Here is a 217,115-nt window from a genome sequence, read left to right as displayed (position 1 = left end):
CGACGGCGGCGGCGACGGCCTCGAACTGCCGGTCGGTGAGCGCCGCGCCGGTGTCGAGCCGCCGGCTGTCGTACTCCCCCACCTCCCGAACGTCGACGGAGACGCCGTCTGGCACCGTCTCGACTGCCTGCTGGACCGTCCCGCCCGGACCGACCAGCGTGAGTCCGACCGTGCCATCGGCGTGGTAGGCGACCGGCGAGACGATGACCAGACCGGCCCGCGTGAGGGCGTCGACGAGGTCGTGACCGGTCGCCGACGGAGAATCCTGTACGTAGAGGAAGAACGTCTCATCGGGACACGTCGAGATAGCATATTCCCGGACGGTTTCGGCCTGTTCCAGCGCCGCTCGGTAGGGCTCCGGCGGGAAGCCGTCGACGTGAAACAGCAGCGTCTGGAGGTCGGAACCGATGTCGTTGCCCCGGAGGAGATAGCTCGCCTCGTAGCCGTCGTGCTCAACGACGAACTGGTGCATCGAGTGGCGGACCTCAGGGGCCATCCACAGCGAGAGCGTGACGTACTTCATACCTGACTGTTCCGAGAGGTATTTAAAATAACCTCGGGCATGAGGGGACAGGTCGAGGGACGCAAACGCCGAACGCACGGTCACGGAGATGGCCCAGACAGTCCACCGAACCGACGATGTCCATCCGCTTATCGAGCCGATCGCCGACCACGTCCTTTCCACCGAACGCCACGAGAACGCCCCGGCTGCTGTCATCCGTGCTGACGAGGTCCAGACCGTCCTCTCGACGCTTCGAACCGAGGCCGGTCTGGACCACTGCGCCTGCGTCACAGCCCAGGAGTACGCCGACCGGTTCGAGACGATCTATCACCTGCGACGCTACGCCGACCCGACACAGGAACTCTCGGTCGTCGTTCCGACACCCAGGGAGTCGCCGAGCAGCGAGTCAGCCGCACCCGTGTACCCGACGGCGGCGTGGCACGAGCGGGAGGCCTACGACCTGGTCGGCATCGAGTACGAGGACCATCCGGACCTCCGGCGCATTCTCCTGCCCGAGACTTGGCAGGGCCACCCACTGAGCCGGGACTACAATCAGGACCAGCCACAGATCGTCTCCTTCCGGGAGCACGAGCGCCTGCTCGAAGACCGCCGTGAGGGGCCGGAGACGATGCACCTCAACATGGGGCCACACCATCCCTCGACGCACGGCGTTCTCCACCTGAACGTCCAGCTCGACGGTGAGCAGGTGGCGGCCGTCGACCCAGACATCGGCTACATCCACCGCTGTGAGGAACAGATGTGCCAGCAGGGGGCCTACCGCCACCAGATCATGCCCTACCCGGACCGTTGGGACTGGGGCGGGGCCGGGCTGTTGAACGAGTGGGCCTACGCCCGCACGGCCGAAGACCTCGCCGACATCGAGGTGCCGGCGTATGCCCAGGTCATCCGGACGATGGGCGGCGAACTCTCGCGAATTCTCTCGCACATGCTTGCGGTCGCGACCTACGCGCTGGACGTGGTCGGGGAGTTCACCGCCACCTTCCAGTGGGGGGTCCGGGACCGCGAGCTCGTGCAGGACATCCTTGAGGACCTCACCGGCCAGCGGCTGATGTTCAACTACCTGCGGCTGGGCGGCGTCGCCTGGGACCTGCCCGAGCCCCGCGAGGCGTTCTTCGAGAAGATACGCGCGTTCCTCGACGACCTGCCGCACAAGCTCACGGAGTACCACGACATGCTCACCAGCAACGAAATCCTCCAACTGCGAACGGTTGACACGGGCCACCTCCCGGCCGAGACCGCGAAGGCCTATGGCTGTACCGGGCCGGTCGCCCGAGCCTCGGGCGTCGACTACGACCTCCGGCGGGACGACCCCTACGGCTACTACGACGAACTCGACTGGTCGGTCGTCACCGAGCAGGGCGGCGACAACTTCTCGCGCCTGCTCGTGCGCCTGCGCGAAGTAGAGGAGTCCGCGAAGATTATCCAACAGTGTGTCGACCTGCTGGAGGACTGGCCCGAGGACGACCGCGAGATACAGGCGAACGTCCCCCGCACGCTCCGGCCCGATCCCGACGCCGAGATTTACCGCGCCGTCGAGGCCGCCAAGGGCGAACTCGGCATCTACATCCGTTCGGACGGGACGGAGACGCCAGCCCGGTTCAAGATCCGCGGTCCCTCCTTCTCGCACGTCCAGGCGCTGTCCGAGATGGCACGCGGCGAGTACATCCCCGACCTCGTGGCGACGATCGGTAGTCTGGACACTATCATGGGCGAGGTCGACCGGTAGGCCGATGTCCGTCTGGGACGAACACAGCCAGTGAGTTTTGTACGCCGGGCACGTACGTCCGGTGATGACTGAACAAGCGACATTCGCGGGCGGTTGCTTCTGGTGTACGGAATCGGTGTTCAAGCAGGTCGACGGCGTGACCGATGTGGTCTCGGGCTACGCCGGCGGCCACGTCGCCGACCCCAGCTACGAGGCGGTCTGCCGCGGGGAAACGGGCCACGCCGAGTGCGTCCAGCTCACTTTCGATCCGGACGAGGTGAGCTACGAGGACCTGCTCGCGGTCCACTTCACGACGCACACCCCGACGACGAAAGACCGGGAGGGCAACGACGTCGGCACGCAGTACCGCTCGGCCGTGTTCTACCACGACGAGGCCCAGCGCGAAACCGTCGAAGCCCTCATCGAGGAGATAGAGCCGGGCTACGACAGCGACATCGTCACCGAAGTCGAGCCGCTGGAGACGTTCTATCCCGCGGAAAAGTACCATCAAGACTACTTCGAGAAGAATCCGGACCAGAGTTACTGTCAGTTGACCATCCCGCCGAAAATCGAGAAGCTCAAAGAGAAACACGCGGAACTGCTGGCATGAGCTTCGAGTACACGACGGAAGTCGAGGTCCGGTACACGGACATCGACACGTACGGCCACGTCAACAACGCGACGTACGCGACCTACTTCGAGGAGGCTCGCATCGACTACCTGCACGACGTGGTCGACTGTGGCGAAGCGCTGCTCTCGGGCAGCGAGTCGGGCACCGGCATGGTCATCGCGAACCTCGAAATCGATTACATCCAGCCGGTCCGGATCAGTGACTCCGTCGCCGTTGCCGTCCGGGTGCCCCGTCTGGGCGGGAAGAGCTTCCCCTTCGAGTACGAGGTCCGGACCGAGGACGGTGTGGCTGCGACCGGGGAAACGACTGTCGTCACGTACGATCGCGACACGGAATCCTCGCGTCCGATCCCCGAAGACTGGCGGGAGGCGATCACGGAGTTCGAGGGGCTGTAGCCACAGCCGATAGCGTGACGCCGCCCATTTCGTTCCGCCACGCTAGAAATCATCGAGCCGACCGGTGGTTTTATTTTTCATCGAGATGTTGTATTGAAAACATATGGAATATAGTACCGACCTCGGACGGCGCGCCCTCTTTGCCCTCGCAGGCGTAGCACTCCTCCTCGTGGTCGGGTTCGTCCTGTCCCAGTTCCTCCCGACGCTCGTGTTTACCGTCTTCCTGTACTACGCCAGCCGACCGATCTATCGACGGCTCGGGCGGCTTCCGCTGCCCGATTCGTTCCTGAATCGAGCCGTCCCCTACCAGAAGCAGGTCCACGCGGCGGCCACGATCTTCTTCTTTCTCCTGCCGTTCGTGGTTCTGGTCGGCTACACGCTCGTCCTCATTGTCCCCGAATTACAGGCGTTCTTCGGCGAGGGCGGCTTGGGCGCGGCGTACCTCGCGCAGTTCCAGGATCTCCAGGGTGGTTCACTGCCGGGGCCGCTCGCCGACCTCGGCTTCACCGATTTGCTGGCAATGGGACCGGCTGAGGTGATCGACCTGTTGCGAAACGCGACAGTCCAGTCGTGGCTGGGGCAAATATCCGATACGCTCATCGGCTCCGTGAGCATGCTTACGGCGCTACTGCTGCGCGTGTTCATCGTGTTCGCTGGAACGTACTACCTGCTTACCGACGGACCGCGCCTCGTCGGCTGGTTCCTCGACACCTTCGACGGGTCGGGCGTCCTCAGGGAGTACGCGGCAGCAGTCGACGAGGAACTGTCCTCGATTCTCTTCGGGAACATCCTGAACGCACTGGTGACTGGTGTAATCGGGATTTTCGTGTTCTCGCTGTACAATCTGGTCGCTCCCGGCTCAGTGCAGATTCCGTTTGCACCACTCGTCGGCGCACTCACCGGCATCGGGAGCCTCGTTCCTGTCGTCGGAATGAAAATCGTCTACCTGCCCGTCGCTGCACTGCTTGCGATCTCCGCTGTCGTCACGGGACAAACGGCGGCCCTGGCTTGGGTCGTTCTCTTCCTCGCAGTCACGCTGGTCGTCGTCGACACCATCCCGGATTTCCTGATTCGGCCGTACGTCAGCGGCGACCTGACCCACATTGGCCTGTTGATGTTCGCGTACATCTTCGGACCGATCGTGTTCGGATTCTACGGCATCTTCCTTGGCCCGATTCTGCTGGTCCTTGCCGCCCAGTTCTTCCGGATTCTCGTTCCCTACATCATCACGGGCTCAGTCGAAACGACGCAAACGTCGCTCTCCGACTACGACTCCGCGGAGTCGTAACGGGCTATCCGTTCCCGAGTCGGGCTCTGGCGGTCCCGAAGTCGAGACACCGACTGTCTACCGACGAGTCGACTCGGTCGAGCCACCGCAGTTCCATCAGCGAGAGCCGGTAGTGACACGTCGACGGCTCGATCTGTTGCCAGTAGATGTATCGGACGTCGGGTACTGGTTCGGCCTCGTCATAGGCCGCTGGAAGGTCGTGGGTTTCGAGGTCCGACATCGGCACCGGTCCCGGCGTCTCGACGGGTGTGAAGACGACGCCGACGCTACCGAGGAAGGCGACGTTCACGACGAGGACCAGCGCAAGGACGACGCCGAGATTCTGCGCCTGTTGTCGGTCGCGAAGCACCGTCGCGATCATGCCGATACCGATTGCGACGAACGCGAGCCCCGGAATGAGGTCGGTGTAGCCGCCTGTTTCGAAATCGACGAACAGTATCAGAAACGCGAACCACGCTGCGCCGACCGGAATCCACCATTCGGTGCGCCCGGCAACGCCGTCAGTGTCTGTGAAACAGCATCGAGCGGTATGAGCGAGGCCGAGCCCGCCAAGCAAGACGAACGGTGACGCCCATTTAAAGTGGACGACACCGGCGACGAACCGAGCGAGCAACGACGCGTGTTCCTCCGTTTGTAACGGTACGAGGAGAACCTGAACGACCATCTCCGAGGCTGAATGCCAGAGGAGAAACACCGGCAGCAACATGACGACGGTAAAGCCGAGACCGCCGGTGACGACACGCTCAAGCGCCCGCGTGTCGCGCCGTTGGATCGCTAGACCGACCACGATCAGCGGGAAGATGGCCCCAGCCTGCCAGTATCCAACACTGGCTGCCGCAGCCACGCCGCTCAGTGCCGGGTAGCCACGCGTGTACAGATATATCGCCAGTAATCCACAGAGAACGAGGAGATATTTCGCTTTGAACCCATACGCCGGCCGGACGGCAAACCCCGGCAACAGGAACATCGACAGGCCAGCCAGCAGCGCAGCGATATCATCGCCAGTGATGTCATAGACCAGTATCACGACGAGTCCGACGATTGCACACACCGCACCGCTCATCAGCACCACGCTGAGGAGGTGGAGTCGGTACATATCGCCACCGGACAGCAATGCCAGTATCCCGGTCGTCTCGTAGGACAGCGGCAACTTCGGTTCCCAGGCGTCGACGTACAACCGCCCTCCGCGTGTCAAATACCAGCCGAGGTGCTGGAAGATACCAGCGTCGGGTGCCATAGGCGGTCGAGTGGAATCGAGTGTGATTGTCACGAAAAAGTACAGTTGCGTGCCGACGGCAAACAGTACCGGAAACGCGAGTCGTCTATCGTGGGGATGGAGGGCAAGCGAGCGAAGCAGATCTCTGAGTTGATCTTTGTTTCGTCTGCTCACACGGGCTGTTTGTGTTCAGGTGACCAAAAGTATAGACTAATTTAGAATATATTCAGTAGCCAAAGGCAGCTACTGTTCGCATTACATATACTGCTACCGAAGTTAGGATTGTATTTGTAGATTGATGTGTAGCTCGCAACCCCTTTCAGACACCGTTCATATAAAGGAAGCCTGCAACCGGTCAGAGCCAGCGTTCACGAGTCCTCAGTCGTGATTTGAGCTACAGAGACGTAATACAGCGGTGATACCCGACCGATAATACTACTATGTGAACCTGTACTCATGTGGGTTAAAGTATTCCTACTCGGCAGGACATTGTCTCAGACGCTGTTGGGCGCGAAACACCGAAATCAGGTCCGTATCGGAGTAGCTAGATACCCATATCAGCCCGATTGCAAACCGAACAGCGACGAGGCCGAGACAGGGTTTTGTATAGCGAATGCTAATTTATTGATGCCATCCGCCGAACGCGTCGGCCTTTTACCAGTTGGCCCAGTAGAGAACCCTAATGGTCCAGAACGTGGCTTCAGTGATGGCGGAGCTGGAACCCGAGGACTTCCATCTGCTCTCTGGCGTCGAACAGGGGATGCGGTTCTCGGAGTACGTCGCCCGCGAGAAGTTGACCGAATTCTCCCGGCTGACGACGGAGGACGTCGACTACCGGCTCGACCGGTGTGCGGACCGGGGGCTGGTCGAGCGCAAGACCATCCAGTACGAGGGGTTCAAACTCACGTTCGAGGGGTACGACACGCTTGCGCTGCACACCTTTGCCGAGCGCGACACTATCGAAGGAGTTGGGTCGCCGCTGGGTGTCGGCAAGGAAAGCGACGTGTACGAGGCTCAGTCGTACAAACCGGTAGCGCTGAAATACCACCGCGAAGGGTACACCAATTTCCGCGAAGTGATGAAAGAGCGGGAGTACACCGCCGACCGCGACCACGTCTCCTGGCTCTACACCGCCCGGAAGGCCGCCGAACGGGAGTACGATGCCCTCGAAACGCTGTATCCGGACGTATCAGTCCCACAGCCTATCGACACGAACCGCCATGCGATTGTCATGGAGAAGATAGACGGCGTCGAACTCTCCCGAACGAAACTCGAACCGGAACAGGTACTGCCGATTCTGGATCTCGTGCTCGAGGAGATGCAGACGGCCTACCGCGAGGGGTACGTCCACGCGGACATGAGCGAGTACAACGTCTTCGTCACGAACGAGGGCGTCGTCGTCTTCGACTGGCCCCAGGCCGTCCCGACCGACCACGAAAACGCCAGGGAACTGCTAACTCGCGATGTCGAGAACATCGTGAGTTACTTCGAACGAAAATACCCGCAGGAAATCAGCGACGTGGACAGGGACGCAGTCGCCGAACGGCTGGCGACCGACGCGTTCGATTCTATTACCGATTTTACCGAGTAGCGACGTTTTAGCCGCTATGCACCTTCTGTTGGCTGTTCACGGACGAGTCGGAGCTTGGCCGATCGCGGGCTGAATAAACCATATAATGCGATACGAAAATGGTTAAACCGACTGAGCGGGTCGATTCGAGACAGCGGTGAGAGAGGCGGTGTGTTCCGGGTAGCGAAGCTGAGTGCCACGCGACGGACTCGCTGCGTCGGACAGCGGAGTCAACTGTTCCATTTACCGACTTCGCAGATTGGATTAGGCAGTCCTAAAAACCGCAGACGTTTTATATTATTAGGTTGGCCTAAAACATATGGCAGACGACGGTACTGCGTGCGGGGCACAAACGGGGAGAGACCCGCAGAGGACTCGATGGCGAGCGGTGTCGTATCGTCGAGGACGACGTCGGCACCCTTCGCGGGGTAGCGGCGTGCACCGCGGGCCATATCCCGAGGTCCCAGTGGCGAGCAGTTGCTCGACCGCCCGTGCTCTGCCGACACTATTGGGGGGCGTCTGCCTGATGAGTGGCGACAGCGGTAGCGGGATATCGGGGGAACCGAACGATGGGTAAACGCCCGCAACGGTCGCGCGCTCGACTGTGGACTTGGGCCTACGCGGTGGTCTTCGGGACCGGTGAGCAGTCGACAGGGGAGTCGACGGCCAGTACGCCCGCAGCAAGCGGCGGGGATGGGGCGGATTCGGCGGAGCGATGAGAACGGCACCGGAGTATTTGCTGGCGATCTACATCGCACAGCACCGGGATGACCCGCCAGTCGCACCGGGAGAGTTGGGGGAGATGCTCGATCGGTCTCCGGCGGCGGTGACGGAGATGTGCCAACGACTTGCCGAAGACGGTCTCGTCTCCTACGAGCCCTACGATGGGGTGACGCTAACTGAATCGGGGCGCGAGGAAGCCACAGAGTTACACGAGACGTACGTGACCGTCTCGTGGTTCTTCCGAGGCGTGCTAGATCTCGACGACCACGAGACGGAGGCGATGGAACTGGCCGGTCTGGTCAGTCCGATGGTCGCCGAGCGGTTGGCGGCTACGCTCCCCTGTGACGCCGGGGCGGAGGGTACACGGGGGGTTACCGATTCAGACTCGACGACCTCCGATGGGGACACTGCGTGAGGGGGCTGTACTGTTCAAGACCTATTTTAGGCCGTGCGAAAAGTTGATAGAATTGATATAGTAAAAATTCGGCCTGCCAAGATTCTGGGTTTTGGCGGCCTAAAAGATGATATTTTAGGCCTCCCAAAAACACCAGTTTTATGATATGTTGGTGCGTAGGTAGAGGTGTCATGAGCGCAGAAGGACTCGAACGACAGACGCGTAACTACTTGAGCAACAACGTCCCGCAGATCCAGCAACACGGCGGCAACTTCGAGGTCCGCGAGGTCGACGAAAGCGCAGGCACAGCCACCGTCGCTATCGGCGGCGCGTGTTCGGGGTGTGGCATCGCTCCGATGACGATGAAGGCAATCGAACAGCGACTCCCCAAGAGCGTCGACGGGCTCGAAGACGTCGAAGTCGTCCGCTCTGGCGGACCGCGCGCCGCGGTCATGCCCTCGAAGACCGACGACATGGAGGAGATGGACGAGTACGAGGATTACAGCCCGCCGTTCTGAGCGCCCGCTCGTATCCGGATCGCAACTGTCGACATTTGCCCGGTACTGACCGGGACTGGGTTTTATTCACACCGGACAGCGTTCGCCGTCGAGGAGAGATCGGTTGACCGGTCGGGCTGCCGTCAGTGTGTGGACGGAGTCAGGTAGCTATCTGTGAGGATTCCGGGGCGAGAATTAGACCGGCAGCGTATTCTCGGGGACCGTGCCGTCGTCGGACCAGCCGCGTGCGTCGTAGTACTCGTCGAGCGCTGCTTCGAACGACGGGAGTTCGTAGGGGAGCGCGTCGTCTGTCCGGTCGAAGCCGCGCTGGTTGTTGAAGTGGCGTTCGAGGGTCACGGTGCGAGCGCCAACGGCCATCAGGTCCTCGAAGTCGGCATCGAAGAGTTGTTCGTAGCGCTCGGGAGTCATGAAGTCCCGCGAGAACTTGCAGACGACGCCGCTGTCGTTCAGCGCCATCAGGTTCTCCCGCTCGACCAGCACGTCGGCTTTCCCGAGCGTCCCCTCCGGAGCCACCGCCTGTTCGTCGGGGACGAGTGGGTACTCGACGGAGTAGAACGTCGCATACATGTGGTCCGCGCCGCGGTTGGCGACGGCGTAGGAGAGTCCCTGGCCGTGAAGGACACGGCCCTCGTGAGCCGCGAAGTCCATCCCCTTGACCGTCCAGTTCTCAACACCGAGGTCGTCGTAACAGCGGTCGATGCCCTCCGCGAGGGTGTCGCCGATTCCGTCGCGATGGGCGATTTTCTCGACAGTCTCGTGAATCAGGTCGGTGTCGCCGAAGGCGTCCTCACTGGCGAGATACGCGGCGACGGTGTTGCCGGCGGAGATGGCGTCCATCCCGAGGCGGTCACAGAGTTCGTTGGACTGCATCACGTCCACGATGTCGTCGACGCCGGAGTTCGACCCGAACGCCATCGCCACCTCGAACTCGGGGCCTTCGGTCTCGACGCCGCGCTCCTTGTCTTGCGTCGGGAGCTTGCAGGCGAACGCGCACGCTGAGCAGGTCCCCTTCTTGTACTTCTTCGATTCGACGGCGTCGCCGTTGATGCCCTCCACGCCCGCGAAGGACTGCTCGGAGAAGTAGTAGGACGGGAGCCCGTCGACCTCGTTGGCGAGGTCCATCACCGAGACGGTTCCCTGCCGTTTCATGATGTGGTCCGCTGTGGCGGCTTCCCGGTGAATGTCCGTCTGTATCGGCGGAACCTCGATGTCCGGTGGGGAGTCGCCCGCGAACGTGAGTCCCTTGACGTTTTTCGCGCCCATGACCGCGCCGAGGCCGCCGCGACCGAACGCCCGCTCCCCGCTCGTCATGATGGACGCGAACCGGACCCGGTTCTCGCCGGCCGGGCCGATAACGGCCGTCTGGTCGGCCTCGATACCGTGTTCGGCGTCGAGGTACTCCAGCGTCTCGGGAACGGTCGCGCCGGCGAGGTCGGGGACGGCCTCGAACTCGACGCCGTCGTCCCGAACGTGGAGGATGACGAGTTCGTCGCTCTCGCCGGTGAGTTCGACAGCGCTGTACCCGGTATCGGCGAAGTTCCTGGACATGAACCCGCCGGCGTTCGAGGAGAGCAGTCCGTCAGTCAGCGGCGAGACGCCGGTGCAGTTCATCCGGCCGGTGAAGCTCATCTGGGCGGCCTGCATCGGCCCCGTCGAGAACACCAGTCGGTTCTCCGATCCGAACGGGTCAACGTCGAACGGGATCCGCTCGTGGGCGAGCCGCGTCCCGACGCCGCGACCACCGAGGTACTGTTCGAGGATGCCGTCTATCTCCTCCGTGTTTCTCTCACCCGCTGACAGGTCGACTGTCAGCAGCGGCCCCGTTGAGTGTATCATGATTGTTGCTTGACTATCCATGATCTTATCGATTGTGCCATGGGCGACTGTTCAACTGAAGCCGTTCCCACCTCCATCAGGAGGCACTAATAAACCCATAATCGGTGTAATAGCGTTTTACTGTGGTTTCGGTCGCAGTTCATGATATCATGTTTACACTATAAGTATGATCAACAATAACACATATCTTACCCTCCGAGGGATGTGTTCATGTCTCAAGATGCAGATGCCAGCGGAACGCCGACAGTATCGCGACGACGGATGCTTCAGACTACGGGTGCCGCCACACTGGCCGCACTCGCCGGCTGTAACACCGGTACCAACGACGGAGCCAGTAGCGGAGGCGGCGGTGGGGCTCCCGACCCGGTCCGTGAGCGCGTCGACGTCGATGTCGACGAGATTCAGGACGGGGGGACCCTCCGGTTCGGCCTCGGTGCCGGAATCGACTCCTTTGACCCGTCCTACAGCACCAATGCGCCGTCCGGGAACGTCCACGGCCTCGTCTACGAGAGTATCATCACACAGGACGCCGCAGGCACCGTCTATCCCTGGCTAGCGAAGTCCTGGGAACGGGTGGACGTACAGGAAGTCGAGGACGGAGCCTACGAACCGTACATGGTGTCGGCTGATACGGACGACGACGGGAACCTCGTCGCCGACGACCAGATACTCATCCGGAATCAGGAGGCCGGTGAAGTTCTGAGTGTCAACGAGGCCCCCGACGCCGTCGAAGACGGTACCTACGGCATCAAGTACCAGGCCAAACTCCACGAGGGCGTCAAATTCCACAACGGCGAGGAGATGACCGCCGAGAACGTCGCCCGGTCCTACGAGGTCGTCGAGAACTCCTCGATTTCGGCCCAGACGTTCGACTCGTTCCTCTACGCCGAGGTTGTTGATGACTACACGGTCAACATCTACGGGCAAGAGCCCGATGCGGAAGCCGACAACCAGCTCCCGGTCGACGTGTACCCGATGGAGCACATCGAGGAGTACCCAGACACGGGCGCGGACCCGCGCAACGACCACACCCCCATCGGGACGGGACCGTACCAGTTCGAATCCTACGAGACCGAGGAACGCGCCGAGTTCAGTTCCTTCGACGACTACTGGCTCGACGACCTCGGCCTCGACGCGCTGGAGTGGTGGGACGGCCCGGACGGCTTCCCGACGAGTCCGGTCGTCGACGAAGTCGTGGTCGCCATCGTGCAGGACAACGCGACCCGTGCCGCGGCGCTCAACAACGGCGAGATCGACCTCACCTACGGGCTCAACACCGGCACGTACGGCGAGTACCGGAGTGCCGAGGACTTCCGGCTCAGCGTGACTAATGCCGGCGCGTACAACTTCCTCCAGTACCCCGTCACCCAGTCACCGTGGGACGACCCGCGCATCCGCCGGGGCGTCAATCAGCTGATTCCCCGTGCCCAGATCGCCGAGAACATCTACAACGGGTATCGGAATCCGGCCTACACGCCGCTGCCTGAAATGGCCGCCAAAGCGGGGACGGTGGACTACGAGGCACTCACCGAGGAACTGCGCCCACAGACCGAGCAGAACACCGAGGCGGCGACCGAACTGCTGCAGGAGGCCGTCGACGACCTCGGCGTCGAGACGCCAATCGAGGCCACAATCGAGACGAACGCGACGGACGACCGCCTGCGCGAGGCCGAACTCATCGCGCAGGTGCTGAGCAACACGGAGTTTTTCGACATCAGCGTCGAGGACTTCGAGTTCACAACATTCATCCAGCGCATCCTCGGCTCCGAGTACTACCAGCAGGGCAACATCGTCCTCATCGGCCTCTCGGGGACGTTCAACCCCGGCAGTTTCTACGACGCCGTCAACTCCATCGACAACTTCGGCCAGTGCTGTAACTTCAACCGGATTGACACGCCGGAACTGGACGAAATCGCGACGGAGGCACGGTTCTCCGTCGAGGCCGTCGAAGACTCACAGTTCCGGGGCGAGCAGTACGACAAGGTGTGGCGGGGACTCGTCGAGCAGGCCCCGAACAGCTACACTGTCTTCGGAACAAACGTGACGGCGCTGTCGACGGAGTACGTTGGCCACAACACGTACACGTTCTCCAGCGGCATCCTGCCCTACAGCCTCCACACCCCAGAAGACCAGCAGGTCGCCTATCTGAACCGGGAGTAACCCATGGGCCTCAGACGCTTCATCGCAGTCCGGGTGCTCACAACCATCCCGATACTGTTCGGAGTCTCGGTGTTCACCTTCGCGATGGTCCACCTGACGCCAGGGGACCCGATCGACCAGTTAGTGGCGCTAAACCCCCAGATTTCGGCCGCCGAGGAGGCGGCGATACGTGCCAGATACGGGCTCGACGGCCCGGTGTGGCAGCAGTACTTCACCTGGATAACCAATGTCCTCCAGGGCGATTTCGGGACGGTCATCAACGTCGACCAGCCGGTCGGTCCGTACATTATGGACCGGTTACCACAGACTATCGCACTGGGCCTGTTCGGCTGGGTTATTGCCCTGCTCATCGCGATTCCGACCGGCATCTACGCCGCCGTGAACAAGGACACGCTGGGCGACGACCTCTCGCGGGTGTTCGCGCTGTCGGGCATCTCGCTGCCGAACTTCTGGCTCGGCCTGATGCTCATCCTCGTGTTCGCGCTCTGGCTCGACCTCTGGCCGGTGCTGGCTCCGAACAAACCGCTGTTCTCGCCGGCAATGCTGAAGTATCTCGTCCTCCCGGGCGTCACCATCGGGACGGCGTCGTCGGCCACGCTGATGCGGGTGATGCGGTCGTCGATGGCCGAGGAGATGAACAAGGAGTACGTCACGGCGGCCCGGGCGAAGGGGCTGCCCGAGCGGACGGTCGTGTTGAAACACGTCCTGCGGAACTCGCTCATCTCGGTGACCACCATCGCCGCGTTCCTGACGGCGAGTATCTTCGCCGGCGCTGTCGTCGTCGAATCAGTGTTCGCCTGGCCCGGTCTGGGGCGAGCCTTCGTCAAGGCGATCTCCGGCCGCGAAGTCGACCTCATCATGGCGATCACGCTGTTTACCGGTGTGACGATCATCCTGGCGAACCTGCTCGCAGACATTGTGTACGCGCTGTTAGACCCACGAATCCGCTACGACTGACCAATGAGTACTGAACGAGGACGCATACGCATAACGGGGTTCGACGCCGACCGCGTCGAGTCCCGCGAACCGCTATCCGACTGGACAGAGGAACGAGACACCGAAACCGAGAGTCGCTGGGAGCGCGCCTGGGGCGAGTTCCGTGACAACCGAAGCGCGATGCTCGGGCTCTATATTGTTGCCCTGATGGGAATCCTGGCTGTATTCGCACGCCCAGTGACAATCGCGGGCGTGACAGTCCAGCCCTTCTCGCTGGCCCCCTACGACCCGAGCGCGATTCTGTACGTGCAGGGTCTCGACGTGAGCGCGTACGAGGCCCCGTCGCTGGCCCATCCGTTCGGCACCGACGGCTCCGCCCGGGACGTGTTCTCCCGCGTGCTGTACGGCGGTCGGTTCAGCCTCTCGATTGGCTTCATCGTGGTCTCGATTACCGCCGCCATCGGGCTGGTGTACGGTGCCATTGCGGGCTACTACGGCGGCCGGATCGACGAAGTGATGATGCGGCTGCTCGACCTCATCTTCGCGTTCCCCGGCCTCCTGTTGGCGTTGATTATCGTCGCCGTGCTCGGCAAGGGGTACTGGGAGCTGGTGCTCGCGTTCACCGTGTTCGGCTGGGCCGGCTACGCCCGACTGATACGCGGTGAGATACTGAAGGTCAAGGAAAACGAGTACGTCATGGCCGCGAAGGCGCTGGGCGCGCGTGACCGTCGCGTCATCTTCAGACACGTCGTCCCCAACGCTATCGCGCCGCTGGTCGTTCAGGCCTCGCTCTCCATCGGGACGGTCGTCATCGGCGTGGCGGCGCTTGGCTTCCTCGGCCTCGGCCTCCCGCCCGGGTCCGCCGAGTGGGGGACGATGCTGGACGCAACCCGCGAGACCATCGTCCAGGGACCCGGCGGGACGATTCCCTGGTGGGTCACCGTGTTCCCCGGCGGCGCGATCTTCCTGTTCGTGATGTCGATGAACCTCATCGGTGACGGCATCAACGACGCGCTCAACGCGCAGGAAGGTACTGACGTAGCCACTGGAGGCGAGGTCTGATGTCACTGCTGGAAGTCGAAGACCTCACGGTGAACTTCTACACCGAGGAAGGCGTCGTCACCGCCGTCGACGACCTCTCCTTTCGCATCGACCGCGGCGAGAAGTTCGGCGTCGTCGGCGAGAGCGGCGCGGGCAAGAGCGTCACCGCGCTGTCAGTGATGCGCCTCATCGAGGAACCGGGCCGTATCGAGAGCGGGACGATCCGCTTTGACGGCCAGGACCTCATGGAACTGTCCGACTCAGCGGTGCGGGACGTGCGGGGCAACGACATCGCGATGATATTCCAGGACGCCCAGACCGCGCTGAACCCGGTGTACACCGTCGGTGAGCAGATTTCCGAGGCCATCCGGCACCACCTCGACTACAGCGACGCGGAGGCCCGGGACCGCACGATCCGGCTGCTCGACGACGTTGGCATCCCGGAGCCGGAAGCCAGATACGACGACTACCCCCACGAGTTCTCCGGCGGGATGCAACAGCGGGCCATCATCGCGATGGCGCTGTCCTGTGACCCCGAACTCCTCATCGCCGACGAGCCGACGACGGCGCTGGACGTGACCATCGAGGCGAAGATCCTGGACCGCCTCGACCGCCTCGCCGACGAATACGACACGGCCATTCAGCTCATCACCCACGACCTCGGCGTCATCGCGGAGATGTGCGACCGGGTGATGGTGATGTACGCCGGCCGCGCCGTCGAGAACGCCCCTGTCGAGGAGCTGTACTACGACCCGAAACACCCCTACACCGTCGGGCTGATGAGCGCCATCCCACGCATCGGCGACCGGCAGGACCGGCTCCAGACGATTCCCGGGACGATGCCGGACCTCGTTGAGGTCCCCTCTGGCTGTAGCTTCCACCCGCGCTGTCCCTTCGCCGAGGAAGCCTGTACGCGCAAACAGCCGCCGCTCGTCGACCCCGAAACCGGCGACGGTGTCGGTCTGTCCGACCGCTCGGCGGCCTGTCTGGCCTACACCGGGGACCTCGATAGCGAACTGGACTACGAAGTCGAAGTGAAAGGGGGCCGGGGGAGTCCGCCCGACGATACCCAGCCCGACCCCCGCGGCGGGCGCACGGACACGGAACCACTCCAGGCCGACTCCGACCCGGTCGGTCTCGACACCGACCTGTTAGACCGCGATGGCCCAGACGACTCGGGAGGGCAACAGGATGGCTAAGACGGCCGATAGCCCGATCCTGGAGGTCGAGAACCTCACGAAATACTACGAGTCTGGCGGGACCATCGTTGACACCCTGCTGGGCCGGAGTCAGGAGGTGAAAGCCCTGGACGGCGTCGACCTGGAACTCTACCCCGGTGAGACGCTAGGTATCGTCGGCGAGTCCGGCTGTGGCAAGACGACGCTCGCCCAGACGCTGCTGCGGCTCATCGAACCCACGGCCGGCTCAGTCCGCTACAAGGGCGAGGACTTGACGGGGGCTTCTGACGACCGCCTGCGGGCGCTCCGGAAGGACATCCAGTACATCTTCCAAGACCCTTTCGCCAGCCTCAATCCGCGGCTGACGGTCGGCGACATCGTCGGCGAACCGCTGGACATCCACGGGATCGCGGACGGCGAGGAGCGAACCGAGCGTGTCAAAGAGTTGCTTGAGACCGTCGGGCTGAGCCCGCGTCACACACACCGCTACCCCCACGAGTTCTCGGGCGGTCAGCGCCAGCGCATCGGTATCGCCCGCGCGCTCGCCGTCGACCCCGAGGTCATCGTCTGTGACGAACCCGTCTCGGCGCTGGACGTGAGCGTGCAGGCCCAGATTCTGAACCTGCTGGAGGACTTGCAGGACGAATTCGGCCTCTCCTACATCGTCATCGCCCACGACCTCTCTGTCGTCGAGCACATCTCCGACCGCGTGGGCGTCCTGTATCTCGGGGAGTTCGCCGAAGTCGGCCCGACCGAGGACGTGTTCCAGCCGCCGTATCACCCCTACGCCGAGGCGCTGCTGTCGGCCATTCCGGAGCCGGACCCCGGCTGGGAGGGGGACCGTATTTTCCTCTCCGGCGATGTTCCGTCGCCGCTGAACCCCCCGTCGGGCTGTCGGTTCCACACCCGCTGTCCGAAGGTCATCCAGCCCGAAGGCACCGACATGGCCCAGTCCGAGTGGCGGTCACTGATGGACCTGAAACAGCGGCTCCGCAAAGCCGACTCGCTTGAGGCCGTCACCGCCGTGCAAGAGGGCGTCGAGGACGAAGACCTGAGTCAGCTCTCGCGGTCCGCACTCGAAACCCGGGTCCGCGCCGAGTTCGGCCTCCCGGACACGGTCGGCGACCGGGAGGCCGAGGACGTGCTCGCGGCGGCGCTCGACCACCTGCACGACGAGGCCTTCGAGGACGCGCTGGCGGCGATGAACGACGCCTTCAGCTCCCCCTGCGAGCGAACCGACCCCGCGCTGTTCGACGTCGGTGACGACCACCGCATCGCCTGCCTGTTGCACGACGACGAGCGACCGGACACGCCGACGCGGACGGGGTAGCCCCGAGCAACGCTTTTGCGCACGCCAGTCCACAATCCGACAATGCGTCGCATCTACGACTCGGGGGCGCTCCACCGCGACGACGATGAGCCACAGGCACCCACTGAGCGCGGGGCACGGCCACAGGCCGCACGCAGTATCGACGGCGGGGCCTGGAGCGACCGTCTGGTACCGACGTGGCTCCGCTACCGCGCCGTCTCGGTCGACATCGAGGTCCCACAGCGGTCGTATCCGGCGGGAACCGAGGTGCCGTTCGTCGTGACGATGCAGAACGCGCTTCCGGTGCCGATAACGCTACCGACGGACTCGCCGCGGCCGTGGGCGTGGTACGTCGATGGAGTGCCCGAGGCGTCCCACGTCGATAGCGTGCCCAGCGAGGACGGTAGCCTCCAGTTCGACCGCGGCGAACGAAAGCGGTTCAGGCGACAGTGGGACCGGATGTTCCGGGTCAGCGACGACGAGTGGGAGCCCGCACCGGCCGGGGAGTACACCATCGGCGCAGGGCTGAGCGTGACCGACGCTGCCGAGCGTGGCCTGTACAGCGAGACGACAGTCAGCATCAGCGATCAGTAGAGACGCGAGCAATCGCGCACCGGGCGATGCGGATCAGGATCCGGGAGGGGTCGGTGCAGGTGTGGGAGTCGGCTCTGCTGGTGTTTCAGTCGGGGTTACAGCTTCCTCGTCCGTCCCGAAGCCGCCATCGAAGGTCTCACCGGCATCCGGGTCGGGTGCTTCACCGTCGAGCAGGAACGAAAGCAGGTTCCCGATGAACACCTCGTTGTCGGCGTCGTATATCTCGGAACTGCGTATGAACGTCGAGTCAGTGACGAACACCATGTTGTCGTTGCGGACGACTGTCGCGTACGTGCCTGTACGCCGCGTCTCCAGCGTCCGGGTGCCATCGGCAGCGGTGAACTTCGTCTCGGCATCGCCGTTTACCACCGCGTAGCCGGCGGTGTCGAAGGTGATCGTCTCGACACCGTCGGTCAGTTCGCCGTCGTCGCTCGGCGATGCATAGATGGCCTTGAAGTTGTTGTCGTTGGCCGAATCATCGACGTTGTACAGCTGTTCGGCCCCCATCCGGACGCCGTACTGCGCGGTGGCGTTGTTGGCGCCGAACGACACCGTCGTCGTCGACTGGGTGAAGCCGGTCGAGAGCCGGGTCTGTGTCGGTTCGGCGAGGACGACGACACGGCCACCGTCGTCCGTGTACTCCTGTAGCGCTTCGCGTTCCGCTTGCGAGTAGCTGCCGAGCGGCTGGACGATGAGCACACCGTCGTACTGGCCCAGTGAATCGGCGAACGAGGCGGTGTCGGACGTGCCGTACTCGACGGTGTGGCCCGCCTCGAACACCGCCTCGGTGATCGGTTCGAGTTCCGATTCGGACACCTGATTGCCGTGGCTCGTGTCGACGAGTATCCGCTTGTCACTCGCCTCGGAGTCGACCGATATCTCCCCCTCTTCGGGGTCGACAGGCGCGTTGACGGCCTCGGGCTGGTACTGCGACGGCGACTGGCCGTCGATCGACTGGCCGTCCGGCGGGCCGGATGACCCCGGATTAACGACTGCGAGGAGGAACGTGCCGCCCAGTATCGCCACGAGAACGACGATAAACACGGCGAGCGGCTTGACGATACGGCCCTCAGTCATTGCGGATCACCGTTGCGTTGTTGTCCTCGGCGGGGATTCCCCAGACGGCGTAGTACTTCACCGGTTCCCGGAACATCGTCTCGCTGTCGTCGGGATGGACGAGATAGGTCACGTTGTTCGCGCCCTGCACGGTTTCAGCGCCGGCAGGGACGATGATGGCGTTGAATTGGGCACCGCCGCTTCCCAGATATGTCACGTCGTACCCGTCGCCCTCGATGTCGCCTGAGAGCGCGGCGGCCCGCTCGATGGCCAGTTCGGAGTCACCGATGCGGTCGGCGAAACCGTTCTGGGTTGCCTGTGCGCCGAGGTACGTGCCGCCGTTGGCGACTTCCTCGCGGGAGACGGTCAGTTGCTCGCCCCGGTGACGCATGACCGTCCCGACGAAGGAGCGCTGGAGCACCTCGATATCCTCTCGGAGGCCGTCCTTGCTTATCTGGGCCTTGTCCGGCCCCGAGCGGACGAACGTCTCGCCCTGCTGTTCGGCCTGCTCGATGAGGCTCAGCGGGGCCTGGACGATGACGCCGATACTCCCGACGTTCGAACTCGGCTTGACGACGATCTCGTCGGCCGGTGTGATGCCGTAGTAGCCGCCCGAAGCGGCCGTGCCCTCGACGTAGGCGACGACGGGCATCTCGCTGGCCGTCCGGTTCACAGCGAGGTAGAACTCCTCGCTCGAGTCGACCGGCCCGCCGGGGCTGTCGACCCGGAGGACGACTGCCTCGATTGAGCCGTTGTTCCGTGCTTCGCGGAGGTCCTGCTTGACGGCGTTGACGTTAGCGTCGGTTGTGCCGCCGCGAAGGGTGACGACGGCGACGCTCGGATCGTCGTCGCCACCGCTTGGCACGCCGTTCCAGATGACCGGCGCGAATATCGCGGCGACGACGAGGGCGAGCGTGACTGCGATCACGTACGACGCCGTCATCGCCGAGAACAGTTGTTCTCTCCCAAACATCTATACATCCCGTTCGGACTGCGGGAGTAATAAACCCCGGTCGGCGTCCCCTGTTGCGGTCTGCCGCACTGGACAGGCTGAGAGAGCAGCGACCAACGGTTATTGGGCTCCGGGTCGTGCAACCGGTATGGAAACCCGAGCACTGGGCGACACTGGGCAGGAGAGCACGGTGCTGACGTTCGGCTCGATAGCACTCAACTGGCTCGAACAGGAAGGGGCGAACCAGCTGGTCGAACTCGTGCTGGACCACGGCGTCAACCACTTCGACGTCGCGCCGACCTACGGCGACGCGGAGCTGAAACTGGGGCCGAAGCTCCGCCAGCACCGCGAGGAGATTTTCCTGGGCTGCAAGACCCAGGAGCGCGGGTACGAGGACGCGGCCCGGAAAATCGACCGGTCGCTGGACCGCCTGGGCATCGACACTATCGACCTCTACCAGATTCACGGCCTGGAGTACGAGGACGAACTGGACACCATCACCGCCGACGACGGCGCGCTGGCGGCGATACGCGAGGCAAAAGCGGACGGGAAAATCAACCATATCGGGCTGACGAGCCACGGTAATCCCGAACTCATCCTCGACGCCATCGACCGCATCGACGACCTGGAGACGGTGATGTTCCCACTGAACCCCGTCGTCGCCGGGAAAGATGACGACGAGTACGACTACGAGGCCGTCCTGGACCGCTGCGAGGCGGAGGGCATCGGCACGCTGGGAATCAAGGCCTTCGCGAAGGGGTCGTGGCCGCCGACCGACGAACTGGCCGAGGCCGACCGCCCGTACGCGAACTGGTACGAGCCGGTCGACACGCCGGAAGTCATCCGTGAACGGTTCGACTTCGCCGCCGCCCAGGGGCTCGATACCGTCGTCAGCCCCGGCGACCCGAAGCTCGTGGCGATGGTGCTCGACGCCGCCAGCCGCTCGGAGGGAATGGACGGGGCCCGCCAGCGTGCGCTCGTCGAGGAAGCGCGCCACGACGACAGCCCGGTGCCCGAGCAACTGCACCACTGAGCGTGGACGGCGTTCCGGAGACGGTGACGGCCGCCCTCGCCGACCGGCAGGTCGAAGGCCAGGTCTGTCTTGAGGCGGGGGCCGGCGTCGGGAACACGACGGCCGGACTGCTGGCCGCGGGCGCGAAGCGGGTGTACGCGGTGACGAACGACGCCGATCACGCCGCGACGGTCCGCGAGCGCGTCGGCGACGGGAACGCCGACCGGCTTGTCGTCGTCGAGGCCGACCTCCGGGCGACGCCACTCGTGACGGATAGCGTCGACCTCGTCACCGCCCACGGACTCTGTAACGTCCTGCCACCGACTGCACTGGACGCCGTCGCGGCCGAACTGACGCGGGTCGCAAAACCCGGTGGCCACCTCGTTGTCGACGACTACGCGGTGCCGCCCGCCGATGCGTCTGTCAACCGACTGTTCGCGCTGGAAAACGCCGCTGCCAGAGCCGTCGACGGCCGGCCGGCGCTGACGTTCTACCCGCCCGCTGTGCTGGCCGCGGTGTTCGCCGACCACGGTTGGACTGTCGAGCGAAAGAAGACCTTGCTGGACCCGGTACCCTGGACCGAGGCGCATTTGGACGCCCACGCGGAGGTGGTGCGTGGGTACGCTGACGACCTTCCAGACGTAGTTGGGGGACCGCTGGCCGCGATGGCCGACGACATAGCTGCTGCTATCGGCTCCGAGCGAACCGGGACGATGTACAGTCTCGCGTTCCGGCTAGCGGAGTGATGAGTTGCTTGTATATTTCGTGACGAGAGTTCGAACAGCCAGAAAGCCCCGAGACGCTGGGCTACTGTGACTCGCTGCGCTCCTCACTACGTTGCGGTGCTTCCGTCGTCTCGTACGCCCAGCGTCTCGCCCCTTTCAGTCCCACCTGTGGCCGGTTGGTCAATCCAGGCTGGGTGGGACTGAAAGGGGCGGCTGGCTGAACGACGGCGGACGACGCAAGCACTGCAACGAACGTAGTGAGTGAAGCGCGCAGCGAGGTCGTTCGAGAGAGCTTTGCTCTCTCGTGATGACGAAAGACGCGACGCGTCTTTCGAACCACCCCCAAGTTCAGCCAGCCGGGGCTTTCTGGCTGTTAGATAATACACTCACTCAAGAAACGAAAAGAGACACAGATTTTCCTAGCAACCGAACGGCTAAGGAAGCGCCGGCCCACGGACAAATATGACGCTCAACCGCCTGTCCGAGTTCGACGCCGAACCGGAAGAGGGTGAAGTCATCGACGGGGAACTGGCAGTGACCGACGACGTGCTGGTGAAGGCGTTCGCGCTGGGGCCGGACGCGACAATCGACCCGCACGAACACGACGACGCGACGAACGTGTTCCACGTCGTCCGTGGCGAGGTGACGGTCCAGCAGGAGGATAGAGAGGAAGCCATCGCCGCGCCGGGGGTCGTGCTGAACGAGCGGGGGCAGGCCCACGGCGCGCACAATCACACCGATGGCGTCGTCGTGCTGACCGCGAGCCTCTGTCCCTTGCCGGGACAGTAAGGGGCTGCCGTCGGAATAACAGAACTGACCGGCCGTTTCCGCACCACGCTTATCGGTGTTGTAGTTCACTGACAAGACATGGCCGAACCACTGCCGACGAACGGACTCCGCAAAACGGTCGATAGCGGCGGCGTCGCGCTGGGCGTCCTCGACAACACATACAGCCCGACGCTGGTAGAGTTCTACGGGGACCTCGGCGTCGACTTCGTCTGGCTCGACTTCGAACACGGCGGGCCGGACCCGTGGGACGCGGCGACCGTCGAGAATCTGCTGCGGGCGGCCGACGGCACCGGGACGGAGCTACTGGTCCGCCTGCCGGATACGGCTCCGACGCTGGTGCGGAAGGCGCTGGACCTTGGGGTCAAGAACGTCTTCCTGCCGCGGGTCGAAACCGCCGACGAAGTCAGGGAAGCCGTCAAATCAGGGCGGTTCCGGTACGACGGCGACCCGGGCGACAGGGGACTGGCCGCGCCCCGAGCGCGTCGCTGGGGCCTGGGCGAGAACTACATCGAGGCCTCGGACGCGGAGACGCTGGTCGGAACCACAATCGAGACGAAGGCGGCGGTGGAGAACATCGACGCGATTCTGGACGTGCCCGATCTCGGCTTCGTGTTCATCGGCCCGTTCGACCTCTCGGTGTCGCTCGGTCATCCGGGCGAAATCGAGCATCCGGAGGTACAGGAGGCGGTGGAGACGGTCCGCTCGGCGGCGGTGGAAGCGGACGTCACCGTCGGCGGCCTCGGGTTCGGGATGGACGACGTGAACGAGAAGGCCCAGTCGGGGTACCAGATACTGCACGTCGGGAGTACGACCGGCGCGGTACAGAACGCTGTGCGCGGATGGCTGGACGATTTCGAAGGGGACCGAAGCTAGGAGAACAAAGGGATAGCGGCCGAATCAGGCGCTCGCACCGGATTCAGCGCCGCTCGTCGCGTCGACGGCGCTGTCGTCGAGTTCCGCTTCGGCTTCCAGCAGTTCGCGGTAGCGCTCGCGGATGGTCACAGTGCTGATGTCCGTGGCCTCGCTGACGGTCTCCTGGGTCATCTCCTCGCCGAGCAGCAGGCCGGCGGCGTAGATGGCCGCGGCGGCGAGGCCGACGGGGCTCTTGCCGCTGTGGACGTTCGCTTCCTTCCCCGCCTCGATGAGGGCGCGGGCCTGGCGTTCGAGGGCGTCGTCGGCGTCGAGTTCCGAGATGAACTTGCTGAGGTAGGTCGCGGGGTCCGGCGGGCCGACCTGCAGCGAGAGTTCGCGGTTGAGATAGCGGTACGCGCGGGTGAACTCCATCTCGTCGACGCGGCTGACGACGGCCATGTCGTCGAGCGTTTGCGGGAGGTTCGACTGTCTGATTGCGGCGTACAGCGCGGCAGTCGCCATCCCTTCGATGGAGCGACCGGGCAACATTCCCTCGTCGAGGGCACGGCGGTAGATGACGCTGGCCGTCTCGCGGGCGCTCTCGGGGACGCCGAGAGCGCTCCCCATCCGGTCGATCTCGCCCAGCGCCTGCTTGAGGTTGCGCTCGGCGTGGTCGCGGGTGCGGAACCGCTCGTCCCAGGTCCGCAGGCGCTGCATCTTCTCGCGCTGGCGCGTCGACAGAGAATTGCCGTAGGCGTCCTTGTTCTGCCAGCCGATGTTGGTCGAGAGGCCCTTGTCGTGTTTCATCTCCGTCGTCGGGGCACCGACGCGGCGCTTGTTGTCGCGCTCCTGGCTGTCGAAGGCGCGCCACTCCGGGCCGTGGTCGATCTCGTCCTCGTCGACGACGAGGCCGCAGGATTCACAGACCGTCTCGCCGCGACTGTCGTCGGTGACGAGGCTTCCGCCACAGTCCGGGCAGGCGTGGCCAGTGCTCGCCTCGGACTCGGCCTGTTCGTCCGCACTTTCATCGCGTTCGTCGGGGGAATAGATGCTGCGTGTCGTCATAGTGTGCCTCTGCGAGCGCGTGGGACGCCCGCGGTCGTACCCAATTATAGGGGTGCATCCCCCATGACGACTCGTTTGGCATATGCCGAAATCCCGATAAGCGATAGATAACTGTCACGTTCGCGCGCCACAGCGCACGACGCCCCTCCGCTGTCATCCTGTGCTGACCTGCGACGCGGCAGTATTCAGGTAGTGCAGTTCGGCCCGGTTCCGGATACGATATCGCCGTTTACACGCCCGAGCGGCCGATGCGGAGGCGTCCGCCCTCGGCGACATCTTCGTCGGCCTGAACTGGCCCCATCGACCGCGTGACGAACGACCGGACGATCCACGCTTCGGCCCGCTGGAGGCGGTACTGGAGCGTCGACCGCGACACGTCGAGCGTCTCGGCGAGTTCGGTGAGCGAAGTATCCCGGGGCGTCCGGTAGTAGCCGTGTTCGACGGCGGCCTCGACGGCGGCCTGTTGCTCCGGCGGGAGCTCCGCCAGCGTCACGGCCTCGTCGACCCAGTACGAGGGCGAGCTAAGCTGCCGGAACTCGACGGTGAGCCCCTCGCGGAGCTCGGATTCCATCTCCTCGAACAGTCCGTCGACGCCGGCGTCGCTGCACAGGAGCAGCCGCCACTCACACCGGCTCCCGCGGCGTTCGGTCTCGACGAGGACACCGCGGCCGACGTGGTCGATGGCCAGCCGCGGAATCGAGTGACAGTCACCGGCTTCGGACCGGTAGCTGTACACCGTCCGGACCCCGGGGTCCGACCCGATGACCTCGTACGTCCAGTCGGTCTTGCAGTTCCGCGTCCCGATGCACTCGGTACATTGGACTGGGTTGTCGTACACGTCGTCAAGCTGTTCGAGGGCGGTCTCCGGGCCGGCGACCCGTTCGAGCCGCCACATCCCGTCTCGTGTGACGTTACACGCGATAGTCCGGGAGTGCGTCTCCGGGTAGTCGATGAACACGTCCATCACAGGGTCGACGTTCCGCTCGTAGTCGATAGTGAAGATGAACTCTCGCATATACCTCCCGTTGCGTGCCAAGCCGTTTATACGCACTGTCTCATTCGGCGTATGCCAAACAAGCTGTAATTGGTACGGGAGGCCACCGATAGAGTATGTCGTGTCCTATCTCCGCATCTACTGGCGAATCGTCCGGCGGACCGGCCGCCGGCGGCACGCCGGACGAGCCCTCATCGCGTATTCGCAGATATGAACTGCCGACGCACAACTGGCGACACACCGTCATCTACGGAGTCGTGTTCTGGGCGGTCGTGGCCGCTGCGTGGCTCGCCGTCCCGGCCGGCCACCCCTTCCAGTTGGGCGTCACGCTTTCGGGACTGTTTGCGGCCCCGCTGTTGCCGGTCGCGCTCTGCTGTGATTACCGGCAGGCCAGGCGCGTCGGCACATGTGACCCCGGGCTTCGCGCGTATCTCTCGAATCTCGTCAGAGATATCAAGACAGCAGTCACGGGTCAGAGCGCCCTCGGCGACCAGCGTCGGGAGTTCATCCGCTGCTGAGCGCGGTCACACCACTCGCCGACAACCGTTTCGACGGTCTTAGCGGTCAACCACGGCCGTATATTTACAGCCAGTCCGTCTCGGGGTCGATCCGGTTCGGTGGCGTCTCACCGGCCAGCGCGGCCTCGACGTTCGCGGCGACGGCGGCGTTGAGATCGTCGCGGGCTTCCTCGGAGTACCAGGCCGCGTGAGGCGTAACGATGCAGTTGTCAAGGCCGACCAGCGGGTGGTCCGCCGTCGGCGGTTCCTCGGCCAGCACGTCAAGGCCGGCGGCCGCAATCGTCCCGTCGTCCAGCGCCGCCCGAAGCGCTCCCTCGTCGACGAGGCCGCCGCGGCCGGTGTTGACGAGGACGGCGTGGTCGCGCATTGCCGCGAGCGCGTCAGCGTCTATCATCTCCGCCGTGCTCTCGGTCAACGGCGCGTGGAGGGAGACGTAGTCGGCCCGCTCGTACAGCGTCTCAAGCGTGACCTTCTCGACATCGGCTTCAGCCATCTCCTCGGCGTCGACGTACGGGTCGTAGGCGATGACGTCGATGTCGAACCCCCGCAGTTGGTCGCGCACTCGTCTCGCGATGGGGCCGAAGGAAACGAGACCGAGCGTCTGGTCGCGGACGCGGTGTACCGGTCGGGTCCGCTCCCAGCCCCACCCGCCGTCGCGAACGTCGCGGTCGTAGGCCGTGAGTGTCCGAACGCAGTCGAGCAGGAGCGTCACCGTGTGGGTCGCGACCTCATCCGTGCAGTACTCGGGGACGTTCGTGACGGCTACGCCGTTGTCCGCTGCCGCGGACACGTCGATGTTGTCGATACCGACGCCCGCTCGCGCGACGATCTGGAGGTCGTCCAGCGCGTCGAGCACCGCGGCGGTGACCGGCGTGTTCACGTCCACAACGAGCGCCGCTGCACCGGCGGCAGCGTCCCGGACCGCGTCCTCGTCGTCTGTCTCCGCGACAACGACATCGGCGTCGAGTGCCGCCCGCAGTCGGTCGACAGCTATCATCGGGTCATCGCTTGCGACCACACGTTCCATACGCGGAGTCATGGACTGGGACGCTAAAACGGGTCGAAGTCGTTCCCATCGAATAGGAATTCGAGGTCCATAATCGATTGAATACAACGAATAAATCAGTTGCTCGTTCGATTCACGCGGTCCGAGCGCTGTGATTTAAGCCACTCGACCGCCAACCCAGCGGTATGCAAATCGAGCTGCGGTTTTTCGCTAACTTCCGGGAAGCCGTCGGACAGAAGACGGTTCAGCGCGAGTACGAGAACGGCCTCCTGGCGGGTGACGTGCTCCGACAGCTCTCCGAGGAGTTCACCGAGATGGACCTGTTCGAGGACGGCGAACTGCGGGAGTACCTGACGATTCTCCGGAACGGAACGGATATTGCCCATCTCGACGGGCTAGAGACCGCGCTGGAGGACGGGGACGAACTCAGCGTGTTCCCGCCAGTCGCCGGGGGGTAGAACGGCCCGGCGGAGCAGGCGGGACTCGAATCAGCAGCAGAAGATGAACGGGAACATCAGCCCGACACGGTCGCCGGCTTCCAGTTCAGTGTCCAGTCCATCGAGGTGTTCGTTGAACTCGCCGTTGACCGCCACTCGCGCGTAGCATCTGGTCTGCTCGCCTTCGGGGTTTTTCGCCCAGTCGCCCGGCAAGTCCGCCATCTCCGGGGCCCAACCCTCGGTGGTGGCGTCGGCTTCGGTCTCCGCGATGAGCATATCGCCCACGTCGTACTCCTGAAAGAACGCGTCGAGGAAGTCACGTAGCGTGTTCCCTTCGAACGTGTATGACAGCGCCGGTTCGCCGACGACCCGGCGGACGTGGCCGGTACACCTGACCTCGACAGTGGTCAGGTCCGGTGCCGACGACTGTCGCTCTACTGTCTCACTGCTCATACGTGTGTTATGACCCGCCGACACAAATCAGTAGAGACGAACATGTTCGCCCATCGCTGGGGTTTATTGGCCGCGAACTCTGTGTGGCGATATGGACGACATCGAACTGGGGATTCCGGCCGGAATCGTCGACTCGCTACCGCCGGACAGCGAGGACACGAAACGCGACATGGAACAGGCCGTCGGTGGCTGGGAGCGGGAGCTCAACGCCGCGCTCAATACCGAAGAGCCGGCCAGCGCCGTCGTCGACCACATCGAGCAGTTCGAGAGCCGGTGGGAGGCCTACGACGAGTACGTTGTCGAACTTCGGGCATGGGGTCAGTCACCCATCTACGCGATGGCCTGGCGCGACCTCCACGCCGCCGTCATCGCCCAGATTTACGACCACGAGGACTTAGACGAGCGAATCAATCGCGAGCGCAACGCCCGCATCGTCGACGACGGTATCCGGCCGGGATAGAGTGTATCCGTCCGGGGTAGGCCGTCGCCGTCCGGGAGAGGTGGAGCCATCCGGGATAGCGCGGGTGTGGCAAACGAGCGCCGGACCGCCGATAAGTTTAGACGACCGCACCCGTAACGACCACGTAATGGAGCGTGAACGGAGTTTTCGCGGCATCTCGGCACGGGCTGCTATCGGCTATCTGGAGAACCTGGGCGGCGAGCAACGCGGCGACGCGACCGTCGAAGGTGACGGCTGGGCAGCAACGCTCTCCGAGGAAAAAGTCGCTATCGGGCCGAGCCTCCAGCTCAACGAGGTGACAATCCAGTTCGACGGCGAGCCGGAGACGCTGGAGCCGCTCATCGAGAAGTTCGCACAGAAAGCGATGCGGGCGGGCGGCTGACCGGGGCGCGATGGCCGACCCGTCGTACCCCATCGAGGGGCAGATCGTCCTGCTGGCCGGCACACAGGCCAGCGTGCCGCTCGACCAGCTCCCTGACCTGCTCGGACGGGTCCAGACGTATCTCCGGGCGAACCGTGCGAGCTACGACAGGAAGTACGAGCGCATCAGCGGCCCCAGAGAGGCCGATTACGTCTGCGCCGAGTCGGGCCGCTGGGACAGTATCGGTACAGAACTCGGGCTGAGCGACCGCGAGCGGGACGCGGTTCGGCGGGCTCACGCCGCCCAGTTCGAGCGCGACGGCCGGCGGCTGGACAGAAGCGAGGAGTTCGAGACGACGCTCGAAATCAGGGACGTGCTGGCGGTCAGCTCCGAACCGTAATCGTCTCCAGCACGCGCTGGGAGAAGTCCGTCTCCGAGAGATCGCCGTTTTCGAGGGCATCGATCCACTCGCTGTCGACTGACCATTCGCCGAGTTCGGTGTCTTCGAGGTCCGTCACCGTCGCCTCGATGTCGACCCCGGACCAGTCATCGGCGTGCAGGTCCCGGAAGACGTTGATGACGCGGCCGATTTCCCGGTGGGGAATAACGGCCGCCTCGTCGGCCGAAATCGACTCGTAGGTGAGCCGGTACGTCTCGCCCTCGTCGTCGAACTCGGTGACGTAAACGCCGTGGCTGGTCAGTCGGGACTCTACTTGAAATTCGAAGTCGTCGATATCTTCCTTGCGCATTAGAGAAGTGAAATGTGTTCGACGGCCGGCGCTATCTCAGTCGTCGCTCGGTGCCGCTGCGCCGCCGGAGCTGACGCCGGTTCCGGGACCGATGTCGATGCCCAGTTCGTCGAGTTTCTCGTCGGGAACGACACCGTTCTCCCAGTCACGCACCTCGTAGTACTCGTCTTTCATCTTCGAGAGTTCCGCGAGTTCGCCCTCGGAACCGCCCTGTGCCGGCATCGCGTGCTCGTCGCCCTCCACGAACCGGTTTGGCAGGTCGTCGTCGGACCCGTCGAAGCCCGCGAGGTTGTTGTAGTACCGTTCGAGGTTGTAGACGCGCTCGCCGGCCTCCATCAGTTCCTCCTCGCTTACGTCCAGCCCGGTCATGCCGTTGTACTGCAGGACGTACTCCTCGATGCCTTCGGCGAAGGCGTTGAACTTGCAGATGTCGAAGGAGTCGCTGATAGCGTGCAGGTCCTGGAAGGTGGCACACAGCTCGCCTTTGCCCTCCCACTCTCGCGGGTCGACCTTCTCCGGGATGCCGAGAATCTCAGCCGCCGGCGTGTAGCCGCGCAGGTGACACGCGCCGCGGTTCGAGGTCGCGTACCCGATTGCCATCCCCTTCATACAGCGCGGGTCGTAAGCCGCCATCGTCTGGCCCTTGACCGCCAGCGAGTTGGTGTGGGCATCGAACTCCTCTGCGAGGTGGTCCGGCCCCTCAGCGAGATGGTCCGCGAGTTCCGTCTCGCGGTGGGCGATCATCTCGATCATGTCGATCATCGTCTCGGCGTCGCCCCAGTCCAGGCCGTCGCCGAGCTCGTCGAACTTGCCCTCCTCGGTCATCTCCATCGCCATCGCCATGGTGTTGCCAACGTCGATGGTGTCGACGCCGACGTCGTTACACCGGTCGAGCATCACGGCGATCTTGTCGCGTTCGACGTGGCCGGAGTTCGGGCCGAGCGCCCACGCGGACTCGTACTCGTAGGACTCCGTGCGGACGTTCATCTCCTCGCCCTTGTGCATCGCCTGCACCTCGACTTCCTTCTTGCAGGCGACCGGACAGGAGTGACAGGTCGGCTCGTCGACCAGGATGTTCTCCCGGACGTTCTCGCCGGAGACGTTCTCCGAATCCATAATGCGCTCGCCGTCGCCTTCGGCGTCCGAGTACGAGCGCGTCGAAGAGTACTTCGCGTTCTTCGTCGGGAGGCCGTCCATCTCTTCGGTGAGGTTCATCAGGACGTTCGTGCCGTACATCGAGAGTCCGCCCTCGTTGGGTGCGGTCACGTCGGACTCCTGGATGACCTGCATCGCCTGCTTGTGACCCTCCTGGAACGTCTCCTGATCCTTCGGCTTGGGCATCCGGGTGCTGGACTTGACGACGACGGCTTTGAGGTTCTTGTTGCCCATCACGCAGCCGGTGCCGCCGCGGCCCGACGCGCGGTCGTCCTCGTTGATGATACAGGCGTACTTGACCTCGTTTTCACCGCCCTGTCCGATGGCCATCACCGAGAGGTTCTTGCCCAGCGAGCCGCCCTCGATCTCGCCTTCGAGGTCGTCGATGGTGTCGTGGACGCCCTGCCCCCAGAGGTGCGAGGCGTCGCGCAGTTCCACTTCGCCGTCTTCAACGAGCGCATACACCGGCTCGTCGGCCTGGCCCTCGAACAGCAGTCCGTCGAAGCCCGACCATTTCAGCCGCGCTCCGGACCAGCCGCCGTGGTGGGAATCAGTGACCGTCCCCGTCAGCGGCGATTTCGTACAGATGGCGATACGGCCGCTCATCGTCACCTGTGTCCCCGTCAGCGGCCCGTTCATGAACGCCAGCAGGTTGTCCGGACCCAGCGGGTCCACGTCCGGTCCCTGATCGAAGACGTACTTCACGCCGAGCCCGCGTGCACCGATGTACTTTTTCGCGTCTTCCTCGTCGATACCTTCGTAGGCTACGTCCCCGTCCCCGAGGTCGATTCGCGCCACATGGTCCTGAAAGCCACCAAGGTCTGTCATGGTAATACATGACTCTCCGGCTGGGAACAACTTAACGATTTGTGTTGCTAAACCACAGATATCCGACGTTTTCAGCGGTCGCGTCCCTGCGTGAGCGGGTCACATCCGCGAGTCTGGTCCGAACCGTTTAAGACTCCGAACGGCAAACTCCGGGTAACTCGCTGGACGACGGGCACCAGCGGGCACCTGCGTGTGCAGGTCGGGATGTGAGTCGCGCCGAGCGCGACTTGAACCACGCAACGCCCGTGGTGAATACATATGGCACGAAGCGCATATTCGTACATTCGAGACGCCTGGAAGAACCCGGGCGACGGACAGCTCGCAGAACTACAGTGGCAGCGCCAGCAGGAGTGGCGCGACGAAGGGGCCGTCGAGCGCATCGAGCGCCCGACCCGCCTCGACAAGGCCCGCTCGCAAGGCTACAAGGCGAAACAGGGCGTCGTCGTCGCCCGCGTCTCCGTCCGCAAGGGCGGCGCACGCAAGCGCCGACACAAGGCCGGTCGCCGGTCCAAGCGCCAGGGCGTCACGCGCATCACCCGCCGGAAGGACATCCAGCGCGTCGCCGAGGAACGCGCCTCCCGCACCTTCCCGAACCTGCGCGTGCTCAACAGCTACTCCGTCGGTCAGGACGGCCGACAGAAGTGGCACGAAGTCATCCTCATCGACCCGAACCACCCGGCCATCCAGAACGACGACGACCTGTCGTGGATCTGTGCCGACGACCAGGCCGACCGCGTCTTCCGCGGTCTGACCGGTGCCGGCCGCCGCAACCGCGGCCTCAGCGGTAAGGGCAAAGGGAGCGAGAAGACCCGCCCGTCGCTGCGCAGCAACCGCGGCAAGGGCAAGTAACCCACCTTTTTCGGCCTCGGGTACGGAGGTGCACCACTCGGCGCAAAAACGTGGTCCTCGTGAGCGAAGCGAGCGAGGTGGTTCGAGACGGCATTGCCGTCTCGTCATGCCGGAAATCTTCGATTTCCGAGCAGCTCGAAAGACGAGCGAGCAACGCGAGTCTTTCGGTGGCGAAAAAGGCCGAACGCTCGCTCCGCTCGCGCGGATGTCCACCGTGATTTTCGACTTCAGTTCTTCCAGACATCCGGTCCTAGTGCCGTCTAGAGAGGGAGCCGACTACGCCCAGACACCCTGTTCGCGGTCCATGATACTAACGACCACGACGTGGGGGAGTGTGACGACGGCGATAAACACCAGATACAGCGCGACCCACTCCGGAACGGACCCCGGCGGGTTTGGGACGAGGAAGTACAGCCCGCCGAGCAGGGCGAGCGAAGCGGCGGTCAGCGGTGCGGCGTCGCGAGCGAACCGCGCCAGGGCAGCTGTCGGGTCGCGGTTTTCGAGCGCGGCAGTGGCGTCGTCGTCGACCAGCAGGAGGCGGGCGACGTGGCGCAGCGAGTGCCACAGACAGAAGTACACGCCGATGGCGAGCACCGGCGGGACGAGGGCGAAGTACGCGAGCAGGCCCAGTGTCTCACCTGCGTCGAGCAGCCACGGCCGGCGGGCATCGGCGCGAGCGAACCCGACGGCCAGCGTCGCCACGACGAGCGCGCCGTAGGCGAGGGCGAGCGCGGTCCGCACGTCGGTCCGGAACGCCCAGCCGATAGCGGCCACGGCGTCGGGCGCGAACAGCGAGACGAGGTCCGTCGCGACGCGGCGGTACCACTCCGGGAACGCGAGCAGCGGGACTAGCATCGGCAGGCCGCCGCGGACGAGGACGGTTCCGATTCGTTGCGGAAGGGTTCGGAGGTGGTCGGCGTCGGCCAGCGCACGCAGCGCGTACAGGTCGCCCTGCCCCCAGTGGAACCACGTCACGGCGATGAAGAGGACGAACGCCGCCGCGGGCGCGAGGAACCAGGCGACGGCGTAGGTTCCGCCGACGACGCCGTAGAGCGCGAACACGCGGGCGATAGCCCGCCAGTCCGGGCGCTTGCCGCGGGTGCGTGCGACCGCGAGGTGGTCGACCGCACCGTGGGGGAGGCCGAGCAGAACGGCACTGACGACCAGCGGGGCGTACTGGAGCGCGGGCGGTATCGAGACCCCGGCGAGGAACGGAGCAACGACGGCGAGGCTGGCGATCCAGCCGGGGACCAGCGCGACCCGGTAGCGAACCGACGGCTCGACGGTGGTGCGGCGGCTCATTCCCATCTGTCCCGAAGCCAGATGTAGAGCACGACTCCCTGCACGACGAACAGCGTCGTCAGGAAGAAGAACACCGCCTCCTCGATGGGCAGGTCGAGCAGGGGAATCGTGTAGCCGGTCGTGTACTGTTTCGAGAGGGTCCAGACGCCGAGTCGGATGGCGACGCTGTCGATACCGCAGAGATAGGCCGCCGGAACCAGTGTCGCGCCGCCGACGGTCCGCCACTCCTTGGCGAGGAACTGCCAGCCGAAGGCCCACTGAATGGCGAGAATCGGCCCGCTCCAGACCAGCAGCGACCCGAGGTACAGTCCCGAGTCGGAGCGCAGGAGCACGAGGCCGGACAGAACGACGACGAGCGCAGCGGCGAGTCCAACGAGCCGCGTCCGCATCGGCGTGGCTAGCTGGCGCTCAGTGTCCACCCGAAACCGGGCCACCCACAGCCCGACCATCGCGGTCTGCAAGACGAAAAAGAGGTACTCGCCGAGGGGAATCGACCAGAACCGCACCAGTACGGCGCCGTCGCCGTACCACCAGACGCCGCGTCGAATGAGCGCGCCGTCCCACGGCGTCGTGTAGACGAGCGCCAGGCCTGCGAGGATTGCTGTCCCTGTGAGGACGTCCCGGCGGCTCCCGAGGCGGTAGGTGGCTGTCAGTGCCAATCCAGCCACGACCGGCACCACGAACAGGGCGTGGAACTGGAGATACGTGAGCGTAGGCAACATTAATTCAGATACAGCCGGTGGTCAGAAACGATACCCGGTGCGTGGCTGTCATCCACGCCACGCGGGTTGCCCGTGGCCGTGGGCGTCCGTCGGCGTCTCGCCGGGGCCGCGCTCGGAGACAGCGCTCACGGTGTAGAACGTCGCTTCGGGGTCGCCGTTGCGCCGCCAGTGCCACCACGTACGGGCGAGCAACCACAGCCGGCGACGACGAGTGAGTTCCGGCGTCTCCGTCAGCACGTCGTAGCCACGGTCGCGGATGAGTCGGTGGTGGTCAGCGTACAGGACCGCAGCCAGCAGCACGCCGAACTGGCAGTCCTCCGGGAGGTATCGGATGCCGGCGACGCCCTCGCGGTACAGTTCGTCGGTCCGGGCCAGTTCCTCCTGCATCACGGCACGGAAGGCGTCGTCGACCTCGGCGTCGGCCAGTTGCTCCTCGGTGACGCCGTGGCGCTCCAGCGTCTCCTGTGGGAGGTACACCCGGCCGTAGTCGTGAATGTCCTCACGAACATCCCGCAGGAAGTTCGAAAGCTGGAACGCTTCGGCCAGTGCCGTCGCGTGGGGCAGGGCCTCCTCCTTCTGTGGCGGGTCCATTACCTCCGTCATCATGTGGCCGACGGCGACGGCAGAACCGCCCATGTACTCACGGAGGTCCTCGAACGTCTCGTAGCGGGCCTGTACGATGTCCATCTCCATCGCGTCGATGAAGACGTTGATCGTCTCCTCGGAGATGTCGTGACGCTCGGCCAGGTCCTGAAACGCCGCCATGACCGCCTCGTGGTCGGTCTCGGCCGGGTCGACGTTCCCGAGCGCGGCCTCGCGGATTACCTCCAGTTGCTCGTGCTGGACGGTCGGGGGCGGCCCATCCGTCTGGTCGACGACCTCGTCCGCGACCCGGAAAAAGGCGTACATGACGTAGGTCGGGTGGCGGATACGCTCCGGAAGCAGACGCGTCGCGAGGTGAAACGTCCGGCCGGTCTCCTGCTGTATCGATTTGCTGGTTTGGATGTTATCGGAGTGCATTGAAAGCTATCGGGCGGTCATTCGGCGGGCGATGCGTCGCGCGCTTGTCGGCAGGCTGTCCGTAATAGTTCGGTCGATCCGTGAGTGTGCCGCTGTCACGGGGGACTGTGTCCCGTCGGTTCGCCGGAGACAAACAGGACACTGGTTCTGTATCACTACATGTATATACGGTTGTTATCGGTATAAGCGGACTACCAAACTGCTTCGGGGATCGTGCCAGGAGTCCGCCGCAGGCGTAGGGATTCGCAAGCACTGGTTACCAGTTTTCGAACACTTCTTCCAGTAGCTTTCGCTCACCCGCACGGAGGTGCTGGTGGAACGTCGACGGGCAGATGTCCATCGACTCGGCCAGTTGCTCGCCGGAGACGTCGCGTGGCCAGTCGAAGAAGCCGCCGAGAAACCCCTTCCGAAGCGCCGTTAGCTGGCGGTTGGTCAACCGCTCTTCGACGTTTGCGATGAACGCCTGCCGGGAGACCGGCGGTTCGTCCCGTTCTCGCACGGAGAGCAGTTCCGTCTCCGGATACTGGCTGCGGACCTGCTCGACCACGCTTCGGGTCTCCATCGACGCCGGGAGCGTGACGGTGACTGTCGCCTTCCCTGGTTCGACCAGAATGTCGCCCGTCTGGGCCCCGCGGTCGGCGACGACCGAGACGACCGGCGGGTCCGACACGGTGAATTCGAACAGCGCCGACGAGTCCGCCGTCGAGACGTGTGAGACGCCCGATACCTGCGGGTGGTCGGCGGCGACGGCACAGACAGCCGAGGGGTCGTCCGTCTCGACGAGGAAGAACATCACCGTCTCCTCGCCGTCGGGGACGCTCCCGCCGTACTCCATCGAGCAGCCGAGTTCGCTCGCCACGTCGATGTAGAACACGTCGGGGTCGGTGACCTGCAGTTCGAGTTCGGTGACGTTGTCGGCGGTCAACAGCCGGCTGGTCTCGCGGGCGTCGATGGCCGCCGCAGTCGCCCGGCCGATGGTCCCGAGCACGGCCTGTTCTCGGGGATCAAACACGTCGTCGCTGTCGGCGTAGACGGTGAGGACGCCGTACAGCGACTCGCCGGAGACGAGCGGGACTGCCGCGACCGACGCGACGTCGGAGTCGGCGAGTCGGCTGTGTTGCTCGTCGATGTCACCGGTCACGACCTGCATCTCCTCGGTCCGGGCCGCCTCCGCAACCGGGTCGTCGGCGTTAAGCGGGATGGACAGCGTTGTCGGGTGGTCGGCGGAGAGTGCCGTCGACGACAGCGTCTCGTCGCGTAGATCCAGTTCGGACACCCAGGCGAACTGGTAGGAGTCGACCTCGGCCAGCCGGTCACAGACGGTCTGCTGGATGGCCTCGCGCGAGTCGACGGTCAGTACGTCGCCCATCACCGCTTTCAGCAGCCCGTCGACCCGGTCGACGAGCTGTTTGAGGTTCTGGCGCTCGGCTTTGAGCTCCTCGCTGCGGCGCTCGGCCGCCAGTTCGGCGAGCTTCCGCTGGGTGATGTCGATGTGTGCGACGACCGCGCTCCCGGCCTCGTCGTCGGGGAGCGGTGCGACCCGCATCAGAAACCACTGCTTCTCCTCCGGGGAGTGACACGGGTACTCCATCGTGAACAGGTCCTGCTCACCGTCGATGACCGACTCGATGCCGCCGAGTGCCTGCCCGGCGTACTCGTCGGCGTCGATGTCGGTCGTCGCGAAGTAGTTCGTCCCCTCCATCTCCCCATCCTCGTCGCCCGCGAACTCCCGCCAGGCGCGGTTGGTAAACAGAATCGTCCCCTCGTCGTCGAGGACAGCGATATTGATGGGTAGCGTGTCCAACGTCGAGTGAGCGAGTGTCTCTGGTGGCTTCATTCAGTGTCCCTGGCTCCGAATAGCCGATACCCTGTGTAGTGGCGGCGGGTGAATAAACGTGTGGCCCGGAACGGGGAACTGTTGCCTGTGCGGAAAACTCTAAGCGCTGTCAGTCGCAACTGGTTCGTATGTTCGGGTCCCGGAACTCCCGGGCGGAGTCGGTCACCTGTATCGCGTGTGGGGAGTCCGTCTCGCGGACCGAGGCCCGCGAGTACGACAAACACGGCGACCGGTGGGACCGCCGGAACAAGACGTTCGAACACCTCTGTAAAGCCTGTTTTGCCGACCTGTGCCAGCAGCCGCGGGACGGCCTCGAAACGACGCTCGACGCCGCCGGGGCCGGCGAGGCCGACCAAGAGACCTTCCTGAGACGGTTCCGAGAACTCTCCGAGGGCGACACGCACAGGGAATGAGACGGGGAAGTCACGGCCCAGTCCCACCCCGACAGCCCTAACTACGCCCTGTTCGTACCGGGTGACATGACTACAGAGGACGCGCAAGCGGCCGCCGGGACCGCCGAGGGGCAAGGCCCCGTCGAGATCGACCCGGAGATGGCCCGCCATCTGGAGAACAAGCGCGAGGAACTGTTCGAGAAGTTCGGCATCCCCGACGAATTCCCGCCCGAGGTACTGGAGGAGGCCAAAGAGCGCACGCAGGACGTGCAGGCCGAAATCGAGGACGAGGTCGACGAACGCGAAGACCTCCGTGAGATGACCACCTGGACGACCGACCCCATCGACGCCCAGGACTTCGACGACGCCATCTCCATCGAGGAGCGCGAGGACGAGATCGTCCTCTGGGTCCACATCGCCGACGTGACTCACTACGTCAACCCCGACACGAAGATGTGGGAGCAGGCCGTCGAGCGCGGGAACACCGTCTACCTCCCGGCCTACACCGTCCACATGCTGCCGCCCGTCCTCGCCGAGACCGTCTGTTCGCTGGTCCCCAACGAGGACCGCTTGGCCCACACCGTCGAGATGCACCTCGACAAGGAGAACCTCGGCTACGAGGAGATCAACATCTACAAGTCCGTCATCCGCTCGGACGCTCGCCTGACCTACACCGAGGCCGAGCGCCTGCTGGACGAGCCGGAGACCGCAGAAGACGTGCTAGAGGACCAGAGCGTCGACCTCGCGGAGAAGACCGAGCGCGTCTGGGAACTGGCCGACCGGATGCACGAGCAGCGCAAAGAAGAGGGCTCGCTCGTCCTCAACCCCGCCCGCGACCGCGCCCACACCATCATCGAGGAGTGCATGCTGAAGGCCAACAAGGCCGTCACGCACGAGCTGATGTGGAACCGCGGCGTCGAGGCGATGTACCGCGTCCACCCACAGCCGAGCCCCGACGAGTGGGACGAAGCGCTGGTCGAAATTCAGGAACTTGACGGCGTTTCCATCCCCGGCGACGCTTGGGACGACCCGCGAAAGGCCGTCAACGCCACGCTCGAACAGGCCCCCGGTCGCCAACTCGACAAGATTCAGTGGGCCGTGATGAAGGTCATGCCACGCGCGAAGTACATGAACGACCCCTTCGGCGGCCACCACGCCCTGAACTTCGAGATTTACGGCCACTTCACCTCGCCGATCCGCCGCCTGTCGGACCTCATCAACCACTGGATCGTCTACACCAACGACGTGCCCGAGGACCTCGTCGCGCTGTGTGACCGCGCCAGCGACCGCCAGAAGGACGCCGAGCAGTGCGAGCGCGAGTACAAGAACTTCCTGCAGGAGGTCGGTCTGGACCCGTCAGCGGTCAACAACCGCGGTATCGAAGTCGTCGAGAATCCTGATGACGATGGCGAGGATGAAGACGCTGAAGCCGATGCCGCCGACGCAGCCGTTGAAGAGTAACGGCTAGCTAAAGTATCGGGTTCTGTTGTGCATGGTTCTGCAGCTACGGCCGTCGGGAGCCAGAAAGCCCCGGCTGGGTGGGACTGAAAGGGGCCGTGCTATCGGCGAACTCCGACGACGCAAGCACGCGAAGCGCGCGCAGCGAGGCGCAGGAGCCGATAGCGCGGGGGCTTTCTGGCTGTTCAAATATCACCACAAAGCCGTAGCAGCACCAAACAACCATCCCAGAGAGTCGCACATAGCAACAGCAAGACCTTTTCACAGTCGGTACGGCACTGCCCGTATGTGCCCTCCAGCACCCGCAATCGTCACCGAGGGGTTGACGAAGCGCTACAGTGGGGTCTCGGCGATAGCGGACCTCGACCTCACAGTCCCGCGCGGCAGCGTTTTCGGCTTCCTCGGCCCCAACGGGGCGGGCAAGACCTCGACGATTCGAATCCTGACGACGTTGACGAACCCAACAAGCGGCACCGCGCGGGTGGCGGGCGAGTCGGTCGCCGACCGCGCAGCGGTGGTCGAACACATCGGCTTCCTGCCCGAGGAACCGCCGCTGTACGACGAACTCACCGGCCGCGAGCAGCTGGAGTACGTCGCCGGCCTCCGCGGGCACGAGGACTGGGACCGCGTGGAGTCGCTGCTCGACCGATTCGACCTCGATACGGACGCAGACCGGCGCGTCGAGACGTACTCGAAGGGGATGAAACAGAAACTCGGCCTCGTTCAGGCGCTGTTGCACGATCCCGATGTGCTCTTTCTCGACGAACCCACCTCGGGACTTGACCCGCGGGCGGCGCGGACGGTCCGTGACACCATCAGCGAGGTCGCGGCCGCGGAGACGACGGTCTTTCTCTCGACGCATATCCTCCCCGTCGTCGAGGAGTTGGCCGACACCGTCGGCGTCCTGTACGACGGCGACCTCGTCACGGAGGGGTCTCCTGAAGAACTGACCGGCAGCGTCGAGTCCGGGAGCACGCTCGAAGACGTGTTCCTCGACGTGACCAGCGAGCACCCGGGAGAGCGATGAGACGGCCGAGCGGACGACGGACACGACTGATCGCGCGGACGGAACTGCGGCGTACCTGGCGCAAGCTCATGGGCACGGCGCGCGGGACGCTCATGTTACTTGGCGGAGGACTGGGCATCGTCATATACAGTCTCGCTATCGGCGTGATGGCGTTCTTTTTCGGCGGCGCCCTGGCCGACAGCGACCCCCACACGGTCAGGCTTGCGACGACGGCGGGTATCGTCGGACTGCTCGGACTCGTCGGCTTCTTCACGCTCCAGCACACGGTGAAATCGGCCGGCGAGCCCGACGCCGCCGACGGCCTGCTGACGACGGTCCCCTACGAGGACGCGGCGGCCGGGCTGCTCGCCGCCGAGGCCGGTCGCGTGTCGCTCGCGCTCGCCATTCCGATTGTGGCGCTAGTAGGCGGGCTTGCAGCCGGTGACGCCGGGGTACTCGTCGCTCTCGTGGCGCTCATCGGGTCGGTCGCGGTCGCCCTGCTGGGGACGGTTCTCGGCTTCGGCCTGGGGCTGGTGACAAAACTGGTGGCGAACCGCTCGGCCTTCGTCGCTAGTCACCGCGCGAGCGTCGGGGCTGCCGTCTCGCTCATCTTGCCACTTGGCTGGGTCGCGATGACGGCCGTTCCGACGGTACAGCTTCGTGTGCTCCAACTGGCGACCCAGTCACCGCTCTCGTGGCCTGCCGACGTAGTCCTGCTCGTTCTGGGGGCCGGTGGCGATCCGGTCGCTGCCACCGTCGCTACGGTGGGGGTTCTCAGCGCGCTCCCGGTCGGCGTGGTTGCGTGTCTGTGGCTTGCTGCGCGGGCTTGGTATGTCGATCCGGTCCAGCCTGACTACGAGTTCGACGCAGACAAGCAGACACTCTCAGACCGTCTGCTGAGAGGACGGGTCTCGACGGCGACCCGCGTGGTCGCCCAGAAGTCGTGGCTCCGTGCCAAGCGAGCGCCCATTTCCGTGCAGTTCGCGATCATGCCGTTTTTCTTCCTAGTGTATCATCTCCAGATCGTCATTCTGGAGCGAGTGGTCCCGCCAACGCTCCCCCTCAGCGCTGGCCTCGCCAGCGCGGCGGCGTTCGGGGCCGCGTTCTCGCTCAATCCGCTCGGCGGCGAGGAAGGAGTGCTGCCGCTGACACTGACCGCCAACGTCTCCGGCCGGGCGTTCGTCACCGGACTCGTCCTTGCGGGCGCACTCCCCGGTGTCGTGGTGACGACGCTACTGGTCGTCGGTCTCGGTGTCGCCGCCGGAACGCCACCGGTCACGCTCGCTGCCGGACTCACAGTCGCACTGGCCGCAACCCTCGCCGCACCGGCTATCGCCGTCGGAGCCGGCGTCGTGTTCCCGAAGTTCGAATCCTCGTCGGTGCAGGGCCGCGAAGTGGTGGTCCCGAGCGGCTGGGCGTTCGGACTGTACTTCCTCGTTCTCGGCGTGGCCGTCGCGCCGGGGAGTCTGGCGTACCTGCTCGCCGTCCGAGACCTGTTCGCGCTACCGGTCGATGACGCGCTCCTTCTCGGTGGGGGGCTGGTAGCGAGCGCCGCAATCGCCGTCGCTGGCGCTGTCGCCGGCTTCCTCTACGCCGCAAACCGCGTGGCGACCTACCGGCTCGACTAGCAGATCGGCTTCGGGTCCAGCCCCATCGCCTCCAGCGTTTCCGCGTAGTCGTCGTACGCCGCTTCGATGGCTTCGGTCGCGGCCGCGGCTGCCGTCTCGCGCTCGGACTCCGAGAGGTGTCCGAGAGCGGCCTCCCCGTCGTCGAGTGCCGACGCCTCCCCTCGAATCTCGCGGAACGTATCGGCCCGCTGCTCGTCCGCCTCGTTGATGAAGAAGCTCACTACCTGCAGGTAGAACCGGTCGGCGAGCAGCGGCGCAGCGACGAGGCCGGCCCCGACGCGCCGCGCAGTCCCACTGACGGTTTCGAGGTGGTCGATGAACCCATCGGGGTCACCGGCGTCCGCGTCAATGCGGTCCGCCCGCTCGGCCGCAGCCTCGGCGGCTGCCCCGAACTGCGTCGCCACGTCGCTGTCAGACTCGTCGGCCCATCGACCGAGGATATCTGCGAGTCCTGATTCGCGGGTCGCCGCTGCTGTGAGCACTGCCTCCGTCTCCAGTGTCGCATCTGTTGCTGCGATAAGCATCTTGTCCGAGCCCAGTCTGTCCCGCTCTGTCTCAGTCTGGTCGCGGACGGCGTCGATAGTGGCTCCAGCGTCCATACGTCCGCTGGGCGCGGCAGGGGCTTGAAATCCCCGCCCGATTTATCCGCCGGGCAACGCTACAGTCGGTATGGCCGATGACTACCCTGACCCGCCGACGGACCCGCCGTCACTATCGGCAGCGGCGTTGCAGGCGGAACTGGACGCCGGCAAGTCGCTCCGGTTGCTCGACGTTCGCGACCGCGACGAGTACGAGCAGTGGCGGATTCGCGGCGAATCGGTGACGGCGACACAGCTCCCATTTACGAAGTTCCTTCAGGCGAAGGTGACCGGCGAAGTGGACGACATCGTCGGCGACGTGGCCGGCACCGGCCCGATAACGGTCGTCTGTGGCCGCGGCGAGGCCAGCGCCTTCGTCGCCGGCCTGCTGACCGAACACGGCATCGAGGCGCAGAACCTCAGCGACGGCATGGAGGGGTGGGCGCGGCTCTACGAGGCCCGCGAGATCACCTGCGACGCCGCAACCGTCCTCCAGTACCGCCGGCCGTCGTCCGGCTGTCTCGGCTACATGGTCGTCAGCGACGGCTCGGCCGCCGTCGTCGACCCGTTCCGAGCGTTCACCGACCGGTACGTCACCGACGCCGCCGACCACGACGCCTCGCTCACCCACGCTATCGACACGCACGTCCACGCCGACCACGTCAGCGGCGTCCGTCGTCTCGCCGCAGAGACCGGTGCCGAGCCGATCCTTTCCGAACGAGCGGTCGCCCGCGGTGTCGACGACGTGACCGCACTGGCCGCCGACGAAACGCTACGCGTCGGCTCGGCCACACTGGAGCCTCGTCCCCTACCCGGGCATACGACCGGCATGACCGGCTTCACCGTCGGTGACGTGCTGCTGGCCGGCGACAGCGTCTTCCTCGACAGCGTCGCCCGCCCAGACCTGGAAGCTGGCGCTGACGGAGCGAGGGATCTGGCCCGCGACCTCCACCGAACGCTGACCGAGCGACTCGCAACGCTACCCGGCGAAACAGTCGTCGCTCCGGGCCACTACAGCGAGTCGACAACGCCGGCTGACGACGGTACATTCACCGCTGCCCTGGGGACTCTCCGCGACCGGCTCCCGGGGTTCGCGATGGACCGCGAGGCGTTCGTGGAGTACGCCTGTGACGATATCCCGCCGCGCCCCGCCAACTTCGAGCGGATTATCGCCATCAATCTCGGAACGGAGACGGCCGACGACGACACCGCGTTCGAACTCGAACTCGGTCCGAACAACTGCGCGGCCGCGCCGTCGGACGCGGTGTGACACCGCCACGACACAACAGCGGCTACAACGGGAGTCGCTTGCGGATCTGATCCAGAATCGATTCGTCTTCGTCGGGCAACGACTCCCCCACCACGCCCTCGCCCGGGAGAATGACGGTTCGCTCGCCGTTGTCCTCGACCTCGATGAGGTCGTCCGCCTTGAGAGCCGCGAGCGCGTCCTCTATGCGGTCGATATTCTCCTCCGTCCGCGACCGAAGCTCGAAGACGGTCATCCCCTCATCACGGCGGTCAGCGAGCGCATCGAGCACCGCAACCTCTGTGTCGTCCCGGTCGCGATACTCCGGCTTCGCTCTCATATGTCCCTCTAAAACCGGCTGGGTCTAATCTTTGTCCCTCGTGAATCTAATCTGGGAACCTGATCCGACACGGTATAAACTGCTGAACCGGTAAGTCAGACCCCTGATCGGAGCGGTCGTCAGCGACAAACTCGCTGTGACTTATGATTCCGAACCGAGTGATTCGCTATCGTCCCTTTTCATGGTAAGCTGGCCCCTCTTCAGTGGTAGAGCCATACTTTGCCATGAAGACTCGGAGCGACCATTCGTCGGTATAGTACTTGTACGCCCAAATATATTTGATGTGAGTTGTTTCAAACACCCCGCCGTCTTCCGTAGTGAACGTCACATTGACCGTATCAGGAATGTACGTGTGGTCCCGGTCTGGAAGGTGGTCATCATTATTGTTATAGTCTTCTACAATGGCATAGTACTTCCAGAGCGGGTTTAGCCGGTCATTTCGGGTCTTAGTGAAGTTTGTGGTATCACGCATTTCAACCGTTATGTGGTATGAGTCATTATCAGGGAAGGCCTCCATCTCGGCAGAACGGTTCTCCTCGTCTGCATCGTATAGATACTGCATATTCTCATCGAATTCCTCAAACTTCTCTGCCTTGCTGAGATCACCTTCAGTAGTAGATCCGGTTTCCGTTTCAGTTCCTTTGGTAGCTACTTGCGTACTCTCGGTTTCCATTGGCTCAGGCGTTTGGGTCTTAATAATATCTGGCGTGGGTTCTGGCGTCTGCGTCGACGAAACTGTCTCTTCGGCTGGTCCGCTGCCTCCCGCGAACGCAGAGCAGCCGGCAGAGATAATTAAGAGAGCAATGGCGACAGAGCTAACGATAGTTCTAGTCTCACTCATGGTTTTGGGTTTCATTGTTGAGGTCTGTTTCCTTGTTTTCTTTTTCAGCAGGTGAAAGATTCAGAGTTTCAGTCAAGGTTGGCGTTGGTTCTGGTAACGTGCCAGTTGCTGATCCGTCGCCGTCCACTCCCGCAGATGGTGAATCCTGTGCAGTCTCGCCACCGGTGCTCAAAAATACGATCCCGCAGACAAGGGCGGTGAAGACAGGCATGTAGGCGAGCGCAGTCAAGATGCTAACGTACCCCTCTCCGGACTGGATTCCGGGCATCGGTGATTCCTTATTTGCATACCAATGGGCGTCCGTCCACATGATAAGCGGAGCAGTGACTGTGGGTAAGAGAGTGCCTGCAACCGTCACTAACAGGCAGGCGACGACCTCTTGTGCACTATTCTTTACATTCATCATAGTTAGGATTTATTTATTGCCATCTGCAAGTTTTAGTTCCGAAGCCAGATCTGAAAGCTGTCACCAAAAACTCCACCCTCCGCCACCGTCGCCGCCACTGTCATCGTCATCGTCGCTATCGTCTCCGAACCAACTCCCGCTGTCACCGTCGTCATCACCACCGCTGTCCTCATCATCGTCGTCACCGCCACCGATTATGCCGTCAAGGAAACCTCCCTGATCATCGTTATCACTGCCACCACTACCATCATCGTTACCGTTGCTATCATCATCGTCACTACTACTGCCGTCATCGTCATCGTATGACCAGTCATATCCACCGTTGTCATCGTCGCCACTGTCCTCATCGTCGTCATCGTCTCCGCTATCTGGGTTCATCAGGTTATTTGGCACGCTGGATGCTGGACGAGTACTACGACTCTCATCGCTGGAATCGTCGTCATTGTAACTACCGCCATTATCAACATCAATGAAACCGTCCTGATTCTCTTCCTGTTCCTTTATATCGTCTTTTCGTTCATCGATAGTCTCCTTACTGAACGTGCCTCCGTAACCGTCCTCGGAGTACTTGTTCATGTTCTCTTCATCGATGATCTTAGTGAGTTCATTGTCAACGTACATCCACAAACCGTCCCGGCCGTCGGTGTCGACGATGGTGTCGCCGATAGTCATCGCGGCCGAAGTACAGCCCTTGTTCTGCCCGTCGACGTAGTAGCTTCCGCTACCACCCGGGCAATTACTGCCGCCGCCACCGTTGCCGGACGAGTCGGCGACACGAATCGTCCGGTTAGCGACGCCGCGCCGTCCGTCGGCATCGTAGGCGACCGCGCGGACGGACACAGAGCCGGAGTCGTTGAACGTGTGAGTAATGGTTGCGGTCCCGTTCTCGCCAGCGAGTCGCGTCTGGTTCTGTGCGGTGCCGTTGACGACCCACGCGAGCGTTCGGAGGTCGGCATCACCGGCAGTCGCGTTTGCAGTCAGATTCCGCTGGAGGCCAACGGGAACCGCAGACGGGGCCGACATCGAGACTGACGGCCCACCGGCGGCCACCACATCGACGTGGAGCGTGTCCGAGCGCGACGCGCCGTCATCATCAGTGACGGTGACAGTAACGTTGTACTGGCCGGTGTCGGCTGGTGAAAACGTCGTCTGGACGCAGGTCTGGCAGTCGGGCGTGCGCGTCGTGCCGTCCGGCGTTTCGATGGACCACTCGGTATCTTCGATTGTGCCGTCGGGGTCGCGCGAGCCGTTGGCGTCCAACTGGACCGACGTCTCTCGCTCGACGGACTGGTCCAGTCCGGCGTCGGCAAGCGGTGGCTGGTTCCCGGTCGCCACCGCTGTCCCGCCGAGAAGCGCCGAGAGGGCGAGGACCGACACCACGAGCGTCGTCATCCGCTGCATTGGCGTAACGTAGTACCGCTTCCAGTTATAAAATTTCACAAGCTGTGCTGAAATTAATGTAGCAGCGTCGCGAAACAGGGTAGCGTTCTGTCACGAGCGGTAGAGCCAACGGGCAGGGTTTAAGTACGCCACGGTGGGAAGTTCTGGCAATGGGTCTCAAATGTTCCGTCCTCGGGCACAAGTACGGTGAGACCACCGTCGAGCGCGAGCGCGAAGAGCAGGGTAGCGAAGTCGTCATCACCATCCAGGAACGGGAGACCTGTGAGCGGTGTGGAAATACGCGGATCGTCTCGGAGAACAAGGAGGTCACGGCAATCGAGACGCCGTCGGACATCGCCAGCGACCTCGTCGAAGACGAGTCCGAATCCGAAACGGCGGGGACCGAGTCACCGCCAGAAGACGAACCTGCTGATAGCGCGGCCGAACCCACAGACGAGGAATCGGAGCGCTCGGGTGGCTGGGATAGCGTCGACGACCCGGTCGAAGCACCGGACGACACAGGAATCGGCGACGAAAGCGTAGACGCCGGGGAACCGGTTGATCCGTCGGCTGACGACGCCGAGATTATCGACGATAGTGACGATGGCGAGGAAGAAAGCGGCGACGTGGAACTGGACGAGCCGACGACGACGGTCGACGTCCCGGACGCCGAAGGCGAGGAGCCGGTAACCGAAGACGAGACCGACCCGGAGAAAGACGACGGGCTCATTCTCGGCGAGGAAGAGGAATCGGAGTCGGCCGGCGACGACCGCCAGCCGGGCGAATGGCCCGATGAACCGGGGGACGACGGGGACGGCTGGTCGCCGGAGACGATGCCGGTCGATACCGGAACGGACGACGATTCGAGCGTCGAACCGACCAGCGACAGCGCCGTGACGGTTCCGGAAGGCGAGTTCGCCTGTCCGGAGTGTGGGTTCACCACCGAGGTGGAATCGACGTCGTTGCGCGCTGGGGACTTCTGTCCGGAGTGTCACAAAGGGTCACTTATCACCCGGGGCGAGGAGTGAACGCAAAGGGTAAGACAGCCCCTCGCAAAAACTCGCCCATGCGAGAGTACAAGATGCGACGGGGCGAGCATCTCGAAGACCGCGTCCCTGACATGGAAGCGTTCGTCGAGGAGTACTTCGGCGAAGTAACGGATACAGAAGAGTACGAAGGCAACGACCTGCTGGTCGTCGACGACCCCGACAACCCCGTGTTTGACCGGGTCGTCGCGGGCCGCGTCGAGTACGGCTCGAAGAAAGACAAGATCGCACTCCACATCGACGAGCGACCGGCAGAGGACGTCATCGCCGAGGGCAACGTCGATGCGGCCGAGGACGCCGTCGCTATCAAGAACGATTTCCTGGAGGAGGCGACCGACCGCGACGCGAAGGCACGACGCGACTCACTGAAGCGCTCGGTCGAGGACGACGCCGACGCCCCGGACAACGTCTAACGACGGTCGTCGGGCGCACGCAGTCCGCGAGTGCCGGCAGGCTGGTACTGCGTATCGGTTCGGCACGGCCCGCGTAGCCATCCGGAAATTCTTCGATATCGACACTGAGTACCGCCAGTATCACGCAGCGTCAGACGGGCGTCACATCTAAATACGCTTGTGGCATAGGTTCACATACGCCTCACCCGGAGGCGCGCACAAGTATCCGGGGCACGAGACACCCCTCGTGTTGCCACGGAGCCAGCTCCGGGGCAGCCTGTCATAGTTTGTCCGCCCGCCGGAGCGGACCCAATCCGGCATTCGAGCGCGGCCAGGTCAGTTACCGAGCCGGCATTCCCGTTTCATCGGCGCGATATCGACGACAAAATGCAGCCGTTGATCGGAAAGATTCGAGAGTCAGAACGGCGCTACTCGGCGAGCCCGTAACCGCGCTTGAACAGCACGTAGTCGATTGACAGCACGACCACGGTCGTCCCGGTCAGGACGGCCAGCGACGTGTTCGGATCGATTTCGGTGACGCCGATCATGCCGTAGCGAACGCCGTTGACCATGTACACCATGGGATTGAGAAGCGAGACGTTCCGCCAGAACGCCGGGAGGACTTCGAGCGAGTAGAACACCGCGCCGAAAAAGACCAGCGGCCGGAGAATGAACTGGTTCATCACTGTCAGGTAGTCGAAGTCGCTCGCCCAGAGGCCGCCGATGACGCCGAGCCCGCCGAACAGTGTGGTAATCACCAGCAGGAACGAGACGAGATACACGGGGTTGGCGACGGGAACCGAGGTGAATATCAGGCCCACACCGACGATCAGCAGTGACGTGACGACCCCCCGGAGTGCGCTGGCCGAGACATAGGCGGCCACCATACTTCGGTTCGACATCGGCGAGGTGAGGACGGCCTGAATGTAATCGTTCCAGCGTCCGTGGAAGATAGTGAAAGAGGCGTTCTCGAAGCTGTCAGAGATGGCTCCAAGCACGACCAGTCCGGGGAGGACAAACTGGAGGTAGCTCACGCCAGCGATTTCACCGATTCGGCTCCCCAGAATCACGCCGAACACGGAGAAATACAGCGCGTTCGTGATAATCGGCGGGAGGAAGGTGTTGTACGGCCGGCGGACGAACCGGAGGATTTCCCGCCGAACAAGTGTCAGGAACTGCGTCGCGTTCGCGTTCATGCGGACACCTCCGCGTACTCGCGGTCGTCGCGGGTCATGTCGACGAACACCTCTTCGAGCGACGCGCGGCGGATATCGAGCGAGGTCACGGTGTGACCCTGCGCTTCGAGGTCGCGCATGATCGCCGGCGCGGTCTGGCTCCCTCCCATCGCCGTGACAGCCAGACCCTCGTCAGTCAGTTCGACGTCGGTGATCCCCTCCACGTCGAGTCGCGGGGCCGTCCGCGGCATCTCGGCGAGTTCGAGGACGATAGTGTCAGTGCCGCGGGCCATCAGGTCGTCGGGGGTCGCCACCTCGACTTTCTGCCCGTCGTCCATGATCGCGACCCGGTCACAGAGGCGTTCAGCCTCCTCGATGTAGTGCGTCGTCAGCAGAATTGTCGTCCCGGCGTCGTTCATCCGGTTGATAATCTCCCAGAGGTCGTGCCGGAGCTGGACGTCGACGCCGGCCGTCGGCTCGTCGAGGATGAGCAGGTCGGGGTCGGAGACGAGCGCGCGCGCGAGGACGAACCGCCGTTTCATTCCGCCGGAGAGCCAGTCGAAGCGTGTGTCGCGCTTGTCCCAGATACCGACCGTCTTCAGCGCGTCTTCGGCGCGCTCCCGGGCCTCGGCCCGACCGATGCCGTGGTAGCCCGCCTTGTGTTCGAGCACCTCGATGATGGGGAAGAAACGGTCGACGTTGAACTCCTGTGGCGCGACGCCGATGCGGTCGCGGGCCTCCCGGTAGTCGTCCTCCACGTCGAAGCCGAACACCTCGGCGGTCCCCGCGTCTTTGTGGACGAGGCCGACCAGCGTGTTGATAAACGTCGTCTTGCCGGCTCCGTTCGGCCCGAGCAGCCCGAAGAACTCGCCTTGCTCTACTGTCAATTCTAGGTCGTCGAGCGCCTGGACGTCGCCGTAGCGCTTCCCTAATCCACTGGCGCGTATCGCCGGTTCAGTCATTGCCGCCCTTAGCGTGGCGACACCGAAAAACGCATTGAAGCCCCCGAAAACCGGCAGTTAGACTGATACAAGCTGACAAGATCGACCGAACGGCGAGGTCCCGTTGGCCGGGCTGTCACAATCCTACTGACCGAGGCGTTCCCGGGAGATGCCGACGCCAGCCGGCGTGATGATGAGCTGGTCGTCGTCCTTCTGGACGATGTCGCCACCGACCTCGTTGGCGACCTGCTTGAGTTCGTCGCTGATGTGTTCCATCGTACGGTCCTGCGTGGAGTGGCGCGTGATGTCCGCGACGACCACGTCACCGTCGTAGACGGCGTCTTTGATGTCGATGACGTCCTGCTTGTCGCTGATACGGGCGATCCGAACCTGGCGTTCGAGTTCCGTCCCGGTCATCTCGAATTCGTTCGCGTTCAGTTCGACGTAATCCTCGGTGTTCCGAGAGGATCCAGACTCCCCGAGGATCTTGCTCATCAGTCCCATGTCACTCACGGCGTGCGCTACCCGTTTCAACTTTTCGTCCATCGAACGTGTCGCCACAGCACCCCTGATCGGCCGTGGTGGCGAGCAGGAACAGCGAGTTCCACACAAAACGTTATTCAGCGGCGGAGCAAACACCGACAGCGATGCGCCCGCCCTCCATCAGAACGACTCCCCGCACCGTCGCAGCCGTCGGTGGCGTCCTCTATGCTATCGGCGTGCTGTCGTGGCTGTTTACAAGCGGCGTCCATTTCTCGTCGGAGGATCCGACGACACTCGCGTTCGGGGCCGGCTACGCCGCCGTTGGGATGGTCCTCACAGGTGCCGTCCCGCTGTATCTCTGTAGCCGCCTCTCGCTTGTTACGCCAGTCCTCGTGACGCTCTGGCTGCTTGGCAACACGGTGTCGCAGTGGTTCTACGGGACGCATCTCCACCCGTTGTCGTCGTATCTCACCGTCTGGCCACTGCTGCTCGGGGTGGCCGTGAGCGCTGGCGTGGCCGAAGCGGTTGCTAGAATCGGCATAGACCGTACCCTCGACCGGTTCGGGCTTCGGCCGCTGGTGTGACTGGAGTGCGATACCAGTGGACTGCGCTACACCGAGAACTCGAAGAGGTCGTCGCCGACGTGGTGCAGCGACTTGACGACTTTTCCGCTGTCGCCGACCATGTCGTCGCCGTCGGTCTGTGCGCGGCCGACAGCGAGAAACTTCCCGTGGGACTCCTCGTTGATGACGACCAGGTCGCCCTCGCTGATGTCGTCGTCGGCCTCGGTGATACCCGGCCGCATGATGTCAGCGCCGTCCGAGACAAAGGAGACGGCCCCGGCGTCCACGGTGACGATGTGTTTCTCCGGCGGGTACTGATTAGCTCCCTGAACGGTCAGGAACGGTTCGCCGTTCAGATAGAGGACGAGCGGGTCGCCATCGACGAGGACGACGTCCCAGTCGCTGTCGTCGAACTCGACCTTCTCGAAGCTGTCCGCGTCGAGTTCGACACCGAGGTTGTCCGACAGCGCCGTCGTGATGGTGTCGACCTCGTCCGAACGGAGGTGGTGTCGCGACTTGACTTCCATACCCGCGTCTCCTCGGCGACAGAGGGTAAGCGTAACGAACCGTGCGGACGGTGTGGCGGACGCAGGTTTTTGTCCGCGCGGGCTAAGGTCAGGGTATGCGAGTCGTCACGCTGCTGCCCTCGGCGACGGAAATCGTCTACGCGCTCGGCGTCGAGCCGGTCGGCGTCTCACACGAGTGCGACCATCCGCCGGCGGCCCGCGAGAAGCCGTCAGTCAATCGCTCGCGTGTCGACCCGACGGCCTCAAGCGGCGAGATCAACGAGCAGGTCGCGGCCGCCGAGGAGGACGGCGGCGTCTACGCCATCGACCGCGAGACGCTGGCAGAACTGGACCCCGACCTCATCGTCACCCAGGGCGTCTGTGACGTGTGTGCTGTCGACCACGTGGTGGTCGCTGAGGCTGTCGAGGAACTGGGACTGGACGCCGACGTGCTGACGCTGGACGTCCACAGCCTCGACGACCTGTTCGAGTCCATCCACCGGGTCGGTGCAGCCATCAAGCGCGACGAGCGCGCCGCCGAACTCGTCGCGGACCTCCGTGACCGCGTCGCAGCAGTGGAGACAACAGCGGCGCGGGCCGAGACGACGCCCCGCGTGGCGGTGCTCGACTGGCTCGACCCGGTGATGGTCGGCGGGCACTGGGTGCCAGAGATGGTCCGGAAAGCCGGCGGCACCTATGGAATGGAAGAGGCGGGCGCTCACTCCCGGCCCCGCGAGTGGGAGGAGGTCGTCGACTACGACCCCGAGGTGCTGGTGGCCGCGCCCTGTGGCTTCGACGTGGCACAGACCCGCGAGAACATCGCTGACCTGACCGAGCGGCCCGGCTTCGACGATTTGACTGCGGTCCGGGACGGCCGGGCGTACGTGATGGACGGCCACCACTACGTAAATCGGTCGGGGCCGCGCCTCGTGGACACGCTTGAGTTCCTGGCGGCGCTGTGTCACCCGGACCTGTTCGAGACGCCGCCACAAGATGTGGTTGTAGACCTGCCGGCGCTCCGGGCGTAAACTGTCAGGGTACCGAACGCGGCATCAGCGGTCGGGGAGGAACGAGCGAACCGCCGCGCCGACCTTTTCCGGGGCTCGCCAGACACCGACGTGGCCGACATCGGATAGTTCGACGAACGTGGCAGCACTCATCGCGTCGTCGATTGCCCGAATTCCGTCGCGGAGATACGCCGGACTCTCGGACCCAGCAAGGAGTAGCGTGGGTGCATCGACCGTGAGCGAGTCCGGGAGTTCGTAGGACCCGACGACCGCGCTCTCCCGGACGACCGTCTCGGCCAGCGGCGCACGCTCGGCGGTAGGCCACTGCGAGGGGTCGCCGCTGGTGCTCGTCTCGCGGAAGAACGCCTCGATGACGGCTTCACGGTCGCCCGCGTCGAGGTGGCCCCGGAGCCGTGGCGCGAGCGGTGCGCCGTCGCGGTGATCGCCGACCAGTATCGCCGGTTCGTACAGAATTAGCTGGGCGATATCGGTCTCTCTGGCGGCCACCAGCGCACAGAGCCCCCGAAGGAGTGACCGAACAGCACTGGGTCACCCGGGAGCGAATCGATCAGTGCGACCACGTCGTCGACCTCGCGGGCGAGCGAGTGGTCGTCGGCGTCGCCGCTCTCGCCTCGGCCCCGCCGATCCACCGCGACGGGCGTGTAGCCGTCGGGTAACTGAGAGCGAAACCGGTCCCAGACCGCCGACGTGCCGGTCGTTCCATGCACCAGCACGACCGGTTGTCCGTCGCCAGGGCGGTCGTACGCGATGGCGGTCCCGTCGGGTGACGTGAGTGTCTCCATTGGGCCAGATACTCCGGGGGGACGGTGCGAAAGCGTTGTGAATCGACAGAACGGAGTCGTTCTCGCGTCACACTACCGCCGCGACCAGCCCGACGTAGGTATTCCCGAGAACGACGACGACACCGAGGGCCACGACCGAGAGAAACCAGGCCCGCCACAGCGGGACCCGCTCGACCACGTCGCGACACTCCAGCAGGACGACGCCGACGTAGAGGACGACGGCCATCTTCAAAGCGATTACGAGCAGCGGTTCGTGAATAAGGAGGGTCCGTATCCACGGGTTTGCTTCCAGCCCCGGCCCGGCAAACTGCGCGGCGAACAGCGTCGACAGCGCATCGCCGAAGCCCCAGACGAGCACCAGCGAGAACACGAGTTCGACGTAGCCGGGCATCTGGAGGCGAACCGAGAGGGGATGCGATGCGTGGTCAGGGCTGGACATGTGAGGGGATACCGATACTCGCGGTTGTCGGCGCATAAAGCTCGCTTCCACAGTATCAGCCATGAAAACTGGCGGCGAGTACAGGGCGAGCCGGTCAGTACAGAGCGAGTCGGTCAGTCCTCGGCGAGCGAACAGCGTCCCTCGTAGCTTGCGTCGGCGACGCTCGCGATGGCCGGGTCCTCGCCACACACCGGGCAGTCGGGGTTGGCGGCGACGGGGATTTCCTCGAAGGACATCTCGGCGGCGTCGTAGGCGACGAGTCGCCCCTCCAGCGTCTCGCCGTAGTCCATCGCGAGCTTGACGACCTCGGTCGCTTGCATGCACCCGATAGTGCCCGGCAGGACGCCGAGAACGCCCGCGGTCGCGCAGTCGGGAACGGTTCCCTCCGGCGGCGCTTCGGGGAACAGACAGCGGTAACACGGACTGTCGCCGGAGAACGTCGTTACCTGGCCCTCGAACTGGAAAATCGCGCCGTGGGTGAAGGGCGTCCCCGACAGCGTGCAGGCGTCGTTGACGAGGAACCGCGTGGCGAAGTTGTCGGAGGCGTCGACGACGATGTCGTAGTCGGCTACCAGGTCGGTCGCGTTCTCCCGCGCCAGCCGCAGGTCGTGGCGGTCGACGGTCACGTCGGGATTGAGGCCGGTGACGAACTCGGCGGCGCTGTCGACCTTCGGTCGGCCGACATCGTCGTCGCCGTGGATGACCTGCCGCTGGAGGTTCGACCGCTCGACCACGTCGTCGTCGACGATACCCAGCCGCCCGATGCCCGCAGCCGCGAGGTACTGGAGGACCGGTGCGCCGAGGCCGCCGGCCCCGACGACCAGCACGTCGGTGTCAAGCAGCGCGGCCTGGCCCTCCGGCCCCACGTCGTTCATGATGATATGCCGGGAGTACCGGTCAAGCTGTTCTGGATCCAGATCCGGTCGCATAGTGGCCGTACGCCACCCGGAGAAATAAACGACGGGTTCGTCGCGGGGGGCACGTTCGGGACGCAGAGCTGATCCGAACAGCCGGGACAGTTCGCCGCTCAGTTGTTGCGCTGGAGGTCCGCGACGAGATCGTCTATCGCCTGATTGATGTCGGTGAGAAGGTCGGTTTGCTCATCGGATTCCTCGGCGATGTCGGCCGTACCGTCGGCGATATCCTCGGCTGCGTCCGTGGACTGGTCGATCATGCTGGCCACTTCCTCGGTCGAGGCGGCCTGCTGGTCCGTCGCCGTAGCGACCTCCTCGATACCGTTGTTGACCTCGCGGACAGTGTCGTCGATCTCTTCGAGGATTTCGGTCGACTCCTCGACAGTGTCGATACCGTCGTCGATCTCTTCGTTGCTCTCTTCGAGGCTCTCGACGGCGTTCTCGGTGTCGTCCTGAATGCCGTCGATCATCTGCTCGATGGTCGTCGCCTGCTCCTGTGACTCCTCGGCGAGGCTCTTGACCTCGTTTGCGACGACGGCGAACCCTTCGCCCGCCTCACCGGCGCGAGCGGCCTCGATGGACGCGTTCAGCGCCAGCATGTTGGTCTGGTCGGCGATGTCGTTGATGACGTCGACGATCTCGTCGATCTCCTCGACGCTCTCCTGAATCGTCTTGACGTCCTCGGCGACGCTGTCGGCCGCCTGCTGGATGTTCTCCATCGCCTCGTGGACGTCGTCAGCGTTCCCCTGCCCGCGTTCGGCGAGTTCCTTTGCTTCGCGGGAGGCCGCGGACACCTCTTCGGACGACGAGGCGATCTGCTCGACCGACGCCGAGAGGTTCGACACCTCGTTTGCGATGTCTGTCAGTCCCTCGTACTGCTCGGCGGCCTGTTCGCGGATCTCGGCAGTTTCCTCCGCGATTCCGACCGACGTGCCCTCCAGCTCGGCCAGCATCGTCTGGATCTCGCTCGCTGCAGTGTGGCTGTAGCCGGCCTCCGTGTCGATATTCTCCGCGACGTCGTCCTGGATGTCCGTGTCGATCCCCGTCCCTGTTTGGTTCGTTACATTTTCCGTCGGTCTCTCAGCCATAGTAGTCGTCACAATGGGAGGGGAATATAAAACGAGTTGCCCAATAGTATCAGAGTCGATATCTGGAACGGGGTTCGTCGACCGTCGTGTCAGCAGTCGTACAGCGCGCGGTACTTCTCCTCGGCGTAGTCGAGGAAGTGCTCGGCGGTGAAGGACTCGCCCGTCGCTTCTTCCACGAGGTCGTCAGTCCGATAGCGTGCGCCGTGCTGGTGGACGTTCTCGGTGAGCCAGTCGTGAATCGGGCCGAACTCGCCGGCGCGGACGTGGTCGTCGAAGCCGTCGATGTCCTGCCGAGCGTGGTGGTCCAGTTGCGCGGCCAGCACCGACCCGAGCGTGTAGGTGGGGAAGTACCCGAAGGCCCCGTTGGTCCAGTGGATGTCCTGCAGGCAGCCCTCGGCGTCGGTGTCGGGGCGGATACCGAGATACTCTTCCATCTTGTCGTTCCAGACCCCTGGCACGTCTTCGACGGCGAGGTCCCCACGGATGAGGTCCCGTTCGATTTCGAAACGGACGATGATGTGCATGTGGTACGTTAGCTCGTCCGCCTCGACCCGGATGAGGTTGTCGTCGTACACCTCGTTGAACGCTTCGTAGAACTGCTGGGCGGTGGCGTCGGTCCCGAGATGGTCGTTGGCCGTCTCGGTGAAGAAGTCCCAGAACGAACGCGAGCGGCCGACGTGGTTCTCCCAGAAGCGTGACTGTGACTCGTGAACGGAGAGGTCGCGATTGTCGCCCAGCGGCGTGCCGTACGCTTCCTGTGGCAGGCCGAGCGTGTACGTGGCGTGACCGAACTCGTGGATGGTCGAGCCGAGCGCGTCAAGCGGGTCCTCGGGGGTGAAGCGAGTGGTGACGCGGGCGTCGAACTGCGTCCCCATCGAGAACGGGTGGGGTGCAGTGTCGAGGCGGCCGCGGTCCCAGTCGTAGCCAAGCGTGTCAAGCGCTGTCTCGACGAGGTCGTGCTGGGTGTCGTCGTCGTAGATGCCCTCGAATGGGTCGGCAAGCGTCACGTCGCTGTCGGCGATGTCGTCGATGAGCGGAACGAGCGCGTCGCGGAGGTTCGTGAGTACTTCCTCGGCAGTGTCGATGCCGAGATACGGCTCGTACTCCTCGAACAGCACCTCGTAGGGGTCGCGGTCGGGGTCGATGGCGGCGGCGTACTCCCGGCGGAGTTCGACCAGTTCCTCCAGCGTGTCGGCGAAGGCGTCGAAGTCGTCCTCGGCCTTGGCTTCCTTCCAGACCGGCAGGGCGTTCGAGGACGCTTCGGAGAGGCGTTCGACAAGGTCTGCGGGGACCCTGGTGGCCCGCTCGTGGTCCCGCCGGACCTCCCGAACGACGGCCTCCTGTTCGGGGTCGAGGTCGGCGTCGTCGAGTTCGTCCAGCCAGTCGGCCAGATCGTCGTCGGTAAGCAGATCGTGATGGAGCGTCGAGATGGCGGAGGTCTGTTTCGCCCGGGCCGGCGTGCCGGCGTCGGGCATCATCACCTGCTGGTCCCAGTTGAGGACGCCGCCGGCGTCCTCGACGTAGTGGAGGCGGCGGACGTGATCCAGGAACTGCTCGTACGTGGACTCGCTGTCCTCGCTCGCTGTTGCCATACGGCGGCGTTAGGCCGGTGACCGTAAAGGCCCGACGCCGCCGGTAAGGGGTGCACTAGCTAACAGGACACATCAGGGCAGCGCGGAACAGCCGACAGTCACTCGGGCGGCCACGACTCGGCAACGTCCTCGTAGATGTCTCGACACCGCTCCAACACAGCCAGCGACACGCTCTCATCACCAGTGTGGGCCTCGCCGGGTTCGGCCGCGCCGACAATCACGCAGTCCGTCCCGGCCTGGGCGAGCCAGCCGGCGTCGGTCGCGTGCGGTTTGACGACGTGTTCAGGTGTCGCGTCCTGCGCGGCGGTAGCGGCGTCCAGCACCCGCTCCGCGAAGTCGGCGTCGCCACAGGCCATCGGCGGGAGGTCCTGGTCGACGCGCCAGGAGACGCCGTCGATAGCTTCGACCCGGTCCAGCGGCGCGCGCTCGCCCGGGACTGTCCGCTCGTCGACGGTGACCTCGCATCGCTCGGGAATGACGTTCCAGGCCGAGCCGCCATCTATTTCCGTGACGGCGACACTCCCGCTCATTTCGTGGCCCAGGACGGTCGTCTCGGGGAAGTCGAGGTCCCGGACCATGTCGACGGCGTCGGTCGCGCGGTAGATGGCGTTCGCGCCGGCTTCAGGTTCGCTGGCGTGGGCCGCCGCGCCCTCGGCGACGATAGTCGATCCCCGCCGGCCTTTGTGGGCGACGGCCACGTCCGTCGTTCCTGGTGCGGAGTAGCCGGTCGACCCCTCACCGACGACGGCGTAGTCGGGCGCGAAGCCGTCCTCAATGGCGGCCTGGCACCCGATGCCGCCCTGTTCCTCGCCGACGAACGAAGCGAAAATCAGTTCGCTAGCGGGGTCGGCGTCCCGGAAGGCCAGCAACGCCGCGGCGACACACCCCTTCATGTCCGCTGCGCCCCGGCCGTAGAGACGGCCGTCGCGTTCCTCGACGACGTACTCGCCGTCGGCGTCGACCTGGGACTCGTCCGGCGGGACGACGTCGTGGTGGCCGACGAAGGCGAGCGAGTCGTCGGCCTGGCCCTTGCGGGCGATGACGTTCCCGTGGTCGTCGCGGGTGACTTGCGCATCGGTGTGGTCCCGGAGCCACGTCAGGATGTACTCCCCAGCAGCCGCTTCGTCGTCGTGACTGGGGATCGAAACGAGGGCACGAGTCAGCGACGGCAGCGTCTCCATACCGTGGGTCGTGTGCCGGAGCGGCAAAAATCCGGGGCAGGTGAGCCTGCCCGCGGACGGCAGGGACGGAGAGGGCACGGACTCCATACCCTTATCAACGGCAGTCTCCAACGGCCGATATGGAAATCGTACCGGACACGAGCGTGGTCATCGACGGCCGCGTGTCCGACCAAGTGAAGGCCGATGCCGACCCCGACACCGACGTCGACGGCATGGGCTTTGCCGGCGCGACGGTCGTCGTCCCCGAAGCCGTCGTCGGCGAACTCGAAGCACAGGCGAACGACGGCCGCGAGACGGGCTGGGAGGGCCTTGAAGAGCTCCAGACGCTCGTCGACCTGGCCGAGGGGGGTACTATCGACGTGGAGTACGTGGGCCGACGACCCGACGCCATCGAGAAGCGCGAGGCCGGCGAGGGGCAGATCGACGCGCTCATCCGGGACATCGCCGGTGACCGCGGTGCCACGCTCGTGACCAGCGACGACGTGCAGGCCCAGGTGGCCCGCGCGAAAGGGCTCGCAGTGGAGTTCGTCGAGCCGGTCAAGCGGACGGTCGACCGCCTGCAGATCGAGAACTTCTTCGACGAGGGGACGATGAGCGTCCACCTCAAGGTCGGCGTCCAGCCCTACGCCAAGAAGGGCTCTATCGGCGACATGCAGTACACGCCGATCCGCGACGACCCTGCAACCGAAAGTGAGCTACGGGAGTACGCCGCCGACATCGAGGAGAGCGCGCGCGCCTCGCCGGACGGCTTCCTCGAACTCGACGAGCCCGGGATGACGATCACCCAGTTCCGGGACTTCCGGATCGCCATCGCGCGGCCGCCCTTCGCCGACGCACTGGAAATCACGGCCGTCCGGCCCATCGTCAAGACCGAACTGGACGACTACGAGTACGCGGACCAGCTCCGTGACCGCTTCACCGAACACCAGCGCGGCGTCCTCATCTCCGGCTCACCCGGGGCCGGGAAATCGACGTTCGCCCAGGCGGTCGGGGAGTTCCTCGTCGACGCCGACTACGCGGTCAAGACGATGGAGAAGCCACGGGACCTCCAGGTCGGCCCGAACATCACACAGTACACCGAACTCGGCGGCTCCATGGAGAAGACCGCCGACTCGCTGCTGATGGTCCGGCCGGACTACACCATCTACGACGAGGTGCGCAAGACAGACGACTTCGAGGTGTTCGCGGACATGCGCCTGGCCGGCGTCGGCATGGTGGGCGTCGTCCACGCGACCCGCGCCATCGACGCGCTCCAGCGGCTCATCGGCCGCGTCGAACTGGGGCTCATCCCCCAGATCGTCGACACCGTCGTCTACATCGAAGCCGGGGAAGTCGACACGGTCTACGACGTGACGACCGAAGTCAAGGTCCCACAGGGGCTCATGGAGGAAGACCTCGCACGACCGGTCATCATGGTCAAGGACTTCGAGACCGGGCGGCCGGAGTTCGAGATCTACACCTTCAACAACCAGGTCGTCACGGTGCCGCTGGGCGACGACGAGGACGAGCAGGACTCCGGCGTCGACCGCCTCGCCAAGCAGGAGGTCGAACGCGAGATCCGGTCCATCGCCCGCGGCCACGTCGAGGTCGAACTCCGCGGTCCGAACACCGCCGTCGTCTGGGTCGAAGACGACGACATCTCGCAGGTCATCGGGAAGGGCGGCGGCCGCATCTCCGACGTGGAGAACCGCCTCGGCATCGACATCGACGTGCGGACCTTCGAGGAACGGCCGTCAGGTCCCTCCGGTGGCCCCCAGACCGAATCCGGCGGCAAGCAGGGCGAGATCGTCCAGCCGGAAGTCACCTCCCGGCACGTCATCGTCCCGTTGGACGGCCACGCCGGCGACACGGTCGAACTGCAGGCCGACGGCGAGTACCTCTTTACCGCGACGGTCTCCCGTAGCGGCGAGATTCAGGTCTCGCGCGGGTCGGGCATCGCCGAGGAACTAGAGCGAGCGATCGACCGCGGCAGCACGATTACTGTCGTCCCGTCGTAGGGTTCGGCGAGCAAGCCGGTCGTGCGGTTATCGCCGAGAAATGGGGCCGAGCCGGCGAAAACGACAGCTAAATTCCGGTGGAACACGACCGACTAGCCATGACTGACGCAGTCGTCGGGAGCTTACAGGACCAGGAGACGCTGGCCGCCCGAGTGGAGCGCGGTGACGCACCGGAGTGGGTCGGGGCCCACTGGCGGACCTTCCGTGAGGGGCTGACCGGTGAGCGGAACGGCTCCCCGTTCCCCTGTTTTTTCGGCGCAGAGTCAGTTCGAGACGGTGAACCGCTGTACACGGCTGTCCCGTCAATGAGCGACCCGGACGCGCTGTTCGACCTCGGCCGGACGCTGCTCACGTATCTGGAGACCTATCAGGACCACAGCGAGCGGGCCTCACTGGTGACCTTCTTCCGGCCGCCTGAGCGACCGCTGACGGAGGCCGAGTACCACGACCGGCTCTGGCATATCCTCCAGTTCCTCCACGTCCACGACCCGGAGCCGTGGCCCGAGGACATCCCGACCGATCCAGATGACCCGCACTGGGAGTTCTGCTTCGGGGGCGAGCCGATGTTTCCGACCTGCCGCGCACCGTTCTACGACACGCGAAAGAGCCGCTACTGTCCGGTCGGGCTGGAAGTTACGTTCCAGCCCCGGGCGCTGTTCGAGGACCTGAACGTCACGGCCGACACCGAGGCCGGTCAGCACGCCCGCAATATCATCCAGGGACGGCTGGAGGAGTACGACGGCGTCTGTCCCCACGCCGACCTGGGCGACTGGGGCGTCGAGGGCGATCGGGAGTGGCCCCAGTACATGCTGTCGTCGGACGAGGACGCGTCGCCGGACGAGTGTCCGATAACCGTGACGCGCGAGCACCCGAAATCGAAGTGGCTCATCGGGACGCCCGCCCCGGAGCCGGCCGACTGAAATGGTCGCACTGCCCGAGACACCGGTGCTCGTGCTGGTGGATTTCCAGCAGGGGTTCGACGACCCGGCGTGGGGGACGCGGAGCAACCCCGACGCCGAGGCGAACGCGACACGCCTGCTTACCGAATGGCGAGAGCGTGGGCTTCCGGTCGTCCACGTCCGGCACAACTCGACGGAGCCGGACTCGCCGCTCCGGCACGGCGAACCGGGGTTCGCGTTCAAGCCGGAACTGGAGCCCGAACCGGGAGAAGCGACGTTTGAAAAGCGCGTCAACGGCGCGTTCGTCGACACCGGACTGGAGGCGTGGCTCCGCGAACGGGACCACGAGACGCTCGTTGTTTGTGGCCTGACGACTGACCACTGCGTGTCGACGACGACGCGGATGGCTGAAAACCGCGGGTTTGAGGTTGTCGTCCCGGGCGATGCGACGGCGACGTTCGACCGAACGCTCGACGGCGAACGCTTCGAGCCGTCGCTCGTTCACCGGACTGCGCTGGCGCAACTGCGCGGTGAGTTCGCGGAGATCGCGATGACGGACGACGTGGTCGCGTCGCTGTAACCAGCGGCTGCGTGAACGCGTCGCGAAACAGCCAAGCGAGAAGGCGTGTCAGTCCGAGACGGCGGCGTCCGCTTCCGCCGGTTGGTCGATAATCTCGTAGAGATTCTGTCGCGCGTCGGCGAAGTACACGTCTTCTTCGATGACACCGACTTCGTCGAGTCGTTCCAGAGCGTAGCGAACGGTCCGTGCCGAGAGCATCGACTCCTCGACGATGCCTTTCTGTGTCAGCGGGCCGTCGTACTCCAGAACCTTGTATACGAGCTTTGCGCTCGGCGGAAGGTCTGCGATGGCCTCCCCATCAGAGTCCGTCATTACCCGTAATCACAAGCGCCGGGCGCATAAAGATTGAGGAGTCCGTCTCGCCGCCGCACGCATTTGCGGCCGCGTCACAGTACTGAACCGCGCACCTTTTGGTTGCGGGTAGTGGAACGTGTGGTATGGCTACGGAAACGGCGGACGGAATGAGCTCCCATATGCGGGGGCTCACTGTCACGACGCTGACAGCCGTCGCTGGCATCGCCGCCGCGTTCGGTTCCAACGAGTTAGCGGCCACGCCGGACGCCCCGCAAGGGATACTTGTCCTCGCGGTCGCTATCGCAGCACAGTTCCCGATTCTGCGGGTGATCGGCATCGACACGGACGACCTCTCGGCGAAGGACGTGCTCTACATCGGCTTCATGACCTTCTCGCTGTGGTTCGTCTCGTGGGGCATTCTCCTCACGACGGGAGCGTAACGATGGCCGAAGACAGTATCGCCGTCGTCGACCTAGAGCGGTGTCAGCCCGACCGCTGTAACTACGAGTGCATGAACTACTGCCCGCCCAACCGCAGCGGGAAAGAGTGCATCGTCAAGCGGGAAGACGAGTACGAGGAGGACGAACCCTTCGAGGGCCAGCCCGACCAGGTCCGCATCTCCGAGGAGATCTGTCTGGGCGAGTCCTGCGGTATCTGCGTGAACAAGTGCCCGTTCGACGCCATCGAGATCATTAATCTCCCACAGGAGCTGACCGACGAGCCGGTCCACCGCTACGGGGAGAACGCCTTCGCGCTGTACGGGCTTCCGAGCCCCGCCGAAGGCCAGGTGACGGGGATTCTCGGCCCGAACGGCATCGGGAAGACCACCGCCGTCCGCATCCTCGCCGACGAGATGCAGCCCAACCTGGGCCGCTACGGCGAGGAGCCGAACTGGGACGAGATCCTCGACGAATACCGCGGGACTGCCCTGCAGGAGTACCTCGAACAGATGCGCGACGGCGACGTGAGCGTCGCCCGCAAGCCCCAGTACGTCGACCGGATTCCGGACCAGTTCGACGGCAAAGCCATCGAACTGCTGGACCAGACCGACGAACGCGGCGACCTCGATTATCTCATCGAACGGACAGGCATCGAGCCGGTCGTGGACAACCACATCGACGATCTCTCCGGCGGGGAGCTCCAGCGGGTCGCGCTGGTCGCCACGCTGGCGCGGGACGCCGATTTCTACTTCCTCGACGAGATCACGCCGTATCTGGACATCGGCCAGCGGATGACCGCCGCGCGGCTCATCCGGGAACTCGCCGAGGAGGAGGACCGCTCGATGCTCGTCGTCGAGCACGACCTCGCCATCCTGGACCTGCTCGCGGACAACATCAATGTCGCCTACGGGACCCCCGGCGCGTTCGGTATCATCACGCCGCCCAAATCGACGAAGAAGGGCATCAACGAGTACCTCTCGGGCTACCTCGAAAACGAGAACATGCGCATCCGCCAGACGGACATCGAGTTCGAGGAACACGCGCCACGGAGCGCCTCCACCGGCGACGTGGTCATCGAGTACCCCGAACTCCAGAAGAGCTACGGCAGCGGCGAGTTCTCGCTGGATGTCGAGGCCGGTACCATCCGCGAGAGCGAAGTGCTGGGCGTCGTCGGCCCGAACGGTATCGGGAAGTCGACGTTCGCGAAGATGCTCGCCGGCCGGCTCGAACCGACTGCGGGCGAAATCGACACCAGCCTCGACATCGCCTACAAGCCCCAGTACATCGAGATCGACCAGCCGATGCGCGTCGACGCCTTCCTCGCGTCGATCACGGACGACTTCGGGAGTTCCTACTGGAACACCGAAATCGCCCAGCCGCTCCAACTGGAGTCGGTGATGGAACAGCAGCTCACCGACCTCTCCGGCGGGGAGCGCCAGCGGGTCGCAATCGCGGCCTGCCTCTCGAAGGACGCCGACCTCTACCTGCTGGACGAGCCCTCGGCCCACCTGGACGTGGAACAGCGCGTCATGGCGACCTCCGCGATCCGTCGCTACGCCGAGAACCACGACGCGACGGCGATGGTCATCGACCACGACATCTACATGATCGACCTGCTGGCCGACCGCCTGCTCGTCTTCGACGGTGAACCGGCCCGGAACGGCCACGCCGCGCCGCCACAGGGCATGCGCGAGGGGATGAACGAGTTCCTCCAGAACCTCGACATCACCTTCCGCCGTGACGAACGGACCTCCCGCCCTCGCATCAACAAACCCGACTCGCAACTGGACCGCGAACAGAAGAACGCCGGCGAGTACTACTACGCGCCGTAGGCTCAGAGCGGGAGCGAGGCTGGCGAGAGCCAGACGGCGACTGTCTCGTCATCGGAAATCTACGGGTGAAGAGACCTCAGCCGGAGTCGTTTTTGCGAGAACAGCTGTGCTCAAGCGGTTTCGTCGACGGAGGTCGATACTCGACGGTCGCGCCTGCCGAACCGCGCTCGGCGTGGCTATTGACTCCACATGTCACCCCGGGAGTTAGCTGGTGAGACTACGTCTCAGGTAGTAGTACAGCCGCTACTCGCAAAGGAGACAGGAGTAGTCCGCGGCGTTACGCCGCAGGGTCATTGCCACCGTCCGTCTCGGACCCCGCAACCGCATCGTCGAGACCGTCAGCGACTTCGGCCGGGTCGAACTCCTCGTCCGGGTCGAGTTCGCGGTCGGTTTGCTCGTCTGTCTGGGGTTCAGTGACCGATTCGTCACCGGTGACCGTCACGAAGATGTCTCGCAGTTCCGCAACGCGCTCGGGGGACTGACTCTTGCTCATCGCGTATGTGTACAAGTACCACAGGAGTGTAGGCGCTATACCGAATCAGTTTGGTATCCGTTCGCAAACTACAGCACGTTTCGCTGGCAAGAGCCACACAGCGAGACTTCCTTCACGTCGACTTGTCGGACAGTGGGGGAGAAGTTCATCACGCAGCGCTTGTTGTCACAGTGCTCCAGCCCGAGGGTATGTCCGACCTCGTGGACGACCTCCTTGCGTACTCGCTGCGAGAAGATTTCGCCGGCCGAGCGGTTCGAGAACCCGCCATCGGAGGATGTCTGGAGCCGGTACGTGGAGATGACGCTGCCGGAGCCACCGAGATATGCGAGCCCAAAAACGTAGTTCCGGCGGCGGTAGAAGAGATCTTTCGGCGTGATAGCGATGTTTTTGCCGCCGGAGCCGACCCGGCGAGCCAGGTCGATGAACTCCTCTGCGCGGTACTGGTCGCGGTCCCCATCGTACGCGCCGGCGGGAATGGACTGTGGCTCGTGCATCGAGACTTCACAGTCGTAGACGGATCGAAGTCCGTCCGAGGCCTCGCGTTTGACCTGGGCCGAGACCTCGCCCACCGGCACGATGTCGACGTGCATGGGAACGCATATGCGCCCGCATCTCATAAATTGTACGACGTGACCGACACCACCGGCCCGCTTGTCGACCGACTGGCGTCTGTCGATTCCGTCGTCGAGGTCGGCATCGGAAACCACCCTGACGTAGCCGGGGCCCTGGCCGAGCGGGGCGTGGATGTGACCGCAACGGACATCGTCGAACGGGCGGTCCCCGAGGGCGTGCGGTTCGTTGTCGACGATATTCTTGACCCCGACGAGTCCGTCTATGCGGGGTGTGATATCGTGTTCGCCCGGAATTTACCGCCGGAGCTGCACCGACCGACGCTGGCCGTCGCCAACACCGTCGGGGCGGCATTCTGGTTCACGACGCTGGGCGGCGACCAGCCGACGGTCGCGGTCGAGCGAGAACAGCTCCCGGGCGGGGAGACGCTGTACCGGGCGAAAGATAGCAAGGCGCTTGAGTGAGGACCGCCTTCGCTCGCTCATGCAAATCGACGCGGTCGTCCTCGACATCGACGGCGTGCTGGTGGACGTGGCCGACTCCTATCGTCGGGCAATCGTCGAATCTATCGACCGGGTGTACGGTGACACGATCAAGAAGGCGGCGGTCCAGCAGTTCAAGGACGCCGGCGGGTTCAACAACGACTGGGAACTGACCTACGCAGCGGCGCTGTTCGTCCTCGCCGACCGCGAGTCCGCCGTCTCCGACCTGGCGGCGTTCACCGACGCCATCGCCGAGCGCGGCGGCGGCCTCGACGCGGCCGAGGCAGTGGTTCGTGACCTGCTGGACGAACCGGCCGAAGACCGAGTCTTCGACGCCTGGGACCGCGAACAGCTCCGGGACGTGTTCCAGACGCTGTATCTCGGCACTGACCTCTACCGGGACATCGAGGGCGGCGAGCCGCCGTTTGCCGCGCCCGGCTACATCCACGACGAGCCGCTGCTGGTCGACGACGAGACACTGTCGGCCCTGCAGGCCCGCTTCGCCGTCGGCGTCGTCACCGGCCGCCCGGCCGCCGAGGCCGACATCGCGCTGGAGCGCGTCGGTCTCGACCTGCCCACAGAGCACCGCTTCACCATGGATGACTGGGAGGAGGGCAAGCCCCACCCCGCCGCCCTGCGGACGCTCGCCGAGCGCTTCGACGCCGAGCGGGTCGCCTTCGTTGGAGATACCCTCGACGACGTGGCGACGGCGGTCAACGCCGACGAAGCCGACGACGACCGCGTGTACTACGGCATCGGCGTCCTGACCGGCGGGCTGACCGGCGACGCCGGCCGCCGGACGTTCGCCAACAACGGCGCGAGCGCCGTCGTCGAATCGGTCACCGACCTGCCGGAGCTTCTGGATGCGGCGTAGCCCGCGTCATCGGGTCACCGGCAGCGCCCCTCGACCGCAAACAGCAACGGTTTCACCGGCGGGACAGAGACCTCGGGTATGCGACGACTGCCGACGTTTGGCTGGGCATTCCTGGTGAGCATCTGGGCCGGGCTCGTCGGGGGCGCGGTCATCCACGAACCGTCGGTCGATTTGGTGCCGCTGTACGCCGTCACCTGCCAGTTAATCGGCCTCGTCGTGGCCTACTGGACGATGCGCGAACGCGACGACATCCTCGAATCCGTCCACCGGCCGGGCCGCGTCGGGATGTTCATCATCGTCCTCTTTTTCGTGATGGTCCCGCTCTCGACGATATTTGCTCTCTGGCTCGGGGCCACCTCGATCCCCGGCGTCGCGACACAGTGGCTCAGCTATCTGGTGGGCCTCGGGAGCGCGCTGTACGTCGCCTTCGCCGGCGGGTTCGACCGGGCCTGGGAGGAGTACACCTGATACTGTCGGCTGTACGTCTGTAAAGAATTTCGCCACACAGGGTAGCGAATATCGGACACTAGGGACAGCCAACAGTATGACCGAACCTGTCACACAACGTTTATTCAGTGGTCGGCCTACGCCGTAAGTATGGACATCGCGTTGCTTGGCGGTACTGGAGACATCGGCCAAGGTCTCGCCCTCCGCTGGGCTGACGACACCAACCACACGATCATCATCGGCTCCCGGAAAGCCCAGAAGGCGGCGAACAAAGCGGAGGAGTACGAGACAGAACTGGCCAGCCGCGGCCACGACGACGTGGCAATCGCTGGCCTGGGTAACGAGGACGCCGCCGCCCGCGCCGACGTCGTCGTCGCCGCCGTCCCCGCCTACCACCTCACGGACACCATCGACGCCGTCGCCGACGAACTCGACGACACCACGCTCGTGTCCCCCGCCGTCGGGATGCAACGCGACGAGGACGGCTTCCACTACAACCGCCCCGGTGCCGGCAGCGTCACGCAACTGGCCGCCAACGCCGCCCCCGACGACACCCCCGTCGTGGGAGCCTTCCACAACCTCGCAGCCGGCCGCCTCGCCAACCTCGACGCCGATCTGGACTGGGACACCATCGTCGTCGGCGACGACACCGACGCCAAGGACACCGTCTGTGAACTCGCCGAAGGCATCGAGGGGCTGCGTGCGCTGGACGGCGGCCCGCTCGCCAACGCCGCCGAAATCGAGGGACTGACGCCGTTGCTCATCAACGTCGCCCGCCACAACGACGGTCTGCACGACCTCGGCGTGCGGTTCCAATAGTACCTTTTTACGTCACCCCCTCTCCTCGCGCGCTCGCAGAGCGCGCTGTGGGGAGCGGGTTCGCAAAAATCTACGCTAAAAACGACCTTCTCGCTCCCGCTGGTCGCGAGAAGTGAAACCGCTCGCCGCTGGCGAGCGGTATGCTTTACTGCACTCACTCGGCCACCGCAACGACGGCGCTACTGCTACTCCTGTTCCAGCGGCAGCCCTGCCCTTCCCCGACGCCAGCGACGAAACGCTGGCGCGGCCCGCGGCTGGTCGCGCAGTTGATTATCAAATACCTCAAGATAGGCGTCAACTACTTGCGTACTCTATCCCTGATAGCAAAGAATGGAGACGGAAGATTCGCTCTCAATACTCCATGTCGACGATGACGCGGCGTTGGGAGCCCTCGTCGAAACGTATCTCGAACGAGAAGACAGCGGCCTTGACTGTACTGTCACGACGGAGACGAATCCCAAGAACGCTCTCACGATGATTCGGTCTTCGGAGACGGATTTCGATTGCGTCGTCAGCGATTACAGCATGCCGGAGATGAACGGCATCGACTTCCTCGAAGCCATCCGGGAGACCCACCAGAAACTGCCGGTGTTGCTGTTCTCCGGGGAGGAGACCGGCGACGTCGCCGCCGAGATCATCCAGGCCGGTGTCACCGACTACCTCAAGAAGTCCGTCGGGACGGACCAGTACACGTCGCTCATCCGCCGGGTCGAACACGCCGTCGACTCGGACGGCAGCTTCGAGACGGGCAGCGAAGTCAAACTCAGCGGTGTCGGCGTTATCGGCTCGGACGAACGCTTCGAGCGAGTCGACGAGACCTACGCCTCGTTTTACGGCTACGAGTCGGAGGAACTCGTCGGCAAGCACTGGTCGGAACTCCACCCGAGCAACGAGGTCCAGCACATCAGGACGCACGTCATTCCCGTGGTCAGAAGCGGCGGGAAGTGGACCGGCCAGAGCGAAGGGTTGCGGGCCGACGAAACAACCTTCACCGAGTCGAAGATGGTAACCGCGCTCGAAGGTGGGCGGATGCTGATCGCCGTCGACGAAATCGACGATTCGGGGCTGGCCGAACGAGAGTGAGCCAGCAGTCGCTATCGGCCGGCGTGACGAACCGCAAAAACGACTGAGTTACGCCGAAGCCTGCTGCAGCGCGTCGTCGATGTCGTCAGCCTGCGTGACGCCGACGAAGCGCTCAACGATGCCGTCGTCGTTCTCGATGATGAGCGTCGGGAGGGAGCGCACCTGGTACTCGTTGGCAACGTCCTGTTCCTCGTCGACGTTGATCTTCTCGAACTCGACGTCCGTCCAGTCCTCCTCGAGGTCTTCGAGGATCGGGTCCTGCGTTTTGCAAGGGCCGCACCAGTCCGCGTAGAAGTCCTTCAGTGTAACCGTCATAGTACTCTGTTCGTGTTAGCCCGCGGTATCTGATAAGGGTTATCCATGTGTACCGGAGGCACGCAATCGCGGGCGACCCGAAAGGCTTAGTGTTGGTGATACACCACCCTGAAGTATGAGTGGCAGCGACGGCGGCGGACTGATGTCCAGTGCGGGACTGGTCCGATATTTCGACGCCGAAGACCAGAACACGATCCGTATCGACCCTCGAACAATCGTCGCGACCGGCGTCATGTTCGGGCTGTTGATGCTCGTGCTGAACGCGATGATCGTGTAGGCGATTCCGCACTGTTTTCCTCTCCCCGCCACTGACTCGCGGGTATGCACTTCACGCAACGCGAACAGCAGGCGCTCCGCGATGCTGGCGTTGAGCAAGCGACCATCGAAGCGGCCTCCGACGCGGTGGTCGAAGCCACCGACGACGCGGCCGGAGAACTGGAAGCCTTCTTCGACGGCCGCGAGACGGTGTACTCCGATATGGATATCGCTCACAGTTCCAGCGAGATTCAGGAACACACCGTCGAATACTGCGACCTGTTCACCCACGCCGACGATATCCGGGGATATCTGCGCTTCGACACTTGGGGCGTCCCGGTCGAGGGCGGACGCGTTCTGAGCGACGAGAAAGTAGAGCTCTCGCTGGGGCCGACAGTCCACGGACGGGTCCGCTTTGCCGCCGACGAGGACGCGCTATGACCGTCCGGGTCAGGGGCATCTACGCAACGGCGCTGACCCAGTTACTGCGCGAGGCGGACCACGAGGTCGTCCAGGCATCGGGTCCTATCGAGGACCGCTTCGACGGCGAGTTCGCCGACGAGCGGGCGGCGGTCACCGTGGTGACGACGGACGACCAGCAGGGCGTCGGCGTCGTGGGGGACCGCGACGTTGCCGAAACAGTCACCGACCGCCTGACTGAAATCGGTCGGGACACGCTCCGCTGGGACGACCCGACGCCCGAGGGCGCTATTTACGCCGGCACGGTAACGGAGACGCTGGGGAGCGGCGCTGTTGTCGACCTCGGCGACGGCGAGGGCTTTCTCCCGTACTCGTCCTCGGATGAACGCGTCGCGACGGGCGATACCCTCCGGGTGCAGGTCGTCGAGGCGAGCGCGCCGTGGACGAACGGCCGCCCCGTGCTGGACACCACCGTCGCGGTTCGCGGGTCGCTCCTCTCGCTCGTGCGCGGCGGGACCGCCAACAGGTCGGGGACCGGTGGCCCAGCGATGCTAGACGTCATCGCCGCGGAGCCCCGGGACGGCTGGGGCGTCTCGTGGGCGTCGGCGAGCGAGGACGCGAGCTTCGACGCGCTGGCCGAGGCCCTCGACGCCGCCAACGACCGCGCGGCGACCGTCGACGACGCGCTTGCGGGAGCCGACGCCCCCGAGGACTGCGCCCCCACCCGCTACGGCACGGGGCTGGCGACGACGTGGCTGTGGTTCGGCCGCGAGAGCCGGTTCGCGCTCGACGAGGTCCGCCGCGAAGTGACAGCAACCATGCCGGGCCACCACCGGGTGAAGGCGGGCGACCGCGCGGCCAGCGCCGCTGTGGACTACGTCGAAGCGCTGTGTGACGACCCCGAAACCGGCGAGACGGACTTCCCCTTCACCGTAACGACCCGGCAGTTCGGCCCGCAGGTCGGCGGGTCGCTGTCGCTGGGTCACGGCAAGCCCGACGGCCGACTCATCACGCTAGGCAATGGCGAGGTCCAGTCCGTCGATGACGACGGAACGGTGACCATCGAGCGCGAGATGAGTCCCGGCGGCACCTACGACGCACTGGGCGTCCCGAAGGAGGCCGGCGACATCGCTGAAACGAAGGTTAAGGAGGGGCGCTGGTGGTATCCGACGGTGTACCGCGACAGCGACGGCGAAAAGAAGGGTACCTACGTCAACGTCTGCACGCCCGTCGAGGTTTTCCCCGACACCGCCCGGTACGTGGACCTCCACGTCGACGTGGTGAAACACGCCGACGGCACCGTCGAGCGGGTCGACGACGACGAACTCGACGCGGCCGTCGAGCGGGGACACATCTCCGAACCGCTGGCCGAGCGCGCCCGGAGTGTCGCCGCCGCTGTCAAGAGCGCACTGGAGTGACGCAACGGGGCTCAATCAGGCGGGCGAGGTCAGTCTTGCCGGCGTCGGGCGCGCCAGGCTGCCAGCCCGACCGCTGCAACCGCCGACCCGACGCCGAAGCCGGGGCCGCCGACCCCGAGGGAGGTGCCATCAGTGCTGTTAGCGCCGCCGCCCTCGTCGCCCGTGGCCGACGGGTCCGCTGTCGGCGTCCGTATCCGCGGGTCCGGGAACGTGTACAGTCCGGGCTGGACCTCCGTCCCCTGGCTCGCGTTCGTGCTTCCGGCGACGAAACAGCCGGCGGCCCGCTGTGCGGTCCAGAACGAGGTCGCTTCGGTGTCGCGCCACTCGAAGGCGAGTTCCGGAGCGGTCGGGTCCGTCAGGTCGTGGACACGGACGCCGCCGTTGTACCACGCGGAGTAACAGCGGTTGTCGGTCAGTTCGAAGTTGTGTGCCGTCGTGAGGATGCCCCCCGGCGACGGGTCCGAGGTCGGCGGCGGGTCGAGCGTGGACAGCAGTTCGGCGTCGGTCGGGTCGCTGATGTCGTACAGGTCGATGCCGCTGGGGCCGCCGCTGTCGTCGTCCGCGAGGTCCCATGATTCGCCGCCGACGCCCAGCAGCGACGCGTCCTCATTGACCGTCACGAAGTGGTCGTTGCCCGGCGGTTCGCTCCGCTCGGTCCCGGGGTCCTCGATGGCGGCGAGGTCTTCGGGGGAGCGCCCGCGGACCTTCGAGACGAGCGAGATGTCGCTCGGGTCGGATACGTCCACGACCCACGTCCCGCCGTCCCAGTACGCCAAGTAGGCCCGGTCGTCCTCCACCCAGACATCGTGCAGCGGCCAGAGACTCGTCGGCACGTCGGTCCAGGCGTCGCCGGCATCAAGCAGCGACCACTCGCCGACTTCCTCTTCGGCTTCGATATCGGCCACGAGCAAGGGGTTGCCGTCGCGGTCGTTCGCGGTCAGATAGGCGTAGCGGCCGTCAAAGTGACAGTTGTGGACCCGTGTGTCCAGTTCGAGGCCCGCGATTCGCTCCGGAGCCTGCCGGTCGCTCACGTCGAAGACGACGAAACCGTGAGCGCCGTCGGCGGGGTGAGCGGGACCGGCGGCCAGCAGCCGTGAGCCGCTGACAGCGAGGTCCTGTACACGCTGTATTGGCCCGTCATCGCTCTCGGCCAGCAGGTCGGTCCGTCGGCTGAGCAGTCGCGGACTGGTCGGCGTGACGAGGTCGACGAGCGCGATGCCGTCCCCCGTCGCGACGTAGGCCGTGTGTCCGTCGAGGCTGGTAACGACCTCGTACACCGTCTCCATCTCTAGCACGCCCAGCGGGTCCTCGCCAGTCGGGGTGTCGGAGGCCGCTGGCTCGGCTGTCCCATCTCCGGTCGGCATCGGATGGCCGCGGGTCGTCCCCGTAGCGAGGCCGACACCTGTGCCTGCGAGGGCGAGTCGTCGGAGGACCGTCCGGCGGCGCATAGCCGTCCATGCGGGAGCCAGGGCAAGAAGGATTCCGGTGAGGGGTCAGTTCCCCTGAATCGCGTCGATAACCATCGCCGCGGCAATGATCGGCTCCTTCGGAACCGTGCTGGCGTCGTCGATAGTAATCTCGTAGCGGTCTTTCAGCGAGAACTGCCCGTCGATGTTGCCGACGTGGTTGCCGTCCTGATCGCTGATCTCGTACTTGTGGGGAATCCAGCCGCCGAAGGGGACGACGTTGCGAGCGATGGTCACGAGCGCGCCCTGTGAGGTGATCTCGGCGATCTTCGCCTCGGTACTGGCGTCCCGAATCTTCCACGTATCTTGGAAGATGGAGTAGTCGTTGTCGAGGATGACGATGTCTTCGTCGGTCTTGGAATCGGTCAGGACGTAGTTGCCGGCCACGTCGATGATGCCGCCGGCCTTGACCTGGAACACCTCGTTGTCGTTTGCGTCGACGAACGGGAACTCCTCTTTCATCTTCATCATCTTCTGTTTCCCGCGGAGGACGACGTTCCCGGCGGCGTCCATGGCTTTGTACTTGTTGCGGACCAGACTCTGTTCGACTGTGTAGCTGTCGTCGGAGAGGTCGATCCCCTTGATGTCGTAGTCGCTCGTTCCCATACCAATCTCATATTCGATATTCGTGGTAAATCTTTCGACGTACTGATCAAAATAAAAACAGTCACGCGCCTGAAGTCGTCCGCCGAGGCCCGAACCGACAGGGTTTCCCCCCTGCCGGCCAAGTAAAATCCAAGATGAGCAAGGATATAATCGAGGTCCGGGGGGCCGAGGAACACAACCTCAAGGACGTCGACGTGGAGATCCCCCGCGAGGAACTGACAGTCGTCACCGGGCTGTCGGGGTCGGGCAAATCCTCGCTCGCATTCGAGACGGTGTACGCCGAGGGCCAGCGGCGCTACATCGAATCGCTCTCCGCCTACGCACGGAACTTCCTGGGGCAGATGGACAAGCCACAGGTCGAGAACGTCGAGGGCCTGTCACCGGCCATCTCTATCGACCAGAAGAACGCGGCCAACAACCCCCGCTCGACGGTCGGGACCGTCACTGAACTGCACGACTACCTCCGTTTGCTGTACGCTCGGGTCGGCACGCCACACTGTCCGGAGTGTGGCCGTGAAGTCGGTGAGCAGTCCGCACAGAACATGGTCTCGCGGATTCTGGAACTCCCCGAGGGGACCCGCGCCAAGCTGTGTGCGCCGGTCGTCCGCGACCAGAAGGGGGCCTTCGAGGACCTGTTCGACGACCTCGTGAGCGAGGGGTACAGCCGCGTCGAGGTCGACAGCGAGGAGTTCGACCTCACGATGGACCGCCCCGACCTGGACGAGAACTACGACCACACCGTCGACGTGGTCGTGGACCGCGTGAAGATATCGCCGGACGCCCGCTCGCGCATCACCGACTCCGTCGAGACGGCACTCGAAGAGGCCGACGGGACGCTGAAGGTCATCCTGCCGGACCCGCCCGAGGGCGCGGCGGAGGCGCTCGGCGGGTCGGATGCCAGGGCGACCGGCGACCTCGCCGACGGGGAGGAGGACGGCGACGGAACCGCCTCGGATCGCCTCGTCGTCGAACTCTCCGAGGATCTGGCCTGTACCCACTGCGGTATCGACATCTCCGAAATCGAGACGCGGTCGTTCTCGTTCAACTCGCCGCACGGGGCCTGCCCGGAGTGTGAGGGGCTGGGCGAGACCAAGGAGGTCAGCGAGGATCTGGTCATCACCGACCCATCGAAGCCGCTCAAGCACGTCTTCGAGCCCTGGAGCTACGACCGGACGTACTACTCACGGCAACTGGACAACGTCGCCGAGCACTTCGGCGTGGACCTTTCGACGCCGTTCGAGGAACTCGACGAATCCATCCAGCGGCAGTTCCTCTACGGGACCGACAGCCGTGTCCACTTCGAGTGGCGGACCAAGAACGGCACCCGAGAGAAGACCGAGCGCTTCGAGGGCGTCATCCCGAACCTGGAGCGGCGACACGTCGAGACGGACTCGGACCGCGCTCGCGAGCACATCGAGGAGTTCATGGCGACCACGACGTGCCCGGCCTGTGAAGGGACGCGGCTCAAAGCCGAATCGCGGGCGGTGCTCGTCGACGGCACCTCGATCACCGAGGTAAACGAGATGTCCATCAGCGACGCGCTGGCCCACTTCGAGGGGATGGAGGAGTACCTGTCCGCTCGGGACCGGAAAATCGCCGAGGAGATTCTGAAGGAGATTCGGGCCCGGCTTGGCTTCATGACCGAGGTGGGTCTGGACTACCTGACGCTGGACCGGGAGGCCTCGACGCTCTCTGGTGGTGAGAGCCAGCGCATCCGGCTGGCAACGCAGATCGGCAGCGGCCTCGTCGGCGTCCTCTACGTCCTTGACGAACCCTCCATCGGCCTCCACCAGCGGGACAACGACCGCCTGCTGAACACGCTGGAGGAACTGCGGGACCTCGGGAACACGCTGCTGGTCGTCGAACACGACACCGAGACGATGCGCCGGGCCGACCAGATAATCGACATGGGTCCCGGCCCGGGCAAGCGCGGCGGCGAGGTCGTCGTCAACGGCCCGATGGAGGAGGTCATCGACACCGAGGCGTCGGTGACCGGGGAGTACCTCTCGGGCGAGCGGACGATTCCGGTGCCCGACAGCCGCCGCGAGGCCGACGACGAACTCACGGTCCGGGGCGCTCGCCAGCACAATCTCGCGGACCTCGACGTGTCCATCCCGCTGGGGACCTTCACCGCCATCACAGGCGTCTCCGGCTCCGGGAAGTCGACGCTGATGCACGACGTGCTGTACAAAGGGCTGGTCCGTCGGATGAACGACACCGACGTGAACCCCGGCGAGCACGACGCCATCGACGGCCTCGACAACGTCGAGACGGTGCGGCTCATCGACCAGTCGCCCATCGGTCGCACCCCCCGGTCGAACCCAGCGACGTACACCAACGTCTTCGATCACATTCGCGAGCTGTTCGCCGAAACGAACCTGGCGAAACAGCGCGGCTACGAGAAAGGCCGGTTCTCGTTCAACGTCAAGGGCGGCCGCTGTGAGGGGTGTGGCGGCCAGGGGACGGTCACCATCGACATGAACTTCCTCTCTGACGTGACGGTCCCCTGCGAGGAGTGTGGCGGCGCGCGCTACAACGACGAGACGCTGGACGTGACCTACAAGGGCGCGACCATCGCCGACGTGCTGGAGATGACCGTCGAGGAGGCCTACGACTTCTTCGAGAGCCATTCGGGGATTCGCCGCCGGCTGGAGCTCCTGAAGGACGTGGGCCTGGATTACATGCGCCTCGGTCAGCCCTCGACCACCCTCTCGGGCGGGGAGGCCCAGCGGGTGAAACTCGCCGAGGAACTCGGCAAGAAGGATTCGGGCGAGACGCTGTACCTGCTTGACGAACCCACGACCGGGCTCCACCCCGAGGACGAGCGCAAGCTCATCGACGTGCTCCACCGGCTCACCGACGACGGCAACACGGTGGTCGTCATCGAGCACGAACTCGACCTGGTGAAAAACGCCGACCACATCATCGACCTCGGGCCGGAGGGCGGCGAGAACGGCGGCGAACTCGTCGCCGAGGGCACCCCGGAGGACGTGGCCCGGACCGACGCGTCCTACACCGGGCAGTACCTCCGTGACCTGCTGCCGAACGTCGACCTAGAGGGGCCGCGAGCAGACCGCGAGCTATCGGCCGAACAGCCGGCTGCGGACGACGACTAATCGGCCGCGTCGTCGATCAATCGCTCCGCTCGCCTCACGAGACTCGCACTGAGGCGGGCTCCGACTTCATCCATCGCATAGAGCGTCTCCTTTGCGGCGTCCGGATCAATATCCCCGGTTTCCACGGCACGGACGAGTACACCGATTGTCCCCGAAACTGGTAGCCATATTGACTTACAAGCATTCCGGAGCGGTTTGTCATCGGTGATGACGACACACTCGTCCGCAAGTCGAGCGCCGGTGAGCAGTGCAACATCGCCGTCGACGATCATTGGAACTTTTCTTTCGGTATCAATTACTGACCCAGGATCGTTCCCGAGTCGAGCTGCTGAATCGGAAACGAGTTCATCTTGATCTTCCTCTCCGGCCCAGGCGAGAATATTAGTTTGAACGATACTCCCTTCATCTATGCAGGTGTCGAGTGCTGATTTAGCAGGCTCTTTCGAGATCTCGAATTTTACCGCCCGAGAGACGGCCAATCCGCCACGCACGGAATCGAGTAAATCAATCGACCCGGTTTCAGCTAATGTAATAATAACGCTCGCATCAAGAAGTACGACCCGCCCGTTCCAGGTCATCGAAGTGCGTCTACGTCGTCGGCCAGATCGACCTCGTCGTAGTTCGACAGAACTCCGCGGTCGTTCGCTTCAGCCATCATCTCCGCGATGGTGAGCCCTGCCAACTCCGCCGCACCGCGCATCCCGACCGCTCCGTCCTGATAGCGCTGGAGGGCGACCCGAACGAGTTCCTCGCGAGCGCCTTGCCGGATCGCCTGTCGGATCGCGTCGCTCCGACTCTCTCCTTTCGCCTCAGCGAGACGCGCCACCAGATCGAGTTCCGTATCGCTCATTCGAGTAGTGACGTTCTCCATGCGAAATGCAACGTATTGCATCGTATTAAGCGTGCGGTCATACCTGAGAGTGATGCCGTGTTCCGGGATAAATCTCCGCACCCGCCACCAACGTTTTAGTCGACGGCGAAACCTGATATAGCCAGCTATGGCGCAGTCGACAGCGGACCGCATCGAGCGGAAACGGGGTATCGGTGGGCTGGCGAAGCAAGCGAACCCGGCCTTTGCCGTGGGCGCAGTCGCAGTCCCGCTCATTGCGTTTGCGGGGGCCGTCGCCAGCGGCAACATCCGGGCGCTAACCTACGTACATGTGATGGCTGGGGTGCTGTGGACCGGCATCGACCTGTTCATGGGGCTCGTGTTGGGGCCGGTGCTCGGCGGCCAGGAACCAGAGGCGCGGGCCGACTTCTTCGCCTCGTTCACGCCCAAGATGACGTTCCTGATGCCGTCGCTGGCGACGGTGACTATCAGCGGCGGCATCCTGCTGGCGCTCCGCCTCGGGAAGTTCCCCAACGCCGACCCGTGGTTGGCGCTGCTGACCGCCGCGACGCTGCTTCCGGTCGTCCTCCTCATCGGCTACCAGTTCGACGCGCTGACCGACCCGAAGACGCTGGGCGTCCTCGGCGTCGCCGTCGTTGGTTCCGGCGCGTATCTGGCGGCCACGCTGCCGGCCTTCGCGATGACCTCGTGGTGGATCGTCGCCACGCTCGGTATCGTGACGCTGCTGTCCGTGCAGGGCTTCGGGGTCATCCTGCCCGGCGAGGTCCGCATCTACCGGCAGGTCGTCTCAGAGAACCCGGACGTGGACCTGGTCTCCGAGATCGGGATGCGAAACGCCAGGCTCGGGGGCCTGCAGGGGCTGCTGCAACTGGCAATCGTGTTCGTGATGGTCGGCCTGCGCTGGTGGACGCCGTAGTCTGTGGGTACCGCCCATCGGGGGCGACAGGAACAGTCATCCTTACCACATACGCTCTCGTGTCGGCAGAACAACTACAATCTAGCCGGAGTTAGCACACGTCGTATGTCCGACCCTGAAAGCGGTGCGACGGACCCCGAAACGGTACTGGAGGAACTCGCCAGACTCCCGACGCTGGCCCATCCGACGGCGTCCCCCAACGGCGACGAAGTGGCCTTCTACTACGACGTGAGCGGGCGCAACGAGCTTCACGTCCTTGACGTCGAGAGCGGCACCCACGAGCAGTGGAGCGACGGCGAAGTTCCCCGGAACGCCCGCTGGCACGTCGAGTGGGGAGCCGACGGGGAGCGGGTGTTCTTCCACCTCGACGACGACGGCAACGAACAGAACGACGTGTACGCCATCGAGCGCGACGGGTCGGTCGAGGCAGTCGTCGAGATGGACGGGCAGGTGGTGATACAGGACGTCGGCAGGGACGGTGAGGCCCTGCTGGTCGGGTCGACACGCGACGGCCAGATGAACCTCTACAGCCACGACCTCGGGAGCGGCGAGACGGCGAAGCTGACCGATTACGACCGCGCGGTTCACACGGGCATCCTCTCACCCGACGGCTCGCAGCTGGCATACACGACCAACGAGACCGACGACTTCGACAACATGGACGTGTACGTCAGCGACGCTGACGGGGCAAACCCGAAGCCCCTCGAAATCGGTGTCACCGGCGCGGAAGCCGCCCCAGCCGACTGGGGACCCGACGGCGACCGCCTGCTGGTCGTGGACAACAGCGAGGACCTGTCCCGGAGCGGTGTCTACGACCTGGCGACGGACGAGGTAACGTGGTTCGGCGGCGAGTACGAGGAGGAGCCACAGGCGCTCCTGCCCGACGGCGAGCGGTTCTTGGCCGTTCGGACCCGCGAGGCCACGAAGGTGCCCGTCGTGTACGCCATCGAATCCGGCGAGGAGCGCGAACTCGACCTGCCAGAGGGCGTCGCCTCCTTCGGCATGATGGGCGGCGACCCGGTGCTTTCCGGGGACCGCCTGCTGGCGCTACACACGACGCCGACGCGCCGCCCCGAACTGCTCGCCTACGACCTCGACACCGACGAGACAGAGGCGCTGGTCGAAGCCGAGTACGGCCCGTTCTCACCTGACGACTTCGCCGACGCGGAGTACTTCACCATCGAGTCCGACGGCGTGCCAGAGACGCGGCAGGCCGCGGTCGAGCACGACCCCTACGACACGCTGGAGATCGGCTGTCTGCTGTACGATTCCGGCGAGCGGCCGTCGCCGCTCATCGTCAATCCTCACGGCGGCCCGCGCTGGGTGGACAGCAAATCCTTCGACCTCTACACGCAGTTCCTCGTCCACCGGGGCTTCTCGGTGTTGCAGGTGAACTACCGGGGCTCGACCGGCCACGGCCGCGAGTTTATCCGCGAACTGTACGACGACTGGGGCGGGGCCGAGCAGGGCGACGTGGCCTCGGCCGCCGAGCACGTCCTCGCGACGTGTGAGTGGGTAGACGAGGACCGCATCGTCGTCTTCGGCGGCTCCTACGGCGGCTACTCGGCGTACTGGCAAATGGTCCAGTACCCTGACCTGTACGACGCCGGCGTCGCCTGGATCGGCCTCACGGACCTCGAAGACCAGTACGAGAACACGATGCCACACTACCGGACTGAGCTCATGGAGAAGAACATGGGCACCCCGGCGGAGAACCCGGAGCTGTACGAGGAGCGGTCGCCCATCACCCACGCCGATAACCTCGACGCCCCGCTGTTCATCGTCCACGGCGTCAACGACCGTCGAGTCCCCGTCTCGCAGGCCCGCCTGTTCCGCGACGCGCTCGAAGTCGCCGGCTACACCGAGGGATCGGACGGCGATTTCGAGTATCGGGAACTCGGCGAGGAGGGCCACGCCTCCTCCGACATCGAGCAGAAAACGCGGCTGTTCCGCCTGCTCGATGGCTTCCTCGATCGCCGGATCGGGACCGAAACGGTCGCCGCCGACGACTAAGCTCGGCGGCTGCTTCGCCGCGCTGTACGTCTTCGCGTTGACGCGGTCGGTCAGTCGCTGACACCGCCAGTGTTCTTGGCTCGGGCGTCGTACAGTCGGCCATGCACACCGCCTACGCCGCGCTCGGTGACCGTATCCTCGTCGGCGACGGCCACAGCGGCTGGGACGACGGCCTCATCGGTCACGACATCGAGTGCGTCGCTGCAGGAGCGGCGGAACCGGACCGTGCCTTCGTGGGCACCGTAGACGCTGGTCTCCAGCGGACGACCGATGGCGGAGCGACGTGGGAGTCGGCCCTTGACGCCGGGGACCGCGTGACGAGCGTCACAGTCAGCCCACACGATGCCGACGTGGTGTGGGCCGGAACGGAGCCGAGCGCGGTCTATCAGTCGACCGACGGTGGAGAGACGTGGACTGAGAAACCCGGGCTGACGGAACTGGACTCGGCTTCGCGGTGGTCGTTCCCGCCGCGGCCCGACACCCACCATGTCCGGTGGATCGCCCTCGCACCGGACGACCCGGAACAGGTGTACGCCGCCATCGAGGCCGGCGCGTTCGTCCGCAGTCCCGACGGCGGCGGGAGGTGGGTCAACCACCCCGAGGGCGCGCGGCGGGACAACCACACGCTGGCGACTCATCCCGATGCCCCGGACCGGGTGTACACCGCCGCCGGCGACGGCTTCGCGCTGTCGACGGACCGCGGGACGACGTGGACGCACCCACAGGAGGGGCTGGGCCATCGGTACGTGTGGGGGCTGGCCGTCCATCCTGACGATCCGGACTGCATCGTCGTCTCGGCCGCCAGCGGCCCCCGGTCGGCCCACAGCACCAGCGGCGAGAGCTACGTCTACCGGTGGGACGGCGACCGGTGGAGACAGTCGATGGACGGCCTGCCGGGACCGGAAGGGCTGGCCCGGCCGGTCCTCGCTGCCGACCCGGACGGCGGCTTCCTCGCGCTGACGAACCACGGCCTGTTCCAGTCAAAGCGCGGGGAGACGTGGACTCGGGAGGGTCCCGACGGCGTGGGCTGGCCGGTCGAGTACGACCAGGTCCCGAGCGGACTGGCCGTCGTGTGAGGGGCGGCCGAGCAAGTGGTCGGCATCAGAGTCCGTCCGCAGCTACGCCAGTCGGACCAAAACGGCACCGAGACCACTCGTCACGGCCGTCGCAACGGTCGCAAGCAGGAGAATCTTCGCCGCTTTTCGCCGGTCGGCGCGAACAGCCTCGCTTGCGTCGACGCGCCCGCTTTCCCCGCCCGACCCGGAGAGGTCGTAGCGGGCGAGTGCCCCGAAGGCGACGCAGAACCGGAAGTAATCCTGCAGCGCGCCGACGTACCCGCCGAAAACGAAGGGGACGGTCGCCCACAGCGACAGGTCGGGTATCGCGCCGAGGGTGGCGGCGAGGGCGATACCGATGGCGACTGCAAACGAAGCAATGGCCGACAGTCGGCGGGCACGGCGCTGGTTCGCCCCGATGTTGCAGACGCCGGGCTGGTACTCTGCCATGGGCGGTGACAGGGGCTACACCGACAAATACGCCCTGCTTCGGCTGGTGACGCGACGGCCGTTTCGGCGGTTGGCCGAGCAACAGGCCCATTCTCGGGTCCCTGCGACGGATAGCTAACCCAGCGGTCGTCCCGAAAACAGGTACAACAGTCCGTCTGAATCGAGAAGCTATTTGGTTCGTGACACCGAGAGAACGTGTATGCACGATGTTGTGGTGGTCGGCGCGGGTCCGGCTGGGTCCCGGTACGCGCGTCAGGCGGCGAGCCGGGGGCTCGACGTGGTGGTGTTCGAACAGGGGGAGATCGGCAAGCCGCTGGCCTGCTCGGGCCATGTGAGTACAGATATCTGGGAGTTCACCGAGGACGCCCGCGACGAACTGTTCCAAAACGAGATCTCCGGCGCGCGGTTCCACACCGGCGGCCCCGGGAGCCAAGACCACCCATTCTACAAGGATGAGGTCATCTCGAACGTCATCGACCGCGTCGGCCTGGACAAGCACCTCGCAGGGTTGGCCCGCGACGCCGGTGCGGACGTTCGAGAAGCACACTCCGTCGTCGGGGTCACCGAGGACAGGGACAGCGTTACCGTGGAGGTCCGCGGCGACGACGGCGTCGAGGCGCACCGAGCGAAAATGGTTGCCGGCTGTGACGGCCCGAAGAGCCGCGTCCGGCGGGAACTGGACCTGCCGGAGCCCGACGAACTGCTGCACGGCGTGCTCGGGTTCAGCGACGAGGTGGACCACACCGACTTCGTCGACGTTCACCTCACAGTCCCGCGCTTTTTCGCCTGGCGCATCCCGCGGGGCGAGGCCGGCGTCGAGTACGGGCTGGCTGTGCCGCCGGGCGACGACGCCCGCGGGCGCTTCGAGGAATTCGTCGACGGCTACGGCGTCGAAACCGACCACCGCTGTTCCGGACTTATCCCCATCGGCCCGCCGAAGCGGGTCACCGGCCGGCGGTCGTTCCTCGTCGGCGACGCCGCCGCCCAGACCAAACCCTTCACCGGCGGCGGTATCCGCTACGGCATGACCGCGGCCGACCACGCGGCCCGGGAAATCGACTCGGAGGACCCGGCGACGCTGGGCGAGTACGAGCGTGCGTGGCGCGACGACCTCCGGCAGGAAATCCGTCTGGGCCACGCGGTCCGGGCGGGCTACTCCGCGCCGGAGCCGATACAGAAAGCCGGGATGAAGGCCTTCGAGGGCGAGATCGGCGTCCACATGGACCGGCCGACGACGCTGTTCTCACGGGAGCAGTTGGCGGCGCTGTTCTCCCGGTCCTGACGGACCTGTTACTCGACTGGTGTGTGCAGATAACGTTTTTACCGACCAATATAAAAGGACGGGCGTGGTAACACGCCGACGAACCTACGTCCTCGCGGGCCTGCTCGTTCTCACCGGCTGTCTGACGACAGTCCTGCTCGCGCGAGTGCTATCGACGATATTCTTCGCAATCACAGTCGCATACGTCCTGTTCCCCGTCTCGAAGTGGCTCGGGCGCCACGGGCTCAACAAGCGACTGTCGGCGGCCGTGACGACTGGTATCGCCTTCGTCAGCGGCACACTCATCGTCGTCCCGCTCGGGGCCGTGCTGTATCTCCGCCGTCGTGACCTGTTTTCGTTCTTCCAGCAACTCCCACCGATGGTGACCATCGATGTCGGCGGGTTTAGCTACCCGGTCGAGATCGCGCCGACGTTGCTATCAGCGCGACGGATACTCACGGATTTCGCAGTCGACCTCGCGGCAGAATCGCCCGTCCTGGCGCTGAAAGCCGTCCTGTTTACGATTCTCGTCTACGCGATGCTGTGGCGGCCACAGGCGCCCAAAAAGGCCGCCTATCGGACGGTGCCGGCGTCGTATCACGAGGTCGTCAACCGACTCCATCAGCGACTCCGGGGGACGCTGTACGCGATTTACGTTCTCCAGGCGGCGACGGCGTTCGGGACCTTCGTCGTGGCGTGGGTCGTGTTCTGGCTGCTGGGCTATCAGGGCGCGTTCGCACTGGCGGTGGTCGCCGGCATCCTGCAGTTCGTCCCCGTCATCGGCCCCAGCGTCGTCGTCCTTACCATCGCTGTCGCGGACCTCATCAATGGAAACATCACCGGTGCGATACTGGTGACCGTGTTCGGCCTCGTCTTCGTCGGCTTCCTCCCCGACGCAGTCATCAGGCCGAAACTCGCCCGCTACACGACCGGCCTCCCGGCCAGCCTCTACTTCGTCGGGTTCACCGGCGGCGTGCTGACGCTGGGCGTCATCGGCTTTATCGCCGGGCCAGTCGTCATCGCGCTGTTGGTCGAACTGTCGTCGCTGTTGACGAACGAGCGGCAGGGAGACCAGCAGCAACTGAGCTGAGCCAGCAGTCGGTATAACAGTTAGTTCGTCTCCAGCGGCCGCCCCTGTGCCTCCCATTCGGTCAGGCTCCCTTCGTAGAAATCCACCTGCTCGAAGCCGAGATGCCGGAGAACGACGTACGTGTGGCTGATTCGCCGAGCGGTGTTACAGTAGAGGACGATACGTTTCTCGGGGACGATACCTGCACGTTCGAGAACAGATCGCGCTTCGTCTTGCGGAAGCAGTCCCCGCGTCTCGTCGTCGACGAGGGCCCGCCAGTCCAGCAGGACCGCACCCGGGATGTGGCCCTCGTCGTACTCCCCGTCCTCGCGTGTGTCGACCAGCACCGCGTCAGGGTCGTCCGCGGCGTCAGCGACCGCGTCCGGACCGACCAGCGGCGTCGCGTCGGGACGAGTCAGCTCGTAGTCGGTCGGCTCGACAGCCGGCGTCTCGCTCGACGTTTCCCGTTCGAGTTGCCAACTGGAGAAGTCGCCGTCGAGGAGATGGAGCCGGGCGGGGTCGTGGCCGAACAGTTCTGCGGTGACCAGAAACCGCGCGGCGAAGACGCCGTGGTGGTCGTCGTACGCGACGATGTCGCTCTCCGGGGAGACGCCGGCCTCCGAGAGCAACTGTGCCCAGTCGTCCTCGTCGGGGAGCATCCCTTCGCCAGCGTCGGCGTCGGACTCCGTGCCGTGTTCGTCTGCCCGGAACGAATCGAAGGGCACGCTCACCGCATTCGGGAGGTGGCCGAGGCCGTCGTATTCCCAGGCGTCGCGCACGTCGACGATTCGGATACCCTCGCCCTGGCTCGCCACCCACTCCGCAGAGACGAAATCAGTCATTGTCGTGGCGTTACCGCTCTGTCCGCTTGAAAACTCCCATCGCAGTCGGTCGAAGGTGGTTGCAAATATTGCTCGTTCTCACGGGAGAACAGAGCGAGCCGTCCCGGACATGGTACTCCATGGCCCTTATTCCCTCCACCGCTGGAACGCCGTCTTTCGGCACCTCCAAATAGGGGTAATATATGCCGCCAGGGTGGATGAGTGGCCGAACATGCCGAAAGTCGTGGTAATATATGTCTGGTAGACTTACGCTTCGACGCACTATGACTGACTACGCTAACGACGTGCTCGTCTCGGCCGACTGGGTCAGCGAGCATCTGGACGAGTTCCAGAGCGACGACCCCGCCCACCGACTGGTAGAGGTGGACGTCGACACGGAACTGTACGACGAGAGCCACGCGCCCGGCGCAATCGGCTTCAACTGGGAGACGGACCTCCAGGACCAGACCACGCGGGACATCCTCGACAAGGACGACTTCGAGGACCTGCTCGGTGCCCACGGCATCAGCGAGGACTCGACGGTTGTGCTCTACGGTGACAACTCCAACTGGTTCGCCGCCTACACATACTGGCAGTTCAAGTACTACGGTCACGACGACGTGAAGCTCCTCGACGGCGGTCGCGAGTACTGGGTCGAGAACGACTACGAACTCACCGACGAAGTGCCCGAGTTCTCCGAAGTCGACTACGAGGCCGCCGGTCCGCGCGAGTCCATCCGCGCCTACCGAGAGGACGTCGAGAACGCCATCGAGCGTGAACTGCCGCTCGTCGACGTTCGCTCGCCCGAAGAGTTCTCCGGCGAAATCCTCGCACCCCCTGGACTCCAGGAGACCGCCCAGCGCGGCGGCCACGTACCCGGTGCCCAGAACATCTCCTGGGCGGCCGTCACCAACGACGACGGCACCTTCAAGGACTACGACGAGCTCGAAGAACTCTACGCCGAGTACGGCATCGACGGCGACTCCACGACGGTCGCCTACTGCCGCATCGGTGAGCGCTCCTCCGTCGCCTGGTTCGCCCTGCACGAACTGCTGGGCTACGACGACACCATCAACTACGACGGCTCCTGGACCGAATGGGGCAATCTGGTTGGTGCGCCTATCGAGAAGGGCGAGGCCGAGTAAGCGACAGCGCAAAATCGGAGACCGACTTTCGAATTTTTGTAGCGTTGTTCGGAGCCGGTAGCGTCGCCGAGACGGTGGCGGCCGTTCCGAACGGCTATCTCCCGACGCCGAAATACAGCAGTGTGCCCAACCGTACATTCAAGTCAGATGCGGGTCGTACACCCGAATGTGGACCGAAAGGAACTCGAACGGGAACTCCGCGACGCCTTCGACGCCGACCCCGATATCGTCACGGTCGTGGCCAGACAGGCGCGGGACCTCTCGGAATCGGACCAGTTCGTGACCGACTTCGGGGCGGAGCTGACGGTGGGGGATGTCGTCGACAACCTCGCGGACGCGCCCGAGGACTATCAACTCGCCGAGCGGTGGAACTGGTGGCTGGGTGCGCTTGACCTCTCACACGGCGGCTACGCGCGGTTCAGCGTGCGACAGGACATCGACAAGACGTCCTGATCTGTCGCTGTCGGTGTTTCTGCGTGGATGGGAAAAACGGCGCGACGCCAGTCAGTGTACGCTAAGCCCGTGTGCCTCTCGTGCGTGTTCGAGGAGTTCCTCCGTCGTGTCGAACTCCTCACCGCAACTGCACGTGTGGTACGTCGTCGGGGGTTGCTGGCGTGTCGCCATGACAACTGAACAATGAGCCCCGAGTATAATAATTGTTTATGCTAGCGTGATAACACTGCCCAGCAGACGTGTTATCTTTACACAATACCACAACCGGAAAGACTCCCTTGACAGTTCATAGCCCCTAAGAACCCGGATATCGTCGTGTTCCGGTTCATAGATATTCCGCCTTCCCGGCGGTTGATGGCACGATTCGGTCAGAACCGACGAACGGAAACGGGCGCGACGCTTCCGTCGGTATAATGGATGTGCAGTTTCTCGGCGGGGCGGGTGAGATCGGCCGGAGCGCCGTCCTCATCGACGAGTCGCTGCTGCTGGATTTCGGAATGTTGACCGACTCACCGCCACGGTTTCCGGTGCGGACGCCGTCGCCGGACGCCGTCGTCGTCTCGCACGGCCACCTCGACCACGTCGGGACCATCCCGGCGCTGGTGTCGGGCGACGCGCGGCCGCCGATTCACTGGACGCCGCCGACGTACGAACTGGCGATGACGCTCGCACGGGACACGCTCAAACTCCACGGTGGAACGGTCAACTGCCCATTCACCGAGACCAACGTCAGACGGGTCACGCAGGTGTCGGAAACCCACGGCTACCGCGAGTCGTTCGAGGCCGCCGGCTACGAGGTCACGTTCTACAACGCCGGCCACATTCCGGGGAGCGCGCACATCCTCGTGGACGATGGCGACACCCGGTTGCTGTACTCCGGCGATTTCCATACCGATGACCAGCGTCTCGTCTCGGGGACGTCGGCCCGTCCGGCCGCTGACGCGGTCATCTGTGAGAGTACCTACGCCGATGTCGACCACGAACCCAGAAAGACAGTCGAGGAGCGATTCGTCGAGAGCGTCGAAACGACGCTCTGGGAGGGCGGCACCGTGGTCGTGCCCGCCTTCGCCATCGGTCGAACGCAGGAGATGCTGCTCATCTGCGAAGCGCACGACATCCCCTGCTACGTCGACGGGATGGGGAAGCAAGTGACCGAGATGCTCGGGCAGTACCCCGAGTATGTCCGCGATTCGGACGCGCTCCAGCGGGCGAAATCCCACGCGCGGTTCGTCACTGGCAAGGATGGCCAGCGCAAGCGTATCACCGACCAGAAGGCGGCAATCGTCACCACCAGCGGGATGCTCTCCGGCGGCCCGGCGATGACGTACATCCCCGAAATCCGCGGGAATCCGATGAACAAGATCACCATGACCGGGTATCAGGTCGAGGGGACGCCGGGCCGAGACCTCATAGAGACCGGCAGCGCCGAGATAGACGGTCGGATTATGCCGGTCAGCGCGCGCGTCGAGCAGTACGACTTTTCGGCACACGCCGACCGCGACGGGTTGTTTGCGTACCTCGACAGCTACCGTGACACGCCGGTACTCGTGAACCACGGCGACCGCTGTGAGGCTTTCGCAGCCACGCTCCGGCAGGACGGCTATGACGCGACAGCGCCCGAGCTAGGCGCGACCGTCGATATCCAGTAGGCGGTTACGCAGGCGACCTCGGCCACGTTCAGTCACTCTCGTCTGCGTCTCCGGTGGCACGCTGCTTCAACCACTCGTCGAGCAGGTCGCGGATTGCGGCGTCCCGGTTGTCGCGGTGGTCGGCGAACGCCTTGTCGTCAATCGCGTCGAGCAACTCCTCGTCCAGTTCGACCTCAATCGATTCGAGGTCCAGAAACGCTTCGTCCATTGATTACGGGGAGTTGGACGGCCAGAGAAATATATCCTCGTCAGACAACCGTCGGTCAGTCGCGTGACAGCGGCCGCGAAGGCGGAGAGTTCCAGAAGGGTGTCAGGAGACCGCCATGCTTTGATTACGACTCGCGTCGTATCCACAGTCAGTGATGGGCTCGCTACAGTCTCTCATCGGCCCCCACCGGCTCGACGCGCTCGGCGCGTGGGCGGTAACGGGAATTCTCGTGGGTGGCGTCGGACGGTTCGCGGCCGGTGGCGAATTCGATTGGGCAGTGCTCACGGCACTCCTCGTGGCTATCGCGGTCACAGTTCCGTTCGCCACGCGGGACCTCGAAACGACGGTGCCCGCGGAGTTGCTCGGACTGGTCGCGGTGCCGGTACTCGTCCGGGCGTTCGGCGGCTTCCCGCAGGTCACGCCGTTCCTCGTGGTCGCCGGGGTCGCGCTGTTGCTGGCCGTCGTGCTCGATGCGGGCACCTCACTGACGATGACGCCGCGGTTCGCGACGGTGTTCGTCGTCATCGTGACGATGGCCGTCGCCGGCGTCTGGGCGGTCGGTATCTACGCGACCGACACGCTACTGGGAACCACGTTTCTCGATGGACAGACAGAGTTGATGTGGGATCTCGTCACTGCGGCGGGTGCCGGTGTCGTCGCCGGCGTCGTGTTCGAACTGTACTTCGAGCGGTCAGCACGCATCGCTCGACTGCGCGTCTCGGACCCGGATCCCCCGGAAGGTGACCAGTCGGAAGCGTCCCTTCCTGGAAACGGCACGCACCACCGCATCGCTGTCCGGACGCTACAGGCGCTCCTCGGTCTGATATCCGCATTCGCACTCGTTCGTGGCAACGTGACGCTGTTCGTCAACAGCGGCGGCCCACTGGCGATAACGTTCCTGCCGGCGCTGTTCCGCCGGGAGTACGGCTACGCGATGGACACCGGCCTCGTCCTGTGGATCACAGTGGCGTCGACGCTGCACGCGGCCGGCGCGTTCGAACTGTACGGAGCGTTTGGCTGGTACGACAGTCTGGCCCACGCCGTCTCGGCATCGCTCGTGGCCGGCGTGGGATACGCGGTCGCACGAGCAGTCGAACGCCACTCCGGTGCGGTTGCTTTCAACAGGAAGTTCCGCGCGACCTTCGTCGTTCTGTTCGTCCTCGCGGTGGGCGTCGGCTGGGAGATCCTGGAATTTGCCAGCGGCGGCATCGCGTCGATTATCGGCGGCGAGGCGGTCCTCGCCCAGTACGGGACGAGCGACATCGTGAACGACCTCGTGTTCAATACGGTCGGCGCACTCGTCGTCGCGGGCTGGAGCACCGCCCATTTCGAGGGTCTCGCAACCCGACTCACCGGGCGGGTCGGGCGGCTCACAAGCGGTGAGTGAGTCCCTGACGTCCTCTGTTCCCGAAAGCGGCTCTACGGTGCAGACGGACCGAAACGTATGGAGCAGGCACATCTCGATTTCGACCGCTACTTCGAGGTCGCAATGGAGACCGACGAGGCACAGGCCGCGGAGATGACTGTCGAGCCGGGTCGGTCCGTCGGCGGCCCGGAAAACTATCACGAGCACAGCGACCAGTGGCTGTTCGTGGTCAGCGGTACCGGCGTCGTCACCATCGACGACGACGCCCACCGGGTCGACGCCAGCGACCTCGTCCGCATCGAGGCCGGCGAACGCCACGGTCTCGAAAACGACGGGGACGAGCCACTGGAGACGGTCAACTTCTACACGCCGCCGCGATAGCCGTCTCAGGACTCGGTGTCGTCGACCGGAGACAGTTCGTAGCAGGTGCCGTCCCGAAGGACGAAGGGCACGTCCGATGCGATAAGCGCGCGGGCTGCCTCACCAGTGATAGTCGCCGCCTCATCCGGCCGGAGGGCCGTGTCGAGCGCCTCAGCCTGCGCGTCGGCGAGCGACAGCGGTTCGAGCGTTACACACCGGGCGCCGTCCGTCGCCTCAACTGCATACGTGACTTCAGCGGGCTTGTCGCCGTGGACCGCAAGCGAGAACACGTAGTACGAGCCGTTGTGGACGTACACCGAGCTGTTCGGGTCGAAGCCGCCCACATCGGAGTCGTAGCGGTGCTCGCCCGAGTCTATCGCGTCGATGACAGCGCGTCGGTCGCTGTCGGGGAGGTCGTCGACCCGTACCGTCGACTCGTTTCCGGGGTCGTCGACTTCGCTCACGCTGTATTTGTTGATGTAGCCGCCGAATCCGGTCGTTCGCTCCGCGACTGCGTACGTCTCGCCGTCGAACGCGAAACAGCCGAACTCGTGAAACACATGCGCCCACTCGTGGGCTGTCACGTCTGCCGAGGGGTCACGGATGGCTGTTTTGAGTGCATCGGTCGTCTCGGAAAAGACACCGACAGTCGCCGTTTCGGGCACTGCTGCGGCGTCGACCGGTGACAACACTACCGGGGTTGGCGTCGCTGTCGCCGTGGCTTCTTCCGTCGAGGAGTCGTCGCCGAGTCCGGAACAGTCGGTCACGAGCGTACAGGCGATGGTTCCAAGAACGGTCCTGCGGGAGGGCACAGTCGCCGATTTCTGGGCGACCGGTAAATGCTTTCAGCGTCAGGCGACGCCGGCCTCGGCGTCCATCGGGTCCTGAATGTCGCCGACGACCTCTTCGAGCAGGTCCGTGACCGTCACCAGCCCGATGACTTCGCCGTCCTCAAGGACGAACGCGAGTTCCTGGCGCTCGGCCTGGAACTGGTCGATGGCGTCGCTGACGGTCGTCTCCGGTGACATCGTCATCGGCGGCGAGGCGACGGCTTCGAGGTCGATGCCGTCCAGCAGACCGCCCGACCCGTCCTGCTCCTCGCGCTCGTCGACGAGCGCGGGGATGTAGACGATGCCGAGGAAGTCTTCGAGCGTCTCGCCGACGAGCGGGTAGCGGGTGTGGGGCGTCTCGGCGATCCGCTCGGCGTTGGTCGCGTCGTCGTCGGTGGGCGACAGCGCAACGATATCCCCCCGCGGAACCATCACCTCGCTGACTTCGCGGTCGCCGACGCGGAACGCGGAGAGAACCTCCTCGCGCCGCTCGTCGGGTACGTCGCCGCGGTCGAGGACGGAGCTGAGTTCGTTGCGTAGTTCGGCGCGGGACTCGATGCTCTCGACCTCGGCTTCGAGCCACGCGCCGGACATCTCGACGCCGAACAGTCCCAGCGTCCACTTGGCGACCCCGTCACCGACCGAAATAATCGGCGAGATGAGTCTGGCAAAGTAGTACAGCGGGGTCGCACCGTACCGGCAGACGAACTTCGCGCGCTCGACGCCGAGATACGTCGGCGTCTGCTCGCCGTGGGTCAGGTGGACGAGGTTGATGAGGAGGAACGCGATAGCGCCGCCGATGCCGACTCCGGCCAGTGCCGATGTCTCGAAGTACGGCTCGAAGATGGCCGCGAGCGCCGGTTCGGCGATGATACCGACGGCGATACTGGAGGCGGTGATGCCGACCTGACAGCTCGTCAGATAGATCTCGAGGTCGTCGGTCATCTCCCAGGCACGCCGGAGGCCGGGTTCGTCGAACTCGGACTCGTCGTACTGTCTGGCCCGCGTCAGTGCGAACTCGATGGCGACGAAAAAGCCGTTGGCGAGAATCAGGGCGATTCCTGCAAGCAGCCTGACCGCGACTTCGACTGGTTGCATGTGCCGGCGGGGTTCACGTTCCGGCGGTGAAAAAGTGGGGATTGCAGTCTCCACTCACGCCGCGGCAGCACCGTCGGCTGTTCTCAGACACTTTCGAAGTCGTACTCGACGCCAGTGAGGTCGGTCGAGACCGCCCAGAGCCGCTCGGCGGTCTCCTCGTCGCGCGAGGCCGCGTTCGACTGCTGGAACTCTGGCGCGCCGCGCATATCGAACAGCCCGCCGGGACCGACGTACTCGCCGCCGATGACGTCGTCGGCGGTGGCGGCGTACAGCATCGGGAGCGCGCCCTGTTCGGCAGATTGCGCGAAAACGGCGTTGGCGACGCCCATGGCCGCGGTTCGCAGCGTCGACCCCATCTCCCGCGGCCCGCGGAACTGGAGGTCGGTGTCGGCGTAGCCGGGGTGGCAGGCGACGCTTATCACGTCGTCCCAGCCGTGGTTGCCCAGACGACGCTGGAGTTCGTAGGCGAAGAGGAGGTTTGCGAGCTTGCTCTGGCCGTAGGCTGACCACTTCCCGTAGGAGCGCTCGCGCTGGAGGTCGTCGAAGTCGATTTCGCCCATCTCGTGGGCGCCACTCGACTGCGTGACGATCCGGGATTCGCCGTCGGCGGCCCGGAGCAGGTCGAGCAGGTGTCCGGTCAGGGCGAAATGGCCCAGGTGGTTGACGCCGAACTGCGTCTCGAAGCCATCGGCCGTCTCGCTCCGGGGAATCGCCATGACACCGGCGTTGTTACAGAGAATGTCGACGGCGTCGTAGTCGTCCCGGAGGCCGTCGGCGAACGCCGCGACGTTCGACAGGTCGGCCAGGTCGCACTCCCGGACGTCGAGCGTCGCGTTCGGAACGGCTTCGCGAATTTCCGTGGCGGCCGATTCACCGCGTTCGACGCTCCGGCAGGCCATCACCACCGTTGCACCCCTGCGAGCGAACGCCTTCGAGCCTTCGAGTCCCAGTCCGCTGTTCGCACCAGTCACGACCACAGTTCGGCCCCTCAGCGGGGGCATGTCTTCGATAGTCCAGCCAGTCATTGACGGAGTTACGGGCGCGAGACACTGAAACCCATCGCCGGTGGGAGAGTGAGAGTCTTATGCCGTGGCCCCCCGTGTTTCCAGTAATGAGCGACGTGTCGGTCACCGTCTACACGCGGGAGGACTGTCATCTCTGTGAAGAAGCCATCGAGACAATCGAGCGGGTCGCCGACGACGAGGGGGTCGCCATCGAACTGGACCTCATCGACGTCGACGAGGACCCCGACCTCCGCGACGAGTACGGCGAGCGCGTTCCATACGTCTTCGTCGACGGGTCGCCGGCGTTCAAGTACCACGTCGTCAAGGGAGAGTTGCGCGAGAAACTGCAGCAGTCGGCGTAACCGCAGGGCATCGGACCCACCAGAGCCGTTCGCTGTCGGGACCGGGTCGGCGCTATTGGGCAAGTACCAGTGCTGTTTATTATTTCTCGATGAGAATACGTCGGCGATGCCCTCCAGTATCAGCGAGAGAATCTTTACTGAGCCGTCCGGACGCCCCATTACACTCGTCCACGCTGCCGGTGCACTCATCTTCGCCGGCCTGTATCTCTACGGCTGGGTCGTCGAAGGAACCCCGGCTGCTTGGTTGCTCGCCATGGTAATCGGGACCGGATTAGCCGGCACTGCGGAAGCGCTTCCGAAGAGCCGACACCAAGCGGCCGGTATCCTCCGCTCCGTCGCGATTCTCGTGTTCCTCAGTCTCGTCGTTGCGTCCATCGTTGCACCCGAGTTCATCGTTGGCTGACCGCTGTACTGTGTCGGGAGTGTATCCTCCCCTTTCGCTGGGCCACTTCAGGAGTGTGCGCACAGTCGCCGACGGACGCCGGTGCTACTGACCGCGTTCGACCGCGTGTTTCAGCGCTTCAGCGGCCGCCGCCGGGTCGTCGGCCTGCGTAATTTCGGTGATAACAGCCACACCATCGGCCCCGGCTTCGACGACCTCGGTGGCGTTCTCGGTCGTGATTCCGCCGATACCGACGAAGGGAATGTCCACTGCGTCGGCGATGGCGGCGACGCGGTCGGTGCCGATGGCGTACTCGTCGTCGTCGATGTCGTCTTTCGATCCGGTGGCAAACACCGCGCCGACGCCGAGGTAGTCCGCGCCGGCGGCCGCGGCCGCTTCGGCGTCTGCGACAGTCGAAACGGAGCGGCCGATGAGCGCGTCCTCACCCAGAAGTTCCCGTGCAACGGGAACCGGAAGGTCGTCGTCGCCGAGGTGGACCCCGTCGGCGTCGAGGGCCTGTGCGATGTCCACGCGGTCGTTAACGACGAACGTGACGCCGGCCTCGCGGGTCAGCGCTCGCAGTTCCCGACCGAGTTCGTAGCGTTCGCGCGCGGTTCGGTCCTTCTCGCGGAGCTGGACGACGCCGACGCCGCCGTCAATCGCGTCCGCGACGATGTCGGCGGTTGTCCGGCCCGCCGAGAGCGACGCCTGCGTGACGAGGTACACGTCCCAGTCGACCATAGCGGGTCTCCGGACCGACGGGTCTTGTGTGCTGTGCGTTCGTCAGGACTCCGTTTCGGCTGTCGAACTCGGTGCGTTTGCCTCGTCAGTGCCGGCGTTGTCAGCCGTGAGCGCCCCGTCGCGGACGGCCATTCGGAGGCCGAACTCGGCGATGTTGCCGCCGTGTTCAGCCGTTCTGGAGAGACTATCGAGGGCGCGCGTGAGCCGGTAGTCGGCGTCGCCGGATTCGAACAGCTGTCGGTCGAGGTCGGTTATCCGCTGGCGGACGGCCCGGCGCGTGGCCAGCGTCTGTCGAGCGGTAGCGACGCAGGCGTCACCGATGATGACGCGGACAGCGTCTTCGACGACGGTTCGGACCTCCTGAGCGATACCTTCGAGGGCTGTGACGATGGTCCGCCCTGGCTGGCCGTCGAGCTGGTCGGCGACGGTCCCGATTCGCTCGGCGTGGTCGGCCACGCGTTCGAGTTCGTTGGCGGTCGCCCAGAGGCTGAACAGTTCGGGGCGGGTCAGCCCGAGCGCGTCGATCTCGTCGAGCCGTGCCAGTCCCCGCTCGAAGTAGCGGTCGATCATGGCGTGCAGCCGGTCGGCCTGCTCGTCTCGGTCGGCCCATCGGTCGCTGGTCGTCCCGGTCGTGAGCGCGGCCATCGCATCCCGGTGCATCGACAGGGCGACGAACTGGAGCTGGCGGACCGACTGCCTGACCGACACCTCGCCGGCGTCGAGCAACGTCTGGACCGTGACTTGTGTCTCGGTTTCCTCGGCGACGGTCACGCCGGTCAGGTTCCGAGTGACGCGTTCGATAGCCCGGAGTTGTTCGTCGGTGTAGCCATCAAGGACTTCGAGGACGACTGATTCGACGCCGGCGGCGTAGGCTGCCCGGAGTAACTGTTCTATCTCGGCCGGGTCGTCGGTCCCGGCTTCGAGTTCGACGCGGTTCCGCGCCGTCGTCTGGGACTCGGGGGTCTGAATCACCAGCAGGCCGTCGATGTGTGTGTGGAGGTTCACCGTCGTCCCGGCCGTGCAGTTCTCCGATTCGGCCCACTCTTTCGGCAGTGAAACGGTGTACGTGCCGCCACCGACGGTCTGTATCTTTCGTGTTTCCATGCTTAGTAGATGAGTTCCGAGTCGGTTTCGACCATATACAGCGTGCGTGCGGCGATGTTGACAGCGTGGTCGCCCACGCGTTCGAGGTCCCGCACGGTCAACAAGAGCCGAGAGACGTCGTCAAGGAGTTGTTCGACCGCCCAGCCGTCGTCACTGTCCGCCTCCCGTTCGATGAGGTCCCGTGCGACGGTCTCACTGGCCCGCTGACAGAGCGCATCGAGGGCGTCGTCGTCAGCCGCGATGGAACGACATTCGTCAATGTCTTCGCGTCTGTACGCGTCGATACTGCGCTCGACCATCTCGGTTGCCTCGCGGCCGATTGTGTCGACGTCGACTTCCGGGGCGAGACGGCGGTCGGCGGACTGCGCGTAGGCCGCGAGGTTCGTGGCGAGGTCCGCGACGCGTTCGAGGTCAGTGATTATCTTGAACGAGGCGGCGACAAAGCGGAGGTCGGTCGCGACCGGCTGCTGGAGGGCGAAGAGGTCGATACAGTCGGCTTCGAGTGCCAGATACAGGTCGTTTATTTCGTCGTCGCCATCGATGACCGACTGTGCCAGGTCCTCGTCGACGGACCGAAGCGCAGTGAGTGCGGCTTCGAGTCGCTCAACGACGAGGTCTCCCATCTCGACGACGTTCTCCCGGAGTTCGTCCAGTGCTTGCTGGTACGACTCTCGTGACATAGGTCACCCGAACTTGCCGGTGATGTAGTCCTCGACGCGCTGGCTCTCGGGGTTCTCGAAGATCTTGTCCGTGTCGTCGTACTCCACGAGTTCGCCGCCAGTGAGGAACACGGCGGTCTGGTCGGAGATGCGGGCCGCCTGCTGCATGTTGTGGGTGACGATGACGACCGTGTAGTCCTTCGACAGCTCCTCGACGAGGTCCTCGATTTTCGACGTGGCGATTGGGTCGAGCGCCGACGCCGGCTCGTCCATCAGGATGACCTCGGGGTCGACGGCCAGACAGCGGGCGATACAGAGCCGCTGTTGCTGGCCGCCCGAGAGGCCGAGGGCGTTGTCGTCGAGGCGGTCACTGACCTCGTCCCACAGGGCGGCCTGCTTCAGCGAGCGTTCGACGAGTTCACCCTCCTTTTCGGTGTCGTCACGCCCGAACAGGCGCGCGAGCAGGCCCTTGTTGATCTCGCCGTGCTTGCGCGGGCCGTAGGAGATGTTCTCCCGGATGGATTTCGGGAACGGGTTCGGCGACTGGAACACCATCCCGATACGTTTGCGGAGTTCGACGAGGTTGGCGTTGGGGTCGTAGATTTCGGTGCCCTCCAGTTCGACCGAACCATCAATGCGGGCGGCCTTGATGCGGTCGTTCATGCGGTTCAGACATCGTAGATACGTCGACTTGCCACAGCCTGACGGGCCGATGAGTGCCGTGACGCTGTTTTCCGGGATCTCCATCGAGACGTCTTTCAGCGCGTGGTCGTCGCCGTACCAGACGTCGAGGTTCTCGACCGAGAGCTTCGTATCGCCGTCAAACTCGTACTGCCGCCACTCCTCGCGGACCTGCTCCTCGCTCTCACCGGCCGTCGTTTCGGTGCTCGGCGAGGTGGCTGTGACCGTCTGCTCGCCGTTCGTTTGCGTGTCCGTGCTCGGCTCCGTGTTGATGCTATCACTCATAGTTGAGTTTCCTCCGGAAGTACGTCCGCGCCGTGATACCGACCGCATAGAACGTCAGGACGACCATCAGCAGGATGAACGCCGTCGCCCACCCCATCTGCGGCGACCCCGACACCCCGGCCGCGATGACGGCCCACACCTGTGTCGGCAATGACGCCGAGGCCGTCAGCAAGGCGTCGTTAGCGATGAACGGCGGCCCCGAGACGAATCGGAAGCCGTCGATGACGTCGACGCTTTCTGTCGCGTTCAGCGTCGATCCGAGGACGAGAATGAGCGGGGCGGTCTCACCGGCGATACGGCCGACGCCGAGGATGACACCGGTGATGACGCCCGGCATCGCCGCCGGCAAGACGACGCTCTTGATCGTCTCCCACTGGGTCACACCCAGGGCCGCGCTGGCGTCCCGGTACTCGTCGGGAACGGCCTTGATCGATTCCCGCGAGGTGATGAGCACCAGCGGCAAGAGCATGAAACCAAGCACCAGCATTCCGGCCAGCAGCGACTCGTCGCCGCCCAGCCGCGGAATCAGGAACGCCGCCCCGAATAGACCGAAGACGATACTCGGCGTGCTCCAGAGCGCGTTCGTCGCGATTTCGACGACCGCAGTGAACTCGCCCTGCTCGGCGTACTCGGTGAGGAAAACCGCCGCACCGACCCCCAGCGGGACGGCGAACAGCGTCGCCCCGACGACCAGCCACACCGTGCCGACGATTGCGGGCATGATCCCGCCAGGTTCGGCCCCAAGCGGGATGTAGGCCTGCATCACCATCGGCCACGAGAGGCTCCCCTCGTTCGAGACAGCGACGCCGAGCACGGTGAACGAGACGCCGGTAGCGGCGACGTGGAGACCCACTAGGGCGGTAAAGCCGGCCGCGCCGATGAGGCCGAGTCGCGTCTCCTCAGTGAGCAACCGGCGGGTGATCGTCTCCTCGCTGGACCGCTTTGCGACAGTCGTGAGCGTCGCCAGTACGAGCGAGGCGACGGCGGCCCCGAACGCGACCGCGGGCACGAGGTTCACCGGGCCGACCCGCGGATTGATGCCGGCGACGGGCTGGAGCAACAGCGCGGCAAGCAACAGTCCGAGCCCGCCGAAGACCCCCAGCGTGAACAGCGGGGCCTCGCGCTGTGCGCTGTCCGCCAGCGTCGGTCCGTCGCTCGTGAGCACGCCGACGAGCGGGGAGACGGCGAGGCCGCCCGCGGCGACTGCTCCGGCGACGACAGCAGCGAATCCGAGCGTCTCACCGAGGGAGAGACCGAACGGAGCCGGGCCGAGAATCAGGAAGAAGCCGATGAGGACGACCAGCACGAGGACCGCGGTCGGGACGGCCTGTCGGATCGACCCGGTCCGCTCTGACTGCGTCCCGACGTTTCGGAGCGAGCCGAACGACCGGAAGAAGGTGACTGCGAGCAGCACCGCTGGTGCGAGCAGCAGTAGCGGCCCGACCGTCGTGTCGGGGGTCACCGCGAGTGCCGTATCGAGCGGCTGTCCCTGTCGGTTGACCTGGACGATATAGGCGTAGGAATAGCGCAGCGGGGACCCGGTGACGAGTACACTCACGAACGTTGCGGCGAGCGCGCCGACTGCCGCCAGCGGGAGGACCCGGAACAGCTGTCGAGCGCCGTCGTTCCAGTCACCCGTTCCCGCGGGTGTGCGAGCGAACTGGACGGCGGCGAGGAGGGCTGGCGTCAGGAGGACCAGGGCGGTCAGCGCACCGACCGAAAGTCCGTGGACGGCGTAGCCGACGCCCTTGAGCGTCACGAACACGACGATTGTCGCCATCACGGCCACCATCAGGAAGGCGTTGAGGTTGATGACGAAGAAAGCTCCGTACTCGCGGCCCCGAGCGCCGAACCCGGCCCGGCACTTGGCGGCCGACCAGGCTGACAGGAGCGTCCCGACGAGGAGGAACACGGGGATGACCGCGCCGCCGGTGAAGCCACCGGAGAGCGTCTGGGGGTTCCACTGCCAGCCGACGCCGATGGTGCCGGTCACGATTGTCAGCCCGAGCGCGCCGACCACGATGGCTGTCGGGAGCGTCGAACCGAGGTCCTCGCGGGGGAGAATCGCCAGCAGGAACAGCCCGACGCCGGCGACGACGGCCCCGACGAGCCACAGGAGTGAGCCGGCACTGGTGAGCGCACCGCCGATGGCAGCCCCCATAGCAAGGCCGACCGCGCCGAGCGCGCCGCCGGAGAGCAGCCCGGCGCTCATGTTCGGTTCCGTGTCCACGAGTTCGAGCCGGGAGGAGACACCGGCGGCAGTGATCGCCAGCGCTTCGGCCAGCAACACGGTTCCAAGCAGCGTCGCCATCGTCACGGGAAGGACCGCGGCAAGCGCGGTCAGCGCAAGCGTCGAAACGACGAGGCCCAGCCCGATGCCGCGCACTCGCTGTGAGGTGACCGGGACGACGTTGGTGTAGGAGGCGAGGCCGGTGATCCCGACCGCGCCGACGACGACAGCAAGTAGCGTCCCGAGCGCCGTGGTGAGGGCACTGCCACTGGCACCGGGCGGGACCAGATTCACCAGCGTGATGAGTCCGAGCGTGAAGCCGACGACGCTCAGCGCGATCGCCGTATCGAGCCCCCGGTCGTAGCTGTTCGAATCCGCACTGACGAGTCGGTCCGTGGTCGCGTAGGCGTCACTCATTGTTGCCCCTTCAGTTTCCGCTGCATACGTCGCTCAATGTACTGCGAGACGATGCTCATCCCGGCGACGATGACGAACAGCATGACGCCGGCGACGAACAGCACGTCGACGGTGCTCTCGGATGCGCTCCCGTACTGGGTCGCGATCAGGCTGGTCAGCGTCGCGTTCGCGTCGAAGATGTCGAACAGTGGGTCGGCGAACTGTGTCCCCGAAGCCATGATCGCGGCGACGGCCATCGTCTCGCCGATGGCCCGGCCCAGGCCGAGGATGACGGCCGCGGAGATGCCCGAGAACGCCGCCGGGATAGAGATGCTCTTCATCGTCTGCCACTCGGTCGCGCCCATGGCGACGGAGCCGTCGCCCATCGACTGTGGGACGCTAGAGAGGGCGTCCTCGCCGACGGAGACGACCGTCGGCAGCGCCATCACGCCCACGACGATGCCAGCGATGAGGAAGCTCGCCCCGTCGTCGAGGAAGTTCGTCTGGATGAAGCCGTTCAGCACCTGGAAGCCGATGAACCCGTAGACAATGGAGGGGATGCCGGCCAGGATCTCGACGCCGGGCTTGATTATCTCCCGCAGGCGGTCGCTGGCGACCTCGGCGATAAACAGCGCGCCGAACAGGCCGAGCGGCCCCGCCACCGCGCCTGCGATGACGGTGACGACCACCGTCGCCCAGATCATCGGTATCAGCGAGTAAGCCCCGCTGAGCGGGTTCCAGAACGTCGAATCCGACGGCAGGACGGTTTCGAGCCAGAAGAACCAGCGGGCCTCCCCGCCCTGCTCCGGAATCAGTAGCAGTCCGGTCCCGTGTTCGAGAAACGCCGGCAGCGCGCTCGCGAACAGGAAGAACGTGATGAACGCGACGGTCAGCACGGTGAGGATCGTCGCGACCAGCGTGAGCAGGCGTGCAACCTCGGCCTGATAGGTGACCCAGCCGACCGCCGTGACGAACACGAACGCCAGTAGCATGGGCAACGCAAGAGCGGGCCGAAACAGGAAGACGAGAATCGTCGCCACCAGCGTCGTCGCTATCGTGACGACGGCGAGCGTCGACCCGTCAGCTCTGTCCCCGTTCGACACCGCCTCGCCCTCCGTCGTAGGTATGTCCTCTGTCATAGTATGGAAAATCGACCGACACGGCCGATAATCGTCAGATCGACTCGAACCGCGGTCGATTACACCTGATCGGGGAGCTTGGCGCGCTCTTCCTCGCGGCGGCGCGAGCCGAGCTTGAAGTAGTTGTTCGGCGCGACGAAGGTGTCCTGACCGAAGTCAGATAGGATCATGTTGATGACCGCGGCCTCTTTCTTCGAGGTGCCTTCCCATGTGTACATGTGGAGGTCGCGCGAGAGGGGGTACGCCTTCGAATCGAGACCGTTCTGGTCGTCCTGATAGCTGTAGGTTGTCCCCTCCCATTCCAGCGAGATGGGGGCCAAGCCGTCGGTGTCGATGAACGCCAGCGCGAGGTAGCTGATAGCGTTGTCGGCCTGTGCGATGGCCTGTGCGAGGCGCTGGTTCTGGCCGTAGCGGTTAGCAACAGAGGTGTCTTCTTCGGGGTTGCCGAAGACATTGGAGACGAACGACGTTCGCGTCCCGGAGCCCTTGACGCGGCCGAGCACCTGAATCTCGCGGTCCGGGCCGCCGAGTTCGCTCCAGTTGGTGATTTCGCCCTTGTAGAGGCCCTTGAGTTGATCACCGGTGACCTGTTCGACACCGGCGTCGGCGATCTCCTGGGAGACGACCAGCGGCTGGCCGTCCACGCCGACGACGTGGTCGACGAACTGTTCGTAGGAGTCACGGTCGGGGAGTTCGTCCTCGACGTTCCCGGAAGAGTTGCCGATGTCGTTCTGGCCGTTCATGACCTTCTCGACGCCGGTCCCGGAGTGGGAAAGACCGACCGTGAACTGGAACGGCGGGCCGTCCTCACCGCCGGCCTCGAACCCGTAGAGCCCCGCCCAGTAGTCGGCGAGATTCTGGTCCGTGTCGATGTCGTACTCGCCGTGGGGCCAGTACTCGGTGTCGCTGGCCGGCCGGTTGGCGTTCCAGTAAGAGGCCGCCGTGTTCGCGATGGGGTACACCGTCGAGGAGCCGCCGGATTCGAGTGCGCTGGTACCGCCGGAGCTACCACCCTCGTCGGTGCTTTCGGTCGCTTCCATCTCCGTCGACACCGCTTCGGTGTCCGCACTCTCGCCGGCGCCCCCGTCCGACTCGGAGTCGCCGCTGCCGCTGGAACAGCCGGCGATTGCAGCAATGCTGGTCGCACCCGTCGTTGCGATGAATTTCCGCCGCGATACGAACTCTGACAGCCCGTCTGGATCGTGCGCCATCACCAGAGTCCAGTGAGACAGGTAATAAGTAACCTGCTAAGATAGCTATATCTATTGGGTTATTACTATATAGATATAGTATGTTAAACACCCGCAAATAGGCGGGCATATATCAGCAATCACGTCGCCATTGTGCCTTCAGCATCCCGAATACACCGTATATGAACGAGCGGTGAATATAGCTTTTTCAGCCGTTTGAATCACCGTTACCGGCGAATATCGTCGCCGGAGCGACGGTCATCCGGAGAATATGTCCCCAAATATTAGAGCTTGGATATAGTATATAGATATGAGTGGATTTATATCATCCCGTGAACGAGTGCCAGCCACATGGAGACACGCAAGGTCCAGGTGACAGGCGGGTCGACATACACCGTCTCCCTCCCCAAAGAGTGGGCGACAGAAAACGACGTGAGCGCGGGCAGCGTCGTCGAATTCCACGCCGAACGGGACCTGCTGTTGCTCGCTCCACAGCGGGACAACGGCCGCGTGGAGGGCACGCTTGACGTGGAGGGACTCGAAAACAGGCACGAACTCACGCGGGCGGTGATGACGATGTACGTCAGCGGCTTCGACATCATCCAGCTCGAAGCAACGCGGATAACGGCCGAACAGCGTCGGATCATCCGCGATGCGACCCAGGGACTGGTCGGTTTAGAGATGATCGAAGAGACGACTGACCGGGTTGTCCTGCAGGACCTGCTGGACTCCTCGGAGCTGTCGGTCCACAACGCGATCACACGAATGCGGCTGGTCTCGCTGACGATGCTCTCCGACGCTGTCGAGGCGCTCATCGAGGACGACGACGACCTCGCGGCGGACGTGATGCAACGCGACGACGACGTGGACCGCCTCTGGTACATGGTTTCGCGCGTGTTTCGCACCGTCCTCCGAAACCCAACGACAGCTGACGAGATCGGGTTCCCACGCGAGACCGTGTTCGATTTCCAGTCAAGCGCCCGTCAACTGGAGCGTATCGCCGACCACGCAACCAAGATCGCCAGCCTCTCCCAGGAAATCGGGGAAATAACTGGGGAAACCGCAGAACTGCTCGATCAGCTGGAAGCCGAGGCTATCGCCGTCCCCGAGACCGCGATGGACGCACTGTTGACCGAGGACTCCGACGAGGCCGTCGAACTGGCAAACGAGGCCCGGAGCCAGATCCCCGACGTCGACGGAACCGCTCGCGAAGTCGACGGGCAGATCCGCGAGTTCGACCCACAGAGCGCACAGGTACTGGGCCTCATCGTCGACTCCCTGTCCCGGACCGCCGACTACGGCGGCAACATCGCCGAGAGCGCGCTCCAGAAGGCCGCACCACGACCGCAGTCCTGAGGGTCGTCATTACAGGGAACGACGGACAGCCGTTCTGTGATCTCAGCGTGTCGAAACCAGACAGTGACGGCGGTGCCGCCTGATCGTATCGAGGCACGCGAGGATGTCGGCGAGCGCCGGACACGTCGCCGAACAGTCGCCGTAGAGATACCGGACGAGACTGGTCCCGTCGATGCCCGAGATGGCAGCGGCCGACCGGCTGTGTAGCTGTCGCTGGCGGGCCGCTGCCGCCGTCTCGCAGTCGGCTTCGATTTCGGCGAGCTGGTCATCGATAGTGTCGAGTCGGGCTGGGTCGGTCGTTCGCCGTGCGTTCGCACCGAGTGCGGCCCCGCGGCGTTCACAGTCGTCGAGCGTCGCCCGCACCGACTGTAACGACTCCCGTTCGCGTTCGAGCGCCGGGAGCAACGTCTCGCGTTCGTCGCGTGCCCCCTCGCTCGCGGTCAGCAGCGCCTCGTACAATTGCGGGGGCAGGCGTGTTCCTGTCGCGATCTGCGTGCCGAGTTCCGGCCCGAACTCCATCGACATATTCGCCTCCAGCGAATCGTCGTACTCGGCCTCGAAGTGCGGTACAGCCATGACTGTCTCTCGGTAAGCTTCCCGGACGGCACGCAGACTCGTATCGGGTTTCAGCTGCCGGGCACTGAGCACCGACATCCCCCCGGCTGAGGTGTCGACGGTGCCTGCGGATTGTCCCGTCGGTTCGATGGACACGAGTCTGGTCCGAAAGCGCCTGAAGGCCGACAGTTCAGCCTCGATACAGTCGATCTCCCGCTGAACGACGGCGAGCGCCTGCTCGATCTGTGGCTGGCTCGTCTCAGTGTCAGACACGGAGTACTCGACCGAACCGTCAGCTGTCGTCGTATAGGTATTTTATATGTTCGCTATATAGTCGACAGTACCGCTACCGCTGAACGGCCAACGGGTAGTCCGGGACAGGCTCAGCAGGCCGCGCGACCACTCTTGTTCCAGTGGTTTCGGGAATAGCAGGACGCGAGGAGATCATACCGGGCACCCATGCTGTCAGATCGTCCGTTCGCGTCGTCGTCAACGGATGCACTTTTGCCACACGGGCAAGTACGGCTCAACGGTGGCGATGACGAGATGTTACCCCCGCTGAGCCCCTTGTGACGATGGACTTTTCCTGAGCCACCATTTCGACTCCAAACAGCGGCTAAAACGGTGCAGCAGGACCTTCGTCGGTGTCTCCGTCGGCAGTCGCACTGTCCGACATTGTCTCTCCGCCAGCGTTCTCGCGCTCCAGCGGTCCGTCCCAACCGTTCAGCCCGGGTTCGAAGCTTACCACGTCGCCATCGAACCCTTCGTACGACGCAATGAGTCGGGCGGCCTGCACGCTTGACTTTCCTTTCGGACACACTGTCACGACTTCGTCGTCACCGTCGAACCGTTCGACCTCGTCGACGAGCGACGGGAACGGGACGTTCTCGCTTCCGGGAATATGGCCCCGCTCGAACGCGCCGGGCGAGCGGATATCGACTACCCGGACCGCCTCCTCGTCGAGTTTCGACCGCAGCTCGTCGGTGTCGATTTCGCCGTCCATATCCAGCCGCTAGCGGGCGATACCTAAACCTTCACCGGCTACAGCAAGCCATCGGCCTGTGCCAGCAGGATACCTTCGATGGTCGCGTCGTTAGCCGGTTCGCGCCGGGCGACCTGCAACGCTTCGTCGATGGGCACAGTCGTCACCGAGAGGAACTCGTTGTCGTCGAGGTCCCGGTCGACGGGTTCGAGCCCCTCGGCGAAGACGATGCCACGGCGATGGCGGAGCACGCCGGTCGAACACGAGAACTCTTCGATAAGTGAAACGCCGGCGGCCTCGAAGCCGGTCTCCTCGCGGAGTTCACGCGCACCGGCGGCCGTGTAGGACTCGTCGTCCTCGACGATGCCAGCCGGGAGTTCGAGGCACTGCTCGCGGATGGTCGGGCGGTACTGGTCGACCATGACGAGTTCGTTACCAGTCGTGGCAACCACGACGGCCGCATCCGGCAGTTCGGCCCAGTAGTAGTCCTTCTCGGAGCCGTCGGGCTGGCGAACTCGGTCGTAACCGCCGGTGTACCAGCCGGTCTCGTACTCGCGTTCGCTCTCGACGATTGGCCACTCGTGGGCCGGTTCGCGGGTCATACGTCTTGTCGGACCGCGACGTGGTAAAACGTGCCGTTGTGCCTGACGACGACGCCGTCGTCGGTCACGGCCCCGTCGTACTGCTGGCTGAGTGCGTCGCGTTCGTCAAAGGGCGAGTGAGTGAACGCGCCCTTGAATCCGAGCGGCCCGCGCCAGTACGGTTCGGACTGCCCGGCGGCCGACGGGGAGGCGTCGGAAAGCGCCGCGCTCGTGTACGGGAACCGCCGCTCGGATTGGGTACTCCAGTTGAGCGCCGTGCCGTTGTCGACGCTGTACTCACCGTCGGTCGGCGTGGCGACAGTGTAGTAGGGGTCCCCGCTCTTGAGGAGGCCCGGCAGCGCACCCAGCGCCAGTAGCAGGATGACGACGGCGATGATGCCGAGCAGGGTGTTCCGCGTGACCGGGCGCATCAGACGACCTCGCGGTAGATGCGGCCGAAAGCCTGGCGACGGAGCGTCCCGACGGCGGCCCGGCGTTCGTCCTGAAACGTCGCCGCGACGGCCTGCTCTGTGAACGGTGCGGCGTGCCAGACGACGTTGTCGACGTTCTCCGCGCCGACCAGCGTCACCTCGCAATCGGTGTCCGCGCGCCACTCCTCGAACTCCGTCATCGAACCGACCTGGACAGCGAGCGATTCCGCGAACAGCACGTCGCGGGCGGTCTCGACGACCTCGCTGGTGACACGTTCTTCGTAGGCCTCCGCGTCGAGGCCCATCGCCTTCACGACTTCCTTGACGACGACCTGCGCCGTCGGCCCGAACGCTTCGTAGCGCTCGCGGGCCTCGGCTGCCGATGCCGGCGCGAACTGCCCTGCAGTTTCCATACGTCCCCTTGCCGCCGGCGGGACTATTCGGTTTCGTCTCCGGACGCGGTCGCATCCGCAGCATCGGCGTCCGAACCGTCGTCCGCCGTACCGCCGTCGTCGCTGTCGCGCAACATCTCCCGTGTCAGGTCCCGAGCCTCGGCCAGCACCTCGCTGTCGTGGTCGCTCAGCGCGTTCGACCCCCGGTGGCGGTCCGCGCCCTGGGGGAGGTCACCGTGGCCGTGATCGTGGTCGTGGCTGTGCCCGTCGCCGCTGCGGTCGACGGTGTCCTCGAATACCTGCGGGAACTCGGTCTCCTCGGCGTACTCGACGACCTCGGTGGACAGTTCGTCTTCGCCGAGTTGGCCCCAGTCAGGGACGCGCTCGTCGAGCCACGCCTCGTGGTCGTCGCCGCCGGTCATCGCCGTGAACGCGAGGTGGTTCGCCAGATGCACGTCGTCGGCTTGCGGGTCGTCACACACTGGACAGGCGTATCCCATCGGTGTCCGAACCGTGGATTCGGAGCCGTATATGTAGTCGGGGTCTCGGAGCGGTCGTCGTTTCAGACCGGCGTTCCCGCTCTTCGCCGGGACTGCACTGAGGAGACACAACAGCGGAGTAAGACAGAACGCCTACAGCAGACGGACCATCACGAGCGCGTCCTCGCCGTTGCTGTAGTAGTTCGGGATAGTCTTCCGGTGTTCGAACCCGAAGCGCCGGTAGAGCCGTCGCGCTCCCTCGTTGTCGGCTCGAACCTCCAGTTTTATTGAACCGGCACCCGTCTCGCCGATGACCTCCATCGCACGCCGCAACAGTGCGCTCGCAACGCCCTGTCGCCGGTACGCCGGCCGAACCGCGATGTCTTTGACATGACCAAGCGGGGTACCGTGGTTCGGCACCGTATCCGCGATGACATAGCCTGCGACAGCGGGCGGGTCGCCGTCGTCGTTGCCGGTTTCGGCGACGAGAAACCCCGCTTCGCCGAGATAGCTCTCCAGTGCAGAAAACGGCCATGGCTGTGGAAATGACGCCTGCTCGATACGGTGGATCTCGATGAGATCCGCGCGGACGGCGCGCCGAACCGCTGGCGTATCCGGCGTCTCCGGCCCGTCAGGAGCGACCGTTGTCACATGTGTACTTCGGTGTGGCCCTACATATGTGTTACCGCCGACCGAAGATACCCTGGTATCTGACTGTTTGTCGATAGGTGCTGATAGTTCATGCATCGATAGGGCCGAGACAGAGTTAGAACGCCGGAAGGTTCTTTAGTCTGACGAGTCTACGTGTAGTTGCACCCGTTTTGGGTGCCACCACCCCCACCCCCACCCCTCTTTCCGAACTTTTCCATCGCTGCCGAGTTGTACTAGATGTAGGTTCTGTCAGAGTCGACTGCACACGCCGGGGAAGCGACAGCAGTCACAGAAGGGCACGATGGGTCTGGCACTGTCGCGAGGCAGACTTCGTATATCGCCGTTGACCTAGGACAGACGTGGCACTAGGCCCGATTTCACTGCCGGAAAAGCCGCGGTCGGGGAGCAACGCACTGTCTCACGGCGCTTCGCGCCGTTCGCACAAACCGAGCGTCTTCGCTGTTCCGGCTTCACCGCTCACAAAAAACCGCGGTCGCAAGGCGACCGCGCTACGCTCGGAATCGCTCTGCTCGCGGGACCTGCGGTCCCGCTCCCAATACGAGGTTTCTGCGAAACCTCGCGTGTCTCACGGCGCGACGCGCCGTTCGACCCGTAAGAGACTCCTCACTATGTTCGGAGTCTCTCTAGTCGTCTGCAGGTGCAGCGCCGCCTTCGTCGTGCTGCTGTTTCGTGTGCGAGAGCTTGCCACCGGCGGCGAGGATCTCGCGTTCGCGCTCGGAGGCATCGAGCTGGCCGGTCGCTTCCCAGTCGTCGTTCACGCGGATGGTGAACTCTTCCTGACCGGAGCGGACGGCCTCGGCAGCGTCGTCGACGACCTCGATGTCGTCGCCTTCCTCGATCTTCTCGTAGGTCTCCTCGTCGATGGTGAGCGGGACGATACCGAAGTTGAACAGGTTCGCCTTGTGGATGCGGGCGAAGCTCTGTGCGAGGACGGTCTCGATACCCAGGTACATCGGGCACAGGGCCGCGTGTTCACGCGAGGAGCCCTGGCCGTAGTTCTCGCCAGCGACGAGCACGCCACCGTCGGCTTCGAGTGCGCGCTCCGCGAACGTGTCGTCGACGCGCGAGAGCGTGAACTCGGAGAGCTTCGGGACGTTCGACCGGTACATCAGGATGTCCTGCGTGGCCGGGATGATGTGGTCCGTCGTGATGTTGTCCTCCATCTTGAGGAGGGCTTCACCACCGACTTCGGTCTCGAGCGGGTCCTTCAGCGGCACGTCACCGATGTTCGGGCCCTTGATGAGTTCGTCGTCGACGGCCTGGTCGGGCGCGATGAGGTCCGATTCGGAGTTGCCGATGTACTGGTCGGGCATCTCCAGACCGGGGGCCTCGAGGTCGCCGAGTTCGTCGGCGAGGTCCCGCGGGTCGACGATTTCGCCTTTGATGGCCGCCGCGGTGGCGACTTCCGGCGAGCAGAGGTAGACGTTGTCGTCCTCGATACCGGAGCGACCCTCGAAGTTGCGGTTGAACGTCCGCAGGGAGACGGAGTCGGAGGCCGGGACGTGACCGATGCCGATACAGGCACCACACGTCGCCTCGGAGAAGTTGACGCCGGCGGCCATCATCTCCGCGGTCCAGCCCTCGCGGGCCAGCATCTCGGAGGCCTGCTTGGAGCCGGGGGCGACGATCATCTCGGTCTTCTTGTCGATGTTGCGCCCTTCCAGCATCTTCGCGGACGGGAGGATGTCCTCGTAGGCGCCGTTCGTACAGGAGCCGATCATGACCTGCTCGACGTCGACGCCCTCGACTTCGCTGACGGGGACGACGTTGTCGGGCATGGACGGCTCGGCGATGAGCGGTTCGAGGTCCGAGAGGTCGACGACGATCTCGTCGGCGTACTCGGCGTCCTCGTCGGGGCCGATGTCCTCGAAGACGTCCTCGCGGCCGAGGCGTTCGAGGTAGTCCTTGGTCTGGTCGTCCGTCGGGAAGATCGAGGAGGTGGCACCGAGTTCGGTCCCCATGTTGGTGATGGTGGTCCGCTCGGGGACGGTCAGCGTCTCGACGCCCGGGCCGGTGTATTCGAGCACCTTGCCGACGCCGCCCTTGACCGACAGCCGGCGGAGCAGCTCCAAGATGACGTCCTTGGCGGTCGCCCATTCGGGCAGCTCGCCTTCGAGGCGGACGTTGACGACTTCCGGCATCTCGATGTAGTACGCGCCGCCACCCATCGCGACGGCGACGTCGAGCCCACCGGACCCGATGGCGAGTTCGCCGAGACCGCCGGGGGTCGGCGTGTGGGAGTCGGACCCGAGCATCGTCTTGCCGGGTGCGGCGAAGTTCTCCTTGTGGACGTTGTGGCAGATACCGTTACCGGGGCGCGAGAAGTGGGCCCCGAACGTGCCTGCCGCAGAGCGGAGGAAGCGGTGGTCGTCGGTGTTTTTGAAGTCGAACTGGTAGGTCTGGTGGTCACAGTACTGGGCGGCCAGTTCCGTCTGGACCTCTTCGAGGCCCAGCGCTTCGAACTGCAGCCAGACGAGCGTCCCGGTCGTGTCCTGTGTCAGCACCTGATCGATCTCGATACCGATCTCTTCTCCGGGTGTTAGCTCCCCTTCGACGAGATGGTCGTCGAGAATTTTTTCCGTAAGCGTCTGTCCCATAACGTGCGTCAATGGATGGCGCGGCGGTATAAATCCCGCGTATTCCGTCGTATTTTTCATATAAAAACCCGCTCCGTCCGTCGCTCAGAAGCGAGTCAACCGACCGGAACGGCGGTCGGCCAGATCGGCAGGTCTTTCCACGACACTCGCACAGAATCGCGTATGTTCAAAAGCGGGCGGTTCGTCGCCGATTCCCTCGGCGACCTGAGAGAATCACAGGTACAACCGAACGGCGTCGACCTCACGCTCGGTGCGATCTACGAGCAGAGCGAGCCGGGACGCATCGAACGCGGCGGCAAGACCGTCGGCGACCGTCGGGAACTCGAACCCAGCGACGGTATCTACCAGCTCGACCGCGGCGGCTACATCGTCGAGTACGCCGACCGGGTCGTCATTCCGGATGGACACATCGGCTTTCTCCTCCCGCGGTCGTCGTTGCTCCGTAATTCGTGTATGCTCGATACGGCCGTCTGGGACGCCGGCTACGAGGGGCGAGGTGAGGGGCTACTGGAGGTCCACCATCCCATAGAACTCGAACAGGGCGCGCGGATCGCACAGCTCGTTCTCGCCGACGCCGCTCACGAGGGGACGTACGAGGGGTCGTATCAGGGTGAGAATCTCTGATGCGTGATCGTGGTCCGAAACACGTCTCATAGCCTGAGACATGGTAGGCCATGCTGTGAATTTAAGTGGATTTCCTGAGTGCTATCGATTGGTGCTTGAAGCAACTATACCTCGGTCCATACTGCCGTCAGCCTTCAGTACCCGGAAATTACACAAGCACCGTTTTCAGGTACGACAACTGTCTGACCGGGGTTTATCACCGTTGCTGCGTGACAGTGAGACATGATAGTAGAATTTCACATCGATGCCCCCCTCTTGCAGCGAACAGCTGAAACGCTGAGTAAAGCAGCGATACGGATACAGCGACTTCACTGCGAGAGTGGCGACTGCCGTGCCGTCGCCTGGATTGGCCCCGTCGAGCGGCCCGCCATCGAAGCGAATCTGGCCCAGGACGAGAGTATCACCGACTATGCCCACGTAGCGGCAGAAGGAGATGGTCACTGGTACACCCTGCATACAACTGACACGATAATCGATACGATCGGAGAAGCGTTGTTGAACGCGGACGGGTTCCTGCTCGGTGCCGCACAGACCGGCGACGACTGGGTGTTTCGAGCCCGGTTCCCCGAGAAGAGTTCGGTGCTGTCGTTCCGTGACGTGCTCGTGTCCAGTGATATCAACATCGACATTCAGACCATCACCGACGACACGGAAGCCTCTCCCCAGTTCGGCGTGACGGATCCACAGCAAGAAGTACTGTTGCTCGCGCTCAACCGTGGCTACTTCACCGTCCCGCGAGAATCGTCCCTCTCGGACCTCGCCGCGGAGCTCGGGATCTCCAGTCAGGCCGCGTCGGAGCGGCTCCGGCGGGGGACGCGGACGCTGGTCCAGAACACACTGGCGGCCCCTGAGCGGCCGCTTGTCGGCTCACCGCCGGAGTAACCGGGGCGGAACAGAGTTCGGTTGAGAGAAGACGAAGGTGGTGGAACGCCGAATCGCTGTGAGCAGCGGGTCCGGGGGTAGGTAGTGCCGAATAGCTGCGTTCTGCGTTGCTCAAAGCGACAGTCGTCAGATGCAAGACCGATGGTCTGTCATCGGCACACCGGTTACTTCAGACAGTGAAACCACTCATCTGCTGTTATAAGAGAAGGGAGCGTACACTGTGGTATGAGTTCGAACGAGGGGACTGTGTATATGTTGCGGAACCGGGCCACGGAGGGGTCCGACGACTGGGTCAGCCCCGAACCCGCAGGTGATGTTATTGCCGATGCGGTGATCGAAGCGACAGATCTAGATGCGGACGATATTGACGGACTGGATACGTACGTCGACATCGAGTCACTCCGTGCGGTCGTCACAGAGAGGACGACGGAGTCGCTCACGTTCGGTGTCGAAGGACACGACGTGACGATTACCGCTGACGGAGAGGTTTCTGTCGACAGTTGAGTCGGTGCTATGTCCAAATGACATAAGACGATGGCCCGAGAGCCCCAGATATGACCCGCGTCGCACTCATCGCACACGACGACGAGAAGCCCGAGATGATCGACCTGGCACAGAGTTACGAAGCCACGCTGTCGGAGTTCGACCTGGTCGGGACCGGTACGACGAGCAAGCGCATCATGGCAGAGACCGATCTCACCGTCGAACGAAAGGAGAGCGGGCCGATGGGAGGCGACACGCAGATCGGCGCTGAGGTCGCCGAGGGCCGGATGGACGGCATCGTCTTCCTCCGGGACCCGCTGACGGCACAGCCCCACGAGCCGGACATCTCGGCACTCCTGCGTATCTGTGACGTCCACGACGTGCCGCTGGCGACGACGCGGACCTCGGCGGAGTACGTGCTGGAAGGGCTGGTCCGGGACGAAGCCGACGACTAGCCCGTCGGAGCGGGAGACAACCGCCTGCAATCTACTTACTCCGCGTACGTCGGCCGTTCCGCGTACTCGATGGGGTCACGTTCGCCGATTCGCTGGAACGCTTCGAGCCGGAAGGCACAGGCGTCACACGTCCCACAGGCCGGTTCGTCGTCCCGGTAGCAACTCCAGGTGTCCTCGTAGGGGACGCCGAGTTCGACGCCGCGCTCGGCGATGTCGGTCTTGGACCACTCGACGAAGGGTGCGACGAGGTCGATGTCGGTGTCGGGTTTCGTGCCGGCGTCGATAACGCTCTGAAAGGCGTCGAAGAAGGCGGGCCGGCAGTCCGGATACCCCGAGAAATCCTCGCTGTGTGCGCCGATGAAGACGGCCCCGCAGTCGTTGGCCTCGGCGTAGGAGACCGCCATCGATAGCAGGTTGGCGTTCCGGAACGGGACATAGGAGGTCGGTATCTCGTCGCTGTCGGTGTCGGCGTCGGCCACGTCCATCGAGTCGTCGGTCAGCGACGACGCACCGATCTGTGTGAGGTGGCCGGTCTCGACGTGGAGGAAGTCCGCCGCGTCGACGTGGTCGGCCAGCGCGCTGGCGCAGTCGTACTCCCGGTCCTCGGTGTTCTGCCCGTAGCTGGTGTGCAGCAGGTACAGGTGGTCGTAGCCGCGGGTCTGTGCTTCGTAGGCCGCCGTGGCGCTGTCCATGCCGCCGGAGGCGAGCACGACAGCGCGGGTATCGTCGGTCATCGTTGTACGTGGTGTCGCAAGCAGTTACGTTCCCGGTGCGTCGTTCCAGAGGTCGACGTGGAGTCGCGGTGTGTACCGGTAGCCGAACTCCAGCGCGAGGTCCGCGACCGTTTCCCGGGTCGCTTCGAGTTGGTCGCGCGTCTGGCCTTCCGGCATCAGCAACACGTCGTCGTCACGAACGCAGGTAGACGCGGCGTCGCGGAGTCGCTCGACGAGGCGCTCGATTTCGGCCATGTCCTCGCGGCCCGTGACGACGAACTTGAGTTGCGTGTCGTAGGTTTCGACGAGTTCGGCCAGTGTCGGCAGGTCGAGCCGGCGCTCCTCGTGGCGGTCCGCCCACTCGCCGTCACCATCGGGATCGCGTTCGGCCGTCGGCGTACTGGAGGCCAGTTTCGGGCTGACGCTGGCGAGGTCGATAGGGGCGTCGGGGACGACGGTCCCGTTGGTCTCGACCGTCGTGTGGTAGCCCCGGTCGGCCAGCCGCTCTAGCAAGTCCGCACTCGAATCGTGGATGAGCGGTTCGCCACCGGTGAGGACGACGTGGTCGGCGTCGTACGCCTCGATAGCGGCGAGCACGTCGTCGACGGTGAACCAGTCGTGGGTCGGCTCCCAGGAGGTGTGATAGGAGTCACAGAACCAACAGCGCAGATTACAGCCGCTGGTCCGGACGAACACGCTCGGGACGCCGGCCAGTCGGCCCTCGCCCTGAAGGGACTGGAACAGTTCATTGATAGGGAGATCGCCCGTCTCCGCGTCGACGGCGGTCCCCTCGATATCGAGCCCGGGCGCGTCGTTTGCGACCGGCATCAGCGGGTACAGAGTTCGCTGGTCTCCCGAACGGAGACAGCCACGTCCGACACCGTCTCCGGGAGGCGGTCGGCGAGTCGCTGCTCCAGTATCGTCGCCATGACTTCGGCTGTCGGCGGGTGGTCGAGGACGACCACAGCGTCGCCGTCGCCGCTGGCGTCGAAGGCCTCGACCAGTGGGTCGCCGGCCTCCAATAGGAAGCGGTGGTCCCACTCGTCGACCACGTCCGTGACCCCGCCCTTGTCGACGACCCACCCCTCGTCGGTGAGTTCGCCGGTGACGCGGACAGTTATCTCGTAGTTGTGTCCGTGTGGGCGCGAACATTTCCCGTCGTGGTGTCGCAGTCGATGGCCCGCAGAGATCCGGATCGGCCGGTCACCGCCGACGACGAGTTCGCGTTCGCCCGCGTCGGCGAGCGTGTCCTCGGCCTTCGATAGTCGCTGAGACATACCACGGTATTATCATTCGGTGTCTTAACTCTCACGGGAGCTGGCCCACCAATGTCTCGATACTACGGAGCCAACAGTAGTTTGATGACCGGTATCAGCAGTCGTCGACGGCCGCAAGTCGTCGGTTCATCGCTCGTAGATACTCGGCGGCAGCATCGGGATGGTCGTTATCTAGCGCGGTGTTCACTTGCTCGCAGCCGTGCAACAACCGCGACCGCAGATCACACTCCGGCAGTTTGTTCCGGCTGACCGTCTCAGCCGTCGCAACTGTCTGTCGGGCCGTATCGAACTCCGCCGCGATAATCGCTGTTTCGCCCTCTTCAGCGAGTTGTGTCAGCACCGCATGGACGTCGCTGGGCAGGTCTCTGGGCACATCCGCGGTTAGTTATGCACAGTCATAACGCTCGTGTTAGTTGTACAGCGATGGGCGGCGGCCCGTATCGCGAACGACTATCGGCAGCGGACATCGGCGTAAGGGATAGGTCGCTGCAGCCCACAGAGTCGGGTGTGACACGACGTGCCGTCGAACGGGAGTTCGAACGTTACCTCTCGCAGTTCGTCGACGAGACGTACGCGGCCTTCGACGTGGCAGCCGTGCTACGCGGGTCAAACGGGAGCGGAAGCCGCGTTGCGGGCAAACTGCTGAACAACAGCCGCCCGCTGGAGCGCCACGTCGTCCGGCCGAAACTCCAGTCCTACCAGCAACAGATACTCGCCCAACTGGAGCCCGTACTGGATTACGCCGCCACTGACGCGGCGTTCGAGACCTATGCTGACGAAGTGCTGGCCCGTGATATCTACTGGAACGCACTTCGTGACACCGTCCGTGGCGACCGCCGGGACCGGATTCGAGAGAGCCTGCTGGCCCGCCAGCAGTCGTTCGGGGACGACCTCGCACCGCTTGTCGCCGCCGACAGCGACGACTTCTGGACGGCTGTCACCGACGCATATGATCAGGACAGGGCGACGGACATCGTCCAGACCCATTTCGAGTTCTCCGTCCCACTGCGGGAGAATCAGAACGCCTTCGCCTTCGAACTCACCATCGACCCTGGTGAGGTGCTGGGCGGTCTGGCACGAGCCCTCCCTACGCTCGACGTCGAGTTCACCGACGAGGCGTTGCGGTCGATGCGACGGGCTGAACAGCAGGTCATTCCGTCGGCGAAGGCTGACGTAGAACAGGCCTACGAGTCATAGACCGGCTCCGCCGCTGGGTGTCGCCTTGCATCGCGCTCGCTACTGACTGGTGTTCCTCAGAGGAATAGTCCGAAAGTGGACACGACGGCCGTCTTGGCACATGGACGGCCGTTGTGTCAGGTATTGGTGTTGGTGTTGACTGACGACGGCAGGGATGGTTTACTCACGTCGACTCGGCCTCGGACTCCGCGAGACCGATAAGCATGGGAGCTTGGCAGCGAACGCCGGTGACGGCGTTCACATACGGCTACAGTACGTAGACCAATCAACCTGCCATCGATTTCCAGGTACCCATATGGTAAATAACCTACGAAATATGTTACTTCTATACTGAGTAAATCATTATATCCAATCGTCAGCGACCAGAGAACCGGAACACTGGAGGAGGCGAAAATGCTAGAAATCTGGTAGTTCTTTCGCACAGGTGGCGGGAGTCGAACGCGGCAGTGAAGTGACTGGCGTCGCGTCAGTCGTCGAAGGGCCAGTCACCTGTAATCCGCATCCCTTCGGCGAGGTTCTGGGCTTCGAGCGCATCGGCTATCTCTGCGGGGTCTTTGTGAGCAGATCGCACTGAGTCGTCTGCAAGTGTCACGGCGAGTTCGGTCAGGAGGACGGCCTGCTCGCGGAACGTCCGGGGCTCCAGTTTGTCCAGCGTATCGGCGTGGGTGTGGCCCCAGCCACGCCCCTCACCGCCGGTTTCGCTGGTCACATGATAGCCGGGGACGCCCCGGCGTACGAACGGCCAGTGGTCGCTGTGGGGGCCTTGCTCCGGCGTGAGCGAGATTGGGTGATCGAAGCGGTCGGCCACGTCCTCGGCGGCGGCCGCGAGTGCGTCGAAGCCGTGGGTGTAACACTTCAGCGTGCGGCCCTGGACGACGCCGTCGAAGTTGAGCACGGCCGTCACGTCGTCGGGAGCAGTTTCGTCGGCGAGGCGGTTCGACCCCACGAGGCCGACCTCCTCGGCACCGAAGGCGACGAACTCCACGCGTGTCTCCAGTTCGTCTTCGCGGCCGGCCAGCGCGCGGGCGGCCTCGACGACCATCGCCGTTCCGGCCCCGTTGTCCATCGCCCCCTCCGCGATGTCGTGAGCGTCGACGTGGCTGGTCACCAGCAGTCGTTCGTCGGTGTCCGGTCCCAGTTCGGCGTGGACGTTCTGGCTCGTCGCGTCGGGCGTCCCGCAGTCGACGCTGACAGTGATATCGTCGCCCGCGTAGCGACGCGACAGTCGCGCGCCCGTCTCGCTGGCGACGCCGATAGCCGGAATCTCGCCGATAGGTGCGTCTGCTGTCCCGACGCTTCCGGTCGGCGGCAGGACGCCCTCGACGTGGTTGCGGTAAACGAATCCGACTGCGCCGGCCTCGACGGCGTGATAGTACTTTTCCCGGCGGTGGATGTACCGGTCGTACCAGTCGGGCACGTCAGAGCGGGCCATCACTATCTGGCCCTCGCAGTCGGCGTCTTCGAACTCCTCCGGGAGGCCGTGCCCAACGTCGACCAGTTCGCCGGTCACCTCGCCGGCCGGCGACCGCGGCAGGGCGATACACTCGTGGGCCTGTGTTGCGACCGGTGACCCGTCAACGTGGACGGCGCTGTCGCCCCGTTCCCAGCCCTGGATTGCGAACTCCGAGAGCCGAGCGTCGCGGGCGTACGCCGCCAGCGCGTCCCGAGTCGCTTCTGCGGCCGCCCGTTCGCCGTCGCTGCCTGCCATCCGGTTCCCGATGTCGACCAGCGTCTCCAAGTGATCCCAGCCGGCCGTGCTGGTGAACGTCTCGCCGATCCAGTCAGTGTCGTCCATACGTCCCGGTGGGGCCGTGCCGGGTTTGAAATTAGGGGTCGTCGGGCGGCCGACGAAGCAATTACGAAGGGGCGAGCGGGCCGTACCGGCTGGCGAACCCGTATCCCAGAACTGCGACTGCAGTGATTGCGAGTCCGAAGAAGAGCAGCGAGAAAAGGAGGTCGAGCGGCGTGACGGCTATGACCGGCCGGTCCAACAGGCGGTAGAACGCCGAAAGGAGCCCGCTACCGAGGACACTCGCGGCGAGATACCCGCCGAAACTGGCGAGACCGACGGCGGAGGCGGCGGCGGTGCAGTACCGCTGGGACAGGTCGCGCCGCCTGGCGTCGGCGTACACCAGCGTGGTGACGGACGGCGACACGAACAGGGCGACAACAACCGGGAGGAAGGTCATATCTGGGAGATGGCTGGAGAGGATACATAAAATCGGCTCCCGATAGCTGGCCGGTCAGCGGTCCGGTGCGCCGTTGTCCGGGGCACGGCATCGATGACAGCGCCGTCGCGGACGTGCCGGCGGCCATCGAAGCCGAAACCGACTGCATCGAACCGGCGGCAGGGTTCGGACCGTCGCGGGGTACGCTTTTGCCGATTCCGTCCGACTACCCGGGTATGTCCGCCACACTGCGCGAAGCGGTCGCCGAGCCGGTCCGGGACGCCGTGCCGTTCCTGGTCATCACCGTCCTGTGGGTCGTCGTGATGATCGTCCTCTATGGCCTGTTTCTCCTGACCAAGCCTGGCGACATCACCTACGACGCCTGGGTCCACGCGACAGTGTTCGTCATTCCAGCTATCGGGTTTCTGGGACAAATCCTCCAGCAAGCGCTGTCGGGCTGAGCGGAATCGGTGCCGGTCACTTCCAGGGGTTCGGCACCAGTTCGGCCTGTACCGTCGCGCCGACGGCGAGGTGCGCGTCGGTCGTCGGCTCGGCGACACAGAGCAGGACGTAGCCGTCCGCCAGATGCTGCTCTTTGAGCGCCCGCGGCGGGCGGTGATGGACCACGTCGCCGGACAGCAGGCGAGCGGTACAGGTCCCGCACGCTCCGGTTCGACAGCCGAACGGCAGCCCGATATCCGCGGCCTCCGCGGCGTCGAGTATCGTTTCGCCGTCTGGCACCGAAACCGTCTCCGTCCGGTCGCTGTCCCGCCAGTCCAGCAGGACCTCGGTCATCGGCCGCCCAGTCGCATCGTCCTCATTGCCACACGTCGCTGGTACAGTCGCCGTCGGGCCACCGGATCTCGTGGGCGCGAGCAGGGCCTTCGGGTAGGTCGCCGAAGTCCACGAGGAAATCCCGGTCCAGCGACATCGTCCCCGTCCGCGGGTCTACGTCGGCTTTGAGCATCACCGACCCCTGCTCGGCCTCCTCGGGGAAGAACTGGTTGTCCCACGACGAAAACAGTGAGGTCGTCCAGTACAGCCGCTCGCCGTCGAGCGAGAGCTGGAGCATCTGCGGCCCGGCGACAATATCGCGACCCTGGACCTGCTCGATGTCGCCGAAGTAGCCGCCGATAGAGATGGAATCGGCTTTTCGGGGGTTCGACGGGTCCGAGATGTCGTACATCCACACCTCGCCGTGGAGCCAGTTCGACCCGAAGAGGTAGCGGTCGTCCATCGAGATGAGGATGTCCGTCACCAGTGCCGGGACCGGCATGTCCCACCCCTCGTGTTCGCGGTCGTCGAACTCGATGACCGGCTCGGCGTGATATTCGCCATCCGATTCATGGAAATGGATGATATTCGAGGATAGCGCCGCGCCGACGTAGCCGTGCGTGCTCTCGGGCGTGTGCAGGAAGCGGGCCTCTAGCGGAATCAGGCCGTCCTCGCCGAGGTCGATGGTCTGCTCGACGGTGCCGGCCTCCCAGTCCCAGAAGTTGAGCCGCTGGCCGTACTTGCCGTCCTCGACATCGTCCAGGTCGAAGCCGGGGTAGTACGTCTTCGGGGCCGCCCACTCCGTCGACAGCATCACGTTCTGGCGGGGCTGGTACCAGTAGTCGTAGTTCATCTCGATCTCGCCGGGCGGGTCCCATCGGCCCTGCACCTCGAAGTCGTCGTTCAGTTCCAGAAAGCCGCCAGGGAGGTCGCCGTCGGCATCGCCGAGCATGGAAATGAGAATCTCACCGTCGGGGATGCAGTGGACGGTGTGGGGCGCGGAGAGGTCGTGGTCGTACACCGCCTCCGGTTCGATGACTTTCGTCAGTTCGGGGTCGCGGCGCTCCTTCGTGTCGACGATGTGGATGCGCGAGGAGCGCTGGCCGGGAATGACGAGGTGTCGGCGCTCCAACCCCTCCATGTGGCACGACGACGAGCAGGCGTTCCACCCGAAGTGGTGGAGTTCGTCGCCCTTGTTCGGCATCTGGACCCGGTTGATGATTTCACTGTACGTGTCTGAGTCGGGGTCTACGTCGACGACGGCCAGGAAGTCCGGCGCGTCGACGTCCTGGCCGACGTGCAGCCCCATCACGTAGGCGGTCCGTTCGCGCTCGGCCTCCTCGATGGCCGCCTGCGGGGTGGCATAGCCCGGCCCCTCGTGGTCGTGATGCTCGTGATGGTCGTGTGTCTCGCTCTCTGACGGCTGTTCGGCGTCACTCATGCATGTTAGTTACATACACATTACATTTTAGCAACGTGTTCCGGATGAAACGGCCGCTACATGCGGCGTGGTAATGGCGGCGTCCGGATCGATGCGCGGGCCGCCGCTGACTTCACGCCAGTTGTCGCCAGCTCCAAGTCGGCTCCCAGTCGAGCAGCCGCTCGGCTTTCGTCGTGTCGATGAGCGTCGCATACGGGTTCTCGTCGTCGGCTGTCGGCCCCCGGTAGTCAGCATCAGGGTACAGTTCCGCCGCGAGTTCGGCGCTCGGCGTCTCGGCGCTCGTATCTGGTGCCGAGACCCAGACGCGTTCGTGGCCGTCGAACGACGCCGCGACGGCCCGCTCGACGAGCCGAACGGCGTCGGTGGTGTGGACGTACGCGTACAGCGTGTTCCGCTGGGTGTGGAAGTGCGGTGACGCCCGAGACCCGGTGAGTGTCCGGTCTGCCTCGACGAACGTCTCCCTGGCCAGGTCGTCGTCGACGACCCACGGAAGCCGAAGCGACGTGATAGTGTCCGGGGCGTCCGCACTCCGGCGAGCGAACCCGTCGGCGGTGATCTCCAGTGCCTGTTTCCCCATTGCATACGGGTTCGACGGCGTGAGGCGGTGGTCCTCGTCGATCGGAAGGTAGTCGACTGTGATGGGGTCTGATTCGAACCCGCCGCCGATAGCGCTGAAACTCGACGCCAGGGCAACCGTATCGACACCCAGTTCGCCGGCCGCCTCCAGCACATGATAGCTGGACATGACGTTGCTCTCGTAGGTCCGGTACCCCGGCGTGTGGTCGGGCGTGGGAATCATCCCGAGATGGACGACCGCGTCGGGGCCGGATTTTGCGAGTGCGCCGTAGACCTCGCCCGCATCGAGCAGGTCAGTCCTGACGTATGCGTCCGAATGGTCTTCCTCCCGTTTCCCACGGGAGAGGTTGACCGTTCGATACCCCGCTGCAGTCAGGTGTTCGAGGACGTGCTGGCCGACGCGGCCGTTGCCACCAGTAACGGCGACCGATTCGGGCATAGCTACGTCTGCACCGCACAGCCCCAAAACAGTCCCGCAGGGCCTACAATGCCATCAGCGACCGCCGAACGGCGTCCTTGATCGGCGTCTGGTCAATCGGCACGACGTCCTGCAGGTCCATCTCCGGGTCAACCGTGACCGGGTTCCGCATACTCTCGGCCAGCGGCCGCGCGATGGCGTACTGTACGTCTGTCGTGAAGCGAAGCCAGTGCGAGGACAGGCCCGGCGTCATCACCGGCACGGCAATGATAAACACCCGCTTGCCCTTCTCCGCGGCGGTGAGTTTCAGCAGCGACTCGTAGGACCACACCGACGGCCCGCCGATGTCGTAGGTCTCGCCGCGGGTCTCGTCGGCACCGAGTAGCTCCACGAGGTAGCTGATTGCGTCGTCGACGCCGATGGGCTGACACGGCGTTCGGACCCACTTGGGGACGAGCATCAGCGGCAGGCGGTCGGTCAGGTCGTCGACAATCCGGAAGCTCGCGCTCTCCGGGCCGATGATGACCGCCGCCCGGAGTACTGTCAGGTCGAACGACCCCTCCGCAAGCACCGATTCGACTTCGCGTCGCGACGCCAGATGGGGTGAGAGATTCTCCTCGTCACCGCTGATACCGCTGAGATAGACGACCCTGTCGACCCCCGCAGCCGACGCCGAGTCGGCGAACCGGCGGGCGTAGCGACGGTCTAACTCGGCGAAGTTCTCGGACGTGAGCGAGTGGATGAGGTAGTACGCAACGTCGATATCGTCACAGAGGCCATCGAGGGAGTCTGGGTCACCGAGATCGCCCTCGAACGGCTCGACGCCGTCGGGAAAGGATTCCTCGCTCGCGCTCCGGGAGAACGCCACCACCTCGTGGCCCGCTTCGGCCAGGGTATGAACCAGTCGCTGTCCGATGAATCCGGTCGCACCCATAACGAGCACACGCATGTGTTCGTACCTTGTGTCGGAACCTCAAGGACGTTGCGGCGATTGCCGTGCAGTCCTGCCGCTGTCTAGAGCTGTAGGACGAGACGTATCGGTCACAGTGTGGCCGCAAAATAGCGGGCGGCGAGGGATTTGAACCGAAGCCAGACGTGCTCGCTCCGCTGCGCGCGACTGGCAGGGTTCAAACCGCTCTTGTGTTGCTATTCGCTCGTCACATCCGTTCCTCGCAGAATAGCGGGCGGCGAGGGATTTGAACCCCCGACCATCTGGTCCGGAACCAGGCGTTCTGTCCGCTGAACTAGCCGCCCACGAAAAGTGCTATCAGACTGTCCGTCTTAACGGTTGTGAACCGCAGCGTCAAGGTGACTCGCCGGTTTCGAGGGTGAAGTCGCTGGTCGGATAGGCGACACAGGTCAGGCAGTACCCCTCTTCCATGTCGTCATCCATCAGCGAATCGTTGTTGCTGTGGCGGATGTAGTCCTCGGCCGGGCCGTCCTCGATGTGGCCGGCACAGGAGATACACTGGCCCTCGCGGCAGGCATAGGGGAGGTCCCAGCCTTCCTCCTCGCCGGCGTCAAGGAGCGGCTCGTTGTTGGCGACCTCGATCGTTTCACCCTCCTTGGCGAATTCGATCTCGTAGTACTCGACCTCGTCCTCGGCGATATCGTCGGGGTCGAAGCCCTCGTCCTCCTCTTCGGCCTCCTCGCCTTCGCCGAGTTCGCCTTCGGCCTCACCAGCCGGAATCGCTGTGGCACCGCCACCACCGATAGAGCGGTTGTACGGCTCCGGGAAGTCCGTCTCGGGGACTGTCGCGGCCCGCTGCTCGAGGACCTCCTGGGAGATGTCTTCCGGTGCCTCCCAACCGGTCCCTTTGGCGTAGTGGAGCGCGACCACTATCAGGGTGAGCGTGGCCCCGGCGGCGAGTCCAACGAGTTCTACCATGTGTCCGGCTATGGAATACTGGTTTAATTAGCTGTTGTTTCACCCGCAGCCGCCCGCGAACGGCCCGGCCACCAGACGACTGTGTGCCCGGCGACGGGCGATTAATTTCCACAGTGTTTAGTACTATCAATTAATGGAGTATGTCGTGGGACTAAAAGATTCGTGGAACGATCTCGGTACCGCCGGAAAGGTACTCGTCGGACTGGGCGTCGGCGTGGCTGTCCTGTTCATCCTGATTCCGATCATCATCATCGTCGCGGCGATAATTGCGTCCTTCGTACTGGGCATGGGTAGCAGTGGCGGCGACGTAGCTGTGGCCCCGCAGGCCTCGTTCACGTTCGAGTACGAAGAGACGACAGACGGCGTCGTTGCCGTCGTGACACATGACGGTGGTGATACGATCAGTGCAGAGCAACTCACTATCGAAGTGGCGGACGGACGAACAGTGGGGTGGGACGATGACGACGGCGAGGTGACCGCCGGCGACCAGTCACGCGTTAGCGTCGAAGACGGAGCTGAAGTCAGCCTCGTTTGGCACGGGGACGACCAGACAACGGTGCTCGCAAAGGGTACCGCTCAGGCAAGCGAGTTCTGAAGCGATACGGTAGCACACTCACGTCCGACGTGGGACGTCGTGGCGACCGAAGCCGTATCTGAGGCGGCTGGCGAGGCGGCGCGAGAAGCGGCCGTCGTCGGCCCGCGAGCCGAACCGCTCGGCCAACGACTGGTAGATGAGCGGGACCGGCACCTCCTGTTCGAGCGCTTCTTGCACGGTCCACGTCCCAGTCGACCCGCCTTCGACGCGGTCGGCCACGTCGCCGAGGTCGTTGCCCTCCTCGCGGAACGCTTCCTCGCAGAGCTCCAGCAGCCACGAGCGGATGACGGCCCCGTTGTTCCAGGTGTTTGCGACCGATTCCAGATCGAGGTCGTACCGGCCGTTAGCCAGCAGTTCGAAGCCCTCGCCGTAGGTCTGCATCAGCGCGTACTCGACCCCGTTGTGAACCATCTTGACGTAGTGGCCCGACCCCGCCGGCCCCATCCGGTCGTGGCCGTCGGGGCCGGTCGCGACGGCGTCGAAGACGGGAACCAGTTCGTCGTAGGCCCACTGCGGGCCGCCGACCATCAGCGAGAAGCCCAGCTCCGCACCGGCGGGGCCGCCGGAGGTGCCACAGTCGAGGTAGGCCGCATCGGTCGACTCGGCACGGCGAACCGAGTCCTCGAAGTAGGAATTACCGCCGTCGACCACGATGTCGTCATCGTCCAGTGATGGGGCCAGTTCATCCAGCGCGGCGTCGACCGGGTCCCCGGCTGGGACCATCAGCCAGATTCGTTTCTCCGAGCCGAGTTTCGCCGCGAGGTCGGCGATGGACGATGCCGGCTGTGCACCGGCTTCAGCTGCGTCGGCGACGCTCTTCTCGTCGATATCGAAGACGACGACCTCGTGGCCGGCTTCGAGCACGCGGTCGACCACGATTCGGCCCATGCGTCCGAGTCCGATGACGCCAAGTTCCATACCGGGGAGTCGCTGACCGAACAGGTAGGGATTGCGGTTCGACAGAAAAGCGTGGCACGAACACCATCCGTGCCGTCGTCAGTCATGGTACCGCCCCGGCCGACCGTCTCGGAAGCGGTCGTGGGAGCCAGCAATTGCCACGAGTCCTGTCCCGTACTGCACCGGATACTCCGGCTCTGGAACGCAAAAAATCCACGGAATACAATCACATCGTCCGTTGTAATCCCGGGACCACCGCCGTTTTGTTCCGGCCACTCTTGGTGAGAATATGGACGACCGCATACGCGAACACGCCAGGATTCTCGTCGACTGGAGCGCTCGCATCGACGCGGGCGACGACGTGGTCGTGGCTGTCGAGGACGGCGCACACGATCTCGCAGTCGCTGTGGCCGAGCAGCTTGGCGACCGCGGCGCGAACCTCCTGTCGACGTACCAGTCGGACGAACTCACGCGGGCCTATCTGGGGGCCCACGACGGGTCATTCACCGAGAACCCCGAGTACGAACTGGCGCTGTACGAACGGGCCGACAGCGTGCTGTTCCTGAAAGGGTCGCGGAACACTACCGAGACGGCCGACGTGGACAGCGACCAGCGACAGGCGTACTCGACGGCGCGACAGGCAATCAGGGAGGCCCGGCTGGACACCGACTGGGTGTCGACCCAGCACCCGACGCGGGCGATGGCCCAGCAGGCCGGGATGGCCTACGCTGACTACAAAGACTTCGTCTACGACGCAACGCTCCGGGACTGGGAGGCGCTGGCGGAGGAGCAGGCCCAACTGAAGGATATCCTCGACGACGGCAAAGAGGTCCGAATCGTGGCCGACGGGACGGACATCACGCTGTACATCGACGGCCGTATCGCCGTCAACTCCGCCGCCAGCGTGGCCTACGACTCCCACAACCTCCCCTCCGGCGAGGTGTTCACCGCGCCCTACGACACCGCCGGCGTCGTCACCTTCGACGTGCCGATGACGATACAGGGCCGCCGGGTGAAAAACGTCGAGCTGACGTTCAAGGACGGCGTTGTCGTCGACTGGGCGGCCGAACAGGGCGAGGGTGTCATCGGCGAAATCATCGGGACCGACGGCGGTTCGCGCCAACTGGGCGAGCTCGGTATCGGGATGAACCGCGGCGTCGACCGCGTCACCGACAACATCCTCTTCGACGAGAAGATGGGCGGGACAGTCCACCTCGCGCTCGGGCGCGCGTACGACGCCTGCCTCCCTGAGGGCGAATCCGGCAACGACAGCGCCGTCCACGAGGACCTCATCACGACGATGGGCGAGGGGTCGCGGCTCGAAGTCGACGGCGAGACGATTCAGAAAGACGGCCTGTTCCGCTGGGAAGACGGCTTCGAAGGGTAGCTGTCGCGGGACTGCTGCGGCGTGCTTGCGGAGAGCCACTGTCGCGGTGCTGTGGGCCGGGAATAGATGTCATGATCCGTGGGCCGGGAGCGCCCTCCGTGGCGCGACCCGGGGAAGGGCAGGCCTGCCGAAGGCTGCGCTGCTGATGTACCGCGAGCGGAGCGAGCGGTTTCACTCCGAGCGCGGCCGCAGGCCGCGACTCGGAGGTCGTTTTTAGCGTAGATTTTTGCGAGGAGCCCTCCCACAGCGGCGCGAAGCGCCGCGAGGAAGGGCGACGAAGTAAAAAGGTACTAGATAGAGAGGAACTGCGACACCAGCCACTTCGTAAACGTCCCAGTAATTGCGCCGATCCACGAGAGCACCACGAAGTGCATGTAGGTGTTGGCGTTGTGGCCACCGTCAACGGTCCGGATCATCAACGATGACAGCATCGCGCCGAACATGATAATGATGATCAGCAGGAACTCGATGAGCGGGATGTTGTAGACGCTGGTATTGATGAGCGAGGCGGCGTCGAGTCGGCTCCCAGTGGACAGGTTGAGTGACATGTCGGCGAGGATGTTGACGACCTGCAGGCCGATGAAGAAGGCGAAGGTCGACGCGGCGGTCATCCCGTAGAGGAGGCCCACAAGCGTCGTTGCCGCCTGCTTGCGCTTCTGGCGGAGTTGTAGCACCTGATTCATGTTCTCGGAGATAAGCTCGCCCAGTTGCTTTGGCGATCCACCCATCTCGCGGCCGATGAGGTACATCTCGGAGAAGGTCTGGATGAGATAGGAGCGACAGTCGGCGGTAAAAAAGCGCCAGGCAGAGGTCGGCTCGATCCGCATATTCAGTCGTTTGTAGAGATTATCGATGTTGGGCGAGAGTGCGCCGAAGTCCTTCTTGCGGAGGGTACGAAGCACCGCACCGGTCGTCGACTGCTTCGCGCCCTCGGTCGCCCCGAGCGCACGGATGAAGTTCGGGAACTCGGAGTCCCGGTCCTTGATGCGCTGTTCTTCCTGTCGGAAGGCGATGCCGGGGATGAGCATCGGCGTGATCGGCGCGGCGGCGTACAGCGGCAGCGGCACCTCGTCGAACATGAAAAAGAGGTCGTTCAGCGTGATCGGCGAGATGCCGAGCATCCCCCCAAGCGTGATGAACACGAGCAGCATCGACAGTCCCACGCCGGCGACCATCGATTTGTTGAGTTTGGACTCGATCGGCGACGGGTAGTCGACCGGGTGGAACCACACCGGGTCGTAGGGGGCCATCGAGCGGATGGCGAGGTAGAAGCCGGTCTGGACGAACACGAACATCACGATGACGGCGCTGACGGTCATCGTCGGGTTCGTTCCGGTCAGCACCGGCAGGACGACGGCGAACACCAGCGCGAACGTCATCGACAGAATCATCGAGAGGTAGAGGTCCTTCATGACTTCCAGGCTGTCGAGCGAGCTCTTGTACACCGTCGAGTAGTGCTGGATGATCTGCTCCTGTTCAGTCAGGAGGTAATCGTCGAGTCCCTGTCCGGCCCCGAGCGTGTACGCGAGGCGGTCGAAGAAGTCCGAAACTGCGCGGCTCGGGACCTGTTTGGCCCGGCGACGGCAGGCGTCGTCGAGGCTCAGGTTCCAGGTGTCGACTAGCTGGACGATGCGGTGCATCTCCATCGCGAGTTCGCCGTACTCGTCTTCCTCGGCCAGCGTTCGGAACACCTCCATCCGGTCGATCTTCGTCGTCGCCAGCACGGTCATGTGCGTGATAAGCAGGTGAAACCGGTTGTTGAGTTCGCGCTTGCGCTGGCTCAGGAGGATCTTTGGGTAGAAAATCGCCGACGCCATCACCAGAAATCCAAGCAGGGGAATCGGTGCTCGGACCGCAAGGGGTTGATCCAGCAGTAAGGCGACGACCGTGGAAATAGCGAAAAAGGCGACGGCTGGCAGCAGGATGAGGAAGAGATACCGCTCCAGCGGGATCGTCATCTGGCGGTAGGACTCCACGAGCGACTGGATCGTCTCGGATATCGTCAGGTCGAGTCCGCTTTCGGCTTCGCCCTGTGCCATCGTTAGTCAGGCCTGGCGATGTTGAACGGAATCCCTTCGACGCCGTCACGCTGGAAGTCCGAGATGAAGTCGTTGACTTCGTGATACCCCAGAATCCCCTCCTGGATGGCCCGCTCGATCATGTCAGCACGGAACTGGAGGTCGTCGTAGATATCACGCGTGTCCTCGTACCCCAGGAGGGTCGCTATCTGCTCTTCGAGGACGAAGGAGTTGTTCATCCCCTGGAAGATGATCTCGTCCTCGACGGGGTCCCAGTTGAACACCTGCCGGGTGACGACACCGTCCATCTCCTTCGAGTACCCCTCGATCTCCTGAACGCTCGTCACGCGGCGCAGGACCTGATCGCCCTGCTTGACGCGGTTCTGGAACAGCGCCACGTCGGCCACGTCCATGAACGTCTCGGGGACGTTGATCGGTTCGCCGGTGAAGCGCTGAATCATCGAGACGATGTCGCTCGCGTGGAAGGTCAGCATCACCGGGTGGCCGGTCTGGGCGGCCTGGAACGCCATCCGCCCCTCCTCACCACGAACCTCCCCGACGATGATGTAGTCGGGGCGGGAACGCAGCGCGGCGGCGACGAGGTCGAACATGTCGATACTGGTCCCCTCGTCTTCGCCCTCACGAGTGAGGAGTTGCTGCCAGGTGTTGTGCGGGGGCAGCACCTCGGCGGTGTCCTCCGCGGTGTAGATCTTCGCGTCGTCGGGGATGAACGAGGTGATGGCGTTCAGCGTCGTCGTCTTCCCGGACGCCGTCTCCCCGACCACGAACACCGTCTGTTCGTTCTCCAGACAGAGCCAGAGATACGCGGCCAGTTGCGGCGACAGCGTCATCCACTTGGTAATCTGGAAAATCGAGAGCGGAACGTCGTCGCCCTGACGGATGGTGAGCGACGGGCCTTTGAGGCTCACGTCGTCGGAGTAGATAAGGTTCAGACGCGACCCGTCCGGCAGCGTCGAGTCGACGATAGGGTCCGAGTCAGAGACCGGGTCACCCATCCGTTCACCCATGTTGCGGAGCCACTGGTCGAAGGCCTCCTCGCTCTGCCACTCGACAGTGGTTTCGAGCATCCCGTAGACCCCGTGATCGACGTGACATTCGCTGCGGCCGATAACGTGAATGTCCTCGTTGGCCGGGTCGCGCATGACCGGTTCGAGCGGGCCGAGGCCGACGATGTCGCGGTTCAGCCGGTAGAGGATGTTCTCGTAGGTCTCCTGTGTGACCTCGACGCTGTTCACGTCGGTCAGGTTCGACAGGCGCGTGAGGACGCCGCTGTCGCTGTCCTCGTCCCGGACCTTCGTTGTCTCCTGCAGGAGTTCCTCGATACGGTCGTCGAACTGGGCTTCGTTTTCGGGCGCGGGCTTGTTGACGCTGCGCTGGAGCAGACGGTTCCGGACCTTTCCGAAGACGGCCCGCTCGTCCTCGTCGAGTTCCGGCTCGATGGCGTAGTACTTCATGTCCTGGCCCACGTCGCCGTAGATATGACAGAAGATGGGGCCGCCGACCGGGTAGAGCACGTTCGGCCGGTTCGTCTCGTACTCGTCGTCGGCCTCGTCGATGAGCATTGGGAACTCACCGGTGATCTGCTTGAACTTCTTCAGGTGGTCCCGCAGGTGGGGCCGCCGCGCTGCCATCTGCCGAAGTTCGTCCGACGGTTTCGCACGTCCGTGGTCTGTCATATCTTATATCACCTCTAGGCGACGCTGCGCGATTCGATGACGATGCCGGTTCCCGAGCGGACCGAGAACCCGATGGTGTCACCGACCTGTTCGCCCATGCCGGCGAATCGGAGGACGTTGATCTGCCGGCGCACGTCGTTGCCGACCTCGATCATCTCCAGTTCGATGAACACGTCGGCGATGGCCCGGAACGGACCGATAGCCTCCTCGTCCAGCGTCGACGGGTCGACGGTGAGCATGATGCATTTGCCCTGTGAGATGACGTCCCGGAAGTAGGAGATGACCTCCAGTGCGGCCTGTCGCTCCTCGTTTTGCCGAACGAGGGCTTCGAACTTGGGGTCGTTCCGGAGGATGGCGTCGAACGTGTCGATGACGACGACGTCGGCGTCCCACATCACTTCAGCCTCCATCAGCCGCTTGAGGAGTTCCTTCCGCTCGGACTGTTCGTCACCGCCGGTGAGCGCGTTCGACTCGCCGATGTCGGCGTGCAGGAACAGCACGTCCTCGTCGAGGATGTGGTCGACCATGTCATACGACAGCGAGTGCATCTGGTCGAGGAAGCTCCCGACGGTGAGTTCCGTCGAGAGGTAGGTCACTTCGTGGCCCTCCTCACAAAGGCCGTAGGTGAACCGCTGGCTCATGGCGGATTTGCCGGCCCCGTAGTCACCCTCGACGAGGATGATACTGCCGGGCGGGATACCGCCGCCCAGTTCCTTGTTCAGTCGGTCGTGATCGTCCAGTCCGAGCGAGAATAGGTCAGTACTTGCGATACTCATGTGTTGAACTCGAACACCTCCTCGTCGCCGTTGACAATCAGCTTGAGGCGGTGGTCGCCACCGTCAAGGTTGTCGTTGATGTCGATGCGAACGACTTCACCGGGCCGCCAGCTGTTACCGCCGTCCGGCTCCAGCGTCACCGTGTAGTCGGTGGCGAAGGTGCCGTCGACGAACACATCTATCTGCCCGGGGACTGGCGCTAACGTCTCTGAGCCGGTGTTTTTGACGTGAATCGTGATTGTGTTTGCGCCGTTATCATAGATGGTGTTGCTGCCGCTGTCGGAGATGATTTCGACATCGGTCCGAACGTCGCTACTCACGTCCAGCCCCTGTTCCGAGACAGCGTTGCTCAGCTCGCCGATACTGCTCGTAAAGACGCCGGCCACGCTCGCGGCGATAGCCATCGACGCGATGAACAGGATCAGGTGAGAGACGGAAACGCTCGCCATGTTAGCTCACCACCATCGTTTCGGCGATGCCGTTCTCGGTGACGACTTTCACCCGGTCGGGTTGACTACTGAGTGAGGTGACGGTAATCTCTAACCGCTCCTGTGACGCCCAGATATCCGTCGAGGGGTCGGTGTCAACGGTCGTGTCATAGCCCGCCTGATAGTCGTTGTCGACCAGCAGGTCGGTTGCTTCGACCGACAGCGTCTCGGAGCCGGTGTTGTCGACGGTCACGACGAGATTCTCGCTGCCGCTCGCGTTCCATGTCGCCGAGACAAGCGAGATGTCGGTGTTTTGCTGGTCGAGCAGCTGGTCTCGCTGGTCCTCGCGAGCGTCGTTGACGCGCTCGAAGCTGTTCGCGGTCGCGGAGTAGAACATTCCGAAGCCGATGAACGCGGCCACGAAGATGACGGCTGCCGAGCCGCTAACGCTGAATCCCATCGGAACCACCTCCACCGACCAGTTTCGAGAGCGCAACGGCGTCAGCCCCGCTGTCACTGTCAAGCTGCGAGATGTAGTGCAGGCTCTCCGTGTGGTGGTCGATAGACAGCCCATCCCCGGTGTCGTTCACGTCGTTGAAGCCGCGGAGGTACTCCTTGAGCTGGTCCGCGACCGACTCGTCGATCCAGTCGATAGTCTCGTAGTAGTCGATAGCGCGAGCCGTCTCGCGGTAGCCCGAGTGCTGGACCAGGAACTCGAGCCACTCGACGATGATGAGGTCCGCCGCGAACCCTTCCGGCATCGTCGCCAGGTACGGTTTCCCGTCGTCGTCCGCGTCCGCATCCGAGCCGTCGTCTACCGTTGATTCATCGCCGCTGCCGGTGGCCGCCGTCTCAGTCTGTGTGGCAGTCGGTTCCGGTTCCGGCTCCGGTTCCGGCTCTGGCTCTGGCTCCGGTTCCACGGCTGGCTCGGGTTCCGGCTCTGGCTCCGGTTCCGGTTCGGCTTCCGTAGCCGCCTCGGCCTCGTCACTCCCGTCGTCCTCGATGACCTCGTCGAAGAGGTCGTCGTCTTCCAGCCCGCCCATATCGTCGTCCGAATCCTCCTCGCCCAGCATATCGTCCTCCTCGCCCAGCAGGTCGTCATCGCCTTCGCCGAGCAGGTCATCGTCGTCGTCCGCTTCTTCCTCGGGTTCCTCGCCCTCGGCCCACTCGGCGTCGCCGGACTCGTACTCGTCTTTGAGCTCTGCGAACGATTTGCCGCCGTCGCCGTCGTCGCTGTCCTCGTCCATACTCTCCCCGTCGTCCATGCTCATCCCATCGTCCATGCTCATGTCGTCCTCCGTGTCGTCGAAGTCGTCGAACTCCTCGTCGAACGACCCGCCGTCGTCCTCGAAGTCGCCCATGTCGTCGCCACCGTCGTCGGGGAACATGTCGTCGACACCGCCGTCGTCCATCGACATGTCGCCGCCAGTGTCCTCCGTCAGGTCTTCGTCGAAAAAGCCCTCTGCGTCGGCGTTGGCGACGTCGTCGTCGATGTCCTCCTCGGTATCGTCGCTCCCGTCGTCGTCGAACAGGCCGAAAGAGCCGCCGCCTTCGCCCATGCCGCCCATACCGCCGTCGACGTCGTCGGCGAAGGGGTTGACGCCACGGGTGACCATCTCGTAGATATCGAGCAGCTTCCGGACGTTCTCCTCGGTCTCTTCGACGGACTCGGAGATGCTCTCGTTTTCTGTCCGAACCGTGTTGACCGTCGAAGAGAGGCTACCGACCTCGTTTTCCAGTTCGTCGAGACGGTGTTCCAGTTCGTCGGTGTCGGGTCCGCTCGCGTCTTCCATGTCGCCGAACTCGTCGTCACCGAACCCACCCATGTCGTCGCCACCGTCGTCGAGCCCACCCAGACCGCCGAGGTCGTCGCCGCCACCGCCGTCGTCAGCCATCAGACCGCCGCCGTCGGCCATCTCGCCGCCACCGCCGTCCTCGCTCGCATCCCCGCTCTCGTCGTCCGACAGGATCGAATCGAACATATTCTTGATGCTCATACCGACCAGCCCGCCGGTCAGCAAGACAAAGAGGGCGGGTGCCAGTCCAACCAGTTCCGGTGAGACGGCTGGAGCCAGCGGCACGAGAGCGAGACTACTCATCTCTTGTATCTCATGCTGTTTCTACTCTTGAATATTCCCCTTAGCGTATCATATTTGATAATAATACCCCATTTTCCCGGCTCAGATACAGTAAATTAACTATTCAAGTACTAGCCCATTACATTTCAGATTAATTTCGGACGGAAGATCGGGGAACAGAGTGTGTCAGTGCGCCCCCGGCAGACGAACGGCAGTCACCCGTCTGACGTCCGGAGTCGCGCACGAGTCCTGCTCGCAGACGTCACAGCGTTATCGAATCCGTGTTCGCGCTTTTGACGATGAAATTGCCGGTGTCCGCTTCTAGTTTGACGGACCGGCCGTGGTCGCCACCCAGGTCTTCGCCGACAACGGGAACGCCGTGTGCATCCAGCGTCTCGCGCACCTTCTTGGCGTTTCGCGAACCGATAGAGGAGCCGTTCTCGGAGAAGTCGAGCATATCGCTCCCGCCGGCGATTTTGGCCTCCATCGCCTCCGTCGACGCCCCGGCATCCGCCATGGCCTCGATGAGCACTTCGATGCCCGTGTCCGCGAACTTCGCATGGTTGCCGCCGTCGATATCAGCCGCCGACGGAAGCATGACGTGAACGAGCCCGGCCACCGTGTTACGGGTGTCGTATACCGCGATACCGATACAGGAGCCCAGCCCGCTCGTGGTCAGCACAGCCGGCTCTGTGGTCACCTTGTACTCCGCGATGCCGACTTTGATACGCTCGGGCGTACTTTGTTCGGGACTCTCTGTTTGGCTACCATCGTATACTTTCATTATTTGAATATCTGTTCGACGTCCGCGCCCGTCTCGGTCGCCCGCTCGACATCGAGGTCGTCGAGGGCGGCGCGTAACTCTTTCTCGTTGGGCAGGGCGTGAATCTCAGCCTGGAATTCGATGTCGTCGGTCCGCATCTGGGAGTCAATGATGAACGCGTGCTCCTGATACTGTCCGACCTGCGCCGCCAGCGGGTCCATAATCGCCCGCCCCATGTCGTGCACGACCCGCGGCGGCGTGTGCTCGACTGACGTCTGGAGGACGTTCGCCCAGCCGTCGACGAACCCGCTCGTCATGATGTTCCCCAGTTCCTCGATGGCGGCCTTGTGCTGGTCGGTTAGCTCGTCGCTGTCCATCTCGATGGGCATCATCGCCTCTGCGACGTTGATCGCGGAGACCTCGTCGAACAGCACCATGAGGTAGCCACTGGGCGTCCCGGTGAACTCGACGACCGTCCCGACGAACGTGTCCGTGCCGATCTGCTTTGGCACGTCCTCGATGGGGGCGAAACTGATCTGAGTCACCTCCGACTCGGTCGGGATGCCGGTCATCATCTCGACGTTGTCAGCGGCTTTCTGGGTGCCGCTAGTCGTCATCTCGTTGAACGTCTGGAGCTTGTCGATGGGGATGGCGTCGCCGTCCGTGTCGACGTGGTCCATCATCATCTCCGTGAGCGCTTCGTACTCAGGGAGCATGTAGATGTAGAAGTTCACCGACTCGTCGATCCATTCGATCTCCGATTTGAACACGAACACCTGCTGGTGGTCGCCGTTCTCGGGTGCATCGGGAAGCACGTCACCGCCGGACTCCTCGATGTACTCCGGCGGCGAGTGATCGATGGTCGCACCGACGTAGTCGGCCCAACCGTCGATGAAACCGCTCATCATGATGTTGCCGATCTCCTCGATGCCACTCCTGGCCATCGCCTCGTCGTCGCTGCTACCGGGCATCATCTCCTCGGTGATCGTGCCGGCGCTGTCTACGTCGAAGGCAAGAACGGTATCGCCCTCCAGAACGCCATCGAAAGAGAACTGGACGCCGACGAAGTCACGGCCGGCCAGTTCCTCGCCGACGTCTGCTCTGTCGAGCAGCGTTATCTTGGTTACGTCGACGACGGCATCGATGCCCGTCATCTGGCCCATCGACTGCGTGGCCTGTTCGGCCCCCTCGTGAGCGAGTTGGTTGAACGTACCGAGCGACTGAATATCGACGTTCATCTATGAGGGGACGACGTCCTCGATGGCCTCCATCACACTGGGTTTCTGGAACGGCTTGGTGATGTATCCGTCAGCCCCCGCTTTCACTGCCTCCTTCATTTTCTCTTCCTGGCCGACACTTGTACACATGATGACGTTCGCATCGGGATTGGAAGATTTGATCTCGTCCGTGGCCTCGATGCCATCCCGGATGGGCATCACGATGTCCATCATCACCAGGTCTGGCCCTTCTTCTTTGAACACTTCGACAGCTTCGACACCGTTCTCGACCTCCCCAACGATCTCGTGGTCTTCTTCGAGAATCTCGCGGAGGAGGTTACGCATAAACTCTGAATCGTCGGCGATCAGTACGTCTGGCATGCCTATCAAGCCTACATATCGTGATGAGTTAGATAAAGGTGTCCCGTAAATTATCGCGTGTGATATCGGTGGGTCCCGAAACCCAGTTACACCGCGGGGAGATGCGGTGTGAGAACGCGAATGAAATCGAGCGCGAAGGAGCCATACTGGAAGTACACGAGCCCCGAGAGGAGGAGGTACGCTGTCGTCAGCCCCGCCGGGAGCGCCAGACCCAGTGCGACCACTCTGGACGGGACGCGGTCGGGAACGAGTATGCGGCCCAGCACAGCCCCAGCACAGACACCAGCACCACCGAGATTGAGGAGTGCGTGGAACTGTACCGCTTCCCCGAGCGCCAGATCAAGTCCGGCAACGACGCCGAGTCCGATGAGGAGACCACCAATTGTACTCGCAGCGTACCCGCCGGCGAGCCACCGCTTCGCGTCGCTGACGGTTTCGTGGACCGCCGGAATCCGAACGACGCCGTACATGATCAGCGGGACCGTCGGCAGCAGATATCGAACAGTGAGCTGTGTGTGCAGTGGCAGGCGGCTCAGATAGACGAGCGTGAACACAGTTGCGAGGGTCGCAACGAGCATATCGGTCTGGGTTCGGGGGAATAGTGCGACGGACGGACATTCCACTGCCGCCTCCGCTGAGCAACTGACCGGACTAGGACCACGGGGAGTGCCGCGACCGCGCCGAAAAGCGGGACGGCCTCGACCATCGTGAGTTCGATCGCCTCGTAGGAGTTAGGAGCGTAGTTGATCTGTGGCGCGGAGCCGCTCCGCAGGAAAATCTGTGACAGTCGCTCGGGCGTAGCCAGGACGTCGAGACCACGGCTGACCGCATCCGAGACGAACACCATCGCGGGGGCCGCAGGTCCCATGATCCGGTCGAACAGGCCGAGAATCGGTGTTATGATCGGCGTTCCGGTATCACCGTCCGCCCCTGTGGAATCACTGCCACCACTAGACCCGCCACCACTTCCGTCGGAACCCCCGCCAGTCCCACCGTCCGTTCCGGCACCCTCAGTGCCGCCAGTGCCGCTACCGCCACCGGTTCCGGCATCGCCGCCGGTCTCAGGTGTGAATTCGACGTTCGCACCCCCGACGGCGGAGAGCAACCGCGGCGGTTTGACCGGGTTACCAGAGATAAGGAAGTTCGTCACGAGCATCGGGAGCGAGCCGAGGAAGAGCGCGAGGGCGGCAACGGCCAGATGGAGAAGCGAGTTTCGCCTTGCAGTGACAAGGTCTCCGAGAGCCAGCGTCACCACGAGGAAAAAGCCCTCGAAGGCGTGGGTCCAGGTTACCAGACCAGCGGCGATGTACGCGCCGGCACGAAAACCCAGCCCGAGCCGAAATTCGGCGTCGGCATACGCAACTCGGCTCCGAGCGAACAGATACACCGTCGTCAGTGTCAATAGCCCTACCAGAACGTGCCGTTTCGGAAGCGAAGCCCAGAACCCAACAGACGAGGCGATACCGATTGCGACACCAGCCGCCAGGGCGACTGAGCGGTCGTGCCAGATTCCGACGAGGCGGTAGAGGACGACGCTGGTCGTCGCTGCTGCGAGCATCGTCGATATCTGGAACGCGGCTATTGGGAGCGAAGTGTCCGGGAGGGCTGTCGCTGTCAGCGCACCGATCAGAAACAGGACCGCAACCAGACCGCTACCGACCCACAGAGTTGTGCGCTTGGTGATACTGGTGTGGCGCTGTCCGAGCACGCTGACGTGAGCCACGAAGACGAGCGCAGTGCCCGACCAGAGTCCAAGGAGCAGTAGCCGGGGTGTAATGAGCACGGACAGCGCTTGCAACGCCCAGACCAGCGGGACAGCCAGAAGTATCTGGCCGTAGTTGCGTCCGTAAAGCCTGCCGCCGGCCTCGTGCAGACCCGGTTGCGCGCCGAGTGTCAGGGAGTACGGCGTCTCTACGATGTGGAGGTGCCCGTTCGAGACAGCGACGAGGGCGTTGGCAGTGGTGTACGTGTCGGTGACGAAAATGCCAACGCGCCAGTAGAGTCCGAACGTCACGAGCAGGCCGAGCCAGAGGACATAGCCGTAGCGGTCACCGAAGATTGCCGTTCCGACCTGGCGACAGCGGCCAGTGAGCCGTTCGATGTCTCGAATCATTGCTCCACCTGCACTGTCACGTTTTCAGCAACGATTGTCTCAGCGGTTTCGAAGCTCTGGACCCGAAGCAGGACGGTTCCTCTGTACACGTCCCGCTCCAGTGACGACGGCGTGACCGCTCTGTCACCGGGTGCGAGCCGGTACGTCCCGGACTGACCGTCCGAAAGGACCTGTTCGTCTTCGAGGGAGATGTCGAGCGCAGGGACTGCGACCTGATACAGCAGTCTCGGACGCCCCGTCACGGAGTCGACGGACACGCTGGCATCGGGCACTCTGAGATACACGACGTTCGTGCCGAATCGGCCGTCCGTGAACCGTAATTCCGACGTCGGCAGTTGGACGGAACTGATAGTCGCCGACCCGTCACCGATAGTCGTCGGCTGTGGCCTGACAGCGTCGACGCCGACGAGTGGTCCCGTCACGACGAGCGTTACCAGAACGAACAGGGCAACGGCCGTCAGCGGATGGCGCGGGACCATTATCTACCCTACACACTGCCGTGACCGGATTTAAATCCCTCGTCGGTTGGGCAGGTTGCTGCCCCTGTTCATCGCGATAGCTGCTCGATTGCAGGTGGTCGTTGTGGAAATGACCTACAGCGGCCCGTCTCAGAGTTCGGCACCGTCGGCGGCCTCGACGGCTTCCAAGAGATCAGCGATAGAATCGTCCGGCGTCAGTTGCGTCGACCGGACGAGCTGTTTGATGACTGCCGGCGGATAGCGAACCGGCACGTTCGATTCCGACAGCAGAATACCCAGCACTTCTTCGACCGGTGTCGACCCGTCCATCTGGCGACCGTACCAGAGCATGAAGCTCTCGAAAACAGTGACAATGTCGTTGGAAGCGAGCTGCTGCTGGTCGACGTCGCCGTCGAACTTCGCGGTCACGTCGAAGCCGTATCTGGCGTTCGAGTCGGCCATCTGTTCGGCAAGCCACTCGTGGACGTTCGCATCGGAGAACTCGGGAGTCGACGGCTCCGGGTCCGGTGCAGGAGACGGCGGGGATTCAGACGCCGAATCCGATGAGACGTGGTTCCCGTAGGAGTCGTCAGTGCGGACGTCCGACGAAACGACGTAGCGGCCCTCGTCGATTTCAGTGACGTGCTCGTCGTCGGCGATATCGAGCTCTTCGGGCGAGAGTACCTTGCCCTCCTCTGGATTCGGTTCGTCTGACCGCCGAGCCATAGATACTAGTGTGTGAGGCTATCGTATAACTCCGTCGCTGGTCAGGGTGGACGAAAAGAGAACTACGTCGAACCGAAAAGATAACCGAATTTAGAGGCTGACTGCGGAGTTACCAGACAGAGTTTCCGGGACGACCAGCCGAGCGGTCGTCGTGCCACCGGACTGAGTGTTCAGTCGAATCGTCGCCGTCTCACCCTCACCGAGGCCGTCACCGGTGCCGCTTCCGCGGATTAACTCGGCGCTGAATATGATCGTCGCGCGGTCAGACGGGTCGTTCAGGACCTGGCTCCCTGAAATCGAGTCGTCGTCGTCCTGCACATCAGAGACAGCGAAGGAGGACCCGTCGGAGGGTGGGGTGTCACTGTAGCCAGACGAAGTGAGGTCGTACGAGCCAGTAGAGTCGACCCACTGGGCGATCGTACTACCGATGTCGATGTTGCCCGCACCGGGTGCCTTCTTCACCGTCAGCTTGACCGTGTCGATCGTGCTGCTTGAAGAATCGATTTCTTCACCAACAGCGTTGACGAGCTGCAGTCGGTTCGTCACTTGGTCACTGCTCTGTTGTCCGGTTTCCTCGGCGCTGCTCTGGAGGAAGCCAGCCGTGTTGATCAGGACGCCCGCAGCGATTGCCGCCACCAGCACCATCGCGATGAACACGATCAGGGTGCCGATACCGACCTGCCCGCGGTCGTCGTCGTTCGTTAGTTCCGTTAGCATTGTTGATCCGGGTCTGTCTGACCCTATCTGTTGACTCTTTTCATGGGTAATAATACCTCCTCTCAAATTATACGTCTTGATAACCAAGCCACTGATCATCGTAAGCAACAGTCTCAGCGGCCGAAACAGATATTTGTCCAAGAATAGACGGGTCGCTGAATTCTATCTCTGAGAGCAGTAGTCAACAAAAACGTCTGGCCGTGTGAGGACTCCTAAATGACCGTTACGTGTCGGAGCCAGTAGTGTGCCACAAGCTAACCGGTGGAAAGCACGCAGAAGGCAGAAATAAGCTACGAGTATATCAGCAATTGAAACTGAAAGATATGACGCCTTAGAGGGTGACTGCGGAGTTACCAGACAGAGTCTCCGGGACGACCAACCGAGCGGTCGTCGTGCCGCCGGACTGGGTGTTCAGACGAACCGTCGCCGTCTCACCCTCACCGAGGCCGTCATCAGCAGCGCCGCCGCGGATCTCTTCGGCGCTGAAGATGATCGTCGCGCGGTCAGACGGGTCGTTCAGAACCTGACTTCCCGAAATCGATCCGTCATCGTCCTGGACGTCAGCGACGGAGAACTCGCTCGCGCCCGGGTTACCGTCGTAGGTCCCTTCGTAGGTGAGGTCGTACGAGCCACTGGAGTCGACCCACTGGGCGATTGTACTGCCGAGATCGATATTACCTGCACCGGGTGCCTTCTTCACCGTCAGCTTGACCGTGTTGATTGTACTGCTGGATGACTGAATGTCTTCACCGACGGCGTTGACGAGCTGCAGTCGGTTCGTCACTTGGTCACTGCTCTGTTGTCCGGTTTCCTCGGCGCTGCTCTGGAGGAAGCCGGCCGTGTTGATCAGGACGCCCGCAGCGATTGCCGCCACCAGCACCATCGCGATGAACACGATCAGGGTGCCGATACCGACCTGCCCGCGGTCGTCGTCGTTCGTTAGTTCCGTTAGCATTGTTGATCCGGGTCTGTCTGACCCTATCCAACCGTTCTTTTCGTCAGTAATAATACCTCCCCCCAAATTATACTACTTGATAATAGATCGCTGAGGGCCTGAGGAGTTGCTTCGACAGAAGAACACCTATAGTTAGGTCTGAAGAAGATAACTGAGCTACGTCGCATCTAAGAATCAGATTTAATTGCTTCTATAGGTCGGTATCAGCGATGGAAATAGCTGGTTGTCTTGTGTGTGGCCGAGAGGTATCGTGTTGCGTGCAAGCTGGGGCGGTCTATACGAAAATAGACGTTGAAACCGGAGTCGACAATGAGATGAGTCACAGAGAAATCCGCTCACGGGCAGGGTGGTCAACTGATGCAGTCGAGAAACACACTCACTCGTACGTGACGAGACTGTACATCACGAACAGATAGCCGAACGTCGTCAACCCACTGTTGACTAGCAACAACGACCGTACGCCCTCGAAGTCGTTGATGAACGCGCTAATCATCGTCGCGGCCGCGCCCGCGATTGCAAGCGAAAATCCCACCGAGAGGTGAAGCATCGCCTGCCGGGATGTCTGGACGTACGCCCGCATGGCCATCCCGACCATTGTCAGTCCGGCCACGACGAACACCAGCGTCGATATGGCATAGAGAAGTTCTATCATCAGCACTGTACAGGGCTACAGCGAACCCGTTATTAAATCCACGCTCGAAAATATCTTTCGTGATAACGCCGAGAAGAGGCGTTCTACCGCTCAGATAGGGTCCGCCACGCCTCGTCGAGTTTGTTGGTCACTTCCGACCGCTCTTCGATGTGGACGGTCAGTTCGTCGTCGAAATCGACCCGGACCTCGTCCACGTTCCGCCGATACACCTTGATACGTCGGCGGTCGTCAGAGAGGATGTTGTCGTGTAGTTCCAGGAGGTCGTGTTCGGTCAGTTCGTCGATGCGTCGGTAACACGTCGCGATGGGGATTCCGAGTTCGTCGCTGAGTTCCTGTGCGGAGACCGGTTCGTCCGTCGCGTCGAGGATTTCGGCACTGTATTTATTGCCAAGCGTCTGAAGAATCTCCCCTGAATCCATCGTTATCAAATAATAAATTCAGTCGATAATAAAGCTATCGCCTGTGATATCGACTGAAAGGAGACAAACACGCACTACAGGCCGCTCGTACGAAAACAGCGGCCTGTGCCGCTGTATCCGTCGTTCTACCGAGTAATAATGGCTCTATTGTATCGCTAAATTGGTGATTCTTCCTCGCTCATCATCGAGAAGGCGCTGGCGTTCTGGTGGACGTCGATACCGCCGCGGTCGATCTCCATCGGATAGATGTCCGTCTCGATGTTTTGCTTTCGCATCTTGGCGACCCAGACGTATCTGTTCACACCGGTATCAGTCGGCGTCTGGATAAGGTAGATGTTGCCGTCGGTCAGATAGTTCTCCAGCCCGATCTCGGTGTCCGGGAAGACGGCCCCCTGTTCGTTGGTCATCAGCGTCGTGAGACCGCTGTCGCTGAGGATGTCGGTGAACTTCAGGAGATACGTCCGCTTCTCCTTCTCGTTTTCGAAGAACAGTTCGAACATGGCGAGTGAGTCGAGCACCAACCGGTCGTAGTCGCCGTCTTCGAGCTCATCCAGGAGAATATCCAGTGAGGACGTGAAGTCGTTCTCGCGCAGGAGTACCTGCTTGTCGTACACCTTGATGTCGCCGTTGTCGACGTGATCCTGCCAGTTTTCGAAGCCGATGGATTCGGCGGCCTCTCGGAGGTCCGACGCGTCTTCCTCGAAGGAGAGATAGATGCCCTTCTCGTCGTATTTTTCGACGCCGTTGTAGATGTACTGGAGACAGAGGATCGATTTCCCGGCACCGGGGTTGCCGCTCACCAGTGTCGTCGAGTTCTTCACAATACCGCCGTTCAGAATGTCGTCGAGGCCCTCGATCCCCGTTTTGGTTTGCTCAATCATAGTTTCGGAAGGAACTGGAAGTTGATTAGATACTTCTCTGTCGGGAATGTTAAAAAGTCTTGCTGGTGTGTCGCTAAACAAACCGGAATCAGTCACCAGCGTGGACGATGGCGGGGTCCACCCAGATAACAAAACTGTCATCTCGCTTGATCACGCCCCGGATTGAGCCGGCGTCGTTCGCGGGGGACCGGTCGACCTGCTCCGGCGTGATCTGGACTACCTGATACACCTCGTCGACGAGCCAGCCGGCCGCACCCTGTTCCTCGACGATCTCCGGGTCGAAGACGATGATGCGCTTCTCTTCGCCCTCGTCCTCGATACCGAAAACGACCTTGGGGTCGACGATTGATGTCGTGCGCCCGCGAAGGTCCATGACGCCACGGACGTGCGGCGGGGCGTTCGGGACGGACGTGAGTTCGCCGATATCGACGATCTCAGTCACGTAGTCGATACTCACGCAGTACGTTTCCGAGCCGAGCTGGAACTCGAGTACCTGGCCGGTGGTGGCTGACTGTGCTGCCATTGCGGTTCTTATCCAAACTGTCGCGGACAGGGGCGCATAAAGGTGCCTGCTGGGCTATCAACTTTGATTACGTGGGCGGAGTATTTATTTCGGGGCCGGACGGGATTTGGAAGTAGGTATGAGGATGTCTCGTTCGCCGATGTCTCCTGTCCGACGGGAGCGTTGGTGATATGGCAGATGGTGTCCGCGCCGTGGTCGCAGACGACTCTCACTTCATGCGGAGTGTCATCTCTGATATCCTCAGTGATGGCGGTATCGACGTCGTCGCGCAGGCGCGTGACGGCGAGGAGGCAGTGTCAGCTGTTATCGAACACAAACCGGACGTCGTGACGATGGACGTCGAGATGCCAGTAATGAACGGCATCGAGGCGACGGAGCGCATCATGGCGGAGTCTCCGACACCGGTGTTGATGCTGTCGGCCCACACCGACGAAAACGCCGATGTGACGTTCGAGGCGCTCGATAAGGGTGCGGTCGACTTCTTCACCAAGCCCGGTGGCGAGGTATCGATGGAGATGTCACGCCTGAAAGACCAGTTGGTCGAGATGGTCAGCTCCGTCGCGGCGGTCGATGTCGGCGCGACACACAGCCACGGCGGGACAAGCAGCGACAGCGGAGCGGGCTCACCAACAACCGGCGGTTCAGCCACTGACCGGAGGGCAACCGGAGGCTCGTCGAGTCAGACGACCTACGTTGCGAACCCGACGCTCGTCATCGGCTCTTCGACCGGCGGCCCGAAGATGGTGGAACAGGTAATGGAAAGTCTCCCCATCGAGGCCGACCTCCGAGTGCTCATCATCCAGCACATGCCGGAGGGGTTCACCGGCCGGTTCGCCGAGCGGATCAACACGCGAAGTGATTACGAGGTCCGGGAGGCCACAGACGGGGCGCGCATCGGCGGCGGCGAGGGACTCGTCGCTGCCGGCGACCGGCACATGGAGGTCAAGAACTACCGGAACGGCCGACTGCGGACGAAGCTGACACAGGACGAACCGGTCAACAGCGTCCGGCCGGCCGTCGACGTGACGATGCGAACGGCCGCGGAGACAATCGACGACCCGCTCGTCGGACTCATCCTCACTGGGATGGGCGAAGACGGCGCAGACGGGATTCGGCGGATCAAGCAAGCCGGTGGCAAGACCATCGCACAGGACGAGGCCACGTCCGCGGTGTACGGCATGCCAAAGCGCGCCGCCGAGACCGGCTGTGTGGACACTGTCTTGCCTATCGACGACATTGCGGACGGCATTATCGACACGATTACCACTGAGGTGACCTGACAATGGACGACCAGTATTTAGACGCATTCATCCGTGAAAGTGAAGAAGCGATTACCGAACTCAACAACTCGCTGCTCGAGCTCGAGTCCGACCCCTCCAACACGGAGGCGATGGATTCGATCTTCCGGACAGCCCACACGCTGAAGGGTAACTTCGGAGCGATGGGCTTTGATAACGCAGCGAACCTCGCGCACGCGATGGAGGACCTGCTCGACGAGATGCGCCAGGGCGAGATGGAGGTCACGCCGGACCTGATGGACCTCGTCTTCGCCGGCGTCGACCAGATCGAGGTCATCGTCGGGGAGATCGAAGAGCACGGCGAATCGGGGACGGAGACCGACGAGATGGTCGAAGAGCTCCGGGCCGTTCTCGAAGAAGGGGCCGCCGCCGCGGGCGACACCGAAACGACAGACAACGGTGGCTCCTCGGACAGCGACGAGTCGCTCTCCGCGGATGCCAGCGTCAGCGATGCCGACATCGACGCCGACGCTGTCAACGAGCGAGTCCTGCAGGCCGAAATCAGCGTCGGGGAGTCTGACATGCTCGGCGTCGACTCGATGCTTGCCGTCGAGTCCATCGAGGGGCGGTTCGACATTCTCGATTCGAGTCCGAGCCGTGCCGATATCGAGGACGGCGAGTTCGAGGACACGTTCGTCCTGTATCTCGACGGCCCCGACGCGGCCACCGTCGACGCCGAACTGGGAACGACTGGGAAGGTCGACAGCTTCGACGTGACCGACGTGACCGACGCGCTAGCGACCGGGGACGCCGCCGCAGTCGCCGCTGCCGGGTCGGATGCTGAGCCGAGCGCGGACCCGGAGCCGGACAACGAGGAGGAACACAGCGTCGACGAGATCAAGTCCGTGCGCGTCGACGTGGACCAGCTCGACGACCTCCACGGGCTCGTCGAGCAACTGGTCACGAGCCGAATCAAGCTCCGGCGTGGTGTCGAGAAAGACGACCTCGACTCCACTGGCGAGACGCTGAACGAACTGGACAAGATCACGGCGAACCTCCAGAACACGGTGATGGATATGCGGCTCATCCCGCTGAAGAAGGTCGTCGGGAAGTTCCCGCGGCTCGTCCGCGACCTCGCGCGCGAACTCGACAAGGACATCGAGTTCAATATCGAGGGCGAGGACATCGAACTTGACCGGACCATCCTCACCGAGATCTCGGACCCGCTGATGCACATCCTCCGGAACGCCGTCGACCACGGCATCGAGTCGCCCGAGGAGCGAGAACAGGCAGGCAAGGACCCGACGGGCCACATCACGCTCCGGGCCTCCCGCGAGCGCGACCACGTCATCATCGAAGTCGAAGACGACGGGGCCGGGCTCGACGTGAGTGGAATCAGGGAGAAGGCCGTCGAAAAGGGCGTCCGCTCGCCCGAGGAACTGGACGCGATGGACGACTCCGCGGTGTACGACCTCGTGTTCCACCCCGGCTTCTCGACGGCCGACGAAGTGACTGACACCAGCGGGCGCGGCGTCGGCATGGACGTCGTCCACGACACGGTCTCCCAGCTCGACGGGTCGGTCAGCGTCGACTCCGAACCGGGCGAGGGAACGACGGTCTCGCTGCGCCTGCCGGTGACGATGGCTATCGTCAAAGTGCTGTTCGTCAAGGTCGGCGGCGAGGAGTACGGCGTCCCGATCAAGAACGTCGACGAGATTACCGGAACAGAGGAGGCGAAGCAGGTCAACGGCCAGGAAGTCATCAAGCACAACGACGAGATCTACCCGGTCATCCACCTCGACGACACCTTCGACATCGAGGGCGAGACGGCAAACGGCGACGGGATGCTCGTCCGCATCCGCGAGTCCGAACGCCAGGTCGCGCTCCACTGTGACTCGGTCAACAGCCAGGAGGAGGTCGTCGTCAAGCCCCTGGAGGGTATCCTCTCGGGAACACCCGGCCTCTCGGGCACGGCCGTTCTCGGCGACGGGAACATCGTCCACATCCTCGACGTGGTGACGCTATGAACAAAGGTAGCGAGCGCACCTTCAACGACCTCGTGGAGTTCATCGGCGAGGAGATGGACTTCGAGTCGGGCTTTTACAACGACTCGTACCTCGACCGCCGCATCACCGCGCGGATGCGCCGGACCGACACCGAGGACTACCAGTCCTACCAGCGACTGCTAGAGCGCGACGACGGCGAGCGCGAGGAACTGCTCGATTCGCTGTCGATCAACGTCACCAGTTTCTTCCGGAACCCGGACGCCTGGGAGCGATTGCGGCCGGTCCTCCGGGACCTCACGGAGAACAACCGTCGCGTCAGGCTCTGGTCGGCCCCGAGTGCCGACGGCCGCGAGCCGTATTCGGCGGCGATGCTGGCACTCGACGACCCCGAGATCGACGCCCGGCGGGTCGAGATCACGGCGACGGACATCAACGCCGACATCCTCGAAGAAGCCCGAAAGGGTACCTACGCGACCTCCCAGACGACCGACATCGCAGACGAGCTGGAGCCGCTGGACGATTACACGAAGTACATCGAGCAGGACGGCAACACGTTTGAGGTCCGGGACCGGGTCAAAGAGATGGTCACGTTCGAGCAACACGACCTCATCCGGGGCGACCCCAAGCGCGATTTCGATCTGGTGTTCTGCCGGAACCTCCTCATCTACATCGACTCGGAGTTCAAGGTCCCCATCTTCGAGACGATCCGCGGGTCGCTCCGCGAGGGCGGATATCTCATGATCGGCATGACCGAGACGCTGCCCGCGGAGTGTCGGGACTCCTTCGAAGCGGTCGACAAACGACACCGCATCTACCGGCGTGTGTAGCGACCAATGAGCCTCTACGAACTGGAACGGGACGGCAAGGCACAGGAACTCATCCGCCTCCTCAGGGAAAGCGACAACGAGCGGGTCAAGACCCGCGCCGCGGAGCTACTGGGGAACTTCGACGACCACGACGACCGGCGCGACGTGGTCAACGCGCTCGTGGACGCGGCCCAGAGCGACAGCGACGCGATCACCGGCGCGGCTATCGACTCGCTGGACGAACTCGGCGACGACGCCATCACGCAACTCATCGGGGGAATGGCCGGCGTCGACCTCGAAGACGACGCCGCAGACTGGGTGAAGGCGAAGGCGTACATGCAGGTGCTTGACGCCGATGTGCCCGAACTCAGGATGGCGGCCGCGAACGGCCTCGGAAACTTAGACCAGGCCGACGCGGTCCCGAAGCTCGCAGAGCGCTTCGAGGACCCGGACCCACGAGTGCGGGCGCGAGCGGCCCGGTCAGCCGGGAAGATCGGCGACTCGCGGGCGACGAACCCGCTCGAAAACGTCCTGTCGGACCCCAAAGCCGCCGTCAGGCGCGAGGCAGCGGACGCGCTGGGGAACATCGGGAACCGGCAGGCGCTCCAGGCGCTGTTGCCGCTGTACGAGGACGACGACGAACGGGTCCGGCGCATCGCCGTCGGCGCGTTCGGGAACTTCGGCAACGACCGGCCGGTGGACTATCTCATCGAAGCCCTCTCAGACGAGTCGGCTGCCGTTCGGCGGACGGCAGTCTACTCGCTCATCGAACTCCTGTCGAACGTCCCGACCGACCAGAGCCACGAAATCCGCGACACCGTCGTCGAGAAACTCTCAAACACGGACGACCGGAGCGTCGTCGTGCCGCTGGTCGAAATTCTCGAAGAGAGCACGCAGTCGGCCCAGCGGCGCAACACCGCCTGGATGCTCGGTCGAGTCACTAGCCAGGAAGAGCGGGACCGCGTCATCGAATCACTGGTCGACGCGCTCGACGACGACGACCAGATGCTCCGACAGTTCGCCGCGACCAGCCTCGCCGAACTCGGCGACGACGACAACATGGTCGAGCGGCGACTACTCAAAATTGTCCAGGACGACGGCGTCGACCCCAACGTTCGGGGCCAGGCCATCTTCACGCTCGGGAAGGTCGGCGGCGAACGGTCCCGGAAGACGCTGGATAAACTCATCGACGAAACCGAACACGACGTGGTCAGGAAGAAGGCGTTCTCGGCTATCTCGAAGCTCGGTGGCCGCGGATGAGTCAGCCGAGTGGATTAAGACGCGGCGGGGCGTACACCAGAGCGATAGCTGGCTAACCGATGAGCGACGGAGAACACGCACTGGTCGATACGAAGGGGAAGTTCGTCCAGGTCGTCTCGGACGGGCGCAAGCGAAACGACATCGAGTGGCTACCCGGTCGGATACTCCTCTCGAACAAGCGTCTCGTCCTCGCAACCAACGACGGCAAGCGGACCATCCCGCTGTCGAAGGTCAGCAGCGTCACGGCCAGCCAGATGAACCAGCCCCTCGCGCAAGTTGACAGCTACATCAAGGTGCAGGCCGGCCGGAACGTGACGCTCATCTCGGCGAAAAAGGCCGAGGAATTTCAGGAGAACCTCTACAGCACGCTGCTCGACCAGACCGTCGTCCTCGTCAACCACCCCGCAGTCAAGGGTGGCGTTGTTCAGGACGGCGGCTGGGAGAAGGGGCGACTCAAACTCGACGGCGACTGCATCAATCTGGCCATCGCCAGCGGTACGTTCGTCGAACTTGACATCGACGACGTGGGGACCGTCGAGGCCAAGGAGAAGACGATTCGGGGCGACGAGCGACCGTTGCTGGAGGTCGAACACACCATCGAAGGGACCAGCGTCGAGACTCACATTTCGGGGACGCCACGTCACGTCTCGCTCATCGAGGGACTCGTCCGGCAAGGTGAGCAGCGCAACATCGCCGACGACGTGGACCTCTCGGATAAGGAGACGCAGGTGCTGATGGCGCTGTACTCCGGCATCTCGCCGTTCAAGATTCCGGACTTCGTCGATATGGAAATAGAGGAAGTCGAAGCCGTGTACGACCGGTTGATGGAAGCCGATATCCTCGAACCGGTCCGGACACGCCGGGAGGTCCAGCTTGAGGCCCGCGGCCGCTCAATCGCGAGCGATGCGATGGCTGACCAGTAACCGTGACGCTGAGACGGTGCGACCGGGACGGACGGTTCGACGCGTTTTTGAAGCGCGGTTGATTGAGAACAGGTATGGCAGAATTCACGGTCGCCGTCTCCGATCCGGAGGACGGCCACACCTACCAGATCGACGTCGACGGACAGGACGCAAACCGCTTCATCGGCCGCGAGCTCGGCGACGAGGTCGACGGCGGCGCTGTCGGCCTCGATGGCTACACGCTCGAACTGACCGGCGGGTCGGACACCTCGGGCCGACCGATGCGACCCGACGTTCGCGGCGTCATGACGAAAGAAATCATGTCCGACGGCGGCGTCGGCTTCAAACCGACCACCGACGGCGAGCGCAAGCGCATCACCGTCCGCGGCCGCGAGGTCAGCGACGACACGCGCCAGATCAACGCGAAGATCACGGCCCGCGGCAGCGACGACGTGGCCGAACTCCTCGGCGACGACGACGAGTAAGTCAGTGCCGGACCGCGTTCCCAGTGACCACGAAACCGTCGAGACGCATCGCGTTCCCGTCGAGTCGGTCGGCCGAACCGACCGACCGCGGGTCGTGCTCCCGGACGAACTCGATTTCGACGACGGCGACACCGTCCACCTCGCGCTGGACGGCGACCGGTACCACGCCGTCGTCGAGACGAATCTCGACGGCGAGCCGGTGCTCTCACACGTCGCCGACAACCGCCGACTGGCCCGCGAACGGGACGGGACGAACCGCCTCACGGAGTGGGTCGCCGACAGCGAAGTCTCGCTCGGCGGGTCAGCACATCTCGACGTGGTAACCGACGGAACCGAGTACGGCCTCCGAACGCCGGGCAAGCGCGTCGTCTATACGGCGACCGGCGGGCCGGACGCCTCGCTGTCAGATATTGCTCGAAACCTCGACAACTGACGCCGTTAGCCCCCGTTCTCCCGAATGAAGCCGATTTTTGCTGCTGATACTCGCGCGAAACGCTCAATATCAGTGCTGATGTACATCGGGTAACGGACGAATGTCGGAATCAGTGATCGCGGATTTCGTCGGCAAATTCAACTCCGAAGTGGCCGGTCGGGGCGACCCTATCAGGGGTCGGATCGTCCTCTCGCAAAAGCGGCTGGTACTGGCCGCAAGCGAGGACGACAAGCTGACGATCCCGCTGGACTCGATTTTCGACATTGCCATCGGGCAGGTCCCGCCCGACCTGGGCGATTTCTTCGACTCGACGGTGACGATCGCCTTCGAACACAGGGGGAAGCGGCTCGTCGCAGCCATCGAGGCTGGCGACGAGAAGATCGAGAAGTTCGGGACAGTGCTGTTCAAGGCTGTCATCAACGGCACCGAAACGACGGTCAAAGAGCGCGCCCGCGTCGGTGGCCGCGTCACCGACGAGTCGTTCAAGACTGCGAAGCTCTTTCTCACACCCGGTAACGTCGAGTTCCGACGCAAGGACGGATCGTTCAACGTCGATCTCAAAACGGTGTCAGACTTCGACCGGAACACGCGGGAGATCAACGGCACGGGCCGGCCGGTGCTGACAGTCCGGCACATGAAAGACGGGACAGCCATGACGACGCTGGCCGCGATGGCTTCGAGTCGAAAGATGTCGATCCTCGGGCGCTATCTCCGCCGCGAGTACGCCGAGCTCATGGAGGAGCTCAAAAACGTCGAGCTCACCAAGGACAAGAAGGAGGTGCTGGTCGCCATGTACTCGACCGGCGACATGGACGGGATGCCGCTGGCGAGCATTCTCGGCAAGGACTCCTCACAGGTGTCGATGATTCTCCAGGACCTCGCCGAGGACGGCCTCGTTCAGGACGCGTCCGACGGGCCGACGCTCACGCCGACTGGCAAGGTCGTCGCCAGCCGCCATCTCGAAGACGTCAACGCCTGATACGGATTGTTGTAGATTATTTCCGGATAGTGCCGATCACGGGGTCGACACATACCGGTAAATCGCTACAACAATCCGTATGAGACGGATTGTCTACCCGTTTACTCCTCGGCCGCGACAATCGTACTGACTCTGGCATTCTCTTTGAGCTGTAGCCCCGCGCCGCCGACCGATAGCGGCACGCGCGGGAGCGCGTCGACGTGCAGTGTCGGGTGCGTCGCGCCGCGTTCGAGCAGTTCCGTCCGCGGCTGGAGCGTCACCGTCGCCGCGCCGGTCAGCGATTCGTTGTACTCGACGAGATACTGGCCGGCCCGCAGCGTCCACCACTCGTAGTCGTCGTCCGGATTCCGCTTCTCGCTCGAATGGGGTGTGACGCCGGCCGCGTCGAGTTCGCCGCCGCCGAAGTCGATCCGCCCCGGCTCGACGACCTCGTACACTTCGCCGACGGTGAGGTCGAACCCCGGGCTGTCGGTCTGGGTCGGTTCGTGGACGATATCCGTGACGTACTCGCCGAAGTCGGTCATGGACGACTATACTAGGCGAGTGAGCCTAAAAGTGAGGCTGGAAGGGGCGGCGACACAGCGCGTCTCGTTCCCGAGCGGAACGCGGCACTTTTGCCCGGCGAGTGACTCTCCCCCTGCATGACCAAACACACGGAGTTTCTGGCGGGCGAGCGGCCTGAAGACGTGCTCTTCTTCCTGCACGAGGACGCCGTCTCGAACCCCGGCGCGCTGGCCGAGTACGCAGACGAAGTCGAGGACGGCCACGTCCTCGTCCTGCCGGGCGACGACGGCCGCAGCGCGTTCCAGTCGGCGACGGGCATCGACCCGATGGGACTGGCTCAGCAGGCGATGGGAACCGAGGGCGACATCGACGACGACCTGACCGACGCGGTCTGTCCGATCGCCGAGGAGGAGCCGGAGAGCGACCACACGACCCGATTCGTCTTCGCCTTCGCCGAGGAACAGAACGAGGACGTAGGCGGGCTCTACGCCGAGGGAGACGTGGTCCACGCCTACGCAGTCTGTGCCTGTGGAGAACGGTACAGCGACAAGTGGGTCGTCGGGGAGTAGTCCCCGGGCCTACAGCAGGAACGGTTCGGCAAGTCTGACAAGCAGTGCCTTCGGCAGGCCCGTCACGGGGCCGCCATCGTGTGAGTACGACACCCCGACCTCATTGCGGGTGACGCCGTGCCGGAGGTGCTGGATGCCGTCAATCATGAACCAGCAGCCGAGAAGCGCCCCGGGGACGACGACCCACGTTAGGCCGGCGGCCGCGACCGTGTACGCCACGAAGCCGAACACGAGGAGCCCGAACACCATGTGGTCGGCGTAGTCGCCGACAGTGGCCTGGGCGGCGTCGGCGACGAGCCAGACACAGAAGGCGAGCGCCGCTGCGACCGCAGCATACCGTACCGAGCCGTCGAGGACGTACAGCGTCACGCCGACGGCAACGGCGCTTCCGAGTCGCCGTCGCACAGCTGTTTCGCGCGCGATTCGCGTGTGGAGGGACTCGGACATCACCCGGCAGTGACGGGGGAGAGATAAATCAACGTTGTGTCAGGGGGCGAGATACCGTTCAGTTCGTTCACGGGCCCGCCTATCGGTCGGTATCGACGCCTTCCGCTTCTTCCTCGGGCAGCCGTCGGAAGGCGTCTACGATAGCCTGTTTCGCCACGGCCCCTTGCGTCGTCCAGTGGTGGGCGTAGTCCATCATGTCGTCGTAGATGTCGGGCTTGCAGCCCGCCGCCTTCGGGTGGCCGCCGCCGTTGACCTGCTGGGCGACCTCGTGGGCGCGCTCGAAGTTATCCGTCCCACGAATCGAGGCGGAGCCGGCGGGCTTGACGATGACGGCGGCGTCAGCGCCCTGCTCGCGCAGCGCCTCGGCGACCTCGTTCTGTGAGCAGCGGCCGTAGGTGACGCCGACCGTCCACTCGCCGACGTCGCGGAGTTCGGCCCGCTCGACGGCCTTCTCGATGAGCGCCTCCTTCTCGACGCGCTTCTCGTCGAGGAACTCGTGGAACTCCGGCGAGAGGTCGGGGCCGTGGTCGCGAACCGCCTCGATGTACTCCTCGGGTTCGCTCCAGTACGAGAGGTCCGCGAGGTCGTCGCTTCGGGGGTCGTCGCGGATCCAGAGGTCGTGGTCGCGGGTGACGGCGGCGAGGTCGGCCCACTGCTCGTCGAAGTCGTAGTCGAGTTCCGACAGCGCCACGTCAGCGGTACACACTTCCTCACTATCTCCGACGGTGCGCTCGACGCCGGCCGCGTCCACGTCGGCGGCGAGGTCGTCGGGCCACTGGTGGTGGTCGAACCAGACGACGCGTTCGACGCGCTCGATCAGCGAATCGAGGGGCGCGATGTCGGATTCGCGGTCGGGACAGAGGTCACAGATGAAGACGGTCGCGTCGGGGTCGGCGTACTCGGCGGTCCATTCGAGCGCTTCGGTGAGTTCGTGTGGGCCGGCAGGCAGCAGTGCGCCTTCTCCGTGGGCCTCGCGAATCAGTGCGGTACAGGCCAGTCCGTCTGCGTCCGGGTCGGCGATAACAATGACACCGGCGTCGTCCAGCGTCTCGGCGGCTTCCGCTTCGGCTTGCTCTTCCTCGTAGGAATCCGGGATAAAGAACCCCTCGCCGGGGAGTACGGATTTGCGGCCGATAGAGAGACGGTCGTCGTCGATGAGCCAATCGTCCATGCCCCAGCAAGCGGGCGGGGCGTCAAGAAGCCGTCGGGTTCCGTTACACGTCCTCGCGCTCGGGGTTTGGCTCGCCTTCGAGCTGGCGGACCGTCAGCACCGGCATGGGGGCCTCCCGGATGAGTTCCTCGGCGACGCTTCCCAGCAGGAATCCATGTTCGCCGTGGCGGCCCCGAGTCCCGCTGACGATGACATCGGCGTCGTGTTCCGCCGCGTACTTGCAGATTTCGTCGGCCGGGTCACCCTCCCGGACGGCAGTGACGAGCTCCTCGTCTGCCTCGGCGTCGGCGGCCTCCAGAATGAACGAGAGGGCGCGGCCGCCAGTGGTCGCCAGCGCGCGCTCCAGCGCCTCGCGAACCTCTTCGGGAGTCGTCTCAACCTCGCCGGTGTCGACGACGTACAGCCCGTGGACAGTTGCGTCGAAGCGCGCTGCCAGGTCCAGCGCCGCTTCGACGGCCCGCTCTGCGCTGCCGGAGCCGTCCGTGGCGATGACCACCGTATCGAACATACACCACGCATCGAAGCCGCGACTAAATACACTGTTGGTCACGGCGAGGGACGCTCCGGATGACGCCACGGGGTCGGCACGAACCTCGGTGGATTTTTGCCGGCCGGGGCCGCACTGGCGAGTGATGGACATCGACCTCGTACTCGCGCCGGTCGACGGCAGCGACCAGTCGGAACGAGCGGCCGAGTACGCGATCGCCGTCGCGGAGCGGTACGACGCCGATCTCCACCTGCTGTTCGTCATCGACGAACGGCTCCACCAGGATATCGACAGCGGCGACGTGAGCGCAACCGCGATCGCCGAGGAGCATCGAGCGTTCACCGAGAGCATCCGGGAACGGTTCCGCGACGTCCACGACGGCACGTTCGAAACGTCGTCCGCGACCGCGTTCTCCGAGACACGACTGATGCAGACACCGGGCAGCGTCGTCCTCGATGTGGCGGAGGACGTCGACGCGGATTTCATCGTCGTCCCGCGCGAGGAGAGAAGCGAGGGCGAAGAGGCCGTCGGGCGCGCGGCGATCTACGTCATCGAGTACGCCAGCCAGCCGGTGCTCACCGTTTAGAGACGGATCGCCATCTCTATCTCGAAGCTCTCGGCGCTACTGATCTCGAAGCCGACCTTCTCGTACAGCGATATCGCCGGGTCGTTCCACCGCTCGACGGTGAGCCAGACGTGGTCGATGCCCTCGGCCTGACCGTGACCCAGCAGCGTCTCGACCAGCGCCGTCCCGATACCAGCGCCCTGGTAGGCCTGTAGCACGAAGATAGCGAGTTCGTGCTCGTCCTCGTTGTCCGGGACCAGCGTCGCGTGGCCGGCGACAGTGTCGTCGTGTTTGGCGACGACGTTGACACAGTCGCCGTCGAGGATCGTTTCGAGCCACTCACGGATCGCTTCCTCTTTGACCGGTGGGATGCCCTGCGCACGGTCGGCAGGGTCGAAGTCGAGATACATCTCGACGAGGCTCTCCGTATCGGCGTCGTCGGCGGGAATGACGTCGATGGGACGGTCCTTGCGGTCGGTGATCGTCCGTGGCGGCTGTGGGAACTCTTCGGCGGGTTCGTCTGGGTACGTTCGAGTCATCGGATGAGAGTCACTGGCGTCTGTGCGTTCAGCAGGACGAACTCGACGATGGGGCCGAGCTGTATCTTCCCGAGCGGCGAGCGGCCGCCACCGCCGAGGACGATCCTATCGAACTCCTCGCTCTCGGCGATGTTCACCAGCTCGCTGCCCGGCGAGGTGCCTTCGACGTGGCGGATCGGCGGCTCGAGCCCGCTTTCGTCGATATACTCCTGTATCCGCTGCTGGACCGTTTCGAGGTCGGCGTCGATGTCGCCGTTTTCGAAGACAGCGACGGTCAGCTCGTCGCCTGTTTCCGATACGCGTTCGAGTGTCTCGGTCAGTGCCTGGTAGGACAGTTCGCTGCCCCCGACACCGAGCAGTATTTTCATAGTCGGGCCATGCATGGGAGCGGTAAAAAAGCCACCCGGCTGAACTGTCGGGGAAAGACCATGACAGCGGGGCGGCGGCGATACCCTTTTTCACCGCGGGCACGCATTCCCGGCTATGACTGAGGGCGCACCGCCGGACGAGACGGATGTCGAGGCGGCAGACGACGGTTCGGCCGGCCACCAGCCGGACGACCCGGCGGCCGCGGATGACGGGGCCGACGACGGCGAGACCACGGAAAGCGGCCCCGCCGACTCGGCCACCGAGGAGTCAGCGCCGGCCGGGCCGGCCGGCGAGGCAGCGGTGTCGGAAGCCAGTGACGTCCCGTCCGACGTACAGAAGTACGACCGCTTCAAGAAGATTGAGGGCGGGACCTACGACCGCGCGAACGATTTCCTCCGGGACCGGACGTACATCACCGCCCGCGAGTGGGCCATCGCCCGCCTCTGTGCTGACTTCCGGACCGAAACTGGCGTCGAGATGACGAAAATCGGGGAGAACCTCCCAGAACTCGTCCCGTTCATGACGGACACGTACACGCCACAGGCGGTCAATCAGGCCCGCGCGGCCTTCGAGGACAAGGTCCGGAAGGCCGGGGCGACGTTCCTCTACGGCGCGATGTGTGACTTCTTCACCGCTGAGGACCTCGACGACGTGATGTACGAGGCCACCGAGGTCGCGAAGTTCCTCCTCGAAGTCGAGGGTGTCGACCTCGCCGTCGAGGACGAGATGGAGGCCGAAGACCGGATTTCCTCGGTGATGCGGGAGGTCCGCGAGCAGTCCGCGGCGCTGCGACACGACGAGGTGTGTTGTCCGGAGTGTGGGAATGAATTCCAAGTCGACGAGTAGACACGGCTGAAATGGACGGTATCGACCCCGATACACAGCCATCGATGTCGGTCCACGAAGCGACACAGAAAGTGCTGCGGACCGACCTCGCCATTGGCATCGGCGGGGCGGTGCTTGGCTACGCGGAGGCGGGGACAGCACTGGTCGACGTACTGGCGGTGGTTGTCGGGTTCGGACTCCTGACGGGGATCACGGTGGCTGTCGTCGAACACGACGCGGTCCCGGGCGTCTACCCGGAGGTCGCCGCACTGGCGGCGTTCATCGTGCTGTCCGGGGCTGTCGCCGGCCTCGTGACGCTTTCCGAGGCGTCGGTGACACTCGTACTCGCGGCCGTTCTCTCGGGCTTCGGTGTCGGTGTCATCGGCAACCGGCTGCTCTACGGGATCGTTTTCGGCGTGCCGGCATACCGGCTGAACCGAGTCCGAGAGACCTCGTAGCTAAGCGGTCTGTGACCCATCCGGAACCAGATTTCACTCGGGGAAGAACGGTTCAGGGTCCTCGTGGGTGACGGTGACAACCTCGTCGTCGGTGAGCGGTCGGATGTGTGAGTACAGTCCGTGGTCGGCGGCGACCTGCGAGAGGTCCGCGCGGTCGGTCTTGTCGTAGTACAGCGGCACGAGCACGGCGAGGTCGTCGCCACATTCCAGCGCGACGAGCAGGAACACCATCCCGTCGTCGGTCGCCCGGAACACCTCGCTGCGCTCGACGGTGCGGTCTTCGAGCGCGTCGGCGACCCGCCGGAACTCGTCGCCGGGAACCACGACATCGAAACCGAGCCGCCGGGTCTCCGGCTCGTATTCGCCAGTCTGTTCAGCCATCGTTCGCGGCTCGCCGGTCAGTACCGCCACGTCTCCGGGGTGGAGTTCGATAGCCTCGCGCCCGTCGTCGCGGTACTGTGTCGCCGTGGCCGCCATGTCCTCGATGACCTGCTCCCAGTGACCGACGACACGGTCGAAGGGGTTAGACTCGGGGTCGACAGGGTCGTTCATACGTCGAGTGTGGCGGCGGCCGGGATAAATTGTTGGTGGGCCAGTGGCACAACAGTTTTACTGGTATTTTGAGAAGAAGGCGACAGATGCGCGACCTCTTAACATTATCTGACCTCCGAACCCAGTTCGAGACGGACCGCGGCACCGTCAAAGCCGTCGACGGCATCGACCTCACTGTCAGGGAGGGCGAAACCGTCGGTCTGGTTGGCGAGTCGGGATCAGGGAAATCCGTCACAGCGTTATCGGCAATGGACATCGTCGACGAGCCCGGACACATCGCCGGCGGGGAGATCCGGTTCGGCGCGCTTGAGACAGTCACACGGCTGTCTCGGCAGTATCCGAAGGCAGTACGGACGGCCGACAGCGACAGCGGTTTCATCACCATCGACGCGGCGACGGTCGACCGGAACCGTGTCCCCGACTCGGTTTCGACGACGGCTGACGACAGGACGCTCGCCGAGCAGTTCATTCGGAAAGCTCCGAAAAAGGCCCTTCCGGAGGGCGGCGACGCGCCCGTCACGATCACCGACGGCTACGTCGACCTGACGGCAGCCCCGGAGCGGGTGATGCGGGACATCCGCGGCGGCGATATGGGGATGATCTTCCAGGACCCGATGACATCGCTGAACCCCGCGATAACGGTCGGCGAGCAGGTCGCGGAGAGCCTGCGCCTCCACCGCTACGGGAGCAAGCGGAACGACTCGTGGTTCAACGCCGTCCGGGAGATTACGCCCTCGCTCAGCCGGGGCAGCGAGATGGACGAGGAGATCCGGTCGGACGTTATCTCGCTGCTGGAAGAGGTCGGAATCCCGGAGCCGGCCGACCGCGTCGACGAGTACCCCCACGAGTTCTCCGGCGGGATGCGCCAGCGCGTCCTCATCGCCATCGCGCTGGCGTGCCGCCCGAAGTTGCTCGTCGCCGACGAGCCGACGACGGCGCTCGACGTGACTATCCAGGCACAGATTCTGGACCTCATCGACGACCTCCAGGCGGACCTCGGGATGTCGGTCCTGTTCATCACACACGACCTCGGCGTCGTCGCCGAGACCTGCGACCGCGTCGCCGTGATGTACGCCGGCGAAATCGTCGAGGAGGGGCCGGTCGAGGAGATATTCCAGAACCCGTCACATCCCTACACGTACACGCTGCTGGAATCGATACCGGGCGAGGGAACGGAGCGGCTGACTCCAATCGAAGGAAACGTTCCCAGCCTCATCGACATGCCCGAAGGGTGCCACTTCGCTGACCGCTGTCCGTGGGCCGAGCCCGAGTGTCGCGAGGGCGAGATTCCGTATCTCCAGCACGGGCCGGACGACGTCACCCACCGCTCGAAATGTATCCTCGAATCGTTCGATACAGACGAATACGGTACTGGCGACGCCGGCGTCGCCGCGACGGAGACGACGCGAACGGACAGACAGCTCATGGAGGTCGACGGGCTGAAAAAACACTTCTCGCGGGCCGACGACCTGCTCGACAAGTACATCGGGCGCGAGCCGGAGTCGGTCAAGGCCGTCGACGGCGTCTCGATGGATATCTACGAGGGCGAGACGCTGGGGCTCGTCGGCGAGTCCGGCTGTGGGAAATCGACGACTGGCCGGACCATCCTCAGACTGCTAGAACCGACAGACGGGACCGTGGTCTTCGCCGGCCAAGACCTCGCGGACCTCGACAAGGATGGCCTGCGGGAAGTCCGTCGGGACCTGCAGATGATCTTCCAGGACCCGATGTCCAGCCTCGACCCGCGGATGACAGTCGGCCAGACGATCATGGAGCCGCTGAAGATCCACGACCTGCCGGAAGACACCGGTGACGGCTCACGCCGGGAACAGCGGGTCGACCGCGTGGCCGACCTCATGGAGGCGGTGGGGCTCGATCCGGACCAGTACGACCGCTACCCGCACGAACTGTCAGGCGGACAGCGCCAGCGGGTCGGCATCGCTCGCGCGCTCGCCGTCGACCCCGATTTCATCGTCTGTGACGAACCCGTTTCGGCGCTGGACGTGAGCGTCCAGGCACAGATAATCAACCTTCTGGAGGACCTCCAGCATGAGTTCGGCCTAACGTATCTGTTTATCGCCCACGACCTGAGCGTGGTTCGCCACATCTGTGACCGGGTCGCGGTGATGTATCTCGGTGAGGTGGTCGAAGTCGCCGACACGCCGGACCTGTTCGCGGACCCGAAACATCCCTACACGCGGGCACTCATGTCGGCGATCCCGGAACCGGACCCGACCGTGGAGGCCGACCGGATACTGCTGAAAGGCGACGTTCCGTCGCCGATCGACCCGCCGTCGGGCTGTCACTTCCGGACACGCTGTCCCGAAGTCATCCCGCCCGACATCGACATCGAACAGGAGACGTACCGCGAGGTAATGGACTACCGGCAACGGGTCGAGGACGAGGCCATCGCCATCGATGCAGTTCGGAAGCAGGCCCGAAAAACCGACAGTGCCACAGCGGCGACGGACGGTGGCGCGGACCTTACCGAGCCGCCGAGCGGCAGGGGAGAGGTACCGATGGCAGCGTTCAAACAGACGATGGTCGACCGGTTCTTCGAAACGAGCCTGACCGGAGAGAACCGCCGCGTCGTCGAAACGTCGATTGAGCATCTCGCGGACGAGGACTGGGACGCCGCCGCGTCGGCGCTACGGGATCGATTCGAAAGCGTCTGTGAGACACAGCACCCCGAGCTGCAACCGGACTCCCACCCAGCAGCGTGTCACCTCTACGAACAGGAGGACGAAAGCAGTAACTGAATAATATTACTTAGCTGCACATAACTCTCAGGAGATATATAGCAGAATCATTGATCTATCCGGTACAATTATAATAGATCTGTTTGAACAAAGTTCCATGTCATCCGGTGATTCTCTGGACAGACGGAGCTTCCTTACCGCGGCCGGCAGTGCTGCGGCAGCCGCAACGCTCGCAGGTTGTTCCGGCGACGGCGGCGATGGTGGCGGAACCGAAGGTGGAGACGGTGGCGACGGCACTGGTAGCGACGGCGGGGACGGCGGAAGCGACCAGACGCTCGTGTACGCCCGCGGTGACCACCCGGAAAACTACGACCCACAGCAGTCGACCAGCGGCGAGGTGGCGAAGGTCACCAATCAGGTGTTTGACACCCTCATCCAGTTCGCGGCCGGGAGCGGCGGCCAACTCGAAGACGCGCTCGCGACCGACTACACTCTCGAGGGAACTACCGCGACGCTGACGCTTCGCGAAGGTGTAACCTTCCACAACGGCGAAGAGTTCACCGCGTCAGATTTCAAGGCAACCTGGCAGCGGTTCACCCAGAGCGACTACGAGTACTACCTCGGCGACGATACCCGGTCGGGGTACGGTCCGTTCACGCTCGGCGACTGGATCGAAAGCGTCGACGCGAGCCAGGACTACGAGCTGACAATCGAGCTTACACAGCAGTTCGCGCCGTTCCTTCGGAACCTCGCGATGTTCGCCTCGGCAGTCCTCTCGAAAGCCCAGATCGAATCGATGGGCGACAATCAGGCCGACCTCGGAAGCGAACCCGCGGGCACCGGGGCCTTCCAGTTCGATACGCTCGACAACCCGAACGAGCGCATCCGACTGCGGGCCAACAACGACTACTGGGGCGACGGCCCGAACGTCGGAACGGTCATCTTCAAGACCATCACCGAAAACAGCACGCGAGTGCAGGACGTCATCAACGGGGCCTCACACATCACGGACAACCTCGACTCCTCCGGCTTCCAGCGCGCCGAGGAAAGCGGGACGGCGACGCTGTTGCGGAAGGACGGCATCAACCACGGCTACATGGCGATGAACATGGCGCGGTTCGAGCCGTTCCGGGACCGGCAGGTCCGTCAGGCCATCGCCCACGCCGTCAACACCGAGGCCATCGTCAACCAGATCTACCAGGGCTTTGCGACCCAGGCCTCCCAGCCGCTCCCACCGGACGTGCTCGGGCACAACGACGACCTCGATCCGTATCCGACGGACAAGGAGAAGGCCCAGTCGATGCTCGAAGAGGCGGGCTACGGCGACGGCTTCGAGTTCGAACTCGCGACGTTCTCGAACCCTCGCGGATACAACCCCAGCCCGGTCAACACGGCGAATCAGGTGAAGTCTGACCTGGAGGAAATCGGTCTGACGGTCAACATCAACCAGTTCTCCAACTTCGGGCCGTATCTGGACTACACGTCGGCCGGGAAACACGACGCGTGTTTCCTCGGCTGGTACACCGACAACGCCGACCCGGACAACTTCCTGTACGTCCTGCTGGACCCACAGGTCGAGATGGACGCCGTCCCCGACGGGCAGGACTGGGTCAGTTTCGACGCCGACGGGTACAACACCCTCAACGTGTCCGGCTGGGCCAACGCCGACTACATGGAACTGGTCCGGGAAGCCCAGAAGACCTACGCGGAGAGCGACCGCGAGACGATGTACGAAGAGGCCAGCCAGATAGCCTACGACGAGTCCCCGTGGGTGTTCATCGACTACGCCGAGACGCTCCGGGCGGTCAACGAGGCTGTCGTCGAAGACACCTACACGATCAGCTCCGTAGGTGGCCCGTATCTTAACACAGTCGAACTGCAGTAGCGCTTCAAGGGAACTTCCGAATGAACTGGACACAGTTTCTTTTCAGGCTGGCTGAGCCGGTGGTACCGCCACGGTTCGTCATCAAGCGACTGCTGTTGCTCATCCCGGTGCTGTTCGGCGTCGCGTCGGTCGTCTTTGCGATCCTCCACCTGGCTCCGGGCGACCCGGCTATCATTATCGCCGGCCAGCGAGCGTCGGCCGAACAGCTCGAACAGATACGTGTTGAACTGGGACTTCGGCGGCCGCTCTGGGAGCAGTACCTGACCTTCCTGTGGGACGCAGCACGGTTCGACTTCGGACAGTCCTACAGCATTAGCCGCGGGAACAGCGTCCGCTCGGTCATCTCCGACCGACTGCCGATCACGCTCGAACTCGCGATTTACGGCCAGGCAGCGGGTATCCTGCTCGGACTGCCGCTGGGCATCATCTCCGCGGTCAAGCAGGATTCGCTGACGGACCACGTCACCCGAATCGGAGCACTGACGGGTATTTCCGTCCCGATATTCTGGTCCGGTCCGCTGCTCATCCTGCTGTTCTCGACGTACCTTGACGTGTTCCCGACCAGCGGGCGTATCGCCTCAACGCTATTTCTGCCCGACACCTGGACGCTGCTCGGCCGTGAGCTGCCCCTTACCGGGATGATAACAGTCGATACAATACTGCTCGGGAACACCGAGGCCTTCCTCTCGGCGGCGCATCACCTGTTCCTGCCGGCGGTGGTCATCGGCGTCTACTCGACGGCACTGATCTCGCGGATGATGCGCTCCTCGATGCTCGAAGTCATCCGGCAGGACTACATCCGGACCGCGCGGGCGAAGGGTCAGGGCGCGAAAATCACGCTGATGAAACACGGCTTCCGGAACGCGCTGATTCCGGTCGTCACCGTCATCGGTATCCAGTTCGGGACGCTGCTGGGCGGGGCAGTCCTGACCGAGACCGTGTTCGGTATCAACGGGATGGGGCTGACTATCGTCACCGCCATCGGCGTCTCGGACTACCCGGTCGTACAGGGAACGGTGCTCACCTTCGCCCTGCTGTTTACGCTCGTGAACCTCTTCGTCGACGTCACATACAGCTATCTCGACCCACGGATTCAACAATGAGTACGGACACCGAGACACGGGGCACGCTGGGACGCCTGCGGGCGTCCCCGTTCCTCGCCGACCTGCTGACGAACCGCCTCGCCGTCGTCGGGCTGACGATCATCCTCGGCATGGCCGCTGTCGCCATCTACGCCCGCGTGACCTACGACCTCGGCGCGCTTGCCAGCTCACAGCTCGGTACCGAGATCGCTGACCGCGCACCGCCCGGCTGGCTCGGTCCCGCGCCCGCGAATCAACAACTGTTCGGGACGGACGCGGCGGCCCGTGACATCTACAAGCGGAGCCTGTACGGCGCGTGGCTGGCCCTGAAGTTCGGGACGATTACCGTCGGTACATCGACTACCGTCGGTGTCGGCCTGGGTATTATTGCGGCGTACTACGGCGACGTGACCGACAACGTCATCATGCGAACGATGGACGTCCTACTGGCGTTCCCGCCGCTGTTGCTCGCACTTGCGCTGGTCGCCATCTTCCCGCGAGACCTTGGGCTCTGGCGGGCCGTGGTGGCGCTCGTGCTGGTGTACACGCCGCGGTTCGCTCGGGTCGTCCGCGGAGCCGCGCTCAAAGTGCTCGAAGACGAGTACGTCGACGCGACAGTTGCGCTCGGCGCGACCGACCCGCGGGTGCTCGTCCGGCACATCCTGCCGAACACGCTCGCGCCGATTACCGTCCAGTCGACGCTGAACTTCGGGCTCGCCATCATCGACCTCGCGGCCCTGTCCTTCCTCGGGTTCGGTGCACAGGCCGGGACGCCGTCGTGGGGCCTGATGCTCTCCCGAGGCGTCGAGAACGGCCTCCTGACTGGTGAGTGGTGGCTCTCCTTCTTCCCGGGGCTGTTCCTCGCTATCACCGTCCTCGGGTTCAATCTGCTCGGTGACGGGATGCGCGACGCGCTCGACCCGCGGATGCGTGACGCGATCGACTGATGGCCCAGAGCGGTGACCCACCTCGACTCCGGCAGTACGTCGCGGCCCGGGCGCGACTGGTGGGGAGTGGGCTGGTCGTCGGCCTCCTGCTTGGTGGCCTCGGCATGGTGGGCTGGACGCTCTACACCGGTGATGCACGGTCGAGTGAAGCGACGGTGTTCGCCCTCGGTGCGCTCGTGTTCGGCTTCGGCCTGCTGGGCTGGTCGGGGTCGATACTCGCCGGCCGCGGCATCGAAGCCATGCAGGAACACATGGGCATGCGAAGCAATTGGACCGAGCGCGATTCGCGGCGGGCAATGGCCCGGCTCTGTGGCGGTGGCGGCGGAATAATGGTCGGGACCTCAGTCGTCGCGGCGTTACTCTAGCCGCTCGCTGTCCGGGCCGCGGACGTTCTCGCCCTGATGGTCGTAGAACACGTCTTCCTGCGGCGTTGCATCGTCAGCCAACGCGTCGCCGCGCTCGTAGACGACCGTCCCCCGGACCATCGTCCATTCAGGGAACACCGCATCGTGGCCCTCGAACGGCGTCCAGTCGCATTTCGAGTGGAGCGCCGCACCGCTGATCTCACTCGTCTCGGTCGTGTCGACGAGCACGAGGTCGGCGTCCTTGCCGGCTTCGATGGCACCCTTCTGTGGGATGTCGAACACGTCGGCCGGGTTGCGTGCAGTGAGGTCCCGAACGCGCTCGTAGGTGAGCCCGCTGTCCGGGTCCCGGGCTTCGGCTAGTAGGAGCGGGAGGACAGTCTCGACGCCGGGAACACCCGACGGCGCGTCCCAGATGCTGGCGTCTTTCTCCTCGCGGGTGTGTGGCGCGTGGTCCGTCGCGATCATGTCGACGGTGCCGTCGACGACACGCTCGTAGAGCTTCTGGCGGCGCTTCTCGCGGCGCAGTGGCGGATTCATTCGCCCGAACGTCCCCAGTTCCGAGAGGTCGCGCCGAGAGAGCAGCAAGTGATGGGGCGTCACTTCGGTCGTCATTCCGGCCTCGCTGGCGATGTCGACGCCCTCCGGCGTGGAGGTGTGAGCGATGTGAATGGTCGCGTCGTGTTCTTTCGCGACTGTACAGGCCCGCTCGACGGCCTCCGCTTCTGCCTTTGCGGTCCGGAACGCACTCCATGCGTCGGCGTCGTCGCGAGCCTTGGCATCGTCGTTGAAGTAGTCGGCGTCCTCGGCGTGGACCGTGACCGGCACGTCGGTGTCAGCAGCGGCCTCCAGCGCGTCGGCGAACAGGTCGGCCTCGATACCCATGTCGCCGGTCGAATCCGCGAGGAACACCTCGCCGAGTGCGAACAGGCGACGGCGCAGGAGGACGTTCGGAATCCAGTCGGCCGTGACGCCGCCGTTGATACCCCAGTCGACGACGGAGTCGGCGGCGAACTCGGCTTTCTGGTCGAACGCCTCACCGTCGACGGTCGGCGGGTCGGTGTTTGGCTGGTCGACGACCGTCGTGACGCCGCCGGCCGCCGCCGACCGTGATCCCGTCTCCCACGTTTCCTTGTGCGGGTAGCCGGGCTGGCGAAAGTGGACATGAGCGTCAATCATTCCCGGGAACAGACGCTTGCCAGTCGCTTCGATGACGTGCTGGTCGGATGCGTCGAGGTCGCGGCCGACTTCGACGATGGACTCGCCACGCACCCGGACATCGCGTTGATGGCCGTCCGGCAGCGTCGCGTTACGGATGAGCATACGCCCAGTCGGCCGGGCGCACCCCTAAGTCTCTCGGATAGCGCTCACCGACACGTCGGGGCCGTCAGCCAGCGACCGCTCCAGCGCCACGATAACCTGTTCGGGGTCGTCGGTTCCCCCAGCGTTGGCGACGCTCCCGACGCTCTGGGGGTCGAACGGGACATCGATTGCCTCGTAGATGGGAGCCAGCACCTCGGCGATAGCCTCGTGGTCCCGAACGACGACGATGCCGCCGACGACAGCGACGGACTGGCGGACGCGCTGTGCGAGCCCCGCGATTTTGCCATCGGCCTGCAGCGAGTGGCTCCCCGGACAGAAAGAGGCGTCCGGTTCGCCCGTCCGAGCGGTGACGCCGCAGTCGTCGAGCGCGCGCTTCACAGCGGCTTTGGCCCACTCGTAGCGGTCATCGATAGACCCTCGCGGGTCATCGGTCGGGACGGCGATGGAAAACGAGACAGTCGACCCGGTGTAGGCGACGGCGCGACCCCCCACGGCGCGCTCGGTGACGGTGTAGCCCCGGTCGCGAGCGGCCCGGCGCGCTCGGTCGTAGCCGTCGCTGTTCGTGTCACGGCGGCCGAATGCGACCTGTCTGTGCGGTCGCCAGGCTCGCAGGGCTGGCTCGCGGTCCTCGGCGACCGTCTCGGCCATCTCGCGGGTCCGCTCGAAGTCGGTTTCCGGGTCGGCGGTGCGACCCCGTAGCAGACGCATAGCGGACCGTACGGCCCCTCGGGCTTAAAACGGTCCGCCGGTCAAGCAGATACCCCTCAGCGGTGGATAGCGAACAGGCGACACATGGCCGTCGCGGCGGGACGTGTCGCGCTCCCGCTGCCCCCGCCGCGGTCGTCGTCAGCGCACACGAACCGGTGGCCTCGGCATGGGTCTTGAACTCTCGGGCGACAGAGCCATACCGACACACGCCTAATCGCCGCCGATGGTCGTCACGATACCGCGAGGCGTACTCTTTCAGTATTACCGCTTTTCCCTGTACAACTCGCCGTTCGACGCCCACGACAAGGGGTGTGCCATCGACCTCTACCCAGACGGCGAGCGCGCGCCGTCGCCGGTCGCCGGCGAAGTGCTGGACACGAAGACGGTGCAGGCCCCGCCGAAGGCCTACGCCGCCGAACACGACCATCTCATCCTGATCGACACCGGCGACACTGTGGCTCGGCTGCTGCATGTCGACCCCGCCGTCGAACCCGGCGAGACGGTGGCCGTCGGCGACGACCTCGGGGAGCTGGTCCGGGCGGGCTTTTTCGCGCCGTGGGTCCCGAACCACATCCACCTCGGCTTCCGTGATCCCGACGCGAACCCCTACCGGGCGTCGGGGTCGCTGCCGGTCGACGTGGCTGTCGACGTGACGCCGCTTTCCTGGGACGGGACCGGCACCGTCGTCGCCGGCGGCGAAACGTGGGTCCGACTTGACGAACCTGCTCATCCGGCACCTGGTGAATCCTTCGTCGGCATCGCCAACGACGCCGACGGCGGCGATTCCGGAGTCCTCGACGGCGGGCTCCCACACTACTCCGGAGGCGGGCTGCTGGGCCGTGACGGAACCGACGCCGCAGCCCTTGCAGGCCAGCACGTCGGGACAGCGGACGGCCGCACGGTCACATGGGACGACCTGACCGTCCTGGCAAACGGCGAACCGATAACCGGCATCGCGCTGTTCTGTGGCCGCGAACGCTTCGGCGCGAAGCTCGTCGGTGAGACCATCGACCTCGCCGTCGGTGACGAGGTGCAGGTGACTATCGAGCAGGCCACGACCGGTGACGAGGCGTCTCTGTAACTACGATTTGTCGTACCGCTCGGGATGTGCGCGGAAGTCCAGGTCGTACTCGGGACCTTCCTTGACCTCGGCCATGTCGCCGCGAATGGGTCAGCCCCCATCTCAGGCGAAGGCGAGTTCGCCCCGGTCGGTCAGTTCGCCGAACAGCCAGTCGGCGTGTTCCAGCGCGTACTCGCGGTGGTCGTCCTCGATGTAGCCGACGGCGTCCTCGACGAGGATCGGGCGGTAGTCCCGCAGGCCGGCGCTAGAGGCGGTGTGGAGCACGCAGACGTTCGCGAGCGTGCCACAGATAGCCAGGTCCGTGACGCCGTGGGCGTCGAGCCACCCCTCCAGTTCCGTCTGGTAGAAGGCGTCGTAGGTGTGCTTGACCACGGTCAGGTCCTCGTCCTGCGGGTCGAGGTCCTCGACGAGTTCGGTCTCCCAGGAACCTTCGACGACGTGTTCGCCCCACCGGTCGAACTCGTCGTAGTAGTGAGTGTCCTCGAACTGGTCGGGTGGATGGACGTCGCGGGTGAACACGACTTTCGCGCCGGCCTCACGGGCGCGCTCGACGAGTTCGGCGCAGGGCTCGATAGCCGCTTCGCTGTCCGGTGCGTAGAGGCTTCCATCGGGGTGACAGAAGCCGTTCTGCATATCGACGACGACCAGAGCGGTCTGTGCTGGGTCGAGTTCCATGCGGGACCTTGGGAGGGCGCGACTACGAAAGTTACTCCCACGGTGAATTTCGGACGGCGGGAACAAACACGAGCAGTCTTTCTGACCGACGAACGTTCCCGCGATTAGCGTGTGACTTTTCACTGTGGTAACCCAGCGTAAAGGTAGATGCGCCGCCCTTTCGCCCTCGTCGTTCTCTGTGCCGTTGTGCTGTTACTGGCGGGCTGTCAGGCACCCAGTGCGTCGCCCGAGATGGAAACCGATGGCGACGACCTGACGCCGAGCGAGCCCGCGACCGACTACGGGAGCAACGACTCCGCCCCGCCAGCGCCTGCGACGGACCGGCTGGGCTACGAGAACGGCTACTGGTACAACGAATCGCTGTCGATAACAACCGGGGACGGGCTGAACGAGACGGAGCGGGAAGCCGTCGTCGCCCGGACGATGGCCCGCGTCGAGCGGATTCGCGGTCTGGAGTTCGAGGAGACAGTGCCGGTCTCCGTCGTCTCGCGAGCCGAGTATCGAAACAACACGGGCGGCGGCGAAACCGGCGATTCGCTGCGTCGGTTCGACAACGCGAAGTTCGAGGCGCTGTTTTTCATCGGCGAGGACCGCGACTCCATCGCCGTCCAGAACAGCAACCGCGGGGAGAGCGTGCTTGGCTACTACAGCAGCCAGCGCGGTGAAATCGTCATCGTCAGTGATTCCGAGACGCCGACGATAAGCCGGGGGACGCTGGCCCACGAACTCGTCCACGCCCTGCAGGACCAGCACTTCGGCCTCGAAAGTGACGCGCGGACGCGGGATCAGGTGCAGGGTCGAAACGGAATGGTCGAAGGCGACGCCGTCGCCGTCACCCAGACCTACACCGACCGCTGTGGCGAGGAATGGCGCTGTATCGACAGGCCCGCCCAGAGCGGCGGTGGCGGCGGCGACCGCCACTTCGGCATCAACTTCATGCAGTATTTCCCCTACAGCGACGGTCCCGGCTTGATTGGAGCCCTCCGAGAACGCGGCGGCTGGAGTGCTGTCAACGACGCCTACGACGACTATCCCGACGGGGCCGCCGAAGTGACCTACCCCGAGCGCTACCCCGAATGGGAACCCGAGTCCGTCTCGCTGGCGGACCGGTCCAGCGACGACTGGGAGCGGGTCAGACCCTCGACCGACCGGGACCGGCCCGACTACGCCGTCGTCGGTCCCTCTGCCATCGCCGGGTCGATGGCGTACACCATCGCCGATGACTACAACGAGTCGAGCGTCGTCCGGACGCGTGACGTCATCAACTACGAGGACGGATCGCTGGACAGCGACGACCCGTACAACTACGACCTGCCCGCCACCGACGGCTGGCAGGGCGGCCGGATGCACATCTACGACAACGGCGACGAGACGGCCTACGTCTGGAAGACGACCTGGGACAGCGAGGCCGACGCCCGCGAGTTCGCTGACGCTTGGGAAGCGGTCATCGCCCACTGGGGCGGTACCAGAACCGCGGAGGGCCACTGGGTCATCGAGGAAGATAGCCCCTACACCGACGCTGTCGCCGTCAGAGTCGATGGGGAGACGGTCACCGTCGTGAACGCGCCGACAGCCGACGAACTCGACGAGGTCCACGATGCGTAAGGAACTGCTCATTGCGCTGGCGGTCGTCTTGGCGGGCTGTACGGTCCCATCCTTCGGCGGCAGCGACCACCCTGCAACACCGACCGGTGACGATGCCATCGGCTACGAGAGCGGCTACTGGTACGACGACTCGGTGTCGGTGACGACCGACGACGGCCTGAACGAGACGGAGCGAGAGGCTGTCGTCGCCCGGACGATGGCCCGCGTCGAGCAGGTCCGTGACTTGGAATTCAAAGAGCCAGTCCCGGTTTCGGTCATCTCCCGGGCGGAGTACCAGAACCGGTCCGGGGGCAACGAGGGCGGCGGCAGCAGTCGTCCACAGGACCCCTGGAACGACCAGGTGTGGGAAGCGCTCTTGCTCATCGGCGAGGACTCCGGTAGCAGCGACGAAATCGACGACACGCTCTCGACGACGGTCCAGGGATACTACTCACCGAGCGAGGACGAAATCGTCATCGTCAGCCCGACGGAGACGCCACAGATCGACCGGCGCACGCTCTCACACGAACTCGTTCACGCCCTGCAGGACCAGCACTTCGGGCTGAACGGCTCCGCGGAGACGCAGGACACGCAACTGTCACGGCAGGGCGTCACCGAGGGCGAGGCCAACTACGTCCGCATCCTCTACGAGCGCCGCTGTGGTGACGGCTGGGGCTGTATCGCGCTCCCGGACCGGACCAGTGACGACGGCGGAAGCAGCGACGGAGACGACGCCAGCCAGCAGCCGAGCTACAACGAGGGGCTGTTCACCGTCCTCTACCAGCCGTACGTCACCGGGCCGCGGTTCGTCGACCAGGTGCGCGCTGACGGCGGCTGGGACGCCGTCGACGCCCTCCACGACGACTTCCCCGACAGCACCGAGCAGGTGCTCCATCCGGAGAAATATCCCGACGAAGAGCCCGTGAACGTCAGCGTCGCTGACCGCTCGACCGACGAGTGGAGCCGCTTCGACCACGACCCGGTCGGCGACACGGTCGGGGAGACCTCGATCTACGCGATGATGTACCACAACGGCCAGACGGAGGGCGACCGCTACAGCTACGAGAGCGAGATATCGGCGGGCTGGGGCGGTGACCTCGTCGTTCCCTACCGCAACGGCTCCGGCGGCTACGGCTACGTCTGGGAGACCCGCTGGGATGCCGAGGAGGACGCCAGCGAGTTCGCACAGGCATATCGAGCGGCGCTGACCGAGGAACACGACGCCAGCCAGCCCCGGAGTAACGTCTACGTCGTCCCAGCGGACGACCAGTTCAACGACGCCTTCCGCGTCGTCCGGTCCGGCAAGACCGTCCGTATCGTCAACGGGCCGACGGTGAGCGACCTCGACGAGATTCACCAGCCAGCGGAGTCCTGAGGGCCGGTCGCCGACCGGACCGCTTTTTTCGCCACACTGAAAACACCGTGTTATGACCGAGGAGTTCGACGTCGTCTCGCCAGAGGCGATTCGCGAGGGGCGGGCGACCGACGCCTACTTCGACCGGACAATGGAGACGCTGGAACACGCCGGAAAGAACCCGGACGTGGTCGCCGAAGTGACGGCGAACCAGTTCGCGACGGGGCAGTGGAAGCTGCTGGCGGGGCTGAAAGACGCCGCCGAGTTGCTTGAAGGACGGAGCGTCGACGTTGACGCGCTCCCCGAAGGACAACTGTTCGACGGCGGCCCGGTAATGCGAATCGAGGGGCCGTACCGGGAGTTCTGTCGCCTGGAGACGGCGCTCCTTGGTTTTCTCTCGCATCCGACAGGCATCGCGACGCGGGCGCTAGAGGCCCGCTACGCCGCACCGGAGTCGACGGTGCTCTCCTTTGGCTCGCGTCACGTCCACCCGTCGATAGCGGCGATGATCGAGCGCTCGGCGCTGCTGGGCGGTCTCGACGGTATCTCGAACGTCGCTGCGGGCGAGGTCATCGACCGGGACGCTGGTGGGACGATGCCCCACGCGCTCATGATCTGTTTCGGCCGCGGTAATCAGGAACAGGCGTGGCAGGCGTTCGACGCCGCCGTCCCCGAGGAGACGCCCCGCATCGCGCTGACAGACACCTACAGCGACGAGGTCGACGAGGCGCTCCGCGCAGCGGAAGCCGTCGACGACCTCGCGGGCGTCCGACTGGATACGACTGGATCCCGCCGCGGGGACTTCCGCCACATCGTCCGGGAGGTTCGCTGGACGCTGGACGCCCACGGCCACGAGGACGTGGACCTGTTCCTCTCCGGCGGACTTACCCCGACGACGCTCCGGGAGCTACGGGACGTGGCCGACGGCTTCGGCGTCGGGGGCTACGTCGCCAACGCCGATCCGCTGGACTTCGCGCTGGATATCGTGGAACTGGACGGCGAGCCGGCGGCCAAGCGGGGGAAGCTCACCGGCACAAAATCGGTGTACCGTACCGCCGACGGCGGCCACCACATCGGCCTGGCCGACCGCGACGCGCCGGAGGACGCCGAATCGCTACTGGAACCACTGATTCGTGACGGAGACATCGTCAGGGAGTTCGACCTCGACGGGGCCATCGACCGCGCGGCGGCGGACGCCGAACGGGTCGACTACGAAGGCGCGACCGCAGCCGAGTAACGGGCGTTAAGTCTCCGGCCCGCGAACACGCGGTATGGTCGACCGCATCATGAAGGTCAACGCGTACACGACCTTCGACCTGCTCGACGGTGAGGTAGAGGGCCACGGCTTCGAGGAGGAGGCCCTGGCCGTGCTGAACGTGACCGCGCCGCGGAAGAACCCGGACCACGTCGAACTCCAGTTAGAGATGGACAACACCGACCTCGACGCGGTGAAACCACATGCGGACTCAGTGACGCTGTCGGCGGCCCAGGCACGCGAACTCGCCGCCGAACTGGAGGAGTACGCCAGGAAGGTCAAAGACGCGCAATCGGAGTAGTCTGTTCGTCTCAGCGATAATCATGCACCGCTACGGGTCGGTAATTCTATGGTGTGAAGACACATACCACGAAATATGTCAACCGAGACGCCCGGTAATCCAGCCGCACGGGAGCTGGGTTACTGCCCGTGCTGTGGCTACCAGACACTCCCCGAGGGGCGGCCCGGGTCGTACGAGATGTGTCCGGTGTGTCACTGGCTCGACGACCCAATCCAGTTCGGCGACGCGGAGTTCGTCAGCGATACGAACCATGTGTCGCTGACGGAAGCGCGCGAGAACTTCAGCGAACACGGGGCGTGTTCCCCCGACGAGGCCGGGGACTGCGAGGAGCCGACCGGCCTCGACCGCGACCCGAACTGGCCTTACGAGGAATAGCAGATACGAAACAGGACTCAAGCTGCGAGCGCGATATCTAGGTACAGCATGACGATGACGCCCGCCATCAGTCCGAGCGTCGCGACGCGCTCGTAGCCGCGCTGGTGGGTCTCGGGGATTATCTCGTCAGAAATCACGAACAGCATCGCGCCCGCCGCAAACCCCATCGCGTAGGGCAGGAGCGGTTCGACGGTCACGACGGCGACAGCGCCGAGCACCGCGAGCGGGATTTCCACGACGCCGGAACGAATCCCGGTGAAGACGGCGTAGAGCCGACGGTCCAGGCCAGCGTTGATCGCTGCGACGGAGACGGCCAGCCCCTCGGGGATGTTCTGGATGCCGATGGCGAGCATCAGCGAGAGCGCGCCCCCGATCCGGAGCGGGTCGCCGGCGGCCGCGCCGAAGCCGACGCCGACGGCCAGCCCTTCCGGGATGTTGTGCAGCGTGATCGCGAGGATAAACAGGATGACGCCCGTCAGTTTGGATTCGTCAATCGAGAGGTCCTGGCTGGGGTTGGCGGCGTCCGACCGCCGGCTCCCGGTCAGGAGGTAGTGGGCGTGCGGGACGAGGCCGTCCGCGCGGTCGAGGAACAGCGCCCCCAGTGCGACGCCGACGAGTGTCGGAATCGGGTTCCCGCCCGAGTACTCCTCGATGCCGGGGATGATGAGGCTCGTGAACGCGGCGGCCAGCATCACGCCGGCGGCGAACCCGAGCGCCGTGTCCAGCGCCCGCTCCGAGGGGTCACGCCAGACCAGCACGAGCGACGCGCCGAAGAGGTTCATCGTCGCGATGATGGTCCCACCTACGAGGCCGTTTATCAGCGGGTCGGTGCCGACGAGGTCGACGAACAGGTCGACGAACCCGGATTGCATTGTCGAGTAGTGGACGTCGCCCCCTCTTGGATGTACCGGCAGTCGAGAGGGGGCGTCTCAGGTTCTGGCGTCGTCTCCGTACAGAATCGGAAAACCCCGGCTCGCCCAGGTTGTCCAGCCGGCTTCAGGTAGCGCCTTCTAGCTGGTAGGGACCATATTCGAGCGAGTAAACGCTGTGTTAGAACGGTTCCGGCGACCCAACGAGCCGCTGCATCTCCATCGCACTGGAGAAGTCCTCGCGGGAGACCACACGGGTCCCCTCGGGGCCGTCGACGAAGGCGGCGGTGGCTCTGGCGGTGTCGAGTTCGACGAGCACGTCGAAAGCGGCAGTTTCCGAGGCAAAGCGCGGCAGGTCGGTCTCCATCAGGTCGGCGACGGTGTCGGCCTCACGTTCGGCCTTCGAGAGTTCCCTGAAATCGCCGACGGTGACGACGCCGACCACGTCGCCGCCGCGCGTGACAGCGAACTCCGTCCGCCGGTCGGCGAACATCCGGTCGACGAGGTCCTCGATACTGGCGCTGGCCTCGATAGTCGCGTCGAGCGGGCTGGCCACGTCGTCGACGGTCAGCCCTTCCAGCAGGGCGGCCAGGGCAACCGTGCGGGATTCGCTCGACGCAGCACCGTAGACGAACAGCGCGAGCAGCAACAACAGCGGGCTGAACGAGAGGACGCCGACGACGGCGAACAGCACGGCGAACCCGGTCCCGATACGAGCGGCGATGCGAGTCGCCGTCGCGTAGGGCCGCGTTCGCGCGAGCAGCGCCCGGAGCACGCGGCCCCCGTCCATCGGGAACGCCGGCAGCATATTGAACACGGCGAGAAAGATATTCGTGACGGCCAGCCAGCCGATAACGAACAGCGTCACCTGCGCGCTCGCTGGCAGGGCAAACAGCGCGGCGTAGCAGGCGAGCCCGGTCAGAATACTCACGGCCGGGCCGGCCAGCGCGATGACGAGTTCCCGGTTCCACTCCTTGGGCATGGATTCGAGGCTGGCAAGGCCGCCGAGAATCCAGAGCGTGATCGACTCTACCCGGAGCCCGTAGCGCATCGCCGCCCAGGCGTGGCCCAGTTCGTGCAGTGCGACGCTGGCGAACAGACCCACCGCCGCGGCGGTGCCGATGAGCCACGGCGTCTGGCCCGCGGTCAGCACCGTGAGGTCGAGCGTCACGCCGGAGAGAGCGCTCACGATGCCGGCGTACACCGATATCTGAGCCCCGCTACCGATAATCCAGGCCAGCACCGGCAGGAAAATCAGCAGCGAGACGTTGACCCGTATCGGAATCCCCCAGACCGTCGTGATGTGGAAGTTTCGCACGGGCAAGCAAACGGACAGTGGCCGGGTATATCTTCTGATGGGGGCGACGCCAGCGAGTAGCGGCCTTATTCAGGGTGTAGCGTGTACGGACACCTAATGACAGTTCGACACGACGGGCTGATCGTCGACTGGCTGGGGTACGCGACGCTCCGGTTCGCCAGCGACGACACGGTGGTGTACGTCGACCCGGGCCGGTACGGCGTGCTCACCGGCGAATGGGAGCCCCACACGGACGGTATCGGCCACCCGCCAAGCAGCGACTACCGCGCGGAAGACGGCGACGTGGTGTGTGTGACCCACGTCCACCACTACGACCCAGACGGCATCGAGCGCGTCGCGAGCGAGAACGCGACCATCGTCGCCTACGAGGGTATCGACGAGCGCGTGGGCGACCGGGACCTCCCGCCGCTGTCCTCACTGCCCTACGACGTGGTCGAAGTCGGCATGAAATCGCAAACGACGGTCAAGGACGTACCGATCTGGTCGACGCCGGCGTACAACGAACCGGACGGCCCGCATACGCTCCCCGATGGAACGCCCTACCACCCGGAGGGCTTCGGCTGTGGCTTCATGATCGCCGTCGAGGGGACCAGAGCGTTCTATCCGGGCGATTCGGACGTACTGCCGGGGCATCGGACCCTTGAGGTATCGCTGCTGTGTCCGCCTATCGGCCCGCGGGCGACCATGGACCGCCACGAGGCCGCCTCGCTGGCCGCGACCATCGACCCGGACCTCGTGATGCCGGTCCACTACAACACCTTTTCCAACCTCGAAGCCGACTCCCGCGAGTTCGCTGCCGACGTAGCCGAAGCCGGCGTCCCGGTCGTGTTAGACGAGCAGTGAGCGGGCGAAAGATCGGCGTTAGCCACCGTCGGCCCACCCGCTCCGCTCCCGGTGGGCCTCGGCGATCTCCTCGATGTCGTCCGTCCCCAGAACGCCGCGTTCGGTGACGACCGTCACTGCCGATGCCGGCGTCAGGTCGAAGGTGGGGTTGGACACAGCGATGTCGGCGTCACCGTCGTACACCTCCTCTGGCTCCCGCTCTTCTCGGCCCCACGCAGCGCGTGGCGCGATCTTGTCCGTGGCACACACGGCGTAGCAGTCCACGGCCGCGGCGGCCGCCGACAGAGCTGCTGGGCAGGTTCCAACTTTGTTGACCACGCGGCCATCCGGAAGAACTCGGTCGGCCCCGACGACGAGCGTGTCGGCATTCCACACATCCAGTTCGTGACCGAACGCTGCGTCAGTAGTCAGCGTCACCGCGGCGCTGTCGGCGAACGTCTCCGCGACGCCAACGCCTTCACCGCCGGGCCGTGACTCGGCGACGAGCACGGCCGCTGGGGCAGCGGCGTCGACCACTGCACGGACTGTCCCGGAGCGAGACAGCGTCGCGAGGCGGTCACCGACGTGCTCGGCGGCGACGGCGGCGGCGACGCGGTCGGCGGTCACCGCGTGATTCAGCGTTTCGGTCGCCGCCCGCTCGACAGCCGCTGGCGATTCATCGGTCACGGCAGCCATCGCTCGGTTGAGACGGTTCGCGACGACGACCATCGAGGAGCGCGCTTCGCGGATTTCAGCGGCGAGGGCAGCGAGCATGTCCCAGCCGTCACCGTCCCGCTCGGCCGTCTCCAGGTCGTCAGACCGTCCGGCATCGGCCAGGGCGGCCTCGTCGCGCAGCACCTCCAGTGCCCGGAGCGACAGCCACGCCGAGCCGTGGGTCCGGTCCTCGCGTACTGTCGCCACTCGCGGGCGAACGCGGTCCCAGGAGGTCCACAGCCGCGGGACCGTCTCGCGGACCAGTATGTCGGGTGGGTGGACCCACGCAGTCTCGGTCGTCTCTTCGTTAGTCGCGACTGTGCGGGCCTCGCAGTCGAACAGGAACGGATGAACGACCCATCGAACGCCCCGGTCGTCGTCAGCGACCCGAAACGAGTCGCCCTGCCGGACGAGCGTCACCGCGTCGACCAGCCCGGTCTCCTCGTCGATTTCGGCCCGTGCGGCCGTCTCCGGGTCCCGATCTCGCCCGGCGTCGTCGGCGACGTGTCCCGCGACCCCGCTCCACTGGCCCTGATACGAGCCGACTGCATCGCTCCGGCGCAACAGCAACACCTCGCCATCGCTGCGTAGGAAGCACGTCACGACAGGGCGTGTCTCCATACGGGCGTGAACGGCTGGCCGGGGCAATAAAGTCCGGGCCAGTGAGAGCCACAGTCGAGGCGGGATGCGTTGAGAGAACTACAGCGCGTCGAGCAAGCGGTCGACATCGTCAGCCGTGTTGAACGCATGGACCGACGCCCGAAGCGCCTCGGGGTGGGAGAGTGACCTGATAATGACACCCTCGGCCGCGAGTCGCTCGACGGTCGCCTCGGGGTCGTCGGCAGTGAACGTCACGAGTCCCGACTCGTAGTCGCGGGGGCTCAGCAGCCGGTCGCCGAGGCCGTCCTTGAGCCGGTCGGTCAGCCGTTCGACGCGGGCCTGAATCGTATCGAATCCGACGGCCTCGACCGTCTCGATGGCGTTCGCGAGCGCGACGTACGGGACCGGTGAGGTAGTGCCGACCTCGAACCGGCGCGCGCCCGGGTAGTACTCGTATCCGTCCCCAGTGGGATTCTCGACGCTCCGGTAGCCGATGCGAGTCTGGCGCAGTCGGTCGTAGGCGTCGGGGTCGACGTAGAGGAACCCGCCGCCCCAGATACCAAGCAACCACTTGTGCCCCGCTGCGGCCACGAAATCCGCGCCCCACTCGGTCACGTCGACGGGGTGTTGCCCGACGGACTGGACGGCGTCGACGAGCACCTGTGCGCCGGCGTCGTGGACCACGTCGACGACATCCCCGACCGGAAGTCTGGTCCCGTGTGTCCAAGTGAGCGAACTCAGCGCCACCAGTCTGGCGTCGGCCACGGCGTCTTTTACGTCAGCCATGTCGAGCCGACCACCCTCGGTTTCCAGTACGCGGACCTCGATATCGTGGGTGTCGGCCAGCCGGTCCCACGGGAGCGTTCCGGCGGGGTGTTCGAGGTCGGTCCGGACCACTACGTCGCCGGGCTGCCAGTCGATAGCCCCTGCAACCATGTTGACCCCATCGGCGGTACTGCGAGTGAACGCGACGTTGGCGGCCTCGGTTCCGATGTGGCCGGCGACGACTTCGCGGGCCGCCGCGATAGCGTCCCACGCAACCGTGTAAGGGCCGTCGCCGGCAGGTGCATCGAAGGCGTGGCGTTCGAGAAACGCCGTCGCAGCGTCGACTACGGGGCGCGGCGTCGGCCCGCTTGCCCCCGTGTTGAAGTACGTACACCGTTCGAGTGCCGGAATCGACGCTCGGAGCTCGGCTGGGTCCATGTCCGTTCCGATGGCCCCCGACGCCTTCAGCCCTGTGTGAGCCAGTAGGCAGTTTCGCAGTCGGGGTTCCGGAACAGTAGTACGATTCTGGTTCTGCGACTACCCGTAGCTACCGTATATTCTACTTTGTTGTGTTTCACAAATTCTGTCGATTGTTTCGACGTTTTCGAATCGTTGAGTCTATCCCGACAGTCAGGGAAGACGTAGAGTGGTAACTCAGTCTTGCTGGCACTCACAACCGCCCTGCTCGAAGAACTCCGCGACGGCGTACTGGCTGCCACACGACTGGCACAGCACCTGCGCGTCCAGAAACACCTCGAAGTCCTCGATGTCAATGCGGCCCGTATCGCGTAGTTTCTCGATGCGCTGGTCGGTGACCGACAGCGTTCGGGTCAGTAGCCGCTGAATGCTCTCGAGGTCCTTTTCGATCTTCTCGTCGTCGGACAGCCCCTGGTACTCCGCGCCGCGCCACTCCTTCAGATACGACCGGATAGCCTGGTAGGTGATGAAATCGGTTTCGAGACCATCGACGTCGACGCCGTTGCGTTCGAGTCGGTTGACGGTGTCGGTCCTGACACCTGTGCTGATGTCGTCACCGGTGAGGTTCTCGTAGGTCGATTCCACGTCGCTTTCGAGGGCACTCAGGCCCGCATCGACCAACTCGCGTTCGAGGAGGCGCTTGTTGAAAAACTCCGCGAGGTCACGGAGGCTCATGCGCTCTTCACCGTCGCCCGTCCAGCGGGCCTCCATCTCCGCACCGAGTCCATCGAGTTCGTACTCGTCGATGAGCCGAGCGACTTTGCTCGACGGCCGGCCGTCTGTCGTATTCGCCATCTGTTGTTCCCACGTACGGTAACCGGAACTAAAAGACTACGGGGTTAGATCGAGGTGATGCGGTTGAAGTCGTCGTCCAGCGCCTGCGCGTCCTCCGGCAAGAGGGCGACGACGAGATGCTCGGCGTAGTCGGCGAAGTACTCGACGAGTTCGGCGATCCGCGCCGAATCGATGGCCTCCAGCGAGTCGAGCAGCATGAACGGAACGCTCTCGTGGAGGTCGTGTACCAGATAGCCCGCGAGAGCGAAGATGAGCCCGGTCACTTCGCGCTCGCTCTCGCTGAGGTGCTCGATGGTGTCCTCGTAAGCCGCGCCGTTCTCGGTGGTCCGGACGATGTGGAGTTCGAACACCGTTCGGTCGACCTTCTGGCGCCCCTCGCGGACGGTCTGCTCGACGCGTTCGATCCAGATGCGTTCGAGGTTCTCGTACTCCAGAATGCCGAGGATAGCGTCCATGTGCTCGTTGAACTCGTCGACAGCGTTAGCCTCGATCTGGTCGATTTTCGTCCGCTTGTCGGTGAGTTCCTCAACGAGGGCGTCGCGTTCCTCGCGGAGGTCGTCGGCCCGCTTGACCATCTCCTCGATCTCTTCGATTTCGGCTGATACGTCGTCGAGGTCGGATTCCAGGCTGTCGATCTCGAACTCGAGCTGGTTTGCCTCCCGGTGTAGTGAGAGGATCTCGTCAAAGTCCTCGGATTCGAGGTTGTCGACCTCGTCTTCCAGCGACTCGACGTCGTCAGTCAGTTCCTCGCGTCGCTCCTTCAGCGAGGTGATCTGCTCTTCGCGGCGTTCGATCTCCGTTTCGGTCTCCTGTATCTTCCGCTCGACGTTCTCGCGACGGCGCTGCTTCTTTTCCGCCTCGCGCTGGTCGGTCTTGAGATCGTCGAGTTCCGACTTGATGTCGTTGAGGTCCTCGACCTTCCCCCGGCGGAGGTCCTGCAGGCGGTCGACGGTGTCTTCGATCTGCTCGCGGTCGACCGTCGAGCCACACGTCCAGCAGACGACGGATTCCTCGTCTTCGCCTTCGAGGAGTTGCTCCGTCACCGCGCCGTCGGAGCCTTCGGGCGCGTCTTCGAGTGACTGAATGACGTCGTAGTCTTCCTCTTCGAGCCGTTCCTCGTTGTACTGGATGAGGCTCTGAAGGTCGGAGATCTCGCTGTTCAGCCGCTGGCGCTGGTCGCGCAGGCTTGCGATCTCGTCTTCGAGGTGCTGCTGGTCGCCCATCGGCGTCTCCGGCAGTTCGTCCAGTTCGTCTTCGAGGTCGGACCGTTCGCGTTTCAGCGAGGAGATGCTCTCCTCCTGTGCCTCGATGTCCCGCCGGACAGATTCGAGGTCCGACCGCGTCGAGCGGAGTTCGTCGAGTTTCTCTTCGAGGACGTCCTGTTCCTGACGGCTCTCCTCGATGTCCCGGCTGCTGTTGTCGATCTCCTCCTCGCGCTCGGCCAGTTCCTCGCGTTTCTCCTCGATCTGCTCGCGGAGTTCGGTCCGGCGCTGCTCGAGGTCCGGAAGGTCGCGCTGGCGGGATTCAACCGTGGCGAGTTCGTCGTTGATGTCGCCTTTCTCCGCTTCCAGCTGTTCGACTTCCGAACGGATCGCGTCGATGTCGACCGGGCGCATGATGATCTCGCGGAGGTCGTCGCCGCGAGCCACGGACCGGCGCGCCTCGTTAGTTTCGAGGAGGAACGCGAACAGGTCGGCGACCTCGGGGTCGTCGAGGTAGCCGTCGCCGTCGAACTGGACAGCATCCCCCGCCCGCGTGAGCGTCCGTTCGTACACCTCATCCCCATACGTGAGGGCAACGCTCCCCTCGTCGGCGTCGCCTTTCAGCGTGGCCTGCGTACTCCCCATTGCCGCCATAATAGACTGCAGAAACGACGTCCGGTTTGTGGCGTTCTTTCCCGTCAGCACCGTCACACCCGGTGGAATATCGACTGATGTCTCGTCGATCCCACCGATATTGGTGACATCAAAATGGGCGACACTAGATCCTTGCTTTGATTCTGGCATTGGTCTGCTGTAGTCGGAGCGGATATAAAAATAATTTCATTGCCGAAAACCAAATTACACACTTGGCGCCCCGAGTGCGGGCGGACACGCCAGACTCGACGGCGATGAGACACGGCAGACAGCGCACAGACTGACAGTCGATTCCGGAATAACACCTGTACCAATATTATTCCGATACAGAAGGATTGACGGGAGGGAGAGGAGGTTTTTCTCTCTTATACTACTGTTTTATTGTGGATAGCAATCTTAACCGCTTGTGAGTCTCTTCAGATGCCAACCTATAAGTCGGCGTGATCGGAAGCAGGTCGTATGACCCGTTACGAAACGCTGCTCGAGGTCGAACTGGACGAGTGGGACAGTGGGTACGGTGTCTTGCAGATCGTCGATCCGGATGACAGCGACACCGCCGAGTTACGGTTCTGCTACTTCAACGAAAACGGCAAGTTCACGAACCGGCCGCTAACGCTACGACCCGACGAAGAGACACTAGACCGGACGACGCGGATGGTGGAGAACCTCGGCTACGTCGCCCGAACGTTCGACCCGGCAGAGATCCGTGAACTCGTCGACGCGCTCGGCGAAGAACGGGTTATCGAACTCGCACAGCTCGTCGACACGCTCGGTGAAGCGCGGCTAGCGGAGATACTTGGGGAGTGAAGATGGCAGACACCCACCCACTGGTGACGGTCGAAACTATCGTCCTTGTGGGTCTGGGGGGCTTCGCCGGCTCGAACCTCCGGTACTTCGTCGGCCTCTTTGTTCCGGGGTTACAGGGGACACTGCTGGTCAACGTCTGCGGCAGTTTCGCGCTCGGCGTGCTCGTGTACGAAGGGCTGCAGGTCGGTGCGCTGGCCAGCGAGACGAAACTGGCCGCGTCGACCGGCTTCATCTCGTCGTTTACCACCTACAGCACGTTCGCAGTGGAGACGGTGTTAACGCCCGAGTGGGCTGTCGCGAACATCGTCGGCAGCTACGCTCTGGGGTTTGCCGGTGTCCTCGTCGGCCGTGAGGCCGTCCGGCTGTTCGCCGGAGGTGGCCGCTGATGGTCGCTATCGAGCCGGCGCATCTGGTCGGGACCGGCGGCGCTATCGGCGCGCTCTGTCGTCACTACCTGGCGGGGGCTGTCCAGCGAGAGACGTTCCCGCTCGGGACGCTCACGGTGAACGTCATCGGGAGCTTCGTCCTCGGACTGCTGACGTTTGCTGGCGTCACCGGCGATGCAGCGCTGCTGGTCGGTGTCGGCGCGTGTGGCTCGTTCACGACGTTTTCCTCGTTTTCGGTCGGGACGGTGCGGCTATGGGAGGACGGCTACGTGGCGCTGGCCGTACTCAACGCCGTCGCCAACCTCGCCTGTGCGCTGGCCGGGATCGGATTGGCCTGGGGCGTCGTACAGATCGTGTGATTCGTGCCGGACCATCAGATTTCAGAACCCCCTGTACGAGCTTCGTGCTCCCTGTCTGCTTTGAGATCGCTGGCTCGCGGCGTCTCGCCGCCGTGGGGCGTCCGCCGCTCGCGGACCGTTACATGATGAACGGATTCAGTATCGTCGTCGACGACGAGCGCGTCGCCGGTCGTCTCTGGCAGTCGAGCCGTGAAATCGCCGTCGAGATACGTCGGCTGGGCCGCCTGTAGCGCGTCGATGTCTGCCGTACTCGTCAGTCGGTGGGCGACGAGCAGGTCCGTCTGTGAGACGGTCGTCGGTGGCACAGCGCTAGGTCGCTGTGTCGCGAGCACACAACTCACGCCGGGCTGGCGGCCCCGGGTGACGAACCGACGGAGCGGACGCCGGGCGACGCCGTCGGTGAACGCGTGGGCTTCGTCGACCAGCAGCCAGGGCAGTCGGTCCGTCCGGTCAGTCACCCGGGCATCGTACAGCGCGGTCGCGACAGCGGCGAGGACCGCACCGGCCGGTCGGGAAGCGAATTCCGACATATCGAGCACGGTCAGGCCGTCGCTGCACAGCGTCTCCACCTCGATACCCGAAGGCTCGAAGACGCCCCAGGACGCGGCGAGCGCGAGATGGTTCGTCGCCGCGCGGGCGGTGCTCGCCGCCACATCGGCATCGGCCACCCACGAACGCATCCCGCCAAGCGTCGCACGCTCGCTCGCCGCTCGCCACACGAGCGCGCCCGCGCCCCGTTCGGGGTCGAGGCCGAGCACCGTACACCACTGGCGCGGGTCGAGCGCGTCCGCGCGAACGCTGGGGTCGACCACCGTGGCAGACACGTCCGCGGCGCTAAGTGGCGTGAACGCCCCCATCGGGTCGACGACGACCGGCGCGACCCCCTCGGCAGCCAGCAGGCCCTCGGCGAGGACGCCGAGCGTGTATGTCTTCCCCGACCCGCGTTTGCCGACGACGAGACCGACGTGTGGCCGGTCGATATCGAGGTCGACCGCAGCGCCGCGGCTCCCGTCGCGGGCCCGATAGTGACCCAGCCGCGCCGTCGCCCCCGTCGCCCCCTCACGTCCGATAACGACCATGCCGGCGGTTGCTTCGCTCTGATATTTGAACGTTTGTCCGGGGATTCAAGTACGAACCCGGGGCCACCCCAGCACATGTCAGATTCGTTGTGGCACGACGAACGTGCTATCGAGGGACTGCCGATCCGCCTGGTCATCGCGCTGGTGGTCGGCGTCGCCTGCCTCTCCGTGATGATGAGCACCATCTCCGGAATCGAGACGCTGCAGGTGACAGAGGTCGACGTTGAGCCACACCCCGAAGTAGCTAATCCGGGGACACAGGACGTAGTTGTCACTGTCGTCGACTCGAAGGGGTCGCCCGTCTCCGGCGCGACGGTGGTCGCGAAAAGCGGGACAGCAACGCTCTCGTCGGTCAAGACTGGCGAGACAGGGAGTGCAGGGAACGCGACCCTCTCACTGTCGCCGTCGCTCGGACCGAATCAACAGGACGGCACGGTCACGTTCGAGGTGAAACCACCAGCGGGGAGCAACTACGAGGACGCCCGCTCGAACACCGACCTGCTCGTCGTCGAGTCGCCCTAGCCGTCCCAGTCGATCCACTCCTGCTCCCAGCCGGCGCGGGACTGGGCCGCCCGCCGGGCGCGCTCGCGGTCTTCACGATGGGTCCGGTTGCGCTCGACGGTGTCGGCCTGCTCGCCCTCGACGAGCATCGGCTGGAACGCGACGGTGCCGTGTTGCGTGACCGAGCCGTCGGCCTCCACGACAGCGAGGGACTGTTCACCGGTGCCAAGCGGCATCACCAGTCGACCGTCATCGGTCAGTTGCTGGAGGAGCGCCCGCGGCGGGTCGATTGCGGCGGCTTCCAGAAGAATACGGTCGTACGGTGCGTATTCGGGCAGCCCGGCAGCGCCGTCGCGGCGGTCCACGAGGACGGCGTCGTAGCCTGCTTCTGCCAGGTTCTGCCGGGCTTCGATGACGAGCCGCCGCGTGATATCTATCGCGTGAACGTTGGCCGCACCGACGTGTTCCGCAAGCACCGCGGCCGTGTAGCCGACACCGGCACCGACCACGAGCACGTCGTCGTCTTCTTCGGGTGACAGGGTTTCGAGCACTCGACCGGCGGTACTGGGCGAGAGCACGCGCGTGCCGAGGCGCTCGAACGGGCGGTCGGAGTAGGCCTGTTGCTCGCCGACGAAGGCCTCCCGGGGGACGGCACGCATCGCTGCCGACAGCCACGCGCTCCGGACAACACCCTTGCTCTCGTGTTGCAGGCTGTCGACCATGTCGTCCCGCAGTACCGCTGGGTCCATACCAGTATATTCGACCAGAGCTATATCAATGGCGCGACAACGGCGGCGTCTGTCGAAAGACCCTACTGGAGCGGGACGAATCGAACGCCGCCGTGGTCCTCGCTATCGAGCGTGCCGTCGGCCTGTTTCTCCGCGCGGATGAGACGCTGTCGCCCGTCACCGATTGGAGCCAGCAAGAGACCACCGGTGCGGGTCTGGTCGACGAGCGGGGCGGGGAACTCCGGCGCGGCACATGTGAGATACGTCCGATCGTAGGGGGCGTGGTCGGGCCACCCCTCCTTGCCGTCGTCGGCGCGAACGGAAACGTCGCCGTAGCCGGTCGCTTCCAGCGTTTCCCGTGCTTCGTCGGCCAGCGATGCGTGGTACTCCACGCTGTAGACGTTCTCGGGGCCGACCAGTTCGGCGGTCACCGCGGCGTGGTACCCACACCCCGTACCGACCTCTAACACCTGATCCCCCGGGGACAGGTCCAGTAACTCGGACATGATTGCAACCATGTGCGGCGCAGAAACCGTCTGACCTGACCCGATCGGGAGCGGGCGGTCGGCGTAGGCGTCGTGTCGCTTGTCGTCCGGAACGAACCGGTGGCGGGGAACCGACGCTATCGCCGCGAGAACGGCCTCGTCGGAGACACGCTCGCGAAGGCGGTCGGCCAGCCGCGACCGTTTTCGGCCCCAGTCGGCCATCCTACCACGCCGACCACGCCGTGGTCGACTCGTCCCTGACGTACAGTCGGTTGATGTCTTTCGCGATACCCATGTCGCCGTCGTGGTCCATGTTCTCGTGGTCGTAGCCGTGTGCGTCGTCGCGGACGTGAATCCCCTCGACGGTGAATTCCTCCTCGCCGAACTCCTCGGTCTCGCCGACGACGAACTCGTAGTCGCCGGGGACGTGGAGCTTGAAGCTCTCGGTCTCGTCGTGAGTGCCGTCCTTTGGATGCATCGTGACGTTGACCGAGACGTTCCCGACCGCCCGCGACCAGATAGTCTCGACGTCCTCGGCGGCCGCCTCGTCCTCGCGGCCGTCCGCGGTCTCCAGACTGGTGATCCGCGCCGTCACAACTGCTTCTTCTGTCTCCAGCAGGAACTCCTCGCCGACGGACAGTTCTTCCTCTGCTGGGACGTCGACCTCGGCGGTAAAGGAGTCCCCGTCCTGTGAGACAACGACGCTTCGCTTCAGCGTCTCTTCCTCCGGCAATTGTTCCTTGTGGACGTGGTCGCAGTCCGTACAGCGAACCGTCACATGGCCGCCCGGCTTCAGCACCTCGTGAACCGTTTCCAGGTCCGGCGAACAGGCCGGACACGGGAGGGCGATGCGGTCGCCCGGTGTAGCGTCTGTCATATGCAGTCGTTGACTACGCTCCCGTAAATGGTCGTCGCCACGGCGCTGCTCGTGGTTCTCACTCGCACAGTCACGCCGACCTTCTTGAGCGGCGGGACGAAACAACGGGTATGGCGCGCCGACAGAGCCGTACTGACATCGCAAGCGGTGCCATCATCGCCCTGACAGCCCTGGCCGGCGTGGCGGTCTGGTCGCGCCTCCCCGCAGAGGTCGCGATTCACTTCTCCGCGTCGGGCACGCCCGATAACTACGTCTCGAAGCCGGTCGGTGTCGTTCTCATGCCGGCGCTGATGCTCGCAACACTCATTGTGCTGAAATTGGCGTTCCGTTACGACCCGCCGGACGTGCCGCGGGTGGCAGCCACCATCACCGTCGCAACGATGGCGTTCATGAGTGGGATACACGGGCTCGTGCTCGCGTGGAACCTCGGCTATTCGGTCCCGTTCGACATCGTCCTCGTCGGGTCGCTCGTCTGGACGGTTGTCATGGTCGCGTACGCGTTGAAAGCAGAATACGTAGACTGATAGCGGCGGTTGGCTGTCAGTCAGCGTCCGCTATTCACGGGTCTTTGTGGGAGTCCGTTCTCGCCGCTCACTCGACGCGAGGAAGTTCCACTTCCTCGCCGTCCGCATACACGGTCGGTTCCGTCAAAATCCCGTCCAGATGGATCGGCGCGTGCACGTCGCCGCCCATCGCGTGGTCGTCGCCGATAGCGATGTGGACCGTCCCGCCGGCCTTCTCGTCTAGGAGGACGGAGCCGACGAGTTCGGTCACGGCGACGTTCGTGCCGATGCCGAGCTCGGCGAGGTTGTAGGCGTCCCGGCCGACCTCCTCGGCAGCCTCCTCGACCTGTGCGCGGATATCGGGGTCGTCGATATCCGTGACGTAGCCGTCTTCGACCTCAAAGGTGAGACGCTTGCCGTCGAGTTTGCCGTGGGGGCGCATCGTCCCGTCGACGACGAACGTGCCGTCGGCAGTCTCCGGAGCGAGGAACACCTCGCCGGCAGGGAGGTTCGACATCTCGCCAGCCTCGTGGACGATACCGGTGTCCATGTGCCACTCGCGCGCACCGATGCCGAACGTGATATCGGTCCCCTGGGGCGACGTGACTCGGATTTCATCGGCGTCCTCGACCTGCGCCAGCACGTCCTTGCAGTGCTGTTCGATGCGGTGGTAGTCGGCGTCTAATCCCATCAGAAACACGCCCTCGCTGATACCGGGCAAGGTTGCAACGCGAGCGCCGGCCTCATTGGCGTCGGTCCGGGCTTCTGTGTGGCTCAGGCTCTTGGTCGTCGGCGCGAGCACGACATCGGCAGTTTCCATCGCGCCAGCGACCGGCGCAGGCGGTTCCGAACCGTGTTGTTCGCCCGGCGGGTAGCGTACGAAAACGGCGTTATCGGTAATCTCCGCGGCGACGCGATACAGCGCCTCGCCGATTGATTTCCGCTGGTCGTCAGTAACGACGGCGCATGACTCGTCGGGCTGGAGGTTCAGGCACTGTTTGACAGCGGTCTCGGCGGGCGCGCGAAGCGACGAGTTGTCCATACAACTGATTGCGTACTCCGACTGAATAACTCTTGATGGACTGTCGGCGCAGGGCGTCGAAACGCGCTACGTCTCAGTGTTTTCAGAGGAATGTGGTCAAAGCTCACAATCGCCAGAGGTACAACTATGTGAGTTAATTTCTCCGTATATTAATCACAAAGAATATACTCTCCCCGGAGATATGGACGTGTATGCTCCACGTGGGCATCAACGGCTTCGGCACCATCGGGAAACGCGTCGCTGACGCGGTGCGTGTCCAGCCAGATATGACAGTTGCGGGCGTCGCAAAGCGCTCGCCGAACTTCGAGGCAACTATCGCAGACGACCGCGGCTACGACCTCTACGCCGCGGACGGCCGCGAACCGTTCGATGAAGCCGATCTCGCGACGGCCGGTACGGTCCATGACCTCATTGAAACGAGCGACGTGGTCGTCGACACCACGCCAAGTGGCGTCGGCGCGGCCAACGCGCCGCTGTACGCCGAGCACGATACGCCAGCCATCTTCCAGGGTGGGGAGGACGCCGATGTGGCAGACGTGAGCTTCAACGCTCGCGCCAACTACGAGAACGCAGTCGGGGCTGACACGGCCCGCGTCGTCTCCTGCAATACGACTGGACTTTCACGCCTTCTCGCGCCGCTCAAGGAATCATACGGCGTCGAGAAATCGCGCGTGACACTGGTCCGGCGCGGTGCCGACCCGGGCCAGACCGGTCGTGGCCCCATCAACGACACACTCCCCGACCCCGTCGAAATCCCCTCCCACCACGGTCCTGACGTCCAGACGATTTTTCCCGACCTCGACATCGACACGATGGGGATGAAGGTCCCGACAACGCAGATGCACACCCACAGCGTCAACGTCACGCTGGAAAGCGAACCAACGACAGAGGAAGTCACGTCGCTACTGACCGACGAATCGCGACTGTTCCTCATCCCGAAGACGCTGGGTATCGACGGTGCAGGGAAACTCAAAGAGTACACCCGTGATGCCGGTCGCCCGCGCGGTGACGTGTGGGAGAACTGTATCTGGGCCGAATCAATCACAGTCCAAGGGCGGGACCTCTACCTGTTTCAGGCGATTCACCAGGAAGCCGATGTCGTGCCGGAGAACATCGACGCCGTTCGCGCGCTCTCGGAGCGGACCGCAAGCGCCGAGAAGAGCATCCGACGGACCGACGAAGCCCTCGGTGTCGGGCGCGGCCTCGTCGAACACGACGGCAGTCCACAGCGCGTCGACAGTCACGCCGACGACTGATTCTCACCCCAGTTCGTGGAACTCGACTTCGCCGGTGTCCGTCGACAGCGTCGCAACCGAGAACGGCTCGGAGGCCGGCGGAATCGAGATGCCGCCGGGGTTGATTCGTTCCGTGCCCCCGCGCTCCTCGTAACCGCGTTCGTGCGTGTGCCCGTGGAAAACGTAGTCGTAGGTCCCACAGTCGACCAGCGCGTCGACGATCTCCCCGCTGGTCCCGTGATACACCGCGATGGTGTTTCCATCGATTCTCAGCTCGCCCATCTCGCCGAAGTACGTACCGAACTCCTCGACGGTAGACTGGACTGCCCACTCGCCGTCGTTGTTGCCACGAACGGCGTAAAACGACCAGTCGCCGTCGAACGGCGTCACCGAGAAGGGGGCGACGAAGTCGCCGCAGTGGACGACCGTCTCACAGTCCGCCTCCGAGAACGTCTCCACTGCGGCTTCGACCTGCGCGGCGTTGTCGTGCGTGTCCGAGACGATGCCGATCTGCATACCGACGACGTTCAGCCGGGAGCGACTTGAACGTGTGGCCCACGACACAGGTGGGACCGCCGTCGTCACACAGGCGCGACGTTTTTGTTTAGTCACCGCCTACGACGGCCGATGGCACGGGGACTCATCGGGACAATCGAGCTGATGGTCGCGGTCGTACTCGCCGCGCGGGTCACCCTTCTCGGCGTCGACAACCTCGCCCGCGGCCAGACGGCGATCGGTGCGGTCTTTCTCGGGTTAGCCGCCGCCTTACTGATTATCGAGTGGGTCGCTCCCTCTCCGACAGACATCCCCGGTGCAATCGCCGGGCGGGCGCGGAGTGCGCTCCCCGGCGGGAAGCCACCGAACAGTAGCGACGACGACTAACTCTCGTCGCGCCAGCGGTCCGAGGTGACTCTGTCCACCGCCGCCATGTGGTCGTGTTCCTCGACCGTTTCGGCCCGCGATTCCTCGGCCTTCTGGACGGGCTTTCCTCGAACACGCGCTCGAACGCCACGTCGAGCGCGACGAGACGAGGTACTACCTGGAAGGTGGAATCATCGACGAGGAAGGAAATCGGCGGCTTCAGTCGGCCGCGATGGTCTCGCTGGCGTCGTCGAGCAGTTGCTCGATGGAGCGGTCGCTTGGCTCGTTTTCCAGCAAGACGTCGATAGGGAGCGTCGGCGCGCCGTCGACGAGGTTCTCGAGCAGGACGAGTCGCTCGCGAGCCCGGGACATCCCGACGTAGAACACGCGCCGTTCGTTGTCGGTCAGCGTCGGGACGGGACTGGTATGTTTCGTGAACTCGTCCATTCCGGGTACCTCGATACCCTGCTGGTCGACAGTCGCGGCCATCTGCTCGACGACTTTCTCGGTGAGGTCGGTCGCGACGAACACATGATCGGCCTCGCGACCTTTGGCGGAGTGGATCGTCCCCACGCGGACCCGGTCGGCGTCCATCCCGGTGTAATCGCCGGTGAAGTACGCGTCGACGGTCCGCTCCTGGAAGTTGGTCACCTTCCGGAGCATGTCGCCCGCCGAGGCCGCGTCGGGGAGGAAGGGAACGTGGTCGTGGACGACGTCAGGGTCGATCTCGATATCGGCGATGTCTTCGTCCTCGTGGGACTCGTCGATCTCTTCGAGCGCGTCGAAGAGGTCGTCACGTTCGCCCGTGCCGAAGGCGGAGTCGACGAGCATATCGGCGAGCCGGCGCGCTTCCAGCACCGTGAGCGGTTCGTCGGCTTCGACGGCTTCGAGCCCGTTGACGTACTGGGTGAGCCGATCGGTCCACATCCGCTGGTCGGTGAGACAGGAGAAGGGGATCCCGTTGTCGATGAACTCGTCGATGAACTGGAACATCTGGTAGCGGGCCCGGAACAGCACCATCACCGTCTCATCGGACTGCTCGATGGTCCGCGTGACGTTCCGGGAGAGGTCGAACATCGAAGGGTTCTGGACCGCCTCGACGCGGCCGCCCTCCTTGCGCGGATTGAGGTCTTTCTCCTGACGTTTCTCGATGTGGCGGACCTCGCGGTTGACGACGTTCAGGATGCGCGAGGGGAGCCGGTAGGAGTTGGGCAGCACCTCGTCCTGGGTGACGACCTCTTCGAGCAGGAGGTCCGGGTCCGCGCCCTGCCAGGCGTAGACGACCTGGTCGTCGTCGCCAGCGATGAGCACCCGTTCCATGTGGGGTTTCCACTCGTCGTAGACGTCGTACTGCAGCGTCGTGATATCCTGAAACTCGTCGATGATGAGGTAGTCGACGTTGGGGAGCAGCGAGCGCTGGGCGACCCGTTCGAGCATGTCGGCGAAGCCCGTCAAGTCGTTTTCGCCCTTGTAGGTGCGCCAGCCGCGGATGGCGGCGGGCACGTCCACACGGTCGTCGTCGGTCGGCCACGTCGGCGTGTACTTGTTGCCGGTCTGGGCGTTGTCGTCGATCTCCGGCGGGAGTCGGACTTCCTCGTCGTCCCACTTGAAGGGCACGTCGTACCAGTCGGCCACGTCGCGTCGGGTGCGCTGGAGCCACTGGCTCGTCGCGATGATCTTGTTCCCGAGCGTCGTCGAGCGGGCCGAGCGACGGCGCGAGCCCTCGTACTCGTCCTCGTAGTCGATGCCGAACTCCTCGCAGAAGGCCTCCTTGTCGTCCTCGCCGACGACGTCGCCGCGGGAGAGGTTCAGCAGTTCGTACGCCTTCGCGTGCATCGTACAGACGTTCCCGCGAAGGGCACGAGGGGACAGGCCGAGTCGGTCCGCGAGTCGCTCACGGATCTCGGCGGCCGCCGCACGCGTGTACGAGACAACCAGTACGTCACGGAAATCGACGTCGTCGTCTTCCAGCAGTTCGTCGACGCGGTCGAGCAGCGCCGTCGTCTTCCCGCTACCGGGCCCACCGAACAGGCGGACAACCTCGGTGGTCGAATCAGTCATTGAACATGTAGTGGGACCGCGGCCAAATAAACAACGTGCTTTACGGGGACGACAACTAATAGGCGCACCCGAACGGATTTCTCATCGGTACAGCGACACGTACAGCATCGCGAACCCGATGATGAACGGAATCGTCTCCGCCATCTGGAAGAACACGCGAACGATGGCACCGGTCTCGCCGGCGCTCAGTTGCGTGATGACACTGGATATAGCGACACCCATACTGATGAACGCAAAGCCAACGAACGCATACTGTAGTCGTTCTGACGGGCGTTTCCGGTAGGCCTGGAAGCTAATCAGGGTGATCCCGAGCGTCAGCCCGAACACCACCATCCGCATCAGGATGAGCACGCCGCGTGCGATAGCCACGCCGGTCGTCATGCAGTCACGCCTCCGCTGGAGAGTGAATTCATTCCGGGTTCAGCTCGTCCCAGAGCTGACTGAACCGGTCCGGGAGGTTCTCCTCCCGATAGATGCGCACTTTGTACTCCTCGTCTTCGAGCGAAATGACCGTCGACTCGAAGTTGGACTCGTACACCTTGTAGTGGTTTCCGTCCTCGGCGACGAGCGTTCGGTCGGTGACGAGGTCGTACTCGTCGAGCAGTTCGATACGTCGATACACCGTCGGCAGCGAGAGGTCGCACTCCTCCGCGAGTTCCTTCGCCGACTGCGGTTCACGACTGATTGCGGCGAGTACACGGCGCGCGTGCTGGTCACCGATTGTATCGAGAATCTCCTCGATGCTCTGTTCCTCAGCCACTACACCAAGATTCGCGTCATATTATATAAGCGTTTTCGAGCACTGTGGTGGTTTCACGTTCAGAAAACACTGCCCCGTTTATATGATGATAGCCCCTGTAGCTTCCACTGCGGATTGCGTTCAGGTGAGACGATGTCCGGAGACAACCTCCGTCGCGTGACGACGGGCAAGATGCAGGGCCAGAACGCCGATGAGCGAGTGACCCCTCTCGGCGAGACAGAGCGCCCGGAATCGCATGACCCACCCAGTCGTGACGCCATCACGGAGTCGTTGGACCCGGTCATTGACGACGTCGTCGACGGCGAGACCGCAGTCGATGACGGCCTGGTCACACAGAGTTTGGAAGAGATCCTACTGGCGATGATCGCAGTCGCCGATGGTGGCACCCACGGGACCGGACTGATGGAGGAACTGGAAGCCCAGTTCGGTGCCGAACTGAGTCCGGGGACAGTGTACCCCCGGCTACACGAGTTAGAAGCGGATGGCACGCTCCAGATGCACGAACTCGTCCAGACGAAACAGTACGGAATCGCGGACGATGCGGCTGCGAAAGAGCAGATCGCAACGTCCGCGTCCCAACATCTCGCGCTCGGGCTGTTCCTCCACGCGTCGCTCGATGCGCTGTAACCACCACAAACCGGTCAGTCCGCCGACACACGACCCCCCAATCGTCGGCTACGAACCGGTCGGCCCGCCGACACACCACCCCCCAACCGTCGGCTGGCCACACAAAGACTCCCCACTTCCTTTCTGCGCAACGTGATACAGTCCCGACTGCCTGAGCCGTTGCTGTCCCGACACGAGACGTAGCGAGGCACATCCTGGCAGAGAGCGAACTGTCGGTTTGCGGGTCAGTACCGCCGCTATCGGATGCAGTGTGGAAAGCCGAGAAAGTGGAGTATCCTTACCGTACCGGTGTCCAGCCACACACCGAGCACTGTGCCGCTGTCGACTCGTGAAGGCCGCCGCAATCAGGGCACTGCTTCTTGTTATAGCTCTCTTCCCAACCACTCTGGTCCACGTCGTGGCCACGCTGGGAGAGGAACTCGTCGAACATATCGTCACTACTCGGTGCGGACGCCATACATGCTATGGTATATCACATCAGTATATAGGTTTAATGGTATTGTGAAACATTGCCATGAGTAACGACGCACCACGCGCAACGAGACGGTCAGTCACAGCGAGCCGTGCCACTCAGGAGCCGTACAACCAGAAGACAACATCAGATGAGCAGTCGTTCAGACGGTGCGCTGGCCCGGTTGTCTCCGATACCACCCGTTAGCTGTCGGTCGCAACCGGGTGGGTGTAATCAACAGTGATGCGGGCGCTTGCGATGAGCGCGTTCGCGATGGCCTCTGACGCCTGTTCCTGCTCTGTCCCACCCTCGATGGAAAGCATTTCGTCGAGAGCGAACACCTGAAACCGGTGTTCGTACGGCTGGCCGGCCGGCGGACACGGCGGTTCGTACCCCGGCTCGTTGGGGGGCTGTGTTCCCTGTCGAGCGCCGCCGAGCGCGTCGAGGGTCGGCTCGCGAGGGAGGCCGGCCGGAATCCGGTCCGTCTCTGGCGGGACGTTCCACAGCGTCCAGAACACCGGCTGGCTAAACACGCCGCCGTCGTACTCGGCTGTGACAGCGAGCGCTGCCGTCGGCTCCGGGACGCGCTCGATGACGAACGGTGGCGAAACGCCATCGCCGTCACAGGTGAACCGGGCCGGAAGCTCGTCCCCGGAACTGAACGCGGGGCTCGACACTTCGAAAGCCGGTGTCGTGTCGTCCGACTGCCCGGTACAGCCCGCGCTCCCGACCAGTGCTGACGCCCCGAGCGTCTGGAGGAGGTGGCGACGGCGCATACCAGAGTGGGAGGGACAGGTCGTAATCTGCCTTGTGATACCCCGCCACGTACCACACCAAATCCGGTGAAGGGACATCACTGGTCCCTATCAGGGCGAACATGTTCCCGCCCGTCGCCAGCGACTGAGAACGTCTTACCCCCTTCTTATTTTGGGATACTGGAGTTCCAACCACATGGAACTCAAACGCAAAACGATCGCGAAGGTGATCGCCGCCGCGTTCGTCTTCAACCTCGTCGTCATGGGGGCTGGCGCGTGGATCGCGTATCAGGAAGCGCCACCCATCCCGGAGCAGGTTGTCGGACCCGACGGCGAGACGCTTGTCACGGGTGAGGACATCCGCGACGGGAAGAAGGCGTTCCAGAAGAACGGGCTGATGAACCACGGGTCGATTCTCGGGAACGGCGCGTACTACGGCGCGGACTACACCGCCGACTCGCTGGAGTTGAAAACCCAGCACATGCGGACGTACTACGCCGAGGAGCGCTACGGGACCGAGTACGACTCGCTGTCGACGGCCGAACAGGCTGCCGTCGATGACGACGTGAAACAGGACCTCAGTGGGGAGTACGAGGGCGGGAACATCGAGTACTCCGCCGCAGAGCTGTACGCCCACGAGCAGGTCCGTCAGGAGTACGTCGAGCGGTACCACGAGGGCAGCCACGAACGGGGCGTCCCTGAGGGGATGATCGACTCCGAAGCCGACGCCCGACAGTTCGCCGACTTCGCCATGTGGACGGCGTGGTTCTCCCACACCGACCGACCTGGCGGCGAACACTCCTACACGAACGACTGGCCCTACGAGCCGGCCGCCGGTAACGACGCGACCGGCGCGGCGATGACCTGGAGCGTCATCGCAATGGTCCTGCTCGTCGCCGCCGCCGGTGGCGGCATCTGGCTGTACCAGTCCGTCAGCCTCCCGGAACCGTCCGCCGGCGACCTCTCGGTTCCCGAGCCGGGCGACGTGAGCATCTTCCCCAGCCAGCGGGCCGCCCTGCGGTTCATCCCGGTCGCCGCCGGGCTGTTCCTCGCGCAGGTGTTACTCGGTGGATTACTCGCCCACTTCTACATCGAACGGGCAGGGTTCTTCGGCATCGAGGAAATCTTCGGTGTCCATATCCTCCAGATTCTGCCGTTTGCGATGGCGAAGACCTGGCACATCGACCTGGGCATTCTCTGGATCGCCGCGACGTGGCTCGGTGCCGGGCTGTTCCTGCCGCCGCTGTTGACCGGCCACGAGCCCAAACGCCAGTCGACGTACATCAACGTGCTGCTCGGAGCCATCGTCGTCGTCACCGTCGGCGGCCTCGGCGGCATCTGGCTCGGGTCGCACGGCTACTTCGGCGACCTCTGGTGGCTGTTCGGCAACGAAGGGCTAGAGTACCTCGAAGTCGGGAAGGTCTGGCAGGTCGGACTGCTCGTCGGCTTCGGCCTGTGGGCCGTCCTCTCGATTCGGGGCCTGAAACCGCTGCTAGACCGAGAGCCGGTGTTCGGCCTCGCCCACATGATTCTGTACGCCGGCGGCTCGATTGCACTGCTGTTTACCGCCGGGTTCTTCTTCACCCCGGAGACCAACATCGCCGTCACGGAGTTCTGGCGCTGGTGGGTCGTCCACATGTGGGTCGAAGGGGCCTTCGAGTTCTTCATCGTCGCCATCATCGGGCTGACGCTGGTGTCGATGAACCTGCTCAGCCGCCGCAGCGCCGAGAAGGCGGTCATGCTCCAGGCGCTGCTGGTGATGAGTACGGGCGTCATCGGCGTCTCCCACCACTACTGGTGGGTCGGCATGCCCGACATGTGGGTCCCCATCGGGAGCGTGTTCTCGACGCTGGAACTGCTCCCGCTGGTGTTCATCCTCTACGAGGCGCTGGGTCAGTACCGGGCGATGTCGGAAACCGGTGGGTTCCCCTACAAGCTCCCGTTCATGTTCATCATCGCCAGCGGGGTCTGGAACTTCGTCGGTGCCGGCGTGCTCGGGTTCTTCATCAACCTCCCGCTCATCAACTACTACGAGCACGGCACCTACCTCACGGTCGGCCACGCCCACGCCGCGATGTTCGGGGCGTTCGGCTTCCTCGCGCTGGGGATGGTCACCTACATGCTCCAGCTCGCCATCAAGCCCGGCCGCTGGGACGGCTCCTGGCTCCGGGCGGCGTTCTGGTGCTGGAACGTCGGCCTCGCACTGATGGTGTTCGTCTCTGTCCTGCCCGTGGGCTTCCTCCAGCTGGAGGCGGCGTTCACCGGGAGCTACGCCGCGGCCCGGAGCGTGGCGTTCTACAACCAGCCGCTCGTCCAGACGCTGTTCTGGGCGCGGCTCCCTGGTGACACGCTCATCATCCTCGGGACGGCCATCTACGCGGCCGACCTGATCCGCAAGCGGTTCGTCCTCCGGCGGTCCGAGGACGACCCCACGGTCGAGGACATGGCCGTCGCGGAGGGCGTCATGAGCGACGACTGAGTTACCGCCGGGTTTCGGCTGTGGTCATCACGGCCGGAACACGGCTCGCCGACAGCAACGAGAAGAGAGTGAACCGTCGGATCTAGACGGGGAACTGCGTCGCCGTCCCGGCGACGATGACCCACGTCACGAGGACGGCGTTGATCGTCGCGCCGACCCAGACCCGACCCGTCTTCCTGAAGAAGTAGGTGCTGACGAAAGCCACGATGCTGAGCAGGGCGACGAACTGCAGCGCCAGGATTGTCAGCAGCGGGTGGCCAAGCGGCAGGGGCTGGCCAGTCAGCAGTGGGATGTACTGAACCGCCAGCAGTACGACGAACCCACCGACGACGATGAGCCAGTTCGTCGCCATCGCGCGGCGGAGCGACCGGGACTCGCCCTCGGGACGGAGCTGACCGTGCAGGAGCGCACCGAGGACGACGAAGAAGGCAAACAGCGGCAAGAGATACGAGAAGCTGATCCGGAACTGCGCCGGGGACAGGAGTTTGATGGCGAACACCCAGATGCGGAAGTCCGTCTGGAACAGGAACGCCACGACGGCTTCCAGCAGATACAGCACACCGACGGTAACGACACCGGCCAGGACCGAGACGCCGACTGTCCGCGCGCCGTCGCCCGTATCGAGGCCGTAGCTCGCCAGCGACACCGAGGGGTCGTCCGCGTTAGTCGTGTAGTGCCACACCGCGAACAGCACCGCGGTGATGACCGCGTTCCCCAGCGCCCAGACGATCACGCCGTTGTTGATCTGCTGTGGGAACAGCCAACTGAGGCCGATAATCGCCGGTGCAACGTCTTGCAACGGGAAGTACGTCACAATCGGAATCGCGGCGGCGAGCAGCGACGCCCCGTAGCGTTTCGCGCCGGTCATCCCCTTCCCGTCGGGGTACTCCCGTCGGAGCCTGTCGGTCGGTGCCCGGTCGATGAGCAGGCCGCCGACCGGGAACAGCGACAGCACGCCGCCGATGAGGGCAACAAAGGTCCCGAGCGATTTCCAGTACCAGACCTGGTTGCTCGGGTCCATCTCGTCTTCGCCTTCGAGCGTTAGCTGGAGCCACTCGATGGACGCGCCGATGGCTGCGGTCGAGAAGTGGTCGCCGGGGTGAGTGGTTGCCGGGGTGTACAGTTGCCGTGCGGTCCCGTCCTCGACACTGCCGTAGGTACGCCCCTCCTCGACGGCGCTGTCCGTGCCGAACACCGTCTGGAGTTTGTCGCTCTGCTCAACGTCGGACGCACTCGCCGTCCCCCACATCAACGGGGCGAACTCGTCGTACTCGCTGAACACGACGGCGAGGTTCCGTGGGAACGAGTCAGTACCTTCGGGGGCACGGTTCGACCCAGTCGATGACCCCTCGATGACCATCGACTCGTACCCGTCCGGATGGGCCGCGGCCGCCGTGATGACAGTCCAGCCACCCATCGAGTGGCCTTCGAGCCCGATGTTTTCGTTATCGACGTAGTCCAGCGACCGGAGATATTCGAGGCTGTCGGGGCCACCGTAGCCGTTTTTGAACGCTGGCGGGTCCGAGTAGCCGTGGCCGGTCTGGTCGATAGCGAGAACCACGAAACCTCGCCTTGCGTACTCGATAGCGAACGGCGACTGCGTCTCCTTCGAGTTGATGTAGCCGTGGACGGCTAACACCCCCGGCTGTGGGGAAGCGCTGCTCGCCTCCTCAGGGATGTACAGCGTCCCGCTCATCATCGTCCCGTTGGTCCCGGAGAACTTCACGTCGCGAACCTCGACGGAACCGGCGTCTGTTTGTACTGTCCATGCGAGCCCGCTCCCGCTGAATATCAGGAGTAGCGACACTGCAGCGACGAACCACAGTCGTCTATCATCGTTCATGATAATACCACGGACGCAGGTGAGACACTCAGTGAATTAAACTTACTGTAAACTCCAAGCCAACGGTAAAGAATTGGGAACGGCGCTGAAAACGGTATTCTAACCCGTTGAAATGGGTGGCAGGTTCCACCCACGTACTGGGCAGTGCTCCGATTCCCACTTCATTACCAATTATTCGGCGTTATCAATAAACCGGTTTATCGGGCATCTACGGTCACAAATAGCCACTTCAGTTTCAATTACTCGCCCCATGGACGAGGTTACGCGCCGCCGAGTTCGTTGGTCCAGAGGTGTTCGATGTCAGCTTCGAGATCAGCCGTATCGAGCGCTTCGACGCCTGACAGGTGCTCGCGGGCGTCCGTGAGATGCTGCTGGACCGCGGCCACGTCGTCAACCGACTTCGCGGCACAGAGCGACACCCGTGCTCGGTTGATTTCCAGCCGCTCCCCGAGCGCCTGCGTCACCGGGATGTCGTGCTCGTCGCCGAGCTGTGCCATGCGGTCTAGCACGCTCGTCGGGACTTCCAGCTGGGCCGCGAGCTCCCGGGACGGCAGATCGACCGTGATATCGGTCGTCTCACACTCGCTCTCACCCCACGGCGCGATAACGTACTCCTGCCCCTCTGTGGACATATAACGTGGGACAGTCCGGACACTCATATTTACTCACAGGCTAACAGGAAGAATGAGGCGTATACCGGTCGGTTCGTCGGTGTTAGTCGTCGGCTTCGGCGGCCGCTGGCCGGGGAATCGTCACGTCCGTGAGCCCCGCTTCGATTTCCTCGCGTCGGCCCTCGAACTTCCCGGGCAGCACCAGCCGGCCACCGAGGTCATCAAGCGGTTCGTCGCTGTCGTACCCGGGGCCGCTCGTGGCGAGTTCGAACAGCACGCCGCCGAACTCCCGGAAGTAGACCGACCGGAACCAGTGGCGGTCGATCTGTGATGTGGGGCGCAGTCCCGCACCGCGAACGGCCTCACGCATCGACTGCTGGTCCTCGTCGGTTGGCGTCTGGAAGGCGACGTGGTGGACCGTGCCGTGGCCCTGCCGGCCGCCCTCGATAGTCGGCAACACGTCGACGTACTTCCCGACAGACCCCGTCGCGGCGTAGCGGGTCCGCTCGTCGCCGGGCGTATCGCCCTGTGCCTGCTCGGTGCCGACTTCCTCGAAGCCCATCTTCTGGAGCAGGTCCTCCGTCGGTTCGGGGTCAGCGAGCCAGAGCGTCACCGAGTGGAAGCCACGGATGGCGGCGTCTTCGGGAACGAACTCCGTCCACGGCTCGGTCGGGTCGTCGTCGGGAATCCCGACTTCGACCAGTTCGACCGGGAGCCCGTCCGGGTCGCGAAACGGGAGGACGGTCTCGCCGAACCGCTCGACACGGTCGTCGTAGTCGACGCCGTACTCGTCGAAGCGGTCCTCCCAGTAGTCGAGGCTTCCCTCGGGAACGCGGAACGCGGTGCGTGAGACCTGTCCAGAGCCGACCTTCCCCTGTGCGTGGTCCTCCCACGGGAAGAACGTCATGCTCGTCCCGGGGTTCCCCGCGGCGTCGGCGAAGAAGAAGTGGTACGTACTGGGGTCGTCCTGGTTGATCGAGCGCTTGACGAGCCTGAGCCCGAGCGTTTCGACCCAAAAGTCCATGTTCTGCTGGGGATCGCTCGCGATGCATGTGACGTGATGGATGCCCGGAGTAGGGGTGGCTTCGGTCATTGGGAGCAATACGTGCCGGAACTACTTGAGTGACTGCTGACGTGAGTGTTACCGGGGTACAGTCGGTAGAAGCTGTTGGCACTGGCGAGTCATGCGACGGACAGCAGTTATATATGACACTGGTGGGACATTCGCGTATGGCAGACGCGGACCGGACAGCGATTCTCGGCGGGACCTTCACACCGATTCACAACGGCCACCGGGCGCTCCTACACAAGGCGTTCCAGACCGCAAGCCACGACGGACGTGGCGATGGCCACGTCATCGTCGGTCTGACGAGTTCCGAACTGGCTACAGAGACGCGTAGCGACCCGGGACACGCGGAGCAGTTGGGTGCGTACGACGACCGCCATGCCGCGCTCGATGCCGAGTTGGGCCAGTTAGGCGAGTCATACACCGCCACTTACGAGATTCTCCAATTAGAGGACACGCAAGGACCAGCCGCGACGCGGGCCGACGTGGATGCGCTCGTCGCCTCGCCGGAGGCGAAGGCACAGCGCCGCGCCTACGAACTCAATCAGCAGCGGCGGGACGCGGGGCTCCACCCGCTGGAGATCCACACGCCGCCGTTTGTCGTCGCCGAAGACGGCACGCGGATCAGCAGCACCCGGATTCGGAACGGCGAAATCGACGTACACGGCCGCCTGCTCGACGCGTCAGAGTGAGGGTGGTGTGAAAAGCGCCAGTTTCTCTGCGCGTCAGACCGTCACTCCATGGTATCCGGACCGTCCGCGTCCAGCCGTTCGGCGGCCCCCGCGACGGTCAGTGGCACGTCGTCCGTCCGGCCCTCGAACAGTCTGACGACTTGTGGCGGGCGCAGGTCACAGTCCCGCAACAGGTCAGTATCAGTCAGGATACGGCGGGTGGGCCCCCTCGCGGCAATCGTGCCGGTATCGTCGAGCAACAGGACCCGGCCCGCGACGTGCGGGACGAGTTCGGTGTCCGGCGTCGAGACGACGAGCGTGACGCCCTCGGCCGCGAGTTCGTCCAGCAGGTCGAGAATCGTCTCCCGGTTCGCGGCGTCGACGTTGCTCACCGGTTCATCGAGCAACAGTACGTCCGGTTCGACGGTGAGCGCGCTGGCGAGAGCAGCCCGGCGCTGTTCACCGCCGCTGAGCCGGAACGGCGGCTTCGACAGGAGGCCGTCGAGGTCGAGCCGGGCCGCGACTCGCTCGACGCGGCGGTCAACCTCCGCGCGCTCGCAGTCGAGTTGCGCCGGCCCGTAGGCGAGGTCTTCGCGAACGGTCGGGTTGAACAGGTAGTCCGCAGGGTTCTGCGTGAGGACGCTCAGACGGCTGCGGACGGTGTCGGCGTCGGTCGTCTCCCCGAAGTACCGGACCCGCCCGCCATCGGGGTCGACCAGCCCGCCCAGCAGTTCCAGCAGCGTCGACTTGCCAGCCCCGTTCGGGCCGAGCAGCGCTACGCGGTCGCCGCGCTCGATGGACACATCGACGCCGTCGACGGCCAGCGTTTCATCGGGGTATGCGTACCGGAGGTCAGTCGCCTCGATAGCAGTCACGCGACCACCACCACGACGGCGAGCGCGACGACCAGTCCGAAGGCGAGGTCGGCCCGCCCGAGCGGTTCCCGGGGCTGTGCCGGCGTCGAGCCAGTCCCGCCACGAGCGCGAGCGGCCCGCTGGACCCGCTCGCCGCGTTCCAGACTGCGGACGAGAAACGAGCCCACGAAGTTCCCCGAGTCGCGCCAGTTCCGGCGGAGGCTCGGCTCGGCGATGGTTCGACTCCGGCGAGCCCGGACCATGCGTTCGAGTTCGGCGAAAAAGAGGAGCAGATAGCGGTACGTGATTCCGAGCAGCGAGACGGCAATCGACGGGACCCGGAGCCGGCGAAACGCCGCCAAGAGGTCGGCGAAGCGGGTGGTCAACAGCAGCACGGACAGGAAGCCGACACACGCGGTTACGCGGACGGCGAACGTAAGCACGTAGTCGACGCCAGCGGCCGAGAGCGGGAGCGAGCCAAGCGAGGGACCACCCATCAGGATGGCCTGTGGCGCGACGACGACGAACGCGAACGCCGGCGGGCCGGTCAGCCGCCCCAAGAAAGTACGGATAGGTATCCGAGAAATGGCCGCAAGCACCGAAGCGAGGAGCGCGAGCGCGCTGACGACTGCCAGTGTCCGCTGTGTCACGGTAAGGGCGACGAGCGTCGCGACGCCGACGAGCTTGACCGTCGGCGTGACGGCCTGGAGAAACCCGTCCCGGTCCGGCAGGTCCTCAGCGAGCAGGAACCACTGGGCGCTGGCCGCGATGGCCGCAACGGTCCGGTCGAGCAGGTCTCTGCCGGACATCAGCTACTGCCGCTGGTCGGTATCCGCCCCGAGCAGGCGACCGATGCCGGCACCGAGGAGGAGCGTCAGCGCCGTCCCGACGACGGCCGACACGAACGTTCCGGTTGCACCACCGAGACCGGGGACGCCGTAGTCCGGGAACAGCGCGGTACCGACGGCGGTGGCGTGTTCCGTCGCATCGGTCGCCTCGGCGGCGTTTTCGAGCGGTTCGGCGTAGCCGACCTGACCGGCCGCCCATCCGAACACCGGCGCGAGCAATGTCAGGACCAGCAGCGCGGCGAGGGCACGAGGTAGCCAGTCGGGAAGATCCCGGGCCATCACGCACTCACCTCCGGGGCGGCGTTCGGTCGCAGGTCGGGGCGAGCGCGGGCCAGATAGCGGTAGACCAAGGCGGTGATGGCCCCTTCAATCAGGCCCAACGCGAGGTGCCCGACGCCCATTATCGACAGCGTCGTCAGCAACTGGTACTGGAACGCAGAGGAAAGGCCCAGCTGAAGGGCGGCGGTCAGCGCGCCGGCCGTAATTCCTAGCCACCCCGCGACGAAGGCCGCGCGGAACTCGCCGTATGGAACGAGCAGGCGATAGATGGCGTAGCCGACGTACACCTCGACGACAGCCATGTTGAACACGTTCGCGCCAAGCACCACGAGCCCGCCGTCACCGAAGACGAGCGCCTGAATCGTGACGACAGTCGCGACACAGAGCGCGCCCAGGTGCGGACCGAGGAGAATCGCCGCGAACGCGCCCCCGACGAAGTGGGCGCTGGTGCCCCCGGGAATTGGCCAGTCGAGCATCTGTGCGGCGAAGATACTCGCTGCGACGACACCGAGCAGCGGCGCGCGCGCATCGGAAATCTCACCGTTGACACGCTTGGCAGCGACGCTCAGAACGACGACCGCAAGCGCACCGAACAGCAACGCAAGCGGTAGATCGATATATCCGTCGGGAATGTGCATGCTACCCGGGTCTGGCCCCGGCGCAGTAATAATACTTTTTCATCGGGCAGTATTACTTCCGACGAGTGAGTATTACCGAAGCCCGGATATCCATATGCGAGCCCCTCTCTATCGACACACATGAGTGAGGACCTCGACCGGATCAGCCTGACACTCCCCTCGTCGATGGTCGACCGACTCGACGGTATCGTCGACGACTGGGAGTACGCGAGCCGGTCGGAAGCCATTCGTGACTCGCTACGTGACTTCTTTGCGACCTACGAGTGGGAGTCCGGTGACGAAAAACACCACCACGGGACCATCGTCATCGTCCACGACCACCACGTCTCGGGCATCGCAGACGAGCTTCAGACGGTCCAACACGAGATGGCCGACATCATCACCTCCGTCCAGCACATTCATCTCTCCCACGACACCTGCATGGAGACGCTGGTCGTCGAGGGCGCGGGCGGCAAGATCACGGAGCTAGCCAACCGTCTCCGGGCGATTGGTGGTGTCCAACAGGTCAAGGTCGTCGTCGTGGACGAGTGAGTTGTAGGCGTGTGAGTCGCCTTCCCCTCGAAAATATGAGACTCCGACCGCATTGCAGACCGTTCTGCCAGTGGTGGACATGGGCCCTGCCGGATTTGAACCAGCGCTCAATCGGTTATGAGCCGATCGCTTTAACCAGACTAAGCTAAGGGCCCTTCAGAATGGTGTTGATGAGTCCGCATCTTTAGCCTGTCGGGTTGGAGTGGAGGGGTTTCGGAGAGACAGGTGGGTCGATACAGAGAGTTTCGTGCATCGGCTGCATATCTCACCGTCCAGCGGCCCTGAAAGCCGACAGTGACGGAGTCGCAGCGCTCGTCGATTTGCGAGTGAAAGAACGACGCCACCGCCAGGGCTCGAACCTGGGACAACCTGGGTAACAACCAGGTGCTCTACCAACTGAGCTACGGCGGCGCGAACGCATCCAATCATTGCCAGAGTTGGTAATTAGGGCTTTCGTTTCCAGTCGGCATCGACACGCTTTCACGCACTTGTGCGCAAGCGGCGGTATGAGCGATGAGTTCGACGCCGTCGTCGAGGAGATGCGAGCACGGGCCTCGCCAACCGACGACGAGCGAGCGCAGTTACAGCGGGTCGCCGACGCGGTGATGGCCGACGCCGAGGCGGCCGTCGCCGACCTGCCGGTCGCTGCGGAGGTAGTGCAAGTCGGATCGACGGCCCGCGGAACGTGGACCGCCGGCGACCGAGACGTGGACGTGTTCGTCTGTTTTCCACCGTCACTCGACCGCGAAGCGCTGGAGGAATACGGGCTGACGGTCGGGCACGAAGTCCTCCCCGATGGGCGCGAGGAGTACGCCGAACACCCCTACGTCGTCGGCGAGCGCGAGGGGTACGCCGTGGATCTGGTGCCCTGCTACGCGGTCGAGGACGCCACCGAGATCCAGTCCGCGGTCGACCGGACGCCGTTTCACACCAGATATCTGCAGGAGCGACTGGACGACGACGGCGCGGGCGAGGTGCGGGTGGCAAAGCAGTTCCTGAAGGGCATCGGTGTCTACGGGAGCGACCTCCGAACACGCGGGTTCTCGGGCTATCTGACGGAGCTGCTGGTACTCGAGTACGGCGGCTTCCGGGCGTTCGTCGAGGCAGTCGCGGACTGGTACCCGCCGGTTCGGCTGGACCCCGAGGACCACGGGAGCGAGACGTTCGACGACCCGCTGGTCGTCATCGACCCGACGGACCCGGAGCGCAACGTCGCGGCGGTGCTGTCCGCCACGAACGTCGCCAGGCTCCAGCACTACGCCCGGGACCTGCTCGCCGAACCACGGGCCTCGCTGTTCACCGAGGACGACCCTGAGCCGTTCGCAGCACCAGACATCGAAGCCGCTGTGTCACAGCGGGAAACGACGCCGATGGCGCTCCGCTTCGTCGCCCCGGACGTGGTCGACGACCAGCTCTGGCCCCAGCTCCGGAAATCCCTCGATGGGCTCTGCAGCGAACTCGACCGACTGGGGTTCGAGGTCCTGCGGTCGGCCGCGTTCGTCGAGGACGGCAGCGGAGACGACGGGGGCCGAGCCGTCGACAGTGCGAGAGCTACCGCCGGCGGCGACAGCGGATCACCAGCACAGCGGGACGCCGTCCTGCTGCTCGAATTTGCCGTCGCCGAGCGGCCGGCCGTCGAGCGCCACGAAGGGCCGCCGGTCCACGTCCGCGAGCACGCGAGCGGGTTCTTCGAGAAGTACGACGACGACCCCGAGGTGGCCGGCCCCTTCATCGACGGCGACCGCTACGTCGTCGAGCGGCCACGCGCGATCACCACAGCTACCGGGTTCCTGTCGAGCGATGCTGTCTTCGACGTGGGGCTGGGGCCACGGATCGAGTCGGCACTGGAGGACGGCTACGAGGTACTGGTCGGCACAGAGATTACAGCGCTTGCCGACGGTTTCGGCGTCGATCTGGCGGACTACTTCGAGCCGAAGCCCTGATCGGCGAGGTCATCGAGAACGTCGCGAGCGTCGTCGCTGACGTCGTCGTCCGGTTCCATCGGCTGGTAGCCGTCAAAGACTTCGTGAACGGTCGTAACCGAGTCTGAGAGGGTATCAAGTCCGTACCCGCCCTCGAGGATGATTCCAAGCGCCGCGTCACAGGCGTCTGTGAGCGAGCGCATGCGGTCCGTCATTGCGCCGTACCCTTCCGTCGAGACGCGCATCCGTGAAATCGGGTCGTGTTCGTGCGCGTCGAAGCCGGCGCTGATGAGCAACAGGTCGGGGTCGTAGTCCTCGATGGCCGGCGCGATGCACTCGTCGATCGCGGCGAGGTAGTCGGCGGTGTCAGCGCCGGGCTTGTACTTGACGTTGAGGTTCGTGCCGTCGGCGTTCCCCGTGCCGGTCTCCTCAATGTCGCCAGTGCCGGGGTAGAGGCCGTCCTCGTGTATCGAGGCGTAGAACACGTCGGAACGGTCGTAGAAGATGTCCTGTGTACCGTTCCCGTGGTGGACGTCCCAGTCGAAGATGGCGACGCGCTCGGCATCGGCTTCGAGGGCCGCCTGTGCCGCGACGGCCGCGTTGTTGATGAAACAGAAGCCCATGGCGTCGTCGCCCACAGCGTGATGGCCGGGCGGTCGGCCCAGAGAGAACGGTGTGTCGCGGCCGGCGTTGCCGTCAAGCGCGGCTTCCGCCGCCCAGACAGCGAGGCCTGCCGACGCGAGCGCGGCGTCCCACGTCTCCTCGACCGCGACGGTGTCGGCGTCCCAGTTCCCGCCGCCGTCGTCACAGAACTCGCGGAACTCCTCGATGTAGTCGGTGTCGTGGACCTCGCGCACGAGGTCGATGTCGGCGTCGTCGGCGGTGACGTACTCGACACCGTGGTTCTCCTTGAGCGCGCGCCGTATCGCTCGAAGTCTGTCGGGACTCTCCGGATGTCGCGGCCCGGTGTCGTGGTCCAGACAGACCTCGCGGTAGCCGAAGTTCATTCAGTAGTACTGTTCGAGTTCGAAGTACGTTTCGACGTCAGCTGCCTTGATCGTCCGACGGTCAGCGTGACGAGCCAACGTGGCGGCCGCGGCGGCCGTGTCGTCGGCGTACGTTTCGAGGAGCGACGCGAGGGCGACGCGGGCGTCCATTGCGACGCGGTAGTCGTCGTCGATGTCGAGCCGTGCGATGCGGTCGACCGGCGCGACGGGGAGTTCGAGGCCGTCCTTCTCCGGGACCTGCTCGATGCCGAAATCGGCCGGCATCAGCGTCTTTCGGCCGTCCGTGGTGGCCTCGGTAGCTGCTGTGACGGCAAGCGAAGCGCCGTGGTCCTGTATTCGACGAGCCAGTTCCTCCGCAGCGTCGGCACTCACCCGGAGCCCGTCCGCGTTCCGCCGAATGACCGCATCCACCGGTGCGAACGGTAGCTCGACACTCATACCCAAACCCGGGAGTGTTGCGGTCTTAAGAGTTTCCGTAGCGTCGCTCGGCGACTCAGAACACGTCCTCAGCGTGAAGCCGGTCGTCGTGGAGTTCGCCACGGACCGTTATCTCCTGCCCTAACTGCACGCGCTCGCCGGTTTCGACGCTCATCGTCTGCTCGCCGTCGTCCAGCACCACGGGGTCGCCGGTCTGGACGACGGTGCCGGTGAACTCCACCTGCTGGCCGGCGCTCTGTGCGCCACCGTCCGGCGACGTGTCGCCGGTACCAGCACTGACTGCGGCCGCCCCGTCGCCGCTGTTGTCGGTATCAGCGTCGTCCGCACCGTCACCGAAGGAGGACAGGCCGGCGTGTTCGGCGTCGGTCGTCTCGGCGCTGGCTCCCCCACCTGCGCCACCAGTCGCCAGATCCGCGCCGTCGTCGAGCACGACGACCGTAGAGTTCCAGCTCGCCGAGGCCTCCTTGTCGTCCTGCCAGCCGTCCTGGATTTCGACATCCGCCGCGAGCACTTCGTCGCCCGGCGCGATGTCCTTGTCCGCCTTGTCGCCCCACAGCGCCACGCGGATGTCGCCCGTCGCGTCCTGGATGCGGACATTTCGGACCTGTCCCTCGCTGCCGTCGTCGCGGTCGAACGTCCGCTTGGGGTCGGCCGAGCGCACGACGCCAGCAATATCGGCTGTCTCTTCGAGTTCGACCTCCGCGATTGGGTCAGCGTCGGGCTCAAAGGCCACGTCGTCATCCACTTCGTCGACGGCCCCTTGGTCGCCGACGTGGAGTTCCAGCGAGCCGTCCCGCTCCCGGACGTAGCCATCGATTATCTCCACGGCCGCCCCCGCATCGAGTTCCTCGGCGCGGTCGGCTCGGTCGTCCCACAGCGTCACCCGGATACGCCCCGTCTCATCGCCGAGCGTGAGGTTCGAGACACGGCCCTCGCTGCCGTCATCCCGGTCGAACGTCCGGATGGTGTCGGTATCAAGCACGAGCCCGCGCAGCGTCACGTCGGACTGGCCCATCGTCAGCGCGTCGATGGACGAGCCAGCGCCCGGCTCCACGTCGATTGTGGCGTCGTCGTCCGGCTCCGCCTTGTCGACGGACACCTCCAGCCCATTGTAGCCGTCCTTCGGCCGACCCTTCACCCGGAGTACGTCGCCGACCTCCAGTTGCCCCTCGTCGATGTCGACGGCCTGGCCGTCCCAGAAGGCGAGCCTGAGGCTGCCGCTCTCGTCGGCCGCCTCGACGTTGATGACCCGGCCGTCCTCGTCCTCGTCGTCGCGTTCGAAGGTCTTCAGGTCGCCGATGGCCATCACCTTGGCGAGGAACTTCACCTCGTCCATCCCGGGTTCGATATCGGCGATGGCGTTGACCTCGTTCTCGTTGAGCTCGTGGGCCAACAGCATCGCGGCCGTCTCCTCGTCGGCGAGCCCGCCCATCTGCTCGACCTTCTCCTCGACGGCCTCGCGGAACTCCTCCTCGGGGACGTCCGTCTCTAGGTCCTCGTAAATGTCCTCTATCGCACCCATCTATCTATGGGACGCTGGGCTGGGGCGCGCTTAAGCGTTGTCGTTGGGCGAGCGAGCGGCCGTTGTCGGTCGATTTCGGTGGTCTCCCGTCCATTACTCGATGGTGGTCATGCGATGGGGTATAAACCCTCGTCCGCTGGCCCGACAGCGGGCACTGTTATGCCACCACGTTGAGAGAGTCGTGGGCAGCCGTTAGCGTGTCGCTGTTGTTACGGGGCTCTGGCCGTCGCCGGTGTCGTGAGACACAGACACCGTGCCGGGGAGCCCGTTCTCAAACGTCGCCGTCGCCCGGTAGTCGATCTCCATAATGGCTTGCGTACACACATCGCCAGCGTCCGGTTTATCCTTCGTCCCAACACTGATGCGAAGTTCATCGGCACTCGAATCGTACGTGACGTCTGTTAGGTCGGCCGTTTTGCACCCATCAGATCCCCAGATAGTGCCTTCGACGACGACTTGATCGCCGTCGAAAGCCACCGTTGCCGAACTTGTCTGTGACCCGGACTGTCGCTGGGTGACGCTGAATGTTGTCTCGTTCACACTCGGGGTTTCACTCGCGCCCTCTGTGGATGTTTCCCCGCTACCGGGCGCCCCACCAAAGCAGCCAGCGAGCGCTATCGAGCAACCGAGACCACCGTATCGTAGGAGTTGTCGCCGCTTCATATTCGCCCGAATGTAGGCCAGTTGAAAGATACTCCCGGTCGCTCAAATCAGCGTTGTAGCGAAGTGTGCCTACCCGTCGCGTGACGGCACGCGAACCGTCACCCTTTTTAGGTGCACCACCCTCTCTGGAAATGAGTCCGGATAGGGTAGTGGACTATCCTCTTGGCTTGCGGAGCCAGGGACCGGAGTTCAAATCTCCGTCCGGACGTTCATTCCATTCACGACCGGACGTGCTCCACGCTCGCGTGGAACTCCGTCCGGACGTTTCTACCGACGCAAACCGCCGAGCGACGGTAATAGGGTCTCGCTGTCGAAACTTTGCACAGATGGCGATGTGGTTTTCCGACCGCGAATACAACCCACCGTGTGCGCGACCATCTCCGTGCCGGCATCGCAGTGTACAACGAAGGTCGCTACCACGCCGCACACGACGCGTGGGAGGCGTACTGGCTGAACCTCGACGAAGGTGACGACGAGCGGTTTCTGCACGGTCTCATCCAGTTCACCGCGGTCGTCCACCACGCTAGCGAGGAGAACTGGTCGGGCGCGCAGGGACTGGCCGAGAGCGCGGTGGAGTACCTCGACGGCCTGCCCGACCCGTACCGCGGGGTGGCACTATACAGGGTCCGGTCGTTCCTCGCGGCGACGGCGGCGGACCCACACCACGCAGCGGCGGACCCGCCAGTGGTGACCCACGACGGCGAAGCGATTGGCTACGACACGCTTGATTTCGACGCTACCGCCATCGCTGCCGAAGTGCTGGCGGAGGCTGGCCGGTACGACGAGGAAGCCATCAACGACGCTGTTGACCGCGCGCGAGATGAACTCGACGGCGACGGCGGCTCGCAGTTCGTCGGAATGGTGTTCTCGTTCGTGCGCGAGCGCGACCAGCGCCCCGTCGTCTACCAGCGGCTCCGGGACCACGTCGAACTGGAACAGCAGAAAGACGACGACGTGCGGGGGCTGTTCGAGTAGCTCGGGCCGCTTGACTGGCTGGTTACCCATTTAATCAACACAACGGATTTTCCGGAAATCCGCACCGACTATGCCCGTGGCGGCCCAACCGACAGACGACCGAATGAGCGACTCGATTGAACGTCCGAGTCCCACAGACGCGGAGAGAGAGGCCGCCCCGGAGAGTGCTGTTCTCGACCGAATCAGGGGCTGTGTCGAGGACGTGAGTCTGGCGTTCGACCGGTGGGACGACGCTCACGTACGGGGGCCGGGGCTGTACGTCGTCATCGAGCGCGACCCGACGACGGCGTTTTCCGACCCGATGGGGTCGAACCGGTGGCCGGTCGAGGACTGCCCGAGCGTGTTCGACCAGTCCGGGGCGCTGTTCGAGGCGGCCCGGTCGGTTGCGGTTGCGTGTGACGGCGCAGTTGTCGTCCGCAGTGACGGCACAGTCAGACCATCGATGGTTCGGCTCACGCAGTTGACTGAAGCGGAGGCGGAAACTGTCGACCAGCTCCCGTATGCTGACTGGATGGGGACACGACACATGAGTGCGCTGGAGACCTCCACTCGGGACGCCGTGTTTGCAGTGGTGACGCTGAGCGAGGAGAACGGGCGGGTCACTGTCTTTCGAGACGGGACCTACGAGGACCGGCAGCGCGACGTCCTCGGCGAGAAGTGGTAGCGGTCCGTGGTGTGCCCGCCACGGCTCCGGTTCGGCGACCCGGGCTTCGATACGGGCGTTTTTGCTGGGTTCGTGTCCCAACCCACGCACTTATGTCAACACTCCGAATAGATTGAGACATGAAGTCCCGCCTTATCCGTGCGTGGAGTCGTGCCAAGAACGCTGCCGCTTTCGCTGCCGTCGGTGCTGGAATCGGTGGGCTGTTCAGTAAAAGTGCGGCGAGTAGTGGTGCCGCGCTCGGTGCACTCGTCGGAGCCACGATCGGCGAGAAGCGAGCGAGCGTCGGCCCCATCTCGGAGAAGATAACAGACGAAGCGAGTGGGATCGTTTCTTCGGACGAATAGAACCGGACTGGTGTCCGACAGAGCGACTGGACGATTCGAACCAGCCTGTTGCTCGGAGACGCTACCGTATTGGCGCAGACGGCAAAAGCTCACTGACGCCGGTAACGGCGCTACGGCTCCGGTTCGGCGACGCGTTCTTCGCCGTCGAAGTGCGCGGAGTTGTCCTGTGGGTCGTAGCCGAGTGCCTCTTTCGCGCGCTCGATGGAGTAGTACTTGCGGTCGTTATCGGAGATCCCGTAGACGATTTCGTACTCGTAGTCGGCCTGGAGCGCGCAGTCGTGGATGTGAGCACAGTCTCGGTAGGAGAGCCACATCGCCTGCCCGCGCTCGTAGTCTATCGGCGGGTGGCCCCGCGTGAGGTTGCCGATACGGATGTTGCAGACGGAGAGCCCGTACTGGTCGTGGTAGTAGCGGCCCAGCACCTCGCCGGTGGCTTTCGAGACGCCGTAGAGGTTGCCGGGGCGGGGGAGCTCGGTCCCGTCAAGGCGGTACTGGTCGTCCGGGCGGTACATCTCGGGCGTGCGCTCGTCCGTTTCGAAGGAGCCGACGGCGTGGTTCGAGGACGCGAAGACGAACTTCTCGACGCCCTCGTCGACGGCGGCCTCGTACATCTTCTGGGTGCCGTCGATGTTGTTTTCGAGGACGGAATCCCAGGGGGCTTCGGGCCGGGGGTCGCCGGCCAGGTGGATGACGGCGCTGACGCCGTCCATCGCCGCGGCCACGTCGCCCTCGCTGGACACGTCCCCGACGAGGTACTCGTGGTCGGGCTCCTCGGCGGGTGGGCTGTGGAACATGAGTTTCCACTCGTAGGCGTCCTCGAGGCCTTCGAGGATGGCCGCCCCGACAGCGCCGCCAGCGCCGGTGAGCAGAACCGGGTCGTCCATTCGTATGAGACGATACGTCGCACGCAATAGGTAGCTTGCGGTTCGCTTTTGTGTCGCCCAGCCGGACCGAGCGTATGGAACCCACAGCTCCGCAGGAGGCGTGTTTCGAAGCGGGCGTCAAGTTCGGGTCGTTGTATCACCAGTTCGCCGGCACCCCGATCAGCCCGGCCAGCGCCGACTCGCTCGCGGCGGCGATGGAGGAAGCCATCGAGAACCAGCCGTTCTGTGAGGCGGTCACCGTCAGCGTCCGAACAGAGGCGCTGGAAGACGCTATCGCCGAGGGCGGGGCGGACTACACCGAACTTACTGGGCGGTTCATCGACGTCGAGATGCGCATCGAATACGAGGGCGTCACGGTCGAGACAAGCATGGCGATGGAGGACGGCTACCCGCTGATGCAGGTCGACGCAGTGCAGGAGTGAATGGCCGGACGGGAGCCTGAATCACTGTCACAGGCCCGAAAATTTTACCAGAGCGGGCTGTGAGGCTTCCGATATGGCCCTCCACGCAGTCGACGATATCGACGACGCAATCGACGCGACGAAGTCGTTTCTATTCCCGTTCGAGAAGGGGACGTGGCTCCGAATGGCGTTTGTCGTGTTCTTCATCGGTGGCGGTGGTGTCGGACTGAACAACGTCCAGTCGTTCAGCAACTTCGGCGATTTCGGCGGGAACGGCGGACCCGGCGGTCCCAGCGGCCCGGGAAGCGAGTTTCAGCTGGCCGCGCCGCTTGAAACTGTGATGTCCGTGCCCGGGAACCTCGCCTTGCAAGTCTCCGAGCCCGGCGTCCCGTCCGGCGCACCGGACGAACTACTCGCCGGGGCTGGGCTCCTTGTGCTCGCCGTCATCGGCCTGTTCATCCTGCTGGCATTCGCGTACGGCATCCTGAGTAACTTCATGGAGTTCGTGTTGACCCAGGCGCTCATCGACCGCGAGATACACGTCCGCCGGTACTTCAGCGAGCACGTCGGGAACGGAATACGGCTGTTCCTGTTTCGGCTTGTCCTCGGGGTTATCTGGCTCGGCATCGCGCTCGTGATCGGCGCGGCCGTGTTCTTCCTGGCGCTCGGTGGCGAAGCCGCAAACGTCGGTACGTCGAGCGCCCTCGCGCTATCGGGACTGTTCATCGCCGTATTCGCGGTACTCGCGATAAGCTACGGTATCGTCTTCGGTTTCACCACGGTGTTTGTCGTCCCGCTGATGACGGCGGACGATGACGGCGTCCTCTCCGGTTGGTCGCGGCTCTGGGGGTCGATGAAACGCCACCCCAAGCAGTACCTCGCCTACCTGTTTTTCTCCATCGTCCTCCAGATCGGTGTCGGTATCGTCAGCGCGATTCTCGGCATCATCGCATTTATCGTCGTTCTGATCCCGTTCGGGCTCATTGCGTTTGCGCTGTATCTCGCGCTCCAGAATTCCGTCGGCGTGGTCCTGGCCGGGGTTGTCGGGCTGCTGGGGCTGCTGGTCCTGCTCGTTATCGGTGCGCTCATACAGGTCCCGCTAACGACGTTCCTGCGGTACTACGCGATGCTCGTGCTGGGTGACATCGACGCAGACATGGACCCGATTCCCGAGGTGCGCTCGGACATCCGGGCCGAGTAGCCACAACGGCTTTTCGGTTTCAGGAATTGCCGACCGGTCACGTCCTGCGTTTTCACTTTCACTTTCAGGCGGGCTTTTAATCCCTCACCGCCCCAACGTCTCCGTATGAGTCAGTCAAGTCTGGACGACGACGAACTGTTCGGAGAGGCGGCCAATGAAATGCGCACGGACGTCGAGGAGTCGCTCGCGGAGGCTCGCGACGCGCTCCCCGAGGCCGATTCGGTCTGGGACGTGGAGGCCGACAACACGCTCGGCGTTCTGAACTCGCTCAAAACGGCACTCGACGTGGGCGACGCCGAGGACCACCTCCGCGACGCGAAGAAGTGGTACACGATGGGCGAACGCGCGGACGCCTTCGAGGACGCCGACGACCTCGCCGAGGAAATCGAAACCATCGCCGACCTCATCGACGACGTCGACGACGCCCGCGAGCAGATCGGTGACCTCACCGCGACGATCCCACAGCTCCGAAGCACGCTCGAAGAGTTCGAGGGTGAAGACGGGGCGGACGCGGAGGCGGACGGCGACGCCGATGCGGAAGCCGAAGCCTGAGCGCAAGCTAGCCACGTTCCGGCGAATGCTCACCGCGTTCTCCGCCGGTCACCAGCGCATCGCTCGCGTCGTCCAGCGACTTTTGTCCCGCAAGTCCCGGTTTCGGTGAAATTGACTGCAGAAACAGGTCCGGCCGGTGCCTGGCAACCGGTGTGACATTCTATCCAAAGCCGTATTTACGGCCGGCCGAGCGCTTAAGTGTTCGTGGAGCAACAGTTCCGGCCACGCGATATGGACGACAGACTCACACGCCGAACGTTCGTCTGTGGCGTCTCGACTGCTGTAGCGACCGGTCTCGCGGGCTGTAGCGAGGACCAGTCGGGCGGCGGCGCGGTGACACCTACCCGGACAGACGGAACCGATAGCATGGCAACGGAGCCAGCGAACGGCGGGGACACCGACACCACAGAAGCGGAGACCGGGGCGTATCGGAACGGCGTCGGACAGAACGCCAGCGTCTCCGTTGCGGTCCCAAACGATACTGCGGCCCTTACCAGTCCGTCCGTACAGTGGCGGGCAACCGCCGACGGCGTTACCATCGAAGAAGCCGGGGAAGTGACCAGCGGGGCCGGGCACTACCACATCATCGTTGACGCCGACCCTGTAACGCCGGGCGAGACAATTCCGACGGACGACGCCCACATCCACTACGGGACCGGGCAGAAAGACGGCGTGCTGGAACTAGACCCCGGCGAGCACACGCTCCACCTCCAACTGGGGGACGGCGCACACACGGCGATGGCACTGACCGACAGCGTCGACGTGACCGTCAGCGACGAGGCCAGCCTCAGTGTCGAGACGAGCGTCGACGGGAGCGTCGTTGACTGGGAGGCCAGTGTCGAGAACTACACCATCGGACCCACCAGCGACGGTATCACGTCGAATACGGGCCATCTGCACGCGATCGTCAACACCGATCCGGTGCCGACCGGCGAGGTCATCCCAAACGATGCGCGACACGTCCACTACGGCGATGGCTCGACGAGCGGGAGCCTCGACCTCGCCGAGCAACTGGGCGATGCATACGAGGCCGGCGAGCACACAGTTCACTTCCAGATCGCGTCCGCAACACACCGTGCGACGACGCTCACCGCGTCGGAGACAGTGACGACGGAGTAGCTCGCAATCTCAGACAGGTCTTCGGCCTCAGACGATAGAGTCCGGGCGCGTCGAGAAGTAGTTGAACACCGCGCCGAGACCGATGCCGTAGACGACGTGAGCGATGAGCGTCAGCACCGCGTACAGCACCAGCGTGAGTCCGGACTGGTCGGTGTAGAAGGCGAGCACGAACCCGGTCCACATCGCGCCGCCGAAGAACGCGCCGCTGACGGGATCGGACTGGCCCGGGAGGTACGCTTTCAGCGAAGCGAACAGCAGCGGCCACGGGAACATCCCGCCGCCGAGGAAGATGAAGAAGCCGAACAGTACCTCCGGGACGTAGCCGGTCAGGCCCA

General features: G+C 64.2%; 241 protein-coding genes and 4 tRNA genes (2 of these 245 only partly in view). 111 read left to right on the top strand and 134 right to left on the bottom strand.

Annotated features, from left to right (window positions below; all coding sequences use genetic code 11):
• On the bottom strand, window positions 1–523 hold the 5' portion of the coding sequence (locus Har1131_RS05195) for a helix-turn-helix domain-containing protein (RefSeq protein ID WP_050037028.1). It extends 155 nt beyond the left edge of the window; only the first 523 of its 678 coding nucleotides appear in the window; its start codon is at window positions 521–523; its stop codon lies off the left edge, out of view.
• An 88-nt stretch (window positions 524–611) separates the two neighbouring features.
• Here Har1131_RS05195 and Har1131_RS05190 point away from each other — a divergent pair, with 88 nt between their 5' ends.
• From Har1131_RS05190 to Har1131_RS05175, 4 genes are all read left to right on the top strand, one after another.
• Window positions 612–2,249 carry an NADH-quinone oxidoreductase subunit D gene (locus tag Har1131_RS05190; RefSeq protein ID WP_050037029.1) on the top strand — a complete coding sequence of 546 codons (1,638 nt, stop codon included), beginning with the start codon at window positions 612–614 and terminating at the stop codon, window positions 2,247–2,249.
• A 64-nt stretch (window positions 2,250–2,313) separates the two neighbouring features.
• Window positions 2,314–2,838: a peptide-methionine (S)-S-oxide reductase MsrA gene (gene msrA / locus Har1131_RS05185; RefSeq protein ID WP_023843406.1), complete on the top strand. Its 525-nt coding sequence runs from the start codon at window positions 2,314–2,316 to the stop codon at window positions 2,836–2,838.
• Window positions 2,835–3,254, top strand: coding sequence for a thioesterase family protein (locus tag Har1131_RS05180; protein ID WP_014041210.1), 420 nt, complete (start codon window positions 2,835–2,837; stop codon window positions 3,252–3,254). Before msrA ends, Har1131_RS05180 begins: the two co-directional genes overlap by 4 nt.
• Window positions 3,255–3,357: 103 nt before the next feature.
• Window positions 3,358–4,542, top strand: coding sequence for an AI-2E family transporter (locus Har1131_RS05175; protein WP_050007077.1), 1,185 nt, complete (start codon window positions 3,358–3,360; stop codon window positions 4,540–4,542).
• 4 nt (window positions 4,543–4,546) lie between these two features.
• Here Har1131_RS05175 and Har1131_RS05170 read toward each other — a convergent pair whose 3' ends face one another.
• Complete coding sequence (locus tag Har1131_RS05170; RefSeq protein WP_050037030.1) at window positions 4,547–5,779, bottom strand: DolP-mannose mannosyltransferase; 1,233 nt, start codon at window positions 5,777–5,779, stop codon at window positions 4,547–4,549.
• 661 nt (window positions 5,780–6,440) lie between these two features.
• On the opposite strand from Har1131_RS05170, the gene Har1131_RS05165 reads away from it, so the two are divergent.
• The 3 genes from Har1131_RS05165 (at window position 6,441) to Har1131_RS05155 (ending at window position 8,963) form a co-directional block, all read left to right on the top strand.
• Entirely contained in the window at window positions 6,441–7,349 is a 909-nt protein-coding gene (locus Har1131_RS05165; protein WP_050037031.1) for a serine/threonine-protein kinase RIO2, read from the top strand.
• A 694-nt stretch (window positions 7,350–8,043) separates the two neighbouring features.
• A complete protein-coding gene (locus Har1131_RS05160; protein WP_014041214.1) occupies window positions 8,044–8,466 on the top strand; it encodes a metal-dependent transcriptional regulator in 423 nt (140 codons plus the stop codon).
• A 170-nt stretch (window positions 8,467–8,636) separates the two neighbouring features.
• Window positions 8,637–8,963: a NifU family protein gene (locus tag Har1131_RS05155; RefSeq protein WP_014041215.1), complete on the top strand. Its 327-nt coding sequence runs from the start codon at window positions 8,637–8,639 to the stop codon at window positions 8,961–8,963.
• A 174-nt stretch (window positions 8,964–9,137) separates the two neighbouring features.
• Here Har1131_RS05155 and Har1131_RS05150 read toward each other — a convergent pair whose 3' ends face one another.
• On the bottom strand, window positions 9,138–10,799 hold the full coding sequence (locus tag Har1131_RS05150) for an aldehyde ferredoxin oxidoreductase family protein (protein WP_151145345.1): 1,662 nt from the start codon (window positions 10,797–10,799) through the stop codon (window positions 9,138–9,140).
• A gap of 210 nt (window positions 10,800–11,009) precedes the next feature.
• On the opposite strand from Har1131_RS05150, the gene Har1131_RS05145 reads away from it, so the two are divergent.
• The 6 genes from Har1131_RS05145 to Har1131_RS05120 are packed head-to-tail and all read left to right on the top strand — an operon-like array spanning window position 11,010 to window position 18,017.
• On the top strand, window positions 11,010–12,959 hold the full coding sequence (locus Har1131_RS05145; RefSeq protein ID WP_151145342.1) for an ABC transporter substrate-binding protein: 1,950 nt from the start codon (window positions 11,010–11,012) through the stop codon (window positions 12,957–12,959).
• 3 nt (window positions 12,960–12,962) lie between these two features.
• Window positions 12,963–13,916 carry an ABC transporter permease gene (locus Har1131_RS05140; RefSeq protein ID WP_008308066.1) on the top strand — a complete coding sequence of 318 codons (954 nt, stop codon included), beginning with the start codon at window positions 12,963–12,965 and terminating at the stop codon, window positions 13,914–13,916.
• 3 nt (window positions 13,917–13,919) lie between these two features.
• Window positions 13,920–14,957, top strand: coding sequence for an ABC transporter permease (locus tag Har1131_RS05135; protein WP_008308064.1), 1,038 nt, complete (start codon window positions 13,920–13,922; stop codon window positions 14,955–14,957).
• On the top strand, window positions 14,957–16,135 hold the full coding sequence (locus tag Har1131_RS05130) for an ABC transporter ATP-binding protein (protein ID WP_008308063.1): 1,179 nt from the start codon (window positions 14,957–14,959) through the stop codon (window positions 16,133–16,135). The genes Har1131_RS05135 and Har1131_RS05130 overlap by 1 nt, the downstream gene beginning before the upstream one ends.
• Window positions 16,128–17,444 (top strand): ABC transporter ATP-binding protein, encoded by a 1,317-nt coding sequence (locus Har1131_RS05125; protein WP_044952024.1) that lies wholly within the window; start codon window positions 16,128–16,130, stop codon window positions 17,442–17,444. Before Har1131_RS05130 ends, Har1131_RS05125 begins: the two co-directional genes overlap by 8 nt.
• A gap of 42 nt (window positions 17,445–17,486) precedes the next feature.
• On the top strand, window positions 17,487–18,017 hold the full coding sequence (locus Har1131_RS05120; protein ID WP_151145339.1) for a hypothetical protein: 531 nt from the start codon (window positions 17,487–17,489) through the stop codon (window positions 18,015–18,017).
• A 33-nt stretch (window positions 18,018–18,050) separates the two neighbouring features.
• On the opposite strand, the gene Har1131_RS05115 is transcribed toward Har1131_RS05120, so the two are convergent.
• Complete coding sequence (locus Har1131_RS05115; RefSeq protein WP_151145335.1) at window positions 18,051–19,094, bottom strand: DUF4350 domain-containing protein; 1,044 nt, start codon at window positions 19,092–19,094, stop codon at window positions 18,051–18,053.
• Complete coding sequence (locus tag Har1131_RS05110; RefSeq protein WP_191907468.1) at window positions 19,087–20,046, bottom strand: S49 family peptidase; 960 nt, start codon at window positions 20,044–20,046, stop codon at window positions 19,087–19,089. Before Har1131_RS05110 ends, Har1131_RS05115 begins: the two co-directional genes overlap by 8 nt.
• A gap of 127 nt (window positions 20,047–20,173) precedes the next feature.
• Here Har1131_RS05110 and Har1131_RS05105 point away from each other — a divergent pair, with 127 nt between their 5' ends.
• The 4 genes from Har1131_RS05105 to Har1131_RS05090 all read left to right on the top strand — a co-directional run bounded on the left by Har1131_RS05105 (window position 20,174) and on the right by Har1131_RS05090 (window position 23,424).
• The gene (locus Har1131_RS05105; RefSeq protein ID WP_050037035.1) at window positions 20,174–21,058 is read left to right on the top strand and encodes an aldo/keto reductase; all 885 of its coding nucleotides are present in this window, start codon (window positions 20,174–20,176) and stop codon (window positions 21,056–21,058) included.
• On the top strand, window positions 21,055–21,783 hold the full coding sequence (locus tag Har1131_RS05100) for a class I SAM-dependent methyltransferase (RefSeq protein WP_175055164.1): 729 nt from the start codon (window positions 21,055–21,057) through the stop codon (window positions 21,781–21,783). The genes Har1131_RS05105 and Har1131_RS05100 overlap by 4 nt, the downstream gene beginning before the upstream one ends.
• Before the next feature lie 441 nt (window positions 21,784–22,224).
• The gene (locus Har1131_RS05095) at window positions 22,225–22,551 is read left to right on the top strand and encodes a cupin domain-containing protein (protein WP_014041225.1); all 327 of its coding nucleotides are present in this window, start codon (window positions 22,225–22,227) and stop codon (window positions 22,549–22,551) included.
• Between the two features lie 78 nt (window positions 22,552–22,629).
• Window positions 22,630–23,424, top strand: a complete 795-nt coding sequence (locus Har1131_RS05090) for an HpcH/HpaI aldolase/citrate lyase family protein (protein ID WP_050037037.1) — start codon at window positions 22,630–22,632, stop codon at window positions 23,422–23,424.
• 24 nt (window positions 23,425–23,448) lie between these two features.
• Here the strand turns inward: Har1131_RS05090 and Har1131_RS05085 are convergent, their stop codons facing one another.
• Both Har1131_RS05085 and Har1131_RS05080 read right to left on the bottom strand, forming a co-directional pair.
• Window positions 23,449–24,468, bottom strand: a complete 1,020-nt coding sequence (locus Har1131_RS05085; RefSeq protein ID WP_050037038.1) for a transcription initiation factor IIB family protein — start codon at window positions 24,466–24,468, stop codon at window positions 23,449–23,451.
• Between the two features lie 229 nt (window positions 24,469–24,697).
• Entirely contained in the window at window positions 24,698–25,483 is a 786-nt protein-coding gene (locus Har1131_RS05080; RefSeq protein WP_050037039.1) for a helix-turn-helix domain-containing protein, read from the bottom strand.
• Between the two features lie 95 nt (window positions 25,484–25,578).
• On the opposite strand from Har1131_RS05080, the gene Har1131_RS05075 reads away from it, so the two are divergent.
• A complete protein-coding gene (locus Har1131_RS05075; RefSeq protein WP_151145331.1) occupies window positions 25,579–25,980 on the top strand; it encodes a hypothetical protein in 402 nt (133 codons plus the stop codon).
• 64 nt (window positions 25,981–26,044) lie between these two features.
• On the opposite strand, the gene Har1131_RS05070 is transcribed toward Har1131_RS05075, so the two are convergent.
• The gene (locus Har1131_RS05070) at window positions 26,045–27,007 is read right to left on the bottom strand and encodes a C-terminal binding protein (protein ID WP_050037040.1); all 963 of its coding nucleotides are present in this window, start codon (window positions 27,005–27,007) and stop codon (window positions 26,045–26,047) included.
• A gap of 164 nt (window positions 27,008–27,171) precedes the next feature.
• On the opposite strand from Har1131_RS05070, the gene Har1131_RS05065 reads away from it, so the two are divergent.
• Entirely contained in the window at window positions 27,172–27,444 is a 273-nt protein-coding gene (locus Har1131_RS05065) for a ubiquitin-like small modifier protein 1 (RefSeq protein ID WP_014041230.1), read from the top strand.
• A gap of 30 nt (window positions 27,445–27,474) precedes the next feature.
• On the opposite strand, the gene Har1131_RS05060 is transcribed toward Har1131_RS05065, so the two are convergent.
• Complete coding sequence (locus tag Har1131_RS05060; RefSeq protein WP_014041231.1) at window positions 27,475–27,876, bottom strand: MoaD/ThiS family protein; 402 nt, start codon at window positions 27,874–27,876, stop codon at window positions 27,475–27,477.
• Window positions 27,877–27,967: 91 nt separating this feature from the next.
• On the opposite strand from Har1131_RS05060, the gene Har1131_RS05055 reads away from it, so the two are divergent.
• From Har1131_RS05055 to Har1131_RS05045, 3 genes are all read left to right on the top strand, one after another.
• The gene (locus tag Har1131_RS05055; protein WP_014041232.1) at window positions 27,968–28,336 is read left to right on the top strand and encodes a hypothetical protein; all 369 of its coding nucleotides are present in this window, start codon (window positions 27,968–27,970) and stop codon (window positions 28,334–28,336) included.
• 127 nt (window positions 28,337–28,463) lie between these two features.
• A complete protein-coding gene (locus Har1131_RS05050) occupies window positions 28,464–28,718 on the top strand; it encodes a hypothetical protein (RefSeq protein ID WP_014041233.1) in 255 nt (84 codons plus the stop codon).
• A gap of 10 nt (window positions 28,719–28,728) precedes the next feature.
• Window positions 28,729–29,097 carry a hypothetical protein gene (locus Har1131_RS05045; RefSeq protein ID WP_014041234.1) on the top strand — a complete coding sequence of 123 codons (369 nt, stop codon included), beginning with the start codon at window positions 28,729–28,731 and terminating at the stop codon, window positions 29,095–29,097.
• Here Har1131_RS05045 and Har1131_RS05040 read toward each other — a convergent pair.
• Together Har1131_RS05040 and Har1131_RS05035 are read right to left on the bottom strand one after the other, a co-directional pair.
• Complete coding sequence (locus Har1131_RS05040; RefSeq protein ID WP_014041235.1) at window positions 29,081–29,446, bottom strand: hypothetical protein; 366 nt, start codon at window positions 29,444–29,446, stop codon at window positions 29,081–29,083. The genes Har1131_RS05045 and Har1131_RS05040 overlap by 17 nt on opposite strands.
• A 36-nt stretch (window positions 29,447–29,482) precedes the next feature.
• Complete coding sequence (locus Har1131_RS05035; protein WP_050037041.1) at window positions 29,483–31,429, bottom strand: aldehyde ferredoxin oxidoreductase family protein; 1,947 nt, start codon at window positions 31,427–31,429, stop codon at window positions 29,483–29,485.
• A gap of 258 nt (window positions 31,430–31,687) precedes the next feature.
• Between Har1131_RS05035 and Har1131_RS05030 the strand changes: the two genes are divergently transcribed.
• The gene (locus Har1131_RS05030) at window positions 31,688–32,278 is read left to right on the top strand and encodes a 50S ribosomal protein L15e (RefSeq protein ID WP_008308034.1); all 591 of its coding nucleotides are present in this window, start codon (window positions 31,688–31,690) and stop codon (window positions 32,276–32,278) included.
• A gap of 276 nt (window positions 32,279–32,554) precedes the next feature.
• Here Har1131_RS05030 and Har1131_RS05025 read toward each other — a convergent pair whose 3' ends face one another.
• The 4 genes from Har1131_RS05025 to Har1131_RS05010 all read right to left on the bottom strand — a co-directional run bounded on the left by Har1131_RS05025 (window position 32,555) and on the right by Har1131_RS05010 (window position 37,159).
• On the bottom strand, window positions 32,555–33,580 hold the full coding sequence (locus Har1131_RS05025) for a Brp/Blh family beta-carotene 15,15'-dioxygenase (RefSeq protein WP_191907467.1): 1,026 nt from the start codon (window positions 33,578–33,580) through the stop codon (window positions 32,555–32,557).
• On the bottom strand, window positions 33,577–34,302 hold the full coding sequence (locus tag Har1131_RS05020; protein WP_050037043.1) for a lycopene cyclase domain-containing protein: 726 nt from the start codon (window positions 34,300–34,302) through the stop codon (window positions 33,577–33,579). Before Har1131_RS05020 ends, Har1131_RS05025 begins: the two co-directional genes overlap by 4 nt.
• Window positions 34,303–34,350: 48 nt before the next feature.
• Window positions 34,351–35,322 carry a phytoene/squalene synthase family protein gene (locus tag Har1131_RS05015; RefSeq protein WP_151145325.1) on the bottom strand — a complete coding sequence of 324 codons (972 nt, stop codon included), beginning with the start codon at window positions 35,320–35,322 and terminating at the stop codon, window positions 34,351–34,353.
• A gap of 256 nt (window positions 35,323–35,578) precedes the next feature.
• Window positions 35,579–37,159, bottom strand: a complete 1,581-nt coding sequence (locus Har1131_RS05010; RefSeq protein WP_151145322.1) for a bacterio-opsin activator domain-containing protein — start codon at window positions 37,157–37,159, stop codon at window positions 35,579–35,581.
• Window positions 37,160–37,287: 128 nt separating this feature from the next.
• Between Har1131_RS05010 and Har1131_RS05005 the strand changes: the two genes are divergently transcribed.
• From Har1131_RS05005 to Har1131_RS04990, 4 genes are all read left to right on the top strand, one after another.
• Entirely contained in the window at window positions 37,288–37,572 is a 285-nt protein-coding gene (locus Har1131_RS05005) for a hypothetical protein (protein WP_151145319.1), read from the top strand.
• A gap of 66 nt (window positions 37,573–37,638) precedes the next feature.
• Entirely contained in the window at window positions 37,639–39,012 is a 1,374-nt protein-coding gene (locus Har1131_RS05000) for a ribonuclease R family protein (protein WP_151145316.1), read from the top strand.
• Between the two features lie 283 nt (window positions 39,013–39,295).
• Window positions 39,296–40,036 (top strand): ABC transporter ATP-binding protein, encoded by a 741-nt coding sequence (locus Har1131_RS04995; RefSeq protein WP_151145313.1) that lies wholly within the window; start codon window positions 39,296–39,298, stop codon window positions 40,034–40,036.
• Window positions 40,033–41,643, top strand: coding sequence for a hypothetical protein (locus Har1131_RS04990; protein WP_191907466.1), 1,611 nt, complete (start codon window positions 40,033–40,035; stop codon window positions 41,641–41,643). Before Har1131_RS04995 ends, Har1131_RS04990 begins: the two co-directional genes overlap by 4 nt.
• Here the strand turns inward: Har1131_RS04990 and Har1131_RS04985 are convergent.
• Entirely contained in the window at window positions 41,640–42,242 is a 603-nt protein-coding gene (locus tag Har1131_RS04985) for a transcription antitermination protein (protein ID WP_151145310.1), read from the bottom strand. The genes Har1131_RS04990 and Har1131_RS04985 overlap by 4 nt on opposite strands.
• Before the next feature lie 70 nt (window positions 42,243–42,312).
• Between Har1131_RS04985 and Har1131_RS04980 the strand changes: the two genes are divergently transcribed.
• Window positions 42,313–43,491, top strand: coding sequence for an MBL fold metallo-hydrolase (locus Har1131_RS04980; protein ID WP_151145307.1), 1,179 nt, complete (start codon window positions 42,313–42,315; stop codon window positions 43,489–43,491).
• 22 nt (window positions 43,492–43,513) lie between these two features.
• Here the strand turns inward: Har1131_RS04980 and Har1131_RS04975 are convergent, their stop codons facing one another.
• The 4 genes from Har1131_RS04975 to Har1131_RS04960 form a co-directional block, all read right to left on the bottom strand.
• Window positions 43,514–43,807, bottom strand: coding sequence for a DUF6432 family protein (locus Har1131_RS04975; protein WP_004958397.1), 294 nt, complete (start codon window positions 43,805–43,807; stop codon window positions 43,514–43,516).
• Window positions 43,808–43,973: 166 nt separating this feature from the next.
• Window positions 43,974–44,648, bottom strand: coding sequence for a hypothetical protein (locus Har1131_RS04970; protein ID WP_146416916.1), 675 nt, complete (start codon window positions 44,646–44,648; stop codon window positions 43,974–43,976).
• Complete coding sequence (locus tag Har1131_RS04965; RefSeq protein WP_146416915.1) at window positions 44,641–44,958, bottom strand: hypothetical protein; 318 nt, start codon at window positions 44,956–44,958, stop codon at window positions 44,641–44,643. Before Har1131_RS04965 ends, Har1131_RS04970 begins: the two co-directional genes overlap by 8 nt.
• 156 nt (window positions 44,959–45,114) lie before the next feature.
• Window positions 45,115–46,455, bottom strand: coding sequence for a PKD domain-containing protein (locus Har1131_RS04960; protein ID WP_151145304.1), 1,341 nt, complete (start codon window positions 46,453–46,455; stop codon window positions 45,115–45,117).
• Window positions 46,456–46,604: 149 nt separating this feature from the next.
• On the opposite strand from Har1131_RS04960, the gene Har1131_RS04955 reads away from it, so the two are divergent.
• Window positions 46,605–47,462, top strand: a complete 858-nt coding sequence (locus Har1131_RS04955; RefSeq protein ID WP_014041251.1) for a hypothetical protein — start codon at window positions 46,605–46,607, stop codon at window positions 47,460–47,462.
• 38 nt (window positions 47,463–47,500) lie between these two features.
• Window positions 47,501–47,893: a DUF5611 family protein gene (locus tag Har1131_RS04950; RefSeq protein ID WP_008308010.1), complete on the top strand. Its 393-nt coding sequence runs from the start codon at window positions 47,501–47,503 to the stop codon at window positions 47,891–47,893.
• 407 nt (window positions 47,894–48,300) lie between these two features.
• Here the strand turns inward: Har1131_RS04950 and Har1131_RS04945 are convergent, their stop codons facing one another.
• The 3 genes from Har1131_RS04945 to sepF form a co-directional block, all read right to left on the bottom strand.
• Window positions 48,301–49,068, bottom strand: coding sequence for an ABC transporter permease (locus tag Har1131_RS04945; RefSeq protein WP_014041252.1), 768 nt, complete (start codon window positions 49,066–49,068; stop codon window positions 48,301–48,303).
• Window positions 49,065–50,009 carry an ABC transporter ATP-binding protein gene (locus Har1131_RS04940; protein ID WP_050037049.1) on the bottom strand — a complete coding sequence of 315 codons (945 nt, stop codon included), beginning with the start codon at window positions 50,007–50,009 and terminating at the stop codon, window positions 49,065–49,067. The genes Har1131_RS04945 and Har1131_RS04940 overlap by 4 nt, the downstream gene beginning before the upstream one ends.
• 123 nt (window positions 50,010–50,132) lie before the next feature.
• Window positions 50,133–50,492 (bottom strand): cell division protein SepF, encoded by a 360-nt coding sequence (sepF, locus tag Har1131_RS04935; protein ID WP_014041254.1) that lies wholly within the window; start codon window positions 50,490–50,492, stop codon window positions 50,133–50,135.
• Window positions 50,493–50,635: 143 nt separating this feature from the next.
• On the opposite strand from sepF, the gene Har1131_RS04930 reads away from it, so the two are divergent.
• Window positions 50,636–51,055, top strand: coding sequence for a hypothetical protein (locus Har1131_RS04930; RefSeq protein WP_151145301.1), 420 nt, complete (start codon window positions 50,636–50,638; stop codon window positions 51,053–51,055).
• Window positions 51,056–51,081: 26 nt separating this feature from the next.
• On the opposite strand, the gene Har1131_RS04925 is transcribed toward Har1131_RS04930, so the two are convergent.
• Window positions 51,082–51,561, bottom strand: coding sequence for an RNA-binding protein (locus Har1131_RS04925; RefSeq protein WP_004591044.1), 480 nt, complete (start codon window positions 51,559–51,561; stop codon window positions 51,082–51,084).
• Window positions 51,562–51,656: 95 nt separating this feature from the next.
• Between Har1131_RS04925 and Har1131_RS04920 the strand changes: the two genes are divergently transcribed.
• A complete protein-coding gene (locus Har1131_RS04920) occupies window positions 51,657–52,568 on the top strand; it encodes a cobalamin-binding protein (protein WP_050037050.1) in 912 nt (303 codons plus the stop codon).
• 24 nt (window positions 52,569–52,592) lie between these two features.
• Here Har1131_RS04920 and Har1131_RS04915 read toward each other — a convergent pair whose 3' ends face one another.
• The 7 genes from Har1131_RS04915 to Har1131_RS04885 all read right to left on the bottom strand — a co-directional run bounded on the left by Har1131_RS04915 (window position 52,593) and on the right by Har1131_RS04885 (window position 58,564).
• The gene (locus Har1131_RS04915) at window positions 52,593–53,054 is read right to left on the bottom strand and encodes an alpha/beta fold hydrolase (RefSeq protein ID WP_151145298.1); all 462 of its coding nucleotides are present in this window, start codon (window positions 53,052–53,054) and stop codon (window positions 52,593–52,595) included.
• The gene (locus Har1131_RS04910; RefSeq protein WP_151145294.1) at window positions 53,021–53,350 is read right to left on the bottom strand and encodes an alpha/beta fold hydrolase; all 330 of its coding nucleotides are present in this window, start codon (window positions 53,348–53,350) and stop codon (window positions 53,021–53,023) included. The genes Har1131_RS04915 and Har1131_RS04910 overlap by 34 nt, the downstream gene beginning before the upstream one ends.
• A gap of 67 nt (window positions 53,351–53,417) precedes the next feature.
• Window positions 53,418–53,789 (bottom strand): DUF5658 family protein, encoded by a 372-nt coding sequence (locus Har1131_RS04905; RefSeq protein ID WP_050007092.1) that lies wholly within the window; start codon window positions 53,787–53,789, stop codon window positions 53,418–53,420.
• Window positions 53,790–53,902: 113 nt separating this feature from the next.
• A complete protein-coding gene (locus Har1131_RS04900; protein WP_014041259.1) occupies window positions 53,903–54,718 on the bottom strand; it encodes a molybdopterin-synthase adenylyltransferase MoeB in 816 nt (271 codons plus the stop codon).
• Between the two features lie 98 nt (window positions 54,719–54,816).
• Window positions 54,817–55,791, bottom strand: a complete 975-nt coding sequence (locus Har1131_RS04895; protein ID WP_014041260.1) for a methyl-accepting chemotaxis protein — start codon at window positions 55,789–55,791, stop codon at window positions 54,817–54,819.
• An 89-nt stretch (window positions 55,792–55,880) separates the two neighbouring features.
• On the bottom strand, window positions 55,881–57,383 hold the full coding sequence (locus Har1131_RS04890) for a carboxypeptidase M32 (protein ID WP_014041261.1): 1,503 nt from the start codon (window positions 57,381–57,383) through the stop codon (window positions 55,881–55,883).
• 98 nt (window positions 57,384–57,481) lie between these two features.
• Window positions 57,482–58,564 (bottom strand): M20 family metallopeptidase, encoded by a 1,083-nt coding sequence (locus Har1131_RS04885; RefSeq protein WP_050037053.1) that lies wholly within the window; start codon window positions 58,562–58,564, stop codon window positions 57,482–57,484.
• A 119-nt stretch (window positions 58,565–58,683) separates the two neighbouring features.
• Between Har1131_RS04885 and Har1131_RS04880 the strand changes: the two genes are divergently transcribed.
• The 3 genes from Har1131_RS04880 (at window position 58,684) to Har1131_RS04870 (ending at window position 62,040) form a co-directional block, all read left to right on the top strand.
• Window positions 58,684–60,561 carry a PINc/VapC family ATPase gene (locus tag Har1131_RS04880; RefSeq protein WP_050037054.1) on the top strand — a complete coding sequence of 626 codons (1,878 nt, stop codon included), beginning with the start codon at window positions 58,684–58,686 and terminating at the stop codon, window positions 60,559–60,561.
• A 98-nt stretch (window positions 60,562–60,659) separates the two neighbouring features.
• Complete coding sequence (locus tag Har1131_RS04875) at window positions 60,660–61,481, top strand: YqcI/YcgG family protein (protein ID WP_151145291.1); 822 nt, start codon at window positions 60,660–60,662, stop codon at window positions 61,479–61,481.
• Between the two features lies 1 nt (window position 61,482).
• Window positions 61,483–62,040 (top strand): cysteine hydrolase family protein, encoded by a 558-nt coding sequence (locus tag Har1131_RS04870; protein ID WP_014041265.1) that lies wholly within the window; start codon window positions 61,483–61,485, stop codon window positions 62,038–62,040.
• A 48-nt stretch (window positions 62,041–62,088) separates the two neighbouring features.
• Here Har1131_RS04870 and Har1131_RS04865 read toward each other — a convergent pair whose 3' ends face one another.
• Window positions 62,089–62,352 carry a winged helix-turn-helix domain-containing protein gene (locus Har1131_RS04865; protein WP_004514919.1) on the bottom strand — a complete coding sequence of 88 codons (264 nt, stop codon included), beginning with the start codon at window positions 62,350–62,352 and terminating at the stop codon, window positions 62,089–62,091.
• 125 nt (window positions 62,353–62,477) lie between these two features.
• On the opposite strand from Har1131_RS04865, the gene Har1131_RS04860 reads away from it, so the two are divergent.
• Window positions 62,478–62,774: a hypothetical protein gene (locus Har1131_RS04860; protein WP_023843411.1), complete on the top strand. Its 297-nt coding sequence runs from the start codon at window positions 62,478–62,480 to the stop codon at window positions 62,772–62,774.
• Window positions 62,775–62,776: 2 nt separating this feature from the next.
• A complete protein-coding gene (locus Har1131_RS04855) occupies window positions 62,777–64,606 on the top strand; it encodes a ribosome biogenesis/translation initiation ATPase RLI (RefSeq protein WP_050037056.1) in 1,830 nt (609 codons plus the stop codon).
• Between the two features lie 277 nt (window positions 64,607–64,883).
• On the opposite strand, the gene Har1131_RS04850 is transcribed toward Har1131_RS04855, so the two are convergent.
• Window positions 64,884–65,099, bottom strand: coding sequence for a hypothetical protein (locus Har1131_RS04850; protein ID WP_050007097.1), 216 nt, complete (start codon window positions 65,097–65,099; stop codon window positions 64,884–64,886).
• Window positions 65,100–65,167: 68 nt separating this feature from the next.
• Window positions 65,168–65,689, bottom strand: coding sequence for an archaemetzincin family Zn-dependent metalloprotease (locus Har1131_RS04845; protein ID WP_004514915.1), 522 nt, complete (start codon window positions 65,687–65,689; stop codon window positions 65,168–65,170).
• 30 nt (window positions 65,690–65,719) lie between these two features.
• Here Har1131_RS04845 and Har1131_RS04840 point away from each other — a divergent pair, with 30 nt between their 5' ends.
• From Har1131_RS04840 to Har1131_RS04820, 5 genes are all read left to right on the top strand, one after another.
• The gene (locus Har1131_RS04840; protein ID WP_014041268.1) at window positions 65,720–66,133 is read left to right on the top strand and encodes a UPF0146 family protein; all 414 of its coding nucleotides are present in this window, start codon (window positions 65,720–65,722) and stop codon (window positions 66,131–66,133) included.
• Window positions 66,134–66,152: 19 nt separating this feature from the next.
• The gene (locus tag Har1131_RS04835; RefSeq protein ID WP_050007095.1) at window positions 66,153–67,025 is read left to right on the top strand and encodes a TIGR01548 family HAD-type hydrolase; all 873 of its coding nucleotides are present in this window, start codon (window positions 66,153–66,155) and stop codon (window positions 67,023–67,025) included.
• Window positions 67,026–67,103: 78 nt separating this feature from the next.
• Window positions 67,104–67,493, top strand: coding sequence for a hypothetical protein (locus Har1131_RS04830; RefSeq protein ID WP_050037057.1), 390 nt, complete (start codon window positions 67,104–67,106; stop codon window positions 67,491–67,493).
• 129 nt (window positions 67,494–67,622) lie between these two features.
• Window positions 67,623–68,291: an NADPH-dependent F420 reductase gene (gene npdG, locus Har1131_RS04825; protein WP_014041271.1), complete on the top strand. Its 669-nt coding sequence runs from the start codon at window positions 67,623–67,625 to the stop codon at window positions 68,289–68,291.
• 330 nt (window positions 68,292–68,621) lie between these two features.
• Complete coding sequence (locus Har1131_RS04820) at window positions 68,622–69,374, top strand: response regulator (protein ID WP_151145288.1); 753 nt, start codon at window positions 68,622–68,624, stop codon at window positions 69,372–69,374.
• A 48-nt stretch (window positions 69,375–69,422) separates the two neighbouring features.
• Here the strand turns inward: Har1131_RS04820 and Har1131_RS04815 are convergent, their stop codons facing one another.
• Entirely contained in the window at window positions 69,423–69,689 is a 267-nt protein-coding gene (locus Har1131_RS04815) for a co-chaperone YbbN (protein ID WP_008307970.1), read from the bottom strand.
• Between the two features lie 115 nt (window positions 69,690–69,804).
• Here Har1131_RS04815 and Har1131_RS04810 point away from each other — a divergent pair, with 115 nt between their 5' ends.
• The 3 genes from Har1131_RS04810 to Har1131_RS04800 are packed head-to-tail and all read left to right on the top strand — an operon-like array spanning window position 69,805 to window position 71,782.
• The gene (locus tag Har1131_RS04810; protein ID WP_004514908.1) at window positions 69,805–69,966 is read left to right on the top strand and encodes a preprotein translocase subunit Sec61beta; all 162 of its coding nucleotides are present in this window, start codon (window positions 69,805–69,807) and stop codon (window positions 69,964–69,966) included.
• Window positions 69,967–70,010: 44 nt separating this feature from the next.
• Window positions 70,011–70,385 (top strand): hypothetical protein, encoded by a 375-nt coding sequence (locus tag Har1131_RS04805; protein WP_014041273.1) that lies wholly within the window; start codon window positions 70,011–70,013, stop codon window positions 70,383–70,385.
• Entirely contained in the window at window positions 70,382–71,782 is a 1,401-nt protein-coding gene (locus Har1131_RS04800) for a DUF402 domain-containing protein (protein ID WP_050037059.1), read from the top strand. Before Har1131_RS04805 ends, Har1131_RS04800 begins: the two co-directional genes overlap by 4 nt.
• A 29-nt stretch (window positions 71,783–71,811) precedes the next feature.
• Here Har1131_RS04800 and Har1131_RS04795 read toward each other — a convergent pair whose 3' ends face one another.
• Together Har1131_RS04795 and Har1131_RS04790 are read right to left on the bottom strand one after the other, a co-directional pair.
• Entirely contained in the window at window positions 71,812–73,230 is a 1,419-nt protein-coding gene (locus Har1131_RS04795; RefSeq protein ID WP_058990847.1) for an LVIVD repeat-containing protein, read from the bottom strand.
• Window positions 73,231–73,275: 45 nt separating this feature from the next.
• Window positions 73,276–73,854 carry an LURP-one-related/scramblase family protein gene (locus tag Har1131_RS04790; protein WP_050037060.1) on the bottom strand — a complete coding sequence of 193 codons (579 nt, stop codon included), beginning with the start codon at window positions 73,852–73,854 and terminating at the stop codon, window positions 73,276–73,278.
• Window positions 73,855–73,988: 134 nt separating this feature from the next.
• Here Har1131_RS04790 and uvrA point away from each other — a divergent pair, with 134 nt between their 5' ends.
• Window positions 73,989–76,970 (top strand): excinuclease ABC subunit UvrA, encoded by a 2,982-nt coding sequence (uvrA, locus tag Har1131_RS04785; RefSeq protein WP_151145285.1) that lies wholly within the window; start codon window positions 73,989–73,991, stop codon window positions 76,968–76,970.
• On the opposite strand, the gene Har1131_RS04780 is transcribed toward uvrA, so the two are convergent.
• The gene (locus tag Har1131_RS04780) at window positions 76,967–77,548 is read right to left on the bottom strand and encodes a DUF3368 domain-containing protein (protein WP_151145282.1); all 582 of its coding nucleotides are present in this window, start codon (window positions 77,546–77,548) and stop codon (window positions 76,967–76,969) included. The genes uvrA and Har1131_RS04780 overlap by 4 nt on opposite strands.
• Complete coding sequence (locus Har1131_RS04775) at window positions 77,545–77,841, bottom strand: UPF0175 family protein (RefSeq protein WP_050007252.1); 297 nt, start codon at window positions 77,839–77,841, stop codon at window positions 77,545–77,547. The genes Har1131_RS04780 and Har1131_RS04775 overlap by 4 nt, the downstream gene beginning before the upstream one ends.
• Window positions 77,842–77,968: 127 nt before the next feature.
• Between Har1131_RS04775 and Har1131_RS04770 the strand changes: the two genes are divergently transcribed.
• The 3 genes from Har1131_RS04770 (at window position 77,969) to Har1131_RS04760 (ending at window position 81,825) form a co-directional block, all read left to right on the top strand.
• A complete protein-coding gene (locus Har1131_RS04770) occupies window positions 77,969–78,736 on the top strand; it encodes a hypothetical protein (RefSeq protein WP_050037063.1) in 768 nt (255 codons plus the stop codon).
• Window positions 78,737–78,841: 105 nt separating this feature from the next.
• Complete coding sequence (locus Har1131_RS04765; RefSeq protein WP_151145279.1) at window positions 78,842–80,749, top strand: prolyl oligopeptidase family serine peptidase; 1,908 nt, start codon at window positions 78,842–78,844, stop codon at window positions 80,747–80,749.
• A 101-nt stretch (window positions 80,750–80,850) separates the two neighbouring features.
• Window positions 80,851–81,825, top strand: a complete 975-nt coding sequence (locus Har1131_RS04760; RefSeq protein WP_151103802.1) for a hypothetical protein — start codon at window positions 80,851–80,853, stop codon at window positions 81,823–81,825.
• Window positions 81,826–81,867: 42 nt separating this feature from the next.
• Here Har1131_RS04760 and Har1131_RS04755 read toward each other — a convergent pair whose 3' ends face one another.
• Window positions 81,868–82,254: a hypothetical protein gene (locus Har1131_RS04755; protein WP_050007253.1), complete on the bottom strand. Its 387-nt coding sequence runs from the start codon at window positions 82,252–82,254 to the stop codon at window positions 81,868–81,870.
• Between the two features lie 199 nt (window positions 82,255–82,453).
• Between Har1131_RS04755 and Har1131_RS04750 the strand changes: the two genes are divergently transcribed.
• Window positions 82,454–83,536, top strand: a complete 1,083-nt coding sequence (locus tag Har1131_RS04750; RefSeq protein ID WP_050037066.1) for a geranylgeranyl reductase family protein — start codon at window positions 82,454–82,456, stop codon at window positions 83,534–83,536.
• A gap of 64 nt (window positions 83,537–83,600) precedes the next feature.
• Window positions 83,601–84,605 carry an AI-2E family transporter gene (locus Har1131_RS04745; protein ID WP_014041283.1) on the top strand — a complete coding sequence of 335 codons (1,005 nt, stop codon included), beginning with the start codon at window positions 83,601–83,603 and terminating at the stop codon, window positions 84,603–84,605.
• 20 nt (window positions 84,606–84,625) lie between these two features.
• On the opposite strand, the gene Har1131_RS04740 is transcribed toward Har1131_RS04745, so the two are convergent.
• Window positions 84,626–85,426: a sulfurtransferase gene (locus Har1131_RS04740; protein ID WP_014041284.1), complete on the bottom strand. Its 801-nt coding sequence runs from the start codon at window positions 85,424–85,426 to the stop codon at window positions 84,626–84,628.
• A 263-nt stretch (window positions 85,427–85,689) separates the two neighbouring features.
• Here Har1131_RS04740 and Har1131_RS04735 point away from each other — a divergent pair, with 263 nt between their 5' ends.
• The 3 genes from Har1131_RS04735 to Har1131_RS04725 all read left to right on the top strand — a co-directional run bounded on the left by Har1131_RS04735 (window position 85,690) and on the right by Har1131_RS04725 (window position 88,652).
• Window positions 85,690–86,550, top strand: a complete 861-nt coding sequence (locus tag Har1131_RS04735) for a sulfurtransferase (protein ID WP_014041285.1) — start codon at window positions 85,690–85,692, stop codon at window positions 86,548–86,550.
• Between the two features lie 147 nt (window positions 86,551–86,697).
• Window positions 86,698–87,003, top strand: a complete 306-nt coding sequence (locus Har1131_RS04730) for a hypothetical protein (protein WP_008307932.1) — start codon at window positions 86,698–86,700, stop codon at window positions 87,001–87,003.
• A 413-nt stretch (window positions 87,004–87,416) separates the two neighbouring features.
• Complete coding sequence (locus Har1131_RS04725; RefSeq protein WP_129755600.1) at window positions 87,417–88,652, top strand: MBL fold metallo-hydrolase; 1,236 nt, start codon at window positions 87,417–87,419, stop codon at window positions 88,650–88,652.
• Window positions 88,653–88,680: 28 nt separating this feature from the next.
• On the opposite strand, the gene Har1131_RS04720 is transcribed toward Har1131_RS04725, so the two are convergent.
• Window positions 88,681–88,860, bottom strand: coding sequence for a ribbon-helix-helix protein, CopG family (locus tag Har1131_RS04720; RefSeq protein ID WP_050037068.1), 180 nt, complete (start codon window positions 88,858–88,860; stop codon window positions 88,681–88,683).
• Window positions 88,861–89,014: 154 nt separating this feature from the next.
• Here Har1131_RS04720 and Har1131_RS04715 point away from each other — a divergent pair, with 154 nt between their 5' ends.
• Both Har1131_RS04715 and Har1131_RS04710 read left to right on the top strand, forming a co-directional pair.
• Entirely contained in the window at window positions 89,015–90,247 is a 1,233-nt protein-coding gene (locus tag Har1131_RS04715) for a DUF2238 domain-containing protein (RefSeq protein WP_151145276.1), read from the top strand.
• Between the two features lie 57 nt (window positions 90,248–90,304).
• Window positions 90,305–90,607 carry a cupin domain-containing protein gene (locus tag Har1131_RS04710; protein ID WP_014041290.1) on the top strand — a complete coding sequence of 101 codons (303 nt, stop codon included), beginning with the start codon at window positions 90,305–90,307 and terminating at the stop codon, window positions 90,605–90,607.
• Between the two features lie 5 nt (window positions 90,608–90,612).
• Here Har1131_RS04710 and Har1131_RS04705 read toward each other — a convergent pair whose 3' ends face one another.
• The 3 genes from Har1131_RS04705 to Har1131_RS04695 all read right to left on the bottom strand — a co-directional run bounded on the left by Har1131_RS04705 (window position 90,613) and on the right by Har1131_RS04695 (window position 93,539).
• Window positions 90,613–91,398 (bottom strand): hypothetical protein, encoded by a 786-nt coding sequence (locus Har1131_RS04705; protein ID WP_151145273.1) that lies wholly within the window; start codon window positions 91,396–91,398, stop codon window positions 90,613–90,615.
• A 39-nt stretch (window positions 91,399–91,437) separates the two neighbouring features.
• Complete coding sequence (locus Har1131_RS04700) at window positions 91,438–92,514, bottom strand: hemolysin family protein (RefSeq protein WP_151145270.1); 1,077 nt, start codon at window positions 92,512–92,514, stop codon at window positions 91,438–91,440.
• An 83-nt stretch (window positions 92,515–92,597) separates the two neighbouring features.
• On the bottom strand, window positions 92,598–93,539 hold the full coding sequence (locus tag Har1131_RS04695; RefSeq protein ID WP_151145267.1) for an oxidoreductase: 942 nt from the start codon (window positions 93,537–93,539) through the stop codon (window positions 92,598–92,600).
• A gap of 86 nt (window positions 93,540–93,625) precedes the next feature.
• Between Har1131_RS04695 and Har1131_RS04690 the strand changes: the two genes are divergently transcribed.
• The gene (locus Har1131_RS04690; RefSeq protein WP_151145264.1) at window positions 93,626–93,880 is read left to right on the top strand and encodes a glutaredoxin family protein; all 255 of its coding nucleotides are present in this window, start codon (window positions 93,626–93,628) and stop codon (window positions 93,878–93,880) included.
• A gap of 106 nt (window positions 93,881–93,986) precedes the next feature.
• Window positions 93,987–94,283: a hypothetical protein gene (locus Har1131_RS04685; protein WP_044952033.1), complete on the top strand. Its 297-nt coding sequence runs from the start codon at window positions 93,987–93,989 to the stop codon at window positions 94,281–94,283.
• 84 nt (window positions 94,284–94,367) lie between these two features.
• Here Har1131_RS04685 and thiE read toward each other — a convergent pair whose 3' ends face one another.
• Genes thiE through Har1131_RS04650 form a run of 7 tightly spaced genes read right to left on the bottom strand, consistent with a single transcriptional unit; the run spans window position 94,368 to window position 102,708 of the window.
• Window positions 94,368–95,003 (bottom strand): thiamine phosphate synthase, encoded by a 636-nt coding sequence (thiE, locus tag Har1131_RS04680; protein WP_014041296.1) that lies wholly within the window; start codon window positions 95,001–95,003, stop codon window positions 94,368–94,370.
• Between the two features lie 42 nt (window positions 95,004–95,045).
• Window positions 95,046–96,107: a phosphate uptake regulator PhoU gene (locus Har1131_RS04675; protein ID WP_050037073.1), complete on the bottom strand. Its 1,062-nt coding sequence runs from the start codon at window positions 96,105–96,107 to the stop codon at window positions 95,046–95,048.
• A gap of 2 nt (window positions 96,108–96,109) precedes the next feature.
• On the bottom strand, window positions 96,110–96,787 hold the full coding sequence (gene phoU, locus Har1131_RS04670) for a phosphate signaling complex protein PhoU (RefSeq protein WP_050037074.1): 678 nt from the start codon (window positions 96,785–96,787) through the stop codon (window positions 96,110–96,112).
• A gap of 3 nt (window positions 96,788–96,790) precedes the next feature.
• Window positions 96,791–97,732: a phosphate ABC transporter ATP-binding protein PstB gene (gene pstB / locus Har1131_RS04665; protein ID WP_014041299.1), complete on the bottom strand. Its 942-nt coding sequence runs from the start codon at window positions 97,730–97,732 to the stop codon at window positions 96,791–96,793.
• Entirely contained in the window at window positions 97,725–100,379 is a 2,655-nt protein-coding gene (pstA, locus tag Har1131_RS04660; protein WP_151145260.1) for a phosphate ABC transporter permease PstA, read from the bottom strand. The genes pstB and pstA overlap by 8 nt, the downstream gene beginning before the upstream one ends.
• Complete coding sequence (pstC, locus tag Har1131_RS04655) at window positions 100,376–101,497, bottom strand: phosphate ABC transporter permease subunit PstC (protein ID WP_014041301.1); 1,122 nt, start codon at window positions 101,495–101,497, stop codon at window positions 100,376–100,378. The genes pstA and pstC overlap by 4 nt, the downstream gene beginning before the upstream one ends.
• Window positions 101,498–101,556: 59 nt before the next feature.
• A complete protein-coding gene (locus Har1131_RS04650; RefSeq protein WP_151145257.1) occupies window positions 101,557–102,708 on the bottom strand; it encodes a substrate-binding domain-containing protein in 1,152 nt (383 codons plus the stop codon).
• 330 nt (window positions 102,709–103,038) lie between these two features.
• On the opposite strand from Har1131_RS04650, the gene Har1131_RS04645 reads away from it, so the two are divergent.
• The gene (locus Har1131_RS04645; RefSeq protein WP_014041303.1) at window positions 103,039–104,043 is read left to right on the top strand and encodes a phosphate uptake regulator PhoU; all 1,005 of its coding nucleotides are present in this window, start codon (window positions 103,039–103,041) and stop codon (window positions 104,041–104,043) included.
• A gap of 42 nt (window positions 104,044–104,085) precedes the next feature.
• On the opposite strand, the gene Har1131_RS04640 is transcribed toward Har1131_RS04645, so the two are convergent.
• The 8 genes from Har1131_RS04640 to Har1131_RS04605 all read right to left on the bottom strand — a co-directional run bounded on the left by Har1131_RS04640 (window position 104,086) and on the right by Har1131_RS04605 (window position 110,732).
• The gene (locus Har1131_RS04640) at window positions 104,086–104,871 is read right to left on the bottom strand and encodes a hypothetical protein (protein WP_014041304.1); all 786 of its coding nucleotides are present in this window, start codon (window positions 104,869–104,871) and stop codon (window positions 104,086–104,088) included.
• A gap of 343 nt (window positions 104,872–105,214) precedes the next feature.
• Window positions 105,215–105,601, bottom strand: coding sequence for a rhodanese-like domain-containing protein (locus Har1131_RS04635; RefSeq protein ID WP_050037079.1), 387 nt, complete (start codon window positions 105,599–105,601; stop codon window positions 105,215–105,217).
• A gap of 38 nt (window positions 105,602–105,639) precedes the next feature.
• Window positions 105,640–106,182, bottom strand: coding sequence for an NUDIX hydrolase (locus Har1131_RS04630; protein WP_050037080.1), 543 nt, complete (start codon window positions 106,180–106,182; stop codon window positions 105,640–105,642).
• Window positions 106,179–106,592, bottom strand: a complete 414-nt coding sequence (locus tag Har1131_RS04625; RefSeq protein ID WP_050037081.1) for a hypothetical protein — start codon at window positions 106,590–106,592, stop codon at window positions 106,179–106,181. The genes Har1131_RS04630 and Har1131_RS04625 overlap by 4 nt, the downstream gene beginning before the upstream one ends.
• Window positions 106,592–107,005, bottom strand: coding sequence for a DUF5809 family protein (locus tag Har1131_RS04620; protein WP_151145254.1), 414 nt, complete (start codon window positions 107,003–107,005; stop codon window positions 106,592–106,594). Before Har1131_RS04620 ends, Har1131_RS04625 begins: the two co-directional genes overlap by 1 nt.
• A gap of 23 nt (window positions 107,006–107,028) precedes the next feature.
• Entirely contained in the window at window positions 107,029–107,484 is a 456-nt protein-coding gene (locus Har1131_RS04615) for a DUF5810 domain-containing protein (protein ID WP_044952035.1), read from the bottom strand.
• Window positions 107,485–107,616: 132 nt separating this feature from the next.
• The gene (gene rimI, locus Har1131_RS04610; RefSeq protein ID WP_014041310.1) at window positions 107,617–108,114 is read right to left on the bottom strand and encodes a ribosomal protein S18-alanine N-acetyltransferase; all 498 of its coding nucleotides are present in this window, start codon (window positions 108,112–108,114) and stop codon (window positions 107,617–107,619) included.
• A 644-nt stretch (window positions 108,115–108,758) separates the two neighbouring features.
• On the bottom strand, window positions 108,759–110,732 hold the full coding sequence (locus Har1131_RS04605; RefSeq protein WP_151103815.1) for an aconitate hydratase: 1,974 nt from the start codon (window positions 110,730–110,732) through the stop codon (window positions 108,759–108,761).
• On the opposite strand from Har1131_RS04605, the gene Har1131_RS04600 reads away from it, so the two are divergent.
• The 4 genes from Har1131_RS04600 to Har1131_RS04585 all read left to right on the top strand — a co-directional run bounded on the left by Har1131_RS04600 (window position 110,694) and on the right by Har1131_RS04585 (window position 113,176).
• Window positions 110,694–111,356 carry a deoxyuridine 5'-triphosphate nucleotidohydrolase gene (locus Har1131_RS04600; protein WP_315898943.1) on the top strand — a complete coding sequence of 221 codons (663 nt, stop codon included), beginning with the start codon at window positions 110,694–110,696 and terminating at the stop codon, window positions 111,354–111,356. The genes Har1131_RS04605 and Har1131_RS04600 overlap by 39 nt on opposite strands.
• 222 nt (window positions 111,357–111,578) lie before the next feature.
• Window positions 111,579–112,238 carry a helix-turn-helix domain-containing protein gene (locus Har1131_RS04595; RefSeq protein WP_005537411.1) on the top strand — a complete coding sequence of 220 codons (660 nt, stop codon included), beginning with the start codon at window positions 111,579–111,581 and terminating at the stop codon, window positions 112,236–112,238.
• Window positions 112,239–112,463: 225 nt separating this feature from the next.
• Complete coding sequence (locus Har1131_RS04590) at window positions 112,464–112,742, top strand: HalOD1 output domain-containing protein (protein ID WP_014041313.1); 279 nt, start codon at window positions 112,464–112,466, stop codon at window positions 112,740–112,742.
• Window positions 112,743–112,792: 50 nt separating this feature from the next.
• Window positions 112,793–113,176 carry a methylglyoxal synthase gene (locus Har1131_RS04585; RefSeq protein ID WP_014041314.1) on the top strand — a complete coding sequence of 128 codons (384 nt, stop codon included), beginning with the start codon at window positions 112,793–112,795 and terminating at the stop codon, window positions 113,174–113,176.
• A gap of 35 nt (window positions 113,177–113,211) precedes the next feature.
• Here the strand turns inward: Har1131_RS04585 and queC are convergent, their stop codons facing one another.
• The 4 genes from queC to Har1131_RS04565 form a co-directional block, all read right to left on the bottom strand.
• Window positions 113,212–113,910 carry a 7-cyano-7-deazaguanine synthase QueC gene (gene queC, locus Har1131_RS04580; protein ID WP_014041315.1) on the bottom strand — a complete coding sequence of 233 codons (699 nt, stop codon included), beginning with the start codon at window positions 113,908–113,910 and terminating at the stop codon, window positions 113,212–113,214.
• Between the two features lie 24 nt (window positions 113,911–113,934).
• Window positions 113,935–114,717 carry a 7-carboxy-7-deazaguanine synthase QueE gene (locus Har1131_RS04575; RefSeq protein ID WP_151145251.1) on the bottom strand — a complete coding sequence of 261 codons (783 nt, stop codon included), beginning with the start codon at window positions 114,715–114,717 and terminating at the stop codon, window positions 113,935–113,937.
• The gene (locus Har1131_RS04570; protein WP_014041317.1) at window positions 114,717–115,166 is read right to left on the bottom strand and encodes a 6-pyruvoyl tetrahydropterin synthase family protein; all 450 of its coding nucleotides are present in this window, start codon (window positions 115,164–115,166) and stop codon (window positions 114,717–114,719) included. The genes Har1131_RS04575 and Har1131_RS04570 overlap by 1 nt, the downstream gene beginning before the upstream one ends.
• A 94-nt stretch (window positions 115,167–115,260) precedes the next feature.
• Complete coding sequence (locus tag Har1131_RS04565) at window positions 115,261–115,539, bottom strand: hypothetical protein (RefSeq protein WP_014041318.1); 279 nt, start codon at window positions 115,537–115,539, stop codon at window positions 115,261–115,263.
• Between the two features lie 134 nt (window positions 115,540–115,673).
• Here Har1131_RS04565 and Har1131_RS04560 point away from each other — a divergent pair, with 134 nt between their 5' ends.
• On the top strand, window positions 115,674–116,363 hold the full coding sequence (locus tag Har1131_RS04560; RefSeq protein ID WP_151145247.1) for a hypothetical protein: 690 nt from the start codon (window positions 115,674–115,676) through the stop codon (window positions 116,361–116,363).
• A 466-nt stretch (window positions 116,364–116,829) separates the two neighbouring features.
• Here Har1131_RS04560 and Har1131_RS04555 read toward each other — a convergent pair whose 3' ends face one another.
• Entirely contained in the window at window positions 116,830–118,158 is a 1,329-nt protein-coding gene (locus Har1131_RS04555; RefSeq protein WP_050037085.1) for a M28 family peptidase, read from the bottom strand.
• A 61-nt stretch (window positions 118,159–118,219) separates the two neighbouring features.
• Window positions 118,220–118,552, bottom strand: coding sequence for a hypothetical protein (locus Har1131_RS04550; RefSeq protein WP_151145244.1), 333 nt, complete (start codon window positions 118,550–118,552; stop codon window positions 118,220–118,222).
• Between the two features lie 215 nt (window positions 118,553–118,767).
• Here Har1131_RS04550 and Har1131_RS04545 point away from each other — a divergent pair, with 215 nt between their 5' ends.
• Window positions 118,768–118,992, top strand: coding sequence for a hypothetical protein (locus Har1131_RS04545; RefSeq protein ID WP_050007275.1), 225 nt, complete (start codon window positions 118,768–118,770; stop codon window positions 118,990–118,992).
• A gap of 16 nt (window positions 118,993–119,008) precedes the next feature.
• Here Har1131_RS04545 and Har1131_RS04540 read toward each other — a convergent pair whose 3' ends face one another.
• From Har1131_RS04540 to Har1131_RS22640, 6 genes are all read right to left on the bottom strand, one after another.
• Window positions 119,009–119,326, bottom strand: coding sequence for a 2Fe-2S iron-sulfur cluster-binding protein (locus Har1131_RS04540; RefSeq protein WP_014041323.1), 318 nt, complete (start codon window positions 119,324–119,326; stop codon window positions 119,009–119,011).
• Window positions 119,327–119,348: 22 nt separating this feature from the next.
• Window positions 119,349–120,746, bottom strand: coding sequence for a selenium-binding family protein (locus Har1131_RS04535; protein ID WP_050037086.1), 1,398 nt, complete (start codon window positions 120,744–120,746; stop codon window positions 119,349–119,351).
• Between the two features lie 112 nt (window positions 120,747–120,858).
• A complete protein-coding gene (locus Har1131_RS04530) occupies window positions 120,859–121,761 on the bottom strand; it encodes an NAD(P)-dependent oxidoreductase (RefSeq protein ID WP_014041325.1) in 903 nt (300 codons plus the stop codon).
• A 43-nt stretch (window positions 121,762–121,804) separates the two neighbouring features.
• Complete coding sequence (locus Har1131_RS04525) at window positions 121,805–122,689, bottom strand: NAD(P)H-binding protein (protein ID WP_151145241.1); 885 nt, start codon at window positions 122,687–122,689, stop codon at window positions 121,805–121,807.
• A 232-nt stretch (window positions 122,690–122,921) separates the two neighbouring features.
• Window positions 122,922–122,994, bottom strand: a tRNA-Arg gene (locus Har1131_RS04520).
• Between the two features lie 49 nt (window positions 122,995–123,043).
• The gene (locus Har1131_RS22640) at window positions 123,044–123,628 is read right to left on the bottom strand and encodes a 2Fe-2S iron-sulfur cluster-binding protein (protein WP_014041327.1); all 585 of its coding nucleotides are present in this window, start codon (window positions 123,626–123,628) and stop codon (window positions 123,044–123,046) included.
• A 145-nt stretch (window positions 123,629–123,773) separates the two neighbouring features.
• Here Har1131_RS22640 and Har1131_RS04510 point away from each other — a divergent pair, with 145 nt between their 5' ends.
• A complete protein-coding gene (locus tag Har1131_RS04510) occupies window positions 123,774–124,223 on the top strand; it encodes a type IV pilin (RefSeq protein WP_129755612.1) in 450 nt (149 codons plus the stop codon).
• Between the two features lie 18 nt (window positions 124,224–124,241).
• On the opposite strand, the gene gnd is transcribed toward Har1131_RS04510, so the two are convergent.
• Window positions 124,242–125,165, bottom strand: coding sequence for a phosphogluconate dehydrogenase (NAD(+)-dependent, decarboxylating) (gene gnd / locus Har1131_RS04505; protein ID WP_225308129.1), 924 nt, complete (start codon window positions 125,163–125,165; stop codon window positions 124,242–124,244).
• A 244-nt stretch (window positions 125,166–125,409) separates the two neighbouring features.
• Here gnd and Har1131_RS04500 point away from each other — a divergent pair, with 244 nt between their 5' ends.
• Window positions 125,410–126,507 (top strand): aminopeptidase, encoded by a 1,098-nt coding sequence (locus Har1131_RS04500; protein ID WP_050037091.1) that lies wholly within the window; start codon window positions 125,410–125,412, stop codon window positions 126,505–126,507.
• A gap of 290 nt (window positions 126,508–126,797) precedes the next feature.
• Here Har1131_RS04500 and flaJ read toward each other — a convergent pair whose 3' ends face one another.
• The 19 genes from flaJ to Har1131_RS04410 all read right to left on the bottom strand — a co-directional run bounded on the left by flaJ (window position 126,798) and on the right by Har1131_RS04410 (window position 143,309).
• Window positions 126,798–128,546: an archaellar assembly protein FlaJ gene (flaJ, locus tag Har1131_RS04495; RefSeq protein WP_050037092.1), complete on the bottom strand. Its 1,749-nt coding sequence runs from the start codon at window positions 128,544–128,546 to the stop codon at window positions 126,798–126,800.
• A gap of 2 nt (window positions 128,547–128,548) precedes the next feature.
• Window positions 128,549–130,222 carry a type II/IV secretion system ATPase subunit gene (locus tag Har1131_RS04490; protein ID WP_023843417.1) on the bottom strand — a complete coding sequence of 558 codons (1,674 nt, stop codon included), beginning with the start codon at window positions 130,220–130,222 and terminating at the stop codon, window positions 128,549–128,551.
• Window positions 130,223–130,236: 14 nt separating this feature from the next.
• Window positions 130,237–130,998 (bottom strand): ATPase domain-containing protein, encoded by a 762-nt coding sequence (locus tag Har1131_RS04485; RefSeq protein WP_014041333.1) that lies wholly within the window; start codon window positions 130,996–130,998, stop codon window positions 130,237–130,239.
• Window positions 130,995–131,447, bottom strand: a complete 453-nt coding sequence (locus Har1131_RS04480) for a CARDB domain-containing protein (protein WP_151145237.1) — start codon at window positions 131,445–131,447, stop codon at window positions 130,995–130,997. Before Har1131_RS04480 ends, Har1131_RS04485 begins: the two co-directional genes overlap by 4 nt.
• Window position 131,448: 1 nt before the next feature.
• Window positions 131,449–131,886, bottom strand: a complete 438-nt coding sequence (locus tag Har1131_RS04475) for a flagellar protein F (RefSeq protein ID WP_014041335.1) — start codon at window positions 131,884–131,886, stop codon at window positions 131,449–131,451.
• Window positions 131,870–133,525, bottom strand: a complete 1,656-nt coding sequence (locus tag Har1131_RS04470) for a FlaD/FlaE family flagellar protein (RefSeq protein WP_151145234.1) — start codon at window positions 133,523–133,525, stop codon at window positions 131,870–131,872. The genes Har1131_RS04475 and Har1131_RS04470 overlap by 17 nt, the downstream gene beginning before the upstream one ends.
• A 241-nt stretch (window positions 133,526–133,766) precedes the next feature.
• A complete protein-coding gene (locus Har1131_RS04465) occupies window positions 133,767–134,288 on the bottom strand; it encodes a chemotaxis protein CheD (RefSeq protein ID WP_014041337.1) in 522 nt (173 codons plus the stop codon).
• On the bottom strand, window positions 134,288–135,505 hold the full coding sequence (locus tag Har1131_RS04460; protein ID WP_014041338.1) for a chemotaxis protein CheC: 1,218 nt from the start codon (window positions 135,503–135,505) through the stop codon (window positions 134,288–134,290). The genes Har1131_RS04465 and Har1131_RS04460 overlap by 1 nt, the downstream gene beginning before the upstream one ends.
• On the bottom strand, window positions 135,506–135,865 hold the full coding sequence (gene cheY, locus Har1131_RS04455) for a chemotaxis protein CheY (protein WP_004515265.1): 360 nt from the start codon (window positions 135,863–135,865) through the stop codon (window positions 135,506–135,508).
• An 86-nt stretch (window positions 135,866–135,951) separates the two neighbouring features.
• A complete protein-coding gene (locus tag Har1131_RS22090) occupies window positions 135,952–136,443 on the bottom strand; it encodes a hypothetical protein (RefSeq protein WP_225308077.1) in 492 nt (163 codons plus the stop codon).
• A complete protein-coding gene (locus Har1131_RS04450; RefSeq protein WP_225308076.1) occupies window positions 136,398–137,978 on the bottom strand; it encodes a hypothetical protein in 1,581 nt (526 codons plus the stop codon). Before Har1131_RS04450 ends, Har1131_RS22090 begins: the two co-directional genes overlap by 46 nt.
• Window positions 137,975–138,457 (bottom strand): hypothetical protein, encoded by a 483-nt coding sequence (locus tag Har1131_RS04445; protein WP_050037095.1) that lies wholly within the window; start codon window positions 138,455–138,457, stop codon window positions 137,975–137,977. The genes Har1131_RS04450 and Har1131_RS04445 overlap by 4 nt, the downstream gene beginning before the upstream one ends.
• A 129-nt stretch (window positions 138,458–138,586) precedes the next feature.
• Entirely contained in the window at window positions 138,587–139,162 is a 576-nt protein-coding gene (locus Har1131_RS04440) for a hypothetical protein (protein ID WP_014041342.1), read from the bottom strand.
• 90 nt (window positions 139,163–139,252) lie between these two features.
• Window positions 139,253–139,879 (bottom strand): archaellin/type IV pilin N-terminal domain-containing protein, encoded by a 627-nt coding sequence (locus tag Har1131_RS04435; RefSeq protein WP_151145231.1) that lies wholly within the window; start codon window positions 139,877–139,879, stop codon window positions 139,253–139,255.
• Window positions 139,880–140,210: 331 nt separating this feature from the next.
• Window positions 140,211–140,834, bottom strand: coding sequence for an archaellin/type IV pilin N-terminal domain-containing protein (locus tag Har1131_RS04430; protein WP_146416877.1), 624 nt, complete (start codon window positions 140,832–140,834; stop codon window positions 140,211–140,213).
• Between the two features lie 376 nt (window positions 140,835–141,210).
• Complete coding sequence (locus Har1131_RS04425; protein ID WP_008307830.1) at window positions 141,211–141,486, bottom strand: hypothetical protein; 276 nt, start codon at window positions 141,484–141,486, stop codon at window positions 141,211–141,213.
• Window positions 141,487–141,569: 83 nt separating this feature from the next.
• Window positions 141,570–141,905 (bottom strand): helix-turn-helix domain-containing protein, encoded by a 336-nt coding sequence (locus tag Har1131_RS04420; protein ID WP_004515272.1) that lies wholly within the window; start codon window positions 141,903–141,905, stop codon window positions 141,570–141,572.
• Between the two features lie 155 nt (window positions 141,906–142,060).
• Window positions 142,061–142,786 (bottom strand): ATPase domain-containing protein, encoded by a 726-nt coding sequence (locus tag Har1131_RS04415; protein WP_050037098.1) that lies wholly within the window; start codon window positions 142,784–142,786, stop codon window positions 142,061–142,063.
• 88 nt (window positions 142,787–142,874) lie between these two features.
• A complete protein-coding gene (locus Har1131_RS04410; RefSeq protein WP_008307828.1) occupies window positions 142,875–143,309 on the bottom strand; it encodes a chemotaxis protein CheW in 435 nt (144 codons plus the stop codon).
• A 170-nt stretch (window positions 143,310–143,479) separates the two neighbouring features.
• On the opposite strand from Har1131_RS04410, the gene cheB reads away from it, so the two are divergent.
• The 8 genes from cheB to Har1131_RS04370 all read left to right on the top strand — a co-directional run bounded on the left by cheB (window position 143,480) and on the right by Har1131_RS04370 (window position 151,418).
• On the top strand, window positions 143,480–144,589 hold the full coding sequence (cheB, locus tag Har1131_RS04405; RefSeq protein WP_058990849.1) for a chemotaxis-specific protein-glutamate methyltransferase CheB: 1,110 nt from the start codon (window positions 143,480–143,482) through the stop codon (window positions 144,587–144,589).
• Between the two features lie 2 nt (window positions 144,590–144,591).
• Window positions 144,592–146,574, top strand: coding sequence for a chemotaxis protein CheA (gene cheA / locus Har1131_RS04400; RefSeq protein ID WP_151145218.1), 1,983 nt, complete (start codon window positions 144,592–144,594; stop codon window positions 146,572–146,574).
• Entirely contained in the window at window positions 146,571–147,380 is an 810-nt protein-coding gene (locus Har1131_RS04395) for a protein-glutamate O-methyltransferase CheR (RefSeq protein ID WP_050037101.1), read from the top strand. The genes cheA and Har1131_RS04395 overlap by 4 nt, the downstream gene beginning before the upstream one ends.
• 6 nt (window positions 147,381–147,386) lie before the next feature.
• On the top strand, window positions 147,387–148,619 hold the full coding sequence (locus Har1131_RS04390; RefSeq protein WP_064288694.1) for a HEAT repeat domain-containing protein: 1,233 nt from the start codon (window positions 147,387–147,389) through the stop codon (window positions 148,617–148,619).
• Between the two features lie 59 nt (window positions 148,620–148,678).
• Complete coding sequence (locus Har1131_RS04385; RefSeq protein WP_014041349.1) at window positions 148,679–149,542, top strand: CheF family chemotaxis protein; 864 nt, start codon at window positions 148,679–148,681, stop codon at window positions 149,540–149,542.
• A 74-nt stretch (window positions 149,543–149,616) separates the two neighbouring features.
• The gene (locus Har1131_RS04380) at window positions 149,617–150,006 is read left to right on the top strand and encodes a 30S ribosomal protein S6e (protein ID WP_014041350.1); all 390 of its coding nucleotides are present in this window, start codon (window positions 149,617–149,619) and stop codon (window positions 150,004–150,006) included.
• Between the two features lie 4 nt (window positions 150,007–150,010).
• Window positions 150,011–150,439 (top strand): hypothetical protein, encoded by a 429-nt coding sequence (locus Har1131_RS04375; RefSeq protein WP_151145204.1) that lies wholly within the window; start codon window positions 150,011–150,013, stop codon window positions 150,437–150,439.
• A gap of 100 nt (window positions 150,440–150,539) precedes the next feature.
• On the top strand, window positions 150,540–151,418 hold the full coding sequence (locus Har1131_RS04370; RefSeq protein ID WP_014041352.1) for a CheF family chemotaxis protein: 879 nt from the start codon (window positions 150,540–150,542) through the stop codon (window positions 151,416–151,418).
• Window positions 151,419–151,519: 101 nt separating this feature from the next.
• Here the strand turns inward: Har1131_RS04370 and Har1131_RS04365 are convergent, their stop codons facing one another.
• Window positions 151,520–151,942 (bottom strand): dCTP deaminase, encoded by a 423-nt coding sequence (locus tag Har1131_RS04365; protein ID WP_050007268.1) that lies wholly within the window; start codon window positions 151,940–151,942, stop codon window positions 151,520–151,522.
• Window positions 151,943–152,059: 117 nt separating this feature from the next.
• On the opposite strand from Har1131_RS04365, the gene Har1131_RS04360 reads away from it, so the two are divergent.
• A complete protein-coding gene (locus Har1131_RS04360) occupies window positions 152,060–152,491 on the top strand; it encodes a DUF5807 family protein (protein WP_014041354.1) in 432 nt (143 codons plus the stop codon).
• A gap of 9 nt (window positions 152,492–152,500) precedes the next feature.
• Here Har1131_RS04360 and Har1131_RS04355 read toward each other — a convergent pair whose 3' ends face one another.
• The 3 genes from Har1131_RS04355 to Har1131_RS04345 form a co-directional block, all read right to left on the bottom strand.
• On the bottom strand, window positions 152,501–152,938 hold the full coding sequence (locus Har1131_RS04355) for a hypothetical protein (RefSeq protein ID WP_050037104.1): 438 nt from the start codon (window positions 152,936–152,938) through the stop codon (window positions 152,501–152,503).
• A gap of 79 nt (window positions 152,939–153,017) precedes the next feature.
• On the bottom strand, window positions 153,018–154,109 hold the full coding sequence (locus Har1131_RS04350; RefSeq protein WP_050007269.1) for a DHH family phosphoesterase: 1,092 nt from the start codon (window positions 154,107–154,109) through the stop codon (window positions 153,018–153,020).
• A 43-nt stretch (window positions 154,110–154,152) separates the two neighbouring features.
• On the bottom strand, window positions 154,153–154,617 hold the full coding sequence (locus Har1131_RS04345; protein WP_014041357.1) for a universal stress protein: 465 nt from the start codon (window positions 154,615–154,617) through the stop codon (window positions 154,153–154,155).
• A gap of 124 nt (window positions 154,618–154,741) precedes the next feature.
• Here Har1131_RS04345 and Har1131_RS04340 point away from each other — a divergent pair, with 124 nt between their 5' ends.
• Window positions 154,742–155,182, top strand: coding sequence for a universal stress protein (locus Har1131_RS04340; RefSeq protein ID WP_008307802.1), 441 nt, complete (start codon window positions 154,742–154,744; stop codon window positions 155,180–155,182).
• Here the strand turns inward: Har1131_RS04340 and Har1131_RS04335 are convergent.
• Together Har1131_RS04335 and Har1131_RS04330 are read right to left on the bottom strand one after the other, a co-directional pair.
• Window positions 155,179–155,700, bottom strand: coding sequence for a GNAT family N-acetyltransferase (locus tag Har1131_RS04335; RefSeq protein WP_008307801.1), 522 nt, complete (start codon window positions 155,698–155,700; stop codon window positions 155,179–155,181). The two genes, Har1131_RS04340 and Har1131_RS04335, sit on opposite strands and share 4 nt — an antisense overlap.
• Window positions 155,697–156,068, bottom strand: coding sequence for a universal stress protein (locus Har1131_RS04330; protein ID WP_014041358.1), 372 nt, complete (start codon window positions 156,066–156,068; stop codon window positions 155,697–155,699). Before Har1131_RS04330 ends, Har1131_RS04335 begins: the two co-directional genes overlap by 4 nt.
• 115 nt (window positions 156,069–156,183) lie before the next feature.
• On the opposite strand from Har1131_RS04330, the gene Har1131_RS04325 reads away from it, so the two are divergent.
• Window positions 156,184–156,915, top strand: a complete 732-nt coding sequence (locus tag Har1131_RS04325; RefSeq protein ID WP_151145201.1) for a DUF5806 family protein — start codon at window positions 156,184–156,186, stop codon at window positions 156,913–156,915.
• An 11-nt stretch (window positions 156,916–156,926) separates the two neighbouring features.
• Window positions 156,927–157,352: a hypothetical protein gene (locus Har1131_RS04320; RefSeq protein ID WP_146416874.1), complete on the top strand. Its 426-nt coding sequence runs from the start codon at window positions 156,927–156,929 to the stop codon at window positions 157,350–157,352.
• Window positions 157,353–157,385: 33 nt separating this feature from the next.
• Here the strand turns inward: Har1131_RS04320 and Har1131_RS04315 are convergent, their stop codons facing one another.
• A complete protein-coding gene (locus Har1131_RS04315) occupies window positions 157,386–157,904 on the bottom strand; it encodes a hypothetical protein (RefSeq protein ID WP_050007271.1) in 519 nt (172 codons plus the stop codon).
• Between the two features lie 86 nt (window positions 157,905–157,990).
• Here Har1131_RS04315 and Har1131_RS04310 point away from each other — a divergent pair, with 86 nt between their 5' ends.
• The 5 genes from Har1131_RS04310 (at window position 157,991) to Har1131_RS04290 (ending at window position 164,882) form a co-directional block, all read left to right on the top strand.
• Window positions 157,991–160,663 carry an ABC transporter ATP-binding protein gene (locus Har1131_RS04310; RefSeq protein ID WP_151145198.1) on the top strand — a complete coding sequence of 891 codons (2,673 nt, stop codon included), beginning with the start codon at window positions 157,991–157,993 and terminating at the stop codon, window positions 160,661–160,663.
• Between the two features lie 97 nt (window positions 160,664–160,760).
• Window positions 160,761–162,488 carry an ABC transporter substrate-binding protein gene (locus Har1131_RS04305; RefSeq protein ID WP_014041362.1) on the top strand — a complete coding sequence of 576 codons (1,728 nt, stop codon included), beginning with the start codon at window positions 160,761–160,763 and terminating at the stop codon, window positions 162,486–162,488.
• 20 nt (window positions 162,489–162,508) lie between these two features.
• A complete protein-coding gene (locus Har1131_RS04300) occupies window positions 162,509–163,591 on the top strand; it encodes an ABC transporter permease (RefSeq protein WP_014041363.1) in 1,083 nt (360 codons plus the stop codon).
• A complete protein-coding gene (locus tag Har1131_RS04295) occupies window positions 163,588–164,517 on the top strand; it encodes an ABC transporter permease (RefSeq protein ID WP_014041364.1) in 930 nt (309 codons plus the stop codon). Before Har1131_RS04300 ends, Har1131_RS04295 begins: the two co-directional genes overlap by 4 nt.
• Complete coding sequence (locus Har1131_RS04290) at window positions 164,517–164,882, top strand: hypothetical protein (RefSeq protein ID WP_146416872.1); 366 nt, start codon at window positions 164,517–164,519, stop codon at window positions 164,880–164,882. Before Har1131_RS04295 ends, Har1131_RS04290 begins: the two co-directional genes overlap by 1 nt.
• Here the strand turns inward: Har1131_RS04290 and Har1131_RS04285 are convergent.
• Entirely contained in the window at window positions 164,874–166,202 is a 1,329-nt protein-coding gene (locus tag Har1131_RS04285; protein WP_146416871.1) for a dihydroorotase, read from the bottom strand. The two genes, Har1131_RS04290 and Har1131_RS04285, sit on opposite strands and share 9 nt — an antisense overlap.
• 24 nt (window positions 166,203–166,226) lie before the next feature.
• The gene (locus tag Har1131_RS04280) at window positions 166,227–166,910 is read right to left on the bottom strand and encodes a lipoate--protein ligase family protein (RefSeq protein ID WP_014041367.1); all 684 of its coding nucleotides are present in this window, start codon (window positions 166,908–166,910) and stop codon (window positions 166,227–166,229) included.
• A 223-nt stretch (window positions 166,911–167,133) separates the two neighbouring features.
• Between Har1131_RS04280 and Har1131_RS04275 the strand changes: the two genes are divergently transcribed.
• Window positions 167,134–167,991 carry a hypothetical protein gene (locus Har1131_RS04275; RefSeq protein WP_050037113.1) on the top strand — a complete coding sequence of 286 codons (858 nt, stop codon included), beginning with the start codon at window positions 167,134–167,136 and terminating at the stop codon, window positions 167,989–167,991.
• A gap of 102 nt (window positions 167,992–168,093) precedes the next feature.
• Here Har1131_RS04275 and Har1131_RS04270 read toward each other — a convergent pair whose 3' ends face one another.
• The gene (locus tag Har1131_RS04270) at window positions 168,094–168,666 is read right to left on the bottom strand and encodes a cysteine hydrolase family protein (RefSeq protein WP_146416869.1); all 573 of its coding nucleotides are present in this window, start codon (window positions 168,664–168,666) and stop codon (window positions 168,094–168,096) included.
• Window positions 168,667–168,813: 147 nt separating this feature from the next.
• Here Har1131_RS04270 and Har1131_RS04265 point away from each other — a divergent pair, with 147 nt between their 5' ends.
• The 5 genes from Har1131_RS04265 (at window position 168,814) to Har1131_RS04245 (ending at window position 173,535) form a co-directional block, all read left to right on the top strand.
• The gene (locus tag Har1131_RS04265) at window positions 168,814–170,271 is read left to right on the top strand and encodes an Hvo_1808 family surface protein (RefSeq protein WP_151145189.1); all 1,458 of its coding nucleotides are present in this window, start codon (window positions 168,814–168,816) and stop codon (window positions 170,269–170,271) included.
• Entirely contained in the window at window positions 170,264–171,625 is a 1,362-nt protein-coding gene (locus Har1131_RS04260) for an Hvo_1808 family surface protein (RefSeq protein ID WP_151145186.1), read from the top strand. The genes Har1131_RS04265 and Har1131_RS04260 overlap by 8 nt, the downstream gene beginning before the upstream one ends.
• Window positions 171,626–171,677: 52 nt before the next feature.
• Window positions 171,678–172,841, top strand: coding sequence for a nicotinate phosphoribosyltransferase (locus tag Har1131_RS04255; RefSeq protein ID WP_014041372.1), 1,164 nt, complete (start codon window positions 171,678–171,680; stop codon window positions 172,839–172,841).
• 34 nt (window positions 172,842–172,875) lie between these two features.
• On the top strand, window positions 172,876–173,160 hold the full coding sequence (locus Har1131_RS04250; protein WP_050037117.1) for a DUF6360 family protein: 285 nt from the start codon (window positions 172,876–172,878) through the stop codon (window positions 173,158–173,160).
• 75 nt (window positions 173,161–173,235) lie between these two features.
• Complete coding sequence (locus Har1131_RS04245; RefSeq protein ID WP_014041373.1) at window positions 173,236–173,535, top strand: CPCC family cysteine-rich protein; 300 nt, start codon at window positions 173,236–173,238, stop codon at window positions 173,533–173,535.
• Window positions 173,536–173,552: 17 nt separating this feature from the next.
• Here Har1131_RS04245 and Har1131_RS04240 read toward each other — a convergent pair whose 3' ends face one another.
• A complete protein-coding gene (locus tag Har1131_RS04240; protein WP_014041374.1) occupies window positions 173,553–174,407 on the bottom strand; it encodes a ZIP family metal transporter in 855 nt (284 codons plus the stop codon).
• Window positions 174,408–174,585: 178 nt separating this feature from the next.
• Entirely contained in the window at window positions 174,586–175,722 is a 1,137-nt protein-coding gene (locus tag Har1131_RS04235; RefSeq protein ID WP_050037118.1) for a site-2 protease family protein, read from the bottom strand.
• 96 nt (window positions 175,723–175,818) lie between these two features.
• Here Har1131_RS04235 and Har1131_RS04230 point away from each other — a divergent pair, with 96 nt between their 5' ends.
• The gene (locus tag Har1131_RS04230; protein WP_129755628.1) at window positions 175,819–176,565 is read left to right on the top strand and encodes an MBL fold metallo-hydrolase; all 747 of its coding nucleotides are present in this window, start codon (window positions 175,819–175,821) and stop codon (window positions 176,563–176,565) included.
• 18 nt (window positions 176,566–176,583) lie between these two features.
• On the opposite strand, the gene Har1131_RS04225 is transcribed toward Har1131_RS04230, so the two are convergent.
• From Har1131_RS04225 to Har1131_RS04210, 4 genes are all read right to left on the bottom strand, one after another.
• Window positions 176,584–177,879, bottom strand: a complete 1,296-nt coding sequence (locus Har1131_RS04225; protein ID WP_064288683.1) for an NUDIX domain-containing protein — start codon at window positions 177,877–177,879, stop codon at window positions 176,584–176,586.
• 78 nt (window positions 177,880–177,957) lie between these two features.
• Complete coding sequence (locus Har1131_RS04220; protein ID WP_014041378.1) at window positions 177,958–179,061, bottom strand: aminotransferase class V-fold PLP-dependent enzyme; 1,104 nt, start codon at window positions 179,059–179,061, stop codon at window positions 177,958–177,960.
• 216 nt (window positions 179,062–179,277) lie between these two features.
• Complete coding sequence (rdfA, locus tag Har1131_RS04215; protein ID WP_008307760.1) at window positions 179,278–179,895, bottom strand: rod-determining factor RdfA; 618 nt, start codon at window positions 179,893–179,895, stop codon at window positions 179,278–179,280.
• Window positions 179,896–179,939: 44 nt separating this feature from the next.
• Window positions 179,940–181,901: an archaea-specific SMC-related protein gene (locus Har1131_RS04210; RefSeq protein ID WP_050007466.1), complete on the bottom strand. Its 1,962-nt coding sequence runs from the start codon at window positions 181,899–181,901 to the stop codon at window positions 179,940–179,942.
• Between the two features lie 309 nt (window positions 181,902–182,210).
• On the opposite strand from Har1131_RS04210, the gene Har1131_RS04205 reads away from it, so the two are divergent.
• The 3 genes from Har1131_RS04205 to crcB are packed head-to-tail and all read left to right on the top strand — an operon-like array spanning window position 182,211 to window position 183,303.
• Window positions 182,211–182,558, top strand: a complete 348-nt coding sequence (locus Har1131_RS04205; protein WP_008307758.1) for a hypothetical protein — start codon at window positions 182,211–182,213, stop codon at window positions 182,556–182,558.
• Between the two features lie 2 nt (window positions 182,559–182,560).
• Window positions 182,561–182,944, top strand: coding sequence for a CrcB family protein (locus tag Har1131_RS04200; RefSeq protein ID WP_023843421.1), 384 nt, complete (start codon window positions 182,561–182,563; stop codon window positions 182,942–182,944).
• Window positions 182,944–183,303 (top strand): fluoride efflux transporter CrcB, encoded by a 360-nt coding sequence (crcB, locus tag Har1131_RS04195; RefSeq protein WP_014041381.1) that lies wholly within the window; start codon window positions 182,944–182,946, stop codon window positions 183,301–183,303. The genes Har1131_RS04200 and crcB overlap by 1 nt, the downstream gene beginning before the upstream one ends.
• A 14-nt stretch (window positions 183,304–183,317) precedes the next feature.
• Here the strand turns inward: crcB and Har1131_RS04190 are convergent, their stop codons facing one another.
• Window positions 183,318–184,382: an ATP-binding protein gene (locus tag Har1131_RS04190; RefSeq protein WP_151145183.1), complete on the bottom strand. Its 1,065-nt coding sequence runs from the start codon at window positions 184,380–184,382 to the stop codon at window positions 183,318–183,320.
• A 75-nt stretch (window positions 184,383–184,457) separates the two neighbouring features.
• On the opposite strand from Har1131_RS04190, the gene Har1131_RS04185 reads away from it, so the two are divergent.
• A complete protein-coding gene (locus Har1131_RS04185) occupies window positions 184,458–184,904 on the top strand; it encodes a hypothetical protein (protein WP_014041383.1) in 447 nt (148 codons plus the stop codon).
• On the opposite strand, the gene Har1131_RS04180 is transcribed toward Har1131_RS04185, so the two are convergent.
• From Har1131_RS04180 to Har1131_RS04170, 3 genes are all read right to left on the bottom strand, one after another.
• Window positions 184,901–185,632 (bottom strand): protein-L-isoaspartate O-methyltransferase, encoded by a 732-nt coding sequence (locus Har1131_RS04180; RefSeq protein WP_014041384.1) that lies wholly within the window; start codon window positions 185,630–185,632, stop codon window positions 184,901–184,903. The two genes, Har1131_RS04185 and Har1131_RS04180, sit on opposite strands and share 4 nt — an antisense overlap.
• A gap of 62 nt (window positions 185,633–185,694) precedes the next feature.
• Window positions 185,695–186,318 carry a protein-L-isoaspartate(D-aspartate) O-methyltransferase gene (locus tag Har1131_RS04175; RefSeq protein WP_014041385.1) on the bottom strand — a complete coding sequence of 208 codons (624 nt, stop codon included), beginning with the start codon at window positions 186,316–186,318 and terminating at the stop codon, window positions 185,695–185,697.
• Window position 186,319: 1 nt separating this feature from the next.
• On the bottom strand, window positions 186,320–186,973 hold the full coding sequence (locus tag Har1131_RS04170; protein ID WP_008307750.1) for an HVO_0476 family zinc finger protein: 654 nt from the start codon (window positions 186,971–186,973) through the stop codon (window positions 186,320–186,322).
• A gap of 110 nt (window positions 186,974–187,083) precedes the next feature.
• On the opposite strand from Har1131_RS04170, the gene Har1131_RS04165 reads away from it, so the two are divergent.
• Window positions 187,084–187,497 (top strand): DUF1648 domain-containing protein, encoded by a 414-nt coding sequence (locus Har1131_RS04165; protein WP_014041386.1) that lies wholly within the window; start codon window positions 187,084–187,086, stop codon window positions 187,495–187,497.
• 67 nt (window positions 187,498–187,564) lie between these two features.
• Here the strand turns inward: Har1131_RS04165 and Har1131_RS04160 are convergent, their stop codons facing one another.
• Window positions 187,565–188,518: an aminopeptidase gene (locus Har1131_RS04160; protein WP_014041387.1), complete on the bottom strand. Its 954-nt coding sequence runs from the start codon at window positions 188,516–188,518 to the stop codon at window positions 187,565–187,567.
• Window positions 188,519–188,709: 191 nt separating this feature from the next.
• On the opposite strand from Har1131_RS04160, the gene Har1131_RS04155 reads away from it, so the two are divergent.
• Window positions 188,710–189,774, top strand: coding sequence for a type II glyceraldehyde-3-phosphate dehydrogenase (locus tag Har1131_RS04155; protein ID WP_008307747.1), 1,065 nt, complete (start codon window positions 188,710–188,712; stop codon window positions 189,772–189,774).
• A gap of 3 nt (window positions 189,775–189,777) precedes the next feature.
• Here the strand turns inward: Har1131_RS04155 and Har1131_RS04150 are convergent, their stop codons facing one another.
• Entirely contained in the window at window positions 189,778–190,269 is a 492-nt protein-coding gene (locus Har1131_RS04150; RefSeq protein ID WP_050037123.1) for a metallophosphoesterase, read from the bottom strand.
• A gap of 111 nt (window positions 190,270–190,380) precedes the next feature.
• On the opposite strand from Har1131_RS04150, the gene Har1131_RS04145 reads away from it, so the two are divergent.
• Window positions 190,381–190,635, top strand: coding sequence for a hypothetical protein (locus tag Har1131_RS04145; RefSeq protein ID WP_050007461.1), 255 nt, complete (start codon window positions 190,381–190,383; stop codon window positions 190,633–190,635).
• A 198-nt stretch (window positions 190,636–190,833) separates the two neighbouring features.
• Here the strand turns inward: Har1131_RS04145 and Har1131_RS04140 are convergent, their stop codons facing one another.
• The 3 genes from Har1131_RS04140 to Har1131_RS04130 all read right to left on the bottom strand — a co-directional run bounded on the left by Har1131_RS04140 (window position 190,834) and on the right by Har1131_RS04130 (window position 193,435).
• Window positions 190,834–192,675 (bottom strand): UvrD-helicase domain-containing protein, encoded by a 1,842-nt coding sequence (locus Har1131_RS04140; protein WP_014041390.1) that lies wholly within the window; start codon window positions 192,673–192,675, stop codon window positions 190,834–190,836.
• Window positions 192,676–192,756: 81 nt separating this feature from the next.
• Entirely contained in the window at window positions 192,757–193,056 is a 300-nt protein-coding gene (locus Har1131_RS04135) for a hypothetical protein (protein WP_014041391.1), read from the bottom strand.
• A 28-nt stretch (window positions 193,057–193,084) separates the two neighbouring features.
• Entirely contained in the window at window positions 193,085–193,435 is a 351-nt protein-coding gene (locus tag Har1131_RS04130; RefSeq protein ID WP_004515333.1) for a helix-turn-helix domain-containing protein, read from the bottom strand.
• Window positions 193,436–193,567: 132 nt separating this feature from the next.
• Here Har1131_RS04130 and Har1131_RS04125 point away from each other — a divergent pair, with 132 nt between their 5' ends.
• Window positions 193,568–194,062 carry a PadR family transcriptional regulator gene (locus tag Har1131_RS04125; RefSeq protein WP_023843422.1) on the top strand — a complete coding sequence of 165 codons (495 nt, stop codon included), beginning with the start codon at window positions 193,568–193,570 and terminating at the stop codon, window positions 194,060–194,062.
• A 277-nt stretch (window positions 194,063–194,339) separates the two neighbouring features.
• Here Har1131_RS04125 and Har1131_RS04120 read toward each other — a convergent pair whose 3' ends face one another.
• Both Har1131_RS04120 and Har1131_RS04115 read right to left on the bottom strand, forming a co-directional pair.
• Entirely contained in the window at window positions 194,340–194,519 is a 180-nt protein-coding gene (locus Har1131_RS04120; RefSeq protein ID WP_004515335.1) for an HVO_0416 family zinc finger protein, read from the bottom strand.
• A 197-nt stretch (window positions 194,520–194,716) separates the two neighbouring features.
• Complete coding sequence (locus Har1131_RS04115; protein ID WP_014041393.1) at window positions 194,717–195,289, bottom strand: YbhB/YbcL family Raf kinase inhibitor-like protein; 573 nt, start codon at window positions 195,287–195,289, stop codon at window positions 194,717–194,719.
• Between the two features lie 175 nt (window positions 195,290–195,464).
• Here Har1131_RS04115 and Har1131_RS04110 point away from each other — a divergent pair, with 175 nt between their 5' ends.
• A complete protein-coding gene (locus tag Har1131_RS04110; protein WP_014041394.1) occupies window positions 195,465–197,747 on the top strand; it encodes a nitric-oxide reductase large subunit in 2,283 nt (760 codons plus the stop codon).
• 82 nt (window positions 197,748–197,829) lie between these two features.
• Here Har1131_RS04110 and Har1131_RS04105 read toward each other — a convergent pair whose 3' ends face one another.
• From Har1131_RS04105 to Har1131_RS04095, 3 genes are all read right to left on the bottom strand, one after another.
• Entirely contained in the window at window positions 197,830–199,590 is a 1,761-nt protein-coding gene (locus Har1131_RS04105; RefSeq protein WP_014041395.1) for an alpha/beta fold hydrolase, read from the bottom strand.
• Between the two features lie 260 nt (window positions 199,591–199,850).
• On the bottom strand, window positions 199,851–200,222 hold the full coding sequence (locus tag Har1131_RS04100) for a hypothetical protein (RefSeq protein ID WP_050007460.1): 372 nt from the start codon (window positions 200,220–200,222) through the stop codon (window positions 199,851–199,853).
• 82 nt (window positions 200,223–200,304) lie between these two features.
• Window positions 200,305–201,294 carry a ring-cleaving dioxygenase gene (locus Har1131_RS04095; protein WP_050037125.1) on the bottom strand — a complete coding sequence of 330 codons (990 nt, stop codon included), beginning with the start codon at window positions 201,292–201,294 and terminating at the stop codon, window positions 200,305–200,307.
• 137 nt (window positions 201,295–201,431) lie between these two features.
• On the opposite strand from Har1131_RS04095, the gene Har1131_RS04090 reads away from it, so the two are divergent.
• Window positions 201,432–201,959, top strand: a complete 528-nt coding sequence (locus Har1131_RS04090) for a phosphopantetheine adenylyltransferase (RefSeq protein ID WP_050007467.1) — start codon at window positions 201,432–201,434, stop codon at window positions 201,957–201,959.
• Between the two features lie 41 nt (window positions 201,960–202,000).
• On the opposite strand, the gene Har1131_RS04085 is transcribed toward Har1131_RS04090, so the two are convergent.
• From Har1131_RS04085 to Har1131_RS04070, 4 genes are read right to left on the bottom strand one after another with little or no spacing between them, the layout of a single operon-like run.
• Window positions 202,001–202,813, bottom strand: a complete 813-nt coding sequence (locus tag Har1131_RS04085; RefSeq protein ID WP_050037126.1) for an energy-coupling factor ABC transporter ATP-binding protein — start codon at window positions 202,811–202,813, stop codon at window positions 202,001–202,003.
• Complete coding sequence (gene cbiQ, locus Har1131_RS04080) at window positions 202,810–203,601, bottom strand: cobalt ECF transporter T component CbiQ (protein ID WP_014041400.1); 792 nt, start codon at window positions 203,599–203,601, stop codon at window positions 202,810–202,812. The genes Har1131_RS04085 and cbiQ overlap by 4 nt, the downstream gene beginning before the upstream one ends.
• A 3-nt stretch (window positions 203,602–203,604) precedes the next feature.
• Window positions 203,605–203,919: a PDGLE domain-containing protein gene (locus Har1131_RS04075; RefSeq protein ID WP_014041401.1), complete on the bottom strand. Its 315-nt coding sequence runs from the start codon at window positions 203,917–203,919 to the stop codon at window positions 203,605–203,607.
• Window positions 203,919–204,557 carry an energy-coupling factor ABC transporter permease gene (locus Har1131_RS04070; protein ID WP_014041402.1) on the bottom strand — a complete coding sequence of 213 codons (639 nt, stop codon included), beginning with the start codon at window positions 204,555–204,557 and terminating at the stop codon, window positions 203,919–203,921. The genes Har1131_RS04075 and Har1131_RS04070 overlap by 1 nt, the downstream gene beginning before the upstream one ends.
• 120 nt (window positions 204,558–204,677) lie before the next feature.
• On the opposite strand from Har1131_RS04070, the gene nikR reads away from it, so the two are divergent.
• Entirely contained in the window at window positions 204,678–205,088 is a 411-nt protein-coding gene (gene nikR / locus Har1131_RS04065) for a nickel-responsive transcriptional regulator NikR (protein ID WP_151103841.1), read from the top strand.
• A gap of 80 nt (window positions 205,089–205,168) precedes the next feature.
• Here the strand turns inward: nikR and Har1131_RS04060 are convergent.
• Both Har1131_RS04060 and Har1131_RS04055 read right to left on the bottom strand, forming a co-directional pair.
• Window positions 205,169–205,243, bottom strand: a tRNA-Ile gene (locus Har1131_RS04060).
• Window positions 205,244–205,426: 183 nt separating this feature from the next.
• Window positions 205,427–205,499, bottom strand: a tRNA-Asn gene (locus Har1131_RS04055).
• 95 nt (window positions 205,500–205,594) lie between these two features.
• On the opposite strand from Har1131_RS04055, the gene cca reads away from it, so the two are divergent.
• The gene (cca, locus tag Har1131_RS04050; RefSeq protein ID WP_151145180.1) at window positions 205,595–207,031 is read left to right on the top strand and encodes a CCA tRNA nucleotidyltransferase; all 1,437 of its coding nucleotides are present in this window, start codon (window positions 205,595–205,597) and stop codon (window positions 207,029–207,031) included.
• Here the strand turns inward: cca and Har1131_RS04045 are convergent.
• From Har1131_RS04045 to Har1131_RS04030, 4 genes are all read right to left on the bottom strand, one after another.
• Window positions 207,010–208,017 (bottom strand): histone deacetylase, encoded by a 1,008-nt coding sequence (locus Har1131_RS04045; protein WP_050037129.1) that lies wholly within the window; start codon window positions 208,015–208,017, stop codon window positions 207,010–207,012. The genes cca and Har1131_RS04045 overlap by 22 nt on opposite strands.
• Window positions 208,018–208,455 (bottom strand): histone, encoded by a 438-nt coding sequence (locus Har1131_RS04040; protein WP_005537260.1) that lies wholly within the window; start codon window positions 208,453–208,455, stop codon window positions 208,018–208,020. It lies immediately after the preceding gene.
• A 55-nt stretch (window positions 208,456–208,510) separates the two neighbouring features.
• On the bottom strand, window positions 208,511–209,977 hold the full coding sequence (locus Har1131_RS04035) for a single-stranded DNA binding protein (protein ID WP_014041405.1): 1,467 nt from the start codon (window positions 209,975–209,977) through the stop codon (window positions 208,511–208,513).
• Window positions 209,978–210,169: 192 nt separating this feature from the next.
• Entirely contained in the window at window positions 210,170–210,517 is a 348-nt protein-coding gene (locus tag Har1131_RS04030) for a hypothetical protein (RefSeq protein WP_023843424.1), read from the bottom strand.
• Window positions 210,518–210,775: 258 nt separating this feature from the next.
• On the opposite strand from Har1131_RS04030, the gene Har1131_RS04025 reads away from it, so the two are divergent.
• The 4 genes from Har1131_RS04025 (at window position 210,776) to Har1131_RS04010 (ending at window position 212,623) form a co-directional block, all read left to right on the top strand.
• Window positions 210,776–210,848: transfer RNA gene (locus tag Har1131_RS04025), tRNA-Arg, on the top strand.
• A gap of 158 nt (window positions 210,849–211,006) precedes the next feature.
• Window positions 211,007–211,615 carry a DUF309 domain-containing protein gene (locus tag Har1131_RS04020; RefSeq protein WP_050007458.1) on the top strand — a complete coding sequence of 203 codons (609 nt, stop codon included), beginning with the start codon at window positions 211,007–211,009 and terminating at the stop codon, window positions 211,613–211,615.
• Between the two features lie 103 nt (window positions 211,616–211,718).
• Window positions 211,719–212,279, top strand: coding sequence for a diadenylate cyclase (locus tag Har1131_RS04015; protein ID WP_191907465.1), 561 nt, complete (start codon window positions 211,719–211,721; stop codon window positions 212,277–212,279).
• Between the two features lie 119 nt (window positions 212,280–212,398).
• A complete protein-coding gene (locus Har1131_RS04010) occupies window positions 212,399–212,623 on the top strand; it encodes a hypothetical protein (RefSeq protein WP_008307668.1) in 225 nt (74 codons plus the stop codon).
• Window positions 212,624–212,733: 110 nt separating this feature from the next.
• Here Har1131_RS04010 and azf read toward each other — a convergent pair whose 3' ends face one another.
• Window positions 212,734–213,507: an NAD-dependent glucose-6-phosphate dehydrogenase Azf gene (gene azf, locus Har1131_RS04005; protein WP_014041409.1), complete on the bottom strand. Its 774-nt coding sequence runs from the start codon at window positions 213,505–213,507 to the stop codon at window positions 212,734–212,736.
• A gap of 74 nt (window positions 213,508–213,581) precedes the next feature.
• Here azf and Har1131_RS04000 point away from each other — a divergent pair, with 74 nt between their 5' ends.
• The 4 genes from Har1131_RS04000 to Har1131_RS03985 all read left to right on the top strand — a co-directional run bounded on the left by Har1131_RS04000 (window position 213,582) and on the right by Har1131_RS03985 (window position 216,780).
• A complete protein-coding gene (locus Har1131_RS04000) occupies window positions 213,582–213,929 on the top strand; it encodes a dihydroneopterin aldolase family protein (RefSeq protein ID WP_008307666.1) in 348 nt (115 codons plus the stop codon).
• Window positions 213,930–214,002: 73 nt separating this feature from the next.
• On the top strand, window positions 214,003–215,109 hold the full coding sequence (locus Har1131_RS03995) for a hypothetical protein (protein ID WP_151145177.1): 1,107 nt from the start codon (window positions 214,003–214,005) through the stop codon (window positions 215,107–215,109).
• Between the two features lie 105 nt (window positions 215,110–215,214).
• Window positions 215,215–215,661 (top strand): DUF5790 family protein, encoded by a 447-nt coding sequence (locus tag Har1131_RS03990; RefSeq protein WP_014041411.1) that lies wholly within the window; start codon window positions 215,215–215,217, stop codon window positions 215,659–215,661.
• A gap of 231 nt (window positions 215,662–215,892) precedes the next feature.
• Entirely contained in the window at window positions 215,893–216,780 is an 888-nt protein-coding gene (locus tag Har1131_RS03985; protein ID WP_050038250.1) for a DUF4399 domain-containing protein, read from the top strand.
• Between the two features lie 27 nt (window positions 216,781–216,807).
• Here the strand turns inward: Har1131_RS03985 and Har1131_RS03980 are convergent, their stop codons facing one another.
• On the bottom strand, window positions 216,808–217,115 hold the 3' portion of the coding sequence (locus Har1131_RS03980; RefSeq protein WP_014041413.1) for a DUF6789 family protein. Its footprint extends 217 nt past the window's final position; only the last 308 of its 525 coding nucleotides appear in the window; its start codon lies beyond the right edge, outside the window; it ends in the stop codon at window positions 216,808–216,810.

The organism is Haloarcula sp. CBA1131, assembly GCF_008728975.1.
Lineage (GTDB): Archaea > Halobacteriota > Halobacteria > Halobacteriales > Haloarculaceae > Haloarcula > Haloarcula hispanica.
Note: the sequence above shows the minus strand (reverse complement) of the source record. Positions and strands in the feature narration are given on the sequence as shown.

Bases quoted from the DNA above. Each gene is read 5' to 3' on its own strand.
- Har1131_RS05190 (WP_050037029.1), top strand. From the start codon at position 612: ATGGCCCAGACAGTCCACCGAACCGACGATGTCCATCCGCTTATCGAG.
- msrA (WP_023843406.1), top strand. From the start codon at position 2,314: ATGACTGAACAAGCGACATTCGCGGGCGGTTGCTTCTGGTGTACGGAA.
- Har1131_RS05180 (WP_014041210.1), top strand. From the start codon at position 2,835: ATGAGCTTCGAGTACACGACGGAAGTCGAGGTCCGGTACACGGACATC.
- Har1131_RS05175 (WP_050007077.1), top strand. From the start codon at position 3,358: ATGGAATATAGTACCGACCTCGGACGGCGCGCCCTCTTTGCCCTCGCA.
- Har1131_RS05170 (WP_050037030.1), bottom strand. From the start codon at position 5,779: ATGGCACCCGACGCTGGTATCTTCCAGCACCTCGGCTGGTATTTGACA.
- Har1131_RS05165 (WP_050037031.1), top strand. From the start codon at position 6,441: ATGGTCCAGAACGTGGCTTCAGTGATGGCGGAGCTGGAACCCGAGGAC.
- Har1131_RS05160 (WP_014041214.1), top strand. From the start codon at position 8,044: ATGAGAACGGCACCGGAGTATTTGCTGGCGATCTACATCGCACAGCAC.
- Har1131_RS05155 (WP_014041215.1), top strand. From the start codon at position 8,637: ATGAGCGCAGAAGGACTCGAACGACAGACGCGTAACTACTTGAGCAAC.
- Har1131_RS05150 (WP_151145345.1), bottom strand. From the start codon at position 10,799: ATGATACACTCAACGGGGCCGCTGCTGACAGTCGACCTGTCAGCGGGT.
- Har1131_RS05145 (WP_151145342.1), top strand. From the start codon at position 11,010: ATGTCTCAAGATGCAGATGCCAGCGGAACGCCGACAGTATCGCGACGA.
- Har1131_RS05140 (WP_008308066.1), top strand. From the start codon at position 12,963: ATGGGCCTCAGACGCTTCATCGCAGTCCGGGTGCTCACAACCATCCCG.
- Har1131_RS05135 (WP_008308064.1), top strand. From the start codon at position 13,920: ATGAGTACTGAACGAGGACGCATACGCATAACGGGGTTCGACGCCGAC.
- Har1131_RS05130 (WP_008308063.1), top strand. From the start codon at position 14,957: ATGTCACTGCTGGAAGTCGAAGACCTCACGGTGAACTTCTACACCGAG.
- Har1131_RS05125 (WP_044952024.1), top strand. From the start codon at position 16,128: ATGGCTAAGACGGCCGATAGCCCGATCCTGGAGGTCGAGAACCTCACG.
- Har1131_RS05120 (WP_151145339.1), top strand. From the start codon at position 17,487: ATGCGTCGCATCTACGACTCGGGGGCGCTCCACCGCGACGACGATGAG.
- Har1131_RS05115 (WP_151145335.1), bottom strand. From the start codon at position 19,094: ATGACTGAGGGCCGTATCGTCAAGCCGCTCGCCGTGTTTATCGTCGTT.
- Har1131_RS05110 (WP_191907468.1), bottom strand. From the start codon at position 20,046: ATGTTTGGGAGAGAACAACTGTTCTCGGCGATGACGGCGTCGTACGTG.
- Har1131_RS05105 (WP_050037035.1), top strand. From the start codon at position 20,174: ATGGAAACCCGAGCACTGGGCGACACTGGGCAGGAGAGCACGGTGCTG.
- Har1131_RS05095 (WP_014041225.1), top strand. From the start codon at position 22,225: ATGACGCTCAACCGCCTGTCCGAGTTCGACGCCGAACCGGAAGAGGGT.
- Har1131_RS05090 (WP_050037037.1), top strand. From the start codon at position 22,630: ATGGCCGAACCACTGCCGACGAACGGACTCCGCAAAACGGTCGATAGC.
- Har1131_RS05085 (WP_050037038.1), bottom strand. From the start codon at position 24,468: ATGACGACACGCAGCATCTATTCCCCCGACGAACGCGATGAAAGTGCG.
- Har1131_RS05080 (WP_050037039.1), bottom strand. From the start codon at position 25,483: ATGCGAGAGTTCATCTTCACTATCGACTACGAGCGGAACGTCGACCCT.
- Har1131_RS05075 (WP_151145331.1), top strand. From the start codon at position 25,579: ATGTCGTGTCCTATCTCCGCATCTACTGGCGAATCGTCCGGCGGACCG.
- Har1131_RS05070 (WP_050037040.1), bottom strand. From the start codon at position 27,007: ATGGAACGTGTGGTCGCAAGCGATGACCCGATGATAGCTGTCGACCGA.
- Har1131_RS05065 (WP_014041230.1), top strand. From the start codon at position 27,172: ATGCAAATCGAGCTGCGGTTTTTCGCTAACTTCCGGGAAGCCGTCGGA.
- Har1131_RS05060 (WP_014041231.1), bottom strand. From the start codon at position 27,876: ATGAGCAGTGAGACAGTAGAGCGACAGTCGTCGGCACCGGACCTGACC.
- Har1131_RS05055 (WP_014041232.1), top strand. From the start codon at position 27,968: ATGGACGACATCGAACTGGGGATTCCGGCCGGAATCGTCGACTCGCTA.
- Har1131_RS05050 (WP_014041233.1), top strand. From the start codon at position 28,464: ATGGAGCGTGAACGGAGTTTTCGCGGCATCTCGGCACGGGCTGCTATC.
- Har1131_RS05045 (WP_014041234.1), top strand. From the start codon at position 28,729: ATGGCCGACCCGTCGTACCCCATCGAGGGGCAGATCGTCCTGCTGGCC.
- Har1131_RS05040 (WP_014041235.1), bottom strand. From the start codon at position 29,446: ATGCGCAAGGAAGATATCGACGACTTCGAATTTCAAGTAGAGTCCCGA.
- Har1131_RS05035 (WP_050037041.1), bottom strand. From the start codon at position 31,429: ATGACAGACCTTGGTGGCTTTCAGGACCATGTGGCGCGAATCGACCTC.
- Har1131_RS05030 (WP_008308034.1), top strand. From the start codon at position 31,688: ATGGCACGAAGCGCATATTCGTACATTCGAGACGCCTGGAAGAACCCG.
- Har1131_RS05025 (WP_191907467.1), bottom strand. From the start codon at position 33,580: ATGAGCCGCCGCACCACCGTCGAGCCGTCGGTTCGCTACCGGGTCGCG.
- Har1131_RS05020 (WP_050037043.1), bottom strand. From the start codon at position 34,302: ATGTTGCCTACGCTCACGTATCTCCAGTTCCACGCCCTGTTCGTGGTG.
- Har1131_RS05015 (WP_151145325.1), bottom strand. From the start codon at position 35,322: ATGCACTCCGATAACATCCAAACCAGCAAATCGATACAGCAGGAGACC.
- Har1131_RS05010 (WP_151145322.1), bottom strand. From the start codon at position 37,159: ATGAAGCCACCAGAGACACTCGCTCACTCGACGTTGGACACGCTACCC.
- Har1131_RS05005 (WP_151145319.1), top strand. From the start codon at position 37,288: ATGTTCGGGTCCCGGAACTCCCGGGCGGAGTCGGTCACCTGTATCGCG.
- Har1131_RS05000 (WP_151145316.1), top strand. From the start codon at position 37,639: ATGACTACAGAGGACGCGCAAGCGGCCGCCGGGACCGCCGAGGGGCAA.
- Har1131_RS04995 (WP_151145313.1), top strand. From the start codon at position 39,296: ATGTGCCCTCCAGCACCCGCAATCGTCACCGAGGGGTTGACGAAGCGC.
- Har1131_RS04990 (WP_191907466.1), top strand. From the start codon at position 40,033: ATGAGACGGCCGAGCGGACGACGGACACGACTGATCGCGCGGACGGAA.
- Har1131_RS04985 (WP_151145310.1), bottom strand. From the start codon at position 42,242: ATGGACGCTGGAGCCACTATCGACGCCGTCCGCGACCAGACTGAGACA.
- Har1131_RS04980 (WP_151145307.1), top strand. From the start codon at position 42,313: ATGGCCGATGACTACCCTGACCCGCCGACGGACCCGCCGTCACTATCG.
- Har1131_RS04975 (WP_004958397.1), bottom strand. From the start codon at position 43,807: ATGAGAGCGAAGCCGGAGTATCGCGACCGGGACGACACAGAGGTTGCG.
- Har1131_RS04970 (WP_146416916.1), bottom strand. From the start codon at position 44,648: ATGAGTGAGACTAGAACTATCGTTAGCTCTGTCGCCATTGCTCTCTTA.
- Har1131_RS04965 (WP_146416915.1), bottom strand. From the start codon at position 44,958: ATGTGGACGGACGCCCATTGGTATGCAAATAAGGAATCACCGATGCCC.
- Har1131_RS04960 (WP_151145304.1), bottom strand. From the start codon at position 46,455: ATGCAGCGGATGACGACGCTCGTGGTGTCGGTCCTCGCCCTCTCGGCG.
- Har1131_RS04955 (WP_014041251.1), top strand. From the start codon at position 46,605: ATGGGTCTCAAATGTTCCGTCCTCGGGCACAAGTACGGTGAGACCACC.
- Har1131_RS04950 (WP_008308010.1), top strand. From the start codon at position 47,501: ATGCGAGAGTACAAGATGCGACGGGGCGAGCATCTCGAAGACCGCGTC.
- Har1131_RS04945 (WP_014041252.1), bottom strand. From the start codon at position 49,068: ATGAACGCGAACGCGACGCAGTTCCTGACACTTGTTCGGCGGGAAATC.
- Har1131_RS04940 (WP_050037049.1), bottom strand. From the start codon at position 50,009: ATGACTGAACCGGCGATACGCGCCAGTGGATTAGGGAAGCGCTACGGC.
- sepF (WP_014041254.1), bottom strand. From the start codon at position 50,492: ATGGGACTGATGAGCAAGATCCTCGGGGAGTCTGGATCCTCTCGGAAC.
- Har1131_RS04930 (WP_151145301.1), top strand. From the start codon at position 50,636: ATGCGCCCGCCCTCCATCAGAACGACTCCCCGCACCGTCGCAGCCGTC.
- Har1131_RS04925 (WP_004591044.1), bottom strand. From the start codon at position 51,561: ATGGAAGTCAAGTCGCGACACCACCTCCGTTCGGACGAGGTCGACACC.
- Har1131_RS04920 (WP_050037050.1), top strand. From the start codon at position 51,657: ATGCGAGTCGTCACGCTGCTGCCCTCGGCGACGGAAATCGTCTACGCG.
- Har1131_RS04910 (WP_151145294.1), bottom strand. From the start codon at position 53,350: ATGGAGACACTCACGTCACCCGACGGGACCGCCATCGCGTACGACCGC.
- Har1131_RS04905 (WP_050007092.1), bottom strand. From the start codon at position 53,789: ATGTCCAGCCCTGACCACGCATCGCATCCCCTCTCGGTTCGCCTCCAG.
- Har1131_RS04900 (WP_014041259.1), bottom strand. From the start codon at position 54,718: ATGCGACCGGATCTGGATCCAGAACAGCTTGACCGGTACTCCCGGCAT.
- Har1131_RS04895 (WP_014041260.1), bottom strand. From the start codon at position 55,791: ATGGCTGAGAGACCGACGGAAAATGTAACGAACCAAACAGGGACGGGG.
- Har1131_RS04890 (WP_014041261.1), bottom strand. From the start codon at position 57,383: ATGGCAACAGCGAGCGAGGACAGCGAGTCCACGTACGAGCAGTTCCTG.
- Har1131_RS04885 (WP_050037053.1), bottom strand. From the start codon at position 58,564: ATGGAGACGCTGCCGTCGCTGACTCGTGCCCTCGTTTCGATCCCCAGT.
- Har1131_RS04880 (WP_050037054.1), top strand. From the start codon at position 58,684: ATGGAAATCGTACCGGACACGAGCGTGGTCATCGACGGCCGCGTGTCC.
- Har1131_RS04875 (WP_151145291.1), top strand. From the start codon at position 60,660: ATGACTGACGCAGTCGTCGGGAGCTTACAGGACCAGGAGACGCTGGCC.
- Har1131_RS04870 (WP_014041265.1), top strand. From the start codon at position 61,483: ATGGTCGCACTGCCCGAGACACCGGTGCTCGTGCTGGTGGATTTCCAG.
- Har1131_RS04865 (WP_004514919.1), bottom strand. From the start codon at position 62,352: ATGACGGACTCTGATGGGGAGGCCATCGCAGACCTTCCGCCGAGCGCA.
- Har1131_RS04860 (WP_023843411.1), top strand. From the start codon at position 62,478: ATGGCTACGGAAACGGCGGACGGAATGAGCTCCCATATGCGGGGGCTC.
- Har1131_RS04855 (WP_050037056.1), top strand. From the start codon at position 62,777: ATGGCCGAAGACAGTATCGCCGTCGTCGACCTAGAGCGGTGTCAGCCC.
- Har1131_RS04850 (WP_050007097.1), bottom strand. From the start codon at position 65,099: ATGAGCAAGAGTCAGTCCCCCGAGCGCGTTGCGGAACTGCGAGACATC.
- Har1131_RS04845 (WP_004514915.1), bottom strand. From the start codon at position 65,689: ATGCACGTCGACATCGTGCCGGTGGGCGAGGTCTCGGCCCAGGTCAAA.
- Har1131_RS04835 (WP_050007095.1), top strand. From the start codon at position 66,153: ATGCAAATCGACGCGGTCGTCCTCGACATCGACGGCGTGCTGGTGGAC.
- Har1131_RS04830 (WP_050037057.1), top strand. From the start codon at position 67,104: ATGCGACGACTGCCGACGTTTGGCTGGGCATTCCTGGTGAGCATCTGG.
- npdG (WP_014041271.1), top strand. From the start codon at position 67,623: ATGGACATCGCGTTGCTTGGCGGTACTGGAGACATCGGCCAAGGTCTC.
- Har1131_RS04820 (WP_151145288.1), top strand. From the start codon at position 68,622: ATGGAGACGGAAGATTCGCTCTCAATACTCCATGTCGACGATGACGCG.
- Har1131_RS04815 (WP_008307970.1), bottom strand. From the start codon at position 69,689: ATGACGGTTACACTGAAGGACTTCTACGCGGACTGGTGCGGCCCTTGC.
- Har1131_RS04810 (WP_004514908.1), top strand. From the start codon at position 69,805: ATGAGTGGCAGCGACGGCGGCGGACTGATGTCCAGTGCGGGACTGGTC.
- Har1131_RS04805 (WP_014041273.1), top strand. From the start codon at position 70,011: ATGCACTTCACGCAACGCGAACAGCAGGCGCTCCGCGATGCTGGCGTT.
- Har1131_RS04800 (WP_050037059.1), top strand. From the start codon at position 70,382: ATGACCGTCCGGGTCAGGGGCATCTACGCAACGGCGCTGACCCAGTTA.
- Har1131_RS04795 (WP_058990847.1), bottom strand. From the start codon at position 73,230: ATGCGCCGCCGGACGGTCCTCCGACGACTCGCCCTCGCAGGCACAGGT.
- Har1131_RS04790 (WP_050037060.1), bottom strand. From the start codon at position 73,854: ATGGGAACGAGCGACTACGACATCAAGGGGATCGACCTCTCCGACGAC.
- uvrA (WP_151145285.1), top strand. From the start codon at position 73,989: ATGAGCAAGGATATAATCGAGGTCCGGGGGGCCGAGGAACACAACCTC.
- Har1131_RS04780 (WP_151145282.1), bottom strand. From the start codon at position 77,548: ATGACCTGGAACGGGCGGGTCGTACTTCTTGATGCGAGCGTTATTATT.
- Har1131_RS04775 (WP_050007252.1), bottom strand. From the start codon at position 77,841: ATGGAGAACGTCACTACTCGAATGAGCGATACGGAACTCGATCTGGTG.
- Har1131_RS04770 (WP_050037063.1), top strand. From the start codon at position 77,969: ATGGCGCAGTCGACAGCGGACCGCATCGAGCGGAAACGGGGTATCGGT.
- Har1131_RS04765 (WP_151145279.1), top strand. From the start codon at position 78,842: ATGTCCGACCCTGAAAGCGGTGCGACGGACCCCGAAACGGTACTGGAG.
- Har1131_RS04760 (WP_151103802.1), top strand. From the start codon at position 80,851: ATGCACACCGCCTACGCCGCGCTCGGTGACCGTATCCTCGTCGGCGAC.
- Har1131_RS04755 (WP_050007253.1), bottom strand. From the start codon at position 82,254: ATGGCAGAGTACCAGCCCGGCGTCTGCAACATCGGGGCGAACCAGCGC.
- Har1131_RS04750 (WP_050037066.1), top strand. From the start codon at position 82,454: ATGCACGATGTTGTGGTGGTCGGCGCGGGTCCGGCTGGGTCCCGGTAC.
- Har1131_RS04740 (WP_014041284.1), bottom strand. From the start codon at position 85,426: ATGACTGATTTCGTCTCTGCGGAGTGGGTGGCGAGCCAGGGCGAGGGT.
- Har1131_RS04735 (WP_014041285.1), top strand. From the start codon at position 85,690: ATGACTGACTACGCTAACGACGTGCTCGTCTCGGCCGACTGGGTCAGC.
- Har1131_RS04730 (WP_008307932.1), top strand. From the start codon at position 86,698: ATGCGGGTCGTACACCCGAATGTGGACCGAAAGGAACTCGAACGGGAA.
- Har1131_RS04725 (WP_129755600.1), top strand. From the start codon at position 87,417: ATGGATGTGCAGTTTCTCGGCGGGGCGGGTGAGATCGGCCGGAGCGCC.
- Har1131_RS04720 (WP_050037068.1), bottom strand. From the start codon at position 88,860: ATGGACGAAGCGTTTCTGGACCTCGAATCGATTGAGGTCGAACTGGAC.
- Har1131_RS04715 (WP_151145276.1), top strand. From the start codon at position 89,015: ATGGGCTCGCTACAGTCTCTCATCGGCCCCCACCGGCTCGACGCGCTC.
- Har1131_RS04710 (WP_014041290.1), top strand. From the start codon at position 90,305: ATGGAGCAGGCACATCTCGATTTCGACCGCTACTTCGAGGTCGCAATG.
- Har1131_RS04700 (WP_151145270.1), bottom strand. From the start codon at position 92,514: ATGCAACCAGTCGAAGTCGCGGTCAGGCTGCTTGCAGGAATCGCCCTG.
- Har1131_RS04695 (WP_151145267.1), bottom strand. From the start codon at position 93,539: ATGACTGGCTGGACTATCGAAGACATGCCCCCGCTGAGGGGCCGAACT.
- Har1131_RS04690 (WP_151145264.1), top strand. From the start codon at position 93,626: ATGAGCGACGTGTCGGTCACCGTCTACACGCGGGAGGACTGTCATCTC.
- Har1131_RS04685 (WP_044952033.1), top strand. From the start codon at position 93,987: ATGCCCTCCAGTATCAGCGAGAGAATCTTTACTGAGCCGTCCGGACGC.
- thiE (WP_014041296.1), bottom strand. From the start codon at position 95,003: ATGGTCGACTGGGACGTGTACCTCGTCACGCAGGCGTCGCTCTCGGCG.
- Har1131_RS04675 (WP_050037073.1), bottom strand. From the start codon at position 96,107: ATGGAAACACGAAAGATACAGACCGTCGGTGGCGGCACGTACACCGTT.
- phoU (WP_050037074.1), bottom strand. From the start codon at position 96,787: ATGTCACGAGAGTCGTACCAGCAAGCACTGGACGAACTCCGGGAGAAC.
- pstB (WP_014041299.1), bottom strand. From the start codon at position 97,732: ATGAGTGATAGCATCAACACGGAGCCGAGCACGGACACGCAAACGAAC.
- pstA (WP_151145260.1), bottom strand. From the start codon at position 100,379: ATGAGTGACGCCTACGCGACCACGGACCGACTCGTCAGTGCGGATTCG.
- pstC (WP_014041301.1), bottom strand. From the start codon at position 101,497: ATGACAGAGGACATACCTACGACGGAGGGCGAGGCGGTGTCGAACGGG.
- Har1131_RS04650 (WP_151145257.1), bottom strand. From the start codon at position 102,708: ATGGCGCACGATCCAGACGGGCTGTCAGAGTTCGTATCGCGGCGGAAA.
- Har1131_RS04645 (WP_014041303.1), top strand. From the start codon at position 103,039: ATGGAGACACGCAAGGTCCAGGTGACAGGCGGGTCGACATACACCGTC.
- Har1131_RS04635 (WP_050037079.1), bottom strand. From the start codon at position 105,601: ATGGACGGCGAAATCGACACCGACGAGCTGCGGTCGAAACTCGACGAG.
- Har1131_RS04630 (WP_050037080.1), bottom strand. From the start codon at position 106,182: ATGACCCGCGAACCGGCCCACGAGTGGCCAATCGTCGAGAGCGAACGC.
- Har1131_RS04625 (WP_050037081.1), bottom strand. From the start codon at position 106,592: ATGCGCCCGGTCACGCGGAACACCCTGCTCGGCATCATCGCCGTCGTC.
- Har1131_RS04620 (WP_151145254.1), bottom strand. From the start codon at position 107,005: ATGGAAACTGCAGGGCAGTTCGCGCCGGCATCGGCAGCCGAGGCCCGC.
- Har1131_RS04615 (WP_044952035.1), bottom strand. From the start codon at position 107,484: ATGGGATACGCCTGTCCAGTGTGTGACGACCCGCAAGCCGACGACGTG.
- Har1131_RS04600 (WP_315898943.1), top strand. From the start codon at position 110,694: ATGGTCGTCGAGAATTTTTTCCGTAAGCGTCTGTCCCATAACGTGCGT.
- Har1131_RS04605 (WP_151103815.1), bottom strand. From the start codon at position 110,732: ATGGGACAGACGCTTACGGAAAAAATTCTCGACGACCATCTCGTCGAA.
- Har1131_RS04595 (WP_005537411.1), top strand. From the start codon at position 111,579: ATGATAGTAGAATTTCACATCGATGCCCCCCTCTTGCAGCGAACAGCT.
- Har1131_RS04590 (WP_014041313.1), top strand. From the start codon at position 112,464: ATGAGTTCGAACGAGGGGACTGTGTATATGTTGCGGAACCGGGCCACG.
- Har1131_RS04585 (WP_014041314.1), top strand. From the start codon at position 112,793: ATGACCCGCGTCGCACTCATCGCACACGACGACGAGAAGCCCGAGATG.
- queC (WP_014041315.1), bottom strand. From the start codon at position 113,910: ATGACCGACGATACCCGCGCTGTCGTGCTCGCCTCCGGCGGCATGGAC.
- Har1131_RS04575 (WP_151145251.1), bottom strand. From the start codon at position 114,717: ATGCCGGTCGCAAACGACGCGCCCGGGCTCGATATCGAGGGGACCGCC.
- Har1131_RS04570 (WP_014041317.1), bottom strand. From the start codon at position 115,166: ATGTCTCAGCGACTATCGAAGGCCGAGGACACGCTCGCCGACGCGGGC.
- Har1131_RS04555 (WP_050037085.1), bottom strand. From the start codon at position 118,158: ATGGACGACACTGACTGGATCGGCGAGACGTTCACCAGCACGGCCGGC.
- Har1131_RS04550 (WP_151145244.1), bottom strand. From the start codon at position 118,552: ATGACCTTCCTCCCGGTTGTTGTCGCCCTGTTCGTGTCGCCGTCCGTC.
- Har1131_RS04545 (WP_050007275.1), top strand. From the start codon at position 118,768: ATGTCCGCCACACTGCGCGAAGCGGTCGCCGAGCCGGTCCGGGACGCC.
- Har1131_RS04540 (WP_014041323.1), bottom strand. From the start codon at position 119,326: ATGACCGAGGTCCTGCTGGACTGGCGGGACAGCGACCGGACGGAGACG.
- Har1131_RS04535 (WP_050037086.1), bottom strand. From the start codon at position 120,746: ATGAGTGACGCCGAACAGCCGTCAGAGAGCGAGACACACGACCATCAC.
- Har1131_RS04530 (WP_014041325.1), bottom strand. From the start codon at position 121,761: ATGCCCGAATCGGTCGCCGTTACTGGTGGCAACGGCCGCGTCGGCCAG.
- Har1131_RS04525 (WP_151145241.1), bottom strand. From the start codon at position 122,689: ATGCGTGTGCTCGTTATGGGTGCGACCGGATTCATCGGACAGCGACTG.
- Har1131_RS22640 (WP_014041327.1), bottom strand. From the start codon at position 123,628: ATGGTAGAACTCGTTGGACTCGCCGCCGGGGCCACGCTCACCCTGATA.
- Har1131_RS04500 (WP_050037091.1), top strand. From the start codon at position 125,410: ATGGACGACCGCATACGCGAACACGCCAGGATTCTCGTCGACTGGAGC.
- flaJ (WP_050037092.1), bottom strand. From the start codon at position 128,546: ATGGCACAGGGCGAAGCCGAAAGCGGACTCGACCTGACGATATCCGAG.
- Har1131_RS04490 (WP_023843417.1), bottom strand. From the start codon at position 130,222: ATGACAGACCACGGACGTGCGAAACCGTCGGACGAACTTCGGCAGATG.
- Har1131_RS04485 (WP_014041333.1), bottom strand. From the start codon at position 130,998: ATGAGTATCGCAAGTACTGACCTATTCTCGCTCGGACTGGACGATCAC.
- Har1131_RS04480 (WP_151145237.1), bottom strand. From the start codon at position 131,447: ATGGCGAGCGTTTCCGTCTCTCACCTGATCCTGTTCATCGCGTCGATG.
- Har1131_RS04475 (WP_014041335.1), bottom strand. From the start codon at position 131,886: ATGGGATTCAGCGTTAGCGGCTCGGCAGCCGTCATCTTCGTGGCCGCG.
- Har1131_RS04470 (WP_151145234.1), bottom strand. From the start codon at position 133,525: ATGAGTAGTCTCGCTCTCGTGCCGCTGGCTCCAGCCGTCTCACCGGAA.
- Har1131_RS04465 (WP_014041337.1), bottom strand. From the start codon at position 134,288: ATGAAAGTATACGATGGTAGCCAAACAGAGAGTCCCGAACAAAGTACG.
- Har1131_RS04460 (WP_014041338.1), bottom strand. From the start codon at position 135,505: ATGAACGTCGATATTCAGTCGCTCGGTACGTTCAACCAACTCGCTCAC.
- cheY (WP_004515265.1), bottom strand. From the start codon at position 135,865: ATGCCAGACGTACTGATCGCCGACGATTCAGAGTTTATGCGTAACCTC.
- Har1131_RS22090 (WP_225308077.1), bottom strand. From the start codon at position 136,443: ATGCTCGTTGCGACCCTCGCAACTGTGTTCACGCTCGTCTATCTGAGC.
- Har1131_RS04450 (WP_225308076.1), bottom strand. From the start codon at position 137,978: ATGATTCGAGACATCGAACGGCTCACTGGCCGCTGTCGCCAGGTCGGA.
- Har1131_RS04445 (WP_050037095.1), bottom strand. From the start codon at position 138,457: ATGGTCCCGCGCCATCCGCTGACGGCCGTTGCCCTGTTCGTTCTGGTA.
- Har1131_RS04440 (WP_014041342.1), bottom strand. From the start codon at position 139,162: ATGGCTCGGCGGTCAGACGAACCGAATCCAGAGGAGGGCAAGGTACTC.
- Har1131_RS04435 (WP_151145231.1), bottom strand. From the start codon at position 139,879: ATGCTAACGGAACTAACGAACGACGACGACCGCGGGCAGGTCGGTATC.
- Har1131_RS04430 (WP_146416877.1), bottom strand. From the start codon at position 140,834: ATGCTAACGGAACTAACGAACGACGACGACCGCGGGCAGGTCGGTATC.
- Har1131_RS04425 (WP_008307830.1), bottom strand. From the start codon at position 141,486: ATGATAGAACTTCTCTATGCCATATCGACGCTGGTGTTCGTCGTGGCC.
- Har1131_RS04420 (WP_004515272.1), bottom strand. From the start codon at position 141,905: ATGGATTCAGGGGAGATTCTTCAGACGCTTGGCAATAAATACAGTGCC.
- Har1131_RS04415 (WP_050037098.1), bottom strand. From the start codon at position 142,786: ATGATTGAGCAAACCAAAACGGGGATCGAGGGCCTCGACGACATTCTG.
- Har1131_RS04410 (WP_008307828.1), bottom strand. From the start codon at position 143,309: ATGGCAGCACAGTCAGCCACCACCGGCCAGGTACTCGAGTTCCAGCTC.
- cheB (WP_058990849.1), top strand. From the start codon at position 143,480: ATGGCAGATGGTGTCCGCGCCGTGGTCGCAGACGACTCTCACTTCATG.
- cheA (WP_151145218.1), top strand. From the start codon at position 144,592: ATGGACGACCAGTATTTAGACGCATTCATCCGTGAAAGTGAAGAAGCG.
- Har1131_RS04395 (WP_050037101.1), top strand. From the start codon at position 146,571: ATGAACAAAGGTAGCGAGCGCACCTTCAACGACCTCGTGGAGTTCATC.
- Har1131_RS04390 (WP_064288694.1), top strand. From the start codon at position 147,387: ATGAGCCTCTACGAACTGGAACGGGACGGCAAGGCACAGGAACTCATC.
- Har1131_RS04385 (WP_014041349.1), top strand. From the start codon at position 148,679: ATGAGCGACGGAGAACACGCACTGGTCGATACGAAGGGGAAGTTCGTC.
- Har1131_RS04380 (WP_014041350.1), top strand. From the start codon at position 149,617: ATGGCAGAATTCACGGTCGCCGTCTCCGATCCGGAGGACGGCCACACC.
- Har1131_RS04370 (WP_014041352.1), top strand. From the start codon at position 150,540: ATGTCGGAATCAGTGATCGCGGATTTCGTCGGCAAATTCAACTCCGAA.
- Har1131_RS04365 (WP_050007268.1), bottom strand. From the start codon at position 151,942: ATGACCGACTTCGGCGAGTACGTCACGGATATCGTCCACGAACCGACC.
- Har1131_RS04360 (WP_014041354.1), top strand. From the start codon at position 152,060: ATGACCAAACACACGGAGTTTCTGGCGGGCGAGCGGCCTGAAGACGTG.
- Har1131_RS04355 (WP_050037104.1), bottom strand. From the start codon at position 152,938: ATGTCCGAGTCCCTCCACACGCGAATCGCGCGCGAAACAGCTGTGCGA.
- Har1131_RS04350 (WP_050007269.1), bottom strand. From the start codon at position 154,109: ATGGACGATTGGCTCATCGACGACGACCGTCTCTCTATCGGCCGCAAA.
- Har1131_RS04345 (WP_014041357.1), bottom strand. From the start codon at position 154,617: ATGTTCGATACGGTGGTCATCGCCACGGACGGCTCCGGCAGCGCAGAG.
- Har1131_RS04340 (WP_008307802.1), top strand. From the start codon at position 154,742: ATGGACATCGACCTCGTACTCGCGCCGGTCGACGGCAGCGACCAGTCG.
- Har1131_RS04335 (WP_008307801.1), bottom strand. From the start codon at position 155,700: ATGACTCGAACGTACCCAGACGAACCCGCCGAAGAGTTCCCACAGCCG.
- Har1131_RS04330 (WP_014041358.1), bottom strand. From the start codon at position 156,068: ATGAAAATACTGCTCGGTGTCGGGGGCAGCGAACTGTCCTACCAGGCA.
- Har1131_RS04325 (WP_151145201.1), top strand. From the start codon at position 156,184: ATGACTGAGGGCGCACCGCCGGACGAGACGGATGTCGAGGCGGCAGAC.
- Har1131_RS04320 (WP_146416874.1), top strand. From the start codon at position 156,927: ATGGACGGTATCGACCCCGATACACAGCCATCGATGTCGGTCCACGAA.
- Har1131_RS04315 (WP_050007271.1), bottom strand. From the start codon at position 157,904: ATGAACGACCCTGTCGACCCCGAGTCTAACCCCTTCGACCGTGTCGTC.
- Har1131_RS04310 (WP_151145198.1), top strand. From the start codon at position 157,991: ATGCGCGACCTCTTAACATTATCTGACCTCCGAACCCAGTTCGAGACG.
- Har1131_RS04305 (WP_014041362.1), top strand. From the start codon at position 160,761: ATGTCATCCGGTGATTCTCTGGACAGACGGAGCTTCCTTACCGCGGCC.
- Har1131_RS04300 (WP_014041363.1), top strand. From the start codon at position 162,509: ATGAACTGGACACAGTTTCTTTTCAGGCTGGCTGAGCCGGTGGTACCG.
- Har1131_RS04295 (WP_014041364.1), top strand. From the start codon at position 163,588: ATGAGTACGGACACCGAGACACGGGGCACGCTGGGACGCCTGCGGGCG.
- Har1131_RS04290 (WP_146416872.1), top strand. From the start codon at position 164,517: ATGGCCCAGAGCGGTGACCCACCTCGACTCCGGCAGTACGTCGCGGCC.
- Har1131_RS04285 (WP_146416871.1), bottom strand. From the start codon at position 166,202: ATGCTCATCCGTAACGCGACGCTGCCGGACGGCCATCAACGCGATGTC.
- Har1131_RS04280 (WP_014041367.1), bottom strand. From the start codon at position 166,910: ATGCGTCTGCTACGGGGTCGCACCGCCGACCCGGAAACCGACTTCGAG.
- Har1131_RS04275 (WP_050037113.1), top strand. From the start codon at position 167,134: ATGGTCGTCACGATACCGCGAGGCGTACTCTTTCAGTATTACCGCTTT.
- Har1131_RS04270 (WP_146416869.1), bottom strand. From the start codon at position 168,666: ATGGAACTCGACCCAGCACAGACCGCTCTGGTCGTCGTCGATATGCAG.
- Har1131_RS04265 (WP_151145189.1), top strand. From the start codon at position 168,814: ATGCGCCGCCCTTTCGCCCTCGTCGTTCTCTGTGCCGTTGTGCTGTTA.
- Har1131_RS04260 (WP_151145186.1), top strand. From the start codon at position 170,264: ATGCGTAAGGAACTGCTCATTGCGCTGGCGGTCGTCTTGGCGGGCTGT.
- Har1131_RS04255 (WP_014041372.1), top strand. From the start codon at position 171,678: ATGACCGAGGAGTTCGACGTCGTCTCGCCAGAGGCGATTCGCGAGGGG.
- Har1131_RS04250 (WP_050037117.1), top strand. From the start codon at position 172,876: ATGGTCGACCGCATCATGAAGGTCAACGCGTACACGACCTTCGACCTG.
- Har1131_RS04245 (WP_014041373.1), top strand. From the start codon at position 173,236: ATGTCAACCGAGACGCCCGGTAATCCAGCCGCACGGGAGCTGGGTTAC.
- Har1131_RS04240 (WP_014041374.1), bottom strand. From the start codon at position 174,407: ATGCAATCCGGGTTCGTCGACCTGTTCGTCGACCTCGTCGGCACCGAC.
- Har1131_RS04230 (WP_129755628.1), top strand. From the start codon at position 175,819: ATGACAGTTCGACACGACGGGCTGATCGTCGACTGGCTGGGGTACGCG.
- Har1131_RS04225 (WP_064288683.1), bottom strand. From the start codon at position 177,879: ATGGAGACACGCCCTGTCGTGACGTGCTTCCTACGCAGCGATGGCGAG.
- Har1131_RS04220 (WP_014041378.1), bottom strand. From the start codon at position 179,061: ATGGACCCAGCCGAGCTCCGAGCGTCGATTCCGGCACTCGAACGGTGT.
- rdfA (WP_008307760.1), bottom strand. From the start codon at position 179,895: ATGGCGAATACGACAGACGGCCGGCCGTCGAGCAAAGTCGCTCGGCTC.
- Har1131_RS04210 (WP_050007466.1), bottom strand. From the start codon at position 181,901: ATGCCAGAATCAAAGCAAGGATCTAGTGTCGCCCATTTTGATGTCACC.
- Har1131_RS04205 (WP_008307758.1), top strand. From the start codon at position 182,211: ATGACCCGTTACGAAACGCTGCTCGAGGTCGAACTGGACGAGTGGGAC.
- Har1131_RS04200 (WP_023843421.1), top strand. From the start codon at position 182,561: ATGGCAGACACCCACCCACTGGTGACGGTCGAAACTATCGTCCTTGTG.
- crcB (WP_014041381.1), top strand. From the start codon at position 182,944: ATGGTCGCTATCGAGCCGGCGCATCTGGTCGGGACCGGCGGCGCTATC.
- Har1131_RS04190 (WP_151145183.1), bottom strand. From the start codon at position 184,382: ATGGTCGTTATCGGACGTGAGGGGGCGACGGGGGCGACGGCGCGGCTG.
- Har1131_RS04185 (WP_014041383.1), top strand. From the start codon at position 184,458: ATGTCAGATTCGTTGTGGCACGACGAACGTGCTATCGAGGGACTGCCG.
- Har1131_RS04180 (WP_014041384.1), bottom strand. From the start codon at position 185,632: ATGGACCCAGCGGTACTGCGGGACGACATGGTCGACAGCCTGCAACAC.
- Har1131_RS04175 (WP_014041385.1), bottom strand. From the start codon at position 186,318: ATGGCCGACTGGGGCCGAAAACGGTCGCGGCTGGCCGACCGCCTTCGC.
- Har1131_RS04170 (WP_008307750.1), bottom strand. From the start codon at position 186,973: ATGACAGACGCTACACCGGGCGACCGCATCGCCCTCCCGTGTCCGGCC.
- Har1131_RS04165 (WP_014041386.1), top strand. From the start codon at position 187,084: ATGGCGCGCCGACAGAGCCGTACTGACATCGCAAGCGGTGCCATCATC.
- Har1131_RS04160 (WP_014041387.1), bottom strand. From the start codon at position 188,518: ATGGACAACTCGTCGCTTCGCGCGCCCGCCGAGACCGCTGTCAAACAG.
- Har1131_RS04155 (WP_008307747.1), top strand. From the start codon at position 188,710: ATGCTCCACGTGGGCATCAACGGCTTCGGCACCATCGGGAAACGCGTC.
- Har1131_RS04150 (WP_050037123.1), bottom strand. From the start codon at position 190,269: ATGCAGATCGGCATCGTCTCGGACACGCACGACAACGCCGCGCAGGTC.
- Har1131_RS04145 (WP_050007461.1), top strand. From the start codon at position 190,381: ATGGCACGGGGACTCATCGGGACAATCGAGCTGATGGTCGCGGTCGTA.
- Har1131_RS04140 (WP_014041390.1), bottom strand. From the start codon at position 192,675: ATGACTGATTCGACCACCGAGGTTGTCCGCCTGTTCGGTGGGCCCGGT.
- Har1131_RS04135 (WP_014041391.1), bottom strand. From the start codon at position 193,056: ATGACGACCGGCGTGGCTATCGCACGCGGCGTGCTCATCCTGATGCGG.
- Har1131_RS04125 (WP_023843422.1), top strand. From the start codon at position 193,568: ATGTCCGGAGACAACCTCCGTCGCGTGACGACGGGCAAGATGCAGGGC.
- Har1131_RS04120 (WP_004515335.1), bottom strand. From the start codon at position 194,519: ATGGCGTCCGCACCGAGTAGTGACGATATGTTCGACGAGTTCCTCTCC.
- Har1131_RS04115 (WP_014041393.1), bottom strand. From the start codon at position 195,289: ATGCGCCGTCGCCACCTCCTCCAGACGCTCGGGGCGTCAGCACTGGTC.
- Har1131_RS04110 (WP_014041394.1), top strand. From the start codon at position 195,465: ATGGAACTCAAACGCAAAACGATCGCGAAGGTGATCGCCGCCGCGTTC.
- Har1131_RS04105 (WP_014041395.1), bottom strand. From the start codon at position 199,590: ATGAACGATGATAGACGACTGTGGTTCGTCGCTGCAGTGTCGCTACTC.
- Har1131_RS04100 (WP_050007460.1), bottom strand. From the start codon at position 200,222: ATGTCCACAGAGGGGCAGGAGTACGTTATCGCGCCGTGGGGTGAGAGC.
- Har1131_RS04095 (WP_050037125.1), bottom strand. From the start codon at position 201,294: ATGACCGAAGCCACCCCTACTCCGGGCATCCATCACGTCACATGCATC.
- Har1131_RS04090 (WP_050007467.1), top strand. From the start codon at position 201,432: ATGGCAGACGCGGACCGGACAGCGATTCTCGGCGGGACCTTCACACCG.
- cbiQ (WP_014041400.1), bottom strand. From the start codon at position 203,601: ATGTCCGGCAGAGACCTGCTCGACCGGACCGTTGCGGCCATCGCGGCC.
- Har1131_RS04075 (WP_014041401.1), bottom strand. From the start codon at position 203,919: ATGGCCCGGGATCTTCCCGACTGGCTACCTCGTGCCCTCGCCGCGCTG.
- Har1131_RS04070 (WP_014041402.1), bottom strand. From the start codon at position 204,557: ATGCACATTCCCGACGGATATATCGATCTACCGCTTGCGTTGCTGTTC.
- nikR (WP_151103841.1), top strand. From the start codon at position 204,678: ATGAGTGAGGACCTCGACCGGATCAGCCTGACACTCCCCTCGTCGATG.
- cca (WP_151145180.1), top strand. From the start codon at position 205,595: ATGAGCGATGAGTTCGACGCCGTCGTCGAGGAGATGCGAGCACGGGCC.
- Har1131_RS04045 (WP_050037129.1), bottom strand. From the start codon at position 208,017: ATGAACTTCGGCTACCGCGAGGTCTGTCTGGACCACGACACCGGGCCG.
- Har1131_RS04040 (WP_005537260.1), bottom strand. From the start codon at position 208,455: ATGAGTGTCGAGCTACCGTTCGCACCGGTGGATGCGGTCATTCGGCGG.
- Har1131_RS04035 (WP_014041405.1), bottom strand. From the start codon at position 209,977: ATGGGTGCGATAGAGGACATTTACGAGGACCTAGAGACGGACGTCCCC.
- Har1131_RS04015 (WP_191907465.1), top strand. From the start codon at position 211,719: ATGAGCGACTCGATTGAACGTCCGAGTCCCACAGACGCGGAGAGAGAG.
- Har1131_RS04010 (WP_008307668.1), top strand. From the start codon at position 212,399: ATGAAGTCCCGCCTTATCCGTGCGTGGAGTCGTGCCAAGAACGCTGCC.
- azf (WP_014041409.1), bottom strand. From the start codon at position 213,507: ATGGACGACCCGGTTCTGCTCACCGGCGCTGGCGGCGCTGTCGGGGCG.
- Har1131_RS04000 (WP_008307666.1), top strand. From the start codon at position 213,582: ATGGAACCCACAGCTCCGCAGGAGGCGTGTTTCGAAGCGGGCGTCAAG.
- Har1131_RS03995 (WP_151145177.1), top strand. From the start codon at position 214,003: ATGGCCCTCCACGCAGTCGACGATATCGACGACGCAATCGACGCGACG.
- Har1131_RS03990 (WP_014041411.1), top strand. From the start codon at position 215,215: ATGAGTCAGTCAAGTCTGGACGACGACGAACTGTTCGGAGAGGCGGCC.
- Har1131_RS03985 (WP_050038250.1), top strand. From the start codon at position 215,893: ATGGACGACAGACTCACACGCCGAACGTTCGTCTGTGGCGTCTCGACT.